Origin of the sequence: Agromyces sp. CCNWLW213, assembly GCF_037199545.1 — a bacterium.
In the GTDB taxonomy this organism is placed as follows: Bacteria; Actinomycetota; Actinomycetes; order Actinomycetales; family Microbacteriaceae; genus Agromyces.
In genome coordinates this window covers 395,897-562,018 of the sequence record NZ_JBBBDX010000002.1, presented here as the reverse complement: position 1 = coordinate 562,018, position 166,122 = coordinate 395,897, and the positions used below count along the sequence as shown (strand labels likewise).

The 166,122-nt window shown below is 73.0% G+C and carries 148 protein-coding genes and 1 pseudogene (1 of these 149 running past the window's edge); 86 read left to right on the top strand and 63 right to left on the bottom strand.

Features of this window, described 5'->3' with window-relative positions:
* The first annotated feature begins 750 nt into the window (after positions 1-750).
* The 3 genes from WBQ80_RS06875 to WBQ80_RS06865 all read left to right on the top strand — a co-directional run bounded on the left by WBQ80_RS06875 (position 751) and on the right by WBQ80_RS06865 (position 5,944).
* Positions 751-2,049 carry an RES domain-containing protein gene (locus WBQ80_RS06875; RefSeq protein ID WP_336570479.1) on the top strand — a complete coding sequence of 433 codons (1,299 nt, stop codon included), beginning with the start codon at positions 751-753 and terminating at the stop codon, positions 2,047-2,049.
* A gap of 231 nt (positions 2,050-2,280) precedes the next feature.
* The gene (locus tag WBQ80_RS06870; RefSeq protein ID WP_336570478.1) at positions 2,281-4,899 is read left to right on the top strand and encodes an ATP-dependent Clp protease ATP-binding subunit; all 2,619 of its coding nucleotides are present in this window, start codon (positions 2,281-2,283) and stop codon (positions 4,897-4,899) included.
* Positions 4,900-5,326: 427 nt separating this feature from the next.
* Positions 5,327-5,944, top strand: a complete 618-nt coding sequence (locus WBQ80_RS06865) for an alpha/beta fold hydrolase (RefSeq protein WP_336570476.1) — start codon at positions 5,327-5,329, stop codon at positions 5,942-5,944.
* A 152-nt stretch (positions 5,945-6,096) separates the two neighbouring features.
* Here WBQ80_RS06865 and WBQ80_RS06860 read toward each other — a convergent pair whose 3' ends face one another.
* Entirely contained in the window at positions 6,097-10,110 is a 4,014-nt protein-coding gene (locus tag WBQ80_RS06860) for an NACHT and WD repeat domain-containing protein (protein ID WP_336570475.1), read from the bottom strand.
* Between the two features lie 113 nt (positions 10,111-10,223).
* Positions 10,224-11,087 carry a hypothetical protein gene (locus WBQ80_RS06855; RefSeq protein ID WP_336570474.1) on the bottom strand — a complete coding sequence of 288 codons (864 nt, stop codon included), beginning with the start codon at positions 11,085-11,087 and terminating at the stop codon, positions 10,224-10,226.
* 229 nt (positions 11,088-11,316) lie between these two features.
* Between WBQ80_RS06855 and WBQ80_RS06850 the strand changes: the two genes are divergently transcribed.
* Entirely contained in the window at positions 11,317-15,861 is a 4,545-nt protein-coding gene (locus tag WBQ80_RS06850; RefSeq protein ID WP_336570473.1) for a beta strand repeat-containing protein, read from the top strand.
* 15 nt (positions 15,862-15,876) lie between these two features.
* Here WBQ80_RS06850 and WBQ80_RS06845 read toward each other — a convergent pair whose 3' ends face one another.
* The gene (locus WBQ80_RS06845; protein WP_336570472.1) at positions 15,877-16,428 is read right to left on the bottom strand and encodes a TetR family transcriptional regulator; all 552 of its coding nucleotides are present in this window, start codon (positions 16,426-16,428) and stop codon (positions 15,877-15,879) included.
* Between the two features lie 91 nt (positions 16,429-16,519).
* On the opposite strand from WBQ80_RS06845, the gene WBQ80_RS06840 reads away from it, so the two are divergent.
* Positions 16,520-17,419, top strand: coding sequence for an oxidoreductase (locus WBQ80_RS06840; RefSeq protein WP_336570471.1), 900 nt, complete (start codon positions 16,520-16,522; stop codon positions 17,417-17,419).
* Positions 17,420-17,579: 160 nt separating this feature from the next.
* Here the strand turns inward: WBQ80_RS06840 and WBQ80_RS06835 are convergent, their stop codons facing one another.
* From WBQ80_RS06835 to WBQ80_RS06820, 4 genes are all read right to left on the bottom strand, one after another.
* Positions 17,580-18,263 carry a response regulator transcription factor gene (locus WBQ80_RS06835; RefSeq protein WP_336570470.1) on the bottom strand — a complete coding sequence of 228 codons (684 nt, stop codon included), beginning with the start codon at positions 18,261-18,263 and terminating at the stop codon, positions 17,580-17,582.
* Positions 18,260-19,420, bottom strand: a complete 1,161-nt coding sequence (locus WBQ80_RS06830; RefSeq protein ID WP_336570469.1) for a sensor histidine kinase — start codon at positions 19,418-19,420, stop codon at positions 18,260-18,262. The genes WBQ80_RS06835 and WBQ80_RS06830 overlap by 4 nt, the downstream gene beginning before the upstream one ends.
* Before the next feature lie 4 nt (positions 19,421-19,424).
* Complete coding sequence (locus WBQ80_RS06825; protein ID WP_336570468.1) at positions 19,425-20,168, bottom strand: DUF2306 domain-containing protein; 744 nt, start codon at positions 20,166-20,168, stop codon at positions 19,425-19,427.
* 139 nt (positions 20,169-20,307) lie between these two features.
* A complete protein-coding gene (locus tag WBQ80_RS06820; protein ID WP_336570467.1) occupies positions 20,308-20,847 on the bottom strand; it encodes a flavodoxin domain-containing protein in 540 nt (179 codons plus the stop codon).
* Positions 20,848-20,993: 146 nt separating this feature from the next.
* Between WBQ80_RS06820 and WBQ80_RS06815 the strand changes: the two genes are divergently transcribed.
* Complete coding sequence (locus WBQ80_RS06815; protein WP_336570466.1) at positions 20,994-21,626, top strand: glyoxalase; 633 nt, start codon at positions 20,994-20,996, stop codon at positions 21,624-21,626.
* Positions 21,627-21,672: 46 nt separating this feature from the next.
* Here WBQ80_RS06815 and WBQ80_RS06810 read toward each other — a convergent pair whose 3' ends face one another.
* Complete coding sequence (locus WBQ80_RS06810; protein ID WP_336570465.1) at positions 21,673-22,083, bottom strand: YybH family protein; 411 nt, start codon at positions 22,081-22,083, stop codon at positions 21,673-21,675.
* A 110-nt stretch (positions 22,084-22,193) separates the two neighbouring features.
* Between WBQ80_RS06810 and WBQ80_RS06805 the strand changes: the two genes are divergently transcribed.
* Both WBQ80_RS06805 and WBQ80_RS06800 read left to right on the top strand, forming a co-directional pair.
* The gene (locus WBQ80_RS06805; RefSeq protein ID WP_336570464.1) at positions 22,194-23,051 is read left to right on the top strand and encodes an Fpg/Nei family DNA glycosylase; all 858 of its coding nucleotides are present in this window, start codon (positions 22,194-22,196) and stop codon (positions 23,049-23,051) included.
* Positions 23,048-23,488, top strand: a complete 441-nt coding sequence (locus tag WBQ80_RS06800; RefSeq protein WP_336570463.1) for a hypothetical protein — start codon at positions 23,048-23,050, stop codon at positions 23,486-23,488. Before WBQ80_RS06805 ends, WBQ80_RS06800 begins: the two co-directional genes overlap by 4 nt.
* Before the next feature lie 17 nt (positions 23,489-23,505).
* Here WBQ80_RS06800 and WBQ80_RS06795 read toward each other — a convergent pair whose 3' ends face one another.
* The gene (locus tag WBQ80_RS06795; RefSeq protein ID WP_336570462.1) at positions 23,506-24,426 is read right to left on the bottom strand and encodes a hypothetical protein; all 921 of its coding nucleotides are present in this window, start codon (positions 24,424-24,426) and stop codon (positions 23,506-23,508) included.
* A gap of 276 nt (positions 24,427-24,702) precedes the next feature.
* Here WBQ80_RS06795 and WBQ80_RS06790 point away from each other — a divergent pair, with 276 nt between their 5' ends.
* Complete coding sequence (locus WBQ80_RS06790; protein ID WP_337282500.1) at positions 24,703-26,955, top strand: beta-glucosidase; 2,253 nt, start codon at positions 24,703-24,705, stop codon at positions 26,953-26,955.
* A gap of 122 nt (positions 26,956-27,077) precedes the next feature.
* Here WBQ80_RS06790 and WBQ80_RS06785 read toward each other — a convergent pair whose 3' ends face one another.
* The 7 genes from WBQ80_RS06785 to WBQ80_RS06755 all read right to left on the bottom strand — a co-directional run bounded on the left by WBQ80_RS06785 (position 27,078) and on the right by WBQ80_RS06755 (position 32,447).
* Positions 27,078-27,857 (bottom strand): VOC family protein, encoded by a 780-nt coding sequence (locus tag WBQ80_RS06785; protein WP_336570459.1) that lies wholly within the window; start codon positions 27,855-27,857, stop codon positions 27,078-27,080.
* A gap of 129 nt (positions 27,858-27,986) precedes the next feature.
* Entirely contained in the window at positions 27,987-28,898 is a 912-nt protein-coding gene (locus WBQ80_RS06780) for a 3-methyladenine DNA glycosylase (RefSeq protein ID WP_336570458.1), read from the bottom strand.
* 38 nt (positions 28,899-28,936) lie between these two features.
* Entirely contained in the window at positions 28,937-29,347 is a 411-nt protein-coding gene (locus WBQ80_RS06775; RefSeq protein WP_336570457.1) for a hypothetical protein, read from the bottom strand.
* Between the two features lie 55 nt (positions 29,348-29,402).
* Complete coding sequence (locus WBQ80_RS06770; protein ID WP_336570456.1) at positions 29,403-30,353, bottom strand: NAD(P)/FAD-dependent oxidoreductase; 951 nt, start codon at positions 30,351-30,353, stop codon at positions 29,403-29,405.
* Positions 30,354-30,410: 57 nt separating this feature from the next.
* Positions 30,411-30,740: a hypothetical protein gene (locus tag WBQ80_RS06765; RefSeq protein ID WP_336570455.1), complete on the bottom strand. Its 330-nt coding sequence runs from the start codon at positions 30,738-30,740 to the stop codon at positions 30,411-30,413.
* Between the two features lie 37 nt (positions 30,741-30,777).
* Positions 30,778-31,215 (bottom strand): GNAT family N-acetyltransferase, encoded by a 438-nt coding sequence (locus tag WBQ80_RS06760; protein ID WP_336570454.1) that lies wholly within the window; start codon positions 31,213-31,215, stop codon positions 30,778-30,780.
* A gap of 209 nt (positions 31,216-31,424) precedes the next feature.
* Positions 31,425-32,447: a 1-aminocyclopropane-1-carboxylate deaminase gene (locus tag WBQ80_RS06755; protein ID WP_336570453.1), complete on the bottom strand. Its 1,023-nt coding sequence runs from the start codon at positions 32,445-32,447 to the stop codon at positions 31,425-31,427.
* Positions 32,448-32,792: 345 nt separating this feature from the next.
* Here WBQ80_RS06755 and WBQ80_RS06750 point away from each other — a divergent pair, with 345 nt between their 5' ends.
* From WBQ80_RS06750 to WBQ80_RS06735, 4 genes are all read left to right on the top strand, one after another.
* Complete coding sequence (locus tag WBQ80_RS06750) at positions 32,793-33,224, top strand: VOC family protein (RefSeq protein WP_336570452.1); 432 nt, start codon at positions 32,793-32,795, stop codon at positions 33,222-33,224.
* Between the two features lie 55 nt (positions 33,225-33,279).
* Positions 33,280-34,752, top strand: coding sequence for a basic amino acid/polyamine antiporter (locus WBQ80_RS06745; protein WP_336570451.1), 1,473 nt, complete (start codon positions 33,280-33,282; stop codon positions 34,750-34,752).
* Positions 34,753-34,846: 94 nt separating this feature from the next.
* Positions 34,847-36,370: an ATP-dependent DNA ligase gene (locus tag WBQ80_RS06740; RefSeq protein ID WP_336570450.1), complete on the top strand. Its 1,524-nt coding sequence runs from the start codon at positions 34,847-34,849 to the stop codon at positions 36,368-36,370.
* A 16-nt stretch (positions 36,371-36,386) separates the two neighbouring features.
* Positions 36,387-36,794, top strand: coding sequence for a VOC family protein (locus WBQ80_RS06735; RefSeq protein WP_336570449.1), 408 nt, complete (start codon positions 36,387-36,389; stop codon positions 36,792-36,794).
* A 3-nt stretch (positions 36,795-36,797) separates the two neighbouring features.
* Here WBQ80_RS06735 and WBQ80_RS06730 read toward each other — a convergent pair whose 3' ends face one another.
* Positions 36,798-37,406, bottom strand: coding sequence for a dihydrofolate reductase family protein (locus tag WBQ80_RS06730; RefSeq protein WP_336570448.1), 609 nt, complete (start codon positions 37,404-37,406; stop codon positions 36,798-36,800).
* A gap of 106 nt (positions 37,407-37,512) precedes the next feature.
* On the opposite strand from WBQ80_RS06730, the gene WBQ80_RS06725 reads away from it, so the two are divergent.
* The 3 genes from WBQ80_RS06725 to WBQ80_RS06715 all read left to right on the top strand — a co-directional run bounded on the left by WBQ80_RS06725 (position 37,513) and on the right by WBQ80_RS06715 (position 40,434).
* Positions 37,513-39,111 carry a carboxylesterase/lipase family protein gene (locus tag WBQ80_RS06725; protein ID WP_336570447.1) on the top strand — a complete coding sequence of 533 codons (1,599 nt, stop codon included), beginning with the start codon at positions 37,513-37,515 and terminating at the stop codon, positions 39,109-39,111.
* A 93-nt stretch (positions 39,112-39,204) separates the two neighbouring features.
* Complete coding sequence (locus WBQ80_RS06720; protein WP_336570446.1) at positions 39,205-39,819, top strand: histidine phosphatase family protein; 615 nt, start codon at positions 39,205-39,207, stop codon at positions 39,817-39,819.
* A gap of 72 nt (positions 39,820-39,891) precedes the next feature.
* Positions 39,892-40,434, top strand: coding sequence for a hypothetical protein (locus WBQ80_RS06715; protein ID WP_336570445.1), 543 nt, complete (start codon positions 39,892-39,894; stop codon positions 40,432-40,434).
* Here WBQ80_RS06715 and WBQ80_RS06710 read toward each other — a convergent pair.
* Complete coding sequence (locus tag WBQ80_RS06710; RefSeq protein WP_336570444.1) at positions 40,431-41,396, bottom strand: helix-turn-helix transcriptional regulator; 966 nt, start codon at positions 41,394-41,396, stop codon at positions 40,431-40,433. The genes WBQ80_RS06715 and WBQ80_RS06710 overlap by 4 nt on opposite strands.
* A gap of 62 nt (positions 41,397-41,458) precedes the next feature.
* On the opposite strand from WBQ80_RS06710, the gene WBQ80_RS06705 reads away from it, so the two are divergent.
* Positions 41,459-42,604 carry an epoxide hydrolase family protein gene (locus tag WBQ80_RS06705; RefSeq protein ID WP_336570443.1) on the top strand — a complete coding sequence of 382 codons (1,146 nt, stop codon included), beginning with the start codon at positions 41,459-41,461 and terminating at the stop codon, positions 42,602-42,604.
* Between the two features lie 31 nt (positions 42,605-42,635).
* Here WBQ80_RS06705 and WBQ80_RS06700 read toward each other — a convergent pair whose 3' ends face one another.
* Positions 42,636-43,880, bottom strand: a complete 1,245-nt coding sequence (locus WBQ80_RS06700; RefSeq protein WP_336570442.1) for an ROK family protein — start codon at positions 43,878-43,880, stop codon at positions 42,636-42,638.
* Between the two features lie 128 nt (positions 43,881-44,008).
* On the opposite strand from WBQ80_RS06700, the gene WBQ80_RS06695 reads away from it, so the two are divergent.
* Genes WBQ80_RS06695 through WBQ80_RS06680 form a run of 4 tightly spaced genes read left to right on the top strand, consistent with a single transcriptional unit; the run spans position 44,009 to position 48,879 of the window.
* A complete protein-coding gene (locus WBQ80_RS06695) occupies positions 44,009-45,301 on the top strand; it encodes an ABC transporter substrate-binding protein (protein ID WP_336570441.1) in 1,293 nt (430 codons plus the stop codon).
* 25 nt (positions 45,302-45,326) lie between these two features.
* Positions 45,327-46,295: a carbohydrate ABC transporter permease gene (locus tag WBQ80_RS06690; RefSeq protein WP_336570440.1), complete on the top strand. Its 969-nt coding sequence runs from the start codon at positions 45,327-45,329 to the stop codon at positions 46,293-46,295.
* Entirely contained in the window at positions 46,292-47,218 is a 927-nt protein-coding gene (locus WBQ80_RS06685; RefSeq protein ID WP_336570439.1) for a carbohydrate ABC transporter permease, read from the top strand. The genes WBQ80_RS06690 and WBQ80_RS06685 overlap by 4 nt, the downstream gene beginning before the upstream one ends.
* Complete coding sequence (locus WBQ80_RS06680) at positions 47,218-48,879, top strand: glycoside hydrolase family 13 protein (protein WP_336570438.1); 1,662 nt, start codon at positions 47,218-47,220, stop codon at positions 48,877-48,879. Before WBQ80_RS06685 ends, WBQ80_RS06680 begins: the two co-directional genes overlap by 1 nt.
* A gap of 85 nt (positions 48,880-48,964) precedes the next feature.
* On the opposite strand, the gene WBQ80_RS06675 is transcribed toward WBQ80_RS06680, so the two are convergent.
* The gene (locus tag WBQ80_RS06675) at positions 48,965-50,209 is read right to left on the bottom strand and encodes an endonuclease/exonuclease/phosphatase family protein (RefSeq protein WP_336570437.1); all 1,245 of its coding nucleotides are present in this window, start codon (positions 50,207-50,209) and stop codon (positions 48,965-48,967) included.
* Between the two features lie 140 nt (positions 50,210-50,349).
* On the opposite strand from WBQ80_RS06675, the gene WBQ80_RS06670 reads away from it, so the two are divergent.
* Together WBQ80_RS06670 and WBQ80_RS06665 are read left to right on the top strand one after the other, a co-directional pair.
* Positions 50,350-50,967: a class I SAM-dependent methyltransferase gene (locus tag WBQ80_RS06670; RefSeq protein ID WP_336570436.1), complete on the top strand. Its 618-nt coding sequence runs from the start codon at positions 50,350-50,352 to the stop codon at positions 50,965-50,967.
* A complete protein-coding gene (locus WBQ80_RS06665; protein ID WP_336570435.1) occupies positions 50,964-51,668 on the top strand; it encodes an NAD-dependent deacylase in 705 nt (234 codons plus the stop codon). Before WBQ80_RS06670 ends, WBQ80_RS06665 begins: the two co-directional genes overlap by 4 nt.
* Positions 51,669-51,853: 185 nt before the next feature.
* Here WBQ80_RS06665 and WBQ80_RS06660 read toward each other — a convergent pair whose 3' ends face one another.
* The gene (locus WBQ80_RS06660) at positions 51,854-52,585 is read right to left on the bottom strand and encodes an EI24 domain-containing protein (RefSeq protein WP_336570434.1); all 732 of its coding nucleotides are present in this window, start codon (positions 52,583-52,585) and stop codon (positions 51,854-51,856) included.
* 152 nt (positions 52,586-52,737) lie between these two features.
* Here WBQ80_RS06660 and WBQ80_RS06655 point away from each other — a divergent pair, with 152 nt between their 5' ends.
* Both WBQ80_RS06655 and WBQ80_RS06650 read left to right on the top strand, forming a co-directional pair.
* Positions 52,738-53,679, top strand: a complete 942-nt coding sequence (locus WBQ80_RS06655) for a cytochrome b/b6 domain-containing protein (protein ID WP_336570433.1) — start codon at positions 52,738-52,740, stop codon at positions 53,677-53,679.
* 27 nt (positions 53,680-53,706) lie between these two features.
* Entirely contained in the window at positions 53,707-53,901 is a 195-nt protein-coding gene (locus tag WBQ80_RS06650; protein ID WP_336570432.1) for a hypothetical protein, read from the top strand.
* A gap of 37 nt (positions 53,902-53,938) precedes the next feature.
* Here WBQ80_RS06650 and WBQ80_RS06645 read toward each other — a convergent pair whose 3' ends face one another.
* From WBQ80_RS06645 to speB, 5 genes are all read right to left on the bottom strand, one after another.
* Positions 53,939-55,006, bottom strand: coding sequence for a PHP domain-containing protein (locus WBQ80_RS06645; protein ID WP_336570431.1), 1,068 nt, complete (start codon positions 55,004-55,006; stop codon positions 53,939-53,941).
* A gap of 64 nt (positions 55,007-55,070) precedes the next feature.
* Entirely contained in the window at positions 55,071-55,697 is a 627-nt protein-coding gene (locus tag WBQ80_RS06640) for a cyclase family protein (protein ID WP_336570430.1), read from the bottom strand.
* Between the two features lie 10 nt (positions 55,698-55,707).
* Positions 55,708-57,087 carry a purine-cytosine permease family protein gene (locus WBQ80_RS06635; RefSeq protein ID WP_336570429.1) on the bottom strand — a complete coding sequence of 460 codons (1,380 nt, stop codon included), beginning with the start codon at positions 57,085-57,087 and terminating at the stop codon, positions 55,708-55,710.
* Between the two features lie 34 nt (positions 57,088-57,121).
* Positions 57,122-57,553 (bottom strand): YybH family protein, encoded by a 432-nt coding sequence (locus WBQ80_RS06630; protein WP_336570428.1) that lies wholly within the window; start codon positions 57,551-57,553, stop codon positions 57,122-57,124.
* A gap of 53 nt (positions 57,554-57,606) precedes the next feature.
* Positions 57,607-58,575 (bottom strand): agmatinase, encoded by a 969-nt coding sequence (gene speB, locus WBQ80_RS06625; RefSeq protein ID WP_336570427.1) that lies wholly within the window; start codon positions 58,573-58,575, stop codon positions 57,607-57,609.
* A gap of 116 nt (positions 58,576-58,691) precedes the next feature.
* On the opposite strand from speB, the gene WBQ80_RS06620 reads away from it, so the two are divergent.
* The 4 genes from WBQ80_RS06620 (at position 58,692) to WBQ80_RS06605 (ending at position 61,784) form a co-directional block, all read left to right on the top strand.
* A complete protein-coding gene (locus WBQ80_RS06620) occupies positions 58,692-59,273 on the top strand; it encodes a helix-turn-helix domain-containing protein (RefSeq protein ID WP_336570426.1) in 582 nt (193 codons plus the stop codon).
* 89 nt (positions 59,274-59,362) lie between these two features.
* Entirely contained in the window at positions 59,363-60,565 is a 1,203-nt protein-coding gene (locus WBQ80_RS06615) for an AI-2E family transporter (protein WP_336570425.1), read from the top strand.
* Complete coding sequence (locus WBQ80_RS06610) at positions 60,562-60,963, top strand: hypothetical protein (protein WP_336570424.1); 402 nt, start codon at positions 60,562-60,564, stop codon at positions 60,961-60,963. The genes WBQ80_RS06615 and WBQ80_RS06610 overlap by 4 nt, the downstream gene beginning before the upstream one ends.
* Positions 60,964-60,968: 5 nt before the next feature.
* Positions 60,969-61,784: a nitroreductase family protein gene (locus tag WBQ80_RS06605; protein ID WP_336570423.1), complete on the top strand. Its 816-nt coding sequence runs from the start codon at positions 60,969-60,971 to the stop codon at positions 61,782-61,784.
* A gap of 84 nt (positions 61,785-61,868) precedes the next feature.
* Here WBQ80_RS06605 and WBQ80_RS06600 read toward each other — a convergent pair whose 3' ends face one another.
* Positions 61,869-62,330: an NUDIX domain-containing protein gene (locus WBQ80_RS06600; RefSeq protein ID WP_337282499.1), complete on the bottom strand. Its 462-nt coding sequence runs from the start codon at positions 62,328-62,330 to the stop codon at positions 61,869-61,871.
* 307 nt (positions 62,331-62,637) lie between these two features.
* Between WBQ80_RS06600 and WBQ80_RS06595 the strand changes: the two genes are divergently transcribed.
* Entirely contained in the window at positions 62,638-63,288 is a 651-nt protein-coding gene (locus WBQ80_RS06595; protein WP_336570419.1) for an SDR family oxidoreductase, read from the top strand.
* On the top strand, positions 63,285-63,752 hold the full coding sequence (locus tag WBQ80_RS06590) for a hypothetical protein (RefSeq protein ID WP_336570417.1): 468 nt from the start codon (positions 63,285-63,287) through the stop codon (positions 63,750-63,752). The genes WBQ80_RS06595 and WBQ80_RS06590 overlap by 4 nt, the downstream gene beginning before the upstream one ends.
* Here WBQ80_RS06590 and WBQ80_RS06585 read toward each other — a convergent pair.
* Positions 63,742-64,683 carry a phytanoyl-CoA dioxygenase family protein gene (locus WBQ80_RS06585; protein ID WP_336570416.1) on the bottom strand — a complete coding sequence of 314 codons (942 nt, stop codon included), beginning with the start codon at positions 64,681-64,683 and terminating at the stop codon, positions 63,742-63,744. The two genes, WBQ80_RS06590 and WBQ80_RS06585, sit on opposite strands and share 11 nt — an antisense overlap.
* 165 nt (positions 64,684-64,848) lie before the next feature.
* Here WBQ80_RS06585 and WBQ80_RS06580 point away from each other — a divergent pair, with 165 nt between their 5' ends.
* Positions 64,849-65,607, top strand: coding sequence for an AraC family transcriptional regulator (locus tag WBQ80_RS06580; RefSeq protein WP_336570415.1), 759 nt, complete (start codon positions 64,849-64,851; stop codon positions 65,605-65,607).
* 12 nt (positions 65,608-65,619) lie between these two features.
* On the opposite strand, the gene WBQ80_RS06575 is transcribed toward WBQ80_RS06580, so the two are convergent.
* Positions 65,620-66,642, bottom strand: coding sequence for a LacI family DNA-binding transcriptional regulator (locus WBQ80_RS06575; protein WP_336570414.1), 1,023 nt, complete (start codon positions 66,640-66,642; stop codon positions 65,620-65,622).
* Between the two features lie 181 nt (positions 66,643-66,823).
* On the opposite strand from WBQ80_RS06575, the gene WBQ80_RS06570 reads away from it, so the two are divergent.
* The 8 genes from WBQ80_RS06570 to WBQ80_RS06535 all read left to right on the top strand — a co-directional run bounded on the left by WBQ80_RS06570 (position 66,824) and on the right by WBQ80_RS06535 (position 74,994).
* A complete protein-coding gene (locus WBQ80_RS06570; protein ID WP_336570575.1) occupies positions 66,824-68,854 on the top strand; it encodes a beta-galactosidase in 2,031 nt (676 codons plus the stop codon).
* A complete protein-coding gene (locus WBQ80_RS06565) occupies positions 68,851-69,801 on the top strand; it encodes a carbohydrate ABC transporter permease (protein ID WP_336570413.1) in 951 nt (316 codons plus the stop codon). Before WBQ80_RS06570 ends, WBQ80_RS06565 begins: the two co-directional genes overlap by 4 nt.
* A gap of 128 nt (positions 69,802-69,929) precedes the next feature.
* Positions 69,930-70,736, top strand: coding sequence for a carbohydrate ABC transporter permease (locus WBQ80_RS06560; protein WP_442892659.1), 807 nt, complete (start codon positions 69,930-69,932; stop codon positions 70,734-70,736).
* Between the two features lie 54 nt (positions 70,737-70,790).
* Positions 70,791-72,128 (top strand): ABC transporter substrate-binding protein, encoded by a 1,338-nt coding sequence (locus WBQ80_RS06555; RefSeq protein ID WP_336570411.1) that lies wholly within the window; start codon positions 70,791-70,793, stop codon positions 72,126-72,128.
* Between the two features lie 37 nt (positions 72,129-72,165).
* Positions 72,166-73,236: a GNAT family N-acetyltransferase gene (locus tag WBQ80_RS06550; RefSeq protein ID WP_337282498.1), complete on the top strand. Its 1,071-nt coding sequence runs from the start codon at positions 72,166-72,168 to the stop codon at positions 73,234-73,236.
* Positions 73,237-73,247: 11 nt separating this feature from the next.
* On the top strand, positions 73,248-74,003 hold the full coding sequence (locus tag WBQ80_RS06545; protein ID WP_336570409.1) for a hypothetical protein: 756 nt from the start codon (positions 73,248-73,250) through the stop codon (positions 74,001-74,003).
* Between the two features lie 108 nt (positions 74,004-74,111).
* Entirely contained in the window at positions 74,112-74,414 is a 303-nt protein-coding gene (locus WBQ80_RS06540; RefSeq protein ID WP_336570408.1) for a DUF1540 domain-containing protein, read from the top strand.
* A 106-nt stretch (positions 74,415-74,520) separates the two neighbouring features.
* On the top strand, positions 74,521-74,994 hold the full coding sequence (locus tag WBQ80_RS06535; RefSeq protein ID WP_336570407.1) for a helix-turn-helix domain-containing protein: 474 nt from the start codon (positions 74,521-74,523) through the stop codon (positions 74,992-74,994).
* Between the two features lie 21 nt (positions 74,995-75,015).
* Here WBQ80_RS06535 and WBQ80_RS06530 read toward each other — a convergent pair whose 3' ends face one another.
* Together WBQ80_RS06530 and WBQ80_RS06525 are read right to left on the bottom strand one after the other, a co-directional pair.
* Entirely contained in the window at positions 75,016-75,630 is a 615-nt protein-coding gene (locus WBQ80_RS06530; RefSeq protein WP_336570406.1) for a ClpP family protease, read from the bottom strand.
* Complete coding sequence (locus tag WBQ80_RS06525) at positions 75,627-76,250, bottom strand: ClpP family protease (RefSeq protein WP_336570405.1); 624 nt, start codon at positions 76,248-76,250, stop codon at positions 75,627-75,629. Before WBQ80_RS06525 ends, WBQ80_RS06530 begins: the two co-directional genes overlap by 4 nt.
* A 244-nt stretch (positions 76,251-76,494) precedes the next feature.
* On the opposite strand from WBQ80_RS06525, the gene WBQ80_RS06520 reads away from it, so the two are divergent.
* Complete coding sequence (locus tag WBQ80_RS06520) at positions 76,495-80,310, top strand: adenylate/guanylate cyclase domain-containing protein (RefSeq protein ID WP_337282497.1); 3,816 nt, start codon at positions 76,495-76,497, stop codon at positions 80,308-80,310.
* Positions 80,311-80,328: 18 nt separating this feature from the next.
* Here WBQ80_RS06520 and WBQ80_RS06515 read toward each other — a convergent pair whose 3' ends face one another.
* Both WBQ80_RS06515 and WBQ80_RS06510 read right to left on the bottom strand, forming a co-directional pair.
* Entirely contained in the window at positions 80,329-81,549 is a 1,221-nt protein-coding gene (locus tag WBQ80_RS06515) for a hypothetical protein (RefSeq protein WP_336570403.1), read from the bottom strand.
* Positions 81,550-81,714: 165 nt separating this feature from the next.
* Positions 81,715-82,236 carry a MarR family winged helix-turn-helix transcriptional regulator gene (locus tag WBQ80_RS06510; RefSeq protein WP_336570402.1) on the bottom strand — a complete coding sequence of 174 codons (522 nt, stop codon included), beginning with the start codon at positions 82,234-82,236 and terminating at the stop codon, positions 81,715-81,717.
* Positions 82,237-82,335: 99 nt separating this feature from the next.
* On the opposite strand from WBQ80_RS06510, the gene WBQ80_RS06505 reads away from it, so the two are divergent.
* From WBQ80_RS06505 to WBQ80_RS06490, 4 genes are all read left to right on the top strand, one after another.
* Positions 82,336-82,911 (top strand): NADPH-dependent F420 reductase, encoded by a 576-nt coding sequence (locus tag WBQ80_RS06505; protein WP_336570401.1) that lies wholly within the window; start codon positions 82,336-82,338, stop codon positions 82,909-82,911.
* A 130-nt stretch (positions 82,912-83,041) separates the two neighbouring features.
* Entirely contained in the window at positions 83,042-83,419 is a 378-nt protein-coding gene (locus WBQ80_RS06500; protein WP_336570400.1) for a hypothetical protein, read from the top strand.
* Between the two features lie 72 nt (positions 83,420-83,491).
* Positions 83,492-85,042 (top strand): lipase maturation factor family protein, encoded by a 1,551-nt coding sequence (locus WBQ80_RS06495; protein WP_336570399.1) that lies wholly within the window; start codon positions 83,492-83,494, stop codon positions 85,040-85,042.
* Between the two features lie 28 nt (positions 85,043-85,070).
* Positions 85,071-85,877: a TerC family protein gene (locus WBQ80_RS06490; RefSeq protein WP_336570398.1), complete on the top strand. Its 807-nt coding sequence runs from the start codon at positions 85,071-85,073 to the stop codon at positions 85,875-85,877.
* 58 nt (positions 85,878-85,935) lie between these two features.
* Here WBQ80_RS06490 and WBQ80_RS06485 read toward each other — a convergent pair whose 3' ends face one another.
* Positions 85,936-86,745 carry an MBL fold metallo-hydrolase gene (locus tag WBQ80_RS06485; protein WP_336570397.1) on the bottom strand — a complete coding sequence of 270 codons (810 nt, stop codon included), beginning with the start codon at positions 86,743-86,745 and terminating at the stop codon, positions 85,936-85,938.
* A gap of 35 nt (positions 86,746-86,780) precedes the next feature.
* On the opposite strand from WBQ80_RS06485, the gene WBQ80_RS06480 reads away from it, so the two are divergent.
* The 4 genes from WBQ80_RS06480 to WBQ80_RS06465 all read left to right on the top strand — a co-directional run bounded on the left by WBQ80_RS06480 (position 86,781) and on the right by WBQ80_RS06465 (position 90,699).
* Complete coding sequence (locus WBQ80_RS06480; protein WP_336570396.1) at positions 86,781-87,431, top strand: NUDIX hydrolase; 651 nt, start codon at positions 86,781-86,783, stop codon at positions 87,429-87,431.
* Between the two features lie 62 nt (positions 87,432-87,493).
* Positions 87,494-88,060 carry a MarR family winged helix-turn-helix transcriptional regulator gene (locus tag WBQ80_RS06475; protein WP_336570395.1) on the top strand — a complete coding sequence of 189 codons (567 nt, stop codon included), beginning with the start codon at positions 87,494-87,496 and terminating at the stop codon, positions 88,058-88,060.
* A 353-nt stretch (positions 88,061-88,413) separates the two neighbouring features.
* A complete protein-coding gene (locus WBQ80_RS06470) occupies positions 88,414-89,496 on the top strand; it encodes a serine/threonine-protein kinase (RefSeq protein ID WP_336570394.1) in 1,083 nt (360 codons plus the stop codon).
* 69 nt (positions 89,497-89,565) lie between these two features.
* A complete protein-coding gene (locus WBQ80_RS06465; protein ID WP_336570393.1) occupies positions 89,566-90,699 on the top strand; it encodes an AI-2E family transporter in 1,134 nt (377 codons plus the stop codon).
* Between the two features lie 38 nt (positions 90,700-90,737).
* On the opposite strand, the gene WBQ80_RS06460 is transcribed toward WBQ80_RS06465, so the two are convergent.
* The gene (locus WBQ80_RS06460) at positions 90,738-92,123 is read right to left on the bottom strand and encodes a GNAT family N-acetyltransferase (RefSeq protein WP_336570392.1); all 1,386 of its coding nucleotides are present in this window, start codon (positions 92,121-92,123) and stop codon (positions 90,738-90,740) included.
* A gap of 45 nt (positions 92,124-92,168) precedes the next feature.
* Here WBQ80_RS06460 and WBQ80_RS06455 point away from each other — a divergent pair, with 45 nt between their 5' ends.
* Positions 92,169-93,938 carry an ABC transporter ATP-binding protein gene (locus WBQ80_RS06455; RefSeq protein WP_336570391.1) on the top strand — a complete coding sequence of 590 codons (1,770 nt, stop codon included), beginning with the start codon at positions 92,169-92,171 and terminating at the stop codon, positions 93,936-93,938.
* 20 nt (positions 93,939-93,958) lie between these two features.
* On the opposite strand, the pseudogene arfA reads toward WBQ80_RS06455, so the two are convergent.
* The 5 genes and pseudogenes from arfA to WBQ80_RS06425 form a co-directional block, all read right to left on the bottom strand.
* A pseudogene (arfA, locus tag WBQ80_RS17015) lies at positions 93,959-95,493 on the bottom strand (arabinosylfuranosidase ArfA).
* A 43-nt stretch (positions 95,494-95,536) separates the two neighbouring features.
* Entirely contained in the window at positions 95,537-96,427 is an 891-nt protein-coding gene (locus WBQ80_RS06440; RefSeq protein ID WP_336570389.1) for a sugar phosphate isomerase/epimerase family protein, read from the bottom strand.
* Positions 96,424-97,704: a DUF993 family protein gene (locus tag WBQ80_RS06435; RefSeq protein WP_336570388.1), complete on the bottom strand. Its 1,281-nt coding sequence runs from the start codon at positions 97,702-97,704 to the stop codon at positions 96,424-96,426. The genes WBQ80_RS06440 and WBQ80_RS06435 overlap by 4 nt, the downstream gene beginning before the upstream one ends.
* Positions 97,705-97,707: 3 nt before the next feature.
* Positions 97,708-98,901, bottom strand: a complete 1,194-nt coding sequence (locus WBQ80_RS06430) for a Gfo/Idh/MocA family protein (protein ID WP_336570574.1) — start codon at positions 98,899-98,901, stop codon at positions 97,708-97,710.
* Between the two features lie 267 nt (positions 98,902-99,168).
* A complete protein-coding gene (locus tag WBQ80_RS06425) occupies positions 99,169-100,212 on the bottom strand; it encodes a LacI family DNA-binding transcriptional regulator (protein ID WP_336570387.1) in 1,044 nt (347 codons plus the stop codon).
* A 158-nt stretch (positions 100,213-100,370) separates the two neighbouring features.
* Here WBQ80_RS06425 and WBQ80_RS06420 point away from each other — a divergent pair, with 158 nt between their 5' ends.
* Together WBQ80_RS06420 and WBQ80_RS06415 are read left to right on the top strand one after the other, a co-directional pair.
* Complete coding sequence (locus WBQ80_RS06420; RefSeq protein ID WP_336570386.1) at positions 100,371-101,723, top strand: Gfo/Idh/MocA family protein; 1,353 nt, start codon at positions 100,371-100,373, stop codon at positions 101,721-101,723.
* A gap of 70 nt (positions 101,724-101,793) precedes the next feature.
* Positions 101,794-102,912, top strand: coding sequence for a DUF2510 domain-containing protein (locus WBQ80_RS06415; RefSeq protein WP_336570385.1), 1,119 nt, complete (start codon positions 101,794-101,796; stop codon positions 102,910-102,912).
* Positions 102,913-102,952: 40 nt separating this feature from the next.
* On the opposite strand, the gene WBQ80_RS06410 is transcribed toward WBQ80_RS06415, so the two are convergent.
* The 5 genes from WBQ80_RS06410 to WBQ80_RS06390 all read right to left on the bottom strand — a co-directional run bounded on the left by WBQ80_RS06410 (position 102,953) and on the right by WBQ80_RS06390 (position 108,036).
* Positions 102,953-104,125, bottom strand: coding sequence for an MFS transporter (locus tag WBQ80_RS06410; RefSeq protein WP_336570384.1), 1,173 nt, complete (start codon positions 104,123-104,125; stop codon positions 102,953-102,955).
* On the bottom strand, positions 104,126-105,655 hold the full coding sequence (locus WBQ80_RS06405; RefSeq protein WP_336570383.1) for an aldehyde dehydrogenase (NADP(+)): 1,530 nt from the start codon (positions 105,653-105,655) through the stop codon (positions 104,126-104,128).
* Positions 105,652-106,065, bottom strand: a complete 414-nt coding sequence (locus tag WBQ80_RS06400) for an enolase C-terminal domain-like protein (protein WP_336570382.1) — start codon at positions 106,063-106,065, stop codon at positions 105,652-105,654. Before WBQ80_RS06400 ends, WBQ80_RS06405 begins: the two co-directional genes overlap by 4 nt.
* Before the next feature lie 303 nt (positions 106,066-106,368).
* Positions 106,369-107,283: an NAD-dependent epimerase/dehydratase family protein gene (locus WBQ80_RS06395; protein WP_336572661.1), complete on the bottom strand. Its 915-nt coding sequence runs from the start codon at positions 107,281-107,283 to the stop codon at positions 106,369-106,371.
* An 87-nt stretch (positions 107,284-107,370) separates the two neighbouring features.
* Entirely contained in the window at positions 107,371-108,036 is a 666-nt protein-coding gene (locus WBQ80_RS06390; protein ID WP_336572660.1) for an SRPBCC family protein, read from the bottom strand.
* Between the two features lie 162 nt (positions 108,037-108,198).
* On the opposite strand from WBQ80_RS06390, the gene WBQ80_RS06385 reads away from it, so the two are divergent.
* From WBQ80_RS06385 to WBQ80_RS06345, 9 genes are all read left to right on the top strand, one after another.
* Positions 108,199-108,735 carry a putative immunity protein gene (locus WBQ80_RS06385; protein ID WP_336572659.1) on the top strand — a complete coding sequence of 179 codons (537 nt, stop codon included), beginning with the start codon at positions 108,199-108,201 and terminating at the stop codon, positions 108,733-108,735.
* 51 nt (positions 108,736-108,786) lie between these two features.
* Complete coding sequence (locus tag WBQ80_RS06380; RefSeq protein WP_336572658.1) at positions 108,787-109,167, top strand: VOC family protein; 381 nt, start codon at positions 108,787-108,789, stop codon at positions 109,165-109,167.
* Positions 109,168-109,274: 107 nt separating this feature from the next.
* Complete coding sequence (locus WBQ80_RS06375) at positions 109,275-110,234, top strand: PmoA family protein (RefSeq protein ID WP_336572657.1); 960 nt, start codon at positions 109,275-109,277, stop codon at positions 110,232-110,234.
* A 98-nt stretch (positions 110,235-110,332) separates the two neighbouring features.
* Positions 110,333-111,427: a Gfo/Idh/MocA family protein gene (locus WBQ80_RS06370; protein WP_336572656.1), complete on the top strand. Its 1,095-nt coding sequence runs from the start codon at positions 110,333-110,335 to the stop codon at positions 111,425-111,427.
* Positions 111,424-112,383: a hypothetical protein gene (locus WBQ80_RS06365; protein ID WP_336572655.1), complete on the top strand. Its 960-nt coding sequence runs from the start codon at positions 111,424-111,426 to the stop codon at positions 112,381-112,383. The genes WBQ80_RS06370 and WBQ80_RS06365 overlap by 4 nt, the downstream gene beginning before the upstream one ends.
* Before the next feature lie 218 nt (positions 112,384-112,601).
* Positions 112,602-113,912, top strand: coding sequence for an ABC transporter substrate-binding protein (locus WBQ80_RS06360; protein ID WP_336572654.1), 1,311 nt, complete (start codon positions 112,602-112,604; stop codon positions 113,910-113,912).
* 78 nt (positions 113,913-113,990) lie between these two features.
* Positions 113,991-114,974, top strand: a complete 984-nt coding sequence (locus WBQ80_RS06355) for a carbohydrate ABC transporter permease (RefSeq protein WP_442892718.1) — start codon at positions 113,991-113,993, stop codon at positions 114,972-114,974.
* A complete protein-coding gene (locus WBQ80_RS06350) occupies positions 114,971-115,891 on the top strand; it encodes a carbohydrate ABC transporter permease (RefSeq protein WP_336572653.1) in 921 nt (306 codons plus the stop codon). The genes WBQ80_RS06355 and WBQ80_RS06350 overlap by 4 nt, the downstream gene beginning before the upstream one ends.
* Positions 115,892-115,899: 8 nt before the next feature.
* Positions 115,900-116,598 carry a hypothetical protein gene (locus tag WBQ80_RS06345; protein WP_336572652.1) on the top strand — a complete coding sequence of 233 codons (699 nt, stop codon included), beginning with the start codon at positions 115,900-115,902 and terminating at the stop codon, positions 116,596-116,598.
* A 212-nt stretch (positions 116,599-116,810) separates the two neighbouring features.
* Here WBQ80_RS06345 and WBQ80_RS06340 read toward each other — a convergent pair whose 3' ends face one another.
* Positions 116,811-116,936 (bottom strand): hypothetical protein, encoded by a 126-nt coding sequence (locus WBQ80_RS06340; protein WP_337282495.1) that lies wholly within the window; start codon positions 116,934-116,936, stop codon positions 116,811-116,813.
* A 123-nt stretch (positions 116,937-117,059) separates the two neighbouring features.
* On the opposite strand from WBQ80_RS06340, the gene WBQ80_RS06335 reads away from it, so the two are divergent.
* From WBQ80_RS06335 to WBQ80_RS06320, 4 genes are all read left to right on the top strand, one after another.
* Positions 117,060-118,349: an ABC transporter substrate-binding protein gene (locus WBQ80_RS06335; RefSeq protein ID WP_336572651.1), complete on the top strand. Its 1,290-nt coding sequence runs from the start codon at positions 117,060-117,062 to the stop codon at positions 118,347-118,349.
* Between the two features lie 131 nt (positions 118,350-118,480).
* Complete coding sequence (locus WBQ80_RS06330) at positions 118,481-120,478, top strand: beta-galactosidase (RefSeq protein WP_336572650.1); 1,998 nt, start codon at positions 118,481-118,483, stop codon at positions 120,476-120,478.
* A 43-nt stretch (positions 120,479-120,521) separates the two neighbouring features.
* Positions 120,522-121,238 carry a ThuA domain-containing protein gene (locus WBQ80_RS06325; RefSeq protein WP_336572649.1) on the top strand — a complete coding sequence of 239 codons (717 nt, stop codon included), beginning with the start codon at positions 120,522-120,524 and terminating at the stop codon, positions 121,236-121,238.
* Entirely contained in the window at positions 121,235-122,347 is a 1,113-nt protein-coding gene (locus WBQ80_RS06320) for a glycerate kinase (RefSeq protein ID WP_336572648.1), read from the top strand. Before WBQ80_RS06325 ends, WBQ80_RS06320 begins: the two co-directional genes overlap by 4 nt.
* Here the strand turns inward: WBQ80_RS06320 and WBQ80_RS06315 are convergent.
* The 3 genes from WBQ80_RS06315 to xylA form a co-directional block, all read right to left on the bottom strand.
* Positions 122,337-123,593, bottom strand: coding sequence for an endo-1,4-beta-xylanase (locus WBQ80_RS06315; RefSeq protein ID WP_442892717.1), 1,257 nt, complete (start codon positions 123,591-123,593; stop codon positions 122,337-122,339). The genes WBQ80_RS06320 and WBQ80_RS06315 overlap by 11 nt on opposite strands.
* Positions 123,590-125,074: a xylulokinase gene (gene xylB / locus WBQ80_RS06310; protein ID WP_336572647.1), complete on the bottom strand. Its 1,485-nt coding sequence runs from the start codon at positions 125,072-125,074 to the stop codon at positions 123,590-123,592. The genes WBQ80_RS06315 and xylB overlap by 4 nt, the downstream gene beginning before the upstream one ends.
* A gap of 165 nt (positions 125,075-125,239) precedes the next feature.
* Entirely contained in the window at positions 125,240-126,433 is a 1,194-nt protein-coding gene (xylA, locus tag WBQ80_RS06305; RefSeq protein ID WP_336572646.1) for a xylose isomerase, read from the bottom strand.
* A 121-nt stretch (positions 126,434-126,554) separates the two neighbouring features.
* On the opposite strand from xylA, the gene WBQ80_RS06300 reads away from it, so the two are divergent.
* The 3 genes from WBQ80_RS06300 to WBQ80_RS06290 all read left to right on the top strand — a co-directional run bounded on the left by WBQ80_RS06300 (position 126,555) and on the right by WBQ80_RS06290 (position 128,719).
* Positions 126,555-127,601, top strand: a complete 1,047-nt coding sequence (locus WBQ80_RS06300; RefSeq protein ID WP_336572645.1) for a LacI family DNA-binding transcriptional regulator — start codon at positions 126,555-126,557, stop codon at positions 127,599-127,601.
* A 4-nt stretch (positions 127,602-127,605) separates the two neighbouring features.
* Positions 127,606-128,154: a dihydrofolate reductase family protein gene (locus tag WBQ80_RS06295; protein WP_336572644.1), complete on the top strand. Its 549-nt coding sequence runs from the start codon at positions 127,606-127,608 to the stop codon at positions 128,152-128,154.
* 121 nt (positions 128,155-128,275) lie between these two features.
* Positions 128,276-128,719, top strand: coding sequence for a VOC family protein (locus WBQ80_RS06290; protein WP_336572643.1), 444 nt, complete (start codon positions 128,276-128,278; stop codon positions 128,717-128,719).
* A 43-nt stretch (positions 128,720-128,762) separates the two neighbouring features.
* On the opposite strand, the gene WBQ80_RS06285 is transcribed toward WBQ80_RS06290, so the two are convergent.
* From WBQ80_RS06285 to WBQ80_RS06255, 7 genes are all read right to left on the bottom strand, one after another.
* On the bottom strand, positions 128,763-129,152 hold the full coding sequence (locus WBQ80_RS06285; protein ID WP_336572642.1) for a RidA family protein: 390 nt from the start codon (positions 129,150-129,152) through the stop codon (positions 128,763-128,765).
* A gap of 162 nt (positions 129,153-129,314) precedes the next feature.
* Positions 129,315-129,587 (bottom strand): hypothetical protein, encoded by a 273-nt coding sequence (locus WBQ80_RS06280; RefSeq protein ID WP_336572641.1) that lies wholly within the window; start codon positions 129,585-129,587, stop codon positions 129,315-129,317.
* A gap of 241 nt (positions 129,588-129,828) precedes the next feature.
* Positions 129,829-133,239 carry an endo-1,4-beta-xylanase gene (locus WBQ80_RS06275; RefSeq protein WP_337282494.1) on the bottom strand — a complete coding sequence of 1,137 codons (3,411 nt, stop codon included), beginning with the start codon at positions 133,237-133,239 and terminating at the stop codon, positions 129,829-129,831.
* 130 nt (positions 133,240-133,369) lie between these two features.
* Positions 133,370-135,799, bottom strand: coding sequence for a beta-glucosidase family protein (locus WBQ80_RS06270; protein ID WP_336572638.1), 2,430 nt, complete (start codon positions 135,797-135,799; stop codon positions 133,370-133,372).
* On the bottom strand, positions 135,796-136,698 hold the full coding sequence (locus WBQ80_RS06265) for a carbohydrate ABC transporter permease (RefSeq protein ID WP_336572637.1): 903 nt from the start codon (positions 136,696-136,698) through the stop codon (positions 135,796-135,798). Before WBQ80_RS06265 ends, WBQ80_RS06270 begins: the two co-directional genes overlap by 4 nt.
* A 1-nt stretch (position 136,699) precedes the next feature.
* On the bottom strand, positions 136,700-137,698 hold the full coding sequence (locus WBQ80_RS06260) for a carbohydrate ABC transporter permease (protein ID WP_337282493.1): 999 nt from the start codon (positions 137,696-137,698) through the stop codon (positions 136,700-136,702).
* A 4-nt stretch (positions 137,699-137,702) separates the two neighbouring features.
* Positions 137,703-139,001 carry an ABC transporter substrate-binding protein gene (locus tag WBQ80_RS06255; protein ID WP_336572635.1) on the bottom strand — a complete coding sequence of 433 codons (1,299 nt, stop codon included), beginning with the start codon at positions 138,999-139,001 and terminating at the stop codon, positions 137,703-137,705.
* Between the two features lie 135 nt (positions 139,002-139,136).
* On the opposite strand from WBQ80_RS06255, the gene WBQ80_RS06250 reads away from it, so the two are divergent.
* The 4 genes from WBQ80_RS06250 to WBQ80_RS06235 all read left to right on the top strand — a co-directional run bounded on the left by WBQ80_RS06250 (position 139,137) and on the right by WBQ80_RS06235 (position 143,443).
* Positions 139,137-140,336 (top strand): ROK family protein, encoded by a 1,200-nt coding sequence (locus WBQ80_RS06250; protein ID WP_442892716.1) that lies wholly within the window; start codon positions 139,137-139,139, stop codon positions 140,334-140,336.
* A 336-nt stretch (positions 140,337-140,672) separates the two neighbouring features.
* Complete coding sequence (locus tag WBQ80_RS06245) at positions 140,673-141,950, top strand: multidrug effflux MFS transporter (RefSeq protein WP_336572633.1); 1,278 nt, start codon at positions 140,673-140,675, stop codon at positions 141,948-141,950.
* A gap of 45 nt (positions 141,951-141,995) precedes the next feature.
* Positions 141,996-142,469: a GNAT family N-acetyltransferase gene (locus tag WBQ80_RS06240; RefSeq protein ID WP_336572632.1), complete on the top strand. Its 474-nt coding sequence runs from the start codon at positions 141,996-141,998 to the stop codon at positions 142,467-142,469.
* A gap of 77 nt (positions 142,470-142,546) precedes the next feature.
* Entirely contained in the window at positions 142,547-143,443 is an 897-nt protein-coding gene (locus tag WBQ80_RS06235) for a phosphatase PAP2 family protein (protein WP_336572631.1), read from the top strand.
* Here the strand turns inward: WBQ80_RS06235 and xdhC are convergent.
* Genes xdhC through WBQ80_RS06220 form a run of 3 tightly spaced genes read right to left on the bottom strand, consistent with a single transcriptional unit; the run spans position 143,382 to position 148,155 of the window.
* Positions 143,382-144,260 (bottom strand): xanthine dehydrogenase accessory protein XdhC, encoded by an 879-nt coding sequence (gene xdhC, locus WBQ80_RS06230; RefSeq protein WP_336572630.1) that lies wholly within the window; start codon positions 144,258-144,260, stop codon positions 143,382-143,384. The genes WBQ80_RS06235 and xdhC overlap by 62 nt on opposite strands.
* A gap of 11 nt (positions 144,261-144,271) precedes the next feature.
* Positions 144,272-146,665: a xanthine dehydrogenase molybdopterin binding subunit gene (gene xdhB / locus WBQ80_RS06225; protein WP_336572629.1), complete on the bottom strand. Its 2,394-nt coding sequence runs from the start codon at positions 146,663-146,665 to the stop codon at positions 144,272-144,274.
* The gene (locus WBQ80_RS06220; RefSeq protein ID WP_336572628.1) at positions 146,662-148,155 is read right to left on the bottom strand and encodes a xanthine dehydrogenase small subunit; all 1,494 of its coding nucleotides are present in this window, start codon (positions 148,153-148,155) and stop codon (positions 146,662-146,664) included. Before WBQ80_RS06220 ends, xdhB begins: the two co-directional genes overlap by 4 nt.
* A gap of 132 nt (positions 148,156-148,287) precedes the next feature.
* Between WBQ80_RS06220 and aceB the strand changes: the two genes are divergently transcribed.
* From aceB to menC, 10 genes are all read left to right on the top strand, one after another.
* Positions 148,288-149,886: a malate synthase A gene (gene aceB / locus WBQ80_RS06215; RefSeq protein WP_336572627.1), complete on the top strand. Its 1,599-nt coding sequence runs from the start codon at positions 148,288-148,290 to the stop codon at positions 149,884-149,886.
* On the top strand, positions 149,883-151,145 hold the full coding sequence (locus WBQ80_RS06210) for a DUF6986 family protein (RefSeq protein ID WP_336572626.1): 1,263 nt from the start codon (positions 149,883-149,885) through the stop codon (positions 151,143-151,145). Before aceB ends, WBQ80_RS06210 begins: the two co-directional genes overlap by 4 nt.
* A gap of 42 nt (positions 151,146-151,187) precedes the next feature.
* Positions 151,188-152,048 carry a bifunctional allantoicase/(S)-ureidoglycine aminohydrolase gene (locus tag WBQ80_RS06205; RefSeq protein WP_336572625.1) on the top strand — a complete coding sequence of 287 codons (861 nt, stop codon included), beginning with the start codon at positions 151,188-151,190 and terminating at the stop codon, positions 152,046-152,048.
* Between the two features lie 8 nt (positions 152,049-152,056).
* Complete coding sequence (allB, locus tag WBQ80_RS06200; RefSeq protein WP_336572662.1) at positions 152,057-153,472, top strand: allantoinase AllB; 1,416 nt, start codon at positions 152,057-152,059, stop codon at positions 153,470-153,472.
* On the top strand, positions 153,462-153,956 hold the full coding sequence (gene uraD / locus WBQ80_RS06195; protein ID WP_336572624.1) for a 2-oxo-4-hydroxy-4-carboxy-5-ureidoimidazoline decarboxylase: 495 nt from the start codon (positions 153,462-153,464) through the stop codon (positions 153,954-153,956). Before allB ends, uraD begins: the two co-directional genes overlap by 11 nt.
* Complete coding sequence (gene uraH / locus WBQ80_RS06190) at positions 153,953-154,303, top strand: hydroxyisourate hydrolase (RefSeq protein ID WP_336572623.1); 351 nt, start codon at positions 153,953-153,955, stop codon at positions 154,301-154,303. The genes uraD and uraH overlap by 4 nt, the downstream gene beginning before the upstream one ends.
* Before the next feature lies 1 nt (position 154,304).
* Positions 154,305-155,204 carry a factor-independent urate hydroxylase gene (pucL, locus tag WBQ80_RS06185; RefSeq protein WP_336572622.1) on the top strand — a complete coding sequence of 300 codons (900 nt, stop codon included), beginning with the start codon at positions 154,305-154,307 and terminating at the stop codon, positions 155,202-155,204.
* A gap of 802 nt (positions 155,205-156,006) precedes the next feature.
* Complete coding sequence (locus WBQ80_RS06180) at positions 156,007-157,284, top strand: saccharopine dehydrogenase family protein (protein ID WP_337282492.1); 1,278 nt, start codon at positions 156,007-156,009, stop codon at positions 157,282-157,284.
* Between the two features lie 82 nt (positions 157,285-157,366).
* The gene (locus tag WBQ80_RS06175; RefSeq protein WP_336571311.1) at positions 157,367-158,203 is read left to right on the top strand and encodes a hypothetical protein; all 837 of its coding nucleotides are present in this window, start codon (positions 157,367-157,369) and stop codon (positions 158,201-158,203) included.
* Positions 158,204-158,341: 138 nt separating this feature from the next.
* Positions 158,342-159,634, top strand: coding sequence for an o-succinylbenzoate synthase (gene menC, locus WBQ80_RS06170; protein WP_336571312.1), 1,293 nt, complete (start codon positions 158,342-158,344; stop codon positions 159,632-159,634).
* Here the strand turns inward: menC and WBQ80_RS06165 are convergent.
* The 3 genes from WBQ80_RS06165 to trxA form a co-directional block, all read right to left on the bottom strand.
* Entirely contained in the window at positions 159,621-160,274 is a 654-nt protein-coding gene (locus WBQ80_RS06165; RefSeq protein ID WP_336571313.1) for a hypothetical protein, read from the bottom strand. The two genes, menC and WBQ80_RS06165, sit on opposite strands and share 14 nt — an antisense overlap.
* Positions 160,274-161,146 carry an endonuclease/exonuclease/phosphatase family protein gene (locus WBQ80_RS06160; RefSeq protein ID WP_336571314.1) on the bottom strand — a complete coding sequence of 291 codons (873 nt, stop codon included), beginning with the start codon at positions 161,144-161,146 and terminating at the stop codon, positions 160,274-160,276. Before WBQ80_RS06160 ends, WBQ80_RS06165 begins: the two co-directional genes overlap by 1 nt.
* Positions 161,147-161,208: 62 nt before the next feature.
* Positions 161,209-161,589, bottom strand: coding sequence for a thioredoxin (trxA, locus tag WBQ80_RS06155; RefSeq protein WP_336571315.1), 381 nt, complete (start codon positions 161,587-161,589; stop codon positions 161,209-161,211).
* Positions 161,590-161,832: 243 nt separating this feature from the next.
* Here trxA and WBQ80_RS06150 point away from each other — a divergent pair, with 243 nt between their 5' ends.
* Genes WBQ80_RS06150 through WBQ80_RS06140 form a run of 3 tightly spaced genes read left to right on the top strand, consistent with a single transcriptional unit; the run spans position 161,833 to position 164,933 of the window.
* Positions 161,833-162,729: a cupin domain-containing protein gene (locus tag WBQ80_RS06150; RefSeq protein WP_336571316.1), complete on the top strand. Its 897-nt coding sequence runs from the start codon at positions 161,833-161,835 to the stop codon at positions 162,727-162,729.
* A complete protein-coding gene (locus WBQ80_RS06145; RefSeq protein ID WP_336571317.1) occupies positions 162,726-163,433 on the top strand; it encodes an SDR family NAD(P)-dependent oxidoreductase in 708 nt (235 codons plus the stop codon). Before WBQ80_RS06150 ends, WBQ80_RS06145 begins: the two co-directional genes overlap by 4 nt.
* 51 nt (positions 163,434-163,484) lie before the next feature.
* Positions 163,485-164,933 carry an amidohydrolase family protein gene (locus WBQ80_RS06140; protein WP_336571318.1) on the top strand — a complete coding sequence of 483 codons (1,449 nt, stop codon included), beginning with the start codon at positions 163,485-163,487 and terminating at the stop codon, positions 164,931-164,933.
* Between the two features lie 49 nt (positions 164,934-164,982).
* On the opposite strand, the gene WBQ80_RS06135 is transcribed toward WBQ80_RS06140, so the two are convergent.
* Positions 164,983-165,432, bottom strand: a complete 450-nt coding sequence (locus tag WBQ80_RS06135) for a VOC family protein (RefSeq protein WP_336571319.1) — start codon at positions 165,430-165,432, stop codon at positions 164,983-164,985.
* Between the two features lie 308 nt (positions 165,433-165,740).
* On the opposite strand from WBQ80_RS06135, the gene WBQ80_RS06130 reads away from it, so the two are divergent.
* Positions 165,741-166,122, top strand: the 5' portion of a protein-coding gene (locus WBQ80_RS06130; protein WP_336571320.1) for an SDR family NAD(P)-dependent oxidoreductase. The gene runs 398 nt beyond the window's last position; 382 of the gene's 780 nt are visible here — the first part of the coding sequence; its start codon is at positions 165,741-165,743; the stop codon falls past the right edge of the window.

The window sequence follows — 166,122 nt, the reverse complement described above, 5'->3', positions numbered from 1 at the left end:
CCCCCCCCCCCCCCCCCCCCCCCCCCCCCCCCCCCCCCCCCCCCCCCCCCCCCCCCCCCCCCCCCCCCATGACTCGGCTCATTGATGCTATTGGTCTCGTAATCCTCTCTACATAGGTTCATCCTTCCGGCGTGAGATCCTGATCGGCTCGGTCGGGGGGCGACTTGCGTAAGCTGAAGCTGGTGATTTCCGCTAGCCCGGCAACCAAGTCAGCGGCCCCGGCGGTAGCTTAAGGGCCAGTCCGACCCACGGGCGCGTCGTGCTCTTCGCTCCTCTTGCGGGATGGACTTGGACACGAGTCCCTCGTCGGCCTCTGTGGTGTTGGCCTTGAGCGCACGGTTGCCGCCTGCTGGCAATTCCTCCTGCGGCGCAATAAGAGCCTTGATGTCCTCGTCGTCCTGCGCAAGGCAGACACGTGCTCAACGAAGCTCTGGAACGCGGCGCGCGCCTGCGCCTTGTGCCGATCCGCTTACTCGCAGGTCATGTCCACTAGGTCGTCCTCGAGCACCGCCTCGACGGCGTCTGTGCCATCCAGGGGCTCGGGCTCGGGGGGCCCTGAACTCGACGATCCGCCGTGCTCTTGGTTCCTGTGTCGAGTCTTCGGTCGTGGCCGCCTGCCTTGGCGCCACCGACTCGTCTCGCGGTGGGTCAGAAAGGCCTGAATTCCGAGCTACTGCGCCGAAGACAGAGGCTCGCTCGCCCCGTCACGAGCACCTCGAGACAGTTGAGCACTCATGCCATGATCAAGCGGTGGACTATCCCGAGGGCTTTGGTGGCATCGCGGCAACGCTCTGTCTTGACCACTTCACCGATGAGGTGCTTCGCGAGTTGCTTCGTCCAGAAGCGAACGAGTACGAGTGCAGCTACTGCCAGCGAAAGGCCGGCGCTGACAACGAGCCGGCATTCGCAGTGCCGATGGACCTTGTCGGTGACCGTGTGTGGGAGGCCGCCACGTGGCTGTACGCGGATCCGGGATTCATCGAGTACTTCAACGGGGAACCCTGGAGCGAGGAGGCGCTCTTCGAACACAACGAGGTCCTCTACGACATCCTCGGCGACGCGGTAGACGAGGTAGTTGTCGATGACGTCATCGAGTCCCTTCGGGATGCCTCGAGCGACCGTGAGTACTGGGTGAGCAATGATAAGGTTTCGCAGTTCGCGCTCGGCTGGGGTGCGTTCGAAAGAACGGTAAGGACCGAGTCCAGGTTCATCTTCATCGGCTCCTCGGCGCGACCCGGATATGAGGACGAGCCACCTGCCCGCCTGGCGAAGTTCCTCAAGGCGTTGCTCACATATGTCGAGTCAGATCTCCTCGTGGAGCTGCCCACCGGGTCGAAACTCTTTCGCGGACGCATGACAGATGCCCTCGACAGACTGCGGTCAGACATCGAAGCGGAGCCGAGTTCGCAGCTTGGGCCAGCTCCGTCGCATCTCGCAGACGCAGGTCGCCTCAACGGCAAGGGAATCGGCGTGTTCTATGCGGCAGACGAAATCGACACCGCGGTAGGCGAGATAGCTCTTCACTCGCCGTACGACGAAGCGATCATCGGCGGATTCGTGACAAAGCGTCCCCTCCAAATCCTCGATTTCACGAGGAAGCTCACGACGCTCCCCAGCATCTTCGCGAGCGACGAGGAGAGCCGCACGCGCTGGCTGTTCGCGCGATTCGCGACGCACTTCACGGCCCGCATCACTGCGCCCGTGTTGCTTGATGGCCGACAGCTCGTTGATTACACGCCGACCCAGGTTGTGGCCGAGTACCTGCGGTACGTCCCCGAGACGCGCATCGACGGTATCGCATGGCCGTCACGTGTGAAGGCCGGGAATGGGAAAAACGTCGTGCTATTCCTGGGCCCGGGCGCCGATTTCCGGACTGACCCTCCCACAGAGGCCGAGCTGAACCGGGTGGGGGGTACCAAGTTGCCTACCCTCACGCTTTCACGCGACGACCTCACCGAGCACCGAGTGAAGCGGCGCGTAAAGGTGAAGCGGCTTCGACGGCCTGAGCCGGGCGAAGTCGACGACCAGCCGTACTTTATGCACTTCTAAATCTCGTAACCGGCTCAAGCCCAGGCACGACGGACTCCGCGCGCTTTGGCGTGACCGAGAAGGTGACATGTGTGGCTGGGTCGCGCCGACCCGCAGACAGATGTATCCGCCGAGCTCGCGTGGACCGATCGGTTGCGGGCGCCGGTCGGACTCGAGTACGGCGGGAATACCGGCGTCCCCTGGACGTTGAACTTGAGCGTACCCAACTCAAGTTCCCCCAGGAGGACCTAGGTGCCCGACAACTTCAACGAGGCCGGCGCGAGCTCGTTCGACGAGTTCCTCGCCCGCTACCTCGCGGGTGAGCAGGCCAGGCAGGCCCGGTCGATCGACCTCAGCCGGTTCCTGACCTCGCGCACCCAGAGCATCCTGCAGCGCGCCGGACGCTTCGCGCTCGAGCGCGGACAGACCGAGCTCGACGCACTGCACATCCTGCGCGTCATCGTCGAGGACGAGTCCGTCGCGCAGGCGATCACGCGCGTCGGCGCGAGCCCCGAGCGCATCATCACGGCGACCGAGGCGCGGCTGCCCGCGGCATCCGCAGGTCTCGACAAGCTCGACCAGCAGAAGATGAACGCGGCGACGATCACGCCGAGCGCGAGTCGCGCGCTGTTCCACGCGTACCAGGTCGCCCGCTCGAGTGGGTCGACGTACATCGACCCCGAGCACGTGTTCTTCGCGCTCGTGCTCGGCCAGGACGCCCCGGCCGGGCAGGTGCTGCAGCGCGCCGGCGTGACCGCCGAGGCGCTCGCGGCCGGGCTCGGTGAGCAGATCCAGCAGAGCGCCGGCGCCGAGGCGACCGGCACAGACGGTTACGAGCAGACGGATGCCGCGGCATCCGCCACCCCAATGCTCGACAAGTTCAGCATCGACCTCACCGAGCGCGCCATGAACGGCGAGCTCGACCCCGTGATCGGGCGCGCCGACGAGATCGAGCAGACCATCGAGATCCTCAGCCGCCGCACGAAGAACAATCCCGTGCTGATCGGCGAGGCCGGCGTCGGCAAGACCGCGATCGTCGAGGGCCTGGCCCGCGCGATCGTCGAGGAGAACGTTCCCGAGGCGCTGCTCGGTAAGCGGGTCGTCGCGCTCGACCTGCCCGGCATGCTCGCCGGCACCCGCTACCGCGGCGACTTCGAGGAGCGCCTCACCAAGACCATGGAGGAGATCGCCGAGCACCGGGGCGAGCTCATCGTGTTCATCGACGAGGTGCACACCGTCGTCGGCGCCGGCGGTGCCGGTGAGGGCGGCATGGACGCGGGCAACATCCTGAAGCCCCGCCTCGCCCGCGGCGAGCTGCACCTCGTGGGTGCGACCACGCTCAAGGAGTACCGCACCATCGAGAAGGACCCCGCGCTCGAGCGCCGGTTCCAGCCGGTTCGCGTGGGGGAGCCCTCGATCGAGGACTCCGTGCTCATCCTGCAGGGCCTGCGCCCCGCGTACGAGGAGCACCACGGCGTCACCTACACCGACGATGCCCTCCGCGCCGCCGTCGAGCTCAGCGCCCGGTACCTCACCGACCGCGTGCTGCCCGACAAGGCCATCGACCTCATCGACCAGGCCGGCGCGCGCCTGCGCCTCAAGCTGGGCGTGAAGGTGGATGTCTCCGCGCTCATCGAGCGGCTCGCCGAGCTCGAGGCCGACAAGAACGCGGCCGTCCGCGCCGAGCACTACGAGGAGGCGTCGCGGATCCGCGACGAGATCGCGAAGGTGCAGGAGCGGCTCGACGAGGCGACCGAGAAGGCGGCCGCGCAGGGGCGTGCCGTGGCATCCGGTTCGACGGATGTCGCCGACGCCACCGTCGTCGACGAGCCGCAGATCGCCGCCGTGATCTCGCGGGCGACCGGCATCCCGGTCAACCGCGTCACCGAGGGCGAGCGCGAGCGGCTCGCGAACCTCGAGGGCGAGCTGCACGCCCGGGTCATCGGGCAGGATGACGCGGTCACCGCCGTCGCCCGCTCGGTGCGCCGCAACCGCACCGGCATGGGCGACGCGCGCCGGCCCGTCGGGTCGTTCCTGTTCCTCGGACCGACCGGCGTCGGCAAGACCGAGCTGGCGCGCGCCCTGGCGTCGTCGCTGTTCGACGACGAGGGCGCGATCATCCGCTTCGACATGAGCGAGTTCGGCGAGCGCCACACCGTGTCGCGGCTCGTCGGCGCCCCTCCCGGATACGTCGGCTACGACGAGGCCGGCCAGCTCACCGAGCGGGTGCGGCGCAACCCGTACTCGATCGTGCTGTTCGACGAGATCGAGAAGGCGCACCCCGACGTGTTCAACCTGCTGCTGCAGGTGCTCGACGACGGCAGGTTGACGGACGGGCAGGGTCGAACGGTCGACTTCCGCAACACGGTGGTCATCATGACCTCGAACCTCGGCTCGGAGTTCCTCGCGTCGCGGTCGGGTGCGCTCGGCTTCGTGGCGTCGACGGATGGCTCGGGGTTCTCGTCGTCCGACGACGTGAAGGCCCGCGTGATGGGCAAGGTGCGCGAGGCCATGCGGCCGGAGTTCCTGAACCGCATCGACGAGATCGTGCTGTTCCAGAAGCTCTCGTCTGCTGAGATCGCGCAGATCGTGCGGCTCATGCTGGGGGCGACATCCGCTCGCCTTGCCGCTCGCGAGATCGGCTTCGAGGTGACGGATGCCGCGGTGGCGCTCCTCGCGGAGCGCGGCTACGAGCCCGAGTACGGTGCCCGTCCGCTGCGCCGCCTGATCCAGCGCGAGATCGACGACCGCATCGCCGACCTCTTCGTCACCGGCGTCCTCGGCGACGGCGAGGCGGTGCGGGTGGATGCCGCCGACGGCGAGTTCGTCGTGGCATCCGTGCCGAACGCGACCGTGGACCTCGCCGCCTAGCCGGCTCTGCGGGTCGAGGAGCGCCGCCGAAGCCGACGCGTCTCGAGACCCGCCCCACGCGCGAGGCCCGGTGTTCACGCTGAGCGCCGGGCCTCCGCGCGGGTGATCGTTGTGGACCCCGAACGAGGGCCGCCGCCTTGCCGAAGATGAGATAACCTCATCGCCGGAACTGCGACGTGCTCGATCACGAGGGGCGGCAATGTGGCAGGACGAACCAACACGCACGCCACAGCGGCGTCGCATCGCGATCGTCGGCGTGACGTTCGCAGTCGTCTTCGCGCTCAGCGGATGCACCGACGGCGCATCGCCCGCATCAGACTCCGAACCCTCACCACCGCCGACGACGAGCACGACGGCGCGGCAGGGCACGGTCGAATTCGACGGAACCAGCGTGGGCTACTCGTGCCGGGGTGAGGGAAGTCCCGCGGTGATCCTGGAGGCCGGGACGGATTCAGCCGGAACGCAGTCGTTCCCGCCGGCATTCGTCGACCCGATCGCCGACGTGACGACGGTCTGCACCTACGACCGGCTCGGCACCAGCGCCGGCAGCGACGATCCACCCGACCACTCCCGAAGCCTCGGTGACCTCATCGAGGTGCTCGACGGGGTCCTGGCTGCCCTCGAGTTGGAGCCGCCCGTCGTCGTCGCGGGCCAGTCGGGCGGGGGCAACATCGCCATCGCGTACGCCGAGGCGCACCCTGACCGGGTCGCTGCCCTCGTGACGATCGATTCCTATCACGACGATCCCGCGATGATGACGGCGATGCAGGCAGAGGAGGGCTTCACCTGGGAGGACAACCCCGAGCACATGGACTGGGTGCAGGCCTCGATCGAGCAGGATGCCTACGTGATGCCGTTCGGCGAGTTCCCGGTGCTCATCATCAGTGCGACCCAGGCTGATGAGGGAGGGGTCGAGAACCAGGCCCACTGGCTCCAGATCTCACCGAACTCCGAGCAGGTCGAGGTGGACGGTCCGCACGACCTGCAATCGGCGAATCCGGAGGAGACCTCCGCGCCGATCGTCGATCTCGTCTCGGGCCTGTGAGCCTGCGGACCGCCGTGGGTCCGTGATCCTGCTCCGCCTGGTCGCGGGAGGTCAGCGCCGGCCTCTGAGCGGGATCTCGTGCGCGAATGGGGCATCCCGGCCAGTGGAGCCCCGTCCACGGCACGAACCCCGCGCGGCGATCAGCATCCGCCTCACACGCGAACCGTCATCGCGACGAACCCCTCCGGGCTCCCCACGCCGAGCAGCATCGAGTCGACGGGGTACGTGGGAACGAACTCGCGGGCTCGCGTGACGGCCAGCGCGTCGGGCGCCTCTCGTCGGGCGATCGACCAGAGGAGGTGGCCGCGAATCGGGTCCCAGGCGCGGACGTGACCGCCCCACTCGGCGGAGACGAGGATGAGTCGATCGCCGAGCCGGACGAACTCCATCAGCTTCACCGGGTCGTTCGGCGTCTCCAGCCCGGTCGCCCGAGGGCCGTTCTCGTCGAAGAGCCGTATCGACCGGCGGTCCGCGACGGCGAGGAGGAAACCTGCGTCGCCGAGCGTGCTCAGGGCCGCGGCCGGCGGGACGCCAGGGTCGAAGCCCAGCGGAACCGAGGCCTCCACGCCGTCGTGACGGCGGACGACGGCTTCGGCCCGGCCGACGAAGCCGACGGCACCCCGAGTGGAGACCAGGTGGCAACGCTCGCCGAGCGACGTCTCCGAGAGCACCTGCCCATCCGGTGCACGCATCGCGAAGCGATCCGCGATGACGCTCACGCGCACGAGCCCGAGCTCGTCGTGATCGGCCCAGTACATCGACGGGGGGAGACCGAACACGTCGAGCTCCTCGCGCCACGCCCACGACGCCTCATCGAGCCAGGCGCGCGCATCCCCATCGCGTCCGATGGTGCTGAGGATGAAGCGTTCGTCATCGAGACCGCCGGAGGCGAGTCTCGAGACGCCGCCGGGGTGCACCATGATCGCGTCGCCGACCTGCCGACCCGCGACGGGATCCCAGAACCTCACGGTTCCGTCCCCATAGCCCACGATGACGGCGGGCGTTCGGTCCGGCGCCCTGCCGATCGCGAGCGCCGCGGCACCTCCGAACGCGTTCTCCGGGGGGAGGGTGTGATCTGGCCGATCCCAGTATCGGAGGGAATCGGCGTCGACGGAGACGATCCGGCGTCGCTCGCCGAAGGGCGCGGCCGCGACGGCCGAGACCGGCCGGGCGTGGCCGTGCAGGGCGACGGTCTCCGCGGGCGCCCCCCCATCGCCCGGCAGGTCGCCGATGCGCAGGTCCAGCCGGTCGGCGAAGATCGCCGCGCGGCGTTCCGGCTGGAGGTCGAGACAGATCGCAGGCGAGCCGGTCGTCCTCCAGTCGATCGACCTTCCGTCGTCGACGACGTCGAACACCGCCGCTTCATGGTCGCCGCCGAGCGCGAGCAGCGCGCCGACGTGGTCTCGCGCCGCCACGTCGATGGCTCGGATCGACGGCAGGTCGTCGAGCACGACCTCGGGCTTCCCCTCGGCGAGGTCGGGCTCCAATCCGTAGACCCGGCCCGTCGACGTGCCGATCGAGAGGAAGGTGCTGCCGTCGTCGCGCCGGAACGCCGCCAACGCGCTGACGCCTTCGATGCCATCCAGCGGGAGCTCCCGGATGCGCTCGCCGCGGTTGTCGTAGCGGAGGAGGCGGGCGCCCTCGACCGCCCACAGCTCGAGCTGGCCGGTCGCGGAGACGCCGAACGCGAGCGCCGACGGATCCGAGAGCGCGGGCTGCAAGGGCCAGAATCCCAGCAGGCGGCCGTGTTCGTCGAACTGCACCAGGGCGGAGATCGCTCCGAACGCCGCCATCACGACGTCCGTCGAGCCGCTCACGACGCCGTGCCGCAGCGCGGCGGGTGCCGCCGCGACGCCGTAGAGCGGCGTCATGACGGCGCAGTCATCGCGCTGCACGACCGCGATGACCGTCTGGAAGCTCGGAGTGATCAGCCCCGCCGAGAGATGCATCCACGGCGCCCGGGCGCCGACCATGGCCTCCAGGAGGTACGCCTTCCGGTCGGCCACGTCCGCGTCCTCTTCGAGGAGCGGGCGTGCGCGTCGGTACGCCCGCTCCATGGGACTGTCCGCCGCGCTCGCCGACAGTGCGGCGCCCAGGCGGGACGGCTCGGCGACGGCGAGGAAGTCGAGGTCGCGCACGAGCTCGCTCAGCATCACGTCGTCGGCCGCGGCGTGGTCGGCGAGGTGGCGGCGAACGTACCAGTGCGCTCGCGCCCAGTCGCGCCCACCGTCGGCGATGGGCACGGAATCGAGCAGGGCGCGGGCGATCGCGTGCTCCACGCCCCTGGCATACCGCTCCCACGCGCGGCGACGTCCCGTTCCGGCGGCATCGTCGGTCGGTCGCCGTTGCAATGTCTGGGTGAGCCCGTCGTGGAACGGGCGGAAGACGGACGAGTCCGAGGGTGAGCCGTCCTCGACGACGTACGAGCCGCACCGGCTCAGCAGCATCCGAACCGCCTCGTCGTCGATCACGGCGTCGAAGTCGCCGTGGTGCTCGGCGATCGCCCGCGCGACCGGCACCCAGACCTGCTCCCACGGAAGGCCCGACCCCTTGGCCCACGCGAGAGCCGTGAGCAGGTGCCGCGCCACCGGCTCGAAATCGCCGAGTCGGGCGAACTCGCTCTCGAAGGCCTCCACCACGGTCGGGATCGATGCGGCGAGCTGCTCGTCCACGCGGATCGGTTCCGCACGGCTGCGCACCGCCCGGGCGAGGAGCTGGGCGATCAGGAACGACTCGGCTCGGCGCTCGCCCGAGGTCGAGGAGCTGGCGCGAGCCGCAATGGTCCGTGCGACGGCCTCCACGTCGGCGCCATCGCGGTACGGGGTGGTCACCTCCGGCTCGTGACGTGCGAGCAGCAGACCGCGCGCGTACCCGGCCAGGGCGTCCGGATCCTGGTACCCGGGGTCGTCGAGGTCGATCTCGACGTGCTCGGCGCGCACGCCGCGGGCGATGTGCGGCCGAGCGACCAGCAGCACCCTGAGCGGTCCCGCCCTGGCAAGGCCCTCCGCCAGGGTCACCACGCCCGCCGGATCCGACGCCTCATCGGCGCCGTCGATCACGACCACGCGCGGATCGAGGTGATCGAGTTCGCCGGACGCCGCAGACTGGAGCAGCGACGACCGCCGTTGAGCCTCCCACCCGAGCGCGTCCGCCACCCTCGCCGTGATCTCGGTGAGCGTGAGTCCTCGCACATGGAGGCCGTGCACTCGTGTGCCGGTGGCGAACACCGCGTTGGCGTGCTCGGCGAGGCCGGTGCCATCCGGTTCCCGGATCGAATCGAGGAAGTCGCGTCCCGCCGTCTCGGTCGCGAACACGGGAAGCGCCGCGACCGTGGACTTCCCGGATCCCGGACTGCCGGTCAACACCGCGAGCGACGGACCCTGCGAGAACCAGGCGGCGATCGAGTCGACCGCAGCGCGCCGGCCGGTCGTCCCGCACAGGTAGGAACCGGAACGCGGCGCTCCGCCTCGCAGCCGCGCGAGCCAGTGCTCCTGATCGTCGAGGGTGAGCCCCTCCAGGCCGGGCTCGTATTCGGGGTTGCGGAAGAACCGCGGGTTCGTCCGGTAGGCGCCTCGTGGTGGGAACAGCGCGGCGACCTGCCCTCCGCCGTGCCCCAGCAGCTCGTTGACGTGGTCGATGACGCTCACCAGCGGGATGAACTCCGTCGCGCGTCCCACACGCGGCCGCGTGAGCGCCTCCTCCAGAGCGGCCGCGAACCGGCCGTCGACCGCGTACTGCGATTCGCTGGCCGAGGCGATGGTCCAGACGCGGGGATTGCCCTCGTTCGCCAGCTGCGTGCCGAGGACGTCGATGCCCGCATTGCCCGAGAAGCAGCAGTCGAAGATCACGAGGATCTCGGGCTGTTCGGCTGCGGCGGCGTTCGGGCGACTCAGTCGTGAGGGCACTTCCGCCGGTTGGATCGCCGTGTCCGACAACCGTCCCGGGTCCGAGTCGGCTGTCGCGGCGAAGTAGGGCAAGCCGTCGGGCTTCACGCCGTGGCCCGTGTAGTAGACGATGCCGGTGGGCGCTTCGTCGCGGATGGCGCTGAGTTCGTCGTGGAACCTCCTGGCGGTGATGTTGACCAGGTACCCTCGCTTGGCAGCGACCGCCGGCGTGCCGCCGACCCGTGCGAGCGCCCGCACGATGCCCGCCAGCGACGTCGTCACCCCGGGGAGCGGATCGAACGCATCCCGGCGGCGATAGGTGGATGTGCCCGACGCGAAGAACCGCAGTCCACTCGTGTCGTCGGCCGACGGCGGGATCCGTCCATCGGAGCCCATCAGAGCGCTTCCGAGACGGCGCTTCCGACCTCTTCGGATGTCAGGTATCGCTCTGCGCGGTGCGGCTCGTTTCCATTGTCGACCCGGCGGTCGCTGATCGGCGGCGTGCCCTCAGGAGGCGCGAACAGGGAGCCGAGGACGGAGCGGAGCGCCACGATGTCGGACTCGTCCGCCACGTTCACCCATTTCGGCCCGGGCCAGGCGCCGACGCCCGATTGCGGTCGCGGGTCGAGGCGGTCGAAGACCACGTTCGGCAGCCCGAGGGGCGAACCGATCGTCAGGAAGAGCTTCACCGAGCTCGGTCGCGCTCGACACAGGTACTCGTACGCGACCACCGAACCGAGCGAGTGCCCGATCACGACCCGGGTGTCGTCGGTGACCTCGGCCGCGACCCGCTCCAGCACGGCCGACCTGGTGTCCGGTTCGTCGAGGAAGCGATTCACCTGCCTGAGGTTCCCGATGAACGCGCGCCGCGTGACCGCGGCGAACGGCTTCCAACGCAGCAGGGTCTCCAACATCACATTGAGGCTCGCGCGAGCGGGGCCCATGGCGCCGACCGGCGCGGCCAGGGAGGGGTCGGCGCGGATGGCGCCCTCCATGAGGGCCTCGAGCAGCAGCCGGTCGGCCGGGGAGTCGAGGTCCGCCTCCGTATAGGGCGGATCCCCGCCGGACATCGAACCGGAGGGGCGGAACAGCGCGCCGAAGTGCGCCACGCGCATCGAGCCGTCGGCGAGTGCGTCCGCCTGTTCACGGGCACCTGCCGCCTCGAGCCCGCCGCGAAGCGCGAGCAGCCAGCTCGCGGTGAGCTGCGGACCGGCCTCGTACTGCTGGCCGATCCCATGGATTCCCACGATCCGCGGCATAGGTACTGGCTACCACTCGCCGACGGCGGGGACAAGGGTCGGGAGGCACACGAGTGCCCGGCCCGATCCGAAGCGCCGGATGGCGCGACAACCCCGACGACGGCGGCCGCACCGCGGCCCCCCTTCGGGGACTGGAACCGGAGTGGTCCGTCCGCCACGCTGAGCGCCAGAGCGTCGTCGTTCCGCGACGCAGCGGAGCAGGCGACGACGCCGAGCCGAGGAGGCCTCGATGTCGGACCGTCCCGCCCGCGCCCGAACGACTCGCGCAGACGGGCGGCACGGCCGCCGACGGCGCGCTTCGCGCCCGGCCGCAGGTCTCGCGATCGCCGCGGTCGTTGCGTTCGTGCTCGCGCTGGCCGCGCCATCCGTCGCCGTCGCCTCGCACCCCGAGACGCAGATCACCGTCGCCTGCGCGCAGAAGTCGAACGAGCTGCTCAGGGTCGTGACGAGCACGTCGGACTGCCGCCCGCGCCAGGAGACGCCGGTCGTGATCTGGCCGGGGCCGACGCAGTTGTGCATCCAGCCGGACGGCTCGGTGCGCCGCTTCACCTCGACGAAGGCGTGCACGGGCATCAAGCCGCCGGGCACGGTCGTGACCGTTCCGACGAGCACGCCCATGTACTTCTGCGCGCCCTCGTCGGGCGTGCTGCGCCAGGTCGCGAGCCCGAGCCAGTGCACCTCGCGCGAGACCGCGTACGTGATCGGCAACCACGCCCCGCTCGACCTCCTGCTCTCCAACGCGAGCGTCGCCGAGAACGAGCCGGCGGGCACGGCCGTGGGCACGTTCTCGATCACCGACGGCGACCCGGCGAGCACGGCGACGTACTCGCTCGTCTCGGGCACCGGGTCCGACGACAACGCCGCGTTCGCCATCACGGGCGCGACGCTGCAGACCGCCGCCGCGTTCGACTACGAGACGCAGGCGTCGTACTCCATCCGCGTGCGCGCCGCCGACGGCTACGGGGGCAGCCGCGAGGAGGTCTTCGAGGTCCAGGTGACCGACGTCGTCGAGGACGTCGCGCCGACCGCGGTCGACGACACCGCCACCATCGAGGAGGACGCCGCGACGACCACGGTCGACGTGCTGGCCAACGACACCGATCCGGATGGCGGACCCATCGCCATCGACTCGGTGACCCAGCCCGCCGACGGGACGGTCGCGATCGCCGCGGACGCGGCATCCGTCACCTACCTGCCGGACGCCGGCGCCTGCAACGACGGCGACCCGGCCGACGACTTCACCTACGCGATCGTTCCCGGCGGATCGACGGCCACCGTCTCGGTCACCGTCACGTGCGTCGACGACCTGCCCGCGTCGGTCGCCGACGAGGTCACGGTCGCCGAGGACTCCGGTGCGACGCCGATCGAGGTGCTCGCCAACGACACGGATGTCGACGGCGGGCCGCTCGCCATCGCCACGGCGAGCGAGCCGGCCCACGGCACCGTGGTGCTCAGCGGCGGCCTCCCGGGCGCGAGCACCGGCCTGACCTACGAGCCCGACCCGGAGTACTGCAACGACCCGCCCGGCACCACCACCGATGCATTCAGCTACACGCTGACGCCGGGCGGCTCGACCGCGAACGTCGAGGTCACGGTCGTGTGCGTCGACGACGGTCCGGTCGCGGGCGACGACCTGTTCGCCGGCCAGGACGGCGCGGTGGGGAACACCGCGCTCGTGATCGACGACCCGACCGACGGGCCGCCCGCGGTCGACGGCCCGCACCTCGTGGTCGCGGGCGACCTGCTCGCCAACGACGCCGACCCGGACGGCGGTGGCGCGCTCGAGCTCGTCCCCGGCACGGTCGACACCGAGGACGGCGGCACGGCCACCATCCAGGCCGACGGCGACGTGGTGTTCCGCCCCGCCGCGGGGACCAGCTGCGAGGACGGCACCGACGCGTTCGAGTACACGGTGGTCGGAGCCGGAGGCGACGAGGACGCGCCGACCGACACGGGCCGCGTCTCGATCGGGCTGAGCGGCTGCGTCTGGTACGTCAGCAACGACGCCACCGGCGACAGCGGCACCTCGACGGCACCCTTCGACACCGTGGCGCAGGCCGTCGCGGCCACGCCCGGCGGCGACGCGATCTTCGTCTTCGCGGGCGACGGCACCACCACCGGGTACGACACGGGAGTGGCGCTGGACGGCGGACAGGACCTCATCGGCGAGGCGGCGCCGCTCGTGGTCGGCGGCCGCACGCTGCACGACGGCACCGGGGATCGGCCGACGCTCACGCACCCCGAGTTCGACGTCGTCGTCGCGTCCGCCGGCGGCAACTCGGTGGCCGGCCTCCAGCTCGATCCGACGGGCACGTTCGCGAGCGGAGTCTCGTTCGCGGGCGGCTCCGGTGCGGTGGACGTCCACGACGTGCACGTCATCGACACCGGCGACCCGGGCCTCGGGCCCGGCATCGAGGTCGCCGCGTGGACCGGCCAGGTGACCATGTACGACCTGACGATCGACGTCAACGGCACCGGCATCGCCGTCGCGGACTCGCCCGACGTGCTCGTCGACGGACCCGGTGTCGTCGCCGTGCGCGCGGTCGGCGCGCCCGCGCTCACGGGCTGGGACTCCGGGCTAGACGGGAGCACGTTCGACTCGCTCATCGCCGAGGACTCGCCGAGCGGCGGCATCCGGCTCGAGCAGACGACGGGCAGCATCACCATCGGGGCGCTCGACCTGACCACCACGGGCACCACGCCCGCCTTCCTCTCCGACTTCGCGGGGCCCGTCACGATCACCCCGACCGGACAGGCCGACATCGACGCCGACGGCGGACCGGCCGTGTACGTCATCGGTTCGACGGGCTCGTCGCTCTCGTTCGACGAGGTCAGCTCCGTGAGCGGCACGCACGGGATCTTCCTCAGCGGCACCGGCGCGGGCACCTTCTCGGCGAGCAGCGGGCAGCTCACGGCCGGAGGGACCGCGCTCCTCGTCGCCACCGGCAGCGGCGACGTCGCCTACGGCGGCACCATCGCCGACGGCGGCGGAGCGCTGAGCCTCGACGTGACCGAACGGACCGGCGGCACGGTGACCCTCTCGGGGCCGATCGCCGACGGCGACGACGCCGGCGGCGGCATCCGCATCACGGCGAACACGGGGGGAGCCACGGTCCTGTCGGGCTCCGCCAAGGCGCTCGCGACCGGCGCCGCGGATGCCGTGCGCTTCGACCTGTCGGACGGCCACGCGCTCTCGATCACGGGCGGCGGGCTCGACATCGACACCACCGGCGGGCGCGGGCTCGTGGCATCCGTCGCCGGGTCGATCGCCGTGACCGGGGCGGGGAACACCATCGACACGGGCACCGGCACGGCGCTCGAGGTCGCGCTCACCGACATCGCGGAGGCCGGCGTCACGGTCGAACGCGTCTCGTCCGACGGCGCGCCTTCCGGGATCGTGCTGACCTACACCGGCACGGCGGGCGGCCTCAGCGTCACCGGCCTCGGCAGCACCGACCAGGGCGGCGACGACTCGGGCGGCACCATCCGCAACACCACGGGCGACGGCATCGCGCTCTTCAGCACGGTCGAGCCGTCGTTCCGGAACATGCGACTCGCCGACACCGGCGGCAACGGCGTGAACGGCAGCCTCGTCGACGGGTTCGCGTTCACGTTCGGCACCATCACCGGGGCCGGGGACGCCGCGGGGGAGCACAGCGTCTCGTTCGACGACAGCACGGTCGACGCGAACGTCACTGGCGCCGTCGCCGTCACCGACAGCGTGATCACGGGCACCGAGGCGACGGGCATCAGCGTCACCAACGTCGCCGGCACGATCACCCACGCGGATGTCTCGCGGAACCGCATCTCGGACGGCGGGACGACCGCGACGCCGGGCTTCGCGATCGGGTTCGCCGCCGCCGGCGACGACGACTCGGTCGCGTCGATCACGCGTGCGACCATCCACGACAACGTCATCACCGACTTCCGCGCAGGCGGGGGCATCGTGGTGCGCGGCGGGAACCTCTCGGACAGCGGGCCCGCGGGCTCCGTCGGGACGCCGGGCACGACGAACGTGATCAGCGTGTCGGGCAACTCGATGGACGGCGGTTCCGGCGAGCCCGGGTCGCGCTCGCGCTCGTTCTTCTCGGGCGGGGTGCAGGGCGCCGGCATGGGCAACTTCGACGTCTCGGGCAACGGCACGACGGCGAACCCCCTTCGGAACTTCGACATGAACGTCATCGAACTCGTCGGATTCCGCCGCCCGACCCTGGAGTCGAAGGTGAACGGGAACGTCATCGACGCGCGGAACCTCCTCGGCTTCCGGGGCATCTCGGTCACGGCGACGAGTGACGCCGGACTGGCGGGGAGCGGAGCGCAGAAGACCCTGATCCAGAACAACATCGTCAGCGCGACGGCGGGATCGGGGATCCTCGCGAGCATCGGGAACTCGAACGGCACGCTGGACGCCCGAGTGATCGGCAACACCGTCGCCGCGCCCACGACGACGACGGGGACACCGGTCGCCGGCATCCGCGTCGAGTCGGGCTCGTCGCTCGGGTCGCCCACGCTCTGCCTCGAGATCACGGGCAACGCGACCGCCGGCAGCTCCAACCCGTCCATCGGCGCGACCTCGCCGGGCATCTCGCTGCGCCGCGAGAACGCGCCGAACGCGGCCTTCGGCATCGAGGGGCTCGCCCCGTCGCCGGCGGGCAGTCCGATCGTCGAGAACTACGTCAACTCGCTGAATGCGAGCGCCGCCGGCACGGTCGGCGTCGGGGGGACGGTGCTCGCGGCGGCGACGACCGGGTTCACGGCGTGCACGGCGCCGTGATGCCGCGGTGCCGGCTCACGGCGCGGTCGCGACCAGCCTCGCGACCGCCGTCGTGACGACGTCGCGCGCCCGCGCGTCGGAGGCGTCGTCGAGCAGGAGCGGCAGGATCGACGCGAGGACGGTCACGATCGCGAGCGTCTCGGCCGGGGTGTACCGCGTCGCGACGGCGCCCGAACCCTGGGCGTCCGCGATGGCGGCGACCTTCGCAGCATCCGTCGCCAGCAGGTCGGGGGAGCGCATGCCGGCACCGGCCCGCTCGAGGCGGTCCCAGAGGGCGAGGCGCACGAGCTCGGGGCTCGCGAGGTAGGAGTCGACGAGGGCGCCCGCGTACTCGTCGAGGTGCTCGGCGTCGATCGGGTGCTCGGCGACCAGGCGCGCGACGAGGGTGGCGAACACGGCGTCGAACAGCTGCTCCTTGTTGCCGAAGTACGAGTAGAGCAGCGCCTTGTTGCACGCGGCGGCCTCGGCGATGCGGTCGACGCGCGCGCCGGCGATGCCGCGCGCCGAGAACTCGGCGGTCGCGGCCTCGAGGATGCGGGCGCGAGTCTGCTCGGCGTTGCGGGCCATGCAGCGAGTATATAACCGGTTAGTTGCATTCTCGCCCGCGACGTGCGACACTCGATCCCATCGCAAGTAACCAAACGGTTAGGAAGATCGCATGGAACGTCAGGTCGCCCTCGTGACCGGAGCCTCGTCGGGCATCGGCGAGCAGACCGCGCTCGAACTGCTGCGTCGCGGCTTCATCGTGTACGGCGCGGCTCGACGCACCGAGCGGATGTCGGCGCTCGTCGACGCCGGCGGCCACGCGATCGCGATGGACGTGACGGATGACGCCTCCGTCCGCGCCGCGGTCGACCGCATCACCGCCGAGCAGGGCCGCATCGACGTGCTCGTGAACAACGCCGGCTACGGCGCGTACGGCGCGCTCGAGGACGTGCCCATCCAGGAGGCGCGACGCCAGTTCGAGGTGAACGTGTTCGGCCTCGCGCGCATCACCCAGCTCGTGCTGCCCGGCATGCGGGCGCGGCGCTCCGGGACGATCGTCAACATCTCGTCGATCGGCGGTCGCATCTACGAGCCGCTCGGCGCCTGGTACCACGCCACGAAGTTCGCGGTCGAGGGACTCAGCGACTCCCTGCGCGTCGAGCTCGAGCCGCACGGCATCCGGGTCGTCGTCATCCAGCCCGGCGCCATCCGCACCGAGTGGAACGGCATCTCGCGCCGCAGCGCGATCGAGCGTTCGGGCGACACCGCCTACGCCGCGCAGGCCCGCGCGCTCGTCCGGGCGCTCGAGGCCGCGGACGCGTCCTCCGCGGCATCCGAGCCGCACGTCGTCGCCGCGACCATCGCGAAGGCCGCGACGGCGCGACGCCCGCGCACCCGATACGCCACCCCGTTCAGCGCGAAGGTCATCGTGGGCCTGCGGCGGATGCTGCCCGACCGCGTGTTCGACCTGGTGGTCCGCAGCGTCTTCGCGCCGACCAGGGCCGAGCTCGCGGCGGGCGCCGGTGCGTCGGACGGCCGCCCGGCCGACGCGCCGGACCGCGCCGCCGCCTAGCGGCACCGGGTCCGATCAGGCGCACTGATCGGCGCGTTCGTCGTCGGCTTCGACCTGGGCGATCGCGCGGTGATGGGTCCGACCGGCCGGTAGCGCGAGATCTCGCGCACGGATCGGGACTCCGCCGGCCGGCGAAACCCCGTCCGGTGCACGAGATCCGTCAGCGGCGGTCGCGCGGTCCGCGCTCGTGCGCCCAGATCGCGAGCTCGACGCGGTTGCGCGCGCCGATCTTCGCCATGACGCTCGCGAGGTGCGTCTTCACCGTGCTGAGCGAGATGTGCAGCTCGCGGCCGATCTCGACGTTGCCGAGGCCGCGGGCGACCGCGGCGAGCACGTCCTCCTCGCGTTCGGTCAGCGGGGAGGACGGCGCGGCGGTCGTGCCCGCCCCGGCGTCCGCGGCACCGGCGACCGGCCCGGACCCCGCGAACGCCTCGATGAGCCGCACCGTGACGTTCGGGTCGATGAGCGCATCCCCGCGCGCCGCCGCGTGCACCGCCTCGCGCAGCAGCGTCGCACCGGCGTTCTTCAGCAGGAAGCCGCGGGCGCCCGCGCGCAGCGCCGCGTACACGTACTCGTCGAGGTCGAACGTCGTGATGACGACGACCGGGAGCGGATCGACGACGTCCGGCCCCGCCAGCTCCCTGGTCGCCTGCAGTCCGTCCATCACGGGCATCCGGATGTCGAACAGGCACACGTCGGGCCGCAGCTCGCGGGCCAGCGCGACCGCCTCGGCGCCGTCGCGCGCCTCGCCGACGACCTCGATGCCGGGCTGCGCGTCGAGGATCATCCGCAGGCCGGTCCGGACGAGGTCCTGGTCGTCGGCGAGGAGCACTCGCACGCTCACGACGACCACCCCGACGACGACCACCCCGACGCCGGAAGCGCCGCCGCCACCCGCCACCCGCCGCCCGGCAGGGGCCCGGACTCGCACGTGCCGCCGAGCAGCGCCGCCCGCTCCGCCATCCCCGTGATGCCGAACCCCGGTGCAGCGGATGCCACGGGCTCGCCGTCGTCGCGCACCTCGAGCTCGGCGCCCTCGGCGTCGACCCGGACGACCACCTCGACGCGCGTCGCGTTCCGCGCATGCCGGCGAGCGTTCGTCACCGCCTCCTGCGCGATGCGGAACACCGCCGCGCCGACCGCGGGCGGCAGCGCCGCGGCCGCCGCCTCTCCCTCGACGCGCACCTCGACCACCGGACTCCCGGGCTCGGGCGCCGCGGACCGCGCGAGGCGGCGGACGTCGGCGATCCCCGGCGCGGGCGCGAGCTCCGCGGCATCCGCTCGCCGGAGCACCCGGACCATGGAGCGCATCTCGTCGAGCGTGCGCGACGCCTCGCCCTCGATCACGCGGAGCACCTCGGCCGCGGCGGCCGGGTCGTGCGGTGCGACCGCCGTCCCGGCCTGCGCCTGGATGGCGATCGCCGAGACATGGTGCGCGACCGTGTCGTGCAGGTCGCGTGCGAGCTGCTCGCGCTCGAGCAGTCGCACGCCCTCGAGCTCGCGCTCGCGTTCGCCGGCCCGCCATCGGAAGGCGACGCCGAGCGTGCTCGTCGTCACCACGACGAGGAGACCGCCGACGAGGTCGGTGAGCGGCGGCGGCTCGAACAGCGCGGGCACCGCGATGCCCGCGAGCACGAGGGCGGCGCCGCCGAGCATCGCGCGCCCCGAACCCCACCGCATCACCGCGTACACGAGCACGAGGAAGTACGCCGTCGTGAACAGCTGCGGATCGCCGCCGGTCGCGAGTCCGACCGCCGTGCCGACCGCGAAGGCGATCGCGAGCATGGAGAACGGACGGACGCGGCGCCAGAGCAGCGTCGGCACCAGCGCGACGAGCACCGCCGCCCACGCCCAGCGCCACGGCACGTCCGGCCGCGCCGCCGCCTCGACCACGATGAGGGGCGGGAGCGCCGCGACGAGCACCCAGTCGCGCCACACCCGTCGGGGCGCGGGTGGCCGGGCGGCCGGCGCCGACCAGAGTGCGCGCGCCGGGCTCGTCATGGCCTCATGATAGGTGCGCACCCGCGGCCGCCGACGGGGCGCCGTCGCGGGAGTCGACCGTCGCCGCTCGCGGCGCCCGTGGCCGCCGGATGCCGCGGCGGGCGCGCCGCCGGATCACGACCTCGGCCACGGCGAGGTTGATCACCCAGCCGGCGCCCATGAGCAGCGCGTGCACCGGCTCGCTCGGCGTGCCGAACGCGAGCGTCCAGGGCAGGAAGGTGAACACCTGCGTCCCGGCGCCGAGCCCGATCGCGTACGCGCGCGTCATCCACGCGCTGTGCGTCCGGACGTCGCCGCGGCGGATCGCGAGGAACGCGACGACGATGCCGGCCGCCATCGCGGTGCCGAATCCGAGCCGCATCACGAGCAGCGCGGTGCCGCTCGGCGCCGGGAGGTCGTAGGCCGCCGCCATCCACATGCCCGACAGGGCCGACAGCACGCCCGCCGGCACGAGCACGCGCCCCGCCCGCCGGTGCCACGGACGGCGGCGCAGCGACGGCGCGAACTGCAGCGCGCCGAGCACGAGGAACACGACCGAGCTGATGATGTGCACGACCACCGGCACGGGCGAGTCGAAGAACCGCGCGTTCGCGGGCGTCACGGCCGCCCCGCTCGCGAGCTCGGTGAGGCGGAACGCGCCGGCTGACATGGGCACGAGGCTGAGCGCGATCAGGCCGGCGGGGGCGAGCCACTCGGGACGCGCTCGGCGTCGCTCGGCGCGCGGTGCGGGCGGGGAGGTCTGCGTCATGCCTCGATGCTCGTGCCCCGCCGCGCGGCGCACATCGGCCACCCGGCCCGACCCTCCTCAGCCGATCGGCCGAGGCGCGCTCCTGGGGTCGGCCCGCTCCGCCCGCCGAGCCGCCGGGCCGCCGCGCCGGCGCCCGACCTCAGGGACGAGCGGACGACGCCTGCAGCTCCTCGGCGATCGACGACGCCCAGGCGTCGATCGCATCCCACTCCCGGAAGTCGCCCTCGGGCATGAGGTCGCGGATCGCCGGCATCCACGCGATGATCCGGTCGGCGCCGCGGATCCGGTCGTGCTCGTACGCGCCGCGGAACACCTGCGTGCCGCGCGGGTGGATGAGCTCCTCGTACGCGTCGAACTGCTTGGGCCTCGCGCCCTCGAGCACGTCCTCGCCCTTCTCGTCGACGGTCTCCGTCCCGAGCGGCCCGCTGGCGAACAGCCAGGTCGGCTTCGCGGCGAGCTGGTCCGCGTTGCGCTCGACGAACCTCCTCGCGGGCTTCCGCCAGTTGAACTCGTAGGTGGCCGACCCGATGACGTAGGCGTCGTAGCCGGATGCCTCCTCCAGGTCCTTGCACCGCTTCACCTCGACCTCGAGGCCGCGTCCGGTGAGCGTCTCCCCGATGCGCTGGGCGATGCCCTCCGTCGCGCCGTACTTGCTCGCATACGCGACCAGCACCCTCATGGCGATCCCTCCCATCGCTGCGTGCGTCCAGGCTCCGCACGCTACGCCGGCCGGGTCCGGGCGTCGGTGACCAAGGTCACTCGGGGGTGCGCCATCCGTCAGGAATCGAGAAGCCCCGCCCGCGCGCCGAGCGTAGCGTCGGGGACATGAACACCGAGACGAAGACCCTGACCAGCATCGACTCGATCACCCTCGGCGCGGCCGACCCCGAGGCCTCCGCCCGCTTCTACCGCGACGCGTTCGGCCTCGACGACCGGGTGCGGACCGCCGCCACGGATGCCGCGACCGAGGGGTTCCGCGCGTTCACCGTGTCGCTCGTCGCGCCGCAGCCCGCGAACGTGACCGCGCTCTTCGACGCGGCCGTGGCCGCCGGCGCGGGCGTCCTGAAGCCGCTCGCGAAGTCGCTCTGGGGCTTCGGCGGCGTCGTGCAGGCACCGGATGGCGCGATCTGGAACCTCGCCACGTCGACGAAGAAGGACTCGGCGCCGGCGAGCCGGGCGTTCGACCACATCGTGCTGCTGCTCGGCGCCGACGACGTCGGGACCAGCCGGAAGTTCTACGCCGAGCGCGGCCTCGCCGTCGGCAAGAGCTTCGGCAGCTACGTCGACTTCGACCTCGGGCGCAGCCCGATCGGGCTCGGCCTCTACAAGCGGCGCGCGCTGGCCGAGTCGGCCGGCGTCGCACCGGACGGATCGGGCTCGCACCGCATCCGGATCGCCGGCGACGGCGGCGCCTTCGTCGACCCCGACGGGTTCGAGTGGGCGGAGTCGCGGGGGTAGTCCCACGCCCCGGGCGATCACCCGAGCGGGGCCTGCGTCGCGGCGGCTACGACCCGGCGCTGCTGCCGACGGCGTCCGCGTGCCGATGCACGACCTTCCACCCGTCCGCCTCGCGCCGGTACACCTGGGTGGCGCGCAGCGAGAAGTCGCGCGGCCGGCCGTCCATGGTCGTCGTGACGCGTTCGTACCCGACGGTGTACGCGAGGCGGCCCCGCACGTCCCACGAGATCAGCTCGAGCGTGTAGGCCGTGCAGTTCGAGAAGCTCGACGCGAGCACCTCGAACGCCTCGACCAGCTCCTGGCGGTTCGACGCCGTGCGCCACGCGCCGAGCACGGTGACCGGCTCCTCGCGCGACCAGATGTCGCGGCGGGGGACGGCGTCGCCGTCGAACAGGGCCCGTTCGGCCTGCGCGAGCGACGTGTAGACCCAGTTCAGGAACTCCTCGCGGTCGTTCATGGGACCAGCATGCCCCTCACCGGCGTCGCGGCGCGAGAGGCAGGCGCCATCCGCTCGTGCGTCGCGGACCCCGGGCTGACACCGTCGGCGGGGCGTGGGAGGCTGGGCGCATGCCCGAGTCACCCGAGGTGCAGGCGCTCGTCGAGCAACTCGGCGAGCGGTTGAGCGGCAGGGCCGCGACCGACGTCGACGTGGTCGAGTTCCGCGTCACCAAGACCCGCGCACGGCCCCTGCCGTCGATCGTCGGCGAACGCGTGATCGGCGTCGCCCGGCACGGCAAGCTCGTCGACCTCTCGCTCGGCTCCGCGCACCTCGTGGTGTCGCTCGGCCGGCACGGGTGGGCCCGGTGGGCGGTCGATGCGGTCGACCCGCCGACGGATTCCGCGGGCGACGCCCCGCCTCCGCCGACGCTCGTGGCCCTCGCGTTCGACGACGGCAGCACGATCGAGCTGACGGATGCCGGCGACTGGGTGTCCCTCGCCGCGTGGGTCGTCGACGACCCCGCCGAGGTGCCGGCCGTCGCCAAGCTCGGCCCGGACCCGGCCGACGCGGCGTTCTCCCGCGCCGACTTCGACCGCGCGTTCGTCGGCCGGCGCAAGCAGGTGAAGGCCGTGCTGCAGGAGCAGGAGTCGATCGCGGGCATCGGCAACGCGTACTCCGACGAGATCCTGTTCGCTGCGCGCGTCTCCCCGGTCGCGCACGCGGCCACCCTCGGCGCCGACGAGCTCGACCGGCTGTACGAGGCGACCGTCGGCGTCATCCGGTCGGCGATCGACGACCGCCGCGGCATCCCGATCGCCGACCAGAAGGCGGCGAAGGGCGCAGCCATGCGCGTGCACGGTCGCACGGGCGAGCCGTGCCCCGGCTGCGGCGGCACGATCCGCGACTTCAGCTTCGCGAGCACGACGGCGCAGTACTGCCCCGAGTGCCAGACCGGCGGCGAACTGCTGCCGCTCAAGGGCGCGTGAGCGACGCGGCGGGCGGCGCGGCGGGCGGCGCGGCATCCGCGCGGCCCGTCACGGTCGTCGTCGACGTGGCCAACGTCATGGGGTCGCGGCCCGACGGGTGGTGGCGCGACCGTGCCGGCGCGGCGACCCGGCTGCTCGCCGCCCTCCGGCCGCTCGTGGGGAGCGCGGCCGACCTGGCCGACGGCGAGCCGGCACTGATCGCCCGCATCGTCGCGGTGGTCGAGGGGCGGGCGACGGATGCCGCGGCGCCGGCCGGTCTCGACGTCGTCCGTGCGCCGGCCGACGGCGACGCCACGATCGTCGAGGTCGCGGTCGGCGCCGACGGTGCAGGGGAACGCGTGCTCGTCGTCACCGCCGACCGAGGGCTGCGCGCGCGGTTGCCCGCCTCGGTCGAGGCGACCGGTCCGGGCTGGCTGAACGACCTCGTCGGTCGCTGACCCAGCGCGGTCGACCGTCAGCCCGACCCGACCTCGCCCTCCCAGTAGCCCGTGCCGTCGCCGTCGGGCGAGGTGACCTGCCATGCGATGGGACCGGCCTCGGGATCGACGCCGTCGCGCAGCGACGGATCGGCGAGCCGGACGGCGATCCCCTCCGCCTCGGCGGTCGTGACGCGCGCGACGTACAGCCTGGGGAAGCGGGGAGCCTCGAGGAGCACCTCGGAGTGCGGGTACGCCTCGGAGATCGCGACGAGCTCCTCGATCAGCCGCGGCGACGTGCCGCCCTCGACGTGCGTGAACTTGAGCCACGGCTGCTCCGATCGGAGCGAGAACGTGCCGCCCCGGGCGAACAGCGACGTGTCGCGGAGCTCGTCGAAGCGGTCCGCGACGCGGTCGGGCTCCAGCAGCGCCGCGTACGGCCAGCCGTCGACGACGGACAGCCCCACGACGCCGTCGACGCGGGCGGCCTCGAGCAGGGCGGCGAGCATGGCGCGGGTCGCCGCGGCATCCGTCGTCGGATGCACCTCGAGCGACCACCAGGGGTCGGCGCTCGCCGGGGCGCCGGCGTCGGCGGTCGCGGCCCCCGGCGGGTCGGCGCGCATCGTGATGGGGTCCTCCCACCGCATCCGGGCGGCGAGGTCGGCGACGCCGTCGGATGCCGCGAGCACCGTCTCGGCGTCGGCCTCGCCGTCGACCGTGACGGTCGTGTAGCGGGGGTGCTCGTCCCGGGGCTCCATGCCGCCGATGTCGACGGAGGCCACGCCGTCGAGTTCCTCGATGCCCGCCTCGAGCGCCTCCTCGCGCTCGACGTCGGTGCGCGGCGTGGCAGGGCCGGGGTCGCCGCTGTCGGCGCACGCCGACAGCAGCCCGAGGGCGAGCGCGGCGATCAGGGCGCTGCGGACGACGCGGCGCTGGGGGGATGATGCGGTAGGGCGCATCATCCGAGCATGCGCGATGGTCCCGGCATCCTCAACTCGGCCCCGAGCCGCCGAGCATCACGAGTGTGGCGGACGCGACGGTTGCCCACACGACTTGAAACGTGTAAAACTGTCGACCGGTCTACCGTTGTAGATCGGTCTACAAAAGCCGGCGACTCGGCGGGAGACGCGTCGCACACCGCGATCCACCTTCGATGGAGAGGGAGAAACACGATGCACAAGAGCCGGATGCACGACGGGGCGGGCCCCCGTCCACGCAGGCGCCTCGCGGCGCTGATGACCGGCGCCGTCATCCTGTCGAGCGGCGTCCTCGCCGCGACCGCCATGCCGGCGGCGGCGGAGGACTGTTCGGCGTACCCCTGGATGGACACGTCCGCGAGCTCGGAGGAGCGGGCGAACGCCCTCCTCGACGCGAGCTCGCAGCACCAGATGTACCGGTGGCTCGTCGAGCAGCCGGCCAACACCCCGACCCGCACCACCTGGAACCCGGGATTCGCGGGCGAGGACCCCGTCGTCTACCCCGTGCAGGTCCCCTGCACGCCCGTCGTCATCTACGCCAACGGGCCGGACGGCGTCTACGGCAAGGCCGGCACCACGGCGTGGCCGGGACCCATCGCCGTCGCCTCCACGTGGAACCTCGAGCTCGGCGAGCAGAAGGCCGCCGCGCACGGCAGCGAGTCCTTCGACAGCCGCAGCGCGGTCGTGCTCGGCCCCGGCATCGCGAGCGGCCGCACGCCGCTCTCGGGTCGCACGTCCGAGTACTTCGGCGAGGACCCGCTCCTCTCGGGACTCATGGCCGCGGCGAACGTCGAGGGCCTCGAGCAGGGCAACCCCGACAAGCCGGTCGTCGCGAACCTCAAGCACTACGTCGCGAACGAGCAGGAGGTCGACCGCACCACGAGCTCGTCGAACATGGACGAGCGCACGCTGCGCCAGGTGTACGACCTCCCGTACGAGATCGCCGTCAAGGAATCCGATCCGGGCAGCGTCATGTGCTCGTACAACCAGGTCAACGGCGTCTACGCGTGCGAGAACCCGATCCTCACCACGAGCCTCGGCGAGCAGGCCGGCTTCGACGGGTACGTCATGAGCGACTTCGGCTCGGTGCACTCCACCGCCGCATCGCTCGACGCGGGCCTCGACCAGGAGCTCAACCGCCCGATCTGGTACACCCCCGCGCGTCTCGACGCCGCGCTCGCCGCGGGCGAGATCACGCAGGAGCAGATCCGGCAGTCCGCGTTCGACGTCGTGCACACCTACATCGAGAAGGGCCTGTTCGACCACCCGGTGCCCGCGACCGCGATCCCGGGGGTCTCGACCGCCGAGCACAAGCAGCTCGCACGCGAGATCGCCGAGCAGAGCACCGTGCTGCTGAAGAACGACGGCGTGCTGCCGCTCGCGGATGACGCCCCGACCGTCGCCGTCATCGGCCAGACGGCATCGAAGACCGCCACCAGCGGCGTCAGCGCCAAGACCGGCTGCGCGTGGTACCTCGTGTTCATCCGCGGCACCGCGCTGAACTGCGACGCGATCGTCGACCCGCTCACCGGCATCACCGAGCGCGTCGAGGAGGCCGGCGGCGAGGTCGTCTACGACAACGGCGCCGACCCGGCGCAGGCGGCGGCCGTCGCGGCCGCGGCGGATGTCGCGATCGTCTTCGGCCACTACACCATGGGCGAGACCACCGACCTCGCCGACCTGCGGCTCGACGCGAACGGCGACGCCCTGATCGAGGCCGTGGCCGCGGCATCCGACCGCACCGTCGCCGTGATCAACGCCGGCAGCGCGGTCGAGATGCCGTGGATCGACGACGTCGACGCGGTGCTCCACGCCTGGCACTCGGGCGAGCAGTTCGGCCCGGCGCTCGCGGGACTCCTCTGGGGTGACGTGAACCCGTCGGGCAAGCTGCCGATGACCTTCCCGAAGTCGCTCGCCGACACCCCGACGAACACCCCCGAGCAGTACCCGGGCGTGTTCTCCGACGGCTCGACGACCCGCCCCGCGGGCTCCGACGAGATCCGGCAGGTCGAGTACTCCGAGGGGCTGCAGGTCGGCTACAAGTGGTACGACGAGCAGGGCATCGACCCGCTGTTCGAGTTCGGCCACGGCCTCTCGTACACCGAGTTCGCCTACTCCGACCTGAAGGTGAAGGTCGATCGCGACCGCACCGGTGCGAGCGCCGTCGCCCGGGTCGCGTTCACGGTCGCCAACACGGGCGACCGCGACGGCGTCGAGATCCCGCAGGTCTACCTGGCGCTGCCGGATGCCGCGGACGAGCCCGGGCGACGACTCGTCGCCTTCGACCGCATCGAGCTCGCGGCGGGCGAGAGCACGCGCGTCGAACTGGTCGTCGACTCGTCGTCGAGCAACCGGCCGTTCTCGGTCTGGGACGTCGACGCCGACCGATGGGTCACGCCCAAGGGCCGCTACGAGGTCTCCGTGGGATCCTCCTCGCGCGACCTGCACCTCGCCGACACGCTGCAGCTCAACCTCGAGGCGCCGGCTGCAGCGGCGAACGGCCGCGGCTGATGCGCTGAGGCGCTGACGCACGGACCGCGGCGGGCGTCCGACCTTCTCCCGGGGGTCGGGCGCCCGTCGTCCGTGGGGCGGGTCGCGGCGGGCGCGCTTCGCGCCCGATGCGACCGACGGCGTCAGTCGGCGGACGGGGTGCGGGACTCGACGACGAAGTACGCCCCGGTCGGGTCCGTCAGGCCGGCGCGCCGGCCGGAGGGCAGGTCCTGCGGCGGCACCACGAGCGTCGCGCCCGCGCGGACCGCGCGCTCGACCGCCTCCTCGACGTCGGCCACGCCGAACGAGACCCTCCACGTCGGCGGCAGCTCGTCGCCCAGGAGCTCCTTCGCGTCGAGGATGCCCGCGTGGTTGCGGCCGCCGTGGCGGTACACCGCGTAGCGCGGCTCGCCGTCGCCGTGCTCGACCTCCCAGTGGAACGCGTGCCCGTAGAAGCGCTCGGCCGCATCGAAGTCGCTCGCCGCGAGCTCGAACCAGACGGCCGTGTCATCCTCGCCGAACGACTCGAACCCCGCCATGTTGCCGGGCTGCCAGTAGCCGACCACCGCACCCGAGGCGTCGATCGCGAGGCCCATCACGCCCATGTCGGGGATGTCCATCGGCTCGAACAGCACGGTGCCGCCCGCCTCCGCGACGGTGCGCGACGTCGCCGCGGCGTTGTAGGTGAGCAGGTACACGGTCCAGTGGGGCGGGCTCGGGTCGGTGTCCTGCCGCCGCGCGGCGCCCGCGACGCGCCGGCCGTCGTGACGGAATGTCACGTAGCCGCCGTACCGCTCCTCGTCACCGCGCTGGGCCTCCCAGCCGAAGAGCTCGCGGTAGAAGGCGATCGTCGCCTCGAGGTCGGTGGTGCTGACATCCACCCAGGCGGGCGAACCGGCGACGAGGTCTTCGGATCCGGGCATGACGCCTCCCGTGTCGATCGGAGCTGACGGCCGAGGGCCGGTCCGCGCCCGTCGTTCGGGCGACGGGCGTGCTGATCGCGAGGCTAGCACCGCGCCATCCGTTCTCGAAGGGCTCCGCGGCCCGGCGCGTCACGCGCGCGTCGGGTCGTCCCGTCCCGGGAGCGCCGCCAGCAGGCGGGCCCGCAGCGCGTTCGCGCGGTCGGCGAACTCCCGCTGCCGTCGCACGTACTGCGCCTTGCCGTCGGGCGTCTCGATGCGGACCGGCTCGCCGCCCCACGCCGCCATGTCGTACGGCGACGCCTGCATGTCGAGGTACCGGATGTCGCGCGCGAGCTCGAACGCGTCGAGCAGCACGTCGCCCGGCGCGAGGGGGCCGAGCTTCACCGACCACTTGTAGACGTCCATGCCGGCGTGCAGGCAGCCGGGCTGCTCGAGGTCGGGCTGCGTCTCGCGGGTGGGCGCGAACCGGTTGCGTGGCGCGGCATCCGGCGTGAAGAACCGGTACGCGTCGAAGTGGGTGCAGCGGATGTCGTGCGCCTCGACGACCTCGTCGGTGGCCGCCTGCCCGAGTCGCAGCGGCACCGGATGCCGGTGCTCGCCCTGCCGGTACACCATCGCCCACTCGTGCAGTCCGAAGCAGCCGAACTGCGCCGGACGCGCGGCGGTCCGCCGGAGGAGGCGCTCGACGACGCCGAGCATCGCGCCCTTGTCGCGGCGCATCGCGCCGTGGTCGACGACGAGGCCGCCGGATGTCGCGCCCGGGGCGTACCACCGCCACTCGGCTCGCGGCGTGGCCGCGGCATCCGCCAGCTCGACGCCGGCGCCCGGATGCCACCGGCGCAGCAGGCCGGGGGAGTACGAGTAGTACGTGAAGAGGAAGTCCTCGATCGGGTGCGGCTCGCCGCGCGCGCGGCGCTCGCGGTGCGCTGCGGTCAGCGCGTCGGCGCGTTCGGCATGGGCCGCTTCGCGTTCGCGCCAGTCGGCCGCCGCGAGCACGGCGGCGGGCTCGCGAAGGGCGGTCGATGCGGCGGGGGTGGTCACCCGACGAGGATAGGCGCCCCGGCCGGGAGCGCCATCCCTCACCGGCCCGCCGACCAGCCGAGGATCGCCAGCTTGAGCGCGAGCAGGAAGCCGCCGACCGTGAGCGGCGTCGTCCGCCGATCGGGTGCGACGAGCGACTCGCGCCAGACGCGCTCGATCGGGTACCCGATCGACATGATCGCGCCGAGGACGCCGAGCACGCGCGCCGCGAGCATCGGCGGCCGGGGTGCGACGAGGAGCGCTGCGCTCGCTGCTCCCTGCACGGCGAGCATCGCGGTCGGCGCCGAGAGCGACGTGCCCTCGATCCAGTGCCGGCGGCGCATCTCGTCCACCGTCCTCACGCGCACGCCCGGCACGTCGCCGGGGAGTCCCTCGCGATACGCCCTGCGCAGGCCGAGGAGGCCCAGCACGAGCTGCGCCGCGCCGATCGCCCCCACGATCCGCATCATGCGCTCATGCTGGCACCGCCGGGCGGGAGCGGCAACATCCGCCCGCGGCGGGCGGTCAGCCGCCCGCGGCGGCGACGGCGATGCGGATGTCCTCGTCGAGCAGGTCGCCGTTGAGCCCGGCACCCGCGGCGTTTCCCGCCGCCATCGCCATCGGGACGGTCGCGCGCGCGCTCACCACGTTGCCGGCCGCCCAGACACCGGGCACGCTCGTGCGTCCGTCGTCGTCGACGAGCACCCAGTCGACGCCGTCGTTGCGCATCCGACGCGCGCCGAGCTCGCGCAGCACCGCGTCGTTCGGCTGCGGACGCGGGGCGACGAAGATCGCGTCGACCTCGCGCTCGCCGCCGTCGTCGTAGCGGATGCCGCGGAGCGCGCCGTCGTCGTCCGAGAGGACCTCGGCGACCACCCGGTCGTCGATCTCGATGCCCCGCGCGACGAGGCCCGCACGGGCCGCCGGGGGGAGGACGAACGCCGCGGCGTGGAACACCACGTGCATCGAGAGCTGCCGCAGCAGCTGCGCCTGGTGCGCGTTGGCCGCGGAGGTCGGGATCACGGCGATCCGCCGGTCGCGCACCTCCCAACCGTCGCAGTACGGGCACGACACGACGCCGCGACCCCAGTGCGGCTCGAGCCCGGGCACGTCGGGCAGCCGGTCCATCAGGCCCGTCGCCACGAGGACGCGCCGGGCGGTGTGCCGGGCGCCCGAGGCGAGCCGCACCTCGAACGCCGGCGCGCCGCTGTCGACGTGGGTCGCCGACGCGACCTCGTCGGACACGACCGTGACGCCGTCGTACCGTTCGAGCTCGGCTCGGCCCGCCGCGAGCAGGTCGAGCGGCGACGAATGGTCGCGACCGAGCACGCCGTGCATGTGTCCGGCGACCCGGTTGCGGGGGGCTCCGCCGTCGACGACGAGCACCCGGCGCCGCGAGCGCCCGAGCATGAGCGCGGCGCTGAGCCCCGCGCTTCCGCCGCCGATGATGACGACGTCCAGGTCAGTCGCGTCCATCCCACCACTCCGCTCGTGCCACCGGGCTCGTCACTCTACCGGCCGTGCCGCCCGCGTTCACGGGGTGATCGAGTCGACGAACGCGAACGCCTCGTCGGTGATCGCCCGCCAGCGTTCCTCGCCCTCGGCGTACGGCACGACCGCCCACTCGCGCATGGGCCGGCCGCGCATGACCATCGGATCGAGCCCGAGCTCGCCGACGCGGGCCTCGGGCAGCTTCACCACGAGGTCGCCGCCGGTCGACGCGAAGGCGAAGAGCTTGCCGCGGACCGCCAGCCCCTCGGAGCCGAACATGCGCCGCATCGTCACCTCGGGCCGCTCGACCACCTCGCCGAGGCCGGCGAGGCGCGCCAGCGCCCGCTCCCGATCGGGATTCGTCGTCGCCATGAGCCGAGGATACGACCGGCCGCCGACGTCCGGCGGCTCAGGGCGTGCGCTCGACCGCGTTGACGCCGCGCACCATCCACTGCTCGGGGTTCGACAGCGGCTCGAAGCCGAACCGCTCGTACAGCCCGTGCGCGTCGCCCGTCGCGAGCGCGATGCGCTTGAGCCCGAGCGGGGCGAGGTCGGCGAGCACGAACTCCACGAGCCCGGCGCCGACGCCCCGGCCGCGCGCGTCGGGGTCGACGATGACGTCGCACAGCCACGCGAACGTCACGCCGTCCGTGACGATGCGCGCGTAGCCGAGCTGCTCGCCGGTCTCATCGTCGTACGCGCCGTAGTTCCGCGAACCGTCGATCGCGGCATCCTGCACCTCGCGCGGGCGGCCGAGCGCCCAGTACGCGTGCTCCGAGAGCCAGCGGTGGACGCGCGCGCGGTCGACGTCGGCGGGGTCTGACGAGAAGCGGATGCCACGAGCCATCCGCCGATTCTGCCAGCCCCGTCCCGCGCCGCCCGTCCCGCCCCGCGCCTCCGTCCACCGGCCGCCCCGGGCCCAGAACCCGTGCCCCGCGAGGGGGCGCGACACGCCGCGCGTGAGCGGAGGCGAACGGCGTGTTGCGCCCCTTCGTCAACGAGTTCACGCGGAAACCGGATCCCGGCCGGGGCCAGGCGACGCGGCATCCGCTCGGATCAGTGGTAGCGACCCGAGTAGGCGTTGAGCGCCGGCTGCCCGCCGAGGTGCGCGTAGAGCACGTTCGAGTCCCTCGGGATGTCGCCGCTCGACACGAGCTCGATGAGCCCCGCCATCGACTTGCCCTCGTACACCGGGTCCAGGATGACGCCCTCGAGGCGGCCGGTGAGGCGCATGGCCTCGTCGGTGGACTCGACGGGGATGCCGTAGCGGTCGCCCGCCCAGCCCTCGAGCACCGTGATCTCGTCGTCCCGGATGTCGCGCCCGAGGCCGATCGTCTCGGCGGTGCTGCGCGCGATGCGCGCGACCTGCTCGCGCGTCTCGTCGATCTTCGCCGACGCGTCGATGCCGATCACGCGGCGCGGCCGACCCCCGAAGTTCTGCTCGAGGTCGGCGAAGCCCGCGATCATGCCCGCGTGCGTGGATCCCGTCACCGAGCACACGACGACGGTGTCGAAGAACACGCCGAGCTCGGCCTCCTGCGCGGCGACCTCGTGCGCCCAGTTCGCGAACCCGAGCCCGCCGAGCGGGTGGTCGGACGCGCCCGCGGGGATCGGGTACGGCGTGCCGCCCTCGGCCTCGACGTCGGCGATCGCCTGCTTCCACGACTCTCGGAACCCGATGCTGAAGCCCGCGGGCGACAGGCGCACGTCGGCGCCCATGAGCCGCGACAGCATGATGTTGCCGACGCGGTCGTTCACCGAGTCGGGCCAGTCGACCCAGTGCTCCTGCACGAGCACGGCCTTCATGCCGAGGTGCGCGGCGACGGCCGCGACCTGGCGGGTGTGGTTCGACTGCACGCCGCCGATCGAGACGAGGGTGTCGGCGCCCTTCGCGAGCGCGTCGGGCACGAGGTACTCGAGCTTGCGGGTCTTGTTGCCGCCGAACGCGAGGCCGGAGTTCACGTCCTCGCGCTTCATCCAGACGCGGGCGCCGCCGAGGTGCGCGCTGAGGCGGTCGACCGGGTGGACCGGGCTCGGCCCGAACGTCAGCCGGTGGCGGGGGAGGTCGGCGAGGGCCATGGTGCTCCTTCTGGTGATGGGGTGGGGGCAGGGTCGGCCTCGTCGTCGGTCGCGATCGCCGCGTCGACGTCGCGCAGCGACGTCGGGCGATCGCCGGTCGCGCGTCGGGGCGGCGGCATGCAATATATTGCAGCGGATGCCGCGGCATCCGTCAACCCGGCGCAACTCCCGGGCCGGGGCTGCCGACGCCCGGGCGCACCCGGTGCGCCGTGCGAACGGGGGCGAGCCGAGCCCTTCCGGGGGTCGCGGGATGTCGGCGGGCGGGCGTACCGTGTGCCGCATCCGGAGCGTGGCAGCCGCTCGAACGGGCGCCGGCGCTCGACCCGATCCGACCTGGAGGGGATCATGGCGAACCTCGTCGTGCACTTCGAGATCCACGCGACCGAGCCGCAACGGCTCATCGACTTCTACTCCGAGCTCTTCGGGTGGCGGTTCACGCAGTACGGCGATACGCCGTACTGGACGATCGACACCGGCGAGGGCGCCATCGGCAACAGCGCCGGCACGGCGGGCATGGGCATCAACGGCGGGCTCACGCAGCGCGAGGGGCCGCGTCCGGAAGTCGGTGCGCCCGTGAACGGCTGCAACGTCGTGGTGGGTGTCGACGGCAGCGTCGACGACCTCATGCGCCGCGGGATCGAGCTCGGCGCGACCGAGGCCATGGCCGCCGCCGACATGGAGGGCATCGGCCGCGGCGGCTACCTCCACGACCCGGACGGCAACCTGTTCGGCATGCTCTCGCCCGTGCTCTCCGACGGGCGCACGATGATGATGTAGTACCGTACGGCGGGCGGTACCGCGGCGAGCGACCGGGCCGTCCGCGGGAGGAACGGTGGCGACCAGCGACGCGCACGGCGGAGCGCCGGCGGCATCCGTCGGCGGCCCCTCGGGCCCGGTCGAGGTCGGCGTCGTCACGCTGGCCGCGATCGTCGTCGGCTCGATGGTGGGCGCGGGCGTGTTCTCGCTGCCCAGCCGATTCGCCGAGCAGACGGGCGTCGTCGGTGCGCTCGTCGCGTGGGGCATCGCCGGGCTCGGCATGCTGACGCTCGCGATCGCCTTCCAACGCCTCGCGGTGCGGCGCCCGGACCTCGACGCGGGCGTCTACGCCTATGCGAAGGAGGGCTTCGGCGAGCTCCTCGGCTTCTTCTCGGCGTTCGGCTACTGGGCGAGCGCCTGCGTCGGCAACGTCACCTACTGGGTGCTCATCATGTCGACCATCGGCGCGGTCGTGCCCGCGCTCGGCGACGGCGACACGGTGCTCGCGATGGTGCTCTCGTCCCTCGGCCTGTGGGGCTTCTTCCTCCTGGTGCGCCGCGGCGTGCGCGAGGCGACCGCGCTGAACCGCATCGTCACGATCGCGAAGCTCGTGCCGATCGTCGTGTTCGTGCTGCTCGCGCTGTTCGCCTTCGACCCCGAGGTGTTCGCGGGCAACCTGCTCGCCGGAGGCGCGGCATCCGTCGGCGGCGCGACCCTGTTCGAGCAGGTGCAGGGCACGATGCTCGTGACCGTCTTCGTGTTCCTCGGCGTCGAGGGGGCGAGCGTGTACTCGCGGCACGCGAGGCGGCGAGCGGATGTCGGCCGGGCCACCGTGTCCGGGTTCCTCGCGGTGTTCGCGGTGTTCGCGTCCGTCACGATCGTCTCGTACGGCGTGCTGCCGGCGTCCGAGCTCGCCGCGCTCCGCCAGCCCTCGATGGCGGGCGTGCTCGAGGCTGCGGTGGGACCGTGGGGCGCCGTCCTCGTGAGCATCGGGCTCATCGTGTCGGTGCTCGGCGCCTACCTCGCCTGGACGCTCATGGCCGCCGAGGTCGTCTTCATGGCCGCGCGCGACGGCGACATGCCGCGGGGGTTCGCCCGGACGAACGATCGCGACGTGCCGGTCGGCGCGCTGCTCGCCTCGACCGTGTTCGCGCAGGCGATCCTCGTCGTGGCGTACTTCTCGTCCGACGCGTTCGACTTCGCGCTCGACATGACGAGCGCGCTGGCGCTCATCCCGTACCTGTTCGCGGCCGGGTTCATGCTGAAGCTCGCGATCGGCCGGCGCGGCGGTGCCGACCGTCGCGTGGGCGACATCCTCATCGGCGCGATCGCGACGGTCTACGTGGTGTTCCTGCTGCTCGGCGCCGGACTCACGTACGTGCTCGTGTCGTTCATCGTGCAGGCGCCCGCGACGATCCTGTTCGTGCTCGCCCGCCGCGAGCAGGGGCGGCGGATGCTGCGCCCGGGCGAGGCCGTGATCGTGGCGCTCGCGGTGGCGGCCGCGGCTACGGGGGTCGTCGGACTCGCCGCCGGGTGGATCGTGCTCTGACGCGCGAACGCGCGTCGCCTGACGCGGGTGCGGGTGCGAGGCCGGGGGCGCGCAACCCCGTGCGCGTGTCGGCGGGCGGTGCGAGGATGAGCGCGTGCTGCTCGAGGAGCTCGTCGCGACCGCCGAACGCGTCGCATCCACGCGGTCGCGCCTGGCCAAGGTCGACGCGCTCGCCGACGTCCTCGAGCGCCTCGAGCCCGACGAGATCGCCCCGGCGGTCGGGTTCCTGGTCGGCAAGGCGCGGCAGGGGCGGGTCGGCGTCGGCTGGCGCGGCCTCTCCGGCGCGATGGGCGACCCGGCGGATGCCGCGTCGTTGACGATCGGCGACCTCGACGCCGCGCTCGACGAGCTCGCCGCGGCATCCGGGGCCGGGTCGACCGCGGCGCGAGCCGGCACGTTGCGCGAGCTCGGCCGCCGCGCGACCGAGCGCGAGCAGGACTTCATCGCGCGCGTCCTGCTCGGCGAGATCCGCACGGGGGCGCTCGAGGGGGTCGTGTCCGACGCGATCGCGCGTGCGGCGGACCGTCCCGGCGAGGTCGTGCGACGGGCGGCCATGCTCTCGGGCGACCTCGGCGAGACCGCGCGTCTCGCCCTCGCCGGCGAGCCCGGCGAACTCGAGGCGGTCGGGCTCGTCGTCGGTCGACCCGTGCAGCCCATGCTCGCGGCATCCGCACCCACGGCGGCCGCGGCGATCGAGCAGGTCGGCGAGGCGTCCGTCGAGTACAAGCTCGACGGCGCGCGCATCCAGGTGCACCGCTCGGGCGACGAGGTGCGGGTGTTCACGCGCAACCTCGCCGACATCACCCACCGCGTGCCCGAGGTCGTCGAGGTGGCCCGCGCGCTTCCCGTCCGCGACGTGATCCTCGACGGCGAGACCCTCTCGCTCGACGAGGACGGCGGGCCCCGCCCCTTCCAGGACACGATGGCGCGGTTCGGCGCCGAGGTCGCGCGCGAGGTCGTGCTGCATCCGTGGTTCTTCGACGTGCTGCACGTCGACGGGCGCGACCTGCTCGACGAGCCGCTCTCCACGCGCCTCGGCGAGCTCGAGCGCATCGCCGGGCCGCACCGCATCCCGGGCGAGGTCACGGCCGACTCCGAGACGGCCGAGCGCGTGTCGCGTGAGGCGCTCGCGGCCGGGCACGAGGGCGTGCTCGTCAAGGGCGTCGACTCGCCGTACGCGGCGGGCCGTCGCGGCTCGAGCTGGGTCAAGGTGAAGCCGGTGCACACGTACGACCTCGTGGTGCTCGGCGTCGAGTGGGGGTCCGGCCGTCGCACGGGCCGGCTGTCCAACCTGCACCTCGGCGCGCTCGACCCGACCGGCGAGTTCGGCGACGCCGGCGGCTTCGTCATGGTCGGCAAGACGTTCAAGGGGCTGACCGACGAGCTGCTGCGGTGGCAGACCGAGCACTTCCCGAAGATCGAGACGCGGCGCACCGCCTCGACGGTCTTCGTCGAACCGACGACGGTCGTCGAGATCGCGATCGACGGAGTGCAGCGCTCGACCCGCTACCCGGGCGGCGTCGCCCTGAGGTTCGCGCGCGTCAAGCGCTACCGCGACGACAAGCCGGCCGCCGAGGCCGACACGATCCAGGCCCTGCGCGGGCTGCTGCGCGGCTGAACGAGGGGAGTCCACCATGGCCGGTCGCCCGGCACGCGTGCGGCAGCTGAGACTGGTGGTCGAGGCCGAGGACTTCGACGACGCACTGCGCGTCTACCGCGACGTGCTCGGCATGCCCGAGGCCGAGGCCTACAGCGGGCCGGACGGCGCGCAGGTCGTCATCCTCGACGCGGGCCGCGCGACGCTCGAGCTGTCGAACCCGGCGCAGGTCCGCTTCATCGACCGCGTCGAGACCGACGGCGGCCGCAGCGATCACCTCCGGGTCGCGCTCGAGGTCGACGACGCGTCCGCCGTCGCGGACGAGCTCGTCGAGGCGGGCGGGCGACTCGAGGCGTCGGCGCGCGAGACCCCGTGGCGCTCGGTGAACGCGCGGCTGCGCGGCCCCGCGGGCGTGCAGCTGACCATCTTCCAAGAACTCGACTGAGGCTCAGTCGGCCATCTGGATCCCCGTGACCGGCACGCCCGCGCGCTCGTAGACGAGCGCGATCGCCCCCTTCGGGAACACGATCGGCTGCTGCGCGAGCGTGAAGGCGGCGGGGACCGTTCCCGCACCGAAGAGCCGCTTCCCGGTGCCGAACGCGATGGGGTAGAGGTAGAGGTTGAGCCGGTCCACGAGGTCGGCCGCGAGCAGCGACCGCGCCAGGTCGCCGCTGCCGATCACGTGGATCTCGTCGAACCGGTCCTTGATGGCCGGCACCTCGGTCGCGACATCCGTCACGACCGTCGTGCCGGACCACGACGGATCGGCGAGCGTGCGCGACGCGACGAACTTGGGGACCTGCTCGAACTTCGCGCCGACCTGGGTGTCGAGGTGCCTCGGCCAGTAGTCGGCGAAGATGTCGTACGTCCGCCGGCCGAGCAGCAGCGCATCGAGCCGGTCGATGCCCGCGCCGATCACCGAGCCGGATTCGTCGTCGAGGTACGGTGCCTGCCATCCGCCGTACTCGAATCCGCCCTCGAGGTCCTCCTCCGGGCCGCCCGGCGCCTGGTAGACGCCGTCGAGCGTGATGAACAGGTCGACTGCGAGGATGCCCATGGGTGCTCCCTTCCGCGCCTCAATCTCGCGCGCCGCCGTCGAGGTGTCAATGCCTTGCGGATGCGCCGCCGCCGGGGTGGGGTGGACGGGTGGGCAGCGAGACGGGATGATCCGACGCCGCCGGCGGCACGACGACGAGACGGTCGACGTGCGGCTCGCCGGTGGCGTGGTGCGCGGCGTGCGGGAGCGCGGGCTGCTCGCCTGGCGCGGCATCCCGTACGCGGCCGCACCCGTCGGACCACTGCGGTTCGCCGCGCCCGTCGCGGCACCCGAGTGGGAGGGCGTCCGTCTCGCCGCCGACTTCGGGCCGGTCGCGCCGCAGTCCATCCGCAATCCGCTGGTCCACTCGGCGTCCGCGGCGATCCGCGCCGACGAGGACTGCCTGACCGTCAACGTGCACGCACCCGTGTGGAACGACGACGCCTCGACGCCGCTGCCGGTGATCGTGTTCCTGCACGGCGGCGGCTACAGCGTCGGCTCGTCCCGCGACTTCTCCGGGCAGGGCGAGGGGTTCGTGCGCGACGGGCGCGTCGTGTACGTGAGCTTCAACTACCGGCTCGGGCCCCTCGGCTACCTCGACTTCACCCGCTACTCGACGCCGGAGCGCGCCTTCGAGAGCAACCTGGGGCTCCGCGACCAGGTGGCGCTGCTGCGGTGGGTGCGGGAGAACATCGACGCGTTCGGCGGCGATCCCGACAACGTGACCGTGTTCGGCGCGTCAGCGGGCGGGAACGCCGTGACCACGCTCATGGCCACCCCGTCGGCGCGCGGGCTCTTCGCCCGGGCGATCGCCCAGAGCCCGCCGCCGAACGCCGTCTACGCGCCCGCGCTGACCGCCCGGTGGGCGGCGGAGTTCGTCGGCATCCTCCGCGGCGTCGTGGGCGCGCACGAGCGGCGCGACGGCGGTCGGGGGCCGGATGGCGCAGCTCGGCACCGGACGCCGCAGGAGCTGCTCGGCTCGGCCGCGCCGATCGACCTCGTCGCCGCGTGCGCCATCCTGCAGGTGCGCACCCCCGACGCCGACCCGGGCACGTTCTGCCTCGCGCCCGTGGTGGACGGGGAGCTCCTGCCGCGGCATCCCATGCGGGCGTTCCGCGACGGCACCGCCCACCGGGTCCCGCTCATCATCGGCACGAACGACCGCGAGGGCACCATCTTCCGCGGCCGGGTCGACATCCTGCCGCGCACGCCCGCGCGGATCGCGGCGCTGTTCGCCCGGGCGCCCGCCGGCGCGCGAGCCGGCATGCGCGCCGCCTACCCGGGCCTGCCCGCGCGCCGGCCCGCCGCCGACTTCGGAGGCGACTTCGGCTTCTGGTTCCCCAGCACGAGGGTCGCGGACTTCCACTCGCGGTACGCCCCCGCCTGGTCCTACCGCTTCGACGTGGCGCCGCGGCTGCTCGAGGTCCTCGGCCTCGATGCGACGCACGGCGTGGAGATGTTCGCGCTCTTCGACCGGACCGACCTCGCCCTCGCGCGCGTGATGACCGCGCTGGGCGGCACCGAGTCGTACGTCGCGGCCGGCGAGCGGATGCGAGGGATGTGGGTGCGCTTCGCCGGGGGCTCCGCACCGGACGGCGCGTGGCCCCGGTACGACGAGCGCCGCCGCGCGACGCTCGTGATCGACGTCGAGGATCGCATCGACACCGACCCGCGCCGCGAGCGGCGACGGGCCTGGACCCGCTTCCTCCCCGCGCTCGCGGGGTGAGCCGGCGCGACGCCGGTCGGGCCGGCACGCGCGGTCCCGACCGGCGAGCCCCTCGCGGCATCCGCCCAGACGCCCCCGCCTAGGCTGGAACCCATGCGCCTCGCCCTCATCCGCCACGGACAGACCGACTGGAACCTGAACGGGCTCATGCAGGGCCGGACCGACATCCCGCTGAACGGCACCGGTCGGGCGCAGGCCGAGGCCGCCGCCGCGATGCTCGACCGCGGCGACTGGGACGTCGTCGTGAGCTCGACCCTCGGCCGCGCGCGCGAGACGGCCGAGATCCTCGCGCGGGGGCTCGGCCTCCGGGTGGCGGGCGCGTACGACGACCTCGTCGAGCAGGACTTCGGCGCCGCCGAGGGCACGCTCGTCGCCGAGATCGACGCGCGCTGGCCGGGCCGCGCGTTCCCCGGCAAGGAGCCCGACGAGGCCGTGGGGCCCCGCGGCATCCGGGCCCTCGACCGCATCGCGGCCGAGCACCACGGCGCGCGCGTGCTCGCGGTCGCGCACGGCACGCTCATCCGCCACGTGCTGGCGGAGCTCAGCGGGCACGACGCCCGGCACTACCCGCGGCTCGACAACCTCGCCGTCTCCGAGGTGCGGCGAGCGGATGCCGCGTGGCAGGTCGTGACCGTCGCCGGCACGCCGTTCGCCGAGGTGCGCGAGGCGCTCGACGCCGCCTCCGACCTCGTGCGCCTCGCCGGCTGACGCGCGGTCGGCGCATGCGACGCGCTGGGGCTTCCCGGCCCTCGGCCGCCCGCGCGGACGTACAATCCGAAAATGGAGGCACCGGGAAGCACCACCCTGGTCGTCGTCGGCGAGGAGGCGACGACCGCGATCACGTCCCTCGCAGGCCTGCCGAACGTCGAGGCCGCGACGTTCGCCGCCATGACCGAGGCCACCGACGCCGAGGTCGTCACCTGGACGAACACGTCGCACGCCCCGTACGTCGTGCACGACCGTGATCCGCTCGGGCACGTCGCATCCGCGTGGGTCGAGTTCTACGACGAGCGGTCGACGCTCGGCGTGCTGCAGCTCGAGATCGAGCAGCTCGTGGAGGCCGTCGACCGGCACGAGATCCGCGTGCCCGACTACTACGTCGTCGTCGAGCCCGAGTCCATCCGCGGCACCTGGCTGCACTGGTGGCTCGGCGTGCTCGCGTCGGCGTCCCCCAGTCGGGTCATCCCGTGGGCGCCGGGCGACGCCTCGCTCGCCGCCGTCATCCGCGGCCTGCCGACGGCTCGCGCCTGGCCGGACGTGCACGAGTGGCTGCCGAGGGTCGTGACGGCCGTGCCCGACCGCGTGGGCCTCGGACCGGCCTAGCCTCGGGCGGGGCCGGCGGCCGCGCGGGCGTAGCGCTCCGACAGGGTGCGCAGCAGCGGCACGAGCTCCGCGGGCGACTCGACGGTGAAGTCCATGCCCAGCATGCCGATGTAGGCGCCGATGGTGTCGAGCGAGTCGGCGCCGGTCACGAGCACCGACTCGCGGTGGGACACGGCCTCCACCACGCCGACGGCCGGATTGATCCGGGCGAGCACGTCCTCGGCGGGGGCCGCGATGCGCAGGCGGGCGTGGACGTTCCACCCGCTCGCGGCGATCGCGCGCATGGCGAAGGCGGTGTAGTCGCCGCCCGGCAGCGGCGTCGGCGCGAACCGGCGCCGGGTCGGCATGCGCGGTTCGATCCGGTCGGCGCGGAAGACGCCCCACTCGCCCGTCTCGGGTTCGCGTCCGACGAGGTACCACCGGCGCTGCCAGCTGAGCAGCCGGTACGGCTCGACGAGGCGCGGGACGCCGCGGTCGAGGAAGCGCAACCACTCGACGTCCCGGATGGCGGCGGCGATCGCGGCGAGCACGGCGTGGTCGACCTCCGGGTCGGGTGCGTCGGTCCCGGTGTTCTCGGGAGCGCGGTCGACGACGGCGCCGATCGCGGCGACCGTCGCGCGCAGACGCGGGGGGAGGACCTGCTCGAGCTTGGCCAGCGCGCGGGCGCTCGACTCCTCGACCCCCGCGATGCCCGTGGCCGCGCGGAGGCCGACCGACACCGCGACCGCCTCCTCGTCGTCGAGCAGGAGGGGCGGCAGCTTGGCCCCGGCGCCCAGCCGGTATCCGCCCGCCGCGCCCCGGGTCGCCTCGACGGGGTAGTCGAGGGCGCGCAGTCGCTCGATGTCGTTGCGGATGGTGCGGCCGGACACCCCGAGGCGCCGGGCGAGCTCGCTGCCGCTCCACTCGGGGCGGGACTGGAGCAGGGAGAGCAGCGAGAGCATTCGCGCGGCGGTGTCGGACATGGGCCGATCATCTCCTTTCATTAGGAATTGAACGTGCCTGATTCGACCGTAGCGTCGGGGACATGACGAACACCACCGCTTCCACCGACATCCGCCCCTTCGCCGTCGAGGTCGACCAGGCCGACCTCGACGACCTCATGGAACGCCTCGCCCGCACGCGGCTGCCGCAGCCGGCCCCGGGCGATGACTGGAGCTACGGGACCCCGAACGCCTACCTGCGCGACGCGGTCGAGCAGTGGCGCACCTCGTACGACTGGCGCGCCGAGGAGGCCCGCATCAACGCCGTGCCGCACTTCACGACCGAGGTCGACGGGCAGCCGATCCACTTCATCCACGTGCGCTCGCCGCACGCCGCCGCGACCCCGCTCATCCTCGCCCACACCTACCCGGGCTCGTCGATCGACTACCTGGACCTGATCGACGAGCTCGTCGACCCCGTCGCCCACGGCGGCCGCGCCGAGGACGCCTTCGACGTCGTGATCCCGGATGCGCCCGGGTACGGCTTCTCGAACCCCGTCGCCGAGCCGGGATGGACGACCGCACGCGTCGCGCGAGCCTACGACGAGCTCATGCGCCGCCTCGGCTACACCGAGTACGGGATCCACGGCTCGGACAACGGCGCGATGGTCGCCCGCGAGCTGGGCCTGCTGAACCCGGACGGCTTCCTCGGCCTGCACGTGCTGCAGCTCTTCTCGTTCCCCTCGGGCGACCCGGCCGAGTTCGAGCGCCTCGAGCCGCAGGACTACGCGGGACTCGAGCACATGCAGTGGTTCCAGTCGGTCGGCGGCTACAACACCATGAATGCCAGCCGGCCGCAGACCGTCGCCGCCGCCCTCAGCGACTCGCCTGTCGGCCTGCTCGCCTACAGCGAGCTGTTCGAGTCCTTCGGGAACGGGACCTCCCGGGTGCCGCTCGAGCGCATCCTCACCGAGGTCAGCGTCAACTGGTTCGCCAACGCGGCGGCGGGCATGAGCCGCAGCTACCTCGAGAACGCGCGCGCGGACGCCGAGCCGCGGGTCAACACCGCACCGACCGGCGTGGCCGTCTTCGCCGACGACTTCCAGACGATCCGGGTGTTCGCCGAGCGCGACAACTCGGACATCGTGCACTGGAGCCGGTTCGAGCAGGGCGGGCACTACGCGGCCCTCGAGGTGCCCGAGGCGGTGGCCGGCGACATCCGGGCCTTCTTCGCGACGCTCCGCGGTTGAACCCGTCGCGCACGGACGGCCCGCGGCGCCCTCAGGCGGCGCCGCGGGTCGTCGGCGCGAGGTCGAGCGCCTGATCGCGCAGGAGCGCGAGGCCGTGCTCGATCGCCCCCATCGGCACGCACTCGTCGCCGAGGCGCGAGGACCGGAGGTCGGGCGCCGCGGGATCGTCGCTCTCGCGGAGGATCGCCGCCGCGCGGTCGATGACGACCGGCATCGCGGTCGCGGCGGAACCGCTCACGACGATCCGCTCGACGTCGAGGAGGTCGCCGAGCACCAGGCAGATCCGGGCGAGGCGTTCTGCGAGGCGATCGACGATCGCGGATGCCGCGGGGTCGCCGGCGACCGCCGCGCTCGCGACGTCGGACTCGGTGACCCGGACCGGATCGAGCCGGGCGAGGCGGCTCTCCGGGGGGAGTCCGTCGCGGATGGCGTCGACCGCCCACCGTCGGGCGAGCAGCGCGAGGCCGTCGGCCGAACCGACGCCCTCGACGTGGTCGAGGAACCGCAGCTCGCCCGCCCCGCCCCGGCGTCCGCGCACGAGCCGGCGGTCGATCATGAGCCCGGCTCCCATGCCCTCGCCGACGATGAGGGCGATGAACGAGTCGGCGTCGCGGCCGCCGCCCTCGGGCGCCGACGCCTCGGCGATCGCGGCGAGGTTGGCGTCGTTCTCGATGGCGACGATCGGAGCAGTGCCGGCGAACTCGTCGGCGTAGCCGGGGTTCGTGAGGCTCCAGAACGGATCCTCGGCGGGGGAGGCGCCCATCGCGTCGACCGGGGCCGGAACGGCGATCGTCAGGGCGAGGAGGTCCCCTTCGCCGGCGCTGGCGGCCGCGAGCGCGTCATGCAGCACGCCGGCGGCGAGCTCGCGTCGCTGACCGGCGTCGGCCAGCCGCTCGACGTCCTCGGGGGCCGCCGCCGGGATCGCTGCCGCGGACCGGCCGAGCACGGTACCCCTCAGGTCCGCGACGGTCGCGGAGACGTGGTCGTAACCCGCATCGATCGCGGCCACGAGGGCGGCGCGCTCGCGCAGTGCGTAGCGACGGGCGGGGCGGCCCTTCGTATAGGCGCCGAAGGCGCGCGCATCGTCCAGCTCGATGAGCCATCCCTGCCGCACGAGTTCGTCGCACACGCCGATCACGGTCGAGCGGGTGAGGCCGGTCGCCGCCATGGCGTCGGTCGCGGTGAACGCCTCGCGCCGCCACGCCTGCTCGAGCAGCCGCCGCGCATTGAGCCGGCGGAGGACCTGCGGCGACGACGCCGCACCCGCTTCGTCCACCTCTTGACACCTTCCCTCGTCCTCGGCCATTATTTACGACACGCAGTAAATCTACATCCTAAATCTACTTGTCGACGTCGACACCTCGGGGTGCCGCGTCGGCGGACCGGACCGGAGGAGACGACGACGTGCCCCACGGAACCACCACCCCGCACCCGGGCCCCGGCCGGCGCCGGGCACGAGCCGCGTTCGCGGCCGGCGTCGTCGTGGTCGCGGCGGTCTCCATGTCGGGATGCGCGAGCGTCTCCGGCGGCGGCCCGGCCGAGATCACCTTCCACATGTCCAAGCCCGAGGCGATCCCGTACTTCCGCGACCTCGTCGAACGGTTCAACGACGAGCAGGACGAGGTCGACGTGACACTCGACACCGCCTCGAACCTCTCCGCCGGGTTCCTGCGCGGCAACCCGCCCGACGTCGGGCTCCTGAACTACAACATGGAGATGGCGCGGTTCATGGAGCGAGGAGCGCTCTCCGACCTCTCCGACATGCCCGAGGCCGAGCGCATCCGCCCCGACGTGCAGGACCTCGTGGACCAGTACGCCACCTATCCCGGCCGCACCAGCGTGCTGCCGTACTCGGTCGCCGCGGCATCCGTCATCTACAACGTGCGCATGTTCGAGGAGAACGGCCTCGAGGTCCCCACGACCTGGGACGAGTTCGTCGAGGTGTGCGAGACGCTCCAGGCGGCCGGGATCACGCCGATCTACAGCACCTACAAGGACCCGTGGACCGTCGGGCAGGGGCTCTTCGACTACACGGTCGGCGGCAGCATCGACGTCGCGGAGTTCTACGAGCAGATGAACGAGCTCGGCACCGAGGTCGGGCCCGACTCGCCGGTGTCGTTCCAGGAGACCCTCGCGGAACCGGTCGACCGCATGCTCGAGATCGCCGCGTACTCGCAGGACGGCGCCGCGAGCCGCGGCTACGGGGACGGCAACGTGGCGTTCGCGAACGAAGAGGCGGCCATGTACTTCCAGGGGCCGTGGGCGTTCGGGGAGATCGAGAAGACGAACCCCGACCTCGAACTCGCCACCTTCCCGCTGCCGGTGACCGACGACCCGGAAGACCTCAAGGTGCGCGTCAACCTCGACCTCGCGCTCTGGGTGCCGGAGACGGGCACCGACAAGGAGGCCGCCCGGACATTCGTGTCGTACCTCATGCAGAAGGACGTCATGGACGACTACAACACCGCCTACCTCGGCTTCGGCACCACGACCGACGCCGCTCCCGTGACCGACGAGCGCATCATCGGCATGCAGGAGTACTACGACGGGGGGAAGTTCTACCAGGGTCCCTCGCGCGCCATCCCACTCACCATCCCGACCGACAACTACATCCAGGGCATGGTCACCGGCGGGGACCCGCAGGCGATCCTGGCCACGATGGACGCGGACTGGGCCCGGCTCGCGCTGCGCGGCTGACCCGGCGAACCGAGAGGACTCCGACATGACGACGCCGATCACGCCGGCCGCCGCGGCGGCAGGCTCACTCGTCGACGAGGCCGAGCACGGCCGCGCCGACCACCCGGCCGGTGCCCGGCACGACCGGAAGGGCCGGTCCCGCGTCGACCCGATCTACTACTGGTTCCTCGTGCCGACGCTCGTGCTGTTCACGCTGGCGATCACCGTCCCCGCGGTGCTCGGCATCTTCTACTCGTTCACGAACTTCATCGGGTTCGGCGAGTTCCAGTTCATCGGGCTCACCAACTACATCGCGGTGTTCTCGGACCCCGCGATCCTCTCGAGCTACGGCTTCACCTTCGGGTTCGCGATCGTCACCGTGCTGCTCGTGAACGTCATCGCGTTCCTGCTCGCGGTCGGGCTCACCTCGCGCATCAGGCTGAAGGCCCCGCTTCGGGCGGTCTTCGTGATCCCCATGGTGATCTCGGGCATCATCATCGCCTACGTCTTCAACTTCCTCTTCTCCAACTCGGTGCCGCAGCTCGGCACCTCGCTCGGAATCCCGTGGCTGTCGCAGTCGATCCTCGCCGATCCCGACCTGGCGTGGCTCGCGATCGTCGTCGTGGCCGCGTGGCAGTCGATCCCGGCGACGCTGCTGATCTACATCGCGGGACTGCTCTCGATCCCCGGGGAGGTGTACGAGGCCGCCGACATCGACGGGGCGAGCGCCGTACGACGCCTCTGGTCGGTCACGCTCCCGCTCGTCGCCGGCTACGTCGTCATCAACGTGATCATCGGCTTCAAGAACTACCTGAACGTCTACGACGTCATCGTCGGCCTCACCAACGGCGGGCCCGGGACGGCGACGCGCAGCATCGCGATGACGATCTTCACCGGCTTCACGGGCGGCGACTACGCCTACCAGATGGCCAACGCCACGATCTTCTTCATCATCGCCGTGACGATCTCCGTGCTCCAGCTCCGACTCACCCGCGGAAAGGCGGCGATCTCATGACCCAGGCACCCGCGCAGCGCAGGCCCGCTGCCGCCACCGCGACGCCCACGCTCGACGAGGCGACCGCCCCGGCAGCCCGCCGCCGCCGTGGCCGCGTCGGTCAGGAGCGCACCAACTGGGCGACCATGGTCATCCTGTTCCTCTGCGCCCTGACGGTCCTCCTGCCGCTCTACGTCACGGTCACCATGTCGATGAAGTCGACGTCGCAGGCCGTCGACGGCAACGCGTTCTCGCTGCCCAGCCCGTTCGACTTCTCGGGGTTCGCCCAGGCCTGGGAGCTCACGAACTTCCCCGTCGCCTTCACGATCTCGCTGCTCGTCACCGCGGGCACGGTGGTGGGCACGGTGATCCTCGCCGCGCTCGCCTCGTACGCCATCGTGCGCAACTGGGAGCACCGCTTCTTCCGTTGGTCGTTCTTCTACCTGCTCGCGGCGATGTTCCTGCCGTTCCCGGTCGTGGCCCTGCCGCAGATCCAGCTCACGGGCCTCACCGGGCTCGCGAACCCGGTGGGCGTCACCATCCTGCACATCATGTTCCAGCTGTCGTTCAGCATCCTGCTCTTCACGGCCTTCCTCCGCTCGATCCCGCTCGAGCTCGAGGAGAGCGCCCGGATCGACGGGGCCACGACGTGGCAGACGTTCCGCCAGCTGATCTTCCCCCTGCTGGCGCCGATGAGCGCGACCGTCGCGATCTTCGCCTTCCTGGCCTCGTGGAACGACTTCATGATGCCGTCGCTCATCATCGCCGACTCCGCGCAGCAGACGCTGCCGGTGGTGCAGTCGATCTTCCAGACCCAGTTCAGCAACAACTACAACGTGTCGTTCGCGTCGTACCTGATGGCGATGGCGCCCGCGATCATCGTCTACCTGTTCACCCAGCGGTGGGTCATGGAGGGCGTCACGCAGGGCGCGGTGAAGGGCTGATGACCGACGTGCTCACCCGATCCGCGGCCGATCGCGCGCTCGAACAGGCCGACTGGTGGCGTCAGGCCGTGGTGTACCAGGTGTACCCGCGCAGCTTCGCCGACACGGACGGCGACGGCATCGGCGACCTCCGCGGCATCCGATCGCGCGTGCCCTACCTGCGTGGCCTGGGGGTCGACGCGGTCTGGCTCAGCCCGTTCTACCCGTCGGCGCTCGCCGACGGCGGGTACGACGTCGACGACTACCGCGACGTCGACCCGCGGCTCGGCACGCTCGCCGACTTCGACGACCTCGTCGCCTCCCTCCACGAGGCCGGCATCCGCGTGGTCGTCGACATCGTCCCGAACCATACCTCCGACCGGCACGAGTGGTTCCGCGAGGCGCTCGCATCGCCGCGCGGGTCGGCCGCGCGCCACCGGTACGTGTTCCGTGACGGCCTGGGGCCGGACGGCGCGCTGCCGCCCTCGGACTGGACGAGCATCTTCGGCGGGTCGGCCTGGGAGCCGGTGGGCGACGGCCAGTGGTACCTGCACGTCTTCGCGCGGGAGCAGCCCGACCTCAACTGGGACGACCGGGAGGTGCGCGACGACTTCCTCACGACGCTCCGCTTCTGGTCGGACCGGGGCGTCGACGGCTTCCGCATCGACGTCGCGCACGGCCTCGCCAAGCGGCTCGACGACGAGCTGCCCGACCAGGCGACGCTCGACGCCCTGCCGCGCGACGGCGCCCACCCGTTGTGGGATCGCGACGAGGTGCACGACATCTACGCCGACTGGCGGCGGGCGTTCGACGAGTACTCGCCGCCGCGCACCGCGGTTGCGGAGGCGTGGGTCGCATCCCACCGCCGACCTCGCTACGCGAGCATCGAGGGGCTCGGGCAGTCGTTCAACTTCGACCTGCTCGCGGCGCCGTTCGAGGCCGGCGCGTTCCGGCGGGTCGTCGCTGCGAACCTCGCGCTCGCCGCGCAGTCGGGCTCGTCGACGACCTGGGTCCTCTCGAACCACGACGTGGTGCGCCACGCGACGCGGTACGGACTGCCCGAGCCCGCCGCGGCCGAGAAGCACGGCGGGGCCTGGCTGCTCGCCGGAGGCCCCGAAGCGCAGCTCGATCGGGAGCGGGGCCTGCGACGTGCGCGGGCCGCGAGCCTGTTCATGCTCGCCCTGCCCGGCTCGGCCTACCTGTACCAGGGCGAGGAGCTCGGACTCCACGAGGTCGCCGACATCCCGCCGGCCGAGCGCCAGGACCCGTCCTTCCTCCGAAATCCCGGTGTCGACCCCGGCCGTGACGGATGCCGCGTGCCGCTGCCGTGGGCGGCGGACGGCCCGTCGTTCGGCTTCGGCCCCGGCGGCTCGCACCTGCCGCAGCCCGACTGGTTCCGGGAGCACGCCGCGGAGGCGCAGGAGCGCGAGCCCGGCTCGACCCTCTCGCTCTACCGCCGGGCGATCGCGCTGCGGCACGACCTGCAGGGTCCCGAGGAGCTCGAGTGGCTGGACGACGGCGAGGCCGACGTCGTGCGCTTCCGGCGGCCCGGCGGCTGCGAGGTCGCGATCAACTTCGGCACGGAGCCGGCTCGACTGCCTCCGGGCGAGGTCCTCGTCGCGAGCGGGCCGCTCGTCGACGGGCGCCTGCCGGGCGAGACGGCGGTGTGGCTGCGCCGTTGACCGACCCGCGGGGGCCCCGGCCGGTGCGAACCCCGGGACCCGCGCGGCCGCAGCCCGACGCCGCGGCTCGGCCGGCTCGGCCGCGTCAGCCGTGCACGCGCAGGTCGACCCAGACCAGCCGGTGGTCGCTCGACGGGAACGGGAAGACGCCGGTGAGCGCCGACAGCGGGTCGGCCTGCACCGGCCAGAACACCCCCGCGTCCTCCACGCGCAGGTCGCGCGAGGGCAGCACGTAGTCGGCGCGCAGGTTGCCCGGCGTGCCGTCGGCGAAGTCGGCGGTGTCGTACGCCGGGTCGGATCGGTGCACGAGGTTCGCCCCGCCCTGCTGCAGCGTCGCCTCGACCGCGCCGGCCGAGGTCGGCAGCGGGTCGGTGATCCGCGGGTGCTCGGTGAGCTGCTGGATCGCGCCGGGGATCGAGTCGCCGTCGAGCGGGTCGGAGTTCTGGTCGCCGAGGATCACGAACGACGACCCCGGCTTCAGCCCGCCGGTACCGCCCTCGTCGTCGGAGATGTAGCGCGATGCCGTGCCGGGCGTGACGTAGTCGGCCCAGAACCGGATCTCGTCGTGGTTGCGGGTGCCGTTGCGGTCCTCGGCCGTGTCGAAGACCGGAGGAGTCGGGTGCGAGACGAGCACGTGCACCGTGCGGCCGGCGACATCGACGGGAACGTCCCAGTGCGACTTGCTCGAGAGCCGGAACACGTCGAGCTCCTCGGGCGAGTACCAGTCGGCCGGCTCCGGCGTGCTGGGGTCGTCGGGCAGCAGCGCCCCCGGCATGTCCTTCCACAGGAAGTGCTGGAAGGTGCGGACCTCGTCCTCGAGGATCGGGTGCTTCGACAGCACCGCCATGCCGTACTGGCCCGGGAAGAACCCGAACCCGAACGCGTCGTCGGGTCCGCCGACCACGCCGTCGTCGTTGAGGTCGAACCCACTCGGCACGCCCGTGTTCGACGGGGCGACGTACGCGTACGGATACTCCACCGGGTCGGCGCCGCCCTGCGAGACCTCGAGGTAGTTCTCGCGGAACAGGTCGGCGGCGAGGCCCTCCTCGTCGTAGTCGAACTCGTTGAGCAGCACGATGTCGGGATCGGTCCGCTGGATGATCTCGGCGACCGTCTTCGCCTGGACGTTCGTTCCCGTCGAGAGGTCGGAGACGAGCTGCCCGGCGACGTTCCGGTTGAGCGACAGGTTGAACGTCGCGACGCGGATCGACTCCGTTCCGGCGCCCTCCGGCGGGGCGGCCTGGGCCGGGGCGGCGAGCAGGCCGGCGGACGCGACGGCGACGATGCCGGCGGCCGCGACGGCGGTGCGGATGCGAGGTCTCGTGGACATGGGGCTCCTTCACTCCGGGATGGGCACCACGGTAGGCCCCATGGGTGTCGCGCGGAAGAACCCTGCGCGAACGAGCAGGTCCGCCCGACCACGGGGCGACGGCGCTTGACGCCTGCGCGGCGCCGTGGTCGCATGGCCGGGTGGATGCCGCGCGGCCCGAGCTGATCTCCGACGACGCGCTCGACGACCTCGAGCGCGAGGCGATCGGCCGGATCCGCGGGCGCGTGCTCGAGATCGGCGCCGGCGAGGGCGAGAACTTCGGGGCGTTCCACCATGAGGTCGAGTGGATCGGCCTCGAGCCCGACGCGGGCCGCCGCGCCGAGCTCGCGACGCGGGCGCGCGGGTGGGGCCACCGGAGCGACGTCCTCGACGCGGTCGCCGAGCGCATCCCGCTGCCGGACGCGTCGGTGGACGCCGTGGTCGGCACCTACGTGCTGTGCTCGGTCGACGACCAGGCCGCGGCGCTCGCCGAGGTGCGCCGCGTGCTGCGCCCGGGCGGCCGGGTCGTGTTCGTCGACCACGTCGTCGCGCCGCCGCGCACCCTGAAGCGCGCGGTGCAGCGGGCGGTCACGCCCTTCAGCGCGCGGTTCTGCCACAACTGCCACTGGGATCGCGACACGGGCCGCGCGCTCGCCGACGCCGGGTTCGCCGGCGACGAGGTCCGGCTCGTGCGCGTCCCGTCCTTCCCGCTCGGCCCGACCAGGGTGCTCCTGTTCCGGGGCCACGCGACGGAGGCCGCGGACGGGGACGGCGCGTGACCGCGGTGCCGCGCATCGTGGTGCTGACCGGCGCCGGCATCTCCGCGGAGTCCGGCGTGCCGACGTTCCGCGACGCCGACGGACTGTGGGAGGGGCACCGCGTCGAGGACGTCGCCACGCCCGAGGCGTTCGAGCGCGACCCGGCCACGGTGCAGCGGTTCTACGATGCGCGTCGCCGCGCCGCGGCATCCGTCGCCCCGAACCCGGCGCACCATGCGCTCGCGCGCCTCGAGGGCGAACTCGGCGACGACCTGCTCGTAATCACGCAGAACGTCGACGACCTGCACGAACGCGCCGGCTCGTCGCGCGTGCTGCACCTGCACGGCGAACTGCGGCGGGCTCGATGCCTGGCCTGCGGGGCGCGCTCGGAGGTCCAGGCCGACCTCCTCGACGGGCCGCCGTGCCCCGCGTGCGGCGAGCGGATGCTGCGCCCCGACGTGGTTTGGTTCGGCGAGATGCCCTACGGGCTCGCCGAGATCGACGGCGCCCTCGTGGGGTGCGAGCGGTTCGCGGCGATCGGGACGTCGGGCTCCGTCCACCCCGCAGCCGGCTTCGTCCTCACCGCGGCCGCGTTCGGGGCGGCGACCCTCGAGCTCAACCTGGCGACGAGCGAGATCACCGAGTTCTTCGACGAGACCCGGCTCGGCCCCGCGAGCGTCCTCGTGCCGGGCTGGGTCGACGAGGTCCTCGGCGCCCCGTGAACGGGCGGATGCCGCAGGCCGCTCGTCTCGGCCCGCGGCACCCGCGGTCTCCGGCCGGCGCCGGGGCATGTGGACGGGCTCCCGGTCCGATCCCCCGAAGGGACCGGGAGCCCCTCACCACCTACTTCCGCCCGGAGGCCGTGATCGGATGCACCCTTGCGGAGATTCTCCGACGATCGGCTCCGTCAGCGCTCGGAGAGCATCCTGCGGGCGAGCATCGTGGCGCCCGCGACGGCGGCGGGCATGGTCGCGATCGCGCCGAGGGGGATGAGGAAGCACAGCTGCGTCGCGATGCCGAAGCCGAGCAGGCGCCAGCGGTGGCGGCGGTAGAGGACGCGCCGGTCGGCGAAGGTGAGCCCGCGCGAGTCGAGCGCACGCGCCGAGAGTTCGCGCGCGAGGATCCGGCCGGTGAGCACGGCGCCCAGCACCGCCGCGAGCACTCCGCCGATGACGGGCACGAAGCCGGCGCCCGCGACCGCCGCCGCGGACACGAGGCCCTGCAGCAGCAGGACGAGCCCGCCGCGCACGCCGCTCCAGAACCCGGGCCCCTCCGCGGGCACGTCCCCGCCGAGGTGGGACTCGACCGCCTTCCAGATCCGCTCGTAGAAGGGGTCGCCCACGACGAGCGTCAGCGCGGTGAACGTCACGAACGCCAGGACCGCCGCGCCGGCGAACACGACGACGGCGACCAGCGCGCGGAAGGCGTCGCGCCAGAACCCGTCCCATCCGTCCGCGAAGGGCGTCGCCCAGTCGACCAGCCCCGGCAGGCCGATGCCGAGCGCGACGAGGCCCCACACCAGCCCGACGAACACGATCGCCGCCGGCACGAGCCCGACGAGCATGACACCCGGGTCGACCCGCCAGAACCCGAAGCCGCGCAGCAGGGTGCGTGCTCCGTCGGCGAGATCGCTCAGCATCGGGCCAGCATAGGCGGGGCCGGGCGGTCGCGGCGGTGCGACGCGGTGTTGCGGCCGCGACACGCGCTCCCAGCCGACGGCGATATCGTCGGAGGCATCCGTCACCACCCGCAGCGTGACGCGAACCCGCCGTGAAGGATCCCGCCCGGAAGATGACCGTGACCCAGACGAAGCCCTCCCGCGCCGCCGAGTGGTGGCGTTCGCAACGCACGCGGGTGCTGTGGGGCGCCGCGATCTCCGTGCTGGTCCTCGCCGTGGTCGTCGTGATCGCGCGCCTGCTGCGCGGCGTGCCGGCCGTCGAGGCCTTCGTCGCGGACTATCCCGGGATCGTGCCGCCGCCCGAGGGCGCCCCGGTGGGCATCCCCGCGTGGCTCGGGTGGCAGCACTTCCTGAACGCGTTCTTCCTGGTGCTGCTCGTCAAGACCGGGCTCGAGCTGCGCTCGAAGCGACGGCCGCCGGGCTTCTGGACGCGCGACAACACCCGCTGGCCCCGGACCGCCCGGCCGCCGCGGCGCCTCGGCATCTGGCTGTGGTTCCACCTGTGGCTCGACGCGCTGTGGGCCCTCACCGGCGTCAGCTACGTCGTGCTCCTCTTCGCCACCGGGCAGTGGGTCCGCATCGTCCCCACCGACTGGGCGGTCGTGCCGAACGCGCTCTCGGCGGCGCTGCAGTACGCGTCGCTCGACTGGCCCACCGAGGACTCGTGGGTGGTCTACAACGCGCTGCAGCAGCTCGCCTACTTCGCGGTCGTGTTCATCGCGTCGCCGCTCGCGATCCTCACGGGCCTCCGGCTCTCGTCGGTGTGGCCCGTCGAGGGCCGCCTCGCGGCGGCGTCGGGGGAGCGGATGGCGCGCGCCGTGCACTACCCCGTCATGCTGTTCTTCCTCGCGTTCACCTTCGTGCACGTGGTCCTGGTCCTCACGACCGGGGCGCTCCGCAAGCTCAACCAGATGTACACCGCGCGCGACACCGACGACTGGCTCGGGTTCGCCGTCTTCGCGCTGTCGGTCGTGGTCATGGTCGTCGCCTGGCTCGTCGCCACGCCGCCGCTGCTCAAGCGGATCGCCGCGACCTCGGGCCGCGTCCAGGGCTGACCGGGGCGCGGCGGCTAGGCTCGCCGGATGGCCCGCACCCTCTGGATCGTCCTCGGCGTCATCGTCTCCGTCGCCATCGCCTGGTTCGTCGTCGACCTCGTCTTCAGCGTGCTCTGGTTCGTGATCAAGCTCGCGATCGTCGCGGTGGTCGCGGTCGTGGTGTTCTTCGCGCTGCGCTCGTGGCTGCGCCGTGCCGGGGAACGCCGGGCGGTCGAGCGCTGATCGGGCGCCCCGATCGGCGCGGCCCGACGCCGGCCGGTCAGGGGCGCTTCGCCACGGCCCACTCGACGAGCCGGTCCGCGTCCCACGTCGTGATGATGCGCTCGGGCGGGATGCCGGCCGCCTCGGCGCGCGCGGCGCCGAGGGCGAGGAACCCGAAGTGCCCGGGCGCGTGTCCGTCGCTGTCGATCGAGAAACGGCATCCGGCGGCGAGCGCCAGGGCGATCAGCTCGTCGGGCGGATCCTCCCGCTCCGGGCGCGAGTTGATCTCGACGGCGACGTCGTGCTCGGCGCACGCCGCGAACACGGCCTCGTGGTCGAACTCCGACTGCGGGCGCGTGCCCCGCGAGCCCGTCACGAGCCGGCCGGTGCAGTGGCCGAGCACGTTGGTGTGCGGGTCCCGGACGGCCTGCAGCATCCGCCTCGTCATCTCATCGCGCGGGGCGCGCAGCTTCGAGTGGACGCTGGCCACGACCACGTCGAGCCGCTCGAGCAGGTCAGGCCGCTGGTCGAGGGTGCCGTCCTCGAGGATGTCCACCTCGATGCCCGTGAGGATCCGCACGCCCAGGTCGCCGCGCGATCGCTCGTCGGGCTCGTCGCCCTCGCCCCGGCCGGCCTCGCCGAGTCCGGCGTTCAGGGCCGCGACGATGTCGAGCTGTGACTCGAGGCGCTCGGGCGAGAGGCCGTTCGCCACGCGCAGGCTCGGCGAGTGGTCGGTGAGGGCGAAGTACGACAGCCCCGCGGATGCCGCGGCGCGGGCCATCGCCGCGATGCTCGTCGTGCCGTCCGACCAGTCGGAGTGGGCGTGCAGGTCGCCGCGGAGCTCGGCGCGCAGGCCGGTGGCGGACCGGGCGCCGGCCCGCTCGCGGAGGTCGGCGAGGTAGCCCGGCACCCGGCCGTCGAGCGCGTCGACGATGACGCCGAAGCTCGAGTCGCCGATGCCGGGCGTGCGCTTGAGCCGCCCGTCCGCCGCGCGGGTGCGGAGCTCGTCCTCCGACCAGGGCCCGATCACGCCCGCGGCGCGGCGGAAGGCCTTCGCCTTGAACGGCGAGGCGAGCTGCACCTCGAGCAGCGTCGCGATCTCCTCGAGCGCCTGCACCGGGTCCATCGCCCCAGTCTGCCCCGCGAAGGGCGTTCGGGTCGAGGAGCGGCGCGCTTCGTCACCCCCGCGATCAGTCGAATGCGACCGCGCGGACCGGGGCGCCGTCGCCGCCGAGGCGCAGCGGGAAGAACCCGATCCGCGTGCGCGACGGCAGCCCGCCGAGGTTCGCGACGTTCTCGACGATGAGCCCGTCGCCGCCGAGCACGACCTCGTGCACGGGGAACGACGTCGTGCCCGCGGCATCCGTCGGGTCGGGGCTCAGCGTGTCGACCGCCAGCACGCGCATGCCGCGGGCGACCAGCTCGCGTGCGGCATCCGGTGACAGGGCCGGATGCCGCAGGGCGCGCTCGGTGCCGAACCGCCGCCACCACCCCGTGTCGATCACGACGATGGCGGGCACCGTCGCCGGGATCTCGCCCAGCCGGTCGAGCCCGTAGGTCTCGCCGTCGCCGACGCCGTCGAGGTGCAGCACGAGCGCGTCGCCGACGAGCTCGTCGAGCGCCACCTCGGCCATCGTCCGCCCGCCCCCGACCGTGTGCGACGGCGCGTCGACGTGCGTGCCCGTGTGCGAGCCGAGCTCGAGCGCGGTGACCGCGGCGCCGTCGCGCTCGAGCTCGAGGGCCGGCGCGAGGTGCACCCCGGGGTCGCCGGGGTACACCATCATGCCGTCGGCGATGGGATGGCTGAGGTCGCGCATCGCCCGGCCGTCACGCGTCCGTCGGGGCGCCGCTGCGGCTCAGGTGCCGGCTCGGCTCGGCCGGGTGCGCCGACCGCTCGCGCAGCGACAGCACGAGGTAGAGCACGAACGTGAGCACGAACCCGGGGATCGTCGCGCCGATGGGCGTCGGCCACACGTAGGTCCAGACGTAGACGGCCACCGCGCCGACGACCCACGCGACCACGGCGAACCAGTTGACGCCCGCGAGGTACCAGTACCGTCCGCCCGTGGCGTTCAGGATGTCGGGCGTGTAGGCGCCGCGCTTGACGATGTAGTAGTCGGCGATCATGATCGCGAACACCGGGGCGAACAGGGCGCCGATCGTGACCAGGAACGTCGTGAACTGGTTCAGCAGCCCGAAGAACGTGGCGCCGATGATCGAGATGACGCCGAGGATGAGCGCGGTCGGCAGGAACTTCACGCGGGTGCCGGGGATGGCGTTGACCACCGTCGTCACCATGCCGTAGACGACCATCGTGTTCGTCGCCATGACCGAGACGAAGATCACGATGGCGAGCGGCCAGCCGAAGGGGTCGATGATCGTCACCGGGTCGAACGGGACGGCCTCGCCGCCCGAGAGCACGACGTACGCGATCGCGGTCGCGCCGAGCGACATGGAGATGATCGTCGAGAGGCTGTAGCCGACGCCGGCGCCGATGATGCCGTCGCGGCTGGTCTTCGCGAAGCGGTTGAAGTCGGCCGACAGCACGGTCCACGAGATCGCGGTCGCGATGACCACGTCGAGCACGAGGATCGGCGTGTAGATCGTGGGTGCGGGCTCGAGCGCGACGTACTCCGCCGGGGCGAACGTCGTGAACGCGGCGATGAAGATGTACGCCATGATCGCGAGCATGAGGGCCGCGAGCCACGGCTCGATGCGGGCGATGCCCTCGTGGCCGAAGATGGCCAGGACCACGACGATCGTCTGGCAGACGACCGCCCAGAGCACGGGCAGCGAGACCCCGGTGACCGAGGCGACGATGAAGTCGAGCGCGATGCCGGCGAGCATGGCCTGCACCCAGCTCCAGCCCATGAGGATCACCACGTTCGCCGCGACGGGCAGCAGGCTGCCGCGCGTGCCGAACGGCCCGCGCGTGAGCGCCATGGTCGGCAGGCCGGTGCGGGTGCCGATGTTGCCGACGAGCACGAGCACGACCGCACCGATCAGGGTGCCGACGACGATGAGGAGGATGACCAGGCCGTACTCCACCTCGGGCACGAACAGCGTGCCGGTGAGCAGGGTCGTGACGACGAGGTTCGCGGCGAGCCAGATCAGGCCGATGCGCACGAGCGAGAACTGCCCGCGCACCGGTCCGGCGTCGTCGGAGTTGCGTTCGAGGCGTTGTTCGAGGCGGGTGTAGAGCGACATTGCTGTGTCTCCTCGGTGGATGGGGTGGGTGGGGTCAGGCGTCGCCGTCGGCGGGGGAGGGCGCTGCGGGTGCGGGGGAGAGGTGCTCGTGGACGGCGACGAGGCCGCCCGCGGCATCCGATCGGAACACGATCGTCTCGCGCTCGCGGTACGAGTCGCGGCCCTCGCCGGTCTCGACGGTCGTGGCGACGGAGTGGGTGAACACGGCGCCGCCCGCGAGCAGCTGCACGTGCCGGTCGGCGGACTCGCACGAGACGACGCGCCATCCGCTCGCGACCCACTCGTCCCACAGCCGCTCGTACGCGGCCCGGTCGTCGAGCCGGGCGGGCTCGGTGTGGAACACGAATGTCGCCTCGGGGTCGAAGCACGCGAAGTACCGGTCCCGGTCGGTGGCGGCGAAGGCGTCGACGATCGCGGATGCCGCGGCCTCGACCTCCTCGCGCAGGGGCGCCTCGGATTCGTTCATGGACTCGGCTCCTTCGCCGTTCGGGGTGGGCGTCTCGGTAGGGCGCTGCGCGCCTACCCGACGACCGGGGTTCGGGGCGCCATGGCGCTCAGCAGCTCGTACGCGACATGGCTCGCCGCGACGCCCGTGAGCTGGGCGTGGTCGTAGGCCGGCGCGACCTCGACGACGTCGGCGCCGACGATGTCGCGGTCGGCGAGGGCGCGGAGCATCCGGAGCAGCTCGCGACTCGTGAGCCCTCCGGCCTCGGGGGTGCCGGTTCCCGGCGCGTGGGCGGGATCGAGCACGTCGATGTCGATGGAGATGTACAGCGGGGCGTCGCCGATCCGGGCGCGAAGGCGCTCGATCGCGCTCGCGACGCCGTGCTCCTCGAGGTACTCGCTCGTGATGATCGAGAAGCCGAGCCGCTCGTCGTCCTCGAGGTCGCTCTTGGCGTAGAGGGGCCCGCGGATGCCGACGTGCATGCTCGCGGTGAGGTCGATGAGTCCTTCCTCGCTCGCGCGGCGGAACGGCGTGCCGTGCGTGGTGGGGGCGCCGAAGTAGGTGTCCCACGTGTCGAGGTGGGCGTCGAAGTGCAGCACCGCGACCGGTCCGTGCTGCGCGTGCACGGCGCGCAGCAGCGGCAGCGCGATCGTGTGGTCCCCGCCGATCGCGAGGAGTCGCGCGGCGCTCGAGTGCAGTTCGCGGGCGCCGGCCTCGACCTCGCGGACGGCCTCGGCGATGTCGAAGGGGTTCACGGCGATGTCGCCCGCGTCGGCGACCTGCTGCGCGCCGAAGGGGAAGACGTCCTGCGCGGGGTTGTACGGCCGCAGCAGGCGCGAGGCCTCGCGGACGTGCGCCGGGCCGAAGCGCGCCCCGGGCCGGTAGCTCACGCCGGAGTCGAACGGGATGCCGACGATCGCGACATCCGCCCGGCCCACCTCGTCGAGGCGGGGGAGGCGCGCGAAGGTGGCGATCCCGGCGAAGCGCGGCACGACGCTCGCGTCCACCGGGCCGATCGGGCCGTACTCCGAAGTGGGTTGCATATTGAGAAACTTCCAGTACTATCGAGACAACTTGCACACACGGTACGCCCCGAGGAGCTCGAACGTCAAGGGGCCGACGGATGCCGCGACGCCGCGCGGCGCGAGAGGAGCCCGCAGTGCGACCCATCCACCCGTCCGCGACCGGCGGACCGCCCATCGGCGCCAAGCTCCGCAGCACGCGCATGGCGCAGGGGCTCACCCTCGCCCGCGTCGCCGAGTCCAGCGGCCTCAGCAAGGGATTCCTCAGCCGCCTCGAACGCGACGAGACCTCGCCGAGCGTCGCCACGCTCGTGCAGCTGTGCCAGGTGCTCTCGCTGCCGGTCGGCGCGCTGTTCGCCGAGCCCGAGATCCAGAAGGTCAGCCGCGCCGACGCGCCGCGGATCAACCTCGGCGGCGTGCACGTCGACGAGCACCTCATGTCCCCGCGCGGCGAGGAGCGCGTGCAGCTGCTCCGCTCGTCGCTCGCGCCCGGCGCGCACGGCGGGCACGAGCTCTACACCGTGAACTGCGACGTCGAGGTGCTGCACGTGTTCTCGGGCGCGGTCGAGGTGCGGTTCGCCGACCGCACGGTCCGCCTCGAGGCGGGCGACGCGCTCACCTTCCCCGGCCGCGAGCCGCACACGTGGGTCGCCGACGACGACGGACCCGCCGAGGTCGTGTGGGTGCTCGTCCCGGCGCCGTGGAGCGGGTCGGCGTAGCCGGCGGCATCCGGTCGCGCACCATAGCGGATCGCCGCGCTGCCGCGAGGGGGCTGCGCCCACGCCCGCGCGCGGCCTAGGGTCGAGCCATGATCTTCGGCAGAGGACGAGACGGGTCCGCGGACCTCGCGGACGACGCCACCGGCGACGAGGTGCGACGCGGCGCCGGCGGCCCCATCTGGAACGACCGCCTCGGACGGTGGGCGATCCGCAGCACCCAGATCCTGGTGGTCACGGCCCTCGCCGCGCTCGCGGTGTGGGCGCTGCTGCAGGTGCGGCTGCTCGTGATCCCGGTGCTCATCGCGCTGATCCTCGCGGCGGCGGCTGCTCCGCTGATCGCCTTCCTCCGGCGCAAGGGCTGGTCGCCCATGCTCGCCGCATGGTCGACGCTGCTCGGCGGCATCCTGATCCTCGGCGGCATCGTCACGCTCATCGTCTTCGCCGTCCGGGGGCAGTGGGAGAGCCTCGTGGAGTCGGCGACCGAGGGGTTCGAGGACCTGCTCGGCTGGGTGCAGGAACTGCCGTTCCCGATCGACCAGCAGCAGATCGACGACGCGCGCGACTCGATCATCGAGTTCGTCACGAGCGCCGAGTTCGGACAACGCGCGCTCACCGGAGTGACGCAGGCGACCGAGTTCGTCACCGGGCTCATCCTCATGCTGGTGGTGCTGTTCTTCTTCCTCAAGGACGGCGACCGGATCTGGGCGTTCTTCATGCGCCCCTTCTCGGGGGAACGGCTCGAGCGGGGACGCCGCGTCGGGACCACGAGCGTCAAGGTGCTCGGCGGCTACGTGCGCGGCACCGCGATCATCGCCCTCGTCGACGCGGTCGCGATCGGCATCGGCCTCGCCGTGCTCCAGGTTCCGCTCGCCCTTCCCCTCGCGGTCATCGTGTTCCTCACCGCGTTCATCCCGCTCGTGGGCGCCACCGTCGCGGGCATCCTCGCGGCGCTCGTCGCCCTCGTCGCCAACGGGCCGGTCGTCGCCCTCATCGTGGTGGGCATCGTCATCGTCGTGAACCAGCTCGAGGGCGACCTGCTCCAGCCGGTCGTGATGGCGCAGTCGCTCAAGCTCCACCCGCTGGTCATCCTCGTCGCCCTGACCGCCGGCACCATCCTCGGCGGGATCGTGGGGGCCGTGCTCGCGGTGCCGCTCACGGCGGTCGGCTGGGCGATCGTCAAGGTGTGGGAGGGCGAGGACCCCTCGATCGACGAACGCCGGCCGCTCCGCCTCAGGCGTCGCAGGGTGAAGGAGCTGAAGGCCGACTCCGCGGGCGGGACCACGGTCGCGTGAGTCGCGAGTCGCGCCGGCGACGCCCGTCGCGCCCGGCGGGCGCGGTCGGGCGCGTCCCGCATGCCGCTCCGGCGCTGTTCGCGGCCGCCGCGACGAGCTACGCCGCGAACGCCGCGCTGGGCGCGTCCGTCGCGCTGCGCGTCATCGACACGCGGGACTTCCGATGGGTGCACCACGCGCTCTACCTCACGACGGTCGCGATGTCGGCCGCCGCGTTCTCCACGGCGTGGTGGGGCCGCCCGCGCGAGGCGGCGGGCGCTGCGGCCGCGACCCTCCTGCCCGCGTTCGTTCCGCTCGCCGTCATCCCGTACGCGGGGACGCACACGCGGCGGCATCCGCTGATCGCCCTCACCGCGGCGCCGTTCATCGCCGCCGCCGCCATCCGAGCCAGGAGGTAGCCCGCATGGAACTGCTCGACGCCATCCGCCGCCGGAAGACCACGAACGGGCCGTTCCTGCCCGACCCCGTCTCCGAGGAGCACCAGCGCACGCTCATCGAGGCGGCGGGGCGCGCCCCGAGCCAGCTCAACAGCCAGCCGTGGCGGTTCGTGCTCATCGAGGACCGCTCGACGATCGAGGCCATCGCGCGCATCTCGGGCGAGAGCATGACCGAGGCGATGTCGAACGGCACGTTCTTCGAGCGGTACAAGCCGTACTTCCGCTTCAGCCAGGCGGAGATGGAGGAGAAGCGGTCGGGGATGCTGTTCGACCGGCTCCCCGCGGCGCTGCGGCCGTTCACCTCCCAGGTCTTCACGAAGCGCGGGCAGAAGCTCATGAACACGTTCGGGGTGCCGAAGACCCTCGGCGAGGAGAACCGCAGGCTCGTCGCGGGTTCGCCCCTGCTGATGGGCGTGATGCTCGACCGGTCGGAGTACCGCCCCGGGCAGCTGTCGTCGTTCTACTCGGTGTTCAGCATGGGCGCCGCGATGGAGAACGTCTGGCTCACGACGGTCGAGCTCGGCATGGGGATCCAGTTCATCTCGTTCCCGATGGAGGTGCCGGGCCGCTGGGAGGAGATCGTGCGGCTGCTGCGTGTGCCCGGCGAACTCGAGCTCATGGCCGTGTACCGGCTCGGCTACGTGCCCGTCGAGCAGCGGAGGCCGGCGATCGACTGGGTCAGCCACGAGCGCAAGCTGCCGTCGCAGGTCGTGTTCCGCGAGACCTGCGACACGCCGCAGACCGGGTGGGACGAGCCCCTGCAGCGGGCCGACGGCGCGTAGCCGGTCGGCGCCGCGGGAGGACTTCGCGCGGACGGGAGGGCCGTCCGCGCGGTCGGGTCCGCCGCTCCGCGCGATCTCCTCCGCTCAGTGCGCGGCGAGGTGCGCCTCGAGGCGGTCGATCGCCGCGAGCTGGCCCTTCACGAGCAGGGTGCGCGCCTCCGCGGCATCCGCCCACCGGGCCTCGTCGATCTCGGGGAACGCGGCCGTGCGTCCCGAGCGCGGCGGCCACTCCATCTCGAACAGGCCGGGGCGGAGCTCGTCGAGCTCGAATCCGGGCGCCTCGCCCGCGAACACGTGCAGCACCTTCCCCGAGGACGCCCGCACGGTGCCGAGGTCGACGTAGTCCACGGATGGCGCAGCCGTGCCGGTCTCCTCGCCGAACTCGCGCAGCGCCGCGGACAGGGGCGACTCGCCGGGCTCGAGCAGCCCCTTCGGGATCGACCACGCCTGCTCGTGCCGCTTCGCCCAGAACGGACCGCCCATGTGCGCGACGAACACCTGCAGGGTCGGCGCGCGGCTGAAGAGCAGGATGCCCGCGCTCGTCACCGGCACGATCGCCCCGGGCTCACCTCGGCTTGACGAACGACCACAGTGCGGCGGCCGCGAGGATGCCGCCGACCACCACGATTCCCCCGATCGCGAGCCAGAGCACCGTCTCGATGTCGATGTCCATCCGCACCTCCCCGTGTGATGGGCCCATTCTGCCGGGCCGGTCGGGCTCGGGCCACCCCCGACCCGCGGTTCGCGGACGACGGAGGCGCCCGGGACCGATCGGACGGAACCGCCCCGAGCGGCCCCCGCCGTCCTGGGACGGGGAGGCTACGCTCGAGGCAACCGACGAAGGGGGCGACGGATGTCGAAGGTGCTGGTCATCGGAGGGCACGGGCGGGTGGCGCTGCAGGTCGAGCGGCTGCTGGCCGAGCGGGGCGACGAGGTGGACGCCGTGATCCGCAACCCCGACCACGCGCCCGACGTCGAGGCGACCGGGGCGAACCCGGTGGTGGCGGATGTCGAGGCCCTCGACGTCGACGGGCTCGCCGAGCTCATCGCCGGGCACGACGCCGTGGTCTGGTCGGCGGGCGCCGGCGGGGGCGACCCCGAGCGCACCCGCGCGGTCGACCACGACGCGGCGGTGCGCTCGATGGACGCCGCCGAGCGCGCGGGCGTGCGACGGTACGTGATGGTGTCGTACTTCGGCTCGCGGGTCGACCACCGGGTTCCCGCCGACAGCGCGTTCCGGCACTACGCCGACGCGAAGGCCGACGCCGACGAGCACCTGCGCACGACCGGGCTCGAGTACACCATCCTCGGCCCGTCGACGCTCGCCGACGGGCCCGGCACGGGTCGCATCGACGCGACCGGCGAGGAGAGCGGCCAGGTCGACCGGGCGGATGTCGCGGCCGTCGTGGTCGCGACCCTCGACGAGCCGGCGACGATCGGGCGCACCATCCGCTTCAACAACGGCGACACCCCGATCGCCGACGCGCTCCGGGTGGCGTCGTGAACGCGATCTTCCGCAAGCTGAACCTCACGGGCGATCGGCCCGTGCACGTGATCGACGCACCCGCCTCGTTCGAGCCGGAACTCGCCGAGGTCGCCGAGACGAACGCCGTGGTGCGCTCGCTCGACGGCGTCGCGGGCGCGACCTTCGCGATGGCCTTCGCGACGAAGCAGCACGAGGTCGACGCGTTCGCCGAGGCCGTCTCGCGCGCCACCGAGGGCGACGCCACGGTGTGGGTCGCGTACCCGAAGGGCTCGTCGAAGCGCTACACGTGCGAGTTCAACCGCGACACGGGCTGGGCGGCCCTCGGCGCGGCCGGGTTCGAGCCGGTGCGGCAGGTCGCGATCGACGAGGACTGGTCGGCGCTGCGGTTCCGGCGGGTCGAGTACATCGCGAAGCTCACGCGGTCCGCCGCGCTCTCCGAGCAGGGGCGCGCGCGCCTCGGCGACGGCGGCCTCACGACGTGAACGGCACGCTCCCCGCGCTGCAGTACGAGCCGGGGGAGTGCACGAGGTGCGCGATGCGCAGCTCGGCCGCGTCGTCGTCGCTCGCCTGCGGCCGCAGCGCCGGGTCGACGTTCCACGCGAACGGCGTGGCATCCGGGTTCGCCCGGGCGTGCTCGCGCAGCGCGACCGGCAGCAGGCGCAGGCGCCGGTCGATCCACTCGGCGTCCCACGGCCCCTCGGCGAGGATCTGCTCGGCGGGGCGGAACTCGTAGTAGATCGTCCGGCGGAGCCGGTTGCCGGTGACCGCCTCGGAGCCGTGCACGACCATGACGTCGTGCACGAGCACGTCGCCCGGCTCGAGCTCGACCTGGATGACGCCGGGCGCGTCCCATCCGAACTCCTCCTGCAGCTGGCAGACGTCGACGGGCGCGAGGTGCGAGCCGGGCGCCACGCGCAGCGCGCCCTCGCCGGCGCGCGACGCGTCGAGGTAGACGTCGATGTTGAAGATGCGGTGCGTGCGCGGGTGCACCGCGTCCTGGTGCCAGTCGATCGCGGCGCCGTCGCCCTCGTCCTTGAACACGAGCGACTCGTAGGTCGGCACGAGGTCGGGACCGGCGAGGCTCTCGGCGATGCCGAGCACGGCGGGGCTGCCGAGCAGCTCGAGCGACGCCGCCTGCCCCTTGGCGTGCAGGTAGTCGACGCGGAACATGCGGCGCTCGCCGCCCCGCGTCGCCCACTGGTAGTCGGATGCCGCGGCGTCGCCCTCGTCGAGGGCTCGGCCGTCGGCGATCCAGGCGTCGGCCGCCTCCTGCAGGCGTGCGAGGGTCGCGGCGGGGATCCGCCCGCGCAGCACGAGGTAGCCGTGCTCGTCGAACAAGCGCACCTGCTCGGGCGTCAGGTGGTGGTCGGGGGCGACGGATGCCGCGTGCGCGGCGGCGTCGGCGATGGTCATCGTTCGTCCTTCCGGTCGTGGTCGCTTCCACGCTAGAGGCGAGGATCGCGCAGCTCTTCTCGCCTCGTGTGCGAGAATTCCGGGATCATGCGATCCGATGGGGCGGAAACCAGACACGGCTCGACATCGTTCGGGCTCGCGTGCTGGCGGGGGGCGCCCGAGGCGATGACGCTCGCACACCGGCACGACGACCTCGAGTTCGACGTGTCGCCGGGCCGGCTCGAGTACCTCGTCGACGGGCGGACCGTGGCCATCCCGCCCGGCACGCTGGCCGTGTTCTGGGCGGCGCGACCCCATCAGCTCGTGACGGACGCCTCGCGGAGCCTCGTGTCGTGGCTGACGGTGCCCCTGGGCACGGCGCTCGGGTGGGGGCTGCCGGGCGGGCTGGTCGGACGCCTGCTCGGCGGCGGCTTCGCGCTCGTGGCCGAGCGTCCGGGGCTCGAGCTGGCGGAGCGCGTCGACGTGTGGGCGGGCGAGCTGGCCGCGGGCGGCGAGGCGCGCCGCGCGGCAACCGCCGAGATCGAGGGCTTCGCGCGGCGCGCGGCCCTCGCTGCGACGGACGCCGAGGCGACCGCGGCGGGCACGGCCCGGGGTGCCGCCATCCGGCCGGACGCCGCCGCGATGGCCGCCTGGATCTCGGAGCACGCCGCCGACGACGTGCGCATGGACGACGTGGCGTCGCACGTCCACCTCGCGCCGCAGCACGCGATGACGGTGTTCCGCCGTGCGCTCGGCATCACGATGGGCGAGTACCTCGCGCAGTGCCGCGTGGCGCGCGCGCAGCACCTGCTGCTCACGTCCGACCTGCCCGTGCCGGAGGTCGGGCACGCGGCGGGCTTCCGGTCGCAGAGCCAGTTCTACGCGCGGTTCCGCGAGCGCTGCGGAGCGCCGCCGGCGGCGTATCGTCGGCGCCTGCGCGGCTGAGGGGCGTCGGGGTCAGGCCGACTCGCGCCAGACGATCTCGCAGTCCAGGCGCTGCTCGGCCGGCAGGTCCTCGCCGCGGAGCCGCGCGAGCACGAGGCGAGCCGCCTCGGCGCCGAGTCCCGCGGCCGGCTGGCGCACGGTCGAGAGCCGCGGCGTCGTGCGGCGTGCCCAGGCGCTGTCGTCGAACCCCACGACGCCGACGTCCTCGGGGACGCGGCGCCCCGCCTCCTTGAGCGTCTCGATCGCGCCCGCCGCGACCGCGTCGGAGGCGGCGAACACGCCGTCGAGGTCGGGCGCTCGCTCGAGCAGCCGGCGCATGCCGTCGCGGCCGGCCGAGTAGGAGTAGAGCGGCACGGGTTCGACGAGCGTCTGGTCGAACCGGTCGCCGAGCGCCGCCCGGAACCCGGTGAGCCGGTCGGCGCCGGAGTCGCGGTCGAGTGCGGCCGCGATCATGCCGATGCGCCGGCGCCCGGTCGCGGCGAGCCGCTCGGTGATCGAGCGCGCGGCGCCGCGGTTGTCGATGACGACGAACGAGGCGGTGCTCGCCGCGCCGGGCGGATGCCCGACGTACGCGGCGGGCATCTGCAGGCGTTCGACGACGCGCGTGATGGGATCGTCGGCTCGCGCCGAGACGATGATCACGCCGTCGACGAGGCCGCCCGAGAGGTATCTCGCGACCCGGTCGGTGTCGCGCTCGGTGTCGACGATGAGCACGGCCATCTGGTGGTCGGCCTCGGAGAGGAGGGCGTTCGCGCCCAGCAGGATCTCGCCGATGTTGGGATCCTCGACGAAGAGCGAGTGCGGCTCGTGCACGATGAAGCCGACCGCCTGGGTGCGCTGCATGACGAGGTTGCGCGCCGCGGTGTTGGGCACGTAGCCGACCTTCGCGATCGCGGCCTCGATCGCCTCGCGAGCGGCGGCGGAGACGTAGCGCTCGCCGTTGACGTAGCGGCTGACGGTGCCGCGCGAGACGCCGGCCTCGAGGGCCACGTCGTGCACGGTGGCGCGCTTGGATCGCGTCGGCCTCGTCGTCATGCGACTCACTGTATCCGGGCGGAGGTGTTGACACGGTCGCAACACGATGTCATTCTGTGTACGTTCACAGAAATCGCCGCGGCGGACCGCTCAGGCAAAACTGTGCACGTTCACAGAATCAACGACGATCACCGGGAGCACCGTGGACCACCACGCGACGACGCTGGCGCCGATCCCGCCGCTGCAGGCCGAGCCTGCGCCCGCCGCCGCCCGCCCCCGCTTCCAGCACCAGGGCATCGCCTTCGGGTGCGACTACAACCCCGAGCAGTGGGACCCGGCCGTCTGGCGCGAGGACGTCGCGCTCATGCGCGAGGCGGGGGTCGACCTCGTCGCGGTCAACATCTTCGGCTGGGCCTCCCTCCAGGCGCCGAACGGCGGGTTCGAGTTCGACGCCCTCGACGAGGTCATCGGACTGCTGCACGACGCCGGCATCCGGGTCAACCTCGGCACCGGCACCGCGTCCCCGCCGCCGTGGCTCACGACCCGCCATCCGGAGATCCTCCCGGTCGTCGACGACGGCACGACCCGGTTCCCCGGCGGCCGGCAGGCCTGGTGCCCGAGCTCGCCCACGTTCCGCCGCTACGCGCTCGCGCTCGTCGGCGCCGTGGCCGAGCGGTACGGCGCGCACCCCGCCGTCGCGCTGTGGCACGTGTCGAACGAGCTCGGCTGCCACAACGCCCTGTGCCACTGCGACGAGAGCACCCGTGCGTTCCGCCGATGGCTGCGCGAGCGCCACGGCACGATCGACGAGCTGAACCGTGCGTGGGGGACCAGCTTCTGGAGCCAGCGCTACACCGACTGGGACGAGATCCTCACGCCCAAGCTCACGCTCTCGAGCCGCAACCCGGGCCAGGTGCTCGACTTCCACCGGTTCTCGTCCGAGCAGCTCCTCGACCACTACCGCGCCGAGGCCGCCGTCGTCCGCCGGCACAGCGAGCTGCCGATCACGACGAACTTCATGGTGACCGCCCACATCCGCAACCTCGACTACTGGTCGTGGGCCGCCGACATGGACGTCGTCGCCAACGACCACTACCTCGACCACCGCCTCGGCGAACCGCGCACCGAGCTCGCGTTCGCCGCCGACCTGACCCGCGGACTCGCGGGCGGCGAGCCCTGGCTGCTCATGGAGCACTCCACCGGCTCGGTCAACTGGCAGCCGGTCAACCTCGCGAAGGAGCCGGGGCAGCTGGCCCGCAACTCCCTCGCGCACGTCGCCAGGGGCGCCGACGCCGTCTGCTTCTTCCAGTGGCGCGCGTCCCTCCAGGGGTCCGAGAAGTTCCATTCCGCGCTCGTGCCCCACGCCGGCACCGACTCCGAGCTGTGGCGCGAGGTCACCGAGCTGGGCCGCGTCGTGGGCGCACTCGACGAGGTCGCGGGAACGCGCGTGCAGGCCGACGTCGCCCTGCTCTTCTCGTGGGAGTCCTGGTGGGCCTCGGACGCCGAGACCCGCCCCACGCACGCGATCGAGTACCTCGACCAGGTGCACGCGCTCTACGGCGCGCTCCACGACCTCGGCGTGACCGTCGACGTGGTCCGGCCCGGCGCCGACCTCGGCGACTACCGGCTCGTCGTCGTCCCGGGCCTCTACCTCGTCTCGGACGCCGACGCGCCCGCGCTCGACGCCGCCGTGGCATCCGGCACCCACGCCCTCGTGACGTTCTACAGCGGCATCGTCGACGAGCACGATCGCGTGCGGCCCGGCGGCTACCCGGGTGCGTGGCGCGACCTGCTCGGCATCCGGGTCGAGGAGTTCGCGCCCGTGCTCCCCGGCACGCCCATCGCGCTCGAGTCGGGCGCCACGGCGTCCCTCTGGGCCGACCGGCTCGAAGCGACGGATGCCGCGGTGCTCGACCGCTTCGCCGACGGCCCCGCCGCCGGCCGCCCTGCGGTGACGCGACGCTCCGGGACCGACGGTGCCGGCGACGCCTGGTACGTGGGCACGCTGCTCGGACGCGACGACCTGCGCGCGCTCGTCGCGCGCGCGGTCGAGGGCGCCGGGGCGACCCCTGCGCCGGGGGCGTCGGCCGACGTCGAGATCACGCGTCGAGCCGGCGAGGGCCGCGCGTACACGTTCGTCGTCAACCACGGCGTCGACGACGCGGAGGTCGCCGTGCGCGGCACCGAGCTCGTGACCGGAGCCGTCGTCGACGGGGGCCTCGTGGTGCCCGGCGGCGCCGTCCGAGTGATCAGAGAGGAGGGCGCGGAATGACCGCTCCCGTGACCACCCCGACCGGCACGCGCGACGCCGCACGCGGCCGCGGGGGCGGCCGACCCAAGGCGGTCCGCCGCAAGGTGCAGCACCCGGGCGCGATCCTCGCGTTCGTCGCGCCGTTCGGCATCCTGTTCGTGCTCTTCTACCTCGTGCCGATCGCCGTGGCGATCTGGCAGTCGATGCTCGTCGTCGAGCGCGAGGGCACGTACGGCGCCGCCACCGAGGTGTTCGGCGGATTCCAGCAGTACGCGCTCGTGTTCCAGAACGAGGCGTTCTGGACCTCGGTCGGCCGGGTGCTGGTCTTCGGCGTCGTGCAGGTGCCGGTCATGCTCGGACTCGCGCTGCTCTTCGCACTGCTGCTCGACTCGCCGCTCATCCGCGGCAAGAAGTTCTTCCGCCTCGCCTTCTTCGCGCCGTACGCGGTGCCGGGCGTCATCGCGGCGATCATGTGGGGCTTCCTGTACTCGCCGAACCTGTCGCCGTTCGAGGCGCTCACGAGCCAGGTGAACCTGCTCTCGGCCGACTTCGTCCTCTGGGCCATCGCGAACGTCGTGACGTGGGTGTTCGTCGGCTACAACATGCTCATCATCTACTCGACGCTGCTGGCCATCCCGCAGGAGATCTACGAGGCGGCCCGCATCGACGGAGCCGGGCAGGCCCGCATCGCGTGGTCGATCAAGATCCCGCTCGTGCGTCCCGCCCTCGTGCTCACGGCCGTGCTGTCGATCATCGGCACGCTCCAGCTCCTCGCCGAGCCGCAGACGTTCCGGTCGTTCAGCTCGGCCGTCACGAGCACCTACACGCCGAACATGACGATCTACGCGACCAGCGCGGTGCCCAACGTGTCGCTCGCCGCCGCCTTCTCGGTCGTGCTCGCGCTCGCCACGTTCATCCTGTCGTTCACGTTCCTGCGACTCACCCGACGGAAGGGAGCGGACGCATGAGCACCGCGATCGGCCCGGACGCGACCTCCGCCACCCCGGCCGTCAACCCGCGCGGCGTCGACCGTCACGGCGACCTGCCGACGATCGGACGGGGACCGCGGGAGAGCATCCTCTCGCGCACGGGCGCCATGCTCGTCATGGCGGTCTTCACGCTGTACTTCCTCGTGCCGATCTGGTGGCTGCTCGTGGCCTCCACCAAGGAGCGCGGCGACCTCTTCAGCACCAACCCGCTGTGGTTCGCCGACTTCCGCCTGTTCGAGAACATCGGCGACCTGTTCGCGTACCGCGACGGCGTGTACCTGAAGTGGATCCTCAACAGCCTCCTCTACGCCGGCCTCGGCGCGGTCGTCGCGACGATCCTCGCGGCGATGTGCGGCTACGCCCTCGCGAAGTACCGCTTCCCCGGCCGCGAGACGATCTTCAACGTCGTGCTCGGCGGGGTGCTCGTGCCGGCCACCGCACTGGCGCTGCCGCTGTTCCTGCTCTTCAGCCGGGTGCAGCTCACCGACACGTTCTGGGCCGTGTTCCTGCCGAGCGTCGTGAGCCCGTTCGGCGTGTACCTCTCGCGCGTCTTCGCCGAGGCCTCCGTGCCCGACGAGCTGCTCGAGGCGAGCCGTCTGGATGGCGCGGGGGAGATCCGCACCTTCTTCACCGTGTCGATCCGCCTCATGTTCCCCGCGCTCATCACGGTGTTCCTGTTCCAGTTCGTGACCATCTGGAACAACTTCTTCCTGCCGCTCATCATGCTGCGCAGCGAGGAGCTGTTCCCCGTCACCTACGGGCTCTACGCCTGGAACTCGACCATCAACCAGTTCCCCGAGCTGCGCACCTACGTGCTCGTCGGGTCGCTGCTCTCGATCATCCCGCTGATCATCACGTTCCTGCTGCTTCAGCGCTACTGGCGCACCGGCCTCGGTGCCGGCTCCCTGAAGTAGACACCCCGCCCGGGGGCATCCGGGTCGCAACCACCCCACCGAGAAGAGGAAACCATGCGTCACACGAAACGAGCGGTCACCGCAGCCCTGCTCACCTCCGCCGCGCTCGCCCTGACCGGGTGCGCCGCGGGCGGCGCGAGCACCGGCGGCGGCGACGACGCCGCGGCGTCCTGCGAGCCCGCGGGCGAGGACGTCACGCTCACGTTCACGAGCTGGATCCCCGGCATCGAGGACGCCGTCGCGATCTGGAACGAGGAGAACCCGGACATCCAGGTCGAGGTGCAGACCGGCCCCTCGGGCAACGCCGGCACGTACCAGAACTTCTTCAACCAGCTCGAGGCGGGCAACGCCCCCGACCTCGGCCAGATCGAGTACGACGCACTGCCGAACTTCCGCGTGCAGGACGGCCTCGTGAACCTCGGCGCGTGCGAGGACGTGCTCGCCGCCGAGGACCAGTTCCTCGACTGGACCTGGGGCCAGGTCACGCTCGGCACCGAGGACGAGGTCTACGGCATCCCGCAGGACCAGGGCCCGATGGCGCTGTTCTACCGCAGCGACCTCTTCGAGCAGGCCGGCATCGAGGTGCCGACCACGTGGGAGGAGTACCGTGCGGCGGCCGTGACGATCCGCGAGCAGGGCGGCTACATCACGAACTTCTCGCAGACCGACATCAACCAGTTCGCCGGCTTCGTCTGGCAGGCGGGCGGCCAGTGGTTCGGCAACGACGGCGAGGCGTGGGACGTCGAGCTGACGAGCGAGGAGTCGATGACGGTCGCCGAGTACTGGCAGGACCTGATCGAGAACGACCTCGTGTCGACCTACCCGGCGTGGACCGACGAGTGGAACAACGCCTACAACTCCGGTGAGGTCTGGACCTGGAACTCGGCCGTCTGGGGCGCCAACTCGATCCTGTCGGGCGCGCCGGACACGGCGGGCAACTGGTCGGTCGCGCTCGCACCGCAGTGGAACGAGGGCGACGCGGTCGCCGGCAACTGGGGCGGCTCCTCCATCGCCGTGTTCAACGGCACCGAGCACCTCTACGAGGCGGCGAAGTTCGCGCTCTGGCTGAACACCTCCGAGGAGGCGCTCACGTCGCTCAACCAGACGGCGCAGATCTACCCGGCCACCGAGGCCGGCCTCGAGCTGCCCGTGCTGAAGGAGGGCGTCGAGTTCTACGGCGGCCAGCCCATCTACGACGTGTTCGCCGAGGCGGCCGCGCAGGTCAGCCCCGACTTCGTCTGGGGTCCGACCATGACGCAGACCTACGCCGACGTCTCCGACGGGTTCAAGGCCGCCGCATCCGGCAGCAGCACCCTGATGGAGGCACTCGAGAAGGGCCAGTCGTCGACCATCGACGCGCTCGAGGCCCAGTCCATCCCGGTCGCGGAGTAACGCTCCGCCTCGAACCGGCCCGTGCCACGATCGAACGATGGACCACTCGACGACGATGCCGCCGACGCCGCCGACCATGCTCGCCGAGCGGGTCGGGCCGGTCGTGCCGCCGACGGCCGCGCCGCATCCGGATGTCGCGACGTGGCGCCCTGCCGCGCCGTCCGACCTCGACGCGCTGGTCGACCTCCACGCCGCGATCGCCGAGGTCGACCATCCGCACTGGACCCAGCGCCGCGACGAGCTCGCGGAGGCGTTCGGTCTCTCGCACGTCGACGTCGCCCGCGACACGCTCGTCGGCCACGCCCATGACGGTCGTGCGATCGCGCACGGCCTCGTGATGTGCCCGCCCGGCCGCGAGACCAAGGTGCGCTCGTTGGTGCTCGGCGGCGTCCACCCGGGCTTCCGGCGCCGCGGCATCGGCCGAGCGCTGCTCGACTGGCAGCTCGGCCGGGCCCGCGAGCAGCTCGCCGAGAGCGGCGAGCGCCTGCCCGGATGGGTCATGGCCTACGTCGAGCAGGGCGTGACGGATGCCGCGGCGCTCCTGGACCGCGCCGGCCTCCACGTCGCTCGGCACTTCTCGACGCTCGAGCGCGACCTGTCCGCGCCGATCGAGGCGCCCCGCGCGACGCCCGACGGCCTTCGCGTCGAGCCCTGGGCGGAGCGGTGGTCCGAGTCGGCGCGGCTCGCCCGCAACGCGGCGTTCGCCGACCACTGGGGCAGCCAGTCGACGGACGCCGAGAGCTGGCGCGCGATGACGGCCGAGTCGGCGCTCGCCCCGGCCCTGTCGTTCCTCGCGGTCGCGCCGGATCCGGTGTTGGGGGCCGAGCAGGTCGTGGCGTTCGTCATCGCCCTCCGGAACGAGGAGGACTGGGCCGGTCAGGGCTTCACGTCCGCCTACGTCCGGCTCGTGGGCGTCGTCCGCGGGCACCGCGGGCGCGGCCTCGCGCGGGTGCTGCTCGCGCACCACCTCGCGGCCGCGGCGGCCGACGGGCTCGAGCGCTCCACGCTCGACGTCGACGCCGAGAACCCGACCGGCGCACTGCGCCTCTACGCGGGCATGGGGTACGTGGTCACGCACGGGCACGCGAGCCACGTGCGGGAATACTGAGGAGGACCGACGTGACGTACGCGATCCCGGGCAGCACGCCGGACGGCGGGGGACCGATCGGCGAGACCTACGGCGCGGCCGTCGTGCGCGTGGGCGACGCGTCGCTCGTGGTCGACGCGCTCCGCGGCATCCGCTTCACGGGCTGGGTCGCGCCGGCCGACTCGGGATGGGTCGTCGCGCTCGGCGACCCCGGCGACGGGACGGTCGCGACCGGCCGCAGCGGCGTGCTCGAGGTCGGGGCGGCGCTCGCCGCGGCGCTGCACACCGTGGTGGTGGTCGCGCGCGTGCGGCTCGACCGTCAGCTCGTGCTCGCCGCGTTCCGTGGCGCGGACGAGCTGGGCCGCTACTCGAGCGACCCGTCGCAGGAACCGGGCGCCGACGACGCGGTCGTCGACGAGCCCTACGGCGTCGAGCACGCGTCAGCGTTCGCCGAGGCGGTGGGCCGCGCGGATGCCGCGGACGAGCTCGCCGACCTGCTCGGCGAGGAACTCGACCCCGACAGCGTCTACGAGTCGGAGCGGCTGGCGCGCGTGCTCGGACTGCTCGGGCTGCCGCGCTGGGTCGTCGCGGCGGGCGCCCTCCCGCGCGACATCCCCACAGGCCCCCGCGCGAAGGAGCTGATCCGGTTGGGCGCGGGCTCGGTCGGGGCGAAGGGCGCGGTGCAGGGCCGGGCCGCGGCCGCCGCGCGTCGACGGATGCCGCCGCCCCCCGCGATCGCGGACCCGCCGCGCGCCGACGACCCGGGCATCGACCCGTGGCTGCTGTGAGCGCCGACGGTCGGAGGCCCGCGACGCGCGCGCGGGGTCTGGTCGCACGGCCCGCCCGGGAGTAGCATCGCCCGCACCTGCCGGCCGACACCAGCTCAGGAGGTCACCATGAGCATGACGCTCGACGAACTGCCCGCCGTCGCCGAATGCTCGGTGACCGGTTGCTCGTACAACGACCATTCCCACTGCCACGCCGCGGCGGTCACGATCGCGGGCAGCGTCGGCGACGCCGAGTGCGCGACGTTCATCCCGCTCGGCACGAAGGGCGGCCTCGACAAGGTGATCTCGCACGTCGGCGCCTGCCAGCGCTCGGAGTGCGTGCACAACGAGTCGCTCGAGTGCACCGCGACGGCGGTCCGGGTCGGTCCGGGCGCCGTGGATGCGGACTGCCTCACGTACGAGCCGCGCTGACCGCGGCGCGCCGTCCGCACCGGCTGCGCCGCCGCCGGCTCCGGGGTCGTTCTGCTGTGAGCGGATCGCCCTGTCGCGCGAGCGGAGCGCTGCGTACCCTCGGGGCATGGGCAGGCTGATCGAGTTCCCGCAGGCCGAGCCGCCGCGCGCGACGCGTCCGCTCTGGCGGCACGCACTCGGCGAGGTCCTCCGCGAGGAGCGCCTCGACCAGGACCGCATCCTGACCGAGGTCGCTGCGACGGCGGGCGTCTCGCCCCAGTACCTCTCCGAGGTCGAGCGGGGGCGCAAGGAGGCGTCGTCCGAGGTGCTCGGTGCGGTCTCCGACGCGCTCGGGCTCGACCTCGCCGACGTCGTGGGGCGCGTCGCCGGGCGCCTCGGCGCCCGGACGGCGGCTCGACCCGGTGCGCGCACGACCGCACCCGAGCACGCACGCGTCGCCCGCCCGGACGCGACCCCAGCGGCGCCGCGCGGCGTGCCGCCCGTCATGATCGACCTCGCGGAGCCCGGGCTCGACGTTCGCCGGTCGACGTCCGCGTCGCCCGGCGCCGCGGGCGCCGAGGTGTTCCTCCTCGTCGCCTGAGCGGCCGGACGGCGCGCGCCGTCACCGCCAGGGTGCGGGCACCGCGCCGGCCTGCGCGGCGAGCACCTGGTCGGCGATCCCGTAGTCGACAGCGGCGCGGGCCGGGAGGATCAGGTCGCGGTCGGTGTCGACGCGGATCGCTTCCGCCGACCGGCCGGTGTCCGCGGCCAGGGCGGACTCCAGCTCGGCCCGCACCCGCAGCACCTCGTCGGCGTGGAGGATCAGGTCGGGCACCGCGCCGCGTCCCTGCGTCGACGGCTGGTGCAGCGTGACCGTGCTGTGCGGGAGCATCGAGCGCTGCCCTCGCGCGCCGCCCGCGAGCAGCACGGCGGCCGGCCCGCCGGCCCGGCCCACGCACGTCGTCGCGACATCCGGTCTGATGTGCTGCATGGTGTCGTACACCGCGAGCGCGGCGCCCGGCGAGCCGCCGGGGGAGTTCACGTAGAGGCTGATCGGCGCCTCGCTCGAGTCGGACGCGAGGTGCAGGAACTGCGCGATGAGCACGTTGGCGACGCCGTCGTCGATCTCGGTGCCGAGGTAGACGATGCGCTCGGAGAGCAGCCGGCTGTAGACGTCGAGCGACCGCTCGACGCCGCCGCGCTTCTCGACGACGTAGGGGATCGCGTACGAGCTCATGCGGGCACCCCCAGTCCGGCGACGGCGCGCGGTTCGAGCGGGAACAGCTCGTCGAACCGGTCGGCGACGTGATCGATGAAGCCGTAGTCGACCGACTGCTCGGCCGTGTACCAGCGGTCGCGCAGCGAGTCGTGCGCAATCCGCTCGACCGTCTGTCCGGTGTACCGGGCGATGAGGCCGAGCACGGTGTCGCGCGTGTGCCGCAGGTCGTCGGCCTGGAGCTCGATGTCGACCGCCGTGCCGCCGATGCCCGCCGAGCCCTGATGCAGCAGGATCCGCGAGTGCGGCAGTGCGGCCCGCTTGCCGGGCGTACCCGCGGTGAGCAGGAACTGCCCGGCGCTCGCGGCCATGCCGACGGCGATGGTGGCGACGTCGTTCGGGATCGCGCGCATGACGTCGTGGATCGCCAGCATGGCCGGCACCGACCCGCCGGGCGAGTTGATCCAGAAACGGATGTCGCGTCGCGGGTCGTCGGCGGCGAGCGCCACGAGCTGCGCGCAGATGCGGTTGCCGCCGGCCTGGTCGAGCTCGTCGCCGAGCACGATGATGCGCTCATGGAAGAGCCGCCGGGTGAGTTCGGCGTCGATGGGCTGGACGGGTGGGGTCTCGCGATCGCTCATGCCCCCCAGCCTTCTCCGCATCCGCGGCTCGCCGACGCCGGCGCTGCCCAGGGCAGTGCTGCCCTCGGCGGAGCGCCTCCGAACTCGCCGGATGACGGCCTCCGGATGGCGTCGTGGCGCTAGATTGGCTGACGGGGGGTCTCCCGATGCGAAGGAGGCATCGTGTCGCTCGACAACCGCGGACGCGCGTCGGCGCCGGCCGGCGCCGCGGTGGACCGCGCCCCGTGATCGCACGATGAACCCCGTGGCCCAGACCTCGCCGGACGCCGACACGACGGACGTGCTCCAGCCGTACCTCGCCCGCCTGGTGCGCTACTGGGACGTGGAGACGCCGGATCGCCTGCATCGTCCCGTCGAGGGCACCATGGCGCTCATCGACATCTCGGGCTTCACGCGGATGTCCGAGCGCCTCGCCCGCCACGGGAACGTCGGCGCCGAAGAGGTCACCGAGGTCATCGACGGCACCTTCGACCGGCTGCTGCCGGCCGCGTACGCCTTCGGCGCCAACCTGCTGAAGTTCGGCGGCGACGCGCAGCTGCTGCTCTTCACCGGCGAGGACCACCACCTCCGGGCGGCCGCGGCCGCGCATGCCATGCGCGCCGAGCTGCGCCGGATCGACGGCTTCGCGACGAGCGCCGGCACGGTGGCCCTCCGCATGTCGGTCGGCGTGCACAGCGGCACCTTCGACTTCTTCCTCGTCGGCGGCTCGCACCGCGAGCTCATCATCGCCGGACCGGGGGCGACGCGCACCGTCCGGATGGAGGCGGCGGCGTCCGCCGCGCAGGTGCTCGTGAGCCCGGAGACCGCGCGGCTGCTGCCGCGGTCCGTCCTCGGCGCGTCGTCGGGCCCGGGCACGCTGCTGCGCCGCGCCCCCGAGGTCGAGCAGTCCGGATTCCGCGCGGCGCGCAGCCCGGAGGTCGACCTCGAGCAGTTCATCCCGGTCGGGCTGCGCGAGACCCTGCTGAGCGGCACCATCAACCCGGAGCACCGCCCTGCCGCGATCGCGTTCCTCCACTACGGCGGGTTCGACCGGATGGTCGCCGACGACCCCGCGCGGGCCGCGGGCATGCTCGACCGGCTCGTCACCACGGTGCAGGAATGCGCCGACGGACACGGCGTCACCTTCCTCGCGACCGACATCGCACCGGACGGCGGCAAGATCATCCTCACGGCCGGCGTGCCCGACACCGCGGGCAACAACGAGGAGCTGATGCTCCTGGCGGCCGGGGACATCCGGAGCAACGCGCCGCCGGAGCTGCCGCTCCGGATCGGCATCAACTCCGGCTCGGTCTTCGCCGGTGCGGTCGGGCCCGGCTACCGGCGCACCTACACGATCATGGGCGACGCGGTGAACCTCGCCGCGCGCGTGATGGAGAAGGCGCCCGAGGGGGAGGTCTACGCCACCCCGGAGGTGCTCGACGGATCGCGCACGACCTTCGAGGTGGACGCGCCCGAGCCGTTCCTCGTGAAGGGGAAGCGGGAACCCGTCCACGCCCTGTCGGTGGGGGAGCCGGGGGGCAGCCGCCGGATCGAGGAGGTCTCCGGCACGCCGCTCGTCGGTCGCGACGAGGAGCTCGGGATCCTCGCACGGGCGTGGTCCGGGGCATGCGACGGCCGGGGCGGGGTCGTGGAGGTCGCCGCCGAGGTCGGCATGGGCAAGTCCCGGCTCGTGTACGAGTTGCTCGCCACCACCCGGCCCGAGCGCGTGGTCACGGCCGAGTGCCGGTTCTACCAGACCGCGACGCCCTACTTCCCGTTCCGCGCGCTGCTGCGCGCCGCCTGGGGTCTGGCCGAGGCCGACCCGGCCGCGACCGCCGAGGCCCTGACCCGGCTCGTCCGGACGCGCGCGCCCGACCTCGAGCCCTGGCTCGCCCTGCTCGGCATCCCGCTGGGCCTCTCGCTGCCCGACTCGCCGGAGGTCGCGGAGCTCCGCGACCGGTTCCGTCCCGCCCGCACCCACTCCGCCGTCGCGGCACTGCTCCGGGCCGTGAACGACCGGCCGACCCTGTTCCTGATCGACGGGACGCAGTGGATGGACGAGGCGTCCCGCGACCTGCTCGCGACGCTCGTCTCCGAGATCGAGCCCCTGCCGTGGCTGATCGTCCTCAGCCGCCAGCCCGGGCCGGGGGGCTTCGTCGCGCCCGACGACCCCGTCGTGACGCGCATCGAGCTCGGCCCGCTCGACCTCGCCCGCGCCCGGGACCTGCTGCAGCGTGCGACGACCGGAACCCCGCTCCTCCCGAGCCAGGTCGACCTGCTCGCGGCGCGCGCGGACGGCAACCCGCTGTTCCTGCTCGAGATGCTGCACGCACTCAGGGCCGGCGCCGCGGTCGACTACCTCCCGCAGTCGGTGGAGGGATTGATCGCGGCGCGGATCGACACGCTCCCGCCCGCCGACCGCAACCTCCTGCGGCGGCTGGCCGTCCTCGGCGCGGGCTTCCGCCAGGAGCACACCCCCGCCGTGCTCGGCGGCTCGGCCGACGACGCCGCGCGGCTGACCCGGACCCTGCGCCGACTCGGCGACTTCCTCTCGATCGATGCGAGCGGCTGGGTCCGGTTCCGGCACAGCCTCATCCGCGACGTCGCCTACGAGGGCCTGCCGTACAAGACGCGGCGCGAGCTGCACGCCCAGGTGGGCGACGCGATCCGCGCGAGCTCCCCGGACCGCGCCGCCGGACGGGTCGAACTGCTCTCGATCCACTACTCCGAAGCCCATCGGTGGCCCGAGGCGTGGGAGTTCTCGCGACGGGCGGGCGACGACGCCAAGGAGATCTACGCGAACCTGGAAGCGGCGACCTTCTACCGTCGCGCCCTCGTCGCCTCGCGCTACGTCGCGGACATGCCCCCCGCTGAGGTCGCCGACGTCGCGGAGGCGCTCGGCGACGTGCTCGAGCTGGCCGGGCTCTTCGAGGAATCCGTGGGAGCGTTCCGGCTCGCGAGCCGTCTCGTGCGCGACGACCCCATCCGATCGGCCGACCTGCTCCTCAAGCGCGCCCGCGCCCGGGCGCGCATGGGGGCGTACTCGACGGCGTACCGCGAACTGTCGATCGGCAGACGGCTCGTCGGCGGGATCGGGAGCAGGGACGCGCTGGGCGCGACCGCGCGCCTGAACGCGCTCAACGCGCAGATCCGGCAGCTGCAGGAGCACATGCCCGCCGCGGTCCGCCTCGCCGAGCAGGCGATGGCCGAGGCGCAGGCCTCGGGCGAGCGGGAGGCCCTCGCGCGGTCCTACCAGGTGCTCGACGCCGCGTACGTGATGCTCGGCCAGTCGTCGAAGGCGGTCTACGGCGAGCGCGCGCTCGCCATCTACGACGAGCTCGGGGACCTCCCGGGCACGGCCGTCGTGACGAACAACCTGGGAGGACAGGCGTACTGGGAGGGCGACTGGACGGCCGCCGTGGACTTCTACACGCGCGCCCAGGACGCCTTCCTGCGGGCCGGGAACGAGTCCGAGGCGGCCACCTCCGGTGCGAACATCGGCGAGGTCCTGGTCAGCCAGGGGCGGTTCGACGAGGCCGAGCAGGTGCTCGTCCCGTCCGTCCGCGTGCTCCGGGCGCATGGACTGGTGGACGCGGCCATCTTCGCCGAGATCCAGCTCGGGCGGCTGGAACTGCTGCGCGGCGACGACCGGGCGATGCCGCGGCTGTCGGCGCTCCGGGCCGAGGCGATCCGCACCGGTCAGGTGCAGTCGGCGATCGAGGCCGCGATCCTGGTCGCCCACGGCTTGGTCCTCGCGGGAAGGGCGCAGGAGGCCCTGGACACGCTGGCCGAGACGGAGCGCGGCTCGGGTGGCGAGGCGGAGCTCTTCGGCAGCACGATCGCGAGGACCAGGGCGCAGGCGCTCGCCGCGCTGGGCCGGCCGGGCGAGGCCAGGGACGCGGTCGCGGCCGGGCTCGCCCAGGCACGCGAGCAGGGACTGGCGTACGAGATCGCGCAGCTCCGGCTCATCGAGTCGGAGCTCTCCGAGGACCCGTCGGCCGCACGCGCGATCCGGGCGGAGGCCGACCGGGTCCTCCGCGAGCTCGGCGTGGTCGACGCCGCCCCGCGCGAGCGGGGATGACGCCGGCTCGCGCCGCGGTCAGCGCATCTTCGGGTCGCCGACCCCGACGATCTCCCACGTCGTCCGCGTCTGCGTCGCCGACGCGATCCCGGTGCTCTCCGCCACGATGCACCACGTGTGTCCGGCGGGGATCACCGATGTGTCGATCGAGCCCGGCACGTCGGGAGTGGCGAACGGATCACCCGCGCACCACGGCATGTCCTGGAAGTCCAGCGGCCCGTCATCGTCCTGGTCGTACTCGAGCCGGCTGGTGAACGGGTTGGCGGAGTCCTTCGGTCCGAAGCTCACGGTGCCCTGGTAGGCGGCCGGCTGCGGGGCGCCCTCGTTGTCGACCGGGACGAAGCTGAGCGTCTCGGCCTCGACGTCGACGTCGAGCAGGTACGGCTTGAGCACGCACTCGGAGCCGTCCGTGTTCTCGAGGCGCGTGAAGCTGCCGAAGACGTCACCCTCCTCGATCGTGGCCGTGTTGTCGGCCTCCGTGCAGCCCAGTTCGCCGTCGAACCCGGAGCCGAGCGTGAAGATCGTGTCGAACGCCGGGTCGTTCCCGTAGTCCCTGCTGCCCTCGAGCGAGACCTCGCCGCTCACGGGTCGGAGGGACACGGCGTCGAAGGCCGATGCGGGTTCGATGGTCACGTAGCAGTTGTCCGCGGGCCCGGCGTCGGGTCCGGAGTCGGAGGCGTTGCGGCAGTTGACGATCGGCTGCGCCGCCGTCGCGGTCGCGGTGAACGGCGCCTCGGCGCTCCCGTCGACGCCCTGGCCGGCGGTGATCCCGGATCCGGCGCGGACCTGGAACGTGTCGACCTCGGTCCCGTTGCGCAGGACCACCACGTCGACGCGGACGGCGCCCTTGAGTTCGAGGTCGAGGGATGCGGCGACCGCGTCGGGCACGCCCTCGAGGCTGACCGACAGTTCCTCGGTGGAATCGACGCGCGAGCACGGCACGCCGGTCGAGCCGCCGGACCTGGTGCCGATGGAGCCGTCCTTCAGGCCCGGTCCCTGGTCGCTGGCCGAGAGGGTGGCGAGGGGGCCGTCCACGCTGATCCGGCAGTTCCTCGGCGTGGGGATCGCCTGCGTGATCGGGTCGCCGCCGTTGCTGTAGACGAATCTCGTCCCGTCGCTCCCGAGGTGCAGCCGGAGCGTCTCCTCGCCGGCGCCCTGTGCGCTGAGCGCCGTCGTCGCCCCGACGGCGAGGAGCAGTGCAGCCGACACCGCCGCGGTCTTCGCGAGAACTCGAACCATGTTCATCCTGGCCTCCTGGAGCACAGGTGATCTGGGCAGCTGGAGGCCAGCCCTCAGGTCACGATCGCGCACAGCCTAGCCACGCCCCGCTCGCGCCACGACCCACCAATGGGGGACTCGGCGCCGGAGGACCGCCCCCGCGTCGATCGGCGGCGAGCGACGGCGCTAGCCGGCGCGCGCGATGGCGGGTCCCTCGCTGAACTGGCACGCGGTGGCGGTCAGCCGCTCGTCGGGATCGAGGCGGGTGAGGACGGCGCCCGCGATGTCGTAGAGCTGGTGGAGCTGTTCGGGCGTGAGGACGTCGAGCACGTTGCGGCGGACCGTGTCGACGTGGCCGGGGGCGGCCTCGTCGATGAGGCGCATGCCGGCCTCGGTGATGGTGGCGTTCGTGGCTCGACGGTCCTCGGGGCACGGGAAACGACGGATGAGTCCCCGCTCCTCGAGGCGTCGCGCGACGTGCGAGAGGCGGGGCAGGGTCGCATTGGTGCGTGCGGCGAGCGCGGTCATCCGCATCGTGCGGTCGGGCGCCGCAGCCAGGGCCATGAGCGCGGCGTACTCGAAGTGCGTGATCTGCGCGTCGCGCAGCAGCTGCGCGTCGAGCGCGCCGGGCAGCAGTTCGGCGAGCGCGACGAGGCGCACCCAGGCGGCCGATTCCTCGGTGCTCAGCCAGCGCGTGTCATCCGTCATGCACCCATTCTCGCACACTTGGTTGACGCGACAACTGAAGTCCGCTATCGTATTGGTTGTCGGAACAAGTAATCGCGTCTTCGGCGCGGAGAGGACATCATGACGACGGTCAGCATCATCGGAAACGGCAACATGGGCACCGCCATCGGCGGCATCGTGGCGGCAGGCGGCAACACCGTCGAGTACGTCGGCCGCGATTCGGCGCAGCGGATCACGGGCGACATCGTGGTCCTCGCGGTGCCCCACCCCTCGGTCGCCGGGATCGTCGAGGCGCGTCGCGAGGAGCTCGCGGGCAAGGTCGTCGTCGACATCACCAACCCCCTGGACTTCGAGACCTTCGACTCGCTCGTCGTGCCCGCCGACTCGTCGGCCGCCGCCGAGCTCGCCGCGGCGCTGCCCGAGTCGCGCGTGCTGAAGGCGTTCAACACCAACTTCGCCGCCACGCTCGCCGCGAAGACCGTGGGCGGCGCACAGCCGACCACCGTCCTCGTCGCCGGCGACGACGAACTCGCCAAGCAGTCGCTCATCGACGTCGTCCGCGCGGGCGGCGTGGCCGCGGTCGACGCCGGCGCGCTGTCGCGGGCTCGCGAGCTCGAGTCGGTCGGTTTCCTGCAGCTCACCCTGGCCGTGCAGGAGAAGGTCGGCTGGAACGCGGGCGTCGCACTCGTCGCCTGACCTCGCGCGATCGATCGAAGCGCCCCGCGCCGCCGCCCGGGGCGCTTCGGCGTGCGAGGGTGTCAACCCGTTGACGCCCGCGGCGGCCGGGGGCACCGTGGAAGCAGTGATCACAGGAGGTGTGACGCACATGGGAGACCCCCTGAATCCGTGGGAGAGCCAGGACCGGCTCGCGCCGGCGGGCGACCTGAACGAGAACACGCCGGATCTCACCGGCAGGATCAACACGATCGGCGGAGGACGCATGAGCGATTCGAGCGACACCATCGGCGGCGCGACGAGCGGCGGGCACGGCGACGCCCTGCTCGACCCCGACACGGCCGACCGCGAGGCGCGCGACGCGCAGCAGGCGGCGGCCGGAGGCGTCGGCGACACGGGCCCCCAGCCCGCCCCGTCCGACACCGACCGCGACACCGACGCGGGTCCCGATGCGAACGACCTCGAGGCCGACAACGCGGTCGAGCAGGACACCGTCGAGACCGTCGACCCGGACAACCCCCCGGCCTGAGCCGGGCGGTACGACGCGGGGAGCGGGCCGGACGGCCCGGCTCCCCGACGGCCTCCCGGCCGCCGTGACGCCGTGGACTGGGCGACCTCTTTCTCGTGGTTCGACGCGCGCGACGCCGACCTCGCGCGCGAGGTGCTGCAGCGCGGGATCGCCGCGCTCTTCGTCGTCGCGTTCCTGTCCACCCTGAACCAGTTCCGGCCCCTCCTCGGCGAGCGCGGACTGCTCCCCGTGCCCGAGCTGCTGGAGGCGGTGCGCGGCGCCGAGCGGCGCGCGCGGGAGCGGGAGGAGCGCGCCGGCGCCAAGGTCGGCCTCCTCCGGCGCACGCGACGCCTGGGCTACCTCGGTCCGACCGTGTTCCGGCGGTGGGGCTACACCGACGCGCGGCTCGTCGCCGTGTGCGCGTCGGGGATGGCGCTCGCGGCATCCGTCGTCGTCGGCCTGCCCCAGCTCGGGCCGCCCTGGGTGCCGATGCTCGTGTTCCTGGCGCTCTGGGCGCTCTACCTGTCCATCGTGAGCGTCGGGCAGACGTTCTACGGCTTCGGGTGGGAGATGCTGCTGTGCGAGGCGGGGTTCGTCGTCGCGTTCCTCGGCTCGCGGGAGGTCCCGCCGCCGCTGCCCACGGTCGTGCTCGTGTGGTGGCTCGTGTTCCGGCTCGAGTTCGGGGCGGGCATGATCAAGATCCGCGGCGGACGCGAATGGCGCGACCTGACGGCGCTGTACTACCACCACGAGACCCAGCCGATGCCCGGGCCGCTCAGCCGCCGGGCGCACCTGCTGCCGACGTGGTTCCATCGCGTCGAGGTCGTGGGCAACCACGTCGCGCAGCTCGTCGTGCCCTTCCTGCTGTTCGCGCCGCAGCCGGTGCGCACGATCGCCGCAGCGGTCATCGTCGCCACGCAGCTCTGGCTCGTGGCCACGGGCAACTTCGCCTGGCTGAACTGGATCACCATCGTGCTCGCCGTCGGCGCCGTGGGCGACGACGCGGTCCGTCGGCTGCTGCCATGGCTTCCGCTCGACGCGATCGAGACGCCGGCGGATGCCGCGAGCCCGCCCTGGTGGGTCGCCGTCGTCCTCGCGGTCACGGCGCTCGTCCTCTGGCTCAGCCGGCATCCGCTCATGAACCTGCTCTCGGAGCGGCAGCTGATGAACGCGAGCTTCGACCGGTTCATGCTCGTGAACGCATACGGCGCCTTCGGCACCGTCACGAGGCAGCGCGTCGAGGTGATCGTCGAGGGCACGGCCGACGATCCGCGCGATCGCGACGCACGGTGGCGCGAGTACGGCTTCAAGGGCAAGCCCGGCGATCCGAAGCGCGTCCCGCGTCAGTTCGCGCCCTACCACCTGCGGCTCGACTGGCTCATGTGGTTCCTCCCGCTCGGGCGCATCCACGAGGCGTGGTTCCTGCGCTTCCTCGAGCGGCTCCTCGAAGCGGACGCCGCGACGCTGAGGCTGCTCGCGCACGACCCGTTCGACGGCGAGCGGCCGCGTGCGGTGCGCGCGCGGACCGAGCGGTTCGCCTTCGCCACGCGCGAGGAGCATCGCCGAACGGGGGACGTGTGGGTGCGTCATCCGCTCGGCACCGCCATCCCCCCGATCGCGCTGGGCGAGGCCGATACGCGATGACGGGCCGGCGTGGGCGAGAATGTCCGCCATGGACTTCTCACTCGAGTTCACGCCCGACCTGTTGGCCGTGTTCCTCACCCTGTTCGTGCTCGAGGTCGTACTCGGCGTCGACAACGTCATCTTCATCTCGATCCTGGCCGCCAAGCTCCCCGTCGAGCAGCAGGCACGGGCCCGCAACCTCGGCCTCACGCTCGCGATGCTCATGCGCGTCGGCCTCGTCTTCGCGGCGGGCTGGGTCATCAGCCTGAAGGCCGACCTGTTCGAGCTGTGGGGCATGGGCTTCTCGGGTCGCGACCTGATCCTCATCGCCGGCGGGCTCTTCCTGGTCTACAAGGCGGTGAGCGAGATCCACCACAAGCTCGAGGGGGACGAGGAGCACACGACCGGCGCCGGCACCGCGACGTTCGGCGCCGTCATCGCGCAGATCCTCGTGCTCGACATCGTCTTCTCGCTCGACTCGGTCATCACCGCGGTGGGCATGACCGAGAACATGATCGTGATCATCACGGTCGTCGTGCTCTCGTTCGCCATCATGCTGTTCGCGGCGCGCTACATCTTCGCGTTCGTCAACAAGCACCCGACCGTGAAGATGCTGGCGCTGTCGTTCCTGCTGCTCATCGGCGTGTTCCTCATCGCCGACGGGTTCGGGTTCAAGATCGACAAGGCCCTCATCTACATGCCGATGGCGTTCGCGATCTTCGTCGAGCTGCTGAACCTCGCCGCCGCCGCCCGCAAGCGCCGCCGTGCCGCGGCGAAGCCGACGGAACCCGTGCACCTGCACCAGCAGTACGTCGACGACACGGGCACCGTGAAGGAGGTCCAGCCGGTCGACTGACGACCCCGGTCCCGGTCCGACGACGAGGGGCGGATGCCGCGCGGCATCCGCCCCTCGTTCATTCGCCGCGCAGGTACGCGAGCTGGGCCCGTACGGAGGCCTCGGCGGCGAAGCGCACGCCGGCGTCGACGTCGCCGTACACGGCGTCGGTCACGGCCTCGGCGGACGCGTCGGCCCCGAGGCGGTCGAGCGCGCCGCGGACCTGCTCGAGCCGCTCGGCGCGGTGCGCGAGGTAGGCGTCGCAGATCGCCTCGAGGTCGGGCCGCACCGGGCCGTGGCCGGGCAGCACGGTGACCGCTCCCGTACCGGCGCCGATGGCGCGGAGCCGGCGGAGCGCGTCGAGGTAGGGGCCGAGCGCGCCGTCCGGGTGGGCGATGATCGTCGTGCCCCGCCCGAGCACGGTGTCGCCGGTGAGCACGGCGACGGGTTGCGCGGCATCCGGCCGGCGCAGGGCGAAGCACGCGGAGTCCGACGTGTGGCCCGGGGTCGCGAGCACCTCGAGGTCGAATCCGCCGGCTCCGAGGCGCTCGCCGTCGGCGAGCGGATCGGCACCGCGGCACCATGCGGGATCCACGGCGCGGACCGGTGCGCCCGTCAGTTCGGCGAACGCGTCGACCGCCTCGGTGTGGTCGGGATGGCGGTGCGTGACGAGCACCAGCTCGACCCCGCCCTCGGCGAGGCGGGCGAGGTGCGCGGCATCCGTCGGCCCCGGATCGACCACGACGGAGCGCCGGGCGCCGGGCCCGCGGAGCACCCAGGAGTTCGTTCCGTCGAGCGTCATCGGGCCCGGGTTCGGGGCCCGCACGAGCGTCGCCCCGGTGGGCGGGTGGGCGTCTTCGGGCGTGGGAGCGTCGGCGATCTCGGGCACGCTCGGCAGTGTACCCGCGGGGCTAGGCTGGCCGGATGGATGCCTCCGCCGCCACCGTCGTGCTGCTCCGTGACGGCGCCTCGGGCGTCGAGGTGCTGCTGGCCGAGCGGCCGAGCGACCGGGGCTCGTTCGCGGGCGCCTGGGTGTTCCCCGGCGGCGCGGTCGACGAGGCGGATGCCGGCGAGGACCCGATCGACTCCGAGCCCGCGGCCCGGCGCGCCGCCGTGCGCGAGACCTTCGAGGAGGTCGGGCTCGGGCTTGAGCCGGCCGAGCTCGTCGGATTCGCGCTGTGGAGCCCGCCCGAGGGCGTGCCGAAGCGCATGCGGACCCGCTTCTTCGCCGCACGGGCCCCCGAGGGCGAGCCCGTGCTCGCCGCCGACGAGCTCGTCTCCGCGGCGTGGATGCGGCCCGAGGAGGCGCTCGAGCGGCACGCCGCGGGGGACTTGACGCTCTACCCGCCCACGTGGGTCACGCTGCACGGGCTGATCGGTGCGGCATCCGTCGACTCGGTGCTCTCGACCCTGCGGGAGGCGGGAGAGCAGTCGTACGTCGGGCGCTTCGGCGACGACCGACGCGTGCTCTACTGGCGCGAGGACGCCGCGTTCGTCGACGACGCGGCCGAGGGCGGGCCGCGGCACCGGCTGGTGATGCACGGCCTGCCGTGGGTGTACGAGCGCTCGTCCTGACGCCCCAGCGCTCCCAGTCGATCCCTAGACTGTCTAGTATCGAGGTCGTGTAGGGTTGAAGCATGGCTGATGAGCGATCTTCGGGGTACTGGTATTCCGTCGATCGAACCCGTCGGGGCGTGGCCGTGTTGAACGCGCTGCGCGATTACCGCGCCGCCGAGGCCGCCATGCGCCGCCGAACCCGATCCGCGATGCGGATGGGCGAGACCGACCTGCTCGCGATCCGCTTCCTCCTCAAGCGCGAGGGCGAGGGTCGCGCCGTGAGCCCGAAGGACCTGGCCGCGCACCTCGGCATCTCCTCGGCGTCGACCACCGTGCTCATCGACCGGCTCGTGCGATCGGGGCACGTCGAACGCAGGCCGCACCCCACCGACCGACGGGCCCTGGTCATCGCCCCGACGATCGCGAGCGATGACGAGGTGCGCGCGACCCTGGGCCAGATGCACCGGCGCATGATCGAGGTCGCCGAGGGGCTCGAGGCCGATGAGGCGGGCGCGGTCCTCGACTTCCTCGAGCGCATGCGCGACGCCGTCGACAGCGTCAGCGAGCACGCCGGCGTCGACGTGCCCCGCGAGGCGGATTCCGGCGCGACGGTGTCGTCGATCGATTCGGCGCGTTCCGCCTCCTGACCGGGGCCATCGAGGGCACATCAGCCCGGCTTGCGTCAAGCCTGACGCGCAGGTTTGCCGACGCTATCCGAATTCGGAAGAATCCAGTGAAGTGTCGTTCCACAATAAAACTAGTTAGATAAACTAGGTACACGCCTCGAGGTCATCGCCGGCGTGGAACTCGGTCCCCAGCAGGCCGAAGAGAAGAGGCCGCAATGAGCGAGGCGTCACCCCCAGGTCAGCCGCGCCGCCCCGGGCCGCACGGAATCGATGGAGTCGGCGTCCGCACCGACCCCACCCTCCGAGGCGAGCCCGCCGCCCGGACGGACCCGACGCTGCAGTCGGATCCCGCCCGGCGCACCGACCCCCGGTCCATGCCCTACGTCCCGTCGCCCACCCAGACACCGATCCCGACGGCCGCGGAGGAGTACGCCGCGCAGGCGTCGCCCTACGGCACCGAGGACCACTCCGCCCCCCGATACGAGTTCCTCGAGCACATCGGCTCCGGCGGCATGGCCGACGTCTACCGCGCCCGCGACAACGAGCTCGGCCGGCACGTGGCCATCAAGCTCTTCCGCGAGAGCGAGGAGACCGTCGCCGACCGGCAGCGCCGCGAGCGCGAGATCAACCTCCTGAGCGGTCTCACGCACGTCGGGCTCGTTCCCGTGCACGACGCCGGGACCCTGATCCACGCCGGCGTCGAGCGCCGCTACATCGTCATGGAGCTGGTCGAGGGCCTGTCGCTCGCACACCAGCTCGCCGACGGACCCCTCAAGCCGCGCCAGGTCGCCGACATCGGGGCGCAGGTCGCCGACGTGCTGAGCTACGTGCACGGCCAGGGCGTCATCCACCGCGACATCAAGCCCGAGAACATCCTCATCAGCGAGATGCCGACGTTCGGCTACACGCTCCTGACCAGGTTGGCCGACTTCGGCGTCGCCCAGTTCATCGACGGCACGCGCCTCACCGGGCACGGCACGATCATGGGGACGGCCGCGTACATCTCGCCCGAGCAGGCCCGCGGCGAGGAGGTCACCCCGGCGACCGACATCTACTCGCTCGGCCTGGTGCTGCTCGAGACCCTGAAGGGCGAGCGCGAGTACTCCGGCACGCCGATCGAGGCCGCCCTGGCGCGGCTGCACCGCTCGCCGGAGATCCCCGAGACGCTCTCGCCCGAGTGGCGTGCGCTCCTGGCCGCGATGACCGCCGACGACCCCGCCGTGCGCCCGACCGCACACGACGTCGCGAGCACCATGCGCGACATCATCCGCACCATGCTCGCCGAGAGCGCGCTGCGGAAGGGCCGCTCCCCGTCGTGGCTCCAGGTCGGCGAGGAGGCCCAGGCCGCCTCGCGGAAGCGCCTGATGCTCGCGGTCGGCGGCCTCACGGTCGGCGTCGTCGGGCTCGTCGTCGCGATCGTCGTGGGCGTGGCGGCGGCCACCGGAGCGCTGGGCTGAGCCGCCCGTCGGGCGCTCCGGCGGCGCGCCGACCGGGTCCGGCGGCCGGGTCCGCGTAGGTTCGCAGGCATGTGGAGACGTGTCGCCGGCGCGGTCCGGCAACCCGAGGCGCCCGTGCACGCCGAGCTGACCGCCGAAGCGCCTCCCGGCACCCCCGAGGTGCGCGTACGGGCCTTCCGCATGGGCTTCGTGGGCGCGCTCGGCGTGCTGCTCGCGCTCTTCCTCGGCGGGATCATCACCCAGCTCAGCACGGTCATCCTCTACATCGCGCTCGCGCTGTTCCTCGCCCTCGGCCTCGACCCGGGGGTGAGCTGGCTGCAGCGCCGGGGCATGCCCCGGTGGCTCGCGATCCTGCTCGTCGTCGTGGTCGTGATCGGGCTGTTCGTCGCGATCATCGCGACCGCGGTGCCGCTCATCGTCGCGCAGGTCACCGAGATCGTCGAGAACTGGGACCAGGTCGTGGAGGACGTCAAGGACAGCGACCTCGTCGCGTGGATCGGCGGCATCGCGGGCGGCTCGACCTGGATCGAGGACGGCATCGCGTCGATCGGCGACTGGCTGGGCGACCCGAACAACATCGGCAACCTCACGGGCGGCATCCTCGCGGTCGGCGCCGGCATCCTGGGCGGCTTCACGGGCGCGACGATCGTGCTCATCCTCACGCTGTTCTTCCTCGCGTCGCTCCATTCCATGAAGCGCTACGCGGCCCGCTTCGTCCCGGCGTCCTCGCGGAACGGCTTCTCGGAGGTCTCCGAGGAGATCACGGGCTCGGTCGGCCGCTACGTGATCGGGCAGATCAGCCTCGCGTCGGTGAACGGCGTGCTGAGCCTCGTGTTCCTGACCGTCATCGGGGCGCCGGCGCCGATCCTGCTCGCGTTCGTGGCGTTCCTGTGCTCGCTCGTGCCGCTCGTCGGCACGCTCACCGGTGCCGTGATCATCACGCTCGTGAGCCTCACCGCCTCGCCGGAGACCGGCCTCGCCGCGGCCATCTACTACCTGGTCTACATGCAGGTCGAGGCGTACGTGCTCAGCCCCCGCATCATGAGCCGGGCGGTGTCGGTCCCCGGCGCCCTCGTGGTCATCGCGGCGGTCGCGGGCGGCACGCTCGGGGGCGTGCTCGGGGCCCTCGTCGCGATCCCGGTCGCCGCATCGCTCATCATCGTGGTCGAGAAGGTCGTGTTCCCGCGCCAGGACGCCGCGTGAGCGGATGACGCGCGTGCGGACGGCGTCCGTACGCCGCGTCAGAACCAGATGCTGAGGTGCGGCGTGCGCGCCGAGGCGAACATCCGGTCGGCGAGCTCGACCGCACCGCGGGACACCTCCGTGATGCGGCCGGCGCGCGCGAGCAGTGAGGGCCGGACCCCGCCGAGGTAGATCGAGGCGAGGTCCCGCACGTGGAGGCGCAGCGTCCGCGGCTCGGCGGCCCGAGCAGCGCGACCGCCCGTCTCCCCGCTCCGGGCGCGGGCGCGTTCGCGTTGCGGCGACGGGTCGGCGTCGCCGCGCGGCACGTGCACGACGCCCTTGCCGTCGGCCGAGGCGAGGAGCGTGTACCGGCCCGCGGCGTAGCCGAGCGGGTCGTCGACGTCGAGCACGAGCTCGCCCGCGGCGCCGTACCGCCGCGCGGCGAGCGCGGCGGCCGGGTCGACGATCCGCACCCAGAGGTGGTCGGCGAGGTCGCGCACCGAGACCGCGCGCGGATCCTCGAGCATCCACTCGAGCGGCTCGTCGACCGAGCGCAGCATGCCGCGCACCCCGGAGACGAAGTCCTGCTCGACGAGCACGCGCCAGAGGGCGCGCTCGGCGTCGTCGGTCGCGGCGGCGAGCACGTCGAACTCGACCCACCCGGGCTGGTTGGGCTCGCGCGTCACGCGGAAGGTCGCGAACCCCTGCGCCTGGCCGTGCTCGTCGTCGTAGCGCAGGGCGCGCAGCGCCCTCGACGAATCGGACTCGGGGTCGACGAGTCCGAGCATGCGGTCGAGCGCGCCGGGCCAGCGGTCGATCTCGCCGGGCGTGCGCGCGACCGCGCGGCGGGCGATGGCGGGCGCCTGCTCGCGGAGGCTCGCGGGCTCGACGAAGTGCACGCGGCCGGGGGCGTCCGGTCCGGTCCACAGTGCGCGGCGGCGGTCGACCTCGATCGTGGCCGACCTCGCCGCGGGGGCATAGCCGTATCGCCCGTAGATGGTGGCCTCGGTCACGGTGAGCATCGCGACGGCGGCGCCCGCGCGCTCGGCCGTGGCCAGCTCGGCCTCCATGAGGGCGCGCGCGATGCCACGCCGGCGATGGGTGGGGGAGACGGTCACCGAGCTCACGGCCCATCCGTCGACGCTCCGCCCGCCGGGCACGCTGAGGCCGGCCGGCCAGCTCGAGACGGTGGCGACGGGCACGGCCGGCTCGGCGATGTCGGGGTCGTAGACGCCGTGCACGCGCCGCTCGGACATGACCGCCCGGTCGTAGTCGCGGCCGACATCGCGGGGCCGGGCGTGGTGGAAGCCGCGATGGTCGGCCTCGATCCATGCGTCGAGCGCCGAGGCGTCGCCGGGGTCGATGAGGCGGTAGTCGAGGCCGCGCGTGGCGAGGGCCGCCTTCGCGTCGGGATCGATCGGGATCGAGCGGGGTTCGAACGCCATCGATCCAGCCTAGCGAGCCGAGACGATGCCGGGCACAATGGAACCATGAGACGGCAAGCGCTTTCCCAGATCGAGCAGGCCGTCGACGCGAGGCGTCCGACCCGTTCGGTGCTGCGCCTGCTGGGCCTGCGTCGCCGACGGGTCGCGGCATCCGTCGCCTTCTTCGCGCTGAAGGACACCCCGCTCTGGCTCATGCCCGTCGTCACCGCGGCGATCATCGACGTGGTGGTCGCCGGCGGCCCGCCGGTCGACCTCGCGCTCTGGGCGGGCATCGCCGTGGTCGCACTGCTGCAGAACTACCCCAACCACGTCATGTACACCCGGCTGTTCATGGGCGCCGTGCGCGACCTCGGGCGCGACCTCCGCAACGCCCTCGCCGCGCGCCTCCAGTCGCTCTCGATCGGCTACCACATGCGCGCCAACTCGGCGATCGTTCAGACGAAGGTCGTGCGCGACGTCGAGAACGTCGAGGTCATGCTGCAGCAGACCGCCCACCCGCTGCTCTCGGCCACCATGGTCCTCGGCGGAGCGATCGTCATGACGGCCGTGAACGTGCCGCAGTTCCTGCCGGTCTACGCACTGGCCATCCCGCTGGCGGTGCTGCTGCGCGCCGTGCTCAACCGGCGCAGTCGCCAGCGCAACGAGCGGTTCCGGCGCGAGGTCGAGCACTTCTCGGCCCGCGTCGGCGAGATGGCGACGCTGCTGCCCATCACGCGCGCGCACGGGCTCGAGCACGTCGCCGTCCGGCGCGTCGCCCGCGGCGCCGACGGCGTGCGCGAGGCCGGGTACCGACTCGACCTGCTGAACGGCCGGTTCGCGTCGATGTCGTGGGTGAGTCTGCAACTGCTCGGCGTGGGGTGCCTCGTGCTCGCCGCCTGGATCGCGATCAGCGGCTGGCTCCCGATCACGCCCGGCCAGGTGGTGCTCCTCAGCTCCTACTTCGCACTGCTCACCCAGGCCGCCACTGGACTGCTCATGCTGCTGCCCATCGTCGCGCGCGGCGCCGAGTCGATCAGGTCGATCGCCGAGGTGCTCCAGGAGCCGGACCTCGAGTCCAACGAGGGCAAGCGGACGGTCGACCGCGTCGCCGGCGCCATCCGCCTCGACCGGGCCGAGGTCCGCTACGAGTTCGGCGAGGCGCCTGCGCTCGCCGGCGTCGACCTCGACGTCCGCCCCGGCGAGACCGTCGCGTTCGTCGGGTCCTCGGCCTCGGGCAAGTCGACCCTGCTCAACCTCGTGCTCGGCTTCATCCGGCCGACGCGAGGGCGGGTCCTCCTCGACGGCGTCGACATGGAGGAGCTCGACCTGCGCACCTTCCGCCGGTTCGTGTCGGCCGTGCCGCAGGAGTCGGTGCTCTTCGAGGGGACCATCCGCGAGAACATCGTCTACGGGCTCGGCGACGTGCCCGACGAGCTCGTGCTCACGGCGCTGCGCGACGCCAACGCGCTCGAGATCGTCGAGGCCCTGCCGGAGGGCTGGGACACGGTGGTCGGCGAGCGCGGCGCGCGCCTCTCGGGCGGGCAACGGCAGCGGCTGTCGATCGCGCGGGCGCTCGTGCGCGACCCGCGCGTGCTCCTCCTCGACGAGGCGACGAGCGCGCTCGACCCCGAGTCCGAGTCGAAGGTGCGCGACGCGCTCGGCCGGCTCATGCGCGGCCGGACCACGCTCGTGGTCGCCCACCGCCTCTCGACGATCCGCTCGGCCGACCGCATCGTCGTACTCGAGCGGGGCCGGATCGTGGAGGTCGGCTCGCACGACGAGCTCGTCGCCCGCGGCGGGCGCTACGCCGAGCTGTACCGCGTGCAGTCGGCCTGAGCCCGCCGCCGGGGGCGGGCCTACGCGACCCGGGCCGTGAACCGCACGAGCGACCACGATTCCGCGGGCAACGGCACCGTCGACACGTCGCCGTCGGTCGCGACGCCCTCGAGCGGTTTCGGCGCGGCGGCTGCGCCGCGCGCCGCGAGGTCGGCCGCGGCATCGGTCGACGACGCACCGCGCACGTTGTCGTCGGCCCCGATGACGGATGCCTCGGCGAGGGCGACATCGGCGAACCCGAGGTGCTCCACGCGCGCCTCGACGGCGTCGGCCGTGCGGTTCACGAGCAGCGCGACGAGCGAGCCCGATGCGGCATCCCACGTCACGGTGGCGGACACCCCCGGAACCTCGCCGTGCCTCGCGGTCGCGAACGCCGGGGCCTCGACGCGCGCGTCGAGCGCGACGCCGCGCGCGTGCTGCGCGGTGAGCGCGATGGGGTGGAACGTGGCCTGCTTCCACGCATCGCCGCCGGGCTCGGTGAGCACGGGCGCGATGACGTTGACGAGTTGCGCGAGGCACGCGACCGCGACGCGGTCGGCATTGCGGACGAGCGTCGCGAGCAGGTCCCGGCGACGACGGCGTCGAGGGCCGAGTAGACGTCCTCGATGAGGCGAGGCTGCTCGAGCAGGTCGAGGTTCTCCTCGCCCGCGAACTCGTCGATGTACCAGACGTTCCACTCGTCGACCGAGAGTCGGACGCGCTTGTCGGAATGGCGCCGGGCGGCGACCGCGTCGGCGGTCGCGATCACCTCGTGCATGAACGCCTCGAACGACGCCGCGGAGCCGAGGAAGGAGGCGCGGTCGCCGTCGCGCTCCTGGTAGTAGGCGTGCACCGAGATGTAGTCGACGTCGTCGAAGGTGTGCTCGAGCACGACCCGCTCCCACTCGCCGAACGTCGCCATCTCACGGCTCGACGAGCCGCACACCACGAACTCGATCGAGGGGTCGACCCGGCGCATGGCCTGCGCCGCCTGGCTCGCGAGCCTGCCGTAGTCGTCGGCGGTCTTGTGGCCGATCTGCCACGGGCCGTCCATCTCGTTGCCGAGGCACCACAGCTTCACACCGTACGGCTCCTCGGCGCCATCGGCGCGGCGCCGGTCGCTCCACGCCGTCCCGCCCGGGACGTTGCAGTACTCGACGAGGTTCGCCGCGGCATCCGCGCCCCTCGTGCCGAGGTTCACGGCCATCATCGGTTCGACGCCGGCCCTGCGGGCCCACCGCATGAACTCGTCGGTGCCGAACGTGTTCGGCTCGATCGTGCGCCAGGCGAGGTCGATGCGAGCCGGGCGCTCGTCGACCGGGCCGACGCCGTCCTCCCAGAAGTAGTTCGACACGAAGTTGCCGCCGGGGTAGCGCACGAGGCTCGTGCCGAGCTCGCGCGTGAGGTCGAGGACGTCCTCGCGGAAGCCGTCGGCGTCGGCCGTCGGGTGTCCCGGCTCGAACACGCCCGTGTAGACCGCGCGACCGAGGTGCTCGACGAACGAGCCGAAGACCCGCCGGTCGATCTCGCCGACGACGAACGAAGGATGGACGGTGATGCGGGCGGACTGCGTCATCGCGGGGACTCCAGGGGCGTGCGGGTGGGCGTGCCCGGTCAGGCTAGCGCGCCGCGGCGCCGGCGGACGCCGCTGCGAGGTGCGGCGCGACCACGGCGTCGAAGGATGCCGCCGTGCGGGCGACGACCTCGGCGAACGGGGACGCCCAGATATCGGCGTTGAAGAGCTCGACCTCGATGTCGCGGTCGTACCCGGTCGCCTCGACCGCCTGCGTGAACGACGCGAAGTCGATCACGCCGTCGCCCGGATAGTGCCGGGAGAGGAGCACGTCGGCCGGCAGCGGCGTGGCCCAGTCGCAGACCTGGTAGCTCGCGATGCGTTCCTCGCGGCCGGCGCGCGCGACCTGGTCGAGCACGTCCGGGTCCCACCACACGTGGAAGGTGTCGACCTCGACGCCGACCACCTCGGGCGCGAAGGGCGCGGCCAGGTCGAGGGCCTGCCCGAGCGTGGAGACGACCGCACGATCGGACGCGTACATGGGATGCAGCGGCTCGATCGAGAGCTGCACTCCGGCCGCCTCCGCCACGGGCGCGAGCTCGGCCAGCGCGTCGGCGACGCGGGAGCGCGCAGCGTCGAGGTCGCGCGAGCCCTCGGGGAGGCCGCCCGCGACGAGCACCAGGACGGGGGTGGATCCGGGCGCGCCGGCGGAGGCGAGCGTCGCGGTCTCCTCGATCGCGCGGCGGTTGTCGTCGATGGACGCGCGGCGCTCCGGTCCCTCGGGCATGGTGAAGAACCCGCCGCGGCAGAGGCTCGTGAACCGCAGCCCCGAGTCGGCCAGGCGAGCGGATGCCTCGGCGAGCCCGATCGCGTGCACGGGCTCGCGCCACAGCCCGATGGCCCGGTACCCTGCCCCGGCGGCGACCTGCAGCGCCTCCTCGAGCGTCGCGTGCTTGATCGTCGCCTGGTTCAGCGACAGGCGGGGGTGGGCGGTCATGCCGGCACCGCCTCGGTCGAGGGCCGGGCGGCGGGGGCCGGAGCCCCGGTGGTCGGGGACGCCGCATCCGTGGGGCCGGATGCCGCCGGGCGCGCCGCGGCCACGTCGACGCCGTTCATCGTGAGCAGCTCGTGCCAGCGCGCCGCCGCGAGCTCGGGACGCTCGAGCGCGCCCGAGGCGTTCGCGAGCTCGACGATCCGGGACAGGTGCGGGAGGCTGCGAGCGGCGTGCAGGCCGCCCACCATCTGGAACGCGGCCTGGTGGCCGTTGAGCCACGACAGGAACGCGACGCCCGTCTTGTAGTAGTAGGTCGGCGCGGCGAACACCTGACGGGAGAGCGCCTCGGTCGGGCCCAGGATGGCGCGGTACCCCTCGACGTCCTCCGCATCGAGCGACTGGATCGCGGCCGACGCGTTGGGGGCGAGCGCGGCGAACGCGCCGAGCAGCGCGTCGGAGTGCCCGGCCTGCCCCGAGCCCGTCGACGAGTCGCCCTCGATGAGTCCGACGTAGTGGAAGTCGTCGCCGGTGAACATGCGCGCCGATGCGGGCAGCCGCCGGCGCACGGCGATCTCGGCGTCGGCGTCGAGGAGGCTCATCTTGACGCCCTGCACCTTGTCGCGGTTGGCCTCGACGACCTGGAGCAGCGTCGCCGCCGCGACATCGGTGTCGGTGGAGCCGAAGTAGCCCTCGAGCGCGGGGTCGAAGGCGGTGCCGAGCCAGTGCAGCACCACGGGCGCGCCCGCGGCGGCGAGCACCTCGCGGTAGACGCGGCGGTAGTCGTCGGCGTTCTGCGCGGTGCGGGCGAGGTGGCGGCTGGCCATGAGCACGGCACCGGCGCCGGCGTCCTCGGCGTGGTGCAGCTGCGCCGTGTAGGCGTCGATCACCTGCTCGAGGGAGAGGGTCTCGTCGTCGACGTGGTCCGTATTCACGCCGACGACGAGGCTGCCGCCCGCCGACGCCGCCTCGGCGGCGCTGCGGGAGATGAGTTCGCGCGTCGCGGCCGCATCGAGGCCCATGTTGCGCTGCGCGGTGTCCATGGCGTCCGCGACGCCGAGTCCCCACGACCAGACGTGGTGGCGGAACGCGAGCGTCGCGTCCCAGTCGATGTCGGCGGGCCGCCCGGGGGTGTTGTCGGCGTGCGCCTTGGGCACCACGTGCGCCGCCGCGTACGCCACTCGCGACCGCAGCGGCTTCCGGGGCCTGGGGAACGTCGGCGCGGGCGCGAGCGCGATCGCGCGCAGCCCGCCGTCCGGGTCGAGGAGCGTGAGCGCGGTCATCGGTCAGCGCACCGTTCCGGCGAGCGGTGCCGATCCGCTGGTGACGGATGCCGCGTCGGCCGTCTCGGCGGCGTCGAGCGTCACCTCGGGCACGTCGATCCGGCGGCCCGTCCGCGACGACTCGAGCCCGAGCTCGGCGAGGAGCATGCCCCGGGCGCCCGCGAGGAAGTCGTAGTGGTTGGGCGCGTCCTCGACGACGTGGCGGATGAAGTCCTCCCACTGGGTCTTGAAGCCGTTCTCGAACGCCTCGGTCGTCGGCACCTCGATCCAGTCCTGCGCGTAGTCGTGGTCGTCGGCGAGGTCGGGGTTCCAGACCGGCTTCGGCGTGGCGTTGCGGGGCTGGATCCTGCAGCCGAACAGGCCCACGACGGCCGAGCCGAGCGTGCCGTCGACCTGGAACTCGACGAGCTCATCGCGGTTGACGCGTGTGGTCCAGCTCGAGTTGAGCTGGGCGGTGACGCCGCCCTCGAGCTCGAAGATGGCGTAGGCCGCGTCATCCGCCGTCGCCGCGTAGCGGTCGCCCCGCTCGTCGACGCGCTCGGGGATCTCGGTGACGGCCTTGGCGTAGACCGACTCGACCCGCCCGAACAGGTTCTCGAGCACGTAGTTCCAGTGCGGGAACATGTCGACGACGATGCCGCCGCCGTCCTCGGCCCGGTAGTTCCAGCTCGGTCGCTGCGACGGGTGCCAGTCGCCCTCGAAGACCCAGTAGCCGAATTCGCCGCGCACGCTGAGGATGCGGCCGAAGAAGCCGGAGTCGACGAGGCGCTTGAGCTTGCGCAGGCCCGGGAGGTAGAGCTTGTCGTGCACGACGCCGTTCTTGACGCCCGCGGCGTCCGCCAGCTCGGCGAGCTCGAGCGCCTCGGCGTAGGACTCGGCCGTGGGCTTCTCGGTGTAGACGGCCTTGCCCGCGGCGATGGCCCGCTTGATCGCCGCGGCGCGCGCCTTGGTGACGAGGAAGTCGGCGTAGATCGGCCAGCGGTCGTCGGCGAGGGCCGAGTCGAGGTCGGTCGTGTAGTGCTCGATGCCGTGCTTCGCGGCGAGTTCGGCGAGCTTGCCCTCGTGGCGGCCGACGAGGAGCGGCTCGACCTGCACGCGCGTGCCGTCGGAGAGCTCGACGCCGCCCTGCTCGCGGATGGCGAGGATCGAGCGCACGAGGTGCTGGCGGTATCCCATGCGGCCGGACACGCCGTTCATGATGATGCCGATGGTCTTCGGGGTCGTCGCGTCTGCCACGGTGGGGTTCCTCTTCGAGCCGGGAGCGCGGAACGGGCGGAGCCGCCGCCGCACTGCGGGAAAGCGTTTACCCGAGTGTAGGACACGTATCCGGGATCGCGCAACACCTGCGCCGCGCTCGTGTGGTCCCGCCGGCGCGCGGCCGGCCCCCCGCGCCGAGGCGCGCGAAGTCGCCCACGGCCCCGCGGGCGGGTGCGACCTGGGCCGCGAACGACGGATGCCGCGGCGTCAGCCGCGGCGCGGCGTGGACTCCCGCAGCACGACCTCGGTGTGCACCGGCGCCTCGTCCTCGACGGTGGCGTCGCCCAGCGCGAGGCGGAGGGCGCGGCGGCCGACCTCCTCCAGCGGGATGCGCACGGTCGTGAGCGGCGGCGTCACGTCGCGCACGGTCGGGACGTCGTCGAAGCCCGCCACCGCGACGTCCGTGCCGGGTGTGAGCCCCGCATCGCGGATCGCGGACATCGCGCCGACGGCCATGACGTCGTTCGCGGCGAACACGAGCTCGACGCCGCCGAGTCCGTCGGCCAGGAGCTGCCGCATGCCCTCGTAGCCGCCGTCGCGGGTGAACTCGGGCCGGACGACGCGCTCGAGCGTGCCCCGGCCCTCCTCGAGGCCCGCCTGGAAGCCGGCGAGGCGCTCGTCGGCCGTGCGGATGCCCTCGGTGCCCGTGATCGCGGCGAAGCGACGGTAGCCGAGGTCCGTGAGCTCGCGCGCGAGCGCCTCGGCACCGGCCCGGTTGTCGAGCTGCACGGTGCGGAAGTCGAGGTCGGTGGTGCTGACGAACGCCACGCGCCCGCCGTTCGACTCGTAGGCGCGGAGCTCGGCTTCGAGGGCGTCGTTGTTCGGATCGCCCTCGCGACGGGAGGCGGCGAGGATCATGACCCGGGGACGCTGGCCGCGCAGCGTGCGGACCAGCTCGAGTTCCCGCTCGGTGTCGCGGTCGGTGGCGGCCATGGTCACGATGAGCCGCTCGCGGTCGGCCTCCCGGACGACGCCCGCGGCGATCTGCGAGAAGTAGGGGTCGGCGATGTCGGCGACGAGGAGCGCGACCGTGGTCGTCGTGCCGCGCGCGACGGCCTGGGCCGAGAGGTTGGGGGAGTAGTTGAGCTTCGCCGCGGCGGCGAGCACGCGCTGGCGATATTCCTCGTTGACCTTGCGCGTGCTGCCGTTGAGGGAACGCGAGGCGGTCGCGAGCGACACGCCGGCCTCGCGCGCGACGTCGTGCAGGGTCGCCGGAGCGTTCCGGGTGCTGGTGGCTGCGTCGCCGGCCATGGTTCCTCCGCTCGGTCGCGCCCGGGGCGGGCGCCTCGATGCTACTGCGCGGGACCGCGCGCGCCGGGGTCGTTCGGCCCGGAAATCCCGAGATGGTAGAAATGTAGCGCAGCGAGATAGCGCTTTCCCAGAGGCGCGGCGAGATGGGCGGAGCGGCGATGGCACAGCGCGAGCGATACGGACTCATCGGCACCGGGAGCCGCGCGGGCATCTACGTCGGCGCCCTCGTCGGAACCGTCCCGGGTGCCGAGCGAGTCCCCGAGATCGCCGAGCTCGTCGCGTGGAGCGACGTGAACGCCGGACGCCTCGACGTGCACGAGCGCGACGTCGTGGCGGCCGGCCACCCGGCGCCCTCCCGCTACGCGACGGAGGACCTCGAGCGCATGATCGCCGACGAGCGCCTCGACCGCGTCATCATCACCACGCCCGACGTCACGCACGCCGAGTACATCGTGCGGTCGCTGCGCGCCGGTGCCGACGTCGTGGTCGAGAAGCCGCTCACGATCGACGCCGAGGGCGTGCGCCGCATCGGGGCGGCCATCAGCCAGACCGGTCGCGAGGTCGTCACGACGTTCAACTACCGCTACAGCCCGCGCAACTCGACGTTGCGCCGGGTGATCGCCGACGGTCGCATCGGGCAGGTGACGAGCGTCCACTTCGAGTGGGCGCTCGACACCGTGCACGGCGCCGACTACTTCCGCCGCTGGCACCGCGACAAGGCGAACTCGGGCGGCCTCTTCATCCACAAGGCCTCGCACCACTTCGACCTCGTGAACTGGTGGATCGGCGCGGCGCCCGTGCGCGTCTTCGCGAGCGGGGGCCTGCGCTTCTACGGCGCCGAGAACGCCGCCGCGCGGGGACTCGGGCAGCGACCCGCGCGCGGCACGGGCGCGGTCGGCGCGGCCGGCGACCCGTTCGCGCTCGACCTCGCGGCCGACGCCCGCCTCAAGGAGCTCTACCTCGACCAGGAGCACCACGACGGCTACCTGCGCGACCGCGACGTGTTCGACCCGGGCATCACCATCGAGGACAACCTCGCCGCCCTCGTCGACTACGACTCGGGCGCGACCCTCAGCTACTCGCTCAACGCGCACGCGCCGTGGGAGGGCTACCGAGTGACGGTCAACGGCACCGAGGGCCGCGCCGAGCTCGAGGTCGTGGAGCGCGGCGCCGTGCTCATCGGCGAGGACGGCCGGGTCGTCGTCGACCCCGGCATGCACCCCGACCGCTCCGCGGTCGACGAGGTCCGTCCCGACGCCGAGCGGCTCGTGCTGCAGCGGCACTGGGAGGGTGCGCAGGTGGTCGACCTCCCCGCGGGCATCGGCGGCCACGGCGGCGGAGACGCGTACCTCCTGCGGCAGCTGTTCGACCGGGTCGCGGACGACGAGCCGCTCGGCCGCGTCGCCGGATACGCCGACGGCGTGCGTGCGGTGTCGGTCGGCATCGCCGGCAACCGCTCCCTCGAGACCGGCCGGCCCGTGCGCATCGCCGAACTCGGGCTCGGCGTCTGACGCCCTCGGCCTGGCCGGCGAGGGCCTTTCGGCCCCACGGCGCCGCACGGCGGGTGCGAGGATCCCTCACATGACCGATGGCACGAACGCCCCGGCGGGCTGGTACGACGATGGCCGCGGCCAGCGCCGCTACTGGGACGGCACGCAGTGGACCGACCACACCGCGCCCCTCGCGAGCGCCGGCGCGTACCGACCGGGCGGCGCACCGGCCGACCAGGCCGCGACGCTGCCCTACGAGACCGAGCGGACGACGGACCCGTACGCGGCGACGACCCCGTACTCGATGGCGCCGGGCGCCGTCTCGGGGACGGGGGCGACCGGTGTCTCCGCCGCGGGCGGCGCGACCGCCTACGGGGCCGCCGGACCCTACGCCGTCGCGGGCGGCCCCGGCGCGTACGGCACGCCGACCGGCGGCCCCGGCGCCCCGGGCACCGGATCGGGCAGGCTCAACGTCCTCGGCGTCGTGGCCCTCGCCCTCGCGGTGATCGGGTTCATCCTCGCCTGCATCCCGTTCGTGCAGTTCGTCGCCTGGATCGTGCTGCCGATCGCGTTCGTGCTGTCGCTCGTCGCCCTGTTCCTCGAGGGACGCAAGTGGCCGGCCATCGCGGGCCTCGTCGTCTCGGTGCTCGGCGGGATCGTCGGCGCGGTCGTGTTCGCGTTCGTCACGATCGGCGTCCTCGGCGAGCTCGCCGACTCGGGCGTCATCCAGGACCGGATCGAGCGGGAGCTCGAGGAGGAGTTCGGCACGCCCGTTCCGACCGAGGAGGCGACCGACGGCCCGGACGCCGACGCCACGGCCGGGCTCGCGTTCGGGGACACCATGACGTGGGACGACGGCGTCTCGATGACCGTGTCGGCACCCGAGCCGTACACGCCGTCGGAGCTCTCGGCGGGCGCGGACCAGGCGGTCGACCTCGTCTTCACGCTGACGATCACGAACGACTCGCCCGAGAACGTGCAGCCGGTCGTGCTGTCGACCCTGTCGTCGGACGGCACCGAGGCGACGCGGATCTTCGACGTCGGCGCCGAAGGAGGACAGGTGGGCATCCCGCCGACCACCGCGATCCTGCCGGGCGAGTCGATCACGTGGCGCGAGGCGTGGTCGGTGGCGGACGAGTCGTCGCTGACCATGCAGACCTCGCCGTCGTTCGAGTACGAGTCGGTGGTCTTCACGAGCGTGCCGCAGTAGCGGATGCCGCGGCATCCGCTCGACGCGTGGCGAACCGTCCTCACGCGGCCGATCCGTCGATCGCCGGCGCCCCCTTGGGGTAGGCGAGCAGCATCGCGCCCGACACGATCCACACGACGCCGATCGCGACGATGAGCGTCTCCGCGCCCACGCCCGCGGCGAGGCCCGCGACCGCGGCGCCCGCAGCCGCGGCCGCGGCGCGCAGACCGGCGCCGACGGTGAACACCTGCGATCGCAGCGCGGGCGGGCTCTGCTGCTTGCGGATGAGCAGCATCGCCGCCGCGCTCCCCGCCGTGAACACGCCCGACACGCCGATCGCGAAGGCCGCCCACCACGGCCCGAGGTCGGCGGCGGCCACGACGGTGAACGCGCCGGTCGCCGCGAAGCCGAGGCCCATCTCGACCTCGGGGCGCATGCGGCTCGGCCGTGCCGAGTTCCACAGGGCGCCGAGCAGGCCGCCGACGGCGAAGGCGGTCACGATGATCGCGCCCTCCGCGGCGTCGCCGGACCGTGCGATCGCGAGGGCGACCGCCGCGATCGCGAGCCCGCCCGACCCGAACTGGCTGAGCGTCCCGCTCGCCGTGATGATCGCGAGCGGCCGATGCGTGGCGATGTGCCGGAAGCCCGCGGCGATCGTCGCGAGCATGGAACTCCGTTCGTGCTCGCTCGCGACCGGCCGCAGGCGCAGCGGGATGGTGCCGAGCGCTCCGAGCAGGGCCGCGCCGGCCATGATCAGCGTGGCCGCGCGAGCCGAGCCGAGGGCGGATGCCGCCGCGACGGCCGCGGGCCCGGCGACGGCGCCGAGGTTGTAGGCGAGCGCGTCGATCGCGTACGCGCGGCGCTCGTCGGGGATCCGCTCGGTCACGAAGCTCGAGAGGCCGCCGAAGACGAAGGGCGTCGCCGCGCCCGCCACGAGCAGCGCGACCGCGACCGCCCAGGCCGGCACCGGGCCGAGGAACGCGGCCACGGCGTAGGCCGCGGCGATGACGAGCCCGGCCGCAGCGAGCAGGGTGCCGGGGCGCCGGCTGCGGTCCAGCATGGCGCCCGCGACCGGCGCGGCCACGATCGACGGCCCGAGCGCGGCGGCCGCGAGCAGGCCGCCGAGCGCGACGTCGCCCAGCTGCTCGACGGCGAGCACGGGGATCGCGACCGTGATCCCGCCGACCGCGAGGCGGGGCGGGGTCGCGGCGATGAGGTAGGTGGCGACGCCCACTCAGGCGACCGGCGCGGCCGTGCGGGCGGGCAGCTCGAGCACGCCGTCGACCCGGCGGGGGATCCCGAGCGGGTTGCCGTCGCGCAGCTCGGGCGGCAGCGCGGCATCCGGGGCGTCCTGGAATGCGATCGGACGCAGGAACCGCCGCAGGGCGGTGACGCCGACGGACGTGTGGATCGACGTGGTCGACGGCCAGGGCCCGCCGTGCTGCTGCGCCCAGCTCACGGCGACGCCCGTCGGCCAGCCGGCGAAGAGCACTCGGCCGGCGACCTCGGCGAGCACCTCGACGATGGCCCCGAGGTCGTCGCCGGGCTCGGCGTGCACGCCCGCGGTGAGGCTGCCGCCGACGGCGCGCACGACCGCGAGGGCGTCGACGACCTCCGCGTACTCGACGACGAGGGTCGACGGGCCGAAGCACTCCTGCAGCAGCACGCCGGGGTCGGCGAGCACCGTCGCGGTCGTGGTGCGCAGGACGACCGGCGCACCCGTGCCCGGCTGCTGGACCGGGTCTCCGGCGACGACCTCGACGTCGGCGCGCCCCGCGAGCCGGGCGATGCCGGTCGCGAACGCGTCGGCGATGCCGTCGGTCAGCATGGGGGCGGCGGATGCCACGGCCGCCGCCGCGCCGACGCGCTCGGCGAAGCCCGACCCGGCCGGCACCAGCACCACGCCGGGGTTCGTGCAGAACTGGCCCGCGCCGAGCGTGAACGAGCCGACCAGCCCGGCGGTGAGCTCGTCGGCGCGCGACTCGAGCGCGGCCGCGGTGATGAGCACGGGGTTCACGGCGCTGAGTTCCCCGTAGAAGGGGATGGGGTCGGGCCGCGCCGACGCGAGGTCGAACAGCGCCCGGCCGCCGTGCAGCGAGCCCGTGAACCCGACGGCGCGGATCTCGGGGTGCTGCACGAGGGCGATCCCCGCCTCGTGGCCCGTGACGTGGCCGAGGATCCCCTCGGGCGCCCCCGCCCCGACCAGCGCGGACGCGACGACCTCCGCCGTGCGGTGCGAGAGCCGCGGGTGCGCGGGGTGCCCCTTCACGATCACGGGGCAGCCGGCCGCGAGCGCCGAGGCGGTGTCGCCTCCCGCCACCGAGAACGCGAACGGGAAGTTCGAGGCGCCGAACACCGCGACGGGGCCGAGCGGGCGCAGCATGCGCCGCAGGTCGGGCCGCGGGGGGATCGTCGTCGGATCGGGGTGGTCGATCGTCGCCTCGAGGTACGACCCCTCGAGCACGGCGTCGGCGAACAGGCGGAGTTGCGCGGTCGTGCGGGCGACCTCGCCCGTGAGGCGCGTGATGCCGAGGTGCGTCTCGTCGTCGGCGATCGCGACGAGCTCGTCGCGTGCGGCGTCGAGCGCGTGGGCGGCCGCGCGCAACCAGGCGGCGCGCTCCTCGGCGGTCGAGGACACGGTGCTCGCGAAGGCGCGGCGAGCGGCCGCGGCCACGTCGTCGAGTCCGGCAGGGTTCGCGGCCTCGGCAGCGGCCCGGGCAGCAGTCCCGGTGCGTGCGATCCCGGTCGTGGCGGTCTCGGTCATGGTTCCTCCGTCGGTCGAGCGGATGCCGCGGCACCCGGCTGCTCGCTCGTGAAGCGTACGCCGAGCCCGGGGCGTCCCGTGGTGGACACCGTGGCGCCCGCGACCGCGACGGGCGACGGCTCGGCGAGTGCGCCGAGCTCCTCGAACGAGGCGTCCTCGACGGCCTCGACGAGGTGCGCTCCGGGCAGCGCGAGCGCGAGCTGCGCCGAGAGCTCGAGCAGCAGGTGCGGCGCGAGCTCGACCCCGCGGTCGGCGGCGAGCCCGGCGATGTCGAGGAACGGCGTGATGCCCCCGACCCGGACGACGTTCGGCTGCACGAGCTCGACGGCGCCGGCGTCGATGAACTCCGCGAAGCGGTACCGGGTGCGGAGGTTCTCACCGGGGGCGACGGGCACCTCGATGCGACCCATCGTCGGGCCCGGGCGGCGAGGTCCCGGAGCGCGAGGTCGAGCCCGGCCGTCGCGATGGTCGTGATGCCGCGCCCGCCGCCCTCGTGCAGGTGCCGTCACAGCGGGTCCCACAGCACGGGGGCGTCGGCGTCGCGCCCGAGGGCGAACGCGCGGATGTCGTGGTCGAGGTGCGCGCGCACCGCGGCGGCGCCGATCGTCGGCGTCCACGCGAAGCCGTACCCGATCGAACGCGCCCGCCGGCGCCGAACGGCGTGACGGGGAGGAACAGCACCCCGTCGAAGCCGAGGCGTGCGGCGGTCGACGTCATACGGTCCTCGTCCCCGTGGTCGCGGTGACGGCGGATGCCGTGCCGAGCTCGGTCCGCCAATCGCGGACCGGCCGCCAGCCCAGGCGGTCGGCCGCCTTGCGGATCGAGAACACCGGCGCGGTGCCCTCGAGCGAATCGGCGGCGGGACCGAGGCCCGGCGCGAACTCGCGCCACAACTCGGCGACCGGTCGCTCGGCGAGGGCGTCGGCCGCGCCGACGAGGTATCCCTCGCCGTCGACGGCGCCGTGGTCGGCGGCGAGCCAGGCCTCGACGAAGCCCGCGACGTCGCGCGCGTCGACGTAGTCGAACAGGCTGGCGGCCGCGAGGGCCGGGTCGGCGAGGCGGGCGGCGACGGTGTGCCCCTGCTGGGTCGGCGCGCCGGCCCACTCCTCGGGGGAGATCACGTAGCAGGGACGGAAGAACCCGTACGCGCCGGGCGCGGTGCGCGCGAACATCCGCACGGTCTCCTCGACGACCGCCTTCGACAGCGCGTAGGCGTGGGCCGGTTCGCTCGGATGGCGCTCGTCGAGCGGCACGGCGTGCGCGCGCCATCCGGATGCGGAGTAGCCGATGACGGTCGGGCTCGACGCGGCGAGCACGCGGGCCACCCCGGCGGATGCCGCGGCCGCGAGCACGTCGTGGGCCAGCGCGGTGTTGGCGAGCAGGATGTCGCGCTCGGGCGCGCTGAACGGCACGGCGATGCCGGCGAGGTGCACGAGGGCGTCGGGCCGGAGGTCGGCGAGGGCGCGGGCCGCCGCGCCGGCGTCGGCCAGGTCGACCGCCCGCTCCGTGACGCCCGACAGTCCGGCCGGCACGCGGTCGAGGCCGGTGATCTCGTGTCCTGCGGCGGCGAGCCCCGTCGCGAGCGACCGGCCGAGGCGACCGGACGACCCCGTGACGACGACTCGCATCGTGCTCCTCTCGCGGACCGCGCGCTGAGAAACCGGCTTCCAGCCAGCGTAGGCGGCGCGGTGCGAGCCGGCAACCCGACGGCCTCCCTACGCGGCCGTGCGGGGGTCCACGCGCTTCCGCAGTCCGCGGAGCATGCCGCGCGACATGACGAAGTCGGCGGGCACGATGAACAGGTGCGCGCCGAGGGTCAGCCACCACGGCGCGGTGCGCGCGCGCCACCGGAACACGAGCCGGGTGGCGCGACCGCCGTCGACCGGGCTGAGCCGGAAGCTCCAGGTCCAGTGCAGCCGGGCGAGGTCGCGCTGGCGCCAGGTCAGCGGCAGGTGCGTCGTCGACTCGAGCACGAGCCGTCGCGCGGCCTCCACCTCGCGCACCGTGAAGCCGCAGACCGTCTCGGGCGCGCCGTCGGGGATGACGTCGCCGACCTCGATCGCCTGGAACTCGTCGTGGATGCGGCCGGCGCTCGGCCAGTTGTCGGGGAAGAGCAGCACGTCGACCCACCGCGGCGTGTACCAGCCGCCGCGGTGCCATCCGACCTGCACGAGCCACGGCCAGATCCGGTCGGGTGGGGCCGGCAGCGTCGCGGCATGCGTGGCGACGATCTGCGGATCGTCGACCAGATCGTCGCCGGGCAGCCGAGCCCGGCGCTCGGCGGCGGTCGACCCGTATGTTCGGCCGAGCCACTGCAGCACCGCCGCGCCGACGGCGACCGGACCGACGAGGGCGAGCGCGACGGTGCGACGTGAGGGCATGCGCCGAGTCTGGCGATCATCGACCGATCAGGAAGGGGCCGATGGTCCCTCCGCCTCGGGGGCCGGTCGACCGGTGCCCCGCTTCGCACCGCTCAGGGCGCTCCGATCCGCGGGCGCTCGCGTTCCGGTCGCGCATCCAGCCGGCGGGGGCAGGATGGAGCCATGAGGGACTCCGCTGCGATCGACCTCACCGAGGACGAGATCCGCGAGGTCGTCGGCTTCGCGGCCCGCTGCGCGAGCGACGTGCTGCTCGTCTTCGAGCGCGACGCGCCGGATGACGTCCGGCCTCGGCACGCCATCGAGGCCGCACTCGACTTCGCCCACGGAGGCGCGCGGACCAGCGCACTCCGGGCTTCGGCGTGGGCGGCATATCGGGCGACGCAGTCGGTCGGATCCCCGGCCGCGTCCGAGGCCGCGCACGCCGCGAGCGCGGCGGCGGGCGCCGCATTCCTGCATCCGCTCGCCCAGGCGGACCAGGTCAAGCACGTGCTCGGTTCCGCGGCGCACGCGGCGCGGGCCGTCGAGCTCGATGCGGAGGGCGCGACCGGGGTCGGCGAGGCCTACCTCGAGGAGGAGCTTCCCGAGGTGCCGGGAACGGTCGTCCTGTTGCTGCGTCGGTATCCGCCCGCGCCGGACGGCGGCGGACGCGTGGGGGAGTTGACGCGCCGTCTCGATGCGATGGTGCGCGGGCGAGCGTGAGTGCGAGGCCTGACTCTGGCCGTGCGCCGGGTTCCACGGGAGAATTCGGGCATGTCGGACTTCGTCGCGCGCGACCGCGCCGTACCCAACCTCCCGTCCCGCGATCTCGACGCCACCGAGCGGTTCTACGGCGGTTTCGGCTTCGAGCGCAGCTTCCGGGACGACGGCTGGATGATCCTGCGTCGCGGCGACCTCCAGCTGGAGTTCTTCCCGTTCCCCGATCTGGATCCGGCGGCGAGCTCGAGCCGATGCACCGTCCGGGTCGCCGACGTCGACGAGCTCGCGGGGGCCGTCGCCGCCGCGGGCGTGCCCGTCGCCGAGCACGGATTCCCGCGACTGCACGAGGTGCGGGCGCAGGAGTGGGGCCTCCGGGCCGGCCACCTGGTCGACCCGGATGGGAACCTGCTCACGCTGATCGCGGAGCCGGCCTGACGCGGCATCCGCACGAGCGACGTCGGTGTAGACTGGGATAGCGCTTTCCTAGGCGGCAGGCCCGCACCGACCGCCCGACCGGATCGATGACGACCACGAGGAGACCGATGCCCGACCTCCGGATCGCACGCGACGACGACCGGCTCGTGGTCGAGGCCCGCGGTGCCATGCTCGCCGAGTACGTCTTCCGTCCCGCCCACCCCACGTTCGAGTCGCCGCGGCCCTACTTCAGCCCGATCCGCACGCTCGGCGGCGCCACCGTCTCGTTGTACCGCCCGCACGACCACGTGTGGCACAAGGGCCTCGCCTGGTCGCTTCCGGTCGTGGGCGACGAGAACTTCTGGGGCGGTCCGACCTTCGTCCGCGGCGAGGGCTACGTGCACCTGCCGAACAACGGCGAGCAGCGGCACCTCGGCTTCCAGCCTCTGGATGCCGCGCCGGCCGAGAACCGGGCCCGCTTCGTCGAACGCCTCGAGTGGATCACCCAGGCCGGCGAGCGGATCTTCGACGAGCGCCGCACGCTCGCGGCCGCCCTGCTCGACGACGAGGCCTGGCTGCTCGGCTTCGGCACCCGGATGTCCAACGTCGCCGATCGCGCGATCCCCATCGGCTCGCCGACCACGCGCGGACGCGAGAACGCCGGGTACGGCGGCCTGTTCTGGCGGGGGCCGCGATCGTTCACCGGCGGCCGCGTCCTCGCGCCGGGCATCGCCGGCGGCGACGAGCTGCGCGGCATCCGCTCGCCCTGGATGGGGTTCACCGGCCGGCACGACGGGACGGATGCCGCGTCGACCGTGCTCATCGTCGACGACCCGGACAACCTGCAGCACCCGCCGCAGTGGTTCGCCCGGAGCGAGGAGTTCGCGTGCCTCTGCCCGGCGCCGTTCTTCAGCGAGGAGCACGTGATCGCGCCCGGCGCCGCCATGTCGCTGCGGTACGGCGTCGTGATCGCGGACGGCGCCTCCGATCCCGGGCGCGCGGCGCGGCTCGCGGAGGCCGCCGCCGGGCGGCTGCCCGAGCTCCTCGGATCCGTCCGGACCGCTGCCGTGAGGGCTGCGGCGCCGTGACGGCCCCCGCGTTCCCGGGCCAAGCGCTCGGCATGTGCGGACGCCTGAACCGATACGAGCCCGCCACCGACCGCGTCCGACCACGACGGAGGAGACCGATGACCGCCCCCACGACCCCGTTGCGCGCCGCGATCGTCGGCACCGGCGCGATCGCGCACGCGCATGCCCGCGCGATCGCCGCGACGCCCGACGCCGAGCTCGTCGCCGTCGTCGACCGCGACCTCGACCATGCCCGCGACTTCGCCGACCGCTGGGGCGGACCCGAGGTCGCCGACTCCCTCGAGGCGCTGCTCGCAGCCGGCGGGATCGACGTGCTCCACGTCTGCACCCCGCCCGGTGTGCACGCCGAGCAGGCCATCGCCGCGCTCGACGCCGGCGCGCACGTCGTCTGCGAGAAGCCCGCCGCGCTGTCGCTCGACGAGCTCGACGCGATGACGGATGCCGCCTCGCGCAACGACCGTCGCCTCGCGGTCGTGTTCCAGCAGCGCACGGGCACCGCCGCCGCACACGTGAAGGGGCTGCTGGACTCCGGGGCGCTCGGCCGGCCGCTCGTCGCGACCTGCCAGACGCTCTGGTACCGCGACCCCGAGTACTTCGCCGTGCCGTGGCGCGGCGAGTGGGCCACCGAGGGCGGCGGGCCGACGCTCGGGCACGGCATCCACCAGATCGACCTGCTCGCCTGGCTGCTCGGCGAATGGGCGAGCGTGAACGGGCAGCTCTGGCGCCTCGCTCGCGACACCCAGACGGAGGACGTGTCGACCGCCGTCATCGCGTTCGAGTCGGGGGTCGTGGCATCCGTGGTCACGAGCGCGGTCTCGCCGCGCGAGACCAGCTCCATCCGCATCGACACCGAACTGGCGACCGTCACCGTCGACCACCTGTACGGCCACGGCCACGAGCACTGGCGCATCACCCCGGCGCCGGGGGTGGACGCCGACCTCGTCGACGGCTGGGCGCTCCCATCGCAGGAGGAGCCGAGCGGCCACGACCCGCTCGTGCGCGACATCTACCGGGCGCTCGCAGCCGGCCAGCCGCTGCCCTCGACGGCGACGGACGCGGTCCGGTCGTTCGAGATCGTGACCGCGATCTCCGCATCGGCCGCGAGCGGCGCGGCGGTCGCGCGCGAGCGACTCCGCGACGACGCCGACCGGCGGCGGAGCCTCGAGGCGCCGGTCGTCGACCTCCGACGATGAGCGCCGCGGTCGAGCCGCCCGCGGACGACGCGCTCTTCCACGACCCCGTCCACGACGGCGCGACGGACCCGACCGTCATCCGGCACCACGCGACGGGGGAGTGGTGGATGTTCTACACGCAGCGCAGGGCGACCGTCGAGGAGCCCGGCGTCGCGTGGGTGCACGGCAGCCGCATCGGCGCGGCGCGGTCGTCCGACGGCCTGGACTGGCGGTACGCCGGGACGCTCGACGACCTGCGCCTCGGCGACGGGCCCGAGACGCACTGGGCGCCGGAAGTGGTCCACGACGGCCGGCGGTACCGCATGTACCTCACGGTCATCGCCGGGATCCCCGACCGCTGGGAGGGGCACCCGCGGCGCATCGTCGAGTACGCGAGCGACGACCTCGAGCGGTGGCGCGCGGTGGGCGACGTCCGGCTGGACTCCGACCGGGTCATCGACGCCTGCGTCGCGAGGTGCCCGGACGGGCTCTGGCGCCTCTGGGTCAAGGACGAGGCGGACGCCTCGACCACGCATGTCGCCACGAGCGTCGACCTCGCACCGGGGTCGTGGCGCGTCGGGGGGCGCGCGGTCGGCGGGCGCCCGCACGAGGGGCCGAACGTGTTCGAGCTCGGCGGCCGCTGGTGGATGCTCGTGGACGAATGGCGCGGGATGGGCGTGTTCGGCTCGGACGATGCCGTGACGTGGGAACGCCAAGGCGGCCCGGACGACGTGATCCTCGGCGGACCCGGCCGCCGTCGCGGCGATGCGACCTTCGGGCGCCACGGCGACGTCGTCGTCGCGGGCGACCGGGCGCTCCTGTACTACTTCACGCACCCGCACTGGGACGGTTCCGAGCTGGGCTCGACGGATGCCGCCGCCGCACGCCGATCGGCGATCTTCGCCTCGCCCCTTCGCGTCGAGCACGGCGTCCTCGTGTGCGACCGGGACGCACCGCTGGTGCCGCTCGGACGCTGACCCGGGCGGAACCGGCGGGCGACCCTGCCGTCGCGGCGCCGGCGGGCGATGTCGCCGACGCCCGGCCATGCCGCGGCATCCGTTACGGTTGGATCACAGTTGAAACGATTTTTCCCCGGCGGTTGACCCCCGGAGAGCGCGGCGCTACTCTTGGGGAAGCGCTTTCCCACCCGAGCGTGATGCACCAGGCAGACAGCGACGTTTCCAGGAGGACAACGATGTTCAACTTCCGCACCCGACGTGCGGCGCTCGCCGGCGTCGCCCTCGCCGCGAGCACCGCGCTCGTGCTCGCGGGGTGCTCCGGGGGCGGCGACGCCGAGCCGGCCGCCGCGTACGACCCCGACGAGGAGGTCACGCTCGACCTCGCCTTCTGGGGCAACGACGTCCGCGCCGCGATGTACGACGAGGCCATCGCCGCGTTCAACGAGGAGTACCCGAACATCACCGTCAACGCCCAGTTCCTCGGTTTCCCCGAGTTCTGGGAGAAGCGGCAGACCGAAGCGGCCGGGGGCGGGCTGCCCGACGTCATGCAGTTCGACTACTCCTATCTCCGCCAGTACTCCGAGAACGGGCTGCTGCTCGACCTCGAGCCGTACCTCGGCACGATCATCGACACCGAGCCGCTGTCGCAGCAGATCCTCGACATCGGCGTCGTCGACGGGCAGACGACCGGCATCCCGACCTCGACCAACGCCTGGGGCATGTACACCAACCCGACGCTGCTCGATTCGGTCGGCGTCGAGTCCTACGAGGGCGGCGGCAGCTGGGAGGACTACGACGACTGGATGAAGGAGGTCAGCGACGCCGGCGGCGGAACGATCTTCGGCGGCACGGACTACACCGGCCGGATCCAGAACTTCGAGATCCAGCAGCGCGCCCAGGGCGAGGACCTCTTCACCGAGGACGGCGAGCCGAACTTCACCGAGGAGGACCTCGCGGAGTTCTGGGAGCAGGCCGACGGCATCCGCACCGACGGCACCGTCATCGGCCAGCAGAAGCTGGAGGAGGTCTACCCGCTGTCGGGCTTCGACTCCGCCTCCACCGCGAGCGAGCTCACGTGGGACAACTTCGGCGCCGGCTACCTCGGCAACCTGGGCGAGGGGTACACCGAGCTCGGCCTGGTCGCCCCGCCCGTCACGGAGGAGGGCGCGAAGGACCTCTACCTCAAGCCGTCGATGCTGCACTCGATCGCCTCGACGACCGACCACCCCGAGGCCGCCGCGACCCTGCTGGACTACCTCGTGAACGCGCCCGAGGTCGGCGCGGCCTTCGGCACGAACCGCGGCATCCCCGCGTCGGAGACCCAGCTCGAGGGGGCCGAGCTCGACCCGCTCGGCCAGCAGATCGCCGACTACGAGGAGTCCATCGCGGACCGCCTCGGCGACGCCCCGCCCGTGCCGATCGTCGGCTACGGCACCCTCGAGGAGAAGTTCCGGCAGATCGGCCAGGAGCTCGGCTACGGCACGATCACGGTCGACGAGGCCGTCGAGCAGTTCTTCGCCGAGATGGACATCGTCCTGAACCAGTAGCGGCACCCCGGGTCCGGGCGCACGCCCGGACCCGGAGTACCCTCGGGACCGAACGGGAGAACCACTGTGACCAGCACCCTGACGAGAGCGATCGTCACGGCCGACGAGGACGGCACCCGCCGTCGCTTCGGTCGTCGCGGCCCCGACGCCCCGACGCGAGCGGGACTGAAGGCCCGGAACGGTCGGGAGACGGCGACCGGCTACACGTTCCTCCTCCCGTGGATGATCGGCTTCCTCGGCCTGACACTCGGGCCGATGCTCTACTCGCTGTACCTCGCCTTCACGAAGTACAACCTCTTCACCGAGCCCGAGTGGATCGGCTTCGACAACTTCGTGCGGATGTTCACCGAGGACCCGCAGTACATCCAGTCGGTGCAGATCACGCTCGTGTACGTGCTGGTCGGGACCCCGATCAAGCTCGCCGCCGCGCTCGCGGTCGCCATGCTCCTGAACTACCGCGACCAGGGCTCGACGTTCTTCCGCTCGTCGTTCTACGCCCCGTCGCTCATCGGCGCGAGCGTCTCGGTGGCCATCGTCTGGCGGGCGATGTTCTCGACCGACGGTCCCGTCGACAGCACGCTCAGCGTCTTCGGCATCGAGCTCGGCGGCTGGGTGGGCAACGTCGCGCTCGTGCTGCCGATGATGATCCTGCTCGCGGTGTGGCAGTTCGGCGCCCCGATGGTGATCTTCCTCGCCGGGCTCAAGCAGGTGCCCCGGGAGCTCTACGAGGCCGCGGAGGTCGACGGCGCGGGCCCGATCCGCAAGTTCCGCTCCGTGACCTTCCCGATGCTCTCGTCGGTGATCTTCTTCAACCTGCTGCTCGAGCTCATCAACGCGTTCCAGGTGTTCGCGTCGGCGTACATCATCTCCAACGGCTCGGGCGGACCGGCCGGCATGACGAACTTCTACACCGTCTACCTCTACAAGCGCGGCTTCGCCGACCTCCAGATGGGCTACGCGGCCGCGATGGCCTGGGTCCTCGTGATCGCCGTCGCGATCATCGCCGCGATCCTCTTCAAGACCCAGAAGTCGTGGGTCCACTACGCGGGAGACAACCGATGAGCACCTCCACCATCGAGCAGCCCCGGGCCGAGTTCCTCGAGGTCGAGCTCCAGCCCGCGTCATCCGGTCGCCGCCGCATCAAGCGCACGACGCTCAACACCGTCATCTGGTTCGTCGTGCTCGGCGTGCTGACCGCGATCGTGCTCTACCCGCTCGTGTGGCTGCTGTTCGCGACGTTCAAGCCGTCGAGCGAGTTCGGCCAGAACCCGGGGCTCCTGCCCGACGCCCCGACCGTCGACAACTACTTCAAGGTCCTCGAGGGAATCGCCGGAACCCCGCTCTGGCGGTTCTTCGCGAACTCCCTGTTCATCGCCGTGATGGCCGTGATCGGCACGCTGTTCTCGTCGGCGCTCGCGGCCTACGCGTTCGCCCGGGTGCAGTTCCGCGGCGTCGGGATCCTGTTCGCGGCGATGATCGGCACCCTGCTGCTGCCGTTCCACGTCGTGATCATCCCGCAGTACATCATGTTCCAGAAGCTCGAGCTCGTGGACACGTACTGGCCGCTGATCCTGCCGAAGTTCCTCGCGACCGAGGCGTTCTTCGTGTTCCTCATCGTGCAGTTCATCCGCAACATCCCGCGCGACATGGACGAGGCGGCGCGCATCGACGGCGCGGGCCACTGGCGCACGTTCTTCTCGATCATCCTGCCGCTGATCAAGCCGGCGCTGATCACGAGTGCGATCTTCACGTTCATCTGGACGTGGAACGACTTCCTCGGCCCGCTGCTCTACGTCAACAGCCCCGAGCAGTATCCGCTGCCGATCGCGCTCCGCCTGTACAACGACCAGACGTCGACCTCGGACTACGGGGCGACCGCGGCGGTGTCGTTCCTGGCGCTCGTGCCGATCCTGATCTTCTTCATCGTCTTCCAGCGGTTCCTGGTCGACGGCGTCGCCACCCAGGGTCTCAAGGGCTAGGCGAGCGGATGTCGCGGACGAGCGAGCGGGCGGCGCGCCACGCCGAGCGGTCGGGCTCCGGTCCGACCCGCTCGGACGCGCCGCCGGCGCGCTTCCCCGGTGCGACGAGCGCGTTCGGACTGCTCGGCGAGGTGCTCCTCGTGGGCGTCCTGGTCGCCGTCGTCTCGATCCCGATCGTGACGCTCCCCGCCGCCCTCGCGGCGGGGGTCCGCCACCTGCAGCGGTTCCTCCGCGCCGAGCACTCGGCGCTCGGGCTGTTCTGGGCCGACGTGCGGGCCGGATCGCCGGGCGGCATCGGCGTGGGCGCGGCATCCGTCGTGCTCGTGCTGCTGCTGCTCCTCGACATCGACCTCGCCGGCAGCGGCGCGCTCCCGGGAGGGCCGGTGGTCGCGGCGGTCGGCTGGGCGGGACTCGCGGCCCTCGCCCTCGCGGTGTTCACGGCCGCCGGCCGATGGTCGCCCGAGCTCGGCTGGCTCGGGGCACTTCGCGAGGTGCCGCGCACGGTCGCGTCCGATCCGGTCGGCGCCGCGTACCTCGTCGCGGCCGCGGTGTTCGCGGTCGTCGTGACCTGGCAGCTCCTGCCGCTCGTCGTGCCGGCGCTCGGCTGCGTCGCGCTCGCGATCGTCGCCGTGCCGGAACGGCCGCGCCGCGGCGAGCGGAACGCGGGCGACGCTGCGCGCGACGCTCGCGCTCCGCGCGACGTCTGACGCCTCGGGGCGTCCGCTTGCGCGCCGGGCGCAGGATGCGACGCTCGGCGTCGTCGTGCACTGGGGGCGTACTCGGTCCCCGCGCGGGCCGAGCCGCCGCTCGAGCGCATGAGCTGCAGGCGCTCGCGCCACGCGGAGCGGGGCACGCGCGAGAATGCAGCTCGCTTGGGACCGGGACCGCCGGCCGGCCGGCCACCTCGACCCACCGCTCGTCAGCGCCAGGCGATCGTGGCGATCGCGCCGTTCGACCTGGCCGGGCGCGTGAGCGGCGCCGGAATGCCCCCGGGCGCGAGGCGCAGTGGCATCCGCTCCGTCGGATCGGTCCGGGACTCGGTCACGGCTCGTGCTCCCAGGTCGGTCGGAAGTGGTCGTTGACGACAGGCTCGCACTCAGGCTACAGTTCCGGCAAGCGCTTTCCCACTATTCTCGAGCGCACCCCCAGACCCATACGGAGGACGACGATGTTCACGAGGAACGGCCGGCGCAGTCTGCTCGCCGCCGCAGCCATGACCGGCGCCGCGGCCCTGGCCCTGACCGGCTGCTCGAGCGCCGGCACCGAGGCATCCGCATACGACCCCGACGAGGAGGTGACGCTGAACTTCACCTGGTGGGGCAACGAGGACCGCGCCGAGCGCTACCAGCAGCTCATCGACGCGTTCCAGGACGAGCACCCGAACATCACGATCGACGGGACCTTCACCGACTTCCCCTCGTACTGGGAGAAGCGGAAGACCGAGGCGGCCGGCGGCGGCCTCCCCGACGTGTGGCAGTTCTCCGACTCGTACCTCCGCGAGTACGCCGAGCCGGGCCTGCTCCTCGACCTCGGGACCGTCTCCGAATACGTCGACTTCGACGCATTCGAGGACTCGCTGCGCGAGACCGGCCAGCTCGACGGCACCCAGTACTCGCTTCCCACGGGCTACAGCGCCTGGGCGGTGTTCCTCAACGACAAGCTGCTCGCCGACGCGGGCGTCGAGCCCTACGAGGGCGGCACCTCCCACGAGGAGTACACCGAGTGGATGGCGTCGGTGACCGAGGCGACGGGCGGGACCGTGTACGGCGGCACCGACCTGACCCAGCGCATCCAGAACTTCGAGAACGTGCTGCGCGCCCAGGGCGAGAACCTCTACACCGAGGACGGCGAGCTCGGCTTCACCGAGGACCAGCTGCGCGACTTCTGGGACTCGGGCGCCGACGCGCGCGACGGCGTGACGATCCCGCAGCAGCAGCTCGAGGAGATCGCCCCGATCTCGGGCTTCGGCTCGAACCGCACCGCGAGCGAGGCGAGCTGGAGCAACTTCCTCGGCGGCTACCTCGCCGACTCGGGTGCCGAGTCCGTCACGATGGTGCCGCCCCCGACCGACGACCCCGACGGCAAGGACCTCTACCGCCAGGCCGGCCTGCAGATGGCCATCTCGGCCGACACCGAGCACCCCGAGGCGGCCGCGCTGTGGCTCGACTTCGTCGTGAACAGCGAGGAGGCCGGCGAGATCTTCGGCACCACGCTCGGCTTCCCCGCCTCCGAGACCAAGCTCGCCGGGACGACGCTCGAGGGCGTCGACGCCCAGGTGGCCGACTACCTCGAGTCGGTGTCCGACCGCATCGGCGACGCCCCGCCCGTCCCGGTCGTCGGCTACGGCTCGCTCGAGCAGACCTTCTGGGATCTCGGCAAGTCGATCGGCCTCGGCGCGATCACCGTCGACGAGGCGGTCGAGCAGTTCTTCAGCGAGGCGCAGGTCATCCTCGGCTGACCGCGCGGCACCACCCGCACCGAGTGGGCGAACCCGGCGGCATCCGGTCGAACGGACCGCCGGGATCGCCCACTCGGGTGTTCGGGCCGGACCCCGCTCCGACGAGCGCACCCGACGAACGAGGAGACCCCGTGCACTACGGCGCCGACTACAACCCCGAGCAGTGGCCCGAGGAGACCTGGTCCGAGGACGTGGCGCGCATGCGCGAGGCCGGGGTCACCATGGTGAGCCTCGGCATCTTCTCGTGGTCGCGCATCCAGCCGCGCGAGGGCGAGTTCGACTTCGGCTGGCTCGACCGGGTCGTCGACCTGCTGCACGAGGGCGGCATCGCCGTCGACCTCGCCACGGCGACGGCCTCGCCGCCGCCGTGGGCGACGGCCGCCTACCCCGAGATGCTCCCGCAGGATGAGGACGGCGCCACCTACTGGCCGGGCAGCCGCCAGCAGTTCGCGCCGTCGTCCCCCGTGTACCGCCGCCTCGCGGGCGAGCTCGTCACGGCGCTCGCCGAACGCTACGCGCGGCATCAGGCCGTCGTCATGTGGCACGTGAACAACGAGTACGGATGCCACCTCCACGCCGACTTCTCGGACAACGCCCGGGACGCGTTCCGCCGTTGGCTCGCCGACCGGTACGGCGACGTGCACGCCCTGAACGACGCCTGGGGCACGAGCTTCTGGTCGCAGCGCTACCAGTCCTTCGACGAGGTGTTCCCGCCGCGCAAGGCGCCGTACTCCCGCAACCCGGGCCAGGAGCTCGACTTCCGACGGTTCACGAGCGACATGCTGCTCGAGTGCTACCTCATGGAGCGCGAGCTCATCCGCGCGGCGGGTGCGACCCAGCCCGTCACCACGAACTTCATGGGGGCGTTCAAGCCCGCGAACTACGCGCAGTGGGCCGAGCACATGGACGTCATCAGCGACGACGCCTACCCCGACCCCAACGACCCGGAGTCGTTCCGCGCGGCCGCCTTCCAGCGCGACCTGGTCCGGTCGCTGAAGCCCGACGTGCCGTGGATCCTCATGGAGCAGTCGACCAACGCGCTCAACTGGCGGCCGTCGAACGCTCCGAAGGCGCCCGGGCAGATGGCCGCGCTGAGCGCGCAGGCGGTCGGACGCGGGGCCGGCGGCATCCTGTTCTTCCAATGGCGGCAGTCGCGGGCGGGCGCCGAGAAGTTCCACTCCGCGATGCTGCCGCACGCCGGCACCGACACCCGCACGTGGCGCGAGTCCGTCGCGCTCGGCGAGGCGCTCGCCGCGCTGCCCGAGCTGCCCGCGGGCGAGGCGACGAGGAACGCGCGCGTCGCGCTCGTCTTCGACTGGGAGAACTGGTGGGCCGTCGAGGCGTCCGACCACCCGCAGAACCGGCTGGACTACCTCGCGATCATCCAGTGCTGGCACCGCGCACTGCACCGGCGGCACGTGCAGGTCGACGTCGTGCCCGCCGCTCGCGTCGGCGACGGCTACGACCTCGCGATCGCACCCCTGCTGTACCTCGTCCGCGAGACGGATGCCGCCGCGCTCGCCGCGTTCGTCGAGGCCGGCGGGCACCTGCTCGCGGGGCCGTTCACCGACGTGGTCGACGAGATCGACCGGTTCCGCGAGGGCGGGTTCGCCACGCAGCTCGGCCCGCTCTGCGGCATCCGCGTCGAGGACTTCGGGGCGCTCGTGCCGACGGACGCCGCGCCCGGCGAACCGGGCGAGCGCGCGGCGCCGTTCGCGGGCGACGGCGGGCTCGCGGGAACCGGCACGCTGGTCGCCGAGGAACTGCACGTGGTGTCGGACGACGCACGCGTCGAGGCCGTGTTCACCGCGGGCCGCCGCGCGGGCGACCCGGCGCTCACGGTCCGCGCGGCCGGCCGCGGCACCGCCCGCTACCTCGCCACCATCCCCGACGAGGAGGGCGTCCACGCCGTCGTCGACCGACTCCTCGCGGCGACCGGGGTGGAGCCGGTCGCCGCGGGGCTCCCCGAGCACGTCGAGGCGGCGCGCCGCGGATCGCTGCTCACGTTCGTCAACCACGGCGGACCGGCGGCATCCGTCGACGTCACCGGAACCGACGCGATCACGGGCCAGCGGGTGGACGGCGTCGAGCTGGAGGCGTACGACTGGTGCATGGTGCTCGCCGACTGAGCACCGGCCACGAGACGAACCACCAGCCGACGAGGAGCCTCCGATGCGCGCGATCATCCTGAGCGGTGCCGGGCGGTACGCCGACCCGTGGCACCCCTACCCCGAGACCACCGCCCGCCTCGCGTCCATCGTCGGCGAGGCCGGGTTCGAGGTCGAGGTGCGCGACGACGTGGATGCCGCGCTCGCGGCGCTCGGCGACGACGTGCGCCTGCTCGTCGTGAACGCGGGCGACCCCACCGTCCCGTCGCCGGAGGGTGCGGCACCCGGCCCGCCCTCGGCGGCGGGCGCCGTGGACGGCACCGCGCTCGAGGCCGCGATCGACCGCGGCATCGGAATCCTCGCGATGCACTCCTCGGCGTCGAGCCTGCGCGACCATCCGGCGTTCCACCGCGCGATCGGCGGGCGCTGGGAGGACGGGATCTCGTGGCATCCGCCGTTCGGCGAGGCCCGCGTGCACCTGATCGGCAACCACCCCGTCCGCGACGGGCTCGCCGACTTCACGCTCGAGGACGAGCGCTACACGGGCCTGCGCCTGCACGACGTGATCGAGCCCATCGCCGAGCACGAGGAGGGCGGATTCAGGCATCCGCTCGTCTGGGCCAGGGAGTTGGGGCGGTCCCGGCTGGTCTACGACGCACTGGGGCACGACACCCGCTCGTACGATTCGGCCGAGCATCGCGCCCTCATCGCGCGGGCGATCGAGTGGCTCTCGCACGTCCCGGCGCCCACCGGCGGGTGGACGGGCGTGTCCGCCGCATGAGCGCGGCCGCTCCGCGCCGGGTGGTGGTCGCGCCCGACTCGTTCAAGGGCACCGCGACCGCGACCGACGCCGCAGGGGCGCTCGCGCGGGGATGGCGATCGGTCGCGCCCGCCGACGAGCTCGTCGCGAAGCCCATGGCCGACGGCGGCGAGGGCACGCTCGACGCGTTCGCGACCGCGGTCCCGGACGCGGAGCGCGTGCCCGTCACGGTGCAGGGCCCCGACGACCGGCCCACGGACGCCGCATGGTTGCGACTGCCCGACGGCACCGCGGTCGTCGAGCTCGCACTGACGAGCGGCATCACCCTGCTCGACCCGCTGCGGCCGCTCGACGCGCACACGGTCGGCTTCGGGCAGGCGATCGCCGCAGCGCTCGACGCGGGCGCCGCGCGGCTGCTGCTCGCGATCGGGGGGAGCGCGTCGACCGACGGCGGAGCGGGCGCGCTCGCCGCGCTCGGCGGCATCCTCCTCGACGCGCAGCAGCGGCCCGTGCGGCTCGGCGCGCGCGGCCTGGGCACGCTCGCGCACGTCGACCTGTCGGGCCTCCGCGCACTCCCGTCGGGCGGCGCACTGATCCTCGGCGACGTGACCAACCCGCTGCTCGGACCGTCGGGCGCGGCAGCGGTGTTCGGGCCGCAGAAGGGCGCGACGCCGGCGATGGTCGAGGCCATGGAGGAGAACCTCGCGCGGCTGGCGCGCGGCGTGCCGGACGGCGAGGCGCTCGCCGCGACGCCGGGCGCGGGCGCGGCCGGCGGGACGGGCTTCGGGCTGCTGGCGTGGGGCGCGACGATGGCGGCCGGCGCCGGCGCCGTGGCCGAGGCGATCGGGCTCGGTGAGGCGCTCGCCGGCGCCGACCTCGTGATCACGGGGGAGGGCCGCTTCGACGGCCAGTCCGCGGCCGGCAAGGTGCCGAGCGAGGTGGCCGCGCGGGCGGCGGCCGCCGGCGTGCCGGTCGCCCTCGTCGCCGGTGCCATCGAGGCGGACGCCTCCGGCTTCGCCGCGTCCGCATCCCTGACCGAGCTCGCGGGCCGCGGCGCGGCCGCGATGGCCGAGCCGCTGCGCTGGCTCGAGGCCGCGGGTGCGGCACTCGCCGCTGCGGTCAGAGCATGACGGATGCCTCGGCGTCGGCGCCGCGTGCGATCGTGAACGTCGCAGCAGCGGCATCCGTCGATCGCGACGGGCGCACCGCGTAGTCGCCGGCGAAGCCGCGGACGGCGAGTCGCCCCGCGGCATCCGTTCGCGCCGTCGTCGGCGGGAACCACCACTCGCGCTTGACGAGGTCGCGCAGCGCGTCGAACGAGGGCTTGGGCGTGCCATCCGCCCGGAGCAGCCCGATCGGCGCATTCAGCCACGCGCCCCGGTCGGTGATGCCCCAGTAGGTGATCGACTCGACGGCCGGATGGCCGACGAGAGCCCGGTAGTGACGCTCCAGCTCGTCGGCCTGGCGCGCCTCGCCCTCGGGTGTCGAGGGCCACTCGTCGACCTGCCAGTCGTTGAGGTCGACGACGTGGGGCGGCATGAGGTCGCCCGAGACGAGCGACGTCTCGGTGAAGTGCAGGGGCAGGCCGTAGCGGGCGAAGCGGTCGGCGATCCCCACGAGCGCCTCCTCGCCGCGGAAGCCCTGGTGCATGTGGGTCTGCAGGCCGATCGCATCGAGTCGGATCCCGGCCTCGAGCACGCCCTCGATGAGGCACTCGTACGCGCTCGAGAGGTCGAAGTCGTTGAGCACCAATGTCGCGCGGGGGTTCGCGGCGCGCGCCTCCTCGAACGCGAGCCGGATCATGTGGATGCGCCCGCGGGCGCGCGCCAGCGGCGTGATCGCGTTGTCCTCGGCCCCGAACACCGGCATGATCACGACCTCGTTGATCGCGTCCCACGTGTCGATGAGGCCGGCGAAATCGCCGGCGTCGCGACGGATGCGGGCGCGCAGCGTCTGCTCGACCTGGTCGAGCGGGCGGTCGAGCAGCCACGCGGGCGCGAGCGTGTGCCACGCGAGCGGGTGCCCCTTCACGGCCACGCCGCGGTCGCGGAACCACTCGGCGGCGCGGCGCAGCTCGTCGGTGCGCGGGCGTCCGCGCTCGGGCTCGAAGTCGCGCCAGTAGAACGGGAGCGTCGCCGCGTTGAAGACCTCGACGTAGCGCTCGCCGAGCTCGTCGTCGCCGGGCTCGGCCCGACCGTTCGCGAGGTCGACCAGGTCGAAACCGATGTTGCCGAACGTGAACGCGTGGCCGGTCTGCCCGACGACGACCTCGGTGTCGGCGAGCGGCGCGCCCGCGGCATCCGTCACCTCGAGCGTCGTCGTGCCGAGCCGGTGCTCGGGGCCGCCGCGCGTGCCGACCGGGGCGAGCGAGCTCACGCGCCCCCCGCGCGGGATGCCGCTTCCGCCGGATCCGGGGCGCCGGGTGCCGGCGGAACCGGCACCTCGATCGTCGCGGCGTGCGTGACCGCGGCAGCGCGCGCGGCGTACTGGTCGCGGATCAGCGGGCGCGGGTCGGGGGTCAGCTCGTCGGCACCCTCGACGGGCCAGGCCGGCCGCTCGCCGCCGAGCGCCCAGGCCGCCTGGCGCGCGGCGCCGTCGGCGACGTACTCGCCGGGCGCGGGCACCACGACCGGCACGTCGAACACCTGCGCCGCGATGCGCCGCACGGCCGGGTTCTGCGCGGCCCCGCCGATGAGCAGCACCCGGCGCGCGGCGACCCCTTGGGACCGCACCGCGTCGAGGCCGTCGGCGAGCCCGCAGAGCAGTCCCTCGACCGCGGCGCGCGCGATCGAGGGGCGTGTCGTGTTCGCGAGCGTCAGCCCCGTGAACGAGGCCGTCGCGTCGGGCAGGTTCGGGGTCCGCTCGCCCTCGAAGTACGGCACGAGCACGGCGCCGGACGCCCCGGGCTCGGCCTCGAGCGCGAGGCGCCCGAGCTCGGCGTGGTCGACGCCGAGCAGGTTCGCGGTGGCGTCCAGCACTCGCGCGGCGTTCAGCGTGGCGATGAGCGGCAGGAACCGGCCCGTGGCATCCGCGAACCCGGCGACCGTGCCCGAGACGTCGGCGACGGGGGCATCCGTCACGGCGAACACCGTGCCGCTCGTGCCGATCGACACGACCACGTCGCCGGATGCCGCGTCGAGCCCGAGTGCCGCCGCCGCGTTGTCGCCCGCGCCGGCACCGACGAGGATCCCGTCCGGCGTGCGACCGGCCGCCTCGCCCGGGCCGAGCACGCGGGGGAGGACCGCGTCGTGCCCGAGGGCGAGGACGAACAGGTCGCGGTCGTATCCCTCGGCGCCCCAGTACGCCGTACCCGACGCGTCGGACCGGTCGGTCGCGAGCTCCTCGAGCACGGGACCGAGCGGCGAGTCGGCCTCGGGACCGTATCCCCGCAGGCGCCAGGTCAGCCAGTCGTGGGGGAGCGCCACCGCCGCGACCCGGTCGGCGTTCTCGGGCTCGGCGTCGCGCAGCCACCGCAGCTTCGTGGCGGTGAACGACGCGACGGGAACCACGCCCGTGCGGCGGGCGTACCCGTCGGCGCCGACCTCGGCGATCAGGTCGCGCGCCGCCTGCGCCGAGCGCGTGTCGTTCCAGAGCAGCGCATCGCGGATGACACGCCCCTCGGCGTCGAGCACGACCATGCCGTGCTGCTGCCCGCCGATCGACACGGCCTCGACGCCGTCGAACCCGCCGGCGTCGGCGAACGCGCTGAGCAGCGCGCCCCACCACGCGGCGGGATCGACCTCGGTGCCGTCGGGATGCGGCGCGCGACCGGAACGCACGAGCGCCCCGGTCGCGGCATCCCGGATCACGACCTTGCACGACTGCGTCGACGAGTCGACGCCGGCGACGAGGGCCACGGTGTCCTCCTGATGAGCGAGATCGGTCGAGTGATGCCGTTCCCGCCGAGTGATGCCGGCGGAACGGCATCACTCGCGGCGAGGTGCATCACTCGGCGGGGATGGGTGGGTCGCGGGGTGAGCGGGACGGCGGGGTGGGCGGGACGGCGGGACGGCGAGCGGTGGTCAGCCGCGCGCGCCGAGCAGGTGCTCGGTCGCGAGCTGCTGCAGGCGCACGAAGCCGAAGCCCTCTCCACCGAGGTACGCCGACGCGTCGAAGTCCTCGAAGGCCGAGCGGTCGGCGAGCAGGTCGTCGTACGACTCGCCCTCGCCGAGCGTGGGCTGCGCGAGCTCGGGCACCTTCGCGGCCTCGAGCGCCTCCTGCACCTCGGGGTCGGCGCGGAAGGCCGCGGCGCGCTCCTTGAGCAGCAGGTACGTGCGCATGTTGGCGGCGGCCGACTCCCAGACGCCGTCCTCGTCCTCGGTGCGGCTGGGCTTGTAGTCGAAGTGTCGGGGGCCCTCGTACGCCGGGCCGCCGTCGGGCCCGCCGAACTCGAGCAGGTCGACGAGCGCGAACGCGTTGTGCAGGTCGCCGTGGCCGAAGACGAGGTCCTGGTCGTACTTGATGCCGCGCTGGCCGTTGAGGTCGATGTGGAAGAGCTTGCCGTGGTAGAGCGCCTGGGCGATGCCGGCGGCGAAGTTGAGGCCCGCCATCTGCTCGTGCCCGACCTCGGGGTTGAGGCCGACGAGCTCGGGGCGCTCGAGCGACTCGATGAACGCGAGCGCATGGCCGACGGTGGGCAGCAGGATGTCGCCGCGGGGCTCGTTCGGCTTCGGCTCGATCGCAAAGCGGAGGTCGTAGCCCTTGTCCGTCACGTAGTCGCCGAGCAGGTCGACCGCCTCGCGGTACCGCTCGAGCGCCGACCGGATGTCCTTGGCTGCGTCGTACTCGGCGCCCTCGCGCCCGCCCCACATGACGAACGTCTTCGCGCCGAGCTCGGCGGCGAGGTCGATGTTGCGGATGACCTTGCGGAGCGCGAAGCGACGCACCCGGCGGTCGTTCGAGGTGAAGCCGCCGTCCTTGAAGACGGGAGCGCTGAACAGGTTCGTGGTGACCATCGGCACGACGACGCCCGTGTCGGCGAGGACCTGCTTCAGCCGGTCGATCTGCGTCTGGCGCTCGCCGTCGGAGGAGCCGAACGCGAACAGGTCGTCGTCGTGGAAGGTCAGGCCGTAGGCGCCGAGCTCCGACAGCCGCTCGACCACGTGGACGACGTCGAGGGCGTTGCGCGTCGGCCCGCCGAAGGGGTCGGTGCCGTTGTAGCCCACGGTCCACAGGCCGAAGGAGAACTTGTCGTCGCGGGTGGGCGTCACTGCCATGTGCGGGCCTTTCGGGCATCGTCATCGATTTGTTGGCCTGTCCAACATAACTGATGGTCCAGGCGCTCCGCAAGACGAGCGGCGCCATCCGATCGCAATTTTCGTGGCTAGACTTCGAAACATGTCAACGGATGCCGCGACGGAGCGCGTCACGCTCGCCGAGATCGCCGACGAGGCGGGGGTCTCGCTCTCGACGATCTCGAAGGTCCTCAACGGGCGATCGGATGTCGCGGCCGCGACGCGCGCGCGCGTCGAACGGGTCATGTCCGAACGCGGCTACCGGCGGCGCGGCGCGGGCCGGTCGGAGTCGCGCGCGGAGCTGATCGAGCTCGTGTTCCACGAGCTCGACCCGATCTGGTCGATGGAGCTCATCGACGGGGTCGAGTCCGTGGCGAAGCAGCACGGGCTGTCGGTCGTGCTGACGGTGAGCGGGAGCCGGCACTCGCCCGACCCGGACTGGATCGACGGCGTCATGCGCCGCCGGCCGGTGGGCGTCGTGCTCGTGTTCAGCGACCTCGCGCCCGAGTACCGGGAGCGGCTGCACGCGCGCGCCATCCCGTTCGTGATCGTCGATCCCGCCGGCGATCCGTCCGCCGATGCGCCGTCGGTGGGCTCGGCGAACTGGTCGGGCGGGCTCGCCGCGACGCGGCACCTCATCGAACTCGGTCACCGCCGGATCGCCGCGATCACCGGCCCGGCCGACATGATGTGCTCGCTGGCCCGCATCGACGGCTACCGGTCGGCGATGAACTCCGCGGGACTGCCGATCGACGAGTCGTGGATCCGGTTCGGGGACTTCCACGTGTCGGGCGGACGCGACCGCGCCCGCGAACTGCTCGACGCGCCCGAGCGGCCGACCGCGATCTTCGCCGGCAGCGACATGCAGGCGCTCGGGGTGCTCGAGGCGGCGCGCGAGCGCGGCATCCGGGTACCCGAGGAGCTCTCGGTGGTCGGCTACGACGACATACCGCTCGCGGCGTGGCTGACCCCGAAGCTCACGACGGTGCACCAGCCGCTGCGCCGCATGGGCGAGGAGGCGACCCGGCTCGCCGTCCGCCTGGCCGACGAGCCGCCGGGACCGGGCGCGCCGACGCCGCGCATGGACCTCGCCACGAGCCTCGTCGTCCGCGAGAGCACTGCCCCGCCGCCGGCATCCGTCGTACCCTGAGGCGATGGGCGACCTCCGGTACTCCATCAACGTCACGGTCGACGGATGCTGCGACCATCGCGAGATCCCGGCCGACGAGGAACTGCATCGCCACGCCGTCGAGACCCTCGCGCGGGCCGACACGCTGCTCTTCGGCCGGGTGACCTACCAGCTGATGGAGGAGGCGTGGCGGCTGCCGTCGGCGCTCGATGCGATGCCCGAGTGGACGCACCCGTTCGCGCGGACGATCGACGCGGCGAGGAAGCACGTCGTGTCGAGCACGCTCGATCGGGTGGACTGGAACGCCGAGCTCGTGCGCGGCGACCTGGAGGAGTCCGTCCGGCGGCTCAAGGCCGACTCGGAGCGCGGCGTCTTCGTCGGCGGCGTGACGCTGCCGATGGCGCTCGCGGAGTTCGGGCTCATCGACGAGTACGAGTTCGTGGTGCACCCGCGGGTGGTCGGGCGAGGCCGCCGGCTGTTCGACGGGCTGCCCGATGCGCTCGACCTGCGGCTCGTCGACCGCGAGGACTACGCCTCGGGCGCGGTCGCGCTGCGGTACGAGCCGCGGCGCTAGGCGTCGACATCGCCGCGGTGGCCGTCGATGCGCGACGGTGTCGTGCGCGGTCGCACGCTCGTCCGATCGCCGGGATCGGGCTCCCCTGCGGCCGCCCGCCTCGCTCGGTAGCATGCCGCGCATGGCCATACGACTGGACAACGTCGGGATCGCCGTCCGGGATCTCGAAGCGACGATCGCCTTCTTCACCGACCTCGGCCTCGAGGTCCTCGGCCGGGACGAGGTGAGCGGCGAATGGACCGACACCGCGGTCGGCCTGGATGGGAACCACGCGCGCATCGCGATGCTGCAGACGCCGGACGGCTCGGGCCGGCTCGAGCTGTTCGAGTACCTCGACGACCTCGCCATCGAGACGCAGCCGACGCTGCCCAACGAGATCGGGATGCACCGCGTCGCGTTCTCGGTCGACGACATCGACGAGGCCCTCGCGATCGCCGCGCGGCACGGCTGCCATCCGCTGCGGGGCGTCGCCGAGTACCGGGACCTCTACCGGCTCACGTACCTGCGCGGGCCGAGCGGCATCATCGTGATGCTCGCCCAGGACCTGACGAAGGAGGCCGGCTGACGGCAGGCCGAGCACATGCCGGCCGGCTCCGCGGCGGGGTCGGTCATTCCCGCGGGATGACCGCGATCGCATCGATCTCGACGAGCGCCCCCGGCTTGGCCGGAGCCACGGCGAGCACGGTCACGGCCGTCCGGTGCGTGCCCCAGACGGCCGCGCTCGCCGCATAGGCGTCGGTCGGGTCGACGTCGGGGGCCAGGTGGATGTTGAGCTTCGCGACGTGCTCCGGTCCGGTGCCCGCCTCGGCGAGCACGGCGAGCACGTTGCGCAGGGCCTGCTCGGTCTGCGCGCGCAGGCCGTCGAGCAGGGCGCCCGTGGCATCCGTGCCGTTCTGGCCGCCGACGTAGAGCGTGGGGCCGGATGGCGCGATCATGCCCTGCGCGAAGGCGGGGCTGCGGGGCAGCTGGTCCGGGTCGACCGGGGTGACGTGGGTCATGGCGGATCCTCTCGGTTCACGGCCGAGTCTCCTCCCGGGCACCGACATCGCCCCTCCCGCTCCGTCGGGGCGAGGCGGGCGGAACGAGGACGAGGGCCCCTGCATGGCAGGGGCCCTCGTCGCGCCGGTGGACGGGTCGGTGCCCGTCCGGCTCGGCTCGGCTCAGTGGCGGTCGTCGCGGTCGCGGTCGTAGACCTCGCGGCTGCCGGCCTTCGCCAGGCCGCGGCTGACCATGTACCCGATCGTCAGCAGCGTGGCGAAGAACCACACCTGCTCCGCCCCGAAGCCCTGGCCGTCCTCGTTGCCGTCCACGACCGCGGAGGCGATGAACATGCCGACGAGGACGACGACGTAGGCGATGAACTCGGTGGTCTTGAAGGCCGCCTTGGTCTCGGTGGTGAGGCGGTCGACGCCGTTACGGGTGTTGGTGCTCATACGTTGATCACGTTTCTCTTCATTGGTGCTCGTCAGTGCGAATTGCACCGACACCGATGTAAGCAGTACGGCGCAGCATCCGACGAATGCGCCGTGCCCCCTTGCGCTACCAGGTGAGCAGCAGGAAAAACCCCCGGTCGGAGGCTCGTCCGTGCACGGCCGCCCCGGCGTCTCCGCCCGGCGGGCACGACGCCGCCGGCCGGGGACTGCTCCCAGCCGGCGGCGCCGCGTGTCGGGGCGGTCAGGAGGACGGTCGTCCCGCCGCCGACGGGACGGCGACCGTCGCGGAGGCGACGCCGGGCTCGAGCCCGGCGGAGGTCGCCGTGACGACCACCGTCAGCTCGGTGCCCCGGTCGCGGCCGGTCACGCGGTACGACGCACTCGTCGCGCCGGCGATGTCGACGCCGTCGCGCTGCCACCGGTAGGCGACCTCGACGCCCTCGGGGCTCCACTCCCCGGGGTCCGCGACGACGACCCGGCCGGCGAGGGCGTGACCCACGATGGACGGCGCCGTCACGTTCTCCACGACCGTCGGCGCGGGGAGAGCGACGAACCGTCCGACGCCCCAGCGGGCGGTGGACTGGTAGCCGGCGCCCGTCGGGTCCGCCCAGTTGCGGATCGACGTCCGCTGTCCGCCGGCCGCGTCGTTGACCTGGACGTCGAGGCCGTGGAACGAGCCCTCGCCCGCGGCGTCGCCGAGGTCGACGGACAGCTCGACGACGTAGCCGCCGTCGACGAGCGCCGTCGCGCTCTGCACGCGGGCCCGCTGGAACGCCTCGTCACCCGTGCCGAACGACACCGCGTTCGCGGCGCTCACGCGGATCTGCGTGTCGTCGTACCGGTACGAGCCGTTCTTGGCGTTGCCCGGGTCGACGTAGACCTCGACCGAGTCCTGGATCCACGGGTCGGAGCCGCTCACGTCGACCACGGGGTCGGCGACCTCGGCGAGCACGTGGAGCGTGTCGCCCGACCACAGGGTGCGGACGTCGGCCGTGGCCCCCGTCTCGCCGACGACGGCCTTCTCGGTGCGGACGACCGCGGCGTCGCTCCACGCGGCCTCGATCACGCCGTCCACCGCGGGCGCGGCGTCGGCGCGGACGACCTCGACGTACGAGAGCGGCTCGACGAGGGTCAGCGTGCCGAGCACGCCCGGAGCGTTCCATCCGGCGGTCTCGGCCGAAGCCCCCGCCACGCGGAGGTCGAAGGCGAGCGAGTCGCCCTCGCCGACGCCTGCCAGGGGCACGTGGGCGACGACGTCGTACCCGCCGTCGCGCTCCTCGACGATCGCCTCGACGTCGCCCGAGCCGTCGCGGACGACGGTCGCGACGGCCTCGCCCACCTGGAGCTCGACGCCGTCACCGGCGTCGGCCGTCGCATCGTCGACGCTCGCGAAGACGGTCAGGTGGTCGGCCGCCCAGCGGAGCTGGAACTCCGCCACGTCCTCCACGGCGTGCAGCGGCAGGCGCGCCCACTCGGGCGACGCCGTGGCCGCATCGTCGAGGGCCACGTCGCCCGCGAACACGTTCGCGGCGCGCTGCGGGGCGGGGAGCTCGCCGTCGACCGCGCCGAAGTACGCGGGCTTCGCCCGGTACCGGTCGTCGAACAGGAGCGGCGCCCCCGAGCCGGCGCGCCAGCTGCGGCCGTCCGTCAGGCCCCACACCGTGACCGAGTACAGCGACTCGGCGTGCTCGCGGAACACCCGGAAGGCGTCGCGGTAGTAGTAGCCCTGGTCGACGAGCTTCGCCTGCGTGACCGGGGTGCCGGTCGTGACGTCGAGCTCGGTGACCGCCTGCGTGACGGGCAGGTCCTCGAACGCGACGATCGCCTGCTCGAGCGCCGAGACCGGCATCGCGAGGCTCACGTGGAACTGGTGCCCGACGCCGTCGACCGGCACGCCGCGCGCGAGGAGCCGCTCGACGAGCGCACGGTAGCGCTCCTGCTTGCCGCCCTGCTCGGTGTTGTAGTCGTTGATGAACAGGGTGACCGGCCGCTCCGCGCCATCCGCCGCGTGCTCCTCGTTGAAGGCCTCGTCGGCGTACGCGAACGAGAGGTCGATGAACTCCTCGCCGAGGATGCGGTACCACTCGCTGCGGCGCAGGCCGTCGGCGAACTCGCTGCCGTCCGAGACGACCTCGTTCACGACGTCGAACGCCCGCAGCGGGTTGGTCTCCGAGCCGAAGGGACCGTAGCGGTCGGCCAGGTAGGAGGCGACGTCGAAGATGTGCGTCCGCAGCCGCTCGCGCAGCACCGCCCTGCCCGCGTCGTCGGCCGCGAGCGGCCGGCCCGTCTCGTCCTGGAAGAACGCGGGCGGCGTCTGGCTGTGCCAGACGAGCACGTGGCCGTACGCGCCGAGGTCGTGCTCCTGCGCGAAGTCCATGAGCGCGTCGGCCTCGACGTTCGCGGTGACGAAGTCGCCCTTCGCGTCGTACCAGGCCTCGGGCTTCATGAAGTTCTCGGGCGTGACCTGGTCGAAGTGCCGCAGCAGCAGCTCGGATGCCGCACCGGAGGTCTCCCGGCTGTCGATCGCGACGCCCACGGGGAAGTCGACGGTCTCCAGGATGCCCGTGAGGTCCTCGATCACCGGGGGCTCCGGCACGCGGAGCACGACGTCGTCGACGTAGAGGTCGCTGACGTTGCCGACCGCGCCGTCGTCCCAGCGGGTCTCGAAGTAGAGCAGCGAGGCGTCGGCGTCGGAGCCCTGGAAGGTCGCGGTCACCTCGGTCCAGCCGCTGTTCGTCACGGCGTCGAACTGCGCGAGCGTCGCGAAGGCGGTCGTGCCGCCGGTCGTGTTCGCGCGGCTGAGCCACACGTCGTCGACGGGCTGCCCCTCGCCGAATCGCACCCAGGCGGTGAGCTCGTAGGTGACGGAGGGGTCGAGCAGGCCGGTCACGTCGCGGCCGATGCCGTCGCCCTGCGTCGCTCGCGCCGTCACGACCGCGGACTGCGTTCCGCCGTGCGCCTGCGCCGTCGACAGCTCGACGGACGCGGTGGTCGTCCCGCTTCCGCCGCGGAGCGTCCAGCCGTCGAGCCCGTCCTCGAAGTCGCTGTCGATCACGACCTCTCCGACGGGGGGCGGCCCGGTTCCGGCGTCCTCGGTCGTGATGACGAGGTCGTCGACCAGGAACGACGGATGGCGGTCGTCGATCGGCGCCGCCTCGACGTAGAGGTCGGCGCTCGCGAGGCCCGAGGGGAACGTGTAGCTGCCGCCGATCTCGACCCAGCCGTCGGCGGTCGCCTCGACGGCCCCGCCGATCCACGTGTAGGTGTTCGAGCCGCCGCCCGCGGGGGCCTGCTCGGCCGTGAAGTGGATGCCGCTCGCGCCCGACTCGCCCGGGGGCAGCTTGACCCACGCCGAGAACTCGTAGGTCGCGCCGGCCTGCAGGCCGAGTGCGGCGGCGCTCGCCGACACACCCTGCCACTCGGCCGTGCGTCCCGTCACGGCGAGGCTCCTCGTGCCGCCGTGGGCCTCGGCGTCGGTGACCGCGAGGGAGACGCCGCCGCGCGGGCCCCATGGGCCGGCGGTGCCCTCCTCGAAGTCGGTGGCGCTCACCGTGACGGGTTCGGCGCTCGCCGAGGTGGCGAGGCCCAGCGTCGCGAGCACGGCGGTGGCCGTGGCGAGCGCGAGGGATCCCAGTGTCCTTCGTCGATGCATGTGCTGCGCTCCTTTGCGCGGTCGGTGGTGTGGTGCGGGGTGCGGGGTGCGGGGTCCATGGCGGCTGCGCGGGCGCGACCGGCCGCCGGATGACCAGGGGGGGTGTCATCCGTCAGCCGTCGCCGCCCGCTCAGCCGGGCGCGTCGATCGGGCCGGTGGCCTCCTCGGCGGGCGAACGGTCGATGTCGACGAGCGGGTGCAGGCGGCGGGTGTGGTCGACGACCCGAACGGGGCCCTCGAGCCGCACGGTGCGCGCGTGGACGAGATCGCCGCTCGAACGGGCGACGCTCAGCACCACGTCTCCGGGCTCGACGATGCGCGCGCCCGAGCGGGACGTGAACGACGCCAGGTCGGCGGGCACCGTGAACCGCACGTCGGCGAACGCCCCCGGATCGAGGTCGATCCGCGCGAAGCCGATCAGCCGCTGCACGGGCCGCACGACCGAGGCGACCGGATCGTGCAGGTACAGCTGCACGACCTCGGTTCCGGATCGACGGCCGGTGTTGCGCACGCGGACGCGCACGCGCGCGGCGCCGTCGGTCGGGATCGCGTCCTCCTCGCCGTCGAACGCGGACCAGTCGAACGCGGCGTACCCGAGCCCGTGGCCGAACGGGTACGCCGCGGTCGGGTCGACGTTCGACACGTCGCTCGCCCGGGCGAGCGGCGGGGCCAGGTACGTGGTCGGCTGCGAGCCGGGCGACGACGGCACCGAGACGGGGAGCCGCCCGGAGGGGTTCACGCGACCGCTCAGCACCCCGGCGATCGCGCCCGCGCCCTCCTCGCCCGCGAAGAACGCCTGGACGATGCCCGCGGCGTCCGTGGTCGCGCGGCCGAGGGCGTACGGCCGCCCGGCGAGCAGCGCGAGCACCGTCGGCGTCCCGGCGGCGAGCACCGCGTCGACGAGCTCCTGCTGCGCGCCCGGCAGGGCGAGCGACTCGGCGTCGCAGCCCTCGCCGCTCGTGCCGCGGCCGAAGAGCCCCGCGCGGTCGCCGAGCGCGAGCACGACGACGTCCGCCGACGCGGCCAGCGCGACGGCGTCCGCGAGGCCGTCGGTCTCGCCGCCGTCGACGGTGGTGCCGAGGGCGTGCCGGATGTCGCTGCCCGGGAACTCCGCGCGGATCGCCTCGAGCAGCGTGGGGATCGCGATGCCCATCTCGACGCCGGGGTGCTGCGTGACGACGTGGGTGGGGAACGAGTAGCAGCCGAGCATGGCGTACGGGTCGTCGGCGTTCGGGCCGATGACGGCGATGACGGATGGCGCGGCGCCGGACGCGGCGAGCGGCAGGGTCCCGTCGTTGCGGAGGAGCACCACCGCGCGCTCGGCGAGCTCGCGGGCGAGCTCCCGGTTGCCGGGCGGATCGAGGTCGATCGAGCCGCGGAGCGCTGCGGCATCCCTCGACGCGACGCCCTCGAGCGCCGGGGGCACCGGCGACCAGTCGGCGTCGAGCAGCCCGAGCTCGGCTTTCTGGCGGAGCACGCGCCGCAGGGCGACGTCGACGAGCGACATCGGCACGGCGCCGGCGGCGACCGCCGCCCGCAGCGGCTCGCCGAACGCCTTCACGGTGGGCAGCTCGACGTCGATGCCGGCCTCGAGCGCACCCGCCGCGGCATCCGCCCACGTGTCGGCGACGCCGTGCAGCAGCTTCAGGAACGCGACCGCGAAGTAGTCGGCGACCACGGTGCCGTCGAAGCCCCACGTCTCGCGCAGCAGCTCGGTGAGCAGCCACCGGTCGCCGGCCGACGGCACGCCGTCGAGGTCGGAGTAGGAGTTCATGACGCTGCGGGCGCCGCCCTCGCGCACCGCCATCTCGAACGGCGGGAGCAGCACGTCGGCGAGCTCGCGCGCGCCGATCGACACGGGCGCGAGGTTGCGCCCGGCCCTCGACGCCGAGTAGCCGACGAAATGCTTCAGCGTCGACACGACGCCGGATGCCTCGAGCCCCCGCACGTAGGCGGTGCCCACCGTCGCGACGAGGTACGGGTCCTCGCCGATGGTCTCCTCGACGCGGCCCCAGCGGGCGTCGCGCACGACGTCGAGCACGGGCGCGAGTCCCTGGTGCACGCCGACCGAGCGCATGTCGTCGCCGATGCGCCGCGCCATCCGCTCGACGATCGCGGGGTCGAACGTCGCGCCCCACGACAGCGGCACCGGGTAGGCGGTCGCGCCCCACGCGGCGAAGCCGGCGAGGCACTCGTCGTGCGCGATCGCCGGGATGCCGAAGCGGTTGGACGCGGTGATGCGCTCCTGCATGCGCACGAGCGAGAGCGCGCCGACCGCGGGGTCGACGGGCGCCGTGCCGAACGGACGCGTGATCTGCCCGAGGCCCGCCGGCAGCACGTCGTCGAGGTCGACGTCGTCGTTCAGGTCGTGCTGGTGGGGGGCGACGTCGGCGTGTCCGTCGTCGGAGGCGCCCACCCAGACGCCGTAGAGCTGCGCGAGCTTCTCGTCGAGGGTCATCTCGGCCAGGAGGGCCTCGACGCGCTCGTCGAGCGGGCGTGCGGCGTCGCGCCACGCGGCATCCCTCGTCGTGGCGGTCGTGGTCACGTCGTGCTGCGTCATCCCTTCACCGCCCCCTGCAGGCCGCCGACGATGCGGCGCTCGGCGGCGAGGAAGAACACGAGCGCCGGGATCATCGCGAGCGACGTGTACGCGAGCACCGCGGCGGTGTCCTGCGAGTACTGCGTCGAGAACTGCGTCACGCCCAGGGGCAGCGGCCACAGCTCCTGCGGCAGCGTGCCCGTGCTGATGACGAGCAGGGGGAGCAGGTATCCGTTCCAGCTGCCCACGAACGCGAGCACGCCGACCGTGACGAGGCCCGGCATCGACAGGGGCAGCAGGATGCGCCAGAAGAAGCCGAGGCGCGAGGCGCCGTCGATCTGCGCGGCCTCCTCGAGCTCGTCGGGGATGGCGCGCAGGAACGGCACGAGGATGATGATCGTCGTCGGCAGCGCGAACGCGATCGACGGGATGATCACCCCGAGGTACGTGCCGTGCAGGCCGAGCGTGCGCAGCAGCAGCGTGAGCGGCAGCGCGGCGACCGTGAGCGGGAACATGAGGCCGGCGGCGAAGAGCGTGTAGAGCCCCTCGCGGCCGCGGAAGTCGTAGCGGGCGATCACGAACGCGGCCATGATGCCGACGATGACGACCCCGAGGGTCGTGCCGCCGGCGAGGACGACGCTCGCGAACACGTTGCCCCAGAACCGCGGTGCGCCGAGGACCGTGGCCCAGTTCTGCAGGGTCCACGGATCCGGCAGGCCGGCCGGGTCGGCGTTGAGGTCGGCGGTCGTGCGGAATCCGCCGATGAAGACGTACAGCACCGGCCCGATGGCGATCGCCGCGACGACGAGCGCGACGAGGTAGACGATCGGCTGGCCCCAGTCGACGCCGCGCCCCGCGGGGCGCCGGGGCGGAAGGTCGTCGGGTGCCCGGCCGGTGGCGATGGCGGTGGTCGCGCTCATGTCAGCGCACTCCTCGGGTGATGGCGCCGGCGAGGTCGCGGCGGAGGGCGAGGCGCTGGTAGACCAGCGCCACGAAGAGGGAGATGAAGAAGAGGATGACGGCGATGGCGCTGCCGTAGCCCGGCTGGCCCGCGAACTGGCCCTGCTGCACCATGTACGTCGCCATGGTCTCGGTCGACATGCTGCGCACGGTCGGGGCGACGGTCACCCAGACCATGTCGAACAGCTGCAACGCGCCGATCATGGACAGGAAGGCCCAGATGCGGATGGTGGGCCCGAGCAGCGGGATCGTGATGTGCCGCTGGATCTGCCACCAGCTCGCGCCGTCGATGGCGGCGGCCTCGGAGAGTTCCTCGGGCACGCCCTGCAGGCCCGCGAGCATGAGGATGATCGCGAAGCCGAGGTACTTCCACGTGAGGATGAGGAAGAGGGTCCACAGGGCGATGTCGGGATCGGCCAGCCAGTTGCGCTGCAGCTCGCCGAGTCCGATCGCCTCGAGCGCCGCGTTGACGCCGCCGGTGGGCTGCAGCAGCAGCTTCCACGAGAGGCCGGCGATGACCTCGGCGAGCACGTACGGGACGAAGATGAGCAGCCGCAGGGCGGCACGTCCGCGCATCGGGCGGTTCAGCAGCAGCGCGATCGCGATGGCGAGCGGACCCTGGATCGCGAGCGAGAAGACGAGGATGAGGAAGTTGTTGCCGATGGCGCGGACGAACTCGGGGCTGCCGAACGCGCGCTCGTAGTTGGCGAGTCCGATGAACCGCTCGGGGTCGGCCAGGTGCTCCCAGCGGAACGCGGGAGGCAGGTTGTAGAGGCTGTACACCGCCGCGAGGATGACCGGCAGGATCACGAAGCCGAGGAAGAGGAACAGGGCCGGGCCCACCAGGACGGCGATCTCGATCCGCTGGCGCGCGGAGCCGGGGCGCCGGGGCCGGCGGCCCGGGGCGGGGGCCGGGCCCGCGGAGGTCGCGGGCCCGGCCGGGTTCAGGACTGCGGTCATGGTGCTACTGCGTCGCCGCAGCGTCCTCCATCTTGGTGACGATCTCCTCGGGCGTGCCGGCGCCGCCGAAGAGGTTCGTGATGCCCTCGTTCATGGCGTTGCCGACGGTGGTGCCGAAGGCCGTGTCGAACCAGAGCTGGACGAACGAGGCGTCGGCGAGGCCCTCGGCGACGGCCTTGAGGTTCTCGTCCTCGAGGGACTCCGTCGCGGCGGGCACGGTCGGGATGCCCGAGCCGCTCGCGGCGAACTTCGCCTGCACCTCTTCGCTCATGATGTACTCCAGCAGCTCGGCGCACTCCGGGGGCGCCTCGGCCGAGCAGCCGTAGCCGTCGCCGCCGCCGAGGGCCGCGGTCGGGTCGCCTGCGGCATCCGGAATGCCCGGGAAGGGGAACCAGCCGAGGAACTCGGGAACCTGCTGGTCGGCCGTGAGCCCGCCGATGACGCCGGCGTTCCAGTGGCCCATGAGCTCCATCGCGGCCTGGCCGTTGGCGATGAGGCCGGCCGAGCTGCCCGCGCCCTGCTGGGCGGGGGTGCCGAGGAAGCCCTCCTGGAACGGCTCGATCGCGAGGAACTCCTCGAGCTGCTCGCCCGCCTCGACCCAGCACTCGTCGCTGAAGTCGCTCTCGGCCTCGCCGGCCTGGAGCGCCTCGGGCGAGCAGGAGTGGAGCGCGAACTGGTACCACCAGTGGGCGGCCGGCCACTTGTCGCCCGCGCCGACGGCGATCGGCGTGATGCCCGCGTCCTTCAGCTGCCCGACGACGTCGACGAGCTCGTCGAGCGTCTCCGGCGGCGCGTCGATGCCGGCCTGCTCGAAGAGATCCTGGTTGTACCAGAAGCCCTCGATGCCGAAGGTGAAGGGGACGCCGTAGGTCTTCCCGTCGACCTGCCACGGGTTGATGGTCGCGCCGACGCTCTCGATGGTGTCGGGGATCTCGTCGTCGAGCGGCATGAGGTAGCCGTTCTCGACCTGGTCGCGGAGCTCGCCGCCCGGCCAGACCTGGAAGAGGTCCGGGGGATCGCCGGCGGCCAGGGCGTTCGGGATGAGGGTGCGCTGGAGCTCCTCGTTCTGGTAGCCGGTCTGCTCGACGTTGATGCCGGGGTGCTCGGCCTCGAACTCCTGGGCCACCTCCTCCCATACCTCGGGGAGGGGGCCGGTGGTGCCGTTGTGCCACCAGGTGAGGGTGACCTCGCCGTCACCGCCCTCGTCGCCGCCGTCGCCGGTGCTGCACGCGGTGAGGGAGGCGATTGCGAGGCCGGTCGCGGCGGTGAGCGTGACGAGCCTCATGGTGCTGCGTCTGTTCATCATTGAACCTCTCGAAAGTTTCGACCGCAACGTCGAAAGTGATCTGGACGCCTCGAATATACGCGCCGAGCGATTTGCGGTCAAGCGCAACAAATCTGACGCGCCTCCCCGCTGCGGGCCTGCCCCGTCCCTAGAGTGGATGCCGTGCCAGACCGGACCGGAAGTTTCGACGGCGTCCATCGCCGCAACCTCGCGCGCGTCCTGGGCCTCGTCCACGTCGAGGGCCCGCTCTCGCGTGCCCGGCTCACGGCGCTCACGGGGCTCAACCGCTCGACCATCGCCGCGCTCGCCGGCGAGCTCGTCGAGTTCGGGCTCGCCGAGGAGCGCGCGCCCGACCCCACGAACCGCGTCGGCCGCCCGTCGCCCGTGATCGCACCGGACCCGCGGCTCGTCGCCGTCGCCGTGAATCCCGAGGTCGACGCCGTCACGCTCGCCGCCGTGGGGCTCGGGGGCCGGATCGCAGCGCGCCGCCGCATCGACGTCGACGAGCTCGTCACGCCCGGACGGGTGGCGCGCCTCACCGCCGAGACGATCTCCGCATGGCGCGCCGACGAGCTGCGCCACGCCCGGTTCGCGGGGGTCGGCCTCGCGGTGCCCGGCCTCGTGCGCGCCGCGGACGGGCTCGTGCGTTTCGCGCCTCACCTCGAGTGGCGCGAGGTGCCCGTGCGGTCGTTCGTCGAGGAGGCCACGGGCCTGCCGGTCGCGATCGGCAACGACGCGAGCCTCGGCGCGATCGCCGAGCACCTCTTCGGCGCCGGTCGCGGCGTGGACGACCTGGTCTACCTCAACGGCGGTGCGAGCGGCATCGGCGGCGGGCTCGTCGTCAACGGTCGCCCGGTGGGCGGCACCAGCGGCTACGCGGGGGAGTTCGGGCAGAACCGGCCGGGCATCGCGGCATCCGCGGACCGCCGCGCGGAGGGCGGCGTGCTCGAGGACGAGGTGAGCCGGGCGCGCCTGCTCGAGGCGGTGGGGCTCCGCAGCGCCGACGAGCCGACGCTCGCGGCAGCCATCGGCGACGCCCTCGCGGCCGACGGCGAGCGAGGTGCGGCGATCGTCGAGGAGCTCGACCGCCAGCGCCGGATCCTCGCGACGGCGCTCGCCAATGCGGTCAACGTGCTGAACCCGTCGCTCGTGATCCTCGGCGGGTTCCTCGCCACGCTCGCCGAGCAGGACCCGGAGGCCCTGCGTGCGGCCGTCGCCGCCCAGGCGATGCCCGCCGCCGCGGAGGACGTCGGCCTCGTCGTCGCCGCGCTCGGCGAGGACCGACTCATGATCGGGGCGGCGGAGGCGGCGTTCGCGCCGCTGCTCGCCGACCCGCTCGCCGCCGCCGGCTGATCCGCTCGCCCGCGCCCGCCCGGACGCGAGGGGGCGGGCGGAAGGAGATCTCGCGCGACACTCCGCGGACCTGCGCCGACTCGCCGTACCGCGGGTCGAGGTTCCTTCGCCGCGTCGCGCCCGGCGGTCGCGCCGGGAATCGTTCCCGCTTGCGCGGAACCCGGGGGCGGCGGTTAGACTGTTCCGAGTCGAATCGATTCGAGCCGGATTCGGACCCGGCCGCGATTCCCGAGAGCGGCGCCCCACGGGCGCCGTTTCCGTTCGCCAGGCGCCCGACGGCGTGCGCCGCGCAGCACCCCCGACCGCACGACCGCCTCCAGCACGCCACGGGAACCAATGTCCACCGCTTCCATCCCCATCGTCCGACCCGACGACTTCGAGCCGAGCTCGGCGCGCCACCCCGGCGACCTGCTCAGCCGCGGTCAGCGGCTCGTCTACGTGCTCGTGCTCGGCGCGCTGACGGCGCTCGGGCCGTTCACGATCGACCTGTACCTGCCCGCGTTCCCCGCGCTCGAGGCCGAGCTCGGCGTGAACGCCGCCGCCATCCAGATCACGCTCACCGGCACCATGATCGGCTTCGGCCTGGGCCAGCTCGTCGTCGGCCCCTGGAGCGACAAGGTCGGCCGCCGACTGCCGCTCATCCTCGCGACGATCGTGCACATCGCGGCATCCGTCGCTGCGGCGCTCGCCCCCGACATCGCGTGGCTCACCGCGTTCCGCCTGCTGCAGGGGTTCGGCGCCGCCGCCGGCGGCGTCGTCGCGATGGCCATGGTGCGCGACCTGTTCGGCGGCAAGCCGCTTGTGCGCATGCTCTCGCGGCTCGCGCTCGTCGTCGGGCTCGCGCCCGTCGTCGCGCCCGTCGTGGGCTCGCAGCTCATGCAGGTCATGGACTGGCGCGGGCTCTTCTGGGTGCTCGGCGCCTACGGCCTCGTCGTCGTGCTCGCCGTCACGTTCCTCATCGTCGAGACCCTGCCCGAGTCGCGTCGGCACGTCGCCGGCCACTCGTCGATGCGCGACCGCTACCGGGCGCTGTTCCGCGACCGCGTCTACCTCGGCGCCGCGCTGGTGGGCGGCATGACCTTCACGGGCCTGTTCGCCTACCTGTCGACCTCGTCGTTCCTGTTCCAGCAGGTGTACGAGTTCTCGCCGCAGGAGTACGGCATCCTCTTCGCCGTGAACTCGATCGGCGTCGTGGTCGGCGTCCAGGTGTCGTCGCGGCTGATCCGCGGGCCGATCCCGCCGCAGTACATCATCGCGGGCACCACCGTGGTGCACCTCGCGATGGCGCTCGCCATCGTCGTGCTCGACAGCTCGGGAGCCGGGTTCTGGGGCACCGCCATCCCGCTGTGGATCTACATCGCGGCCTGCGGCTTCACGTTCCCGGCCGTGCAGGTGCTCGCGCTCGCGAACCACGGCGCCGAGGCCGGCACGGCGGCCTCGCTGCTCGGCGCCCTCAACTTCGGCCTCGCGGGCGCGCTCTCGCCCCTCGCGGGGGTCTTCGGCGTCGGCACCGCGGTGCCCATGGCCGTCGTCATGGGCGGCGCCGCGGTGATCGCCGTGGCGTCGGTGTGGCTGCTCGTGCGGCCGTCGACGGTGCCGGCCCTGTCCGACTGACGTGTTCCGCGCTACGCTCGCACCCGGATGGAACGGAGCGGGGCAGTGGGTTCAGCGGAGCGGTTCGAGGTGCGCCGGGCGACGGCCGCCGATGCGCACGTCGTCGGGGGGCTGCTCTTCGACTTCAACACGGAGTTCGAGTCGCCGACGCCCTCCGCCGAGGAGTTCGCACGGCGGTTCGCCGGGCTGCTGCCGCGCGACGACGTGATCGTGCTGCTCGCCGAGGACTCCGAGCCCGCCGGCTTCGCCTACCTCACCCTCCGGCCCACGCCGTACGGAGACGGGCCGCTCGCGCAGCTCGAGGAGCTGTACGTCCGACCCGGGCTCCGCGACCGCGGCATCGGCACCGACCTGCTCACGCGCGCCCTCGCGGAGGTCGCCGACCGCAGCGCGATCGAGATGCACATCAACGTCGACGAGGTCGACGTCGACACCCGGCGATTCTACGAGCGCCACGGCTTCGTCAACATCGAGCCGGGCGCCGACTACCGCATGCTCTTCTACATCCGCGAGCTGTGACGCGCGGGGGCGGCGCCGCAGGAGGCACGCGGCATCCGTTCTCAGGCCCTTCCCGTCTCGGCGACTAGCGTTGGAGGATGAGCGCACCGGACGGACCCGACGAGCCCACGCCCGAGCCGCCCGCCTCCGCGGGGGCCGCGACGCCGCACCGCGGGCGGGGGTTGCGCGCGCAGGCGGCGAGCATGACCGAGGGCCGCGCGGCGGCCCGCGCCGACGAGCTGAACCCGCGGGCGCGCGAGGTGCGCACCGAGTACGTCGGGCGCTTCGTCCCGCTCGCCGTCGGCATCACGTCGGTCGTGATCGCGGCGCTGCTGGGCCTCATCCTCGTGATCCGCGCCGACACGCTCTTCGAGATCGACGAGGAGTGGGCCGAGGACGTCTTCGAGCTCCGCGGCGGGATCGGCGACCTCTTCGCGTTCGGCATGGACGCCCTCGGCGGCGGGATCGCGGGCGTGTTCGTCGTCCCGATCCTGACCGCGCTCATCCTGCTCGCCGTGCGCCGGCCCTGGGCGGCCCTGTTCTTCGTCGTGGCGTCGGCGGCGAGCGCCGGCGTGGTGCAGCTGCTGAAGAACCTGTTCGGTCGTGCCCGCCCGGAGGACATGCTCGTGGCCTCCGACTTCGGCTCGTTCCCGTCCGGGCACGTGGCCAACGCGGCGACGATCGCCGTCGCGATCGGCATCATCGTGCCGAAGCTCTGGGTGTGGATCGTCGGCGCGATCTACACGATCCTCATGGCGATCAGCCGCACCTACCTCGGCGTCCACTGGTTCACCGACACGATCGGCGGGATGCTCATCGGCGCGGGCGTCGCCCTGCTCGTCTGGACGCTGTTCGCGCGACGGCTCGAGCGTGAACGCCTCGATCGGGCGGCGAGGATCGCCGAGCGCAACCGGCTGCGCGCCGAGGCGCACGTCACTCCGCCGGCACGCCCCCGCGAGACCGCGACGTCGCGCGAGCCGGCGTCGACGGCCTGACCGCGGCCGCCTCGACGAGCTGCAGCACGCGCGCGGCGACGCCGACCGCGATCGCGGCCGGTTCCTTCGAGCGGATGCCGTCGATGCCGATGGGGGTCGTGACGCGCTCGAGCGCGGCATCGTCGTGCCCCGCCTCGCGCAGCCGAGCCCGGAACCGGGCCCACTTGGAGCGCGAGCCGATGAGCCCGATCGACCCGAGCCCGGGCGTGCGGAGCGCCATGTCGCAGATCGCCAGGTCCTCGGCGTGGTCGTGCGTCATCACGAGCACGTGCGCGCCGGCGGGCAGCTCGGTCAGCGCGGCCTCCGGCACCGGGAGGTGGTGCAGCCGGAGGTCGGCGACGACGTCGGCGAACGGCCCGGTCCTGCCGGGCACGCCGATCCGGTCGGGCGAGAGCATCTCCGCCCGCGAGTCGACCAGGTCGAGCCGCAGCGGGTGCCGCGCGAGCACCCGGGCGAGCTCGAGCCCCACGTGGCCCAGGCCGAAGACGGCGACGACGGGCACCACCGGCACGGGCTCGAGCAGCATGGTCACCTCGCCCCCGCAGCACTGCACGCCGTAGTCGACGACCGCCTTGTCGCTCAGCGTGAGCGTGAGCAGCTCGGGCTCCACCGCGCCGGCGTCGAGCATCTCGCGGGCGCGCCGGACGGCCGTCTCCTCGAGGTTGCCGCCGCCCACGCTGCCGAACGCGTCGGACGACGCGACGACCATCTTCGCCCCGCCGTTCCGCGGGGCGTGCCCGCGCACGGTCGCGAGCGTGACGAGCACCGCGGGCGTGCGGGAGTCGCGGAGTCGCTGCAACGCGTCGAGCCAGTCCATCGCCGTTCCCCTCAGCTTCCGGCCGTGACGGATGCCGCGGCATCCGTCACGGTCTCGCCGGCCGTCTCGTCGACCGGCGCACCCGCGTCCCGCGCCGCCTCGATCGCCCAGAAGACGGCCTCGGGCGTCGCCGGCGAGGCGAGCTCCACGCTGCGCCCGGCCGGCCCGAACGCCCCGACCGCCTCGCGGATCGCCTCGCGCACGCTGAACGCGAGCATGAAGGGGGGCTCGCCGACGGCCTTCGAACCGTAGACCGCGCCGTCCTCGCGCGCGCGCTCGAGGAAGTGCACGTTGAGCTCGTCCGGCAGCTCCGAGAAGCTCGGCAGCTTGTACGTGCTCGCGGACTGCGTGAGCAGGCGCCCGCGGCCCGGCCCGTCGGTCTCGTCCCAGCGCAGCTCCTCGAGCATGAGCCATCCGGCGCCCTGCATGAAGGCGCCCTCGACCTGCCCGAGGTCGACGAGCGGCGAGAGCGAGTCGCCGACGTCGTGCACGATGTCGACGCGGCGCAGGCGCGTCGCGCCCGTGAACCCGTCGACCTCGACCTCGGCCGCCGCGGCGCCGTACGCGAAGTACCTGAACGGCGTGCCCTGCATGGTCGCCGGGTCCCAGCCGAGGCCCTCGGTGCGGTAGAAGCCCGCCGCCCAGAGCTGCACGCGCTCGTGGTACGCCGTCTCGACGAGCTCGGCGAACGCCATACCACGCTCGGTGGCGGATGACGCGACGATCCCGTCGGCGAAGCGGATGTCGCCGGGGTCGCCGCCGAGGTGCGCCGCCGCCACGTCGGCGAGGCGGTCGCGGATCTGGTCGCACGCGTGCTTGACCGCGCCGCCGTTGAGGTCGGCGCCGGACGACGCGGCGGTCGCCGAGGTGTTCGGCACCTTGTCGGTGCGCGTCGGCGCGAGGCGCACCGCGGCGAGCGGCACCCCGAGGGCGGTCGCGGCGACCTGGAGCATCTTGGTGTGCAGGCCCTGGCCGAGTTCGGTGCCGCCGTGGTTCACGAGCACCGAGCCGTCCTTGTAGACGTGGACGAGCGCGCCGGCCTGGTTGTAGGCGGTGAACGTGAACGAGATGCCGAACTTCACCGGGGTCATGGCGAGGCCGCGCTTGACATCGGGGCTCCCGGCGTTGAACCGCGCGATCGCGGCGCGGCGCTCGTCGAACGCGCTCTCGGTGCGCACCCGCTCCCAGATCTCCTGCAGGCGCTCGGCGTGGCGCACCTCCTGGCCGTAGGGGGTGGTCTGGCCCGGCCGGTACAGGTTGCGCTCGCGGAGCGTCGCGGCGTCGATGCCCAGTCGCGGTGCGACCCGGCCGAGGATGTCCTCGATCACGAACATCCCCTGCGGTCCGCCGAACCCGCGGAACGCCGTCTGCGACGTCTTGTTGGTCTTGGCGATGCGGCCGTGCACGGCGATGTCGGGGATCCAGTACGCGTTGTCGACGTGGCACAGCGCGCGACCGAGCACCGGCTCGGACAGGTCGAGGCTCCAGCCGCCGTCGGCGGTGAGCGTCGCCTCGAGCGCGAGGATGCGGCCGTCGTCGTCGAATCCGGCGCGCCAGGTCGCGTGGTAGGGGTGGCGCTTGCCGGTCATCGTGAGGTCCTGCGTGCGCGTGAGTCGCACCCTGACGGGCCGGCCGGTGCGCACCGCCCCGAGTGCGGCGACCGCTCCGAGCCCGTGCGGCTGCATCTCCTTGCCGCCGAACCCGCCGCCGAGCCGCAGCACCTGCACGGTGACGCGGTGCGCGGGCACGCCGAGGACGTGCGCCACGATCTCCTGCGTCTCCGACGGGTGCTGCGTGCTCGAGTCGAGGAACACCTGCCCCTCGGAGTCGACGTGCGCGAGCGACGCGTGGGTCTCGAGGTAGAAGTGCTCCTGCCCGCCGACGAAGCTCTCGCCCTCGACGACGTGGGGCGCGTTCGCGAGGGCGGATGCCGCGTCGCCGCGCCGGACGGTGGGCGCGAAGCCCTGGAACGACCCCTGCTCGACGGCCTCCGCGATGGTGACGATCGACGGGAGCGGCTCGTACTCGACGCGGACCGCGGCCGCGCCGCGCCGGGCCGCCTCGGCGGACTCGCCGAGGACCCACGCGAGCGCGTGCCCGTGGTAGCGCGCCTCATCGGGGAACAGCGGCTCGTCGCCCTTCGCGCCCGCGTCGTTCACGCCCGGCACGTCGGCCTCCGTGAGCACGTGCACGACGCCGGGCACTTCGAGCGCGGGCGCGACGTCGAGCCGGATCCGCGCATGCGCATGCTCGGACTGGACGGGCCACGCGGTGAGCACTCCGGCGCGCCGGGCGGCGAGGTCGTCGGTGTAGGTGGCGACGCCGGTCGCGTGCTGGGCGGCGCTCTCGTGGGCGACGCGGCGCCCGACGACCGCGCCGTCGGGACGTGCGGCGAGCTCGCTCATGCCGGCACCTCCTCGCGAGCGGTGTTCCGGTACAGCTTGAGCAGCGCCCGGTTCAGCATCAGCGCGCGGTACTCGGCGCTCGCACGGTGGTCGGACATGGGCGTGCCCTCGCCGCCGAGCACGGAGGCCGCCTCGCGGATCGCGTCGAGGTCCCACCGGCGTCCGGTCAGCGCGGCCTCGGTCGCGCGCGCCCGGATCGGCGTCGCGGCGACGCCGCCGAGCCCGATCCGCGCCGCGGCGACCGTGCCGTCGTCGCCCAGGTCGATCGCGAAGCCGACGGCGACGCTCGAGATGTCGTCGTACCGGCGCTTGGCGACCTTGTGGAAGGCGGCGAGGTTCGCGAGCGGCAGCGGGATCCGGACGGCGCGGATGAGCTCGTCCGGCCGTCGGACGGTCTCCCGGTAGCCCGTGAAGTACTCGGCGAGGTCGACCTCGCGCTCGCCGTCGGGCGACACGAGCCGCAGGCGCGCGTCGAGGGCGAGCAGTGCCGTGGCCGCGTCGCCGATGGGGGAGGCGGTGCCGAGGTTGCCGCCGAGCGTCGCCCGGTTGCGGATCAGCGGCGACGCGAACTGCGGGAAGAGCGCGTCGAGCAGGGGCACGCGTCCGCCGAGCCGGCGCTGCACCTCGCTGAGGCTCAGCGCCGCGCCCACCTCGATCGCCGAGTCGGTCGCGTGCAGCTCGCGGAGCTCGGTCAGGTGCTCGATCGCGACGGTGAGCGGGGTGCGGCGACCGCGCAGGTTCACGTCGACGCCCCAGTCGGTCGAGCCGGCGATCACGGTGGCGCCGGGTTCGTCGTGGAGCATCCGGAGCGCCTCGTCGAGGTCGCGGGGCCGGACGAAGCGTTCGCCGTCGTGCTCGACGCGCGTGGCGCGCGGCGGGGGCGCCGGCCGTTCCCGGCGCGCGGCGAGCGGGTCGGCCGCGTCGGGCGCGCCGAGCGAGAAGGCCGCGTCGCGGATCGGGCGGTACCCCGTGCAGCGGCACAGGTTGCCGGCGAGCGCGTGGAGGTCGAAGTCGTTCGGTCCGTGGTCGTGCGCGGGGTGCGCGGGCTCTCGGGTGTGCGGTTCGCGGCGAGCGGATGCCGCGGCCTCCGTCGTCCCAGTCGCCCCGCGGCCCGGCCGATAGAACTCCGCGGCCATGCTGCAGGCGAACCCCGGCGTGCAGTACCCGCACTGGGAGCCGCCGTCGGCCGCGAGCGCGGCCTGCACCGGATGCGGGGCCTCGGGCGTCCCGAGCCCCTCGGCCGTGACGACCTCCTGCCCGTCGAGCGCGGCGATCGGGAGCAGGCACGCGTTCACGGCGGTCCACGCGGTGCCGCCGTCGTCGGCGGGCGCGGCGACGAGCACCGAGCACGCTCCGCACTCGCCCTCGGCGCAGCCCTCCTTGGCGCCCGTGAGCCCCCTCGACCGGAGCCAGTCGAGCGTCGTCGTGTGGGCGGCCACCTCCCCGTCCGCGAGCTCGACTCCGTTGACGGTCACGACGATGTGCTGCATCCGCACCCCCTTTCGGCGAGTCTACGCCCGACGTCTTCGGCCTCGTCCGGTGACGCGGCGGGGGCTCGTGCGTCAAGATGAGGCTGGGCGCGCGGAGCAGGGCGCCCGCAGCCGGAGGGGAGCGGTCGACGCATGACGATCGAGATCGGCGGCGCCGCGGACGTCGCGGGCGGGGCGGAGATCCTCACCGACGACGCGCTCGCGTTCGTCGAGGAACTGCACCGGCGGTTCGAACCGCGGCGGCGGGAGCTGCTCGCCGCGCGTCGCGCCCGACGCGAGCGCATCGCGGCCGGTGAGCCGCTCGACTTCCTCGCCGAGACCGTAGAGGTGCGGGCGGGCGACTGGCGGGTGCCGCCGCCTCCCGAGCCGCTCGCCGACCGTCGCGTCGAGATCACCGGGCCGGCGTCGCCCGCCAAGATGGCCATCAACGCGCTGAACTCGGGCGCCCGCGTCTGGCTCGCCGACCTCGAGGACGCGTCGAGCCCGACCTGGGCGAACGTCGTGGGCAGCGTCCTGGCGCTGCGCGACGCCGCGCGCGGCACGCTGGCCTGGACCTCGCCCGAGGGCAGGGCGTATCGCCTCCGCGACGACGTCCGCCGTCCGACGGTCGTCACGCGACCGCGCGGCTGGCACCTCCCCGAGAAGCACGTGCGCATCGACGGCGAGCGCGCCTCGGCCGCGCTGGTCGACTTCGGGCTGCACTTCTTCCACACCGCGCAGCCCCTCATCGACCGCGGCGACGGGCCGTACTACTACCTGCCGAAGCTCGAGGGCCACCTCGAGGCGAGGCTCTGGAACGACGTGTTCGTGCTCGCGCAGGATCGCCTCGGCATCCCGCAGGGCACGATCCGCGCGACGGTGCTCATCGAGACGATCACCGCGGCGTTCGAGATGGACGAGATCCTGTTCGAGTTGCGCCACCACGCCTCGGGCCTGAACGCCGGGCGCTGGGACTACCTGTTCAGCATCATCAAGGTGTTCCGGGACGCCGGCCCCGAGTTCGTCGTGCCCGACCGCGCGTCGGTGTCGATGACCGCGCCGTTCATGCGCGCCTACACCGACCTGCTCGTGCGGACCTGCCACCGTCGCGGTGCGGTCGCGATGGGCGGGATGGCGGCCTTCGTGCCGAACCGCGCCGACCCGGAGGCGACCGCGCTGGCGTTCGAGAAGGTGCGGGCCGACAAGGCGCGCGAGGCCGGCGACGGCTTCGACGGGTCGTGGGTCGCGCACCCCGACCTGGTGCCGGTCTGCCGCGAGGTCTTCGACGCGGTCCTCGGCGAGCGGCCGAACCAGCTCGACCGGCAGCGGGCCGAGGTCGACGTGTCGGCGGCCGAGCTGCTCGACGTCGCCTCCGCCGGCGGCGCCGTCACCGAGGCGGGGCTGCGCACCAACCTCTCGGTGGCCGTCGCGTACACCGCGGCGTGGCTCCAGGGCAGCGGCGCAGTCGCGTTGCACAGCCTGATGGAGGATGCCGCGACGGCCGAGATCTCGAGGTCGCAGGTGTGGCAGCACGTGCGGCACGGCGTCGTGCTCGCCGACACCGGCCGCACGGTGACGCGCGAGCTCGTGCGCGAGGTGCTCGACGAGGAGGTCGCCGCGCTGCGCGCCGACGTGCCGCCCGACCGGTTCGCCGCGTCGTGGGAACCCGCCGCACGACTCGTGGCCGACCTCGTGCTCGCCGACGACTACGTCGACTTCCTCACCCTGCCCGCGTACGAGCTGCTCGGATGAACGCGCGCCCCGCCCTGCCGGCCGACGTGCTCACCGCGATCGGGGCCCGGCTCGCCGACACCGATCGGCTGCTCGCGACCGCGTACCCGGGCGACGCCGGCACCCGGCAGCCCGTCCACACCGTCTACGTGCCCGGCGATCGGTACGAGCCCGCGCTGCCCGCGCGCTGGGGTCGCGACGCGCTCGACGCCGTCGCGGCGGCCGGCGGGCTCGAGGCGCTCGCGATCGACGTGGGGCTCGCGCCGTCGATCGCCGCCGAGGTCGCGCCGCTCGTGGAGCGCAAGCTCGCGCGCGAGCCGATCGAGGATCTCCGGATCGACTTCGAGGACGGCTACGGCGACCGCGGCGACGACGCCGAGGACGCCGACGCGGTGCGCGCCGCCGAGGGTGTGGCGGCGGCGGTCGCGGCGGACGCGGCGCCGCCGTTCATCGGGATCCGGTTCAAGTCGTTCGAGGCGGCCACGCGCGTCCGCGGCATCCGGACCCTCGACCTGGTCGTCACGACCCTGGTCGAGCGGGGCGGGCTGCCCGACGGCCTCGCGCTCACCCTCCCCAAGGTCTCCACGGTCGCCCAGGTCGAGGCGATGGCCGAGGTCGTCGCGGCACTCGAACGCGTGCACGGGCTCCCCGAGGGGCGGTTGCGCTTCGAGGTGCAGGTCGAGACGCCCCAGCTCGTGCTCGGCGCCGACGGCACCGCACCCGTCGCGCGCCTCGCGGCCGCCGCGCCCGGGCGCATCGCAGGGCTGCACTACGGCACCTACGACTACAGCGCCGCGCTCGGCATCGCGGCACCGGACCAGTCCCTCGAGCACCCGGCGGCCGACCACGCGAAGCTCGTCATGCAGGTCGCGGTCGCGGGCACCGGCATCCGGCTCTCGGACGGGTCGACGAACGTGCTGCCCGTCGGCGACCGCGCACGCGAGGCGTGGCGGCTGCACGCCCGGCTCGTGCGCCGGGCGCTCGAGCGCGGCTTCGTGCAGGGCTGGGACCTGCACCCGGCGCAGCTGCCGACCCGATACCTCGCGACGTACGCGTACGCCCGCGAGGCCTACCCCGCCGTCGCCGCGCGCCTGCGCCACGTGCACGACCGCACGGCCGGCGCCGTGCTCGACGAGCCCGCGACCGTGCGCGCGCTCGCCCGGTTCGTGCGCCGCGGCGTCGACTGCGGCGCGATCACGACCGCCGAGGTCGCCGCCGACACGGGCCTCGACGACGGGACGCTCGCCGAGTGGGCGAGCCCGAGGCGCACGACGGGCTGAGCGGATGCCGCGGCGCGCACGATCCACGGACGAGGAGGTCCCATGAGCGACACCCCGAGCTACTTCACGCCGGCCGGCGGCCTGCCCGGGCAGTCGGAGCTGCTCACCGACCGCGCGATCGTCACCGAGGCGTACACCGTCATCCCGAAGGGCGTGCTGCGCGACATCGTCACGAGCGCGCTGCCGGGCTTCACGCGCACGCGCTCGTGGATCCTCGCCCGGCCCATCGCGGGATTCGCCACGACGTTCGCGCAGCTCATCGTCGAGATCGCGCCCGGCGGCGGGGCCGACCGACCCGAGGCGGAGCCCGGGGTCGAGGGAGTCCTGTTCGTGACGGCCGGGGAGCTCACCCTCGGGCTCGACGGCGGCCGACGCGTGCTCGGTCCGGGCGGGTACGCCTACCTCGCCGCCGGGACGGCGTGGTCGGTCGCGAACGAGGGCGACGCGCCCACCTCGTTCCACTGGATCCGCAAGGCCTACGAGCCCGTCGAGGGCATCGCGGCCCCCACCTCGTTCGTCACGAGCGACACCGAGGTCCGAGCGGAGCCCATGCCGGGCACGGACGGCGCGTGGGCCACGACGCGCTTCGTCGACCCGGGCGACCTCGCGCACGACCTGCACGTGAACCTCGTGACGTTCCAGCCCGGCGGGTCGATCCCCTTCGCCGAGACCCACGTCATGGAGCACGGCATCTTCGTGCTCGAGGGCAAGGGCGTGTACCGCCTGAACGGCGACTGGGTCGAGGTCGAGGCGGGCGACTTCATGTGGCTGCGCGCGTTCTGCCCGCAGGCGTGCTACGCCGGCGGGCCGGGCCCGTTCCGCTACCTGCTCTACAAGGACGTCAACCGCCAGGTGCGACTCACCGATCCGGCGACCGGCCGGGCCGCGAGCCGATGGGGGTGAGCGAGCGGATGCCGCGACCCGGGCCCGGCGCGCACGGCGCCGCCGCGGCATCCGACCGCTTCGATCTCGTGCTCACCGGGGAGCGGGTGCTCGTCGACGGCGCGTTCACGGCGGCCGAGGTCGGCGTGCGGGACGGCGTCGTCGCATGGATCGACCGCCCGGGCGCCGGACTGGCCGGGGCGCGCCGGGCGGACCTCGCCGAGGACGAGGTGCTCATCCCCGGCCTCGTCGACACGCACGTGCACGTGAACGAGCCGGGCCGCACCGAGTGGGAGGGGTTCGCGAGCGCGACGCGCGCCGCCGCGGCCGGCGGCGTCACCACGATCGTCGACATGCCGCTGAACAGCATCCCGCCCACGGTCGACGTGGCCGCGCTCGACGCCAAGCGCGCGGCGGCCCGGGGGCGCGTGTTCGTCGACGTGGGGTTCTGGGGCGGGATCGTGCCGGGCAACCACGACGACCTGCTGCCCCTCGACGCGGCGGGCGTGTTCGGGTTCAAGTGCTTCCTCGCCGACTCGGGCGTCCCCGAGTTCCCGCCCGTCTCCGTCGAGGAGATGGCGCGCGCGATGTCTGCGCTCGCCGGCACCGGATCGCTCGTGATCGTGCACGCCGAGGACGGTGCGCTCCTCGCGGCGGCGCCCCACCCGCACAGCCCGGTCTTCGCCGACTTCCTCGCCTCGCGACCGCGGGCCGCCGAGGACGCCGCGGTCGCCGCGGTCGTCGACGCCGCCCGGCGGACCGGGGCGCGCTCGCACATCCTGCACCTCAGCTCGGCCGATGCGCTCGCGGCGATCGTGCGCGCGAAGCGCGAGGGCGTGCCCATCACGGCCGAGACCTGCCCGCACTACCTCGTGCTCACCGCCGAGGAGGTGCCGCCCGGTGCGACGGCGTACAAATGCTGCCCGCCCATCCGCGAGGCGACGAATCGCGACGCGCTGTGGCGCGGGCTCGAGGACGGCGTCATCGACTTCGTGGTCTCGGACCACTCGCCCGCGCCGGCCGCGATGAAGCTCGCCGCCGGCGGCGACTTCGCCGTGGCGTGGGGCGGGATCGCCTCGCTGCAGCTCGGGCTGCCGCTGGTGTGGACCGAGGCGCGCCGCCGCGGCATCCGCCTCGAACGCGTCGTGGACTGGATGGCGGCCTCGTCCGCCCGCCGGGTCGGGCTCGCGGCCAAGGGCGCGATCGAGGTGGGGCGCGCGGCCGACTTCGCGGTGGTCGCGCCCGACGCGTCGTTCACGGTGGATGCGGCGACGCTCGAGCACCGGCATCCCGTGACGCCGTACGACGGGCGCCGGCTCGACGGCGTGGTCCGTGCGACGTACCTCGCGGGCGTACCCGTGGATCGCGCCGTGCCGCGTGGCCGGCTGCTCGTTCGCGACGTCCTGCGGGCAGAATCGGGGGATGGTGCGGGCGATGACGCTTGACGAGTTCAACCGGGCCGGTCGCGACGAGGCGATCGCCCTGCTGCGACCCTGCCTCGACGTGGAGCGTTGGTGCGCCGCGCTCGCGGACGCGCGCCCCTACCACTCGGTGGACGCCCTGGTCGCCGCCGCCGAGGCGGCCGCGTCGCCGTTCACCTCGGCGGAGATCGAGGGCGCGCTCGCGCACCATCCGCGCATCGGCGAACGCCCTGCCGGCCAGGGCGCCGAGGCCGCGATGTCGCGTGCCGAGCAGTCCGGCGTCGACGCCTCGGACGCCGAGGTCGCCGCCGCGCTCGCGGAGGGCAATCGCGCCTACGAGGAGCGGTTCGGGCGCGTGTTCCTCATCCGCGCTGCGGGCCGGTCGTCGCGCGACATCCTCGACGCGCTCACCGCCAGGCTCGCGCACACGCCCGACGAGGAGGAACCCGTGGTCGCGGAGCAGCTCCGCCAGATCGCCGTCCGCCGGCTGAAGGGACTTCTCGCATGACCACCCCGAGCGCCTCGCGCATCACGACCCATGTGCTCGACGCGACCTCCGGGCGTCCGGCGGAGGGCGTCGGCGTCGAACTGCTGGTCCGCGACGGCGAGTCGTGGGCGTCGCTCGACGCGGCCGTCACCGACGCCGACGGCCGCGTGTCGCGCATCGGCCCCGACGACCTGCCGCCCGGGGCCTACCGGCTGCGCTTCGACACCGCGACGTGGTTCGCAGACCGCGGGATCGACGCCTTCTACCCGGAAGTGGTGCTCACCTTCCACGTCGCCGACGACGGCCGGCACGTGCATGCGCCGCTGCTGCTCAGCCCGTTCGCCTACTCGACCTACCGAGGGAGCTGACATGCCCGACCCCGCGATCGTCCTCGGCGCGAACCGCTACGGCAAGGCGGAGGTGCGCGTCGTCAAGGTCACGCGCGACACCGACCGTCACGAGATCGACGACCTCGACGTCACGTCGCAGCTGAGCGGCGACTTCGCCGCGGCCCACCTCGAGGGCGACAACCGGAACGTCGTGCCGACCGACACCCAGAAGAACACGATCTTCGCCTTCGCACGCGACGGCATCGGCGCGCCCGAGGAGTTCCTGCTCCGACTGGCCGACCACTTCACGAGCTCGTTCCAGTGCGTGACCGGCGGGCGCTGGGTGGCCGAGCAGTACGCCTGGACCCGCATCCAGGCGCACGGAGCCGAGCACGAGCACGCGTTCGTGCGCACGGGGCAGGAGGTGCGCACGGCGGTCGTCGTGGCGGACGGCGACGACCGGCACGTCATCGCCGGGATCCAGGGCCTCAGGGTGCTGAAGACCACCGGTGCGGGATTCGAGGGCTATCCGAAGGACCGGTACACGACGCTCGCCGAGACGCGCGAGCGCATCCTCGCGACCGAGGTGACGGCGAGGTGGCGCTACGGCGAGGCGGGCGTCGACTACGACGCGGCGTACGACGCCGTGCGGGGCCTGCTGCTCGAGGCGTTCGCCGATCGGTTCTCGACGGCGTTGCAGGCGACGCTGTTCGACATGGGGCGGCGGGTGCTCGAGGAGCGGGCGGAGATCGCCGAGATCCGGTTCTCGATGCCGAACAACCACCACTTCCTCGTCGACCTCTCGCCCTTCGGGCTCGACAACCCCGGCGAGGTCTTCTACGCCGCCGACCGGCCGTACGGCCTGATCGAGGCCGCGGTCGTGCGAGAGGGCGTGCCGAGCCCAGCGGTCGCGTGGGAGGCGCTCGCGCCGTTCTGCTGACGTCACCGCTGCCATCCCGCCCATTCCTGCCCCGGGGGAGGAACTTCGGCCCCGAACCCGCCGCGGCATGCCGCGCCACGCCGTGCGCTCGGCCGATCCTCCTCCCAGCGCCACCCGGCAGCCCTCCTCCCCACGCGGTTTCGCGTCTCCGAGTGCCGTCGAGGCGCCGGTCCGGCGGCGTGGGCCCCGCCGACGTCGCACCCTCGTTGCATGCCCGATCCCCTCAGCACACTCGCCCGGCTCGGTCACGTCGCGCGCGAACGCACGCTCACCGCAGCCGGGGTCGGCAGCGTCCGGATCGCGGGGGCGGTCGAAGAGGGGAGCGTGTTCCGTCCCAGGAACGGGTGGATCGCGACACCGTCTGCCGACCGGGAGCAACTGACGGCGGTCGCCGTGGGCGCGCCGATCGGGTGCGTCTCCGCACTCCGTCGGCTCGGCGTCTGGGCCGGCGACGATGTGCTGCACCTGCACGCACCGGCGTCGTCCGGGCACGTCGACCCCGATGCCGGGATCGCACGCTGGTCGGGCACGCGTTCGGCGTGCCCGTGCTCCGGCCGAGTGCGCGGCACGTCACGGAGGACTGGCCGACGGTGTTCGCGGCGGTATCCCGCGCGGTGGCGGATGCCACGTTCGTGCGCGCTGCACGAGGGCTGCCGCCGGTGCTGGGATGAGCGGGAGGACCAATGCCGCACACGCCGACCGGGGAGGTCCCGCCGCGCCGCGCTCGACGAGAAGTTCCTCCGTTCCGGTCCTCAAGTTGTCCAACTGGACAATTAATCCGAAGACGGCTACCGTCGTCAGCATGCGAATCCTCCTCATCGGTGCGGGGGGCGTCGGCGATGCGATCGCCAAGATCGCCGCCCGCCGCGACTTCTTCGAGCTCATCGTCGTGAGCGACTACGACGAATCCCGTGCACGTCGCACGGTCGACTGGATCGCCGCGAAGCACGGCGACGCCGTCGCCGCCCGGTTCGCGACGGCGCAGGTCGACGCGAGCGACCCCGAGGTCGTGGCATCCGTCGCTCGCGAGCACCGCGCCACGCACGTCGTGAACGCGGTCGAGCCGAAGTTCGTGCCGTCGATCTTCCGTGGCGCACTCGCCGCGGGCGCCGACTACCTCGACATGGCGATGAGCCTCTCGGAGCCGCACCCCACCGAACCGTACGCCGAGCCCGGTGTGAAGCTCGGCGACGACCAGTTCGCGCAGGCCGACGACTGGGAGAAGGCGGGTCGCCTCGCGCTCGTCGGCATGGGCGTCGAGCCCGGGCTCTCCGACGTGTTCGCACGGTACGCCGCCGACCACCTCTTCAGCGAGATCGACGAGCTCGGCACGCGCGACGGCGCCAACCTCGTCGTGCGCGACGACGCCGGGAACGAGATCTTCGCGCCGTCGTTCTCGATCTGGACCACGATCGAGGAGTGCCTCAACCCGCCGGTCGTGTGGGAGAAGGACCGCGGCTGGTACACGACGCCGCCGTTCAGCGAGCCCGAGGTCTTCGAGTTCCCGGAGGGCATCGGTCCCGTCGAGTGCGTCAACGTCGAGCACGAGGAGGTGCTCCTCATGCCGCGCTGGGTTGACGCGAAGCGCGTCACGTTCAAGTACGGCCTCGGCGACGAGTTCATCGGCGTGCTGAAGACGCTGAACCTGCTGGGGCTCGACAAGACCGCGCCGATCCGCGTGCGCAGCGCGAACGGCCCCGTCGAGGTCGCGCCCCGCGACGTGGTGGCCGCGGCGCTGCCCGACCCCGCGACGATCGGCCCGCGCATGACCGGGAAGACCTGCGCGGGCGTGTGGGTGACCGGCACCGGCACGGACGGCGCGCCGCGCGAGGTCTACCTCTACCACGTCAGTGACAACGAGTGGACGATGCGCGAGTACGAGGCGCAGTGCGTCGTGTGGCAGACCGCGCTGAACCCGGTCATCGCGCTCGAGCTGCTCGCGACGGGCGCCTGGCAGGGCGTGGGCGTCCTCGGTCCCGAGGCGTTCGACGCGCAGCCGTTCCTCGAGCTCATGGCGCGCGCCGAGTCCGACGGCGGCTACGGCCAGCCCTGGGGCATGGAGGACCGACTGGCCCGCTGATCGCTGTCCCGTGCCGCCCTCGCGGCCGCCGCACTCGAACCGGGTCCGAGACGCCAGGCGCGGGCGCGATAGGGTCCCGAGCATGACGGATGCCGCGACCCGCGACCGCGCGCACGCGCTCGCCGACGACGCCGACCGGCGCGCCGGCATCCGCACGCGGGAGGCCCGACGGGACGAGCTGGCCGGCGCCCTCGCACGCTTCGACGCGACGTGGGGCGCCGGCCGCACCGTCGACCTCGCATCGCTCAGGGCGATCGATCACGCCGGCAGCACCGTCCTCGTCGCCGTCCCCGAACCGGGGCGGGCGGATGCCGCGGCCGAGCTCGCCGCGCCCGGCGACGCGCCGATCGGGGCCGCGCTCGGGTTCCTCGGCTGGGCCGACGGGCTCCACGTCCACTCGCACATGAACGCCGTCGACCCGCGAGCGCGGGGGCGCGGCGTCGGCGTCGCATTGAAGCTGCGCCAGCGTGCGATCTGCCTCGATCACGGCGTCGACGAGGTGCGCTGGACCTACGACCCCCTCATCCGCCGGAACGCACGCATGAACCTCGTGCGACTCGGCGCCGAGGTCATGGCGTACCGCCCGGACTTCTACGGCGAGCTGCGGGACGCCATCTCGGGCGGCGATCGCAGCGACCGCTTCGAGGTCCGCTGGCGGCTCCGCTCACCGAGGGTCGAGCGCGCGCTCGAGCGGATGCCGCAACCGCACTGGCGCGCCGAGGGCGGACTGCGGCTCGTCGCCGACTTCGAGGCGGTGCGCACCGAGGATCCCCGCGCCGCGGCGGCCCTGCGTGACGCGTCGCGCGAGGCGTTCGCCGCGCTCGCCGACGGCCGGCTCCGCCCGGAGCTCGACGCGTCGGGCGACTACGTGTTCACCGCCGACGACCCCGACCGTCCTCCCGGCGGCGAGCGGCGCTGACGGGGCCGGCGCCCTCCCGCGGCCGGCTGCACGGACGCACGACGTGGGGTCGTGCGGTCTCCTCGACCTGATCCCATGCGCGCCTGAGCGCCGCCTGCGCCAGACTGGAAGCCCCGACGACGCCCACCGGGAGGGCCGATGACCGAGACCACGCCCCGCATCGAGGCGATCGAGCTGCATCGTCTCGAGGTGCCGCTCGTGCGCCCGTTCGAGACCTCCTTCGGCCGCGAGACGGCGCGCGAGGTGCTGCTCGTGCACGTGCGCACCGACCGCGGCGACGGATGGGGCGAGTGCGTCGCCGGTCGCGACCCGCTCTACTCGGGCGAGTACGTCGACGGCGCGGCCTCCGTCATCGAGCGGTACCTCGCCCCGGCGCTGGTCGGCGCGCCGCGGCCGCACGTCGCCGACGACGGGCACGTCTCCGGCGTGGTCATCGAGGACCCTGCTCGGCCGGCCGGCGTGTGGGTCGACGATCGAGGGCAGCACGTCGACGACCCGGCGGCGGATGCCGCGGGCGGGGGAGCGGCGGCGTCGATCGCGAGCGTGCCGCTCGCGGCATCCGTCGCCCCGGCCCTCGCCTTCGTCGCCGGGCACCGCATGGCCAAGGGCGCGCTGGAGGCCGCCGTGCTCGACGCCGAGCTCCGCGCCCAGGGTCGCTCGATGGGCGACTGCTTCGGCGCCGTGCGCGAGTGGGTCGACTGCGGCGTCTCGGTCGGCATCGCCCCGACGATCGAGGAACTGCTCGACGAGGTCACCGGATACCTCGAGGAGGGGTACCGCCGCATCAAGCTGAAGGTCAAGCCCGGCTGGGACCTCGTGCCCGTCGCCGCCGTGCGCGAGCTGATCGGCCGCGGGACCATGCTGCAGGTCGACGCGAACACGGCGTACACCGCCGACGACATCCCGCTGCTCGCGAGCCTCGACCCGTTCGACCTCCTGCTCATCGAGCAGCCCTTCGCGGAGGAGGACCTCGCGACGCACGTGCGGCTCGCGCAGGCGTGCGAGACGCCCGTGTGCCTCGACGAGTCGATCCTCGACGTGACGACCGCGGTCGACGCGATCGAGCGCGGCGCGACGAGCATCGTGAACGTCAAGCCGGGCCGGATGGGCGGCTACCTCGAGGCGCTCCGGGTGCACGACGCGTGCCGGGCGCGCGACGTGCCCGTCTGGTGCGGCGGGATGCTGGAGACGGGCGTCGGACGTGCGGCGAACGTCGCCCTGGCGGCGCTGCCCGGATTCGTGCTGCCCGGCGACACGTCGGCCTCGGCCAGGTACTTCGCCGAGGACCTCACCGAGCCGTTCGTGCTCGGGTCGGGCGAGCATCGCGGGCGGCTCCGGGTGCCGGACGGCGCGGGCACGGGCGTCGAGGTGCGCGAGGAGCTCGTGCGCGACTGGGCCGCGCGCGCGCCGGTGACGCTCAGGCGCGACTGACCGGCTCGGAACCCGGGCCGGCCCCGGAGTCGCGCGAGGCGGCGGCATCCGGTGCACGACGACCCGGCCGCGCCGCGAGCCACGGCATCGCGAGCCCTGCGAGCAGCGAGCCGATGCCGCCCCACAGGAGGTCGCCGATCGAGTCGGTGTAGCCCACGTAGATCTCGTCGTCGATGAAGTTCTTGCCGAACCACTCGAACATCTCCCAGAACACCCCGAAGCTGATGCCGAGCGCGGTCGTCACGACGGCCGTCGAGAGCGTGGGCCGCGGCAGCGTCGCGGCATCCGCGACGATGCGGAAATGCACGAGCAGGAGGTAGCCCATCGCTGCGACGAGGGCGTTGAGCGCGAAGTGGACGGGGAGGTCCCACCACTTGACCGTCACGTAGAGGTCGGTGACGCTGCTCCACACGGCGATGAGCGTGACGATGCCGAACGCGATGTCGAGGCCGGGCCGGACCCGGAGCGCGCGGGGGACCACCATGCCGCCGGTCGCGAACGCGAGGCTCACCCCGCCGAGCGGACCCCAGCCGATCGCGGCGATCGGGATGCAGATCGCCCCGATCAGCCGGATCAGGTCGGCGACCACCTCGGCCGGTCCGTCCGCGCGGCGGCGGATCCCCTCCCAGAGCTCTCGCATCAGCCCTCCTCGTGCTGGTCGTCGCCCGCTGCCGGCGGCCTGACGACCGCCTGCACGGGTTCGTGGTCGGATGCCGCCAGCCCGTCGAATCGCGCGGCGTTGATCGCGACCCTGGCCACGTCGACGCCCCGGCCGGCGAAGACGAAGTCGATCCGGGGGCCGCCCCGGCGGAGCCGGCGGTAGCCGTGGTACGTGCCCCACTGCGGGGTGATCCGCTCCGCGGCCGCGTCCCACGAGTCGCGCAGGACGCCGTCGGCGGTGAGCGCCCGGTACACGGCCGAGCGCTCGTTCGCGTTGAAGTCGCCCGTCACGACGACGGCGGCGTCGGGATCGGCGGCCTGCGAGGCGGAGGCGAGCTCGACGATGAACCGCGCCGAATGCAGGCGGGAGCGCCAGGACAGGTGGTCGAGGTGCGTGTTGAACGCCACGATCCGCGCGCCCGTGGAGCGGTCGGCGAATGCCGCGGAGACGAGGATGCGCCGGGTCAGGTTGCCCCACGATCGCGTGCGCGAGCCGAGCAGGTCGGGGGTGGCCGAGAGCGCCCGCTGCCGCCAGGCGATGAGCTCGAGGCGGTCGGCGTCGTAGAAGACGGGGCAGCGCTCGCCGCGACCGGACGGGTCCCGGCCCATGCCCACCCACCGGTACGCGGGACCGAGTCCCTCGGCGATGACGTGGACCTGGTCGGCGAGCGCCTCCTGCACGCCGAGGATGGTGGGCTGCTCCGCCGCGAGGAGCCGGGTGACGAGCGGGCGACGCGTGGACCACCGGTCGGGGCTTCCCCGGCGCGCGGAGGGGAGGCGTCGACGGATGTTGAAGGACATCACGTGCACCTCGGGCGCCGTGACCCGCCCGATGATCGCGGCATCCGTCATGGGCCCAGCGTACGCGCGGACCCAGGAGCCGTCGCCGTGGACGCGCCTGCGGGCCGGGTGGGTCAGGCCTGCTGCGCCTGGGCGGACTGCTGCTCGGCGAGCTGCCGTCGCACGTCCTCCATGTCGAGGCCCTTGGTCGCCTCGACGACCTGCTCGAGCTGCGCGCCGTTCAGGGCACCGGGCTGGGCGAAGACGATGATGCCCTCGCGGAAGACCACGAGCGTCGGGATGGAGGTGATCCGGAAGCCGGCGGCGAGCGCCTGCTCCGACTCCGTGTCGACCTTCCCGAAGACCACGTCGGCGTGCTGGTCGGAGGCTCGCTCGAAGATGGGGCCGAACATGCGGCACGGGCCGCACCACTCGGCCCAGAAGTCGAGCAGCACGATGCCGTTGTCGCGGATCGTGGACTCGATGGTGTCGTGGGTGATGTTCACGGTAGCCATGGCGCGATTCTACCAGACGATACCCCCGGGGTATCACCTCGCGCCGTTGCGCCGGCTCGTGGCCCTCCGGGGCCCGGAACCGCCGAGCGTGCAGTGAGGCTGCCCGCGCTCCGCCCGGATGAATCCGGTGCAGACCCCGCTGCCCTGCTGTGAAGAGCCGAAGGGCCCTTGACAACGTTCATTCATACGGATGAAATGTTCACCGGAACTGAACGTCGGTGTTCAGCAAGCTCGGAGGCATCCATGAGCGCTCGCTCTCTCGTCCGTACGTCCGACTCCGCCGTGTACGACGTGCCCGACGGCCTCGCCCCGGGATCCAGCGGCCTCACCCGCTGGTGCGCCGTCGGCTACGACGACGGCGCGGCGCACACCGACTTCGGCATCTCCCGGCTGGCGCCGGGCGGCTCCGTACCCGCGCACGTGCACTCGTTCGAGGAGTCCTTCCACGTGCTCGAGGGCGAGGTCCTCCTCGCGACGCCCGAGGCGACCGTCCGCCTCGTCGCCGGCGACTACGGGGTCGTCCCCGTCGGCGTGCCGCACTCCTGGAGCGCCGTCGGCGAAGCCGAGGCCGTCTGGGCGGACCTCTTCGCGCCGCCGCCGAGGGAGCGGTACGGCTGGGACACCTATCGCGTCCCCGATCTCCCCGAGCGCGACGCGGTCCGCGTCGACCCCCGCGACCCGCGCACGCGCTCCTTCGGCGCGATCAGCACCGGGCAGATGGACCCAGGACGCCAGTCGCAGGAGATGCTCGCCCAGTCGGCGAGCATGCGCACGGCCCTCCTCGTCTACAGCGGCATCTCGCTGAAGATGATGGTCGACTCCGACCTCGGGGCGTCGCTCTCGACCATGTTCATGGTGCAGTACGAACCGGACGGCCGCGCGGGGCCGCACGACCATCCACTCGAGGAGGCCTACCTCATCCTCGAGGGCGAGGTCGACGCGACCTTCGACGGCGAGGCGGTCCGGCTGCGGCCGGGCGACATCGCCTGGGCGGGCGTCGGCTGCATCCACTCGTTCGAGGCCACCGGCGCCCCCGTGCGATGGCTCGAGACGCAGTCCCCGCAGATGCCCGCGCGTCACGCCTACCGGTTCCGGCGCGACTGGGACTACCTGACCGAGCGACTGGGGGAGCGGTCGTGAGCGAGCGGACCGTCGTCGTCGTCGGCGGCACCTCCGGGATCGGGCTCGAGATCGCGAGGGAGGTGGTGCGGCGAGGCGATCGCGTCGTCCTCACCGGACGCGATGCGGAGCGCGCTCGCGGGGTCGCGGCGTCCCTCGGCGACCGGGCGACCGGCGTCGGGGTCGACATCTCCGAGCCCGAGACGATCGCGTCGAGCCTCGCCTCCATCGGGGCCGTGCACGGACTGGTCCTCGCCGCGATCGAGCGCGACGCCAACACCGTGCGGGACTACGACATCGCCCGGGCGACCCGGCTCGTCGTCCTGAAGCTCGTCGGGTACACCCAGACGGTGCACACCCTGCTCGACCGGCTCGAGGCCGACGTCGACACCGGGATCGTGCTCTTCGGGGGCCGCGCCAAGGACGCGCCCTACCCGGGCTCGACGACGGTGTCGACCATCAACGGCGGCGTCGAGGGGCTCGTGCGGTCGCTCGCGCTCGAGCTCGCACCGATGCGCGTGAACGGCCTGCACCCGGGCATCGTGGGCGACAGCCCGTTCTGGGCGGGGAAGCCCGAGGGCGTCCTGTCAGCCTACGAGTCGCGGACCCCGGGCGGCGAACTCGCGACGATGGCCGACGTCGTCGGCGCCGCGATGTTCCTGCTCGAGAACCGCGGGGTCTCCGGCATCAACCTCTGCGTCGACCGCGGATGGCGCATCACCTGACCGGCCGACGGCCGGAACGACCCGCACCGGATCACTCAACGAGGAGGAACCATGACCGACGCCGCTGCACGGCCACGCCCGGAGGACTTCGCGTCCGGCCGCCCCATCGTCTTCCGCAACGGGACGGTGATCACCGTCGATTCGCAGGGCGTCCTCGAGAACGCCGACGTGCTGATCACCGGCGACACCATCGCGGGCGTCGGCCCGCAGCTCGAGGTGCCCGAGGGCACGCTCGAGATCGATGCATCGGGCGGCATCGTCATGCCGGGCATGATCGACACCCACCGCCACATGTGGCAGACCGCGCTGCGCGGGTACGGCGGCGACTGGGCGCTCAGCCAGTACTTCGTCTTCTACTACCTCACGTGGGGCGAGGTGTTCCGACCGGAGGACATCTACGCGGGGAACCTGCTGAGCGCGCTCGAATCGATCGACCAGGGCGTGACCACGACCCTCGACTGGTCGCACGCCCTGCGCACGCCCGAGTACGGCGAGGCCGCGCTGCAGGCCTTCCGCGAGATCCCCGGACGGTTCGTCCTCGCCTACGGCAACTACCTCGGCGCTCCGTGGGAGTGGGCGAACAGCCCCGAGTTCCGCAGGTTCGTCACCGACAACTTCAACGCCCCCGACGACATGCTGGGGCTGCAGCTGGCGTTCGACGTGCCCGCGAGCGAGGACTTCCCCGAGCAGGCCGCGTTCCAGGCGGCGCGCGACCTCGACCTGCGGGTGACGACCCACGCCGGCGTGTGGGGCGCCACGACCGACCAGAGCATCTCGCACATGTACGACGGCGGGTGGATGACCGACCGGGTCACCTACGTCCACGCTGCGTCGCTCGGCCCGGAGAGCTACCAGAAGATCGCCGCGACGGGCGGGACGGTCTCGGTCGCCACCGAGAGCGAGCAGAGCGCCGGGCAGGGCTACCCCTCGACCTGGCAGATCCGGAAGTACGGCATCCCGGCCTCGCTGTCGATGGACACGAGCGTGTGGTGGAGCGCCGACTTCTTCTCGGCGATGCGCGCGACGCTCAGCGCGTTCCGCTCGCGGGACCACCTCGAGGCGCAGTCCAGGGGCGACACCGTCAACGTCAACCGGCTCCGCGCGGAGGACGTGGTCTGGCAGGCGACCATGGGCGGCGCGACCACGCTCGGCATGACCGACCGGCTGGGGTCGCTCACGGTCGGGAAGAAGGCCGACGTCGTGCTCGTCAAGAACGACGAGTCACCGGCGATGACGCCCATCCTGAACCCCTACGCCCACGTGGTGTTCCAGGCGGGCACCGCCGACGTGCACACCGTCGTGGTGAACGGGCGGGTCGTGAAGTACGACGGGGCTCGCATCGACCTCCCGCTCGCGCCCGTGCGCGACAAGGTCGCGGCATCCGTCGAGCACGTGCGCAGCAGCCTCGGCGAGCAGGCGTGGGACGAGTGGATGCACCCGCAGATCCCGGAGGACGAGCAGATCGCGAACCCGTACCAGTACAAGGAGGACGAGGACTGAACGGACGGCCCCGGGGGTGCGGCTCCGCGCGCCCGGGGCCGGCACTCGGTCATCCCTTCGGGTACTGCCAGATCTCGAGCTGGATGCCGTCGGGGTCGCGGAGGTAGGCCCACTGCGATCCGGCCAGGTCGCCCTCGGTGATCGTGGTCGGCGGTCCGTTGAACACGGCTCCCCGTTCGATGAGCTCGTCGTACGCCCGCTGCATGTCGTCGACCACGAAGCAGATGTGGGACGACCCGACGTCGCCGTTCGCCCGGTCCCAGTCCCGGCCCTCGGGATGGTGGTACTCGAGGAACTCGATGTTCACGTTCCCCACGCGGATCATCGAGAACGACAGCTCGGCCCCCTCGACCTGCACTCCGCGCTCGAGCTCCGGGCCCGAGCCGTGGTGGACGGGGCCGGGCTCGAACCCGAACATCCGCGAGTACCAGTCGAACGATCGCCGCATCTCGCGGACCGTGATCCCGACGTGATGCACGCCCTCGATGCTGAATGACATCTCCACTCCTTCGTGTGCCATCCGCCGGAGTCGTCACTGCTCGACTCCACTGAACGGATTCCACCCAGACTCAACACCACGCGCCGGGTCGGCGCAAGGGCCACCTCATCGCGGGGATGCGGAGAGGGCGACCGTTCTGCGGCTCCGGGCCGCCCGGAGCGGGCTCGAGGGGCGGTCCGGACCCGGGCCCGCCGACGGCCGCCTGTTCACTTGATTCGCGTTCCACCGAGCAGTAAGTTCAGTTATAGTGAACACGCGGCGCAGGCCGCCCCGGACGCGACCGGGACCGGAAGCAAGGGAGCATCCACATGACGCGTCGACTCGACGGCCGCACGATCATCGTGACCGGGGGTGCATCCGGCATCGGGGCCGCGTTCGCCCGCGGGTTCGCGGCGGAAGGCGCGAACGTCGTCATCGCCGACCTCAACCTCGACGCGGCCGAGGACCTCGCCGCGCAGATCATCGCCACGGGCGACGCCGCGAGCGCCGTCCGCGTCGACGTGACCGACCGGGAGGCCGTGCGCGCGGGCATCGGCCACGCGGTCGAACGGTACGGACGGCTCGACGCGTACTTCAACAACGCGGGCATGAACTCGCCCATGAAGTTCCTCGACGTCACCGAGTCCAACTTCGAGCTCGTCATGCGCGTGAACGCGCTCGGCGTCCTCATCGGGATCCAGGAGGCGGCGA

Coding starts and splice junctions, on each gene's coding strand:
- WBQ80_RS06205 (WP_336572625.1), top strand. CDS start 151,188: ATGAGCGACACCCCGAGCTACTTCACGCCGGCCGGCGGCCTGCCCGGG.
- WBQ80_RS06420 (WP_336570386.1), top strand. CDS start 100,371: ATGGCACAGCGCGAGCGATACGGACTCATCGGCACCGGGAGCCGCGCG.
- WBQ80_RS06300 (WP_336572645.1), top strand. CDS start 126,555: ATGTCAACGGATGCCGCGACGGAGCGCGTCACGCTCGCCGAGATCGCC.
- xylA (WP_336572646.1), bottom strand. CDS start 126,433: ATGGCAGTGACGCCCACCCGCGACGACAAGTTCTCCTTCGGCCTGTGG.
- WBQ80_RS06855 (WP_336570474.1), bottom strand. CDS start 11,087: ATGCCGCGGATCGTGGGAATCCATGGGATCGGCCAGCAGTACGAGGCC.
- WBQ80_RS06525 (WP_336570405.1), bottom strand. CDS start 76,250: ATGAGCGATCGCGAGACCCCACCCGTCCAGCCCATCGACGCCGAACTC.
- WBQ80_RS06580 (WP_336570415.1), top strand. CDS start 64,849: ATGACGCTCGCACACCGGCACGACGACCTCGAGTTCGACGTGTCGCCG.
- WBQ80_RS06575 (WP_336570414.1), bottom strand. CDS start 66,642: ATGACGACGAGGCCGACGCGATCCAAGCGCGCCACCGTGCACGACGTG.
- WBQ80_RS06785 (WP_336570459.1), bottom strand. CDS start 27,857: ATGCCCGGATCCGAAGACCTCGTCGCCGGTTCGCCCGCCTGGGTGGAT.
- WBQ80_RS06630 (WP_336570428.1), bottom strand. CDS start 57,553: ATGAACGAATCCGAGGCGCCCCTGCGCGAGGAGGTCGAGGCCGCGGCA.
- WBQ80_RS06720 (WP_336570446.1), top strand. CDS start 39,205: ATGCGCCTCGCCCTCATCCGCCACGGACAGACCGACTGGAACCTGAAC.
- WBQ80_RS06400 (WP_336570382.1), bottom strand. CDS start 106,065: ATGGGTCGCATCGAGGTGCCCGTCGCCCCCGGTGAGAACCTCCGCACC.
- WBQ80_RS06260 (WP_337282493.1), bottom strand. CDS start 137,698: ATGACCGCAGTCCTGAACCCGGCCGGGCCCGCGACCTCCGCGGGCCCG.
- WBQ80_RS06535 (WP_336570407.1), top strand. CDS start 74,521: ATGGGCAGGCTGATCGAGTTCCCGCAGGCCGAGCCGCCGCGCGCGACG.
- WBQ80_RS06530 (WP_336570406.1), bottom strand. CDS start 75,630: ATGAGCTCGTACGCGATCCCCTACGTCGTCGAGAAGCGCGGCGGCGTC.
- WBQ80_RS06510 (WP_336570402.1), bottom strand. CDS start 82,236: ATGACGGATGACACGCGCTGGCTGAGCACCGAGGAATCGGCCGCCTGG.
- WBQ80_RS06490 (WP_336570398.1), top strand. CDS start 85,071: ATGGACTTCTCACTCGAGTTCACGCCCGACCTGTTGGCCGTGTTCCTC.
- WBQ80_RS06160 (WP_336571314.1), bottom strand. CDS start 161,146: ATGACGGATGCCGCGATCATCGGGCGGGTCACGGCGCCCGAGGTGCAC.
- WBQ80_RS06840 (WP_336570471.1), top strand. CDS start 16,520: ATGGAACGTCAGGTCGCCCTCGTGACCGGAGCCTCGTCGGGCATCGGC.
- WBQ80_RS06815 (WP_336570466.1), top strand. CDS start 20,994: ATGAACACCGAGACGAAGACCCTGACCAGCATCGACTCGATCACCCTC.
- WBQ80_RS06805 (WP_336570464.1), top strand. CDS start 22,194: ATGCCCGAGTCACCCGAGGTGCAGGCGCTCGTCGAGCAACTCGGCGAG.
- WBQ80_RS06705 (WP_336570443.1), top strand. CDS start 41,459: ATGACGAACACCACCGCTTCCACCGACATCCGCCCCTTCGCCGTCGAG.
- aceB (WP_336572627.1), top strand. CDS start 148,288: ATGACGATCGAGATCGGCGGCGCCGCGGACGTCGCGGGCGGGGCGGAG.
- WBQ80_RS06335 (WP_336572651.1), top strand. CDS start 117,060: ATGTTCACGAGGAACGGCCGGCGCAGTCTGCTCGCCGCCGCAGCCATG.
- WBQ80_RS06845 (WP_336570472.1), bottom strand. CDS start 16,428: ATGGCCCGCAACGCCGAGCAGACTCGCGCCCGCATCCTCGAGGCCGCG.
- WBQ80_RS06850 (WP_336570473.1), top strand. CDS start 11,317: ATGTCGGACCGTCCCGCCCGCGCCCGAACGACTCGCGCAGACGGGCGG.
- WBQ80_RS06595 (WP_336570419.1), top strand. CDS start 62,638: ATGTCGAAGGTGCTGGTCATCGGAGGGCACGGGCGGGTGGCGCTGCAG.
- WBQ80_RS06770 (WP_336570456.1), bottom strand. CDS start 30,353: ATGGACGCGACTGACCTGGACGTCGTCATCATCGGCGGCGGAAGCGCG.
- WBQ80_RS06640 (WP_336570430.1), bottom strand. CDS start 55,697: ATGCGCGACCTCAGCCATCCCATCGCCGACGGCATGATGGTGTACCCC.
- WBQ80_RS06255 (WP_336572635.1), bottom strand. CDS start 139,001: ATGAACAGACGCAGCACCATGAGGCTCGTCACGCTCACCGCCGCGACC.
- xdhC (WP_336572630.1), bottom strand. CDS start 144,260: ATGGACTGGCTCGACGCGTTGCAGCGACTCCGCGACTCCCGCACGCCC.
- WBQ80_RS06825 (WP_336570468.1), bottom strand. CDS start 20,168: ATGACGCAGACCTCCCCGCCCGCACCGCGCGCCGAGCGACGCCGAGCG.
- WBQ80_RS06435 (WP_336570388.1), bottom strand. CDS start 97,704: ATGACCGCGCTCACGCTCCTCGACCCGGACGGCGGGCTGCGCGCGATC.
- WBQ80_RS06480 (WP_336570396.1), top strand. CDS start 86,781: ATGGATGCCTCCGCCGCCACCGTCGTGCTGCTCCGTGACGGCGCCTCG.
- WBQ80_RS06405 (WP_336570383.1), bottom strand. CDS start 105,655: ATGACCGAGACCGCCACGACCGGGATCGCACGCACCGGGACTGCTGCC.
- WBQ80_RS06365 (WP_336572655.1), top strand. CDS start 111,424: ATGAGCGCCGCGGTCGAGCCGCCCGCGGACGACGCGCTCTTCCACGAC.
- WBQ80_RS06415 (WP_336570385.1), top strand. CDS start 101,794: ATGACCGATGGCACGAACGCCCCGGCGGGCTGGTACGACGATGGCCGC.
- WBQ80_RS06290 (WP_336572643.1), top strand. CDS start 128,276: ATGGCCATACGACTGGACAACGTCGGGATCGCCGTCCGGGATCTCGAA.
- WBQ80_RS06135 (WP_336571319.1), bottom strand. CDS start 165,432: ATGTCATTCAGCATCGAGGGCGTGCATCACGTCGGGATCACGGTCCGC.
- WBQ80_RS06265 (WP_336572637.1), bottom strand. CDS start 136,698: ATGAGCGCGACCACCGCCATCGCCACCGGCCGGGCACCCGACGACCTT.
- WBQ80_RS06810 (WP_336570465.1), bottom strand. CDS start 22,083: ATGAACGACCGCGAGGAGTTCCTGAACTGGGTCTACACGTCGCTCGCG.
- WBQ80_RS06765 (WP_336570455.1), bottom strand. CDS start 30,740: ATGGCGACGACGAATCCCGATCGGGAGCGGGCGCTGGCGCGCCTCGCC.
- WBQ80_RS06795 (WP_336570462.1), bottom strand. CDS start 24,426: ATGCGCCCTACCGCATCATCCCCCCAGCGCCGCGTCGTCCGCAGCGCC.
- WBQ80_RS06830 (WP_336570469.1), bottom strand. CDS start 19,420: ATGACGAGCCCGGCGCGCGCACTCTGGTCGGCGCCGGCCGCCCGGCCA.
- WBQ80_RS06460 (WP_336570392.1), bottom strand. CDS start 92,123: ATGGCGTTCGAACCCCGCTCGATCCCGATCGATCCCGACGCGAAGGCG.
- WBQ80_RS06760 (WP_336570454.1), bottom strand. CDS start 31,215: ATGGCTCGTGGCATCCGCTTCTCGTCAGACCCCGCCGACGTCGACCGC.
- WBQ80_RS06820 (WP_336570467.1), bottom strand. CDS start 20,847: ATGAGGGTGCTGGTCGCGTATGCGAGCAAGTACGGCGCGACGGAGGGC.
- WBQ80_RS06645 (WP_336570431.1), bottom strand. CDS start 55,006: ATGGACCCGGTGCAGGCGCTCGAGGAGATCGCGACGCTGCTCGAGGTG.
- WBQ80_RS06730 (WP_336570448.1), bottom strand. CDS start 37,406: ATGGGCATCCTCGCAGTCGACCTGTTCATCACGCTCGACGGCGTCTAC.
- WBQ80_RS06690 (WP_336570440.1), top strand. CDS start 45,327: ATGACGACGCCGATCACGCCGGCCGCCGCGGCGGCAGGCTCACTCGTC.
- WBQ80_RS06390 (WP_336572660.1), bottom strand. CDS start 108,036: ATGCCCTCACGTCGCACCGTCGCGCTCGCCCTCGTCGGTCCGGTCGCC.
- WBQ80_RS06475 (WP_336570395.1), top strand. CDS start 87,494: ATGGCTGATGAGCGATCTTCGGGGTACTGGTATTCCGTCGATCGAACC.
- WBQ80_RS06285 (WP_336572642.1), bottom strand. CDS start 129,152: ATGACCCACGTCACCCCGGTCGACCCGGACCAGCTGCCCCGCAGCCCC.
- WBQ80_RS06440 (WP_336570389.1), bottom strand. CDS start 96,427: ATGACCGCCCACCCCCGCCTGTCGCTGAACCAGGCGACGATCAAGCAC.
- uraH (WP_336572623.1), top strand. CDS start 153,953: ATGACCACCCCGAGCGCCTCGCGCATCACGACCCATGTGCTCGACGCG.
- WBQ80_RS06180 (WP_337282492.1), top strand. CDS start 156,007: ATGCGAATCCTCCTCATCGGTGCGGGGGGCGTCGGCGATGCGATCGCC.
- uraD (WP_336572624.1), top strand. CDS start 153,462: ATGACGCTTGACGAGTTCAACCGGGCCGGTCGCGACGAGGCGATCGCC.
- WBQ80_RS06750 (WP_336570452.1), top strand. CDS start 32,793: ATGGCGAACCTCGTCGTGCACTTCGAGATCCACGCGACCGAGCCGCAA.
- WBQ80_RS06735 (WP_336570449.1), top strand. CDS start 36,387: ATGGCCGGTCGCCCGGCACGCGTGCGGCAGCTGAGACTGGTGGTCGAG.
- WBQ80_RS06675 (WP_336570437.1), bottom strand. CDS start 50,209: ATGTCCACGAGACCTCGCATCCGCACCGCCGTCGCGGCCGCCGGCATC.
- WBQ80_RS06585 (WP_336570416.1), bottom strand. CDS start 64,683: ATGACCATCGCCGACGCCGCCGCGCACGCGGCATCCGTCGCCCCCGAC.
- WBQ80_RS06515 (WP_336570403.1), bottom strand. CDS start 81,549: ATGGTTCGAGTTCTCGCGAAGACCGCGGCGGTGTCGGCTGCACTGCTC.
- WBQ80_RS06235 (WP_336572631.1), top strand. CDS start 142,547: ATGAGCGCACCGGACGGACCCGACGAGCCCACGCCCGAGCCGCCCGCC.
- WBQ80_RS06395 (WP_336572661.1), bottom strand. CDS start 107,283: ATGCGAGTCGTCGTCACGGGGTCGTCCGGTCGCCTCGGCCGGTCGCTC.
- WBQ80_RS06540 (WP_336570408.1), top strand. CDS start 74,112: ATGAGCATGACGCTCGACGAACTGCCCGCCGTCGCCGAATGCTCGGTG.
- WBQ80_RS06660 (WP_336570434.1), bottom strand. CDS start 52,585: ATGCTGAGCGATCTCGCCGACGGAGCACGCACCCTGCTGCGCGGCTTC.
- WBQ80_RS06550 (WP_337282498.1), top strand. CDS start 72,166: ATGGACCACTCGACGACGATGCCGCCGACGCCGCCGACCATGCTCGCC.
- WBQ80_RS06755 (WP_336570453.1), bottom strand. CDS start 32,447: ATGGCCCTCGCCGACCTCCCCCGCCACCGGCTGACGTTCGGGCCGAGC.
- WBQ80_RS06430 (WP_336570574.1), bottom strand. CDS start 98,901: ATGAACGGCGTGTCCGGCCGCATGGGATACCGCCAGCACCTCGTGCGC.
- pucL (WP_336572622.1), top strand. CDS start 154,305: ATGCCCGACCCCGCGATCGTCCTCGGCGCGAACCGCTACGGCAAGGCG.
- WBQ80_RS06710 (WP_336570444.1), bottom strand. CDS start 41,396: ATGTCCGACACCGCCGCGCGAATGCTCTCGCTGCTCTCCCTGCTCCAG.
- speB (WP_336570427.1), bottom strand. CDS start 58,575: ATGCAACCCACTTCGGAGTACGGCCCGATCGGCCCGGTGGACGCGAGC.
- WBQ80_RS06635 (WP_336570429.1), bottom strand. CDS start 57,087: ATGTCGCTCTACACCCGCCTCGAACAACGCCTCGAACGCAACTCCGAC.
- WBQ80_RS06375 (WP_336572657.1), top strand. CDS start 109,275: ATGCCCGACCTCCGGATCGCACGCGACGACGACCGGCTCGTGGTCGAG.
- trxA (WP_336571315.1), bottom strand. CDS start 161,589: ATGGCTACCGTGAACATCACCCACGACACCATCGAGTCCACGATCCGC.
- WBQ80_RS06560 (WP_442892659.1), top strand. CDS start 69,930: ATGCTCGTCATGGCGGTCTTCACGCTGTACTTCCTCGTGCCGATCTGG.
- WBQ80_RS06220 (WP_336572628.1), bottom strand. CDS start 148,155: ATGCAGCACATCGTCGTGACCGTCAACGGAGTCGAGCTCGCGGACGGG.
- WBQ80_RS06210 (WP_336572626.1), top strand. CDS start 149,883: ATGAACGCGCGCCCCGCCCTGCCGGCCGACGTGCTCACCGCGATCGGG.
- WBQ80_RS06615 (WP_336570425.1), top strand. CDS start 59,363: ATGATCTTCGGCAGAGGACGAGACGGGTCCGCGGACCTCGCGGACGAC.
- WBQ80_RS06295 (WP_336572644.1), top strand. CDS start 127,606: ATGGGCGACCTCCGGTACTCCATCAACGTCACGGTCGACGGATGCTGC.
- WBQ80_RS06280 (WP_336572641.1), bottom strand. CDS start 129,587: ATGAGCACCAACACCCGTAACGGCGTCGACCGCCTCACCACCGAGACC.
- WBQ80_RS06505 (WP_336570401.1), top strand. CDS start 82,336: ATGACGACGGTCAGCATCATCGGAAACGGCAACATGGGCACCGCCATC.
- WBQ80_RS06565 (WP_336570413.1), top strand. CDS start 68,851: ATGACCGCTCCCGTGACCACCCCGACCGGCACGCGCGACGCCGCACGC.
- WBQ80_RS06380 (WP_336572658.1), top strand. CDS start 108,787: ATGTCGGACTTCGTCGCGCGCGACCGCGCCGTACCCAACCTCCCGTCC.
- WBQ80_RS06650 (WP_336570432.1), top strand. CDS start 53,707: ATGGCCCGCACCCTCTGGATCGTCCTCGGCGTCATCGTCTCCGTCGCC.
- WBQ80_RS06500 (WP_336570400.1), top strand. CDS start 83,042: ATGGGAGACCCCCTGAATCCGTGGGAGAGCCAGGACCGGCTCGCGCCG.
- WBQ80_RS06455 (WP_336570391.1), top strand. CDS start 92,169: ATGAGACGGCAAGCGCTTTCCCAGATCGAGCAGGCCGTCGACGCGAGG.
- menC (WP_336571312.1), top strand. CDS start 158,342: ATGACCGAGACCACGCCCCGCATCGAGGCGATCGAGCTGCATCGTCTC.
- WBQ80_RS06270 (WP_336572638.1), bottom strand. CDS start 135,799: ATGACGCAGCACGACGTGACCACGACCGCCACGACGAGGGATGCCGCG.
- WBQ80_RS06790 (WP_337282500.1), top strand. CDS start 24,703: ATGACCGGCGCCGTCATCCTGTCGAGCGGCGTCCTCGCCGCGACCGCC.
- WBQ80_RS06360 (WP_336572654.1), top strand. CDS start 112,602: ATGTTCAACTTCCGCACCCGACGTGCGGCGCTCGCCGGCGTCGCCCTC.
- WBQ80_RS06465 (WP_336570393.1), top strand. CDS start 89,566: ATGTGGAGACGTGTCGCCGGCGCGGTCCGGCAACCCGAGGCGCCCGTG.
- allB (WP_336572662.1), top strand. CDS start 152,057: ATGCCGCGACCCGGGCCCGGCGCGCACGGCGCCGCCGCGGCATCCGAC.
- WBQ80_RS06605 (WP_336570423.1), top strand. CDS start 60,969: ATGGAACTGCTCGACGCCATCCGCCGCCGGAAGACCACGAACGGGCCG.
- WBQ80_RS06350 (WP_336572653.1), top strand. CDS start 114,971: ATGAGCACCTCCACCATCGAGCAGCCCCGGGCCGAGTTCCTCGAGGTC.
- WBQ80_RS06275 (WP_337282494.1), bottom strand. CDS start 133,239: ATGCATCGACGAAGGACACTGGGATCCCTCGCGCTCGCCACGGCCACC.
- WBQ80_RS06325 (WP_336572649.1), top strand. CDS start 120,522: ATGCGCGCGATCATCCTGAGCGGTGCCGGGCGGTACGCCGACCCGTGG.
- WBQ80_RS06775 (WP_336570457.1), bottom strand. CDS start 29,347: ATGATGCGGATCGTGGGGGCGATCGGCGCGGCGCAGCTCGTGCTGGGC.
- WBQ80_RS06345 (WP_336572652.1), top strand. CDS start 115,900: ATGTCGCGGACGAGCGAGCGGGCGGCGCGCCACGCCGAGCGGTCGGGC.
- WBQ80_RS06140 (WP_336571318.1), top strand. CDS start 163,485: ATGACCGACGCCGCTGCACGGCCACGCCCGGAGGACTTCGCGTCCGGC.
- WBQ80_RS06470 (WP_336570394.1), top strand. CDS start 88,414: ATGCCCTACGTCCCGTCGCCCACCCAGACACCGATCCCGACGGCCGCG.
- WBQ80_RS06715 (WP_336570445.1), top strand. CDS start 39,892: ATGGAGGCACCGGGAAGCACCACCCTGGTCGTCGTCGGCGAGGAGGCG.
- WBQ80_RS06175 (WP_336571311.1), top strand. CDS start 157,367: ATGACGGATGCCGCGACCCGCGACCGCGCGCACGCGCTCGCCGACGAC.
- WBQ80_RS06680 (WP_336570438.1), top strand. CDS start 47,218: ATGACCGACGTGCTCACCCGATCCGCGGCCGATCGCGCGCTCGAACAG.
- WBQ80_RS06370 (WP_336572656.1), top strand. CDS start 110,333: ATGACCGCCCCCACGACCCCGTTGCGCGCCGCGATCGTCGGCACCGGC.
- WBQ80_RS06385 (WP_336572659.1), top strand. CDS start 108,199: ATGAGGGACTCCGCTGCGATCGACCTCACCGAGGACGAGATCCGCGAG.
- WBQ80_RS06685 (WP_336570439.1), top strand. CDS start 46,292: ATGACCCAGGCACCCGCGCAGCGCAGGCCCGCTGCCGCCACCGCGACG.
- WBQ80_RS06245 (WP_336572633.1), top strand. CDS start 140,673: ATGTCCACCGCTTCCATCCCCATCGTCCGACCCGACGACTTCGAGCCG.
- WBQ80_RS06555 (WP_336570411.1), top strand. CDS start 70,791: ATGCGTCACACGAAACGAGCGGTCACCGCAGCCCTGCTCACCTCCGCC.
- WBQ80_RS06150 (WP_336571316.1), top strand. CDS start 161,833: ATGAGCGCTCGCTCTCTCGTCCGTACGTCCGACTCCGCCGTGTACGAC.
- WBQ80_RS06425 (WP_336570387.1), bottom strand. CDS start 100,212: ATGGCCGGCGACGCAGCCACCAGCACCCGGAACGCTCCGGCGACCCTG.
- WBQ80_RS06655 (WP_336570433.1), top strand. CDS start 52,738: ATGACCGTGACCCAGACGAAGCCCTCCCGCGCCGCCGAGTGGTGGCGT.
- WBQ80_RS06320 (WP_336572648.1), top strand. CDS start 121,235: ATGAGCGCGGCCGCTCCGCGCCGGGTGGTGGTCGCGCCCGACTCGTTC.
- WBQ80_RS06165 (WP_336571313.1), bottom strand. CDS start 160,274: ATGCGAGAGCTCTGGGAGGGGATCCGCCGCCGCGCGGACGGACCGGCC.
- xdhB (WP_336572629.1), bottom strand. CDS start 146,665: ATGAGCGAGCTCGCCGCACGTCCCGACGGCGCGGTCGTCGGGCGCCGC.
- WBQ80_RS06725 (WP_336570447.1), top strand. CDS start 37,513: ATGATCCGACGCCGCCGGCGGCACGACGACGAGACGGTCGACGTGCGG.